The following is a 230,686-nucleotide window of genomic DNA, read 5'->3' on the forward strand; positions in this document are numbered from 1 at the left end:
AGGTCCTCCATGAGCATGCCTCTTCCACGTCGTGAGATTGCCTTTAGAGTGCCACGAAAAAGGTGGTGGATCAGGGAATATCGCGGGCGTGCCGCAAGTTCATGTGGGCGTGGGGCTGTGAGTACGCTCAAGTGGTTTGCTATTGCGAATCAATTGATGCAGACTACCCCCGCCGATTTCGATAACAGATCACGACTAAGAAGTGGATGGGCATGGCAACCGACTACGACGCGCCACGCAAGAACGACGACGATTCCGAGTCGATCGAGGCGCTGAAGGAACGGGTACCGGACAAGATGTCCGGTGTCGTTGACGTGGACGATGCCGACAACCCGGGCGGATTCGAGCTCCCGGGGGCGGATCTCTCCGACCTCGATCTCGACGTCGTGGTCCTCCCGCCGCAAGCGGACGAGTTCACCTGCGTGAGCTGTTTCCTCGTGAAGCACCGGTCGCAGATCGACCACGAGGAGAAGCTCGGGCCGATCTGCTTGGAGTGCGCGAGCTGATCTAGGCGGGGCGAACGCCGGTGAGCGCGCCGGCCAGGGCATCCGGATGCCGTGTCGACACGAGCCAGTAGGGCGTCGGATCGGCGGGGTCAAGGACCTCGACCTTCACCACGGGGCCGATCCACCCCCGGATGAGGAGCCACGCCCGCGCGTCGAGGCGCTGCCCGCGCTGCAGGGTCGCTTCCGGCTCCTGGAACTTCTCGACCGTGCCGACGAGCCCGAGCGGCAATCGGGCGCGACCCGCGATCAGCTGGGAGTCCGTGACCACGATGGACGGGGATGCGGCGATGACGATGCCGACGCAGCCGGCGTACAGCACGATCGCCACGATCACGCCGGCGAGGACGCTGATGGGCCAGAAGACGAGAAGGCTCGCAGGGATGACGAGGGCCAGGGCCAGGTATACCCACGCCGATGCCCACAGTCGTTCTCGGTAGATCGTCATACCCCCATTCGACCAGACTTTGGGGCACGCTCTGCACTAACCTCGAAACGTGAGTGACGGAGTAGAGGTCCTGTTTGTCGGCGAACGGGCACCGGTGTACGCCCACCCGGGGGATGCAGGGGCCGATCTGTCGTCGGCAGAGGCCCTCACGCTCGGCCCGGGGGAGCGTGCGACGGTCGGCACGGGCCTGTCGATCGCCCTGCCGAACGGCTTCGTGGGCTTCGTCGTGCCGCGCAGCGGGCTTGCGGCCAAGCACGGCATCACCATCGTGAACAGTCCGGGGACCGTGGACGCCGGCTATCGCGGCGAGATCCGGGTGACCATGCTGAATACGGACAGTTCGATGCCCTATTCTGTAGCGGTCGGCGATCGGATCGCCCAGTTGATCGTGATGCCGGTCTCGCGGGCCTCGTTCGTGCCGGTAGGCTCGCTCCCCGGAAGTCACCGCGGAGAAGCCGGGTTCGGTTCGACCGGCGATCGATCGCAGTCAGGAGCATAGGCGTGGACGAATCAGCAGACCCTTCGAAGGACGGCCAGGACGAGCTCGAACAGGCGAAGTCCGGGCCGGCCGACAGGTCGACTGCCGGCCCGCTCGATGAGGCCGAGGCCAACGCCGTCCGCCCCTACGTGGACCTGGGAGGGGTGAAGATCCTCCCTCGCGACGGACTTCAGCTTCGACTCGAGGTGGAGGAGAACAGCCAGCGGGTCGTCGCAGTCGGTCTCGACTATGCGGGCTCGACCCTGCAGGTGCAGCCGTTCGCCGCGCCGAGAACGACGGGCCTGTGGCACGAGATCCGGCACCAGATCGCAGAGCAGATCGCCAAGCAGGGCGGGACCACGAAACTCACCGTCGGGCCGTTCGGTCCTGAACTGCTCGCTGAGATCCCCGCTGCCGCCCCAGGGCAGCCCGGGGCCAAGCGACTGGCGAGGTTCATCGGCGTGGACGGCCCCCGCTGGTTCCTTCGCGGTGTCATCGCCGGCGATGCGCTCGTGAAGCCGGACTCCGCAGCACTCGTCGAGGACCTCTTCCGGAGCATCGTCGTCGTTCGGGGCTCGACTCCTATGCCTCCTCGGGACCTGATCCCCCTCGCGATCCCGCAGTCGTCATCGAACAGTCCGGATGCATCCGGCGCTCTCGAGGTCTGAGAATTTGGCGGATGATGGCAGCCCCGAGCGCGAGGAGTCGTTTCGCGATGCGCTGAATTCGGCCGTCCGCAAGGCCGGCATCGGCCAGGTCGCACCGGGGGAGGTGCCGACCGGCGCATCTCTCCTGAAGGCGGTCGGCGGGATCCGCGGGCTCATCGAGGCGGTCCTTCCCGGGCTCGGGTTCCTCATCGTGTACGCGATCACGCGCGAGGTGCTGCCGTCCGTCGTCGCCCCCGTCGCGCTCGCACTCGTCTTCGTCGTGATCCGGCTGGTATCGAAGACTCCGCTGACGCAGGCGTTCGCCGGGGTCTTCGGCGTCGCGTTGTCTGCAGGTCTCGCCCTCTTCACCGGGAGGGCTGAGGACAATTTCGCGCTCGGCCTCATGATCAACGTCGCGTCGGTCGTGGTGCTGCTCGTGAGCATCGTGGTCCGTTGGCCGCTCATCGGGATCATCGCGGGCGTGTTGACGAACGAGTTGACCGAGTGGCGGCAGAACAAGGCCAAGCGGCGGGTGCTGACCGTTGCGACCTGGCTGTGGGTCGGGGTGTTCTCCCTGCGCCTCGTGGTCCAGGTGCCGTTGTACTTCTCCGGGCAGACCGAGTTGCTCGCCGCGGTGAAGCTGCTCATGGGCATACCGCTCTACGCCGCGATGCTCTGGATCACCTGGCTGCTCGTGACATCCGTCTACCGCAGAGTCGGCGAGCCGAAATCGGACGACGCCGGGAACTGATATATTTATCTTGATATCAAGATAGTTTCGGCGAGCGAAGGAGTCCGCGGATGTCGGCAGTGAACAGTTTCGGCGCACAGGACACCCTTGCCGTCGGTGGCAGGGACTATCGGGTCTACCGGATCGACCGCGTGCCTGGGCACGAGAAGCTGCCGTTCAGCCTCAAGGTGCTCCTCGAGAACCAGCTGCGCACGGAGGACGGAAAGAACGTCACGGCCGCCCAGATCAGCGCGCTCGGCTCCTGGAAACCCGAGGCAGAGCCCGACACGGAGATCCAGTTCACGCCCGCGCGCGTCATCATGCAGGACTTCACCGGCGTTCCCTGCATCGTCGACCTCGCCACCATGCGGGAGGCCGTCGCGGAACTCGGGGGAGACCCGAGGAGGATCAATCCGCTCGCCCCCGCCGAGATGGTCATCGACCACTCGGTCATCGCCGACCTGTTCGGCACCGAGAACGCCTTCGAGCGCAACGTCGAGATCGAGTACGAGCGCAACGGGGAGCGCTACCAGTTCCTGCGCTGGGGCCAGACCGCGTTCGACGACTTCAAGGTCGTCCCGCCGGGCACGGGCATCGTGCACCAGGTCAACATCGAATACCTCGCGCGCGTCACGATGACGCGCGAGGTCGATGGGGTCCTGAACGCCTATCCCGACACGCTCGTCGGCACGGACTCCCACACGACCATGGTCAACGGGCTCGGTGTTCTGGGCTGGGGCGTCGGCGGTATCGAGGCGGAGGCGGCCATGCTCGGCCAGCCGGTGTCGATGCTCATCCCGAAGGTCGTCGGGTTCAAGCTCACGGGCTCCATTCCGACAGGCGTGACGGCGACGGATGTCGTGCTCACGATCACCCAGATGCTGCGCCAGCACGGTGTCGTCGGCAAGTTCGTGGAGTTCTACGGCGCCGGCGTCGCCCACGTACCGCTCGCCAACCGCGCCACGATCGGGAACATGAGCCCCGAGTTCGGCTCGACCGCGGCGATGTTCCCCATCGACCAGGTCACCCTCGACTACCTGCGGCTCACGGGCCGCAGCGAAGAGCAGATCGAGCTCGTCGAGGCGTACTCCAGGCTCCAGGGCCTCTGGCATGACGCGGGTCGCGAGCCGGCGTTCAGCGAGTACCTCGAACTCGACCTCGGAACGGTCGTCCCGTCGATCGCGGGCCCGAAGCGTCCACAGGACCGGGTCGAGCTCACGCAGGCCAAAAGCCAGTTCGAGAAGGACCTCGACGCCTACGTCTCCGGGTCGCACACCAATCCGGCCGCCGTCGCCATGAAGGACGGCCGCGAGTTCACGGTCGACCACGGCGCCGTCGCGATCGCGGCGATCACCTCCTGCACCAACACATCCAACCCCTCGGTCATGCTCGCGGCCGGTCTGCTCGCCCGCAATGCGTCACAGAAGGGCCTCAAGTCCAAGCCCTGGGTCAAGACGACCCTCGCGCCGGGCTCCAAAGTCGTGACCGACTACTACGAGAAGGCCGGGCTCAACGGCTACCTCGAAGACCTCGGCTTCTACCTCGTCGGCTACGGCTGCACGACCTGCATCGGAAACTCCGGCCCGCTCGAGGACGAGATCTCCGCCGCGGTCAACCAGAACGACCTCGCCGTGACGGCCGTGCTGTCCGGAAACCGCAACTTCGAGGGACGCATCAACCCCGACGTCAAGATGAACTATCTCGCGAGCCCGCCGCTCGTGATCGCGTACGCCCTCGCCGGTTCGATGGACTTCGATTTCGATGTGCAGCCGCTCGGGCAGGACACCGATGGCCGGGATGTGTTCCTCAGGGACATCTGGCCGGATGCGGCAGAGGTGCAGAAGACGATCGACGAGTCGATCGACAGCTCGATGTTCGACACGCAGTACTCCGGCGTCTTCGACGGCGATGAGCGCTGGACCTCCCTGCCGACGCCGGCCGGTGACGTGTTCGAGTGGAACGCGGCATCCACCTACGTGCGGAAGCCGCCGTATTTCGACGGAATGACGATGGAGCTCACGCCGGTGACCGACATCGCCGGTGCCCGCGTGCTCGCGACACTCGGTGACTCCGTCACCACCGACCACATCAGCCCTGCGGGAAGCATCAAGTCGGACAGCCCGGCCGGCCGCTACCTCACGGAGCACGGCATCGAGCGCAAGGACTTCAACTCCTACGGATCGCGTCGCGGCAATCACGAGGTCATGATCCGCGGGACGTTCGCCAACATCCGCCTGCGCAACCAGCTGCTGGCCGGCGACAACGACGGCGCGGGAGTCGAGGGCGGATACACGAGGGACTTCACGAAGCCGGATGCCCCGCAGGCGTTCATCTACGACGCGAGCCAGAATTACCAGGCAGCGGGTCTTCCACTCGTCGTGCTCGCCGGCAAGGAGTACGGCTCGGGTTCCAGTCGTGACTGGGCGGCCAAGGGTACGAGCCTGCTGGGAGTGCACGCCGTCATCGCCGAGAGCTTCGAGCGAATCCACCGTTCCAACCTCATCGGGATGGGCGTCGTCCCGCTGCAGTTCCCCGCCGGAGAGAGCTGGGCGTCGCTCGGGCTCGACGGAACGGAGAGCATCAGCATCACGGGCCTGTCAGCGCTGAACGACGGCGTGACGCCGAAGACGGTGCACGTCGTGGCGGAACCGACCGCACAGTCCCGACCCGGGAGCGCGCCCATCGAGTTCGATGCGGTCGTGCGCATCGACACTCCCGGCGAGGCGGACTACTACCGCAACGGTGGAATCCTGCAGTACGTGCTGCGCAGCCTGGTCTGACTGGGGGCTATTCGACTCCGCGAATCGGCGGGTGGTGGAAGGTGTCGCCGAAAACCCGCTCGGAGGCGCCGACCCGATCCAGGTACGGCGTGGCACCGCCCATCTGGAACGGCCATCCCGCTCCGAGGAGAAGGCACAGGTCGATGTCCTCCGGTGCTGAGACGACGCCTTCCTGAAGCATCCGGTGGATCTCGTCCGCCAGGCCGTCCTCGACGCGACGGAGGATCTCCTCGCCGGACATGGGGCTGGTACCTCCGGAGACGATCGCGATCGCCTTCTTGTCGAATCCGGTGATCCTGCCCTTGCCGTCACGGTCGAAGATCTTCCCGTGTTCGGCCAGTCTGTGCAGGTTCTCACTCTCGAAGAACCGGTCCGGGAACGCCGCGTGGTGCGTGTCGAGCACGTGGGCGCCGACCGTGAGCCCGACGAGTTCGAGGAGCTCGAACGGGGTCATGGGCAGGCCGAACGGCCTAATGGACTCGTTGACGACCTCGAACGGCGTGCCGGTGTCCACCGCGTGCATGGCCTCACCGAGCAGCTTCGCGAGGATGCGGTTGACGACGAAGCCGGGTGTGTCGGCCGTGATGACCGCGTTCTTGTAGAGCGCCGCGGCCGTGACCATCGCGGTGCTGAGGGTCGCGTCGTCGGTCTGGGGAGTCTTCACCACCTCGATGAGCGGCATGACCGCGACGGGATTGAAGAAGTGGAAGCCGACCAGCCGTTCGGGGTGCTTCAGTTTCGCCCCGATCTGTTCGACGCTGAGCGACGACGTGTTCGTGGCGAGCACCGCCGACTCCGAGATGTGCTTCTCGACGTCGGCGAAGACATCCTGTTTGACCCCGAGCTCTTCGAAGACGGCCTCGATGACCCAGTCGCAGTCCGCGAAGTCGGCCTTGTCGGTCGTCCCGGTGACGAGGGCATTCAGTCGGTTCGCCTCATCAGGGGAGATGCGCTTCTTCTCCAAGAGCGTCGCGATCTCGGTGCGGATATAGTCGAGCCCCTTGTCGACGCGCGCCCGGTCGAGGTCCGTGATGACCACGGGAACCTTGAGGCGTCGCACGAAGAGGAGCGCGAACTGGCTCGCCATGAGCCCCGCGCCGATGACGCCCACCTTGGTGACCGGCTTCGCCAGAGCCCTGTCCGGAGCCCCTGCGGGCTTCTTCGCGCGCTTCTGCACGAGATTGAACGAATAGATGCTGGCGCGGAACTGGTCGCCCGTGATGAGGTTGGCGAGGGTGTCGTCCTCTGCGGCGAATCCCGTCGCGCGGTCGGAGTTCTTGGCCGCCTTGAGCAGGTCGAGCGCTGCGTACGGTGATTTCGCCACGGTGCCGATGCGGCTCTCGAGCATCTTTCTCGCCAACGAGATCGCGACATCCCACTTGACCGCGCGTTCGATCTTGCCGGGCTCGTTCTTGCGCTTGACCTTCGTGCGGCCCGAGATGACCGCGTCCGCCCAGCGGATCGAGTCCTCGAGGAAGTTGGCCGGACTGAACATGACATCGGCGATGCCGAGGTCCAGCACATCCTGCGCCTTGAGCGTGCGGTTGTTCTTGAGCGGGTTCTCGATGATGACCTTGAGCGCGTTCTCGATCCCGATGAGGTTCGGGAGCAACCAGGCGCCGCCCCAACCGGGGATGATCCCGAGGAAGACCTCGGGGAGCGCGAGTGCAGGGATCGAGCTGTCGACGGTCCGGTAGTCGGCGTTGAGGGCGATCTCCACCCCTCCGCCGAGAGCGAGCCCGTTGATGAACACGAACGAGGGGACACCGAGGCCGTGCAGAGCGCCAAGAGAGGCGTGGCCCTGCTGGGCGAGCTGTTTCGCGATCGCGCGGCTCGGGATGTCGCTCGCGTTCGTGAGGTCGGCGCCCGCTGCCAGGATGTACGGCTTGCCGGTCACCGCGACGCCGTGGATCTCGCCCTTCGCGGCACGATCCCTGAGGGTGGCCATGGTCTCGGCGTATTCCTTGAGTGTCAGCGGTCCGAGCGTGTTCGGACGCGTGTGGTCGCGTCCGTTGTCGAGGGTCACGAGCGCGAGGGTCCTGCCGTCGGAGATCGCGATGTCACGGACGAAGGAGTGGGTGACGACCTCATCCGCTGACAGTGCCAGGAGTGCGTCGAACTGTGCCATCTTCTTCTCCATGCTCAACGCCCGCTTCCGTCGTGGTGCGGGTTCTCCCAGATGACGGATCCGCCCTGCCCGAGCCCGACGCACATGGCCGTGAGGCCGTAGCGGACCTCAGGGTGCTGCGCGAACTGGGCCGCGAGCTGGATCATGAGCCGCACGCCGCTCGAGGCGAGCGGATGACCGATCGCGATCGCGCCGCCCCACTTGTTCACGCGCGGGTCGTCATCCGCGATCGCGAAGTGGTCGAGGAAGGAGAGCACCTGGACCGCGAAGGCCTCATTGAGCTCGAAGAGCCCGATGTCGTCGATCGACAGCCCGGCCTTGCGAAGAGCCTTCTCGGTGGAGGGGATCGGCCCGATCCCCATGATCTCGGGGTCGACGCCGGCGAAGGCGAAGCTCACCATGCGCATCTTCGGCGCCACGCCGAACTCCCGCGCGGCATCAGCGCTCGCGATGATGCTCACGGTGGCGCCGTCGTTCAGGCCGGATGAGTTCCCGGCGGTGATCCGTCCGTGGGGCCGGAAGGGCGTCCTGAGCCCTGCGAGGCCCTCCATCGTGGTCTCCGGGCGCGGCGCCTCATCCCGCTCCGCAAGGCCCCAGCCGGCCTCGCTGCGGATGGCGACCGGGATCAGGTCCGGCTGGATGTTGCCCTCTTCGTAAGCGCGGGCGAGTTTGTGCTGGCTGTTCATGGCGAAGCGATCCGAGCGCTCCCTGGTGAGCTGCGGAAAGCGATCGTGGATGCGCTCGGCCGTCGCTCCCATGCTCAGGGCATCGGCGCCGACGAGCTTCTCCGCGACGAACCGCGGGTTCGGGTCTGCTCCGGACCCCATCGGGTGGTGCCCCATGTGCTCGACGCCGCCCGCGATCGCCACATCGTACATGCCGAATCCGATCGCACCGGCGAGCGTCGTGACCGACGTCATCGCGCCCGCGCACATCCGATCGATCGCATATCCGGGAACTGATTTCGGCAGGCCGGCGAGAAGCCCCACGGTGCGGCCGAGGGTCAGCCCCTGGTCGCCCTGCTGGGTCGTCGCGGCGATCGCCACATCGTCGTACCGGTCGAGGGGGATGCCGGGATTGCGTTCGAGGAGCCCGATGAGCGCCTTCGTGACGAGGTCGTCAGCCCTCGTCTGCCAGTACATGCCCTTCTCGCCCGCCCGGCCGAACGGAGTGCGAACCCCGTCCACGAACACGACATCGGATCTTTCGGCCATGACGACTCCCTGAACTCTCGACGGCACCATGATGGTGGCACTTCGATCCTAGGCTCGCGTCGAAGGCGCCGAGAATTCTTTGATTCTTCCTACGAGTCCGCGGTATCGGGTTCGGTCTCGGGTTGGCTCGCCTCGACAAAGGCGTCCACTATCACCTGGGCTGTTGCGTCGCACTGCCACGGACGGGCGCCTCCTGCCGCGAGCATGGTGCGGACATCGTCGACCGTCACCGGTTCCGGAGGCTCCCATGCGACCTGCCGGAGCAACTCGGGGGTCAGCAGGTTCTCGACCGGAATGGACAGCTCCTCGGACAGCGCGGCGAAGGCCGTGCGTGCAGCCTTGATCCGGCGATCGGCCTCCGGGCGGCGGTCGGGCCACGCGCGAACGGGCGGGATGGCATCGCTCGGCACCTTCAGGCGGGGCAGGTCCTCGACGGCCATCCCGCGCTCGATCGCGGCCCACCAGCGCGGAAGCTGGCTGCGACTGGCCCTGCCGTTGAACTCTCGGAGCGCCGCGAGGTCGCTCTTCGTCGCGGGGAGGTTCTTCGCCGCGGCGGTGATCGAAAGGTCGGGGAGCAATCGCCCGGGCGCGGTGTCGATCTCGCGGGCGTACTCATCCCGTGCCGTCCACAACGCTCTGGCCACGGCGAGGCTCCTCGGCTGCCGAAGCGAGTGCAGCCCGGAGAGCCGTCGCCATGCGTCGGGGTTCGCGGGCTTCGGCTCCTTCGCGAGAGTCGCCGCGAACTCCTGGCGGGCGATCTCGGACTTGCCGTTCCTCTCGAGAAGCTCAGCGAGCGCATCCCGCAGGTCGACGAGCAGTTCGACGTCGAGCGCGGCGTAGACGAGCCAGGCCTGGGGCAGCGGCCTGGTGGACCAGTCGGCGGCGGAGTGCTCTTTCGCGAGGTGGATCCCGAGCAGTTCCTCGACGACGGAGCCGAGCCCGACGCGGGGAATGCCGGCGAGGCGCGCGCCGAGTTCGGTGTCGAAGATCGTCTCAGGATCCAGTCCGACCTCGCGCAGGCAGGCCAGGTCCTGGCTCGCAGCGTGAAGGATCCACTCGACGGAACCGACGGCCTCCTGGAGTTCGGAGAATTCACCGATCGCCGGCGGGTCGAACAGGAAGCTCCCCGCGCCGCGACGGAACACCTGGATGAGATATGCGCGCTGTGAATACCGGTATCCGGATGCCCGCTCGGCGTCGATGGCGAGGGGTCCGCTGCCGGCCGAAATGATCTCCACCGCGGTGAGGAATCCACGGCGGGAATCGATGACGGCGACGGGATCGTGGGGAGCTTGCTCTGACGTCACGTGGTCGCGCGCCTCGCAGCCAGCAGAGCGACACCGTCTGGAGTCGGCGGAAGTCCGGCGAGCATGCAGATGAGGTCACCCCACGCCTCGACGTGCCTGGCCATCGACTCGTCAGAGGGGGTCCAGCTCGCCCGCAGCTCGATCTGGGCGCCGTCTCCCTGGTCGGCGAGGCCGCCGAATCCGGTGGACAGGATCTTCGTGGCCGTGCCGGATGGCGCCGTGTAGGAGGCCCCGCGCGAGTCCAGCGCATCGATGAGCCATGACCAGGCGACCTCGGCGAGGAAGGGGTCGATTCCGATGTCCGTCTCGAGGGGAGCCTGCGCGTAGCAGACGATGCGGAACTGCCCGCCCCACGCGTCGGGAGCGCTCGGGTCATGCAGCAGCACGAATCTCCCGGTCGCCAGGTCGGAGTCCTCGTGGTGGCGGGCAGGTGTCACGTCGGCGGCCAGAGCGATGGAGAAGGGGGCGAGATTGACCGGCGCGGCGATCCCCGTGACCTGGAGCTCTTCACGCAGCCCGGCGAGGTGCACGGACTCGACGGCAGCGGAAAACGCCGCGGGCACCTCGGGTCCGGTCGAATTCGCTCGCACGAGTGAAGACTAAAGTTCCAGAGTGGGACTTTCGGGGAGGCACGCCGTCCGCGCGGCAGTCGGACGCCGCAACACGCGGCCGCGCATCCTGATCGGTCTCGGCGTCCTCGCCGGTGCCGTCGCCGTTGCCGGGGTCGCGGCGGCGGTGGTGTCGATCGCCATGGTGCGGGCCATCCTCATTCCGCCGACATCGCGCGAGCAGGACACGGACATCCTCGATGTGGACAGTGCTGCCGGCACCATCACGTTCTCCCGATCGCCGGACGCCATGGTCGATGGCCGGTTCAGCTTCTGGTTCTCGGATGCGACGGGGCACGCGAGGATCGGGCGGATCAGGTCCGCGACGGCGCATTCGGTCACGAGGGTTCTTCTCCGCGTCGATTTCGGCGACATCGAGTCCGCGACGAAAGGCCGGTTCAACGGCTGGTTCTACCTGTATCCGAGCGACCTCGGCGTCGAGTTCGACGATGTCGTCGTCGACACGGAGCTCGGCCCGGCACCGGCCTGGCTCGTCCGCCCCGAGGCACCCAATGCGGATTCGAGTGCAGATCCGTGGGTCATCCAGGTGCACGGTCGCGCGGTCATGCGCGCGGAGACCATCCGTGCCATCCCGGTGTTCCGCGACGAGGGCTATACGTCGCTCCTGGTCTCATACCGCAACGATTTCGAGGCGCCGACGAGCCCGGACGGGCGCTATTCGCTCGGCGACACGGAGTGGAGGGACATCGACGCGGCACTCGAATTCGCGAAGGACCACGGTGCGACCTCCGTCGTCCTCATGGGATGGTCGATGGGCGGCGCGGCGGCGCTCCAAGCCGTGAGCCGTTCGCCGCTGGCCGGGCTCGTGAAGGGCCTGGTCCTGGATTCGCCCGTCATCGACTGGGTCGACGCTCTCGACTACCAGGGGCGCGCGAAGGGGATCATCCGCCCCATCCGGTCGATCGTCTACTCGATGATCAGTGGGGACTGGGGTGCACCCTTCACAGGGCTCGAGGACCCGATCGACCTGGGGCGGCTCGACTTCGTCGGGCGGGCGGAGGAGCTGTCGATACCGATCCTGATCCTCCACAGCGACGACGACGGTTATGTCCCATCGTCGGCATCCCGTGCGCTTGCCGAGGCCCGCCCCGACATCGTGACGCTCGAGGTCTTCGATACCGCGCGGCATACCAAGCTCTGGAACTACGACCCGGACCGCTGGACCGCTGTGATCCGGTCCTGGCTTCGCGGGCTGGATGCCGCATCCGTCACGGCGCGCTCCTCACGGCCCAGCGAGCGTACAGGACGCTCTCGGAGTCCACGAGGAGCTGGTTGAGGCGAAGCGGTCGTGAACCGTCGAGACCGGGCAAGACCGGCACGTCGACGCCGTTCACGATGGGGCTGGTCGAGAGGCACAGCTCATCGACGACGTCGGCATCGACGAGCTGTGATGCGAGCATCGGCCCACCCTCGCACACAATGCGTTCATGGCCGAGTCTCCGCAGCGCGTCGACGATCGCCGAGGCCTGCAGTCGCGGGCCAGGCAGCTGCACGATGGCCACGGGTCGGTCCCCCAGCGAGGACCGAACCATATCCTCGGCGCTGGCGGGGCAGAGGACGATGATGCGGCCGGGGCCGACGTCGGCGGGAATGCGATGGCCACGAAAGTCGCCGGTACCGGTCACGATGGCGAGCGGCGCGGACTTCGGCAGGAAATAGCCCTCCCGGCGGACACTGCTCGCGCCGACCAGGACCACGTCGGAGAGCCGACGGATGGCGCCGAGGATCCGGCGGTCGGTCCGGTTCGAGAGGCCGTTGGAGGTGCCGTCGGATCCTGCGGCGTTTCCGTTGACGCTCGCGACGAGGTTGAGCCTCAGCCAGCGAGCCTGTGGAGGCGTGTACAGCGACTCGAGCGTGTCGTCGTCGGCGTCGTCCAGGTCGAACCCCGCGGGCGGAGCGGGGATCAGCCGCGTGAGGGTCACGACGCCCGCTTCGCGCGGACCTGCCCCTTGGTGCGGCCGAGAAGCGCGCTCATCCCGCGAATCCGCAGGGGACTGACGGCCTCGTTGAGGCCGAGCGTCTGAGGATAGTCGTCCGGAACGTCCAGAACCTCCTGCGAGGTCAGCCCTGCGAGCCCCTGGACGAGGATCGACGCGAATCCCCGCGTCGTCGGCGATTCCGCGGGGGCCGTCGCATAGAGGTGCACGATGTCGTCGCCGTCGACCTCGACGAAGATGAACACGGGTGACTGGCACTCGACCACGCGCTCGAAGAGGTCAGGATGATCGCGGTACCGCTCCGGGAGTTCAGGCAGCTCGTTCGCGAACTCGAGAAGCAGCGTCAACCGGTCGCGGACCTCGAGTTCCAGGAACTCGTCGCGAATGTCCCCGAGGGCATCCGGGAGGATCGAGTCAGACATGCGGGACGACTCCGGGCTCCGGACCCGTGGCGATCGGGACGCGTACAGAGCTTCCCCACTCGGTCCAGGAGCCGTCGTAGTTGCGCACGTTCTCGAATCCGAGAAGGTACTTCAGGACGAACCAGGTGTGGCTCGAGCGCTCGCCGATCCGGCAGTATGCGATGACCTCGGATCCCCGGGTGAGGCCGGCGTCATCCAGGTAGATCGATTCGAGGTCCGAGCGGCGTTTGAACGTCGCGTCGTCCGCGGCGGCACGCGCCCAGGGAACGGATGCCGCAGACGGAATATGCCCGGATCGCAGAGCGCCCTCCGTGGGATAGCCGGGAATCTCCGTGCGCTCGCCGCTGTACTCCTCGGGAGAGCGAACGTCGATGAGCGGCTTTCCGAAGTGTGCGAGGACGTCATCGCGATAGGCGCGATTCTCGGAGTCGTCGCGCTCGATCACGGGGTACTCGACCGCACGCGGGGTGGGTACGGTCGTGGTGGTCTCGCGACCCTCGGCGATCCACTTGGCGCGCCCGCCGTCCAGCAGCCGGACATCCGGGTGGCCGAACAGCGTGAACACCCACAGGGCGTATGCAGCCCACCAATTGTTCTTGTCCCCGTAGAAGACGACCGTCGAGTCGCGCGATATCCCCTTCGATCCGGCAAGCCGGGCGAACGCCTCGCCGTGGAGGAAATCACGCTCGATCGGGTCGTTGAGCTCCGTGTGCCAGTCGACCTTGACCGCGCCGGGGATGTGACCCGTGTCGTACAGCAGCACATCCTCGTTCGACTCCACGACGACGAGCCCCGGCCGGTCGAGGTTCGCCTGGAGCCATCCGGTGGACACGAGCCGCTCAGGGTGCGCATAGTCCGCGAACTGCTCTGCTGGATCGACGTCGATGGTCATGCACAACCTCCATGAGTGGGCCCGGTTCGCGAACGTGCGCGAATGCGGGGATGCGGTCTGTCAGCGTTAGGCTTGACTGTTCCCGCCGTTACCAATGTACGCACTCTCGCCATCCGGCGACATCGGTACGCAGCCACTACCAAGGAAGATCGACGTGCCGACATCACCCTCGACGGATGCCGCCAGTCTGACTTCTCGTCGCCCGACGTTGTCCGGAACGGAGATCGTCGACCACCTGGTTCCGCCGCGGCAGTTCCGCAACGCGACGTTCGACTCCTACCGCCCCGATCCCGATTACCCGTCCCAGCAGGCGGCTCTGGATGCCGTCCGGCGGTTCGCGTCGGTATGGACGCCGTCCCGATCGTCGTTGTTCGGTCGCCGGAGGAGGAACGAGGAACTCCCCGGGATCTACTTCGACGGCGGATTCGGCGTCGGGAAGACCCACCTGCTCGCCGCGCTCTGGCACAGCGCTCCCGGTCGCAAGTACTTCGGGACGTTCATCGAGTACACGGCGCTCGTCGGCGCCCTCGGCTATTCGGCAACGGTCGATCTCCTGCGGGGCGCGACGCTCCTGTGCATCGACGAGTTCGAACTCGACGACCCGGGAGACACTCGCCTCATGGCCCGGCTGCTGGGCGATCTCGCGAACTCCGGTACGCGCTTGGCCGCGACCTCCAACACTCCTCCCAACGCGCTCGGCGACGGCCGATTCGCCGCTGTCGACTTCCTCCGCGAGATCGACTCGCTCGCCGCGCGGTTCACCATCATCCGCATCGACGGGCTCGATTATCGCCGGCGCGCACTCGACGGCCATGCCGTGAGCGTGTCCGACGTCGAGTTCGCGAACGCCATGGAGGAGATCGCGGGCCCGGTGACGATCGACGACTTCGAGAGCGTGGTCCACCACCTGTCGACGGTGCATCCCTCGCGTTACACGAAGTTCGTGGAGGGTCTCGCCGGCGTCGGGTTCAGGAACGTCACGGTCCTCCACAGTCAGACGGATGCCCTCCGCTTCGTCGCGTTCGTGGACCGACTCTACGACGCGCGTGTGCGTGTCATCGCGACGGGCATCCCACTCGATCAGGTCTTCCCCGACGACATGCTCGCCGGCGGGTTCCGCAAGAAGTATCTGCGGGCCGCCTCGCGGCTCATGTCGCTCACCTCTCAGGAGCAGGACTGACCCGACCGCGCCGGTAGTGCGCTGCGCGTGACCAGGCGATGGCCGCTCCGATCACCGCGGCGATCGTCGAGGCGACGAGGACCGCGAGAGTGCCCTCGACGGCAACGACGGGCAGGTGGCCGAACGCGAGTTCGTTCATGAGAAGAGAAACCGTGAAGCCGATGCCCCCGAGGCCGGCGACGACGAGAAGGTCTCCGAAGGGTACGCGGTCGCTGCGGTGTGCTGCGAGCGCCGATGCGATCACGCCGCCCGCCGTGATGCCGACCAGTTTCCCGAGGGGGAGTGCGATGAGAATCGCCCAGAACACCGGGCTCAGGTCGCGGAGCCCGACCCCCGGGATGACCACGAGCGCGGCCACGAACGCGAAGATCGGCAGGACGGCGAGGTTGACGACCGGTTCGAGCGCGCGTCGAGTCCTGGCGGCGGCTCGTGGCGCGAGGACCAGTCCGAGTGCGACACCGGCGATCGTGGGATGGATGCCGCTGAGGGCGACGAGGACCCAGGCGGCGAGGCCGAGCACGATGAGAGCCGGAAGGTATCCCCTCGACCTCCGGTAGCTCAGCCAGCCGAACAGGAGGATGACCGGCGCGGCCAGGATCAGGGGAAGCGGCTGGAGCCCGGTCGTGAAGAACACGCCGATGATGACGATCGCGATGAGGTCGTCGATGACGGCGAGCGCGAGCAGCAGCGCCCGGATGCGGCCAGGCAGTCCGCGACCGACGATGGCGAGCACTCCGAGCGCGAACGCGACATCCGTTGCGGTCGGAATCGGCCATCCGGAACTCAGTTCCGGCTCGCGCACGATCAGCAGGAAGATGATCGCGGGAACGACGACACCGCCCACCGCGGCGACGACCGGCACGAGGGCTCTGCGCGCACTGGCGAGCTCGCCGCGCGTGAGCTCCTGGCGCAGTTCGATGGCGGCGAGCAGGAAGAAGATGGCGAGCAGGCCGTCCTTGACCCAGCCGCCGGTCGTGAGCGACAACCCGATGAGCGGGAGGGGGAGTGGAGCCCCGACCACGGCGGCGACGCCGGGGCCGACCGGCGTGTTGGCGAGTGCAAGGCCGAGTGCCGCGGCGGCGACGAGCAGGACCGCCGCAATCCGTTCGGACCTGAGGATGCGCATCCGCTCCAGCCTACGGGGCGTCGGCGTGCGCCGCGAAACACGCCGTTCACGGGGGGCCGCATCTTGTAACACCGTCGAAACGGGACAGGCGGCTCCGACGAAACACGGTGGGTGGATGCTGGCCCGACCACACAGAAAGGGCATGCATCCCATGGACACTGGCGAACTCTCGTGGGCCGTCACCGCGTCGGCGCTCGTACTCTTCATGACGCCCGGCGTCGCATTCTTCTACGGCGGTCTGGTCAAGGCCAGGAGCGTCGTCAGCATGATGATGATGAGTTTCGGGGCCATCGGCCTCATCGCGGTCATCTGGATCCTGTACGGCTTCAACATGTCATCGGTCGCGTCTCCTTCGGCCTTCGCGGGCAACCCGTTGTCCGATTTCGCGCTGGACTCCGCCGACAATGAGACGCTCATCGGCGCCCTGTTCGGCGCGACGTTCGCCATCATCACCGTTGCGCTCATCTCGGGCGCCATCGCCGACAGGGCGAAGTTCAGTGCGTGGCTCATCTTCGCCGGAGCCTGGGCGACCTTCGTGTACTTCCCGGTCGCGGCGTGGGTCTGGGGCGGCGGGTGGATCATGCACCTCGGCTCGACATTCGGTCTCGACTATTCCGTGATCGACTATGCGGGCGGAACCGCCGTCCACATCAACGCGGGGGCGGCGGCGCTCGCACTCGCGCTCGTCCTCGGCAAGCGAGTCGATTTCGGCAGGGGAGCGAACAAGCCGCACAACGTGCCCCTTGTCGTCCTCGGCGCCGCCATCCTGTGGTTCGGCTGGTTCGGGTTCAACGTCGGTGCCCAGTACCTGAGCGGGATGGACAACGCCGGCCTCATCGCGATCAACACGCTGGGCGCGAGTGCCGCGGCGGTCATGGGCTGGCTCGTGGTGGAGAAGATCAAGGGCGGCAAGCCGACATCGGTGGGCGCGTGCTCCGGCGCTGTGGCGGGACTCGTGGCCATCACGCCGTCGTGCGCGAACCTCACACCGGGGTGGGGGCTCCTCCTCGGGCTCGTGGCCGGCGTCGTCTGCGCTCTCGCGGTGGAGCTGAAGTACAGGCTCGGATTCGACGATTCACTCGACGTCGTCGGCATCCACATGGTCGGCGGGCTCATCGGCACCGCATATCTCGGCCTCTTCGCCACTCACACGGGGCTTCTGGTCGGAGGGGACGTCATGCAACTCGTCATGCAGCTGATGGCGGCAGGCGGGGTGCTCGTCTACTCCTTCGGGGTCGCGTTCGCTATCGGCTGGCTCATCAACCGCACGATCGGCTTCCGGGTGGCGAGCGACGACGAGATCGCCGGCATCGACACCGTCGTCCACGGTGAGGAGGGCTACGTGCTGGAACTGGTCAGAGACGAGTGAACCGGTGCGGTCGCCTTCGTGGTAATCATGGAGGGTGGCCGACCCGATCCTCATCCTCGTGAGCGCTGCCGTGACCCTGCTCGGTGTGCCGGGAGTGCTGCTGTATTCGGGAGGGTCGTGGCGGATTCTCGGCCCGGATGTCGCCCTCCTCACGGCCCTGTGGGTCGTCATCGGCCTCGTCGGCGGTGTCACCGGGCTCCTCCCCGCGGGCTTCGCCATCATCGTCGGAGCCACCGGGATCGTGATGGGCGCCGCGGTGAGCGCGGCCCTCGCCGAGAGCCTTCCATCGACCCGCGCGCGTCTTCTCGCGGTGGTGGAGTTCAGCATCCTGATCTTCCTGCCCCTCGTTCTCGTCGTCTTCGGCGGCAGTGGGACCTGGCTGTACCGCGACATCGGGGCTCTGGATTTCGCCGGTGCGCTTCCGATCGCGATCGGGACGGGTACCGGCCTCACCGCGCTCGCATGGTTGTCCGGTCATCGTGCTGAGGCCGACGGCACCCTCGCACTGCGGGGCGCCATGCTCTTCGCCTTCGCCGCGCTCGGATGCGCCATCGGCCTGGAGCTCAGGGTGGACGAATTGACACCCGCGATCGCTCTCAACATGCTCATGACCCCCGCCGTTGCGATCCTGGCGGCGGCCGGGATCGAGCGCGTCAAGCGCGGCAGGAACACACGTCAGGGGCTCGCCGCGGGCACCCTGGCCGGGGTTGCCGCTGCGATCGCCGCGTGCGCATACCTCGAGACGGTATCCGCGCTCGTGCTCGGTCTCGTCGTCGGAGCAGTTGCCGAGACGGTGTTCCGTGGCTCTTCGGCGGCGGGGCGGATGGCGACACCGCTCCTGATCGGCGGCGTGACCGGGCTGCTGTTCCTGGGCATCTTCGCCCTGGATGTCGGCTTCGTCTATTCGGGCCAGCCGGTTCTGCTCGGACGGCAGGCGATCGTCTGCGTTGCAGCGATCGGCTATTCCGCGCTCGTGGCTGCCGTCATTCTGCTGCCGCTGCGCCGGCAGCTCGGCCCAGCTCCGCGACGCGTTTGACGGCGGCGGGTGTCTCGCACATCCGTCTGCACGGTCGTGTGGGTGTTGTGGGCGATACCGGACTCGAACCGATGACCTCTTCCGTGTGAAGGAAGCGCGCTACCAACTGCGCCAATCGCCCATGTCAGCCAGGCCGACCTGACAATCCTGCCATAGGTTTCGTCACACGCCACGCGAGAATTGTCATGCATGCTGGGCATCGGCTAGAGTCACTAGGCACGTAGAAATGCGGGCGATGCGGATGTGGCGCAGTGGTAGCGCACAACCTTGCCAAGGTTGGGGTCGCGAGTTCGAATCTCGTCATCCGCTCGAGTGGGAAGTGTCAGCCTCGCTGGTGCGGCCCGCACGCGGTGGAGTGGCCGAGAGGCGAGGCAGCGGCCTGCAAAGCCGTACACGCGGGTTCAAATCCCGTCTCCACCTCCAGGTATGACAACCTGGGCGATTGGCGCAGCGGTAGCGCGCTTCCCTGACACGGAAGAGGTCACTGGTTCGATCCCAGTATCGCCCACCACGAGCAACGCAGCGAGGGTCAGCCCTCCTCGCCGCCCAGCACCACCTCGATGAGCGGCTGCACCCATGGATATTCGTCCGTGTTGTCGCGATAGCCCATCGCGAGGACGGTGTTGATGAGCAGACCCCGTGCGAGATAGTCGCGCGCCTCTTCCGGCGTCGCGTTCGCGTGGTCGACCAGCACACCGTACATCCGGGCCAACAGTCCACGCACATACGCCCCGACGGCGGGAACCGCGCTCGCGGCGAAACCCTGCTGGAGCACGAACATCACCGACTCCTCGAGGACCGTGTGCCGGAACGCATCGGTGAACCGACTCAGGTCGAACGTATCGAGTCCGATGCTCTCCATCTGCCGGACGATGATGTCCCCGGCCCGGTCGAGCACCTCGAGGAAGAGAGCCTCCTTCGTGCCGAACACCTGGATCACGTACGGTTGCGATACTCCGGCCTCCTGCGCCACCCTCGCGGTGGAAGTGCCGAAGTATCCGCGCTGGGCGAACGCCGTCGTCGCCGCGCGCAACATCTGCTCGCGACGAGATTCCTGACGGTCGGGAATAGCCATTGGACTCGACGGTACACCCCCGGCGGCGTTGATCCGACCCGCCATTTGCCTCGGATGAAAATGTCTGCCATTATCGACCGATAACTGCTTATCAAGCGATTACTCCCACATCCCCGAACCATCCGTCGGCCGCCGATCGCGGCCGCGCAGACGCAAAGGAAACTCGTGACCGCACACGCATCCGGTACCCGTTCCGCCCCGAAGACCCTCGTGAGATTCCTCACGGTCGTCCTCGGCTTCTCTCTGGCCTTGACGGCGTGCGCCGTCGTTCCGCCGGTCAAGAAGGACGTCAACACCGCGCCGAAGAAGACCGAGGTCACCGTGCAGGTGCTGTACGCCAAGGGGGACACCGGAGGGCACTCCGAGCAGAGGATCTCCGTGAGACCGTCGGATGACGGCGAGTTCTCGATCGACATCTCCGAGGACGAGGTCTCCGGATTCGGGGACATGATCCGCGCAGCATCCTGGAACGCCGTCATGGTTGCGACGGTGCTCACCGGTGCTTCGCTCGCGAACCAGTACCGCTTCGAACTGAGCGGGCGGGTGGACGGGCCGAGTGCGGGCGGCCTCACGACCGCTGCGGTGCTGTCGCTCTTCCTCGGCGACGACATCCTGAAGGGTGTATCGATGACGGGAACGATCAATCCGACGGGCACGATCGGGCCGGTGGGCGGGATCCCGCAGAAGCTGCAGGGGGTCATCGACTCCGGAGAATTCACGAAGATCCTGATCCCGGCGGGCCAGCGCAATGCTGTCGACCCGTCAGGCACGGCGGTCGATCTCGTGACGATGGGCAAAGAGGGCGGCGTCGAGGTCGTCGAGGTGGCCGACATCTACGAGGCGTACAAGCACCTGACCGGGAAGGACCTCCCTGTTCCGGAACGGAGCGCCGACCCGCGGGTGAGCGAGGCCGGGTACGCCAAGCTCAAGAGTGCGGCAGATGCAGAACTTGCCGGCTTCGCGCAGGCAGTCGCCGACTACCGCGCCCTGTCCACTCAGGTGCAGGATGTCGGCGCTGCGGTATTCCAGGATGCGGCGCAATACGCCGATCGCGCCCGCAACCTCCAGTCGCAGGGCATCCAGGGCGGCGCATTCATCGAGGCGCTCTCAGCGAACTTCCTTCTGCGTGCCGCGACCAATGCCTATATGACTGCACAGCTCGCGCTGCACCAGGGGGTTCCTGCGCTGTCCGCCAAACTCGCCGGCACTGCGACGGTGGAGGACAAGTTCGTCGCGTTCCTCGACCAACTGGGGACCTACACACCGAAGACGCTCACCGACGTCGAGAACCTGGTGACCGCCTACGGAAACGCCTTCGACGCGTTCTCCCTGCTCGGGTACGCCTCGGATGCGCTCGACACCGTCCTCGCCAATGCGAAGGACGGCGCATACTCCAGCATTGAAGCGCTCCTGGATGCCGCACTCACTCCTCTTCTGCTGTTCGAATTCGCGAGCGGCCAGGTCGACGCGACGAAGTCGATCTTCGAGGTGGGCCGGGACAACGGCGGGGCGCCCATCGCGAAGAACGTCGATCTCGATGCCATCGGGTCATTCTTCCGTCGCGGGGCAGACGCGAACTGGGAAGCCTTCGAGGCCGGGTTCGTGCAACAGCAGGCCACGAGGTACGGGCTCTCCAACGATGTGTTCCGCGGCTATCTCATGGATGCCGACCTTGCCGTCGCACTGTCCTACAGCGCTAAGCAGCGGCTGGGGCTCATCCAGAACTACATCGGAGAGGGCAAGCCGAATGCCGCGTATGCGGCGATGGGCTACGGCTTCCTCAACTACTCGCGAAACGCGATCCACATCGAGAAGTACTACAGCAACGGAGTGCTGAACGATGATCTCGAGGTCATCGGTGTCCGGTCCGAGATCGCCCTGGCGAGAGCGCTCGACCTCGGCAGGGCCCAGGTCTCGCAGGCGGTCGGTGTGCTCGACGGCAAGGGCACCATGCCCGTGCTCACCGTGGCCGACTTCGAGAGCGCAGGCGTCAATCGCGAAGGTGACATCGCCGACAAATTCGAGGTCATCGAAAACTACTCCGGGCAGTTCATCATGTCGCGCATTCTCGCCTTTGTCGGCGGCTTCCCCTCGGAGGGATACACGCGCTGAATTCTGACCTGCCGGACGCCAACTAAAGTTGATGGAATGAGCAGCCAGAAGACCGGATTCGACCTGTATGAGGACCGCAGCATCGTCGCGATGCGCGTCAACGGCGAACTGCGGGACCTGGCGACGACGGTCACGGATGCCGACACCGTCGAGCCCGTGGCGATCGACTCCCCGGATGGGCTGAACATCCTGCGGCACTCCGCCGCGCACGTCACAGCGCAGGCCGTGCAGGCGATCAATCCGGAGGCGAAGCTCGGCATCGGCCCGCCGATCACCGACGGCTTCTACTACGACTTCGACGTCGAGACCCCGTTCACCCCCGAGGACCTCAAGGCCATCGACAAGGAGATGGCCCGCATCGTCAAGCAGGGCCAGCGGTTCCAGCGGCGCGTGGTCACCGAGGAGGAGGCGCGGGCCGAGCTTGCATCCGAACCCTACAAACTCGAACTCATCGGGTTGAAGGGCGGGACCGCAGAGGACGAGTCCGTCGAAGTCGGCGGCGCAGACCTCACGATCTACGACAACGTCGATGCGAAGACGGGGGAGACCCTGTGGAAGGACCTCTGCCGCGGCCCGCACCTGCCGAACACCCGTCTGATCGGCAACGGATACGCCCTCACCCGCGTCGCGGCCGCCTACTGGCGCGGCTCGGAGAAGAACAAGCAGCTCCAGCGCATCTACGGGACCGCCTGGCCGACCAAAGACGAATTGCGCGCGTACCAGGTGCGCCAGGAGGAGGCCGCCCGGCGCGACCATCGCAAGCTCGGCAAGGAGCTCGACCTGTTCTCCTTCCCTGAGGAGATCGGCTCCGGTCTCTCGGTGTGGCATCCGCGCGGAGGCATTGTGCGCGAGGAGATCGAGCAGCACGCGAGGCGCCGCCACCGCGAAGCCGGCTACACCTACGTGTACACACCGCACATCGCGAAGCAGGACCTGTTCCTGCAGTCGAACCACCTCGTGACCTACAAAGAGGGCATGTTCCCCCCGATCCGCATGGACGAGGAGGTGGACGGCGATGGCAACATCACCAAGGAGGGCGTCGACTACTACCTCAAACCCATGAACTGCCCGATGCACATCCTCATCTACAAGGAGCGCGGGCGCAGCTACCGCGACCTGCCGATGCGTCTGGCGGAGAACGGCACCGTATACCGCAATGAGCTCTCCGGGGCCCTGCACGGCCTCACGAGGGTGCGCGGCTTCACGCAGGACGACTCCCACCTCTTCGTCGCGCCGGATCAGTTGCAGGACGAGGTCGCGAAAGTCCTCGACTTCGTGGTCTCCATGCTGCGCGACTTCGGCCTCACCGAGTTCTCGCTCGAGCTCTCGATGAAGGACGAGCACAAGGACAAGTGGATCGGCTCCGAGGAGTTCTGGGCGAGCTCTACGGATGCCCTGCGCCAGGTCGCCCTGCGCAGCGGGCTGAAGCTCACCGAGGTGCCGGGCGAGGCCGCCTTCTACGGGCCGAAGATCGACCTCAAGACCCGGGATGCGATCGGCCGGGAATGGCAGTTGTCCACCGTCCAGGTCGACCCGAACCTCCCGGAGCGCTTCGACCTCGAGTTCACCGATCGCGACGGCACCCGCCAGCGCCCGATCATGATCCACCGCGCGCTGTTCGGATCGATCGAGCGGTTCTTCGCCATTCTGCTCGAGCACTATGCCGGGGCGTTCCCGGTGTGGCTCTCGCCCGTGCAGGCCATCGGCATTCCGGTCGCCGAGGAGTACTACGACTACGTGAGCGGTATCGTCGAGCAGCTGAGGGCGGCCGGCGTGCGCGCCGAGGTCGACACCTCCAGCGACCGGATGCCCAAGAAGATCCGCAACGCCACCCTGCAGAAGATCCCGTTCCAGCTCATCGCGGGGGAGGAGGACCGCGCAGCCGGCGCCGTGAGCTTCCGGTTCCGAGACGGCCACCAGGAGAACGGCATCCCGGTCGCGGACGCGATCGAGCGCATCCGAACCGCCATCGCCGAACACGCGCAGGTCTGACCATGGAGGATTCAGCGGATTTCGCGGCCGTTCCGGATGCCTTCCAGCGCCTGTGGACCCCGCACCGTCTCGTATACGTGCAGGACCAGACGCAACCGGGCGAACACGACTGTCCGTTCTGCGCGGCGCCGGGCATGGATGACGAGAAGGCGCTCATCGTCGCCCGCGGCGAACACGCATACGTCCTCCTGAACCTGTTCCCCTACAACTCAGGGCACCTTCTCGTCTGCCCGTATCGCCATGTTGCGCTGTATGACGACGCGACGAGCGAGGAGGTCGGCGAGATCGCGAGCCTCACGCAGACAGCGATGAGAGTGGTCCGATCCGTGTCGAACTGCGACGGGTTCAACCTCGGAATGAACCAGGGGCAGGTCGCCGGCGCGGGGATCGCGGCGCACCTGCACCAGCACATCGTGCCCCGCTGGGCCCTCGACTCCAACTTCTTCCCGATCATCGCGGAGACGAAGGCGCTTCCGAAGCTGCTCGGCGAGGTGCGCCGGGAAATCGCGGCGGCATGGCCGGGATAGAATAGGGGCATGGCCAAGACCGAGAAAAACACCGCAGAACTGGGCACCAGCCGCGTCAAGCGCGGACTGGCCGAGATGCTCAAGGGCGGTGTGATCATGGACGTCGTGACCGCTGACCAGGCGAAGATCGCCGAGGATGCCGGCGCGGTCGCCGTCATGGCTCTCGAACGGGTTCCTGCTGACATCCGCTCGCAGGGCGGCGTCGCCCGGATGAGCGACCCGGATCTCATCGACGGCATCATCGAGGCCGTGTCGATCCCCGTCATGGCGAAAGCGCGCATCGGCCATTTCGTCGAGGCCCAGATCCTCGAAGCGCTCAAGGTCGACTACATCGACGAATCCGAGGTGCTGAGCCCCGCCGACTACTCGAACCACATCGACAAGTGGAACTTCACCGTCCCCTTCGTGTGCGGCGCGACCAACCTCGGCGAGGCGCTGCGCCGCATCACCGAGGGTGCGGCGATGATCCGCTCGAAGGGCGAGGCGGGCACCGGAGACGTGTCGGAGGCGACCAAGCACATCCGCACGATTCTCGGCGAGATCAATGCGCTCAAGTCCAAGACGAAGGACGAGCTCTACGTCGCCGCCAAGGAGTTGCAGGCGCCGTACGAACTCGTCGCGGAGGTCGCGGCGACCGGAAAGCTCCCCGTCGTCCTGTTCACGGCAGGCGGAGTCGCCACGCCGGCGGATGCCGCTCTCATGATGCAGCTCGGCGCCGACGGCGTGTTCGTCGGATCCGGCATCTTCAAGTCGGGCAACCCTGCCCAGCGCGCGGCGGCGATCGTCAAGGCGACGACGTTCTTCGACGACGCCGCTGTGCTCGCGGATGTGTCCCGCGGACTCGGTGAGGCCATGGTCGGAATCAATGTCTCCGACCTGCCTGCTCCCCACCGGCTGTCCGAGCGCGGCTGGTAGGTCACCAAAACGTCCGCATTGCGCATCGGCGTTCTCGCGCTCCAGGGGGACTTCCGGGAACACATCTCCGTACTGAAGGGCTTCGGGGCGGATGCCGTTCCTCTGCGTCGCGCGAGTGAACTCTCCGAGGTCAACGGCCTCGTCATCCCGGGCGGAGAGTCCAGCGTCATGGACAAACTCGCCCGCACCTTCGAGTTGCGCGATCCGCTGCGCACGGCGATCGCTGACGGACTGCCGGTGTACGGCACGTGCGCAGGCCTCATCATGCTGTCGACGAACATTCTGGACGGCATCGAGGGGCAGGAGAGCCTCGGTGGCATCGACATCGACGTCCGGCGCAACGCGTTCGGGTCGCAGACGGACTCCTTCGAAGTCGATCTCGACGTTCCGGCGATCGGGGAGGCGCCGCTCCACGCGGTGTTCATCCGGGCTCCCGTCGTCGAGCGCATCGGGGACGGGGTTGACGCTCTCGCAACGCTCGAAGACGGCCGCGTCGTCGCCGTGCAGCAGGGCAACCTGCTCGGCACGTCGTTCCACCCCGAGATGACCGAGGACCACCGCTTCCACTCGTACTTCCTGGACAGGGTGCGCGCGTCACGCTGAGCGGCCATGCTGGGTGGCATGAAGATCTACTCCGACTTCCCTGCCCGTCGCACACTCCAGATCGCCGCCGATCTGCTCGCCGTCGCCGTCATGGCCCTCGGGGTCTGGCTCGGTGTCGCAATCGCCTCCACCATCGCGGTGTTCGCCGTCGTGGGCAGGCAGCTCGAGAGTGCGGGGCTCGGCTTCCAGGGAGCGATGGCGGATGCCGGCGACGTTCTCGGGCGGTTGCCGATCATCGGCGACGCTGCGCGGGCCCCCTTCGATTCCGCGAGGGGCACGGGAGGGGCACTCGCCTCGGCCGGCAGCTCCACGGAGAACTTCATCCTGTCGACCTCCGTGGTCGTCGGGGTGATCGTCGCGGTTGCGATCGTCGCGATCGTGCTCTGGGTGTGGCTGCGACGACGCATCCGGTTCGCGCGCAGGGCCACGGAGGCGAACAGGCTCGCCAGGATGCCGGGCGGGTACCACCTTCTGGCGCTGCACGCGCTCGTCGGCGCCTCCAAAGCCGAACTGACCGCGATCGCCCCTGATCCCGTTGCAGGCTGGCGTGCGGGTGACGCCAGGGTGGTCCGCGCGCTCGCCGAGCTTGAGCTGCGACGGGCCGGTGTGCGGCTGCCGGCGGATCCGGCTCGGTAGAATACCGGGGGACATCCGAGAGAAGGGCGCACCGTGAGCGGGCATTCCAAGTGGGCTACGACCAAACACAAGAAGGCGATCATCGACTCCCGCCGCGCGAAGTCGTTCGCGAAGCTCATCAAGAACATCGAGGTCGCTGCGAAGATCGGCGGCGCAGACCTCTCCGGAAATCCCACGCTCGTCGACGCCATCCAGAAGGCGAAGAAGACGAGCGTACCGAATGACAACATCGACCGCGCCGTCAAGCGTGGAGCGGGCCTCACCGGAGAGTCGATCGACTACCAGACCATCATGTACGAGGGTTACGGCCCGCATGGCGTCGCCCTGCTCGTCGAGTGCCTGACCGACAACAAGAATCGCGCGGCCGCCGAGGTGCGCACGATCATGTCCCGCAATGGCGGGACCATGGCCGACCCTGGCAGCGTTGCATACAACTTCAACCGCAAGGGCGTGATCTCGATCACGAAGGTCGACGGGGTCAGCGAGGACGACATCCTCATGGCCGTTCTCGACGCCGGCGCGGAGGAGGTCAACGACCAGGGCGGCGGATTCGAGGTCATCACCGATCCGGGGCAACTCGTCGCCGCGCGCACCGCGCTGCAGGAGGCCGGGATCGACTACGACTCCTCCGAGGCCGAGTTCGTGCCGAGCCTGACGGTCGATGTCGACGCGGAGACCGCGCGCAAGGTGTTCCGACTCATCGATGCGCTCGAGGACAGTGACGACGTTCAGAACATCTTCGCCAACTTCTCGATCCCCAGCGACGTCCAGGCCGAGCTCGACGCGGACGAGGACTAGGCGACGCGGATGTCGTTGCGGGTGCTGGGCGTCGACCCGGGGCTCACGCGCTGCGGGGTCGGAGTCGTGGACGTCGCACGCAATCGCACGGCGACGCTCGTGGCCGTCGACGTCATCCGCACGTCGAAGGACGCGGACCTCGAGGAACGCCTGCTGGCCATCGGGAACGGTCTCGAGCGGATGCTCGACGAGTTCCGGCCGCACGCGGTGGCGCTCGAACGCGTCTTCTCGCAGCAGAATGTGCGCACGGTCATGGGCGTCGCCCAGGCGAGCGGCGTCGTGCTCTTCCTGTCCGCCAGGCGTGGTCTTGCGGTCGGACTCCACACCCCCACGGAGGTGAAGGCGGCGCTCACCGGGTTCGGCGGTGCGGACAAGAAGCAGCTCGGCGCGATGGTCGCCCGCGTGTTGAGACTGGATGCCGTGCCGACGCCCGCGGATGCGTCCGACGCGCTCGCCCTGGCGATCTGTCACGCCTGGCGCTCTGGTGGTACTGCGGCACCGACGGGTGCCGCGCTCACACCCGCGCAGGAGGCATGGCGCGCCGCCGAGCGGTCAGCGGGAAGGACGTCGGGCGACCGTAGGCTGGGGACATGATCGCTGCGGTGAGGGGAACGGTGCTCGCAGTGGCCGGCACGAGCGCGATCATCGAGGTCGGCGGGGTCGGACTTCAGGTCGCGGTGACCCCGTCGCACGCGCTCGAACTCCGCATCGGCACGGAGGCCAGCATGCGCACCGCGCTCATCGTGCGTGAGGATGAGCTCGCGCTCTACGGCTTCGCGGACCAGGACAGCCGCGAGCTCTTCGACCTGCTGCGCGGAGTGAGCGGGGTGGGTCCGAAGTCCGCCATGGCCGTCCTGGCCGCGCTCGCCCCCGCCGATATCGCGTCTGCGGTGGCCAGGGAGGATGACGCTGCGTTCCGGAAGGTCTCCGGCATCGGGCCGAAGACGGCGAAACTCATCATCGTGTCGCTTGCCGGGAAGGTCCATGTCGCTGCGGGCACCCGCAGCGGCCCAACCGCGAGTCCCACGATCTCCGAGAACGTCCTCGTGGCGCTCGTGGGCCTCGGCTGGTCGGAGCGGGTCGCCGCGCAGGCCGTCGACGACGCGATCGCCGCGGCATCAGAGTCGGAGCGCGACTCCGTGCCGACCCTCCTCCGTCACGCCCTTGCGCGACTCACCCCCGGTTCAGGGCCGGTGCCCAAATGACGAGGGACGAGGACCCCACGACAGCGATCGTGCGGCCGACCCCGGAATCGGAGGCCGAACTGGCGTTCGAGGGTGCGCTGCGCCCGAAAAATCTCGCGGAGTTCGTGGGCCAGGAGAAGGTGCGCGCCCAGCTCCAGTTGCTCCTGGATGCGGCGCGGATGCAGAACCGCACCCCCGACCACATCCTGCTCGCCGGCCCACCCGGCCTCGGCAAGACCACCCTGGCGATGATCGTCGCGGAGGAGAGCGGACATCCGCTGCGGATCTCGAGCGGCCCGGCCATCCAGCACGCTGGAGACCTCGCAGCAGTCCTGTCGTCGCTCGTGCCGGGCGAGATCCTCTTCATCGACGAGATCCACCGGATGGCGCGCTCCGCGGAGGAGATGCTCTACCTCGCGATGGAGGACTTCCGCATCGACATCATGGTCGGAAAGGGCGCCGGCGCGACATCCATACCGCTCGATCTCGCCCCGTTCACGCTCATCGGGGCGACGACCCGGTCGGGACTGCTGCCGAACCCCCTGAGGGATCGTTTCGGATTCACGGCGCACCTGGAGTTCTACGAGACGCATGAGCTCGAAGAGGTTCTCGTGCGCGCCTCGCGGCTTCTCGCACTGGAGATCGCCTCCGACGCGACGGCGGAGATCGCGGGGCGCAGCCGTGGGACGCCGCGGATCGCGAACCGTCTACTCCGCCGCGTTCGCGACTACGCGCTCGTCCACGACACCGACGGCCTGCACGCGGTTCACGCCGCGCTCGAACTGTACGACGTCGACGAACTGGGCCTGGATCGCCTCGACCGCGCCGTTCTCTCGGCCATCCTCGCCCGCTTCGACGGCGGCCCGGTCGGCCTCAACACGCTCGCGGTGTCGGTGGGCGAGGAGTCGGAGACCATCGAATCCGTCGTCGAGCCGTTTCTCGTGCGGGTGGGCCTCCTGACCCGTACTCCTCGCGGTCGCGTCGCCACGAAGGCGGCCTGGCGACACCTCGGCATGACGCAAGAGTCACCGGGCCTCTTCGGGGATGACCTATAATTCAACCTGGCCCGCTCCTTTGCGGCGAACCGTCGCGCTGATTTCTTCTGGGCGGGCCACAGACAACTTCGGAAGGCCCCCTCGCCACCATGGATTACACCCTCATTCTCATCGCCGTCGTTCTCGCGGTGTTCGTCTTCTTCCAGTTCCGCAGCTCACGGAAGCGCCAGAAGGATGCCGCAGAGCGTCTCGCGACGCTGCTGCCCGGTGTCGAGGTCATGACGAACTTCGGTCTGTACGGAACCCTCGTCTCGATCGACGAGGAAGAGAACCTCGCGTTCGTGGAGATCGCCCCCAAGACGATCGTGAAGCTGCATCGCCAGGTGATCCTCAAGGCAGTCGACCCCGTCATCCCCGAGGAGACGGCCGACGAGGTTGCCGAGGAGAACGGGCCGGAGCTCAATACCTCGAGCGCCGTTCCGATGACCGAGCCCGAGTACGGGGAGCGGACCAAGAAGCCCTCGCGCAAGAAGCCGGCTTCGGACTCCGAGTAACCGCCAGCACCCTGTTCCCAGTCCACTCCCTAGAAAGCTGAGTCACACGTGGCGGCACGCTCAACCCCGGTGAAGAAGGCATGGCGTTCGCTCACCTGGCTCATGGTGATCATCGTCGGGCTCATCGCCATCAATGGCGGCGGAGCATTGCTTGCCGGGTGGAACTGGGTTCCCAAGCTCGCGCTCGACCTCATCGGCGGGACGCAGATCATCCTTGCCCCGAAGCTCGAGAGCGGGCAATCGGTCAGCGCTGACCAGCTCAACCAGGCCGTGTCGATCATCCGGCAGCGCATCGACGCCGCAGGAGTCTCCGAGTCGGAGATCAACACGCAGGGTTCGAGCAACGTCGTCGTGTCGCTGCCGGGCATCCCGGACCAGGCGACGATCGATCGCATCGAGTCCTCCGCGAAGCTCGAGTTCCGTGCCGTCATCCAGACGGATGCCGCGGCCGTGTCGAACGTGGGAGAGACCCCTTCGCCCAGCCCGTCGCCCGGCGCATCCGACTCACCGGCGCCGTCGACTTCTCCCGAGCCCGCACCGTCGATCTCACCCAGCAATGCAAGCGACCCCGCGTGGGTGACCCCGGCGCTGCAGAAGCAATTCGACGACTTCAACTGTGCGGATGTCGAGAAGGCGAACACGAACGTCGCGCCGGCGGATAAGCCGCTCATCACCTGTGAGATCAACGGGACCCTCACGGATGCCCTGCCCGACTACAAGTACATCCTCGGCCCCGTCGAGGTCTCCGGTGAGCGCATCAAGGACGCGACGAACGGCCTCGTCGCCAACAGCCAGGGTGTGAGCACCAACCAGTGGGGCGTCAACATCGTGTTCGACGCCGAGGGCGCCAAGCAGTTCGGTGAGGTCACGACGCGTCTCTACGGCCTGACCGGAGCCCGCCACCAGTTCGCGATCGTCCTGGATGGCCAGGTCATCTCAGCGCCGACGACGAACGCCGTCATCACGGACGGAAAGCCGCAGATCACCGGATCCTTCACCCAGGAGACCTCGAAGACCCTCGCCGACCAGTTGAAGTTCGGCGCCCTGCCGATCGGATTCCTCGTTCAGAGCAAGGAATCGATCACGGCGACGCTCGGAACGACCCAGCTGCTGAGCGGTCTCCTCGCCGGGGCCATCGGCCTCATGCTCGTCATCGGCTACTCGCTGCTGCAATACCGGACCCTCGGGCTCGTGACGGTCGCATCGCTCGTCGTCGCGTTCTCGATCACCTATCTCATCGTCACGATCCTGTCCTGGCGCGAGGGCTATCGCCTCTCGCTCGCCGGCGTCGCCGGCCTCATCGTGGCGATCGGTATCACCGCGGACTCCTTCATCGTCTACTTCGAGCGAATACGCGACGAATTGCGCGATGGCCGGGTGCTCGTGTCCGCCGTCGAGGCCGGATGGAAGCGTGCCCTGCGCACCATTTTCGCCTCGGATGCCGTGAACTTCCTCGCCGCGATCGTGCTCTTCCTGCTTGCGGTCGGCAACGTGCGCGGCTTCGCCCTCACGCTCGGCCTCACGACCATCGTCGACGTTCTCGTCGTGACGATGTTCACCCACCCCATGATGCAGTTGCTCGCGAACACCGAGTTCTTCGGCGGTGGGCACCGGTTCAGCGGTCTTGATCCGAAGGCGCTCGGTGCCGTGTACCGGGGCCGTGCCCAGTTCAGGGCTCCGGCGGCATCCGTGGGGAGCGGAAAGGCCGCATCGGCCAGCAAGGAGGCCGCTCGGCGACAGACGATCGCCGAACGCAAGGCCGCGGAGCTCGCGGCGGGGAAGCCCGGAACATCCAGTCAACGGTCCAAAGGAAAGGATTCCTGATGGCCAGCTTCTCCCAGTTCGGCAATGACCTCTACACGGGCAAGCGCTCGTACGACTTCGTCGGAAAGAAGTACCTCTGGTATGCGATCGCGATCGTCCTCATCGCGCTCGCGCTCGGCATCACGCTCCTGCGCGGAGGCTTCGAGTTCGGTATCGAGTTCCGGGGCGGGTCGCAGTTCGAGATCAGCAAGACGACGAACCTCGACCAGACGTTCGCCGCCAACGCTGTCACCGCCGAGGTGCCGAAGGCCAACCCGAGGGTCACGGTCATCGGCGGCAGCTCCGTCCGCATCCAGACCGACCAGCTCACCAACGCACAGAACGACCAGGTGAGGGATGCGCTGGCCGCGGCATACGAGGTCACACCCAAGCAGGTCACGGCCTCGTACATCGGCGCGACCTGGGGCGCCGACATCACCAGCACGGCCATCCGCGGCCTCATCACGTTCCTCGTGCTCGCGGCGGTCGTCATGGCGATCTACTTCCGTACCTGGAAGATGTCGCTTGCGGCCATGATCGCGCTGCTGCACGACCTCATCATCACGGCGGGCGTGTACGGCGTCCTGCAGTTCGAGGTCACACCGGCGGCGGTCATCGGATTCCTGACGATCCTCGGATACTCGCTCTACGACACGGTCGTGGTGTTCGACAAGATCCGGGAGAACACGATGGAGGACGGAGGAGAGACCCGGCGCACGTTCTCGGAGTCCGTCAACCTCGCGGTGAACCAGACGCTCGTGAGATCGATCAACACCTCTGTGGTCGCCCTCCTCCCGGTCGGCGCGATCCTGTTCATCGGGGCGGCGCTCCTCGGCGCAGGAACGCTCCGCGACATCTCGCTCGCGCTCTTCATCGGCATGCTCGTCGGCACATACTCGACGATCTTCATCGCGGCCCCGCTGTATGCGCACCTGCGCAGCTCAGAGGATGCCATCCAGAAGCAGTCGAAGAAGCTCCTGCAGAGCCGTAAGTCCGCCGCCGTCACGGAGTAGCGCCTTCGGCCGGATCCCAGAGCAGAATGCTAGTTTTGCAGGGGAGGAGGCGCGATGACTGAGACGAAACCTCCCCTCGTCGTGCCCGGCGGAGACGCTGTCTCGGCCGCGGATGCCGCGCACGTCCCTGCATCCGTGCGGCGGAACCTGCTTCCTCGGATCTTCTCCCGCGCCCAGCCGATCGGCGCCGTCGAGCGCCTCGTCAAGACGGTTCGGACGCATCATCCCAAATCAGACACCGGGCTCATCGAGCGCGCATACTCTGCTGCGCAGCGTGCGCACGAAGGGCAGCTCCGCCGCAGCGGGGAGCCGTACATCACGCATCCGCTCGCCGTCGCACAGATTCTCGCCGATCTCGGTATCGGCCCCGTGACGATCGCAGCGGCACTGCTTCACGACACGGTCGAAGACACCGATTACACGCTCGCGTCCGTACGCAAGGATTTCGGCGACGAGATCGCCATGCTCGTCGACGGAGTCACCAAACTCGACAAACTCAAGTACGGGGACAGCGCCCAGGCCGAGACCGTGCGCAAGATGGTCGTGGCGATGTCGAAGGACATCCGGGTGCTCGTCATCAAGCTCGCCGACCGTCTGCACAACGCGCGGACCTGGGGCTTCGTCTCGCCGGAGTCCGCCGCGCGCAAGGCGCAGGAGACACTCGAGATCTACGCGCCGCTCGCCCATCGACTGGGGATCCAGGCGATCAAGTGGGAGCTCGAGGACCTCTCCTTCGCCGTGCTCTATCCGAAGCTCTACGTCGAGATCGAAGGCCTCGTCAAGGAACGTTCGCCTCAGCGCGAAGAGTTCGTGCACGAGGTCATCGACGCGGTCAACGAGGATCTGAAGGCCGCGAAGATCCGCGGGAAGGTCGCCGGAAGGCCGAAACAGTTCTACTCGATCTACCAGAAGATGGTCATGCGGGGGAGGGAGTTCGACGAGATCTACGACCTCGTCGGCATCCGGATCCTCGTGAACTCCGTGCGCGACTGCTATGCGGTGCTCGGCTCGATCCACGCGAGGTGGAATCCGATCCCCGGACGATTCAAGGATTACATCGCGACGCCGAAGTTCAACCTGTACCAGTCGCTACACACGACCGTCATCGGGCCGCACGGCCGCGCGGTGGAGATCCAGATCCGCACGGAGGAGATGCACCAGCGTGCGGAGTTCGGCGTCGCCGCCCACTGGAAGTACAAGGATCGGATGAACGGCGGCAGGTCGACGGGGATCGCGCCGGACACCGACATGGCGTGGCTCGCCCACATCACCGACTGGCAGGCGGAGACGAGCGACCCGGGAGAGTTCCTGGAGTCGCTGCGCTTCGAGATCGGCGCGAAGGAGGTCTACGTCTTCACTCCGCACGGGAAGGTCATCGGCCTGCCCGCCGGGGCGACACCCGTGGACTTCGCGTACGCCGTGCACACCGAGGTCGGACACCGCACCATGGGCGCGAAGGTCAACGGGCGGCTGGTCCCGCTCGACACCGCGCTCTCCAGCGGTGAGGTCGTCGAGGTCTTCACGTCGAAGAATCCGGATGCCGGGCCGAGCAAGGACTGGCTCGCGTTCGTCAAGAGCCCCCGGGCCCGTAACAAGATCAAGCAGTGGTTCACGAAGGAGCGGCGCGAGGAGGCCGTCGAGCAGGGCAAGGATGCGATCGCCCGCGCCATGCGCAAGCAGAACCTTCCGCTGCAGAAGCTCATGAGCCAGGACTCGTTCAGCGAGGTCGCCGCCCAGTTGCGCTACGAGGACGTCTCCGCGCTCTACGCGGCAGTCGGCGAGGGGCACATCTCCACTCAGTCGGTGCTCGAGAAGGTCGTCGCGAACCTGCAATCCGACTCGGAGAACGATGAGTCAGAACTGCCGATGCCGGTCAAGGGCCGTTCTCGCCCTCTGCGCAACACGGAGTCGGGTGTGCTCGTGCGCGGGGCGCCGGACATCCTGGTCAAGCTCGCGAAGTGCTGCACGCCGGTACCGGGCGATGAGATCGTCGGATTCGTGACGCGCGGCTCAGGAGTCTCGGTCCACCAGGCGGACTGCAACAACGTGGCCTCGCTCGTCGCCCAGCCGGAACGCATGATCGAGGTGGAGTGGGCGCCGACGAATTCGAGCGTGTTCCTCGTGCAGATCCAGGTCGAGGCGCTCGACCGGGCCGGACTGCTCTCCGATGTCACGAGAGTGCTCTCGGAGCATCACGTGAACATCCTCTCGGCGACGGTGCAGACCTCGAGCGACCGACTTGCGCTCAGCAGGTTCCTGTTCGAGACCGGCGACACGACTCATCTGGATCGCGTGCTCAACGCCGTGAGGAGAATCGACCAGGTCTACGACGTGTACCGGGTCAGCGCGGGCTGACCTGGGCGACCGGGCGGAACGCCTCGGTGAGCACGGAGATCGCCCGATTGCGGTGCGGGAGGTTTCTTCGGGTCTCGATGACGGCCGTGCAGTCCTCGAGCGTGAACCCTCTGCCGAGGCGGGAGAGCGCGACGATGATGGCACCGTTCGCGTGAGGGGCTCGCGCCATGTCGATCGCGGTGCGCAGCGGTGTCGTCACGGGCATGCCCCCGAGCGTCAAGACATCCTCCGGGCCGATGACGACCTCCCGGAATGCCTGGCGAGCCGTTGACAGTGGTCGATAGCCGCTCGTCGCGTCCACGCACAGCTGCAGCCGCGCAGGCGGAGAGGTCAGCAGACCGTAGATCCACGCGGCGGTCAGCTGTTCCGCGATCGCTCTCGGGCCGGCCTCCGCGGCGACGGATGCTGCGCGCAGGTCAGCGCAGGGTATCGAATCGGTCGGGCAGAACGCTCCACCGATGGGCAGCAGTTCTCCGTCGAGCGCTGCAGCGTGCAGCTCCGGTTCCGGCAGGTCGATGCGGGAGAGCACGGCGGGCAGTCGCATCCGACCATCGTCGCCCCGACGGGGAAGCCGAACGCGGGTCCGGGGCGCAATTGTGCACAACGCGGGCCTGTGGAAAGGAGACGCGGCGGAGAAGCGATACCGCGGAGAGGAGACGCGGCGGAGAAGCGGCGCCTAGCCGATCGCGGCGAGCCACGCCTTTCGAGCCGCAAGGGCCTCCTCGGCCTCGGCGACCCTGGTGGAGTCGCCCGCCGCAGTGGCATCCGCGAGCTCCTGCTCCAGCTTTGCGATCGCGTCTTCGAGCTGGCTCGCAAGGCCCTCGCTCCTGGCCTTCTTCTCCGGGTTGTTACGGTGCCAGAAGTCCTCGTCGAGCTTTCTCACGGCCGCCTCGACCTTGCGCATCCGGTCTTCGACCGTGCGCACCTTGTCTCTGGGAACCTTGCCGATCTCATCCCAGCGGCGCTGGATCGAGAGCAGGGCGTCTTTTGCGGCGTCGCGATCGGTCGCCGTCAGGAGGGGTTCTGACTCCTCGAGGAGCGCGAGCTTCTTCTCCAGATTGGCGCTGAACTCCGCATCGTCCCGAGCGTCGACCTCGGCCTTGGCCGCGTACAGGACATCGCCTGCGGCCTTGAACCGTGCCCAGAGCGAATCATCGACCTTCTTGCCTGCCCTCCCGGCGCGCTTCCATTCGTCGAGCAGCGTCCGATACGCGGGGATGCCGTCCACGCCCTTGGTCGAGAGGGCCTCGGCCTTCTCCGCGAGTTCCTGCTTGCGCAGTCGAGCATCCTTGTGGACGGTGTCGAGTTCGGCGAAGAAGGCCTTGCGGTGCGTCTCGATCGTCGTGCGGGCGGCTCGGAACCGCTTCCAGAGCTCATTGCTCTCCGCCTTCGGGAGGCGCGGACCGTCCTGCTGATGCTTCTGCCAGCGTTCGAAGAGCGCGTCGAGGCTTGCGCTCACGCTCTTCCATTGCGCCTTCGCGAAGTCCTGGGCGGCAAGGGTCTCGACCTCGGCGACGAGGGCCATCCGGTCCTGGACGGCGGTCTCGACGGCCGCCTTCGCCTCAGCGGCCTGCTTCTCCGTCAGCTCGTCGACGGTCCCGTGGAGAGCATCCAGACGGGCCTCCAGGGAGGCGAGATCTCCCACGGCGTTCGCGTCGGCGATGCTCGCGCGCAGCGTGGAGACCGTCTTGGCGACATCCTGCGCCGCAGTGCCGCGCTTGACTCGCTGCTCCAGCAGCGTGACCTGTCCGGCCAATTCGACGAACTTCCGTTCGAAGTAGGCCAGCGCCTCCTCCGGTGTGCCATCCGGGTACTGCCCCACCGAGCGCTCGCCGTCCGACGTGCGCACGAAAACAGTGCCGGTCTCGTCAACCCGGCCCCACGGTGCTGGGGTGTTCTCCAACTGTCCCACCTTGCCGATATCGCTGTGCCTGCGGTCGGGCGAAACCCGCACGACCGATCACAAGCCTATTGCACCGGCCCGCACGGGCATGGCCGGGCCTGCGCCGCCTACTGGACGGTGACGGCCGTGATCGAGGTCGGAACGGCTGGACGCCCATCCGGCACGCCGCCCACCGTTCCCGCATCGGCGATCGCCGAGATGAGCGCATCGAGGCCCTTGGTCACGTGTCCGAAGATCGTGTACCCACCGGCAGCATCGTTCGGAATGGTGCCGTCGGCGAGCATGATGAAGAACTGGTGGCCCTGGGAGTACGCGGCGCCGCCGGCACGGGCGAGCGCGATCGTCCCTGCGGGGTAGACCGAGTCGGCCGGTGCATTCTCGATAGGTCCGTACTGGAAGGTCGGGTCGCCTGCTCCTGTGCCATCGAGCGACCCGCACTGGATGAGCCGCGTGGGAGCCGTGGTCAGCCGGTGGCAGGTCTTGCCAATGAAGTACTTGCTCGAGACCTCGTCGACGAAGACGGCGACCGCCTGGGGCGCCACCTTGCCGTCCAGCGTGAAGTCGAGGGGCGTGGAGTTCAGCGTCAGCGTTCCGGTCCAGTCCCTGCCGTCGGCGGAGGAGGGGTCGGGGATGTCGCCGATGTTCTGCCCGGTCGACGGGTCGACGGGCGACGACGGCGATGCGGAGGGCTCAGGCGCGGGCACACCGGGGCCCGCCGTGAAATACACCACCTGGGTCACCGCAGCGAGGGCGGCCACGAGAACGGCGCCGGCGATGGCGAAGAGGTTGTCCCTGCGGCGTCGGCGCACCTGTTCCTGGTGAACTCCCTGACGAGCGTTGAATCGACGCAGTCTTTCGCGTGCCTCGCGTGCCTCGCGTTCGGCTGTCCTGCTCCGTGCCACGTCGCTCCTTAGGGGAATCTTGCATGAGTGCCCAGAAGTACATTACCCGCCGGGCTGCACGCCGGAGGTCGCAACTACCATGTCAACTATGGTCGATCAGCCGGGGCTCTACAGCGGAACGAGTCCGCTTGCGGTGCGGATGCGCCCGCGAACCCTCGATGAGCTCGCCGGGCAGAAGCACCTCCTGGGGCCCGGCTCACCGCTCGTCACGCTCGCGAGCGACATCACGGGGGAGCAGGGCGCGACATCCGTCATCCTCTGGGGCCCGCCAGGCACCGGGAAGACCACCATCGCCAAGGCGATAGCGCAGAGCTCGGGCCGCAAGTTCGTGGAGCTCTCGGCGGTGACGGCGGGGGTCAAGGATGTGCGGGAGGTCATGCAGCAGGCACTGTCCTCGCGAGACCTCTACGGAAAGTCCACTGTGCTGTTCCTCGACGAGATCCACCGCTTCTCCAAGGCCCAGCAGGATGCCCTCCTGCCAGGGGTCGAGAACGGGTGGGTGATCCTCGTCGCCGCCACGACGGAGAATCCGTCGTTCTCGGTCATCTCGCCGCTCCTGTCCCGTTCGCTGCTTCTCACCCTCGAAACACTGACGGATGATGACCTCGGCACGGTCATCGACCGGGCGGTCGGCGATTCCCGCGGCCTCGGCGGTGCCGTCGAGCTCGATCCGGATGCCCGATCCGCCATCATCCGACTGGCATCCGGCGATGCACGCCGGGCCCTGACCGCGCTCGAGGCGAGTGCCGCTTCCGCTGCGGCATCGACATCCGAGGGGAAGCCCCTCGTGACCGCGGACATCGTGGCGGCAGCCGTGGACAGGGCGCTCCTGCGCTACGACCGCCAGGGTGACGAGCACTACGACGTCATCAGCGCGTTCATCAAGTCGGTGCGGGGGTCTGACGTCGACGCGTCGATCCACTACCTCGCGCGCATGATCGAAGCGGGGGAGGACCCTCGCTTCATAGCCCGCCGCATCATCGTGCTTGCGGCCGAGGACATCGGGATGGCCGACCCGCAGGCGCTGGTCATCGCGGTCGCCGCGGCCGACGCCGTGCAGTTCATCGGGATGCCGGAGGGGCGCATCCCGCTCGCCGAGGCGGTCACCTACCTCGCCACGGCGCCGAAGTCGAACGCGGCATATCTCGCCATCGACCAGGCGATCGCGGATGTGCGGGCCGGGAGGATCGGCCGGGTGCCGGCCCACCTCCGCGACGCCCACTACTCCGGCGCGAAGAAGCTCGGCCACGGCAAGGGGTACCGCTACCCGCACGACGCAGAGCTCGGCGTGCTCGAACAGCAGTACGCCCCGGACGAACTCACGGACGCGCGCTACTACGAACCGACGGACCACGGTAACGAGCGCGACGTCTCTGCACGTCTCGAGAAGCTGCGACGCATCATCCACCGCCGGTGATGGGCAACCGCCGGTGATCTGCTATTCTTGACACCGCCGACAGGAGGTTCCGCGCACGGCTGCAGCGGAATCCGCACCTGAGAAGCATCCTTTAGCCGGATGGTTTCCACGGCACATCCCTCTTCCCTGACTTTGGGCGCACCATGTCGTCCGAACCGAAGACCGATGATCTCAGTACCGAAAGGAAACCGTGTCTACCAAGTCACGCACCCGCAGCAAGACCCGCCTCTCCCGCGCCCTGGGCATCCCGCTCACGCCGAAGGCTGCCCGTTACCTCGAGAAGCGGCCATACGCGCCGGGCGAGCACGGCCGTACCCGCCGCAAGACCGACAGCGACTACGCCGTGCGCCTGCGCGAGAAGCAGCGCCTGCGCGCCCAGTACGGCATCCGCGAGGCCCAGCTCAAAATCGTCTTCCAGGAGGCGCGCCGCACCCAGGGCCTGACCGGTGAGAACCTCGTCGAGCTGCTGGAGATGCGACTCGACGCCCTCGTCGTCCGCGCCGGCTTCGCCCGCACCACTGCGCAGGCGCGCCAGCAGATCGTCCACCGCCACATCATGGTCGACGGCCAGCGGGTCGACCGCCCATCGTTCCGGGTGAAGCCGGGCCAGCTCGTGCACGTGCACCCGAAGAGCGAGCAGATGGAGCCGTTCCAGGTCGCCGCGGCAGGCGGTCACGCCGAGGTGCTCCCGAAGGTTCCCGCCTACCTCGAGGTCGAGCTCGACAAGCTGCAGGCGCGACTCGTTCGCCGTCCCAAGCGCGCCGAGGTCCCGATCACCTGTGAAGTCCAGCTCGTCGTCGAGTACTACGCTGCGCGCTAACCTTAATAGCCACACGTGAAGGAGCACCGCTCATGAAGAAATTACTGTGGCTCGTCGTCGGTGTCGGCGTCGGGTTCGTCGCCGCACACCAGCTGAACAAGACGCCTGAGGGCCGGAGGTTCTTCGAGGACATCGACGCGAAGGCTCGCGAATTCGGCGGGGCCGTCGTCGACGGCTACAAGGCACGGGAGGCAGAACTGCGCGCCGCCGTCGCGGACGCGGAGGAAGCCATTGCCGACTTCGCCAAGCGGCAGTAAGCACTGATCAGGTCGTGCAGACCGCAGAGATCCGTCGCCGCTGGCTCGACTACTTCGGAGAGCGCGGCCATACGGTGGTGCCGTCGGCGTCCCTGGTGAGCGATGACCCGACCCTGCTCTTCACCGTGGCGGGGATGGTTCCGTTCATCCCCTACCTGACCGGGCTCGTCCCCGCGCCGTACCCGCGTGCGACGAGCGTGCAGAAGTGCATCCGCACCCTCGACATCGAGGAGGTGGGGAAGACCCCGCGGCACGGCACGTTCTTCCAGATGAACGGCAACTTCTCCTTCGGCGACTACTTCAAGAAGGAGGCCATCGAGTTCGCCTGGGAGCTCCTCACGGGCTCCGAGCAGGACGGCTTCTACGGGTTCTCGCCGGACGATCTCTGGGTCACGATCTACGAGGACGACGACGACGCCTTCCGGTTCTGGAAGGACACGGCCGGGCTTCCGGATGAGCGCATCCAGCGCCTCGGCATGGACACCAACTACTGGTCGACCGGGCTCCCGGGTCCAGCGGGCCCCTGCTCGGAGATCTTCTTCGACCGCGGACCGGCATACGGGGTCGACGGGGGACCGGCGACCGACGACGACCGCTACGTGGAGATCTGGAACCTCGTGTTCATGCAGTACCTCCGCGGAGAGGGTCGTGGCAAGAACGACTTCGAGATCCTCGGCGAACTGCCCAGGAAGAACATCGACACCGGCATGGGCCTCGAGCGCGTCGCGTTCCTCAAGCAGGGCGTCGAGAACATGTACGAGATCGACCAGGTCCGGCCCGTCCTCGATCGCGCGGCGGAGCTCTCCGGCAAGCGATACGGAGCCGACCACGACGATGACGTGCGAATGCGGGTGATCGCGGATCACGTCCGCTCATCCCTCATGCTCATGGCCGACGGTGTGACGCCATCCAATGAGGGGCGCGGTTACATCCTGCGCCGCCTGCTGCGACGCAGCGTTCGGGCGATGCGGCTGCTCGGGGTGGACACGGCGACGTTCCCCGAACTCTTCCCCGCCTCCCGGGATGCCATGAAGGCGGCGTACCCGGAGGTCGATACGGACTACGCACGGATCGGACGACTCGCCTACGGCGAGGAGGAGACCTTCCTCAAGACGCTCGAGAGCGGAACCAGCATCCTCGACGTCGCTGTCGAGAAGGTGCGGACCTCCGGCGGGAAGAAGCTCGAAGGGGATGTCGCGTTCCAGTTGCACGACACGTTCGGGTTCCCCATCGACCTCACCATGGAGATGGCGGAGGAGGCCGGCCTCACGGTCGACCGTTCGGCGTTCGAGACGCTCATGGCACAGCAGCGCAATCGGGCGAAGGCGGATGCGCGGGCCAAGAAGACCCTGCTCGCCGACCTTTCGGTCTACAGCGACTTCCGCGCGAAGGGCGAGACGGTCTTCACCGGATACGAGTTCCTGGAGACCGACGGCACGGTGCTCGGGATCATCGTCGGAGGGGAATCCGTGCAGCGGGCGCGCGTCGGGGACATCGCCGACGTCATCCTCACCGAGACCTCGCTCTACGCGGAGTCCGGCGGCCAGGAGGCCGACGCCGGCCGCATCGTCGGGGAGGGCTTCGAACTCGAGGTCCTCGACGTGCAGCGCCCGGTCAAGGGACTCGTGAGCCACAAGGTCGAGGTCACGAAGGGTGAGGTGGGGGTCGGCGATGCTGCGACGAGCATCGTCGACGCAGCGTGGCGCCGCGGCGCGACCCAGGCCCACTCGGCGACCCACATCATCCACGCCGCACTGCGGGAAGTGCTCGGCCCGCAGGCTCACCAGGCCGGCTCGTACAACAAGGCCGGATACATGCGGCTCGACTTCAACTGGAACCAGGCGCTCTCGCCGGCGACGCGCACGGAGATCGAAGAACTCTCGAACAACGCCATCCGGAACAATCTCGAGGTGGAGACGAAGGTCATGCCGCTCACCGAGGCGAAGGCGCTCGGGGCCATGGCGCTCTTCGGCGAGAAGTACGGCGAGACGGTGCGCGTCGTCGAGATCGGCGGTCCGTGGTCTCGCGAACTGTGTGCGGGCACGCACGTGTCCCGCAGCTCGGAGATCGGCCTCATCAACGTCGTGAGCGAGGCGTCGGTCGGGTCGAGCAACCGCAGGATCGAGTCCCTCGTCGGAATGGATGCATTTCGGGACCTCGCGACCGAACGGGCGATCGTCTCCCGGCTGAGCACCGAACTCAAGACACCCCGAGAGCAGCTGCCGGAACGCATCGCAGGGCTCATGGCGAGCCTCAAGGAGGCCGAGAAGAAGATCGCCGCATACCAGTCGGCTGCGCTCGGCGAACGAATCCCTGGGCTTGCGGATGCCGCCGTGCGGCGCGGCGGGCTCACGAGTGTCATCGAGAACCTCGGCACCGTCGCTTCCGCCGATGATGTGCGCACCCTCTCGTTGGGCGTGAGAGGGCGGCTGGGGAACGAACCCGCGATCGTCGCGTTTTTCGCCGACGTCGCGGAGAAGCCCATCGTGATCGTTGCCACCAATGACGGGGCGCGTGCGCTGGGGGTCAGGGCAGGGTCGATGGTTTCGATCGCGGCCGGCGTTCTCGGCGGCGGCGGAGGAGGCAAGGACGACATCGCCCAGGGCGGCGGTACGAGCGTCGCCGCCATCCCTGAGGCGGCCGATGCGCTGCGCGCGGCACTGCCCGCGTGAGCATGCCCGCGTGAGAATGCGCCCGTGAGTATGCGATCGGGCAGGCGGCTCGGCATCGACGTCGGGACGGTACGCATCGGCGTCGCCGTGTGCGACATCCACGCCGTGCTCGCGACTCCTCTCGCGACGGTCGCTCGTGGCGCCGGGGATGTCGCAGAGGTCATCCGGCTGGTCGGTGAGCACGAGGCCATGGAGGTCGTCGTCGGGCTTCCGCTCGCGCTTTCCGGTTCGCGAACGGCGTCGACCGAGGATGCGATCGGTTTCGCGGAGCGCATTGCGGCGGCCGTCGCCGTCCCGGTGAGGCTCGTGGATGAGCGTCTGTCGACCGTTTCAGCTCAACGCGCGCTGCAGTCGACCGGTCGGGACGTTCGCAGGTCGCGCCCGGTCATCGACCAGGTCGCCGCCACTATAATTCTGCAGGATGCTCTCGACTTCGAGCGGTCGAGCGGAACCCCACCGGGCGAGCGAGTCGCCCCGGACGAAGGATAGGCGCTGTGGCAGACGAACCACGTTGGGACGAGATGTTCTCGTCGCAACCCGCCGCCGATCCGACAGCGCCGCAGCCGCCCTCCCGCCGGGCCGCGCGCGAAGCGGCGACGCGTCCGAAGAAGCGCCGCCGCTGGATCGGATGGGTGGTCGCTGTCGTCGTCGTCCTGGGCCTGGCGGGCGCCGGCGCCGGTTATGTGTGGGCGAACTATGAGCCGCAGGTGCGGAAGGCGCTCGGCTGGGAGCTTCCGCCGCCAGACTACGTCGGGCAGGGGTCGGGGCAGGCCACGATCGTGATTGCGAGCGGTGACACCGGAGTCGAAGTGACGAATTCGCTGCTCGACGCCGGGGTGATCAAGAGTTTCGGAACGTTCTACAGCCTGCTCCTTGCGCAGAAGCCCGCGGTCGAGTTCTATCCGGGCTATTACGTGCTGTCGGAGAAGATGAGTTCGGCTGCTGCTCTCGCTGCGATTCAGGATCCTGCGAACCGGGTCGAGCGCACGGCCCTGATCCCAGAAGGCAAGAGCATCGACCAGGTGTTCGAGATCCTGAGCACGGCGACAGGTATCTCCGTGGCCGATTTCGAAGCGGCGGCGAAGAATCCAACCGACTACGGGGTGTCGAAGGACGCACCCAGTCTCGAGGGCTATCTCTTCCCCGCCACATACAAGTTCGATCCGAGCGTCGACGCGCGCTCGGTGCTGAAGACCCTCGTCGACCGGACCTTCGCCGCTCTGGATGCCGCAGGGGTGGCTCCGAAGGACCGGCTGCGTGTGCTCACCCTCGCCGCGCTCATCCAGCGTGAGGCCGGCCGCGACACGAAGGACTTCTACAAGGTCTCCCGTGTGTTCACGAATCGGCTGAAAGACGGTTGGCACTTGCAATCGGATGCGACCGTGTCCTACGGCACCGGAAGGACCCACACGGTGTGGACGACACCCGAGGAGCGCGCAGACAAGTCGAACAAGTACAACACCTACGCGAACCCCGGGCTCCCGATCGGACCCATCGGTGCGGCAGGCGATCTCGCGATCGATGCGGCACTGCATCCGGTGGACGGACCATGGTTCTACTTCGTGCCGGTGAACCTGGACACCGGTGAAACGGTGTTCTCGGTGACTCTGGAGCAGCACAACGCGGCGGTGCGTCAGCTCCAGGAATGGTGTCGTACGACGCAGAGCCCGAACTGTGACTGATTCGCGGCTCCGTCTGGCGGTTCTCGGGTCGCCGATAGCGCACTCGAAGTCCCCGGCGCTGCACAGCGCCGCGTACCGAGTGCTCGGGCTCCCGTGGACGTACGAGGCCGTCGAGGTCCGCGAGGATGAGCTCGGAGAGTTCCTGGCGGGACTCGACGATGAGTGGCGGGGGCTCTCCCTCACCATGCCGCTCAAGCGCGACGTCATCCGCCATCTGACCACGGTCGACGACTTCGGGTCGATCACGGGCGCCGTCAACACCGTGCTGGTCGGCGGCGACGCGCTCAGAGGATTCAACACGGATGTCTCCGGAGCGGAGCGGATGCTGGCCGAGGCGTTCCCGGACCCGCTCGACTCCGCCCTCCTGCTCGGCTCCGGCGCCACAGCGGGTTCGCTTCTCGTCGCCCTCTCGCGTCGCGGGGTGCGCCGTGTCACGGTGTGGGCACGATCCCTCGAGCGCGCGGCGGGCGTCGAGGCGGTCGCGGAGCGCGTGGGCGTGAGCATCGATGTGCAGCCCTTCGGTTCCGAACTCGAGCTTCCGGATGTCGTGGTCAGTACGCTCCCCGGAACCGCCGAACTGCCGATGGGCCTGCCGCGAGGGCTTTGCTCCACCGTGCCGCTCGTCGACATCGCCTATGCCCCACAGCCCACCGCGGCGGCACGATCGTGGCGGGACGAGGGCGGCGCGATCGTCAACAATGGCATCGGGATGCTCGTCTACCAGGCGCTCGCCCAGGTGAGGATCTTCGTCGGGGGAGACCCGGAGATCGAGCTCCCGGACGAGGGCGCTGTGCTCGCCGCCATGCGGGGGGCGGCGTTCGGAACCGCGTGATCATGGGAGGATGGCTGCATGCTTCGATGGCTCACTGCAGGCGAATCCCACGGACCGGAGCTTGTCGCGATCATCGAGGGTCTGCCCGCCGGTGTCCCGGTGAGCCTCTCGGGCATCCGCGAAGACCTTGCGAGGAGAAGGCTCGGCTACGGTCGTGGCGCGCGCCAGAAGTTCGAGGAGGACGAGCTCTCCCTCTCCTCCGGCGTTCGGTTCGGGGTGTCCATGGGGAGCCCCATCGCCATCCGCATCGGCAACACGGAGTGGCCGCGCTGGGTTGACGTCATGAGCGCGGAGCCGGTGGATCTCGCGACGCTGCCGAAGGGCCGTGGCGCCCCATTGACGCGGCCACGGCCAGGGCACGCCGACCTCGTGGGGATGCAGAAATACGGCTTCGAGGAGGCTCGAAACGTGCTCGAGCGGGCGAGCGCGCGGGAAACCGCAGCCAGGGTCGCTCTCGGCGCCGTGGCGCGGTCGTTCCTGGCGTCCCTCGACGTTCGCCTCGTGAGCCACACCGTCGCGATCGGGACCGTGCGCGTGCCGGACGGCACGCCGTTGCCCGGTCCCCAGGATGTCGCGCGTCTGGATGACGACCTCGTCCGTTGCGGCGATCCGGCGACGAGCGAGCGGATGGTCGCCGAGGTCGACGCCGCCCAGAAGGACGGGGACACTCTCGGCGGAATCGTGGAGGTTCTCGCCTACGGACTGCCACCGGGGCTCGGCTCCTATGCGCACTGGGATCGGAGGCTCGATTCCCAACTGGCGGCCGCCCTCATGGGCATCCAGGCCATCAAGGCCGTCGAGGTGGGCGACGGATTCGCGACAGCGACCCGGCGCGGATCCCGGGCGCACGACGAACTCTTCGCCTCCGAGGACGGGATCACGAGATCGACCGATCGGGCAGGCGGAACCGAGGGCGGGATGAGCACCGGGTCCGTTCTGCGGGTCAGCGCGGCGATGAAGCCGATCTCGACGGTGCCGCACGCCCTGCGCACGGTCGATGTCGCGACCGGGGGTACGGCAGAGGCCCACCACCAGCGTTCGGATGTCTGCGCCGTTCCCGCGGCGGGAGTCGTCGCGGAGGCCATGGTCGCGCTCGTACTCGCGAACTCGATGATCGAGAAGTTCGGCGGCGACTCGATCGAGGAGACGCGGAGGAACCTCCTCGGCTACCTCGATGCGATTCCCGCCAACCTGAAGTCGACCCGGTACAGCGCCGGCGCATCCCCGCAGCACGGCGAATGAGCGAGAACCGTCCAGTCCTCGTGGTGATCGGCCCTCCCGGGGCCGGAAAGAGCGTGCTCGGCAGGAGGGTCGCCAAACTGCTTCGAGTGCCGTTCGTCGACACCGACCGGCGGATCGTCGCCAGCCACGGGCCGATTGCGACGATCTTCGCCGAACGCGGCGAGGAGTGGTTCCGGGCCGCGGAGCGCATCGAGGTCGCCAGGGCGCTCGTCGAACGGGCAGTCGTCGCGCTCGGTGGCGGCGCCGTCCTCGACCCGGACACCCAGGCGGACCTCGCCGCGTGCCGGGTGGTTCTCGTGACGGTGTCCGCCGACGCCGTGGGTGACCGCATCCGCGGCTCCGTGCGCCCACTACTGGAGAACGGCCTCGAGTCGTGGCAGGCCATCGTGGATGCCAGACGGCAGTTGTACGAGCGCCTCGCCACGCGCACCGTCGACAGTTCTGAGCGCACGGTGCTCTCTCTCGCGCACGAGGTCGCCGACTGGATCCGGAGAGAGGACGCGGCATGACCACGATCACGGTGCAGGGAACGGGCGATGGCACCGGCCCGTACGACGTCGAGGTGGGTCGCGGCATCCTCCACCGGATCGGCGACGCGCTCGGCACGACCGTCCGCAAGGTGCTCATCGTCCACCAGCCGTCCCTCGCAACGCTCGCGGGCGGGCTGCGCGAGCAGCTTTCCGCATCATACGAGGTGCTCCTCGCCGAGATCCCGGATGGGGAGGCCGCCAAACGCGTCGAGGTCGCCGCGTTCTGCTGGCAGATTCTCGGCACAGCTGACTTCACGAGGTCGGATGCGATCATCGGCTTCGGAGGGGGAGCAGCGACCGACCTCGCCGGGTTCGTCGCGGCGACCTGGCTGCGCGGCGTCACTCTCGTGCAGGTTCCGACGACGGTGCTCGGGATGGTCGACGCCGCCATCGGCGGCAAGACGGGGATCAACACCTCGGAGGGCAAGAACCTGGTCGGCTCGTTCCACGCGCCGAAAGCGGTCATCGCCGACCTCGATATCCTGGCCGGCCTCGACCGGATGGAACTGCTCGCCGGGTTCGGCGAGATCGTCAAGTGCGGCTTCATCGCCGACCCGCAGATCCTCGAGATCATCGAGCACGACGTCGCGGCCGCGACCGACCCGGACTCCGAAGAGTTCCGCCGCGTCGTCGAATTGTCGATCGCGGTCAAGGCGAGCGTCGTGAGTGAGGACTTCCGGGAATCGGGCCGGCGCGAGATCCTCAACTACGGGCACACCCTGGGGCACGCCATCGAGTACGCGGAGCGGTTCCGCTGGCGTCACGGCGCGGCCGTCTCGGTCGGCATGATGTTCGCCGCCGAGCTCGCGCGCCTCGCCGGACGACTGGGCGATGACGTCGTCGATCGGCACCGCAGCATCCTGACCTCGATCGGTCTCCCGGTGAGTTATCCGCTCGGCCGGTGGAACACGCTCGTGAGCGTCATGAAGCGCGACAAGAAGGCCAGGGGAGACCTGCTCCGGTTCGTGATTCTCGACGACGTGGCGCGACCGACGATCCTGAGCGGTCCCGACGAGTCCCTGCTCTTCGCCGCATGGCAGGAAGTAGGCAGTTAGAGTGGCTCGCATGACGCGCATCCTGGTTCTCAACGGCCCCAACCTCCAGCGGCTGGGCACACGGGAGCCGGAGGTCTACGGCACGCTGAGCCTCGAAGATCTGCGGGTCCGGCTCGACGCCGAAGCGGAGGGCGTCACGTGGGAGCTGCGCCAGACCGACGACGAGGCGGAACTCGTCGGATGGCTTCACGAAGCGGTCGACACGGGGTCGCACGTGATCATGAATCCCGCCGCGTTCACGCACTACTCCTATGCGCTTCGGGATGCGGCCGCCCTCGTGACGGAGGCGGGGCTCATTCTCGTCGAAGTGCACATCTCGAACCCGTTCGCCCGCGAGGAGTTCCGCCACACGAGCGTGATCTCCGGCGTGGCGACGGGGGTCATCGCCGGCTTCGGATTCGACTCCTACCTGCTCGCGCTTCGCCTCGTTCGCGACCGCTCATCCTGACCCCGTAAACTTGCGGAATGGCCTCTACCGCAGATATCCGAAACGGCGTCGTCCTCAACATGGATGGCGGTCTGTGGACCGTCATCGAATTCCAGCACGTCAAGCCGGGTAAGGGCGGTGCCTTCGTCAGGACGAAGGTCAAGAACGTCCGCTCCGGGAAGACCATCGACCGCACGTTCAATGCCGGCGCGAAGGTCGAGCTGGAGACCGTCGACCGTGCCGACTTCCAGTACCTGTACAAGGACGGGGACGGCTACGTCTTCATGAACTCCTCCGACTACGATCAGATCACCCTCTCCGAGGAACAGGTCGGGGATGCTCCGAACTTCATGCTCGAGAACCAGAGCGTGACGATCGCCCTCCACAACGGTGAGCCGCTCTACGTGGAGCTTCCGGCATCCGTCGTCCTGGAGATCACGCACGCCGATCCGGGACTGCAGGGGGACCGTTCCACCGGCGGAACCAAGCCGGCCACGGTCGAGACCGGATACCAGATCCAGGTACCGCTCTTCCTCGAGCAGGGGACGAAGGTCAAGGTCGACACCCGCACCGGGGACTACCTCGGCCGCGTCAACGACTGATCGCCCGCCGCCCCCGATGAGTGCGAGAACCAAAGCACGCAAGCGTGCCCTCGACCTGTTGTACGGAGCCGATCTGCGTTCGACCACCATCGCCGATGCCATTGCGAGCGAGTCCGAGCGGGCCCAGGCGGAGCCGCGCAGGTCATCCTCGTGGGAGTATGCGCGCGAGATCTCGGTCGGAGTCGATGAGCACCGTGCCGAGATCGACGAGCTCATCGAGACCTACGCGCTCGGCTGGCCCATCCACCGGATGCCGACCATCGACCGCGCGATCGTGCGGATGGGCATCTGGGAACTCGTGTTCAACCCCGAGGTGCCCGACGGCGTCGCAATCGCCGAGGCCGTGGAACTCGCGCGCACCTACAGCACGGAGGACTCCGCCGGTTTCGTGAACGGTGTGCTCGGCCGCATCGCCGAAGCGCAATCCTGACGGGTCTATAGTTGATCCAGACAGACATCCTTTAACATCCGTCCCGAGAGGCGGGGAAGGAGGTCAGAATGCCTGCACGCACCGTCCTGCAGCCCTCTGATATCACGCGAGCGCTCACCCGCATCTCGCATGAGATCCTCGAATCCAATCGCGGCGGTTCGGATCTCGTCATCCTCGGAATTCCCACGCGCGGTGTCGTTCTCGCCGAGCGCGTCGGGGCCATCCTCGAGTCGATCGAACCCGGAAGCGGAACCGTCGGCACCCTGGACATCACGATGTACCGGGACGACCTCGGTCGCAACCTCACCAGGACCCCGCGCCCGACGCGCATTCCTCCCGGCGGGATCGACGGGAAGACCGTCGTGCTCGTCGACGACGTGCTGTTCTCCGGCCGGACGATCCGTGCGGCACTGGATGCCATGGTCGACCTCGGCAGGCCGCGTGCCGTGCGCCTGGCGGTTCTCGTCGACCGCGGGCATCGCGAACTGCCCATCAGAGCGGACTTCGTCGGAAAGAACCTGCCGAGTTCTCTCGCGGAACGCATCAACGTGAGACTCGACGAGATCGACGGGGTCGAGGAGGTGACGATCGAGCCATGAGGCATCTCCTCAGCACGAAGGACCTCGCACGCGAGGAGGCCATCGTCATCCTCGACGTCGCGGAGGACATGGCGGAGGTCGCCGGGCGTGAGGTTCCTCGCCTGCCCGCGCTGCGCGGAAAGACCGTCGTCAATCTGTTCTACGAGGATTCGACCCGCACCAGGATCTCCTTCGAAGCCGCGGCGAAGCGGTTGAGCGCCGACGTCATCAACTTCAGCGCGAAGGGATCGAGCGTGTCGAAGGGGGAGAGTCTCAAAGACACCGCGCAGACCCTCGCCGCCATGGGTGCGGATGCCGTGGTCGTGCGGCATCCGGCCTCCGGAGCCCCGGACGTGCTCGCGCGGGGCGGCTGGATCGACGCCGGCATCGTGAACGCGGGCGACGGGACCCACGAGCATCCGACCCAGGCTCTCCTCGACGCGTTCACGATCCGTCGACGACTGCACGGCGCGGCCGCTCGCGGTCACGGCCTCGACGGGTGCCGCGTCACGATCGTGGGCGACATCCTGCACTCGCGCGTCGCCCGCTCGAACGTCTGGCTGCTCACAGCACTCGGTGCGAGGGTGAGTCTCGTCGCGCCGGCCACCCTCATGCCCGTCGCACTGGACCGCTGGCCGGTCGAGCTGGGCTACGACCTCGATGCCGCGATCGCGGCCGGGCCGGATGTCATCATGATGCTGCGCATCCAGGCCGAGCGGATGCACGACGCGTTCTTCCCCAATGCGCGGGAGTATTCGCGGCAGTGGGGTCTCGACGACGAACGGATGGCGGCGCTGCCGGAGCGAAGCATGATCATGCACCCCGGGCCGATGAACCGGGGACTGGAGATCTCGGCGGGTGCGGCGGATTCCCCACGGTCCACCATCAGGGAACAGGTCGCGAACGGCGTTTCCGTGCGCATGGCCGTGCTGTATCTGCTGCTGAGCGGCGCGATGGAGGGGAAGGCATGACGAAGCGCATCCTGATTCGCGGTGCCGCGCTGGCCGACGGGACGACGACGGACATCCTGGTCGCCGACGGTCTCGTCGCCGAACTGGGTGCCGGGCTCTCCGATGCCGGCGCGAGCGTCGTCGACGCGGCCGGGCTCATCGCGCTCCCGGGACTCGTCGACCTGCACACCCACCTGCGGGAGCCGGGGTACGAGCACAGCGAGACCGTGCTGACCGGCTCGAGGGCCGCGGCGATCGGCGGATTCACCGCGGTGCACGCCATGGCCAACACCTCGCCGGTCGCGGACACCGCAGGGGTCGTCGAGCAGGTCCAGGCGCTCGGCGACGCCGCAGGATATGTGACGGTGCGGCCGGTCGGCGCGGTGACGATCGGCCTCGGTGGAACGCAATTGGCCGAGATCGGCGCCATGGCCCAGTCCCGGGCGCGGGTGCGCGTGTTCTCGGATGACGGGAAGTGCGTGTCCGATGCGCTGCTCATGCGCCGTGCGCTCGAGTACGTGAAGACCTTCGACGGTGTCGTCGCGCAGCACGCGCAGGAGCCGCGGCTCACAGACGGCGCCCAGATGAATGAGGGCGCGCTCAGCAGCGAACTGGGCCTCACCGGGTGGCCTGCGGTGGCGGAGGAGGCCATCATCGCCCGCGACGTGCTGCTGGCTGAGCACGTCGGCGCGCGGCTTCACGTGTGCCACGTCTCGACGGCGGGATCCGTCGACGTGGTGAGGTGGGCGAAGGCCCGCGGAATCCCCGTCACCGCCGAGGTGACACCGCACCACCTCCTCCTGACCGAAGACCTGGCTCTCACCTGGGACGCCCGGTTCAAGGTCAACCCTCCTCTGCGGTCGCGGGATGACGTCGACGCGCTGCGCGCCGGCCTGGCCGACGGGACGATAGACGTGATCGCCACGGACCATGCGCCGCACCCGGTCGAGGAGAAGGAGTCGGCCTGGTCCGACGCATCCTTCGGCATGGTCGGTCTCGAATCCGCCCTGTCGGTCGTGCAGGCGTCCCTCATCGATACCGGCGTCCTCGGCTGGGTCGACATCGCGCGGCTTCTCTCGAGCGCACCGGCGGCCATCGGCCGCGTCGCGGGGTACGATCGCGGAATAGCGGTCGGCGCCGCCGCAGAGTTCACGCTCGTCGATCCCTCGGCCTCCCGCGAGTTCAGCACGGAAGAACTGCGGGGGCGTTCCGTGAACTCTCCCTACCTGGGGATGACGCTCCCCGGGAGGGTCATGATGACGGTGCATTCCGGATATCCGACAGTCGTCGACGGTGAGGTGGTCGCGACGGAGTTCGTGGCCGCCGCCGCGGCAGAAAGCAGGGGTTTCACTCGTGGATAGGCTCATTCCGACGGTGATCATCGTCGCAGTCCTCGTGCTCGCGATACTGGCGATGTACCTGGGATGGCGGGCGCGGAAGAAGCGTCAGGGAGACTTCGAGCCCCCGGCATCCGTCCCGGATGACCCCGGTCGGACGCGGGCGAAGGCCACCGGGCAGTACGTCGCGACGACCATCGCGCACGAACCGCTCGAGCGCGTCGCGGTGCACGGACTCGGCTTCGGCTCGCGAGCGGACCTGACCGTCACGGAGTTCGGGCTGATCTTCGCCATCACGGGTCGGGCACCCGTCTTCATCGCCCGCGAGGACATCAGCAGGGTCGACAGGGCGACCTGGACGATCGACAGGGCGGTCGAGACCGGCGGACTCGTCCTCGTCGGGTGGCACCTGGGCGAGCACGACGTCGAGAGCTGGTTCCGCATCGACGGCGATGAAGGCGCGTTCCTGGACGCAGTATCCGGACTCATCGGGGAAGAAGGATGACGCGGCACGATCCCGCAGCGGTGCTCGTCCTCGAGGACGGGTCGAGCTACGAGGGCCGCGCGTACGGCGCCCTGGGCACCTCACTCGGCGAAGCGGTCTTCTCCACCGGGATGACGGGCTACCAGGAGACGATCACCGACCCCTCGTACGCAGGTCAGATCGTGCTCATGACGGCGCCCCACATCGGCAACACCGGGGTCAACGACGAGGACCCGGAGTCCGGACGCATCTGGGTCGCGGGATTCGTCGTGCGCGACCCGTCCCGCATCGTGTCCAACCACCGGGCGACCGGGAGCCTCGACGACGACCTCGTCGCGCAGGGCATCGTCGGGATCTCCGGCATCGACACGCGCGCGGTGACACGGCGGCTGCGCTCGGTCGGCGTCATGCGGGCCGGCATCTTCTCAGGACCCGATGCCGCGCTCGGGCTCGCCGACCAGCTCGACGTCGTTCGCGGCGGGGAAGAGATGACCGGATTGAACCTGTCCTCGCGCGTCTCCACCCCCGAGCTGTACCGGATGCCGGCCGAAGGCGAGCGGATCGGAGCTGTCGCGGTCCTGGACCTCGGCGTCAAGTCCTCGACGCTGCGCTACCTCACGGCGCGCGGATTCGAGGTCATCGTGGTGCCGGAGGCGGTCACCGTCGATGCGCTCTTCGCCCTCGCCCCGGATGCCGTCTTCTTCTCGAACGGGCCAGGCGATCCCGGTGCATCCGACCGGCACGTCGAGCTTCTACGCGAGGTGCTGAGGCGGCGCGTTCCGTTCTTCGGAATCTGCTTCGGCAACCAGCTGCTCGGGCGTGCGCTCGGTTACAGCACCTACAAGCTCCCGTTCGGGCACCGCGGAATCAACCAGCCGGTGCTCGACCGCTCAACCGGAAGGACCGAGATCACAGCGCACAACCACGGATTCGCCGTCGACGCCCCGACCGAGGGCATCTCGCAGTCGCCCGCCGGGTTCGGCCGGGTCGAGGTCAGTCACCTCAACCTCAACGACAACGTCGTGGAGGGACTGAAAGCCCTCGACGTCCCCGCGTTCTCCGTGCAATACCACCCGGAGGCCGCCGCGGGCCCGCACGACGCGAACTACCTGTTCGACCGGTTCAGAGAACTCGTGATCGCGACGACGCCTGCCGGGAAAGGGGGCGAGGCCTGATGCCGAAGCGTACCGACATCCGCTCCGTCCTCGTGATCGGCTCGGGTCCCATCGTCATCGGCCAGGCCTGCGAGTTCGACTACTCCGGCACTCAGGCCTGCCGCGTGCTGCGCGAGGAGGGCGTTCGCGTCATCCTCATCAACTCGAACCCGGCGACGATCATGACCGACCCCGACTTCGCCGACGCCACCTATGTCGAGCCGATCACCTGGGAGGTCATCGAGTCCATCATCGCGAAGGAGCGGCCGGATGCGATCCTTCCGACGCTCGGCGGACAGACAGCCCTCAACGCCGCTGTCGAACTGCACGAGCACGGGGTGCTGGAGAAGTACGGGGTCGAATTGATCGGCGCGAACCTGGAGGCCATCCGAAAGGGAGAGGATCGCCAGCTGTTCAAGGACGTGGTCCTCCTCGCCGGGGCTGAGGTCGCCAGATCGCACATCGCGCACACCGTGGAGGAGGCGATCGCCTTCGCCGAGGATCTCGGCTACCCCCTCGTCATCCGCCCCTCCTTCACGATGGGAGGGTTGGGCAGCGGCTTCGCCTACACGCCCGATGAGCTCGTGCGGATGGTCGCCGACGGCCTGCACCAGAGCCCGACGACCGAGGTGCTCCTCGAGGAATCGATCCTCGGCTGGAAGGAGTACGAGCTCGAACTCATGCGCGACACCTCGGACAACACCGTCGTCGTGTGCTCGATCGAGAACGTCGACCCGGTCGGCGTGCACACCGGCGACTCGATCACCGTCGCGCCCGCTCTCACACTGACCGACCGCGAATTCCAGAGGCTGCGCGACATCGGGATCGAGATCATCCGGCTCGTGGGCGTCGACACGGGCGGATGCAACATCCAGTTCGCCGTCGACCCCGCGAGCGGGCGCGTCATCGTCATCGAGATGAACCCGCGGGTGTCCCGCTCGAGCGCTCTCGCGAGCAAGGCGACCGGATTCCCGATCGCGAAAATCGCTGCGAAGCTCGCGATCGGCTACCGTCTCGACGAGATCCCGAACGACATCACGGGGGTGACGCCGGCGAGTTTCGAGCCGACTCTCGACTACGTCGTCGTCAAGGTTCCGCGGTTCGCGTTCGAGAAGTTCCCCGCCGCCGATCCCCGGCTCACGACGACCATGAAATCCGTCGGCGAGGCGATGGCGATCGGGCGCAACTACACGACGGCGCTGCAGAAGGCGCTGCGGTCGCTGGAAAAGCGCGGCTCGAGTTTCCACTGGAATGGTGAGCCGGGAGACAAGGAGTCCCTGCTCGCTCTCGCGAGCGTTCCGACCGACGGCCGGATCGTGACGGTGCAACAGGCGCTGAGGGCCGGAGCGAGCATCCAGGAGGTCTTCGACGCGACCGGCATCGATCCCTGGTTCGTCGACCAGATCGTCCTCATCAACGAGATCGCCGATGAGGTGCGCGTGGCGGGGTCGCTGGATGCCTACCTGCTCCGCCACGCCAAGAACCACGGCTTCTCGGATGCGCAGCTCGCCCGGTTGCGCGACCTCGACGAGTCCGATCTCCGGGCGATCCGTCACAACGAGGGCGTCCGGCCGGTGTTCAAGACCGTCGACACCTGCGCGGGGGAGTTCCCGGCGCTCACCCCATACCACTACTCGAGCTACGACCTCGAGACCGAGGTCATCCCGAGCGACCGGCGCAAGGTCGTCATCCTCGGCTCCGGGCCGAACCGCATCGGTCAGGGCGTCGAGTTCGACTACTCGTGCGTTCACGCGGCCTTCGCGCTCTCGGATGCCGGCTACGAGACGATCATGATCAACTGCAACCCGGAGACCGTCTCGACCGACTACGACACGAGCGACCGGCTCTACTTCGAGCCGCTGACCCTCGAGGACGTGCTCGAGGTCATCGGTGCCGAGAGCGCCGGTGGCGAGCTCGTGGGCGTCGTCGTGCAGCTCGGCGGCCAGACCGCCCTGGGGCTCGCCAAGGGCCTTGAAGCGGCGGGAGTTCCGATTCTGGGGACATCACCGTCGGCGATCGACCTCGCAGAGGAACGCGGCCTTTTCTCCGGCATCCTCGACGCTGCAGGACTCATCGCGCCCCGCAATGGAACGGCGACGGACCTCGTCACGGCCGTCGCGGTCGCGGAGGAGATCGGATACCCGGTGCTCGTTCGCCCCTCCTTCGTGCTCGGCGGGCGCGGCATGGAGATCCTCTACGACACCGAGTCGATGGGAGGGTACTTCGCCCGCGTCGCGGACCAGGCGATCATCGCGCCGGGCCTTCCACTCCTCGTCGACCGGTTCCTGGACGATGCGATCGAGATCGATGTCGATGCACTGTTCGACGGTACCGAGCTCTACGTCGGCGGCGTCATGGAGCACCTCGAGGAGGCCGGGATCCACTCCGGTGATTCCTCCTGCACGCTTCCGCCCGTGACGCTCGGCAGGGACATCCTCGATCGGGTGCGCGACGCGACGGAGGCGATCGCGCGGGGCGTCGGGGTGTGCGGACTGCTCAACGTGCAGTTCGCGATCGGCCAGGGCGTCCTCTACGTCCTCGAGGCGAACCCGCGGGCGTCCAGGACCGTACCCTTCGTGTCGAAGGCGCTCGGCATCCCGCTCGCGAAGGCTGCGGCGCGGATCATGGTCGGCGCGAGCATCCGGTCTCTCGTCGACGAGGGGGTGCTTCCGGCGGAAGACGGGCTCCACGTGCCGATGGACTCGCCCGTCGCCGTGAAGGAGGCTGTTCTCCCGTTCAAACGGTTCAGGACCAGGGAGGGCCGGATCGTCGACTCGATACTCGGACCCGAGATGCGATCGACCGGCGAGGTCATGGGCATCGACTCCAACTTCCCGAAGGCGTTCGCCAAGAGCCAGGCCGCGGCGTACGGGGGCCTTCCCGGAAGTGGAACCGTGTTCGTCTCCGTTGCCGATCGCGACAAACGGGCCATCGTGCTGCCTGTTCTCCGGCTCCAGCAACTCGGATTCACGATCCTTGCCACGCAGGGGACCGCCGAGGTGCTGTCACGCAACGGAATCGACGCCAGGGTCGTGCGGAAGCAGTCCGACGCGCCGTCCCCGGCCGGAGGGGACCAGCGCTCGATCGTGGACCTCATCACGGATGACGAGGTCGACATCGTCATCAACACGCCGAGCGGCCGCACCGCTCGCGCGGACGGATACGAGATCAGAACGGCGACGGTCGCTGCAGACAAGGCACTCTTCACGACGATCGCTCAACTGGGGGCAGCAGTGTCGTCGGTCGAGGCGATTCGGCAGGGATTCGCCGTCCGGTCGCTCCAGGACTACGCGATCGACAGGGCGGAGCGGTTGTCACATGGCCGATAGCGGGGCATTCGGGACACGACTCGCGACGGCGTTCGCGCGGTGGGGGCAGTTGTGCATCGGAATCGACCCGCACGCGTGGCTGCTGGGCGAGTGGGGGTTGAACGACGACGCTGCGGGGCTAAGGGAGTTCGGTCTCCGAGTGGTCGACGCTGCGCACGGCAGGGTCGGCATCGTCAAACCGCAGGTGGCCTTCTTCGAGCGCCATGGTTCTGCAGGGTACGCCGCACTCGAAAGCGTGCTCTCCGCGGCTCGGGATGCCGGTCTGATCGTGATCGCCGATGGGAAACGAGGCGACGTCGGCACGACGGCGGAGGCCTATGGGCAGGCCTGGCTGACGCCCGGTAGCCCGCTCGAGGCGGATGCCATGACGGCGAACGCATTCCAGGGCATCGGATCGCTGTCCGGGCCGATCGCGCTGGCCACACACGCCGGCAAGGGGCTCTTCGTGCTCGCCGCGACGTCGAATCCGGAATCGCTGCCGCTTCAGACCGCCGTCATCGCGCCGGGCGTCGAGGAGGGCACTCCTGGCAGGACGGTCGCGGCCGGTATCGTCGATGGGGTGATCGGATTGAACGCGAGCGAGTCGATGGGAACCGTCGGCCGGGTGGGGTCGTTCGGCGTCGTCATCGGCGCGACCGTCGATCCCGCGCGATTCGGACTGCCGCTTCAGGCCATGGCCACTCATCCGGCCACACCGGTCCTCGCACCGGGGTTCGGCCATCAGGGCGCGTCGTTCACCGACCTTCGCGCGCGCTACGGACCCTGTTCGCCGTTCGTCGTCGCGACGACGTCGCGCGAAGTGCTCGCAGCAGGGCCGTCCGGCATCGAGCGGGCGATCGAGCGGGGTGCCGGGGAGCTTGCAGAATGCCTCGCGTGAATCCACCCGACGTGGACCGTGCGGCGGCCTCCCGCGCTGCGGTCGCCGCCCGCAGGGCCAGGGCAGACATCAAGCGCGCGATCGCGGAGAACCGCAGAAGGCCGCTCGACGTACTCAACCGGGGATGGGCGGACCCGCACAGTGCCGAAGCCGGGCTGAGGGTTCGGGAGCTCGTCGCGAGCATCCGCGGGCTCGGCCCGACCCGGTCGTCACGGATCCTCTCTCAACTCGGAATCGCTGAGTCCAAACGCATCGGTGGACTCGGCGTTCGTCAACGCGAGACCCTCAGGGACTGGCTCTCGCGGCGGGATGGCGGCCACGCCGCGGACCGGACCTCGAAGCTCGTCGTTCTCGCCGGACCCACCGCCGTGGGGAAGGGAGCGGTGTCCACCTACATCAGGGAACACCATCCGGATGTTCTCCTGTCGGTCTCCGCGACGACCCGCTCACCGCGTCCTGGTGAAATCGACGGCGTGAACTACTACTTCGTGAGCGACGAGGAATTCGATCGTCTCGAATCCTCCGGTGCCATGCTGGAGACGGCGACGGTGCACAACGCGTACCGGTACGGCACCCCCCGCGCGCCCATCGACGCGGCCCTTGCGCAGGGGAAGAGCGTCCTCCTCGAGATCGACCTGCAGGGCGCCAGGGCCGTCCGGCGGGCCATGCCGGAGGCGATCCTGATCTTCCTGCTTCCGCCGAGCTGGGAGGAACTCGTGCGGAGGCTGGTCGGCAGGGGCACGGAGGATGCTGCGGAGCAGGCCAGAAGGCTCGACACCGCGAAGACCGAACTGGCCGCCGCGGACGAGTTCGACTACCGCGTCGTGAACACCGAGGTCAGCCGGGCGGCCCAGGAGGTCGTAGACTTGATGTCGATCTCTGCCGATGACAATAAGGAGTCCTGACATGGTTGACCGCGCCAAGGGCATTATCGATCCGCCCATTGACGAACTGCTCACCAAGGTGGACTCGAAGTACGCACTCGTGATCTTCGCATCCAAGCGCGCACGACAGATCAACGACTACTACGCAGACCTTCACGAGGGCAGCCTGTACAACAACGTCGGGCCCCTCGTCGACTCGACGATCGACGACAAGCCGCTGTCCGTGGCGATGCGTGAGATCAACGAGGGCAAACTCGTCGTCAAGCAGCTCGCGGAGTAGCAGCGCGGTCTGCGATGAACGTCGTCGTCGGAGTGGCGGGCGGAATCGCCGCGTACAAGGCCGTGGGCGTCATCAGGGCACTGGTCCTCGCCGGCCACGATGTGCACGTCGTGGCGACGGAATCCGCGCTCAAGTTCGTCGGGTTGCCCACACTCGAGGCCATCAGCCGTAATCCGGTTCACCACGAATTGTTCGAAGGCGTCGCCCAGGTGCGCCACGTCGCGATCGGGCAGGCCGCGGACGTCATCGTCGTCGCCCCGGCGACGGCGAACATCGTCGCGCGGCTCGCCGCCGGTCTCGCCGACGACCTCCTCGGGACCACGATCCTCGCCAGCACAGCGCCCCTCGTCATCGCGCCGGCCATGCACACCGAGATGTGGCAGAACCCGGCGACAGTGCAGAATGTGGCGACCCTTCGCTCGCGCGGAGTGACCATCGTCGGCCCCGGTGTCGGGCAGCTCACCGGGAGTGACAGCGGTGCAGGCCGGATGGCAGAGCCGGAGGAGATCGTCGCCAGAGTGCTTTCCGCAGTGGTCCAGAAGGACTACACCGGCCGCCGCGTGCTCGTGACGGCGGGAGGGACGCGGGAGCCGATCGATCCGGTGCGATTCATCGGCAATCGCTCGAGCGGGAAGCAGGGCGTCGCGATCGCCGCCGCCGCAGCGGCGCGCGGAGCACACGTCACGCTCATCGGCGCCAACCTCGAAGTTCCTGTGGCTGCGTCAATGGAGGTGCTCCGTGTCGGCTCTGCGCAGGAGCTGGCCGAGGCGACGCTTCGGGCGGCGAAGGATGCCGACCTCGTCATCATGGCGGCCGCTGTCGCAGACTACCGCCCGGCCACCGTGGTGGAGGAGAAGATCGCGAAGGAGTCCCAGGGCGATCGACTGACCCTCGAACTCGTGAGGAACCCGGACATCCTCGCCACTCTCGGCGAACGGCGCGCCGACTCCCAGGTCATCGTCGGATTCGCCGCGGAGACCGAGCCGGACGACGAGCGGCTGCGCGAACGCGCCCGCGCGAAGCTCGCGAGGAAGGGCTGCGACTTTCTCGTCGTCAACAGGGTGGGATGGTCGGAAGGTTTCGGCACCGACGACAACACGGTCGCGATGCTCGACAAGGGCGGCGATATAGTGTTGGAGACCTCGGGAACGAAGTCGTCGGTGGCGGATCGTATCCTCGACATACTGCAGTTCCAAAACTCCACCTGATGGGCGTGCCGTGGTGAATCCTCTCCGACTGTTCACGAGCGAATCCGTGACCGAGGGGCATCCGGACAAGATCTGCGACCAGGTTTCCGACGGCATCCTCGACGCCCTGCTGACCGTGGACCCCGCCAGTCGCGTTGCGGTCGAGACCATGGTGACGACGGGCCTCGTGCACATTGCGGGCGAGGTCACCTGCTCCGGATACGTCGAGATTCCCCAACTCGTGAGGGAGATCATCACCGGCATCGGATACACCTCCTCCGCCGTCGGGTTCGACGGCCAGTCGTGCGGCGTCGCCGTGTCGATCGGCAATCAGTCTCCCGAGATCGCAGCAGGAGTCGACGTGGCCCTCGAGGTGCGGGAGGGCGGCGACGACGACCCGCTCGATCGCCAGGGCGCAGGCGACCAGGGAACGATGTTCGGCTACGCGACGACGGAGACCGCAGAGCTCATGCCTCTCCCGATCTGGCTCGCGCATCGGTTGGCGGAGCGGCTCGCCGAGGTGCGCAGAACCGGGCTGCTCGACTACCTGCGGCCGGATGGCAAGACACAGGTCACGGTCGGCTACGACGGCGACGTGCCCGTCGAGATCGACACGGTGGTCGTGTCGACGCAGCACGGCCCCGGCGTGGACACTGCGACCATGGCAGCGGACATCGACGAGCTCGTCATCCGCCCGGTCCTGGATTCGGCCGCGCTCGCGAGCGCACAGATCGATTCCGCCAGGGCGAAGATCCTCATCAATCCGTCCGGTCCCTTCGAGATCGGCGGCCCGCAGGGCGACGCGGGCCTGACCGGGCGCAAGATCATCGTCGACACCTACGGCGGGTCGAGCAGGCACGGCGGTGGCGCTTTCAGCGGGAAGGACCCGTCGAAGGTCGACCGGTCGGCCGCATACGCGATGCGCTGGGTGGCGAAGAACGCCGTGGCGGCCGGGCTCGCCCGCCGACTGGAGGTCCAGGTCGCCTACGCGATCGGAAAGTCGAAGCCGGTCGGACTGTACATCGAGACCTTCGGCACCGGTGCGCTGGACGATGCCGCGATCCTCCGGGCGATCTCGAGCGTGTTCGACCTGCGTCCGGCTGCGATCATCCGCGACCTCGACCTCTTGCGGCCGATCTACCGACAGACGGCGACGTATGGCCACTTCGGACGTATGCTGCCGGACTTCACCTGGGAGCGCCTCGACCGCGTCGACGAGTTGCGCGCCGCAGCCGGGCTGTAACGGTGCCGGCCGCATCCATTGCGCGGGTGCTGGTCGACTCGCCGCTCCCGCAACTCGATCGGCTGTTCGACTACCAGGTTCCCGCGGAACTCCAGAGTGCTGCCGCGCCGGGATGCCGCGTTCGGGTCCCCTTGCGCTCCGCGGGGCGGATCGCCGATGGATTCATCGTCGAGCTCGTCGACACCATCGAGTATTCCGGCGCGCTGAGCGAGATCGACGCGGTCGTGTCGCCCGTGCCGGTCCTGACCGACGAGGTCTATCAGCTCGCCAGGCGAGTGGCCGACCGTGCGGCAGGCGGGGCGAGTGACGTACTGCGGATCGCCGTGCCCAAACGCCAGGTGCGAGTGGAGAAGGCCTGGGCGGCGTCGGAGCCGACCGTCGGTTCACCGTTCGAGCCGGTCGACATCCCGGAATACGATGCCGCCATCCTCGACGGGATCATCGTCCAGGCGGGGCGCGCCGTCATGGAGGCGATCCCTCGTACGGTCGAGGTCGGTGGCCAGTGGCTCGGCCACTGGGCGCTCACGATGGCGAGAGTCGCGGCGAGGGCACTGGCTGCCGGCCCGGTGATCCTCGTGGTGCCCGACTACCGCGACCAGGAGCAGCTGGAGAACGCGCTGCGCACGATTCTGCCGCCCGATCGCATCCTTCGGCTGGATGCAAGGCAGTCGAGCGCTGACCGTTATCGTGCACATCTCCTGTGCCTCGACGGCGTTGCTCGGGTCATCGTCGGCAATCGTTCTGCCGTGTACGCGCCGGCGAAGGACCCTTCGCTCATCATGGTGTGGGACGACGGCGATCCGCTCCTGGCGGAGCCCCTCGCTCCCTACGTCCACAGTCGCGACGCGGCGCTCGTGCGGCAGGAGCAGCAGGGGTGCGCCCTCATCTTCCTCGGGCATGCGCGGACGACGGAGGTGGAGCGCCTCGTCCAGCTCGGCTGGTGCTCCCCGCTCTCGCCGACCACGAGATACCTGCCTCGGGTGATCCCGACGGCCCAGCAGGTGGCGGACGATCCGCTGGCAGCGAGGGCGCGGATCCCGTCGAACGCCTGGCGCGAGGCGAAGGCCGCGCTCGAGCACGGACCGGTTCTCTTCCAGGTCGCGCGTCCGGGGTATGCGCCGCGACTCGTGTGCGAATCCTGCGGCCAGGTGGCGCGCTGCCAACGCTGCAACGGGCCGCTGGGGCTGAAGCGGGCACGCTCATCGCCGTCGTGCTCGTGGTGCGGTGCGATTGCCGCGCAGTGGCGGTGCGCTCACTGCTCGGCGAACCGCTACCGCCTGCAGGGCCAGGGGGCGACGCGCACCGCGGAGGATCTGGGTCGGGCGTTTCCCGGCGTCCCGGTCATCGTCTCCGACGGTGAGCGTCCCATCGTCACGGTGCCGGATCGCCCTGCGCTCGTGATCGCCACGCGGGGCGCCGAGCCCGTCGCCGCAGGCGGCTACCGTGTCGTCGTGCTCCTCGACGGTGAGCGGATGCTGGCGAGGGAGAGCCTGCGCGTCGGCGAGGATTGCCTGCGCTGGTGGTCGAATGCGATCTCGCTCGCCGCGGCGGGAGCGCCCACGGTGCTCGTCGGCGTCGGCGGATCGCTTGCCGGGGCACTGGCGACCTGGCAACTCGCCGATTACTCCCGCGATGAACTCGCCGACCGCCGCCGATTACGGTTTCCGCCTGCTGTGCGGGTGGCCTCCGTCACGGGGGATCCGGAGTCGCTCACGCGGGCGATCCGCTCCGTCGAGGGACTGGACGGTGTCGATGTGCTCGGTCCGGTCGACACGGCCGCCGGCACGCTGCGCGCGATCGTGCGTTTTGACTTCGCGCGAGGGTCGGAGGTTGCCGGAACGCTGCGCAGCGAACTCATCCGCAATGCGTCGTCCCGCAGGAAGAGGGTGCCTTCGACCGGCGCTCCAGCACGATTGCCTACACTGAGAGTCCGGTTCGACGATCTCGAACCGTTCGAGCAACTCGAGGGAACACTGTGACCGGACTGCGGATCGTCTTCGCGGGAAGCCCAGAGGCGGCCGTCCCCTCGCTTCGCGCACTCGCGGTCGGCGGTCACCACATCGTCGGAGTCATCACGCGCGCGCCGTCGGCGATCGGCCGTAAGCGGGTGCTCACCCCGACACCCGTTGCGCTGGCCGCCGCGGAGCTGGGACTCCCTCTCGTGGAGACGAACACGCTCTCCGGGCAGGTGACGAAGGACATCCTGGCCCTCGAACCGGACCTCGGGGTGATCGTGGCTTACGGGGGTCTCGTTCGCGAACCGCTGCTGTCCGCGCCGGAACACGGTTGGATCAACCTGCACTTCTCGGTGCTGCCCCGCTGGAGAGGTGCCGCGCCCGTCCAGCGCGCCATCATGGCGGGCGACGAGATCACGGGTGCGAGCGTCTTCCGGCTCGTGGAAGAGCTCGACGCGGGACCCGTGTTCGGCTCCTTCACCCAGGCGATCGGCCGCAACGAGACGGCCGGGCACCTCCTCGACTCCCTCGCCGACGGGGGAGCCGGCCTCCTCGTCAAGGTCGTGGACATGATCGGCGAAGGCTCGGCGCGCGCTCACGACCAGGTCGGTGACGTGACCCTCGCACCGAAACTGACCCTCGAGGACGGCCGGATCGACTGGGCGCGGCCGGCTGCGGCGATCGACTGCGGGATCCGCGGCGTGAGCCCGGAGCCCGGGGCGTTCACCGTCGTGGCGGACGAGCGCCTAAAGGTCCTCGATGCGCGGATCGCACATGAGTGCGCGCCCCTGCCGCCCGGCCGGATGGAACTCGCCGGCGCCCAGGTGTTCGTCGGGACGGCATCCGCGCCCATCGAGCTGCTGGAGGTGCAGCCCGCCGGGAGGAACCGGATGGCGGCACCCGACTGGTGGAGGGGCCGCCGCGCAGGCGAGGTCACGGCAGGATGAGTGCGCCAGGTCAGGCCCGTGACCGCGTCCAGCCTGCGAGGCGCGTGGCGTTCGACGTGATTCGCGCCGTGAGCGATTCCGACGCGTACGCGAACCTCCTGCTTCCGGTGCTGCTGGAGCGTTCCGGCCTGCACGACGCCGATGCCCGGCTCGCCACGGAACTCGCCTACGGCACCCTGCGCCGGCAGGGCTACTACGACCGGGTCATCGAACTCGCTGCAGGACGCGACGTCGCACGCATCGATCCGCCGATTCTCGACGTGCTCCGCCTCGGGGTCCACCAGATCCTGTCGATGCGGGTCGCCCAGCACGCCGCGGTCGATGAGGCGGTCTCACTCGCGCGTCTCGCCGGGTCGCGGTCGTCGACCGGATTCGTGAACGGCGTCCTCCGGACGATCACGAGGACGAGCGCGGACGAGTGGAGGAGACGCGTGGTGGGCGAGCAGTCCACCGCAGACGACCGACTCGCTGCGGAGAGTTCGCATCCGGCCTGGATCGTGCGGGCATTTCGCAGCGCGCTCGAAGCCGAGGGGCGGGGCGCAGAGATCGAGGAGCTTCTCGATGCGGACAATGCCGCGCCCAGGGTGAGCCTCGTCGCGCTTCCCGGCCTCGCGGCCCCGACCGAATTGACCGGGGCGACGCCTGGAGCGCTCTCTCCGTACTCCGCCGTGAGCGATGGTGGCGATCCCGCCCGATGGCCCGCCGTGAGGGAGGGAAGGGTGCGCGTACAGGACGAGGGCTCCCAGCTCGCGGCTCTCGCCCTCGCGGGGTCCAGGCCGATCGACGCGGGGGAGAGATGGCTCGACCTGTGCGCGGGCCCGGGCGGCAAGGCCGCGCTGCTCGCGGCTGTGGCGGAGATCGGCGGCGCCACGCTGGTTGCGAACGAGATACTCCCGGCCAGGGCCGCGCTCGTCCGCGGTGCGCTCAGCGTCTTCTCCGATCCGCCCGTCGTCCTCGAGGAGGACGGCCGGGACATCGGTCGGCGGATGCTGGGGTCCTTCGACCGCATCCTGCTGGATGCGCCGTGCTCGGGCCTGGGGGCGCTGCGGAGGCGCCCCGAGGCGCGCTGGCGCAAGCAGCCGAAGGACATTCCTGAGCTCACTGCGCTTCAGGTCGCGCTCATCGACTCTGCGGCCGCTGCACTGGTGCCGGGCGGGATCCTCGCGTACGTCACCTGTTCTCCCCATCGCGCGGAGACCGTCGCGGTCGTCGAGCACGCGGTGCGCACGATGGGGCTCGAGACTCTCGACACGCCAGGCGTTCTCTCACCGATCCTCGCCCAACCGGCCGACCTCGGCACGGCATCCCACGTTCAGCTGTGGCCCCACGTCCACGGCACCGACGCGATGTTCATCGCGCTGCTCAGGAAGCCCGCCCCAGAAGACGCTCCCCGGTAGGCTTGCCACATGCCCGTCCGCATCAATCCCAGCATCCTGTCGGCGGACTTCGTGAACATCGAGCGGGATATCGGGCGCGTCGCCTCTGCAGACTTCGTGCACGTGGACGTCATGGACAACCACTTCGTGCCGAATCTGACCTTTGGGCCCCAGATGGTCGGCCGCATCCAGGACGTCTCCCCGCTGCCACTCGACGTGCACCTCATGATCGAGGACCCCGACCGCTGGGCGCCGGGCTACGCCGAGCTCGGTGCGTATTCCGTGACGTTCCACGCTGAGGCGGCGGCGGATGCGGTGGGGCTCGCACGTCGACTCCGCGAGATCGGAGCGCGGGCCGGCATCGCCGTCAAGCCGGGGACGGCCATCGAGCCGTACCTCGAGCTCCTCACGGAGTTCGATCAGGTCCTCGTGATGACGGTCGAGCCCGGCTTCGGCGGGCAATCCTTCATCGAGTCCGTCATGCCGAAGCTCACGGCGCTCTCCGCGGCCGTCTCGACGTCGGGACTGGACGTCTGGCTCCAGGTCGACGGGGGAGTGGATGAGAACACGATCGCGATCGCCGCCGCGGCGGGCGCCGACACGTTCGTTGCCGGCTCGAGCGTCTTCAACTCCGGTGACCCCGCCGCGAACATCGCTGCACTGCGCGCCGCGGCCGATCTGGTTTGATGGACTCATGACGGACTTCAACAGGACCAAGCCGGAGATCGACTTCTTCGAGGGCGATGCCCCCGATGTTCTCGTCACGAGGGACATCGAGGTCGGCACGGGGGCCGAGGCAGCCCCCGGTGCGACGGTCGAAGTGCACTATCTCGGGGTGGATCTCGAGACGGGTGAGGAATTCGATTCGAGCTGGAGCCGCGGCGAATCGATCACCTTCCCGCTCCGAGGGCTCATCGCGGGCTGGCAGGAGGGCATCCCCGGCATGCGCGTCGGAGGCCGCCGCGAACTCGTGATCCCGCCTCACCTCGCATACGGCCCCGCGGGTGGCGGGCACGCGCTGTCCGGCCGCACCCTCATCTTCGTCATAGACCTGCTCGGCGTTTCCTAGCTAGTACCCTTGACCGAGTGAAGACGTTCGACGCGCTGTTCGCGGAGCTGACCGAGAAGGCCGAGACCCGGCCGAAGGGCTCCGGTACCGTCGAGCGTCTCGACGCAGGTGTCCACTCGATCGGCAAGAAGCTCATCGAGGAGGCGGCCGAGGCGTGGATGGCCGCAGAGTACGAGTCGCGCGAACGCACGGCGGAGGAACTCTCACAACTGATCTACCACATCCAGGTGCTCATGATCGCGAAGGGCATCACGACGGAGGATGTCTACCGACATCTGTGACGCGCATCCGCTCCGTCCACTGATCCTCCGAAGCATCGGGTGAAGGAAGAGAACCGACATGCTCAGAATCGCCGTACCGAACAAGGGGCTGCTGTCCGACGCGGCCACCCAGATGCTCGCGGAGGCCGGCTACGTCACCCGGCGGGACGCGAAGGAACTCATCGTCTTCGACCCGGCGAACGAGGTGGAGTTCTTCTACCTGCGGCCGCGGGACATCGCCACCTACGTCGGCTCCGGTGCGCTGGATGTCGGAATCACCGGTCGCGACCTGCTCCTCGACTCCGGTTCGAGTGCGCAGGAGATCGTCGGGCTCGACTTCGGCGAATCGACGTTCCGGTTTGCGGGGCCGAGGGGCAGGTTCTCGACGCATCGCGACCTCGAGGGAGTCCGCGTCGCGACGAGCTATCCGGGGCTCGTCGGGTCGTTCCTGGCCGCCGAGGGGGTGAAGGCGGAGATCGTGTCGCTCGACGGCGCCGTCGAATCCGCCGTCCGGCTCGGGGTTGCCGACGCCGTCGCCGATGTCGTGTCGACCGGCACGACTCTCCGCCAGCAGGACCTCGAGGTGTTCGGACCGGTCATCCTCGAGTCCACCGCCGTCCTCATCGGGTCTCGTGCGGAGCTGCCGGGGCTCTCGACCTTCCAGCGCAGGATCCAGGGCGTTCTCGTCGCTCGGCAGTATGTGTTGATGGACTACGACCTGCCCGTCGAACTCGTGGCGGAGGCATCCGCCATCACGCCGGGCCTCGAATCCCCGACCGTGTCTCCGCTGCGCGACTCGGGTTGGGTCGCCGTGCGGGTCATGGTGCCGAGGATCGGCATGAACACGATCATGGACCGGCTGTACGAGCTCGGTGCAAGAGCCATTCTCGTCAGCTCCATCCACGCGGCGCGCATCTGATGGAGCTGCCCGTTCGCGTCATCCCGTGCCTCGACGTGGCCGAGGGCAGGGTCGTCAAGGGCGTCAACTTCCTCGGGCTGCAGGATGCCGGAGATCCGGTCGAACTGTCGAGGAAGTACTACGAGCAGGGAGCCGATGAACTCACGTTCCTCGATGTCAACGCAACGGTCGACAATCGTTCCACGACGTACGACCTCGTGACCAGAACGGCAGAACAGGTCTTCATCCCGCTCACGGTCGGCGGGGGCGTCCGATCGGCGGACGACGTCGCCAGGCTGCTCGGCGCCGGCGCGGACAAGGTGGGATTGAACAGCGCCGCGATCGCACGGCCGGACCTCATCGACGAGATCGCCGACCGATTCGGCGCTCAGGTGCTCGTGCTCTCCCTCGACGTCAAGCGGTCGGGAGGGCGCTTCATCGTGACGACGCACGGAGGACGCGAAGACACGCCCATCGGGGCGCTCGACTGGGTCATCGAGTCGATCGAACGCGGGGCGGGGGAGCTGCTCGTGAACTCCATCGACGCCGACGGGACGAAAGCGGGCTTCGACCTCGACCTCATCTCGGCGATCCGCGAGGTGAGCAGTGTTCCAGTGATCGCATCCGGAGGCGCGGGATCCGTCGACGACTTCGCCCCGGCCGTGCGCGCGGGAGCGGATGCCGTGCTCGCCGCATCGGTGTTCCACCACGGTGAACTCACAATCGGCGACGTGAAGCGTGCGATGGCGGACAATGGCATCCGAGTGAGGAGTTGACGTGACGAGAGCGAACGCCGAGCTGGTGGAGCGTGCGAACTTCGGCGAGGACGGATTGCTGCCCGCGATCGTGCAGGAGTCGGGCTCCGGCAACGTCCTCATGCTGGCCTGGATGGACGCAGAAGCGCTTCGGAGGACGATCGACGGCGGCCTCGTCACCTTCTGGTCGCGCTCGCGCCGGGAGTACTGGCGCAAGGGCGACACGTCGGGGAATCACCTCGTCCTGACCGCGCTGGCACTCGACTGCGACTCCGACGCGCTGCTCGTCACGGTCGAACCCGTCGCGGCCGCATGCCACACCGGTTCGCACAGTTGTTTCGACGCCGACCGGGAACTCGGCAGCGCATGACAACGAGGGCCGAGTTCGACGCGTTGCTGGACGGTCACCGGGTGATCCCCGTCATCCGGCAGCTCTTCGCGGATGGCGAGACCCCGGTGGGGATCTACCGCAAGCTCGCGCAGGGGGTGCCCGGCACGTTCCTGCTCGAGTCCGCTGAGCAGGGGGGCATCTGGTCGCGGTACTCCTTCATCGGTGTCTCCAGTTTCGGAGTGCTGACCGAGCAGGACGGGAGGCCGCTCTGGCTGAACGGCGGACTGTCCAGCGAGCGGGCCCTCGGCCAGGTCGTTCCGGATTCTCCGCTCGCGGCCATCGAGCACCTCTATCGCCGCTGGACGACACCTCGTATCGCAGGACATCCGCCTCTCACCGGAGGACTGATCGGCTTCGTCGGATGGAACGCCGTGCGTCAGATCGAGCGGCTCACGGCAGGCCCGCCTGCCGACTTCGAGATCCCGGGCCAGGCGTTCAGCTTCGTGCGGGAACTCGTCGTCATGGATCATCGGACCGGGGCCGTCCTGCTCATCGCAACGGTGCTGAACGATGGCACGGAAGACGCGGACGCGCTCTGGGACGGCGCGAGTGCCGCACTCGACGGCCTCCAGTCGCGGCTTGCCGCTCCGTCGGAATCCGGCATCGCCGAGGTCGACCTCGAGGAGGAGCCGAGCGCGCGATCGCGGCTCGGTGCTGGAGAGTTCCACGCGGCGGTGGAGACGGGCAAGCAGTACATCCGCGATGGAGATGTCTTCCAGGTCGTCCTGTCGCAGCGGTTCGATCACGATGTCATGGCGGAGCCGATCGACGTCTATCGGGTGCTCCGCGCGCTCAACCCGAGCCCGTACATGTACCTCCTGTCCCTCGCCGAGCCCGGGGGAGAACCGTACTGGGTGGTCGGTTCGTCCCCGGAGGCCCTCGTCAAGGTCGATGACGGTCGGACGTACATGCATCCGATTGCTGGATCCCGCCCGCGAGGGGACACGCCGGAGCGCGACCTGGACCTTGCGAGCGCGCTGGCCGCGGACGAGAAGGAGCGGGCCGAGCACCTCATGCTCGTCGACCTCGCCCGCAACGACCTCGCGAAGGTGTGCGTCCCCGGCAGCGTCGAGGTGACCGAGTTCATGCAGGTGGAGAGGTTCAGCCACATCATGCACCTCGTGTCCTCCGTCGAGGGCGATCTGCGCACCGGCATCGGCCCGGTCGACGTGCTCAGGGCGACCTTCCCGGCCGGGACGCTCTCCGGGGCGCCGAAACCTCGAGCCCTCGAGATCATCGACGAGCTCGAACCGGCTGCCAGGGGACTCTACGGCGGGGTCGTGGGCTACATCGGGTTCGCGGGCGACCTGGACCTCGCCATCGCGATTCGCACGGCGACGATCTCGCGTGGAGTGGCGAGGGTGCAGGCCGGAGCGGGGATCGTGGCGGACTCCGACCCCGACTTGGAATTTGAGGAGTCCAGGAACAAGGCTGCGGCTCCTCTGCGCGCGGTGGCGGTCGCGAACCGGATGCGGCGGGTAGCGCCGTGAACGGCCGCCGATTGCGCGCCACGAGCATCCTCACCGGGGTCGTCCTGTCAGCGCTCGCACTCATGAGCTGGTCCCAGGCCTGGTACATCGTCGTCCTCACCGGCCAGTCCGCCGGCCATCCGCCCCTCTCCGTCGGCGGGGATGTCGCTGCTCCCGCGGTCGCCGCGCTCTCCCTCGCCGCCGTCGCGGCCTGCGGAGCCATGGCCATCTCCGGGCCGTTCTTCCGCACCGTTCTCGCCGTCCTTGACGTGGTTCTCGGCGCGTGCGTCGTCCTGTCGGCGGCACTGGCGATCTCGTCACCCGTGACGACGGTCGCCTCCTCCGTGACCGACGCGACGAGCGTCGAGGGAGCCGGACCGATCGCAGAGCTCATCGGCTCGCTGAGCGCGACCGGATGGCCGTGGGTCGCACTCGTGGCCGGCATCCTGTTGGCCGTTCTGGGCGTCGTCATCGCCGTGACGGGGCGGGGCTGGCCGAGTGCGGCCCGGAGGTACGAACCGGTGCGGCTCGAGCCGGCCGGCGATGCGGAGGAATCCGGAAGCGACACGGCCGTGTCCGAATGGGACGAGCTGAGCGGGGGTGCCGACCCCACGTCCCGCTAGACTGGCCCCACAACTTCGTTCAGCGAATCACTGGAGTGACATGAGCAGCGCAGACATCTCGGACCCCGGCCACGGACACTCTCCCGCGGCGTGGGTGGCGGTCATCATGATGATCGTGGCCTTCACGATCGGCACCTTCGCGTTCTGGTTCGTGTCGACCTGGCTTCTGTGGATCGCCGGCGTCCTTCTCGTGCTCGGCCCGATCGCCGGGTGGGTGCTCGCGAAGGTCGGTTACGGTGTCGCAGGACCCCGCTACCAGCCCAAGAAGTCCCACGAGTAGCGTGCTGACGGACCTCATAGCGGGGGCTGTCGCCGACGCAACGGCCCGACGTGCTGCGCGGAGCCAGGCCGACATCGAACGCGCGGCAGCGGCGCGCCCGCCCGCGCTCGACGTCCTCGCCGCACTCGCGGCATCCTCTCGCGTGAAGATCATCGCCGAGGTGAAACGGGCGAGCCCGTCCCGTGGTCCGCTCGCCGACATCCCGGATCCGGCCGACCTCGCCGCCCGCTACGTGAGGGGCGGTGCGAGTGCTGTGAGCGTGCTCACGGAGGGGCGTCGATTCGGCGGTTCTCTCGCCGACCTCGAGGCGGTGCGTGCGGCAGTGGACGTTCCGGTCCTGCGCAAGGACTTCATCGTCCTCCCATACCAGGTGTTCGAGGCGCGGGCATCCGGAGCCGACCTGGTCCTCCTCATGGCCTCCGCCCTCGACCAGTCGGAGCTCGTCGAACTTCATGACCTCGTCGAATCGCTCGGGATGACGGCGCTCGTGGAGACCCACGATGCGACGGAGCTGCAGCGCGCGATCGACGTCGGGGCGAAGGTCATCGGCGTCAACGCCCGGAATCTCGCGACATTCGAACTCGACCGGGATCTGTTCGGCACGCTCGCGGGCGGCATCCCTCAGGGGACGATCAAGGTCGCGGAGTCCGCTGTCAGCTCTGCGGCGGATGTCGCCCACTACCGTTCTGCCGGGGCGGATGTCGTGCTCGTCGGCGAAGCGCTCGTCACGTCGGATCCCGAATCCACTCTCGCAGAATTCCTTGCCGTCTGATGGGCCTCCGTGACGCGTCAGGGCCATACTTCGGGGAGTACGGCGGTCGGTTCGTGCCGGAGTCGCTCATCGAGGCGCTCGACGAGCTGACCGATGCGTACGCGCGGGCGAAGGCCGATCCGGCATTCTCCGCGGAACTGGTCCGTCTCGGTGCGACATACACCGGTCGACCGTCCATCATCACCGAGGTTCCGAGGTTCGCGGAGCACGCCGGCGGGGCGCGCGTCATCCTCAAGCGCGAGGACCTCAACCACACCGGCTCTCACAAGATCAACAACGTGCTGGGGCAGGCACTGCTCACCCAGCGCATCGGCAAGACGAGAGTCATCGCCGAGACCGGAGCGGGCCAGCACGGCGTCGCGACGGCGACGGCCGCCGCGCTCCTCGGCATGGAGTGCGTCATCTACATGGGCGAGGTGGACACCGAGCGTCAGGCCCTTAACGTGGCGCGGATGCGACTCCTCGGCGCGGAGGTCGTCCCCGTGACAGCGGGCTCCCGCACGCTGAAGGACGCCATCAACGAGGCGATGCGGGACTGGGTCACGAACGTCGCGACGACCAACTACATCTTCGGCACCGTCGCGGGGCCGCATCCGTTCCCCGCCATGGTGCGGGACTTCCAGAAGGTCATCGGCGACGAGGCGCGGCAACAGGTGCTCGATCTCACCGGGAGGCTTCCGGATGCCGTCGCAGCGTGCGTCGGGGGCGGATCGAACGCGATCGGAATCTTCGACGCCTTCCTCGACGATGATGGCGTCGCACTCTACGGTTTCGAGGCGGCAGGAGACGGAGCGGACACGCCACGCCACGCCGCAACCATCACGAAGGGTCGCCCCGGCGTGCTGCACGGAGCGCGAAGCTACCTCCTGCAGGACGACGACGGGCAGACGATCGAGTCGCACTCGATTTCCGCGGGGCTCGACTACCCGGGCGTCGGACCCGAACACGCCTGGCTCGCCGACCTCGGCAGGGTCAGGTACCTGCCGGTGACCGACGCGGAGGCCATGGACGCCATGCGGCTCCTCGCCCGCACGGAGGGCATCATCCCCGCGATCGAGTCCGCCCACGCTCTCGCCGGCAGCATCGGGCTCGGAAGGGAACTCGGCCGGGACGGGGTCGTGCTCGTGAACCTGAGCGGCCGCGGCGACAAGGACATGGAGACCGCCGGCGCGTGGTTCGACATCCTGGACGAGAAATGAGTGCCGTCGGAGCGGCGATCGACGCCCGGAAGGCGGCTGGCTCCGGCGCGCTCATCGGATACCTGCCGGTGGGATTCCCGGACCTCGCGACGAGCGTGGACGCGGCCGTCGCGATCGCCGAGAACGGGGTCGACGTCATCGAATTGGGCCTGCCGTACTCCGACCCGGTGATGGATGGACCGGTCATTCAGAAGGCCACGCAGACGGCACTCGCCGCCGGGTTCCGGTTGTCGCACGCCTTCGACGCGGTCCAGCAGATCACCTCGAGGACCCGCGTCCCCGTCGTGCTCATGACCTACGGGAACCCGGTCATGCAGTACGGAGTCGATCGCTTCGCCGACGACCTCCTGGCCGCAGGGGGAGCCGGCCTCATCACGCCGGATCTGACCCCGGATGCGGCGACGGAGTGGCTTGGTGCGGCGGAGCGCACCGGACTCGACCGGATCTTCCTCGCGGCACCGTCATCCACCGACACCAGGCTGGCGATGATCGCCGAGAAGTCGCGAGGATTCGTGTACGCGGCGTCGACCATGGGGATCACGGGCGTGAGGTCCCAGGTCGACAGCGCCGCAAGGACGCTCGTGTCCCGCCTGCGATCCGCAGCGGCGGAACGGGTGTGCGTGGGCCTCGGAATCTCCACCGCGCAGCAGGTGCGCGAAGTCCTCGAATACGCTGACGGCGCGATCGTCGGGTCCGCCCTCGTGTCAGCCCTCGATGCCGGTGGCGTGGCGGAGCTCGCCCGCACGGCATCCGCTCTCGCCCTCGGTACTAGGCTGGTTTAGCTCCCCTCCCTCGAAAGGCATCAACGAATCGTGTTCGCGTTCCTTGCACCGCTCCCGGCGAGCATCCCGAGCCCTCCGTACTCGTGGCAGGTCTTCAACTTCGGCACCTGGCTGCACGACATCGGTCTCACCTGGGTCACGATCCCGATCCCGATCCACGCCTACGCGCTCTGCATCCTCGCCGGAATCATCGCGGCCACCATCCTCACCGGTTACCGACTCAAGCAGCGCGGTGCGGATGCCGGCGTCGTCCTCGATATCGCCCTGTGGGCAGTCCCCTTCGGTATCATCGGCGGACGCATCTTCCACGTCATCACGCACCCGGACGACTACTTCGGCGCCGGGAAGGACCTGCTCAAGACCCTCTACATCTGGGAGGGCGGCATGGCGATCTTCGGCGCGCTCATGCTGGGTGCCGTCGGGACGCTCATCGGATGCCGGCTCGCCGGAGTGCGCTTCTGGAGTTTCGCCGACGCGCTCGCACCGAGCCTCCTGCTCGCACAGGCGTTCGGAAGGCTGGGCAACTACTTCAACCACGAATTGTTCGGACTGCCGACGAACCTTCCGTGGGGCCTCGAGATCGAGTCCACGAACGCGGCGTTCCCCGCCGGGCTGCCGGCCGGGACACTGTTCCACCCCACCTTCCTGTACGAGATCATCTGGAACCTCATCGGCGTCGGCGTGCTGCTCTTCCTGGAGCGGCGCTGGCGGATGGCCCGCGTCGAGATTCCGTTCGTCGGTGTCGAGGTCCTGGCTCCGAAGCCCGGCGCCTACCGCTTCCAGTGGGGCAAGATGCTCGGCCTGTATCTCATCTGGTACGGCATCGGTCGCAGCTTCTTCGAGTCCATCCGCATCGACCCGAGCGAGATCTTCTTCGGAATCCGCACGAACGTGTGGGCGGCATTCGGCGCGATCCTCGTCGGGCTCATCATCATCGTCGTGCAGTCCCGGCGCCACCCGGGGATCGAACCGAGCCCATACCTGCCGGGTCACGAGTGGTCGGCCGATGCTGTTGTACACTCTGAAGACGTTTATACGGATTCCGACTTCGAAGGCAATGACGACTCGAATTCATCTGAACCCTCTGGGTCCGTCGAAGCGCAAGGCGCAAAGGCTGCCATAAGCGGTCGCACCACGTCGTAGTACCGCGCATCCATCCTCGGCCATCGGCCAGTGCGGGCTCCCATGGGCCAGTGACGTCCCTTCCGCTCCCGAGGGAGGACGATCATGGCCACCGCTCCACCGCATTCCCGCTTCGGCGCTGCGCCCACGGCATCCGGAATGTACGACCCGGCCTTCGAGAAGGATGCCTGCGGCCTCGCCATGGTCGCGACACTGCGCGGCACGGCCGGCCACGACATCATCGACCTCGCACTCACCGCGCTGCGCAACATGGAGCACCGCGGTGCCGTCGGTTCGGATGCCGGAACGGGCGACGGCGCCGGCATCATGACGCAGATCCCGGATGCGTTCCTGCGCGACGTCGTCGACTTCCACCTTCCCGCCGCAGGGCACTACGTCGTCGGGGCGGCGTACCTCCCGGAGGACGAGGTTGAACGCCGGGAGGTCAAGAACCGCATAGCTGTTCTCGCCGAGGCCGAGGAGCTTCGCGTGCTCGGCTGGCGGACGGTGCCGGTGGAACCCGGGGTGCTCGGCATGCTCGCCCGCGCATCCCTGCCGGTCATCGAGCAGGTGTTCCTCGATGGTGGCTCATTCGCGGGGATCGAGCTCGACCGCCGCGCGTTCCGGCTGCGCAAGCGGGCGGAGCACGGCCTCGAGGTGTACTTCCCCTCCCTGTCTTGCCGCACGCTCGTCTACAAGGGGATGGTGACGACCCTGCAGCTCGAGCCGTTCTATCCGGACCTCTCCGACACCAGGTTCGCGTCCCGACTCGCCCTCGTGCACTCGCGGTACTCGACCAACACGTTCCCGTCCTGGCCGCTCGCGCAGCCGTTCCGGCTCCTCGCGCACAACGGCGAGATCAACACGGTGCAGGGGAACCGCAACTGGATGCGCGCCCGCCAGTCCCAGCTCGAATCCGAGCTCCTTGGCGACATCCGGCCCCTCCTGCCGATCGTGACGCCAGGCGGCAGCGACTCCGCGTCCTTCGACGAGGTGCTCGAACTCCTCACGCTTACCGGTCGGTCCCTACCGCACGCGGTCATGATGATGATCCCGGAGGCGTACGAGGGGCAGCGCGAACTCGACCCGGACCGCCGGGCGTTCTATGAGTACCACTCCGGACTCATGGAACCGTGGGATGGCCCCGCCGCCATGGTGTTCACCGACGGGACACTCGTGGGAGCTACCCTCGACCGCAATGGGCTCCGGCCCGGCCGGTTCCTCGTGACCGATGACGGTCTCGTCGTGCTGGCGAGTGAGATCGGCGTTCTCGAGTTCGAGGCGAGCCGCATCGTGCGCAAGGGCAGGCTTCGCCCGGGGAAGATGTTCCTCGTCGACACCGAGTCCGGCCGCCTCATCGAGGATGACGAGATCAAGCAGTCTCTCGCGGCGCAGAAGCCGTGGGGGCAGTGGCTTCGAGACGGCAGGATCAACCTGCGCGATCTCCCGGAGCGCGAGCACATCGTTCACACGCCCGCCTCTGTCGTTCGCCGCCAGCGCACCTTCGGCTACACCGAGGAGGAGGTGCGCGTCCTCATCTCGCCCATGGCCGCGAACGGCGCCGAACCCATAGGAGCGATGGGGACGGATACCCCGATCGCCGTGCTCGCCGACCGCCCGCGGTTGCTGTTCGACTACTTCACCCAGCAGTTCGCCCAGGTCACGAACCCACCGCTCGACAGCATCCGGGAGGAGGTCGTGACCTCCATGAAGCTGGGGCTCGGTCCAGAGCTCAACCTCCTCGACGCATCCCCGGAGCACGCGTACCAGATCATCCTCGACTTCCCGGTCATCGACAACGACGAACTCGCGAAGATCCAGCACATCGACGCGTCGCCCGGCAGTCGAACCACCACGACCATCAAGGGCCTGTACCGCGTCGACGACGGGCCTCGCGCGTTGGCCAACCGGCTCGCCGCGATGTGCGCCGAGGCCGACGCCGCGATCGACCGCGGAGCGAAATACCTCGTCCTGTCGGATCGCGATTCCACGAAGGACCTCGCGCCCATCCCTTCGCTCCTCATGCTCTCCTGCGTGCACCACCACCTCATCCGGAGGGAGAACCGCCTGCGCGTCGGTCTCATCGTCGAGGCGGGGGATGTCCGCGAGGTGCACCACGTCGCCATGCTCGTGGGCTACGGTGCCTCGGCGATCAACCCGTACCTGGCCATGGAGACGGCAGAGCAGCTCGTGCGCAGTGGTGAGCTGGGCGCGATCTCGGCGGAGAAGGCCGTGGCCAACGTCCTGAAGGCGCTGGGGAAGGGCGTCCTGAAGACCATGTCGAAGATGGGCATCTCCGTCGTGTCGTCGTATGCCGGCGCGCAAGCGTTCGAGGCGATCGGACTGGACGGTGCGTTCGTGGAGGAGTACTTCACCGGGACGACGAGCCGGCTCGGGGGCGTTGGCATCGAGGTCATCGCCGCCGAGAACCTCGCGAGACACCGCAGCGCGTATCCGGATGAGGCATCGAGCACGGTGCACGAGCACCTGGCCACCGGCGGCGAATACCAGTGGAGACGAGGAGGGCCGCCGCATCTGTTCAGCCCTGAAAGCGTCTTCCGCCTCCAGCACTCCACGCGGGAGAGGCGCTACGACATCTTCCGGGACTACACGAGGCTCATCGACGACCAGTCCGAGAACCTCATGACGTTGCGCGGTCTCTTCGGCCTGCGGGAGGGCGAGCGTCCTCCGGTACCACTGTCGGAGGTCGAACCGGTGTCGTCGATCGTGCGGCGGTTCTCGACCGGCGCCATGAGCTACGGGTCCATCAGTGAGGAGGCGCACGAGACCCTCGCGATCGCCATGAACCGCCTGGGAGCGCGCAGCAACACGGGCGAGGGCGGAGAGACCGTCGAGCGGCTGCTGGACCCGGTCCGGCGCAGCGCCGTCAAGCAGGTCGCCTCCGCGCGATTCGGGGTCACGAGCCTCTACCTGACGAATGCGACGGACATCCAGATCAAGATGGCGCAGGGGGCCAAGCCGGGGGAGGGAGGGCAGCTCCCGCCCGCGAAGGTGTACCCGTGGATCGCTCGCACGCGCCACGCGACACCGGGGGTCGGGCTCATCAGCCCGCCTCCGCACCACGACGTGTATTCGATCGAGGACCTCAAGCAGCTCATCTTCGACCTCAAGCGCGCGAATCCGGACGCACGGGTGCACGTCAAGCTCGTGAGCCAGTCCGGCATCGGCGCGGTGGCCGCCGGTGTGGCCAAGGCACTCGCCGACGTTGTGCTCGTGTCAGGTCACGACGGCGGCACGGGTGCGAGTCCGCTCTCATCGCTCAAACACGCCGGAACGCCGTGGGAGCTGGGTCTCGCGGAGACCCAGCAGACGTTGATGCTCAACGGGATGCGCGACCGGGTCGTCGTGCAGGTGGACGGCCAGCTGAAGACCGGTCGGGATGTCATCGTCGCCGCCCTCCTCGGCGCGGAGGAGTACGGGTTCGCCACCGCACCGCTCGTCGTCTCCGGATGCGTCATGATGCGGGCCTGCCACCTCGACACGTGCCCGGTTGGTGTCGCGACCCAGAATCCGGAACTGCGTGCCAGGTTCACCGGAAAACCGGAGTTCGTCGTCAACTTCTTCGAGTTTCTCGCCGAAGAGGTGCGCGAGTACCTCGGCGCCCTCGGTTTTCGCAGCCTCGAGGAGGCGATCGGCCATCGCGAGCTCCTCGACGTGGATGCCGCGATCTCCCACTGGAAGGCGGACGGCCTCGACCTCTCGCCCATCCTGACCGGGAACCCGTTCGGACCCGAGGAACCGCGAACGCAGTCCAGGGTGCAGGATCACGACGTGGAGCATCACATCGACCGAAGGCTCATCGAACAGAGCGAGGCCGCACTGGAACGCCGCGAGCGGGTCGAGTTCTCCGTCCAGGTTCGCAACACCGACCGAGCGATCGGAACCATGCTCGGCCACGAGGTGACGAAGCGCTTCGGAGAACACGGCCTCGACGACGGGTGCATCTCGATCACCCTGGTCGGCACGGCAGGGCAGTCCCTCGGGGCTTTCCTGCCGAGAGGGATCTCGCTGCGCCTCGAGGGAGACGCGAACGACTACGTCGGAAAGGGACTGTCCGGCGGCATCATCTCGCTTCGACCGAGCAAGGACAGCGTGTACCGCGCCGAACGCAATGTGATCGCAGGAAACGTCATCGGCTACGGAGCGACGAGCGGTTCCCTTTTCATCCGCGGAATCGTCGGCGAACGCTTCCTGGTGCGCAATTCGGGGGCCGTCGCGGTGGTCGAAGGCGTCGGCGATCACGCTCTCGAGTACATGACCGGCGGCACTGCGGTGATCCTCGGGCCGGTCGGCCGGAATCTCGGCGCAGGGATGTCCGGAGGAACGGCCTTCGTGTACCGACTGTCGCGGGACCGGGCCAACCGCGATGCCATCGACAGCGGTGAGCTGGAGCTCGGGGCGCTCGACCGTGCCGATGTCGAATTGCTTCGCGGTCTCCTCGAACAGCACTTGGCGGCCACCGGATCGACGCTCGCCGAAGCGATGCTCCAGGACTTCGAGTCCACTGCCTCAGAATTCGTCCGGATCCTCCCTCGCGACTTCGCCGCTGTCATGGAGGCCCGCACTGCGGCAGCCGACGCCGGCCTGGATCCCGACGGTGCCGACGTGTGGAACCGAATCCTGGAGGTGACCGGTGGCTGACCCGCGAGGTTTCCTGAAGACCCGATCGCGCGAGCTTCCGCCGCGCAGACCCGTGGCCGTTCGGCTCATGGACTGGAAGGAGGTCTACGAACCTGGTGATGCGACGGTCCTGCGACGCCAGGCCGGCCGGTGCATGGATTGCGGCATCCCGTTCTGCCACCAGGGCTGCCCCCTCGGCAACCTCATCCCGGAGTGGAACGACCTCGTGCGACGCGGTGAGATGCGCGAGGCGAGCGAACGCCTGCACGCGACGAACAATTTCCCGGAGTTCACCGGACGACTGTGCCCGGCCCCGTGCGAGAGCTCCTGCGTTCTGGGGATCAGCCAGGAACCGGTCACGATCAAGCTCGTCGAGCAGTCGATCATCGACGAGGCGTGGGCGAACGATGCAGTGCAACCGCACCCGCCGGAGAGGCTGACCGGCAAGACGGTTGCCGTCGTCGGATCCGGTCCCGCTGGTCTTGCCGCGGCGCAGCAGCTCACGCGCGCGGGCCACACCGTCGCCGTCTTCGAACGGGATGACCGCATCGGCGGCCTGCTGCGCTACGGCATCCCGGACTTCAAGCTCGAAAAGAAGCACATCGAGAACCGCCTCAGACAGATGCAGGCGGAGGGAACGAGGTTCAGGGCCGGCGTGAACATCGGGGTGGATATCACGTGGGCCGAGCTTCGTCGCCGATACGACGCCGTCGTGGTCGCCACAGGCGCCCTCGTGCCGAGGGACCTTCCGATCCCCGGGCGGGATCTCGCGGGTGTCCACTTCGCGATGGACTACCTCGTGCGGCAGAACCATCTCGGTGCCGGGGACACGGTGCTCCAGCCGATCACCGCCGAGGGCAGGCACGTCATCATCCTCGGCGGAGGCGACACCGGTGCGGACTGCCTGGGTACGGCCCACCGTCAGGGCGCACTGTCGGTGACGACGCTCGCGATCGGTACGCAGCCGCCTGCAGAGCGCCAGCACCATCAGCCGTGGCCGACGCATCCGCTGCTCTTCGAGATCTCGAGTGCGCACGAGGAGGGCGGCGAACGCGAATTCCTCGCCTCGACCGTCGAGTTCCTCGCGAACGAGGCAGGCGAGGTGAGCGGCATCCGGGTTGCCGAGACCGAGTACGTCGGCGGCCGCCGGATCCCGAAGTCCGGGACCGAGCGGGTTCTTCCGGCCGATCTGGTGCTGCTGGCCCTCGGGTTCACCGGAACGGAGAGCGAGACCCTCGAGTCCGAGCTGGATATCGCGGTCGACGGCGGCACTGTCGTGCGCGGAGACGACTACCAGACGACGGAGCCGGGGATGTTCGTCGCCGGCGATGCCGGGAGGGGACAGTCGCTCATCGTCTGGGCGATCGCTGAGGGCCGTTCCGCGGCCGCGGCCGTAGACCGGTACCTTGAAGGGGACACCGAATTGCCCGCGCCGGTACGCCCTACGGACCGGGCACTGTCCCTCTGAACCCGCCCCGACGCCGAAAAACGAACAAAGGAAGACAGTGAGACGCGCAAAGATCGTTGCGACCCTCGGCCCAGCCACCTCGAGTTACGAGAACATCAGGGCGATCATCGACGCGGGGGTCGACGTCGCCAGGATGAACCTCAGCCATGGAACCTATGACGTGCACGAGGAGGTCTTCGCGAACGTGCGGCGTGCAGCCGATGCCGCCGGGCGCGCGGTCGCCGTGCTCGTCGACCTTCAGGGGCCGAAGATCAGGCTCGGCAAGTTCGAGGGCGGACCCTATGAGCTCGCCGTCGGGGACGTGTTCCGGATCACGACGGAGGACATCGTCGGCACCAAGGACATGTCCTCGACCACGTACAAGGGCCTACCGGACGACGTGAAGGCGGGGGACCCCCTGCTCATCGACGACGGCAAGGTCACGTTGCGAGTCACCGGGACGGACGGCACGGTCGTCACGACGGTGGTGGAGGTGCCGGGAGCCGTCTCCAACAACAAGGGCATCAACCTGCCCGGCGTTGCCGTGAACGTCCCGGCACTCTCCGAGAAGGATGAGGCCGACCTGCGCTGGGGCCTCGGTCTCGGAGCGGACCTCATCGCGCTGTCCTTCGTGCGCAGTGCCGATGACATCGTGCGCGTGCACGAGATCATGGCGGAGGAGGGTCGAAAGGTCCCCGTCATCGCAAAGATCGAGAAGCCGCAGGCCGTCGAGAACCTCGAGGGTATCATCGATGCGTTCGACGGGATCATGGTCGCACGCGGCGACCTCGGGGTCGAGCTGCCGCTCGAGGCCGTTCCGATCGTGCAGAAGCGGGCCGTCGAACTGTGCCGCAGGATGGCAAAGCCGGTCATCGTGGCGACGCAGATGCTCGAGTCCATGATCTCCAGCCCGCGCCCGACGCGGGCAGAGACCTCTGACGTCGCCAACGCCGTGCTCGACGGCACGGACGCCGTCATGCTGAGCGGAGAGACGAGCGTCGGCGAGTTCCCGGTGATCACGGTCCAGACGATGGCGCGCATCATCGAATCCACCGAGGAGCACGGCCTGGAGCGCATCCCACCTCTCGGCGTGAAGCCGCGCACCCAGGGCGGTGCGATCACGCTCGCCGCCGCCGAGGTCGCAGACTTCGTGGGGGCGAAATACCTGTGCGTGTTCACCCAGTCCGGCGACTCCGCGAGGCGCATGGCTCGGCTGCGTTCGAGCATCCCCATGCTCGCCTTCACACCGGAGGTCGGGATCCTGAGGCGCATGGCGCTCACCTGGGGCATCCGGTCGTTCCTCGTCGACATGGTCAAGCACACGGATGCGATGTACCAGCAGGTCGACGACATCCTGCTCGCGGAGGGCATCGCCGAGATCGGGGACAAGGTGGTCGTGATCTCCGGATCGCCCCCCGGGATCACCGGCTCGACGAACGACCTGCGGGTGCATCGCATCGGCGATGCGGCGAACGCTGCCGCGCCGGCGTGGGCGCAGTAGCCGCACCTTCGAGGGTCATTGTGCCGGTGGTGGGACTTGAACCCACACGCCCTTTCGAGCAAAGCATTTTGAGTGCTCCGCGTCTGCCATTCCGCCACACCGGCGCACAGTTGCCGAGCCCAAGATTACCGTAAGCGCCGACTACCGTAAGCTTTATCGCGTGACTGACCAGGAACCCACCGCCCCCGCCCCGCGTCGCGTCGTCGTGGCGGAGGACGAGTCGCTCATCCGGCTCGACATCGTCGAGACCCTGCGCGACAACGGGTTCGACGTCGTGGGCGAAGCGGGGGACGGCGAGACGGCCGTGGCCCTGGCGACCGAGCTGAGACCGGATCTCGTCGTCATGGACGTGAAGATGCCGAAGCTCGACGGGATCTCCGCGGCCGAGCAACTCAGCAAGAACCACATTGCGCCCGTGGTGCTGCTCACCGCGTTCAGCCAGAAGGAGCTCGTCGAGCGCGCAACTGAGGCCGGAGCACTCGCCTACGTCGTCAAACCCTTTACCCCGAGCGACCTGCTGCCGGCGATCGAGATCGCGCTCGCCCGGTATGCCCAGATCGTCACCCTCGAGGAAGAGGTTTCGGATCTCGTCGAGCGGTTCGAGACCCGCAAGATCGTCGACCGTGCGAAGGGTCTGCTGAACGAGAAGATGGGGCTCACAGAGCCGGAGGCGTTCCGTTGGATTCAGAAGGCATCCATGGACCGCCGACTCACGATGCACGATGTCGCGGTGGCCATCATCGACCAGTTGGCGCGGAAGAAGAGCTAGCGCGGAAGAGCTAGCGCGGAAGAAAGCTAGGCAGGGCGCGCGCCGAAGAAGATCAGCAGGTAGGGCCCAACGAATCCCAGCACGCCAATCACCAGAAGCGTCCCTGCAACCCAAAACAGTGTCGTGTCGAGGCCGCGCGGGAACTTCTCGAACCAACGCTGCGAGATGAAGGCGAACACCAGCAGTAGAGCGCCGACTATGAGCAGCCCGATCGTCGCGCCCTGAACGGCGCATCGTCGGTTGCGGCGTCGGGCTACGCGTCCCGCAGCAGGTTCGTCATCCGGACGGTCGAGAGGCGGTTCCCGTCGTCGTCGGTCAAGACGATCTCGTGCACCGTGAGGGTCCGTCCGAGACTGATCGCGGTGCAGGTTCCGGTCACCCACCCGCTCGTCACAGAGCGGGAGTGGCTTGCGCTGATCTCGATGCCGACGGCGTAGCGACCGGGGCCGGCGTGCACGTGGGCGGACATCGATCCGAGCGACTCCGCGAGCACGAGGTGCGCACCGCCGTGCAGGATGCCGTAGGGCTGCGTATTGCCCTCCACTGGCATCCGGGCGACGGAACGCGCGGGGCTCAACTCGAGGACCTCGATGCCCATTTTCTGGCCGAGAAGCCCGGCGGGAACAGCTGGATCGATGTCAGTGGTGGGGATGCTCATCGTGACAGGATCCTTCCCTCCCGTGTCAGTGCGGGCGGATAGGCTGGCACTCGTGTCGGACACCGAAAAGCCTACCCTCATGGTCATCGACGGCCACTCGCTCGCCTTCCGGGCATTCTACGCGCTCCCGGTCGACAGCTTTGTGAATCGCGAGGGGCAGCACACCAACGCGATCCATGGCTTCATCGCGATGCTCATCAACCTCCTGCAGAACGAGAAGCCCACGCACCTTGTGGTCGCGTTCGACATCTCGCGGTACTCCTTCCGCACGCGCGAGTATCCCGAATACAAGGGCACCCGCGCCGAGACGCCTCCCGAGTTCATCGGCCAGGTACCCCTCCTCGAAGAGGCGCTCAAAGCCATGGGGATCGCGACGATCAGCAAGGAGGATTTCGAGGCCGACGACATCCTTGCGACACTGTCCACGCAGGGCGCGGATCAGGGCTTCCACGTCTACGTTGTCTCCGGCGACCGCGACAGCATCCAACTCGTCAACGACACCGTGACCCTGCTCTATCCGAACGCGCGCGGGGTCTCCGAGCTCAAGCGCTACGACCCGCCCGCTGTGCTCGAGCGGTACGGCATCCGCCCTGAGCAGTACCCGGATATCGCCGCCCTCGTCGGCGAGACGAGCGACAACCTCGTGGGCGTCGACAAAGTGGGAGAGAAGACCGCCGTCAAGTGGGTGCTCGAATACGGAGGGCTCGACGAGATCCTCGCCCACGCCGACGAGATCAAGGGCGTTGTCGGGGAGAAGTTGCGCGAGCAGAAGGACCGGGCGATCCGCAACCGCAAGCTCAACCGCCTGGTGACGAATGTCGACCTCCCCGTGGGTCCGAAGGATCTCGAGCGCCGTCCCATCGACACAGCGGCGGTGCGGGAGGTGTTCGACAAACTGCAGTTCCGCACCCTGCTCGACCGGGTGCTCAAGATCGCGGCGGCGGAGTCCGGCGGTTCCCTCGAGCAGACTGCCGCCACGACCGCGTCGGCCGCGGAACCGCCCGTGAAGAAACTCGTCGACGAAGAACTCGCGAAGTGGATCGCGGCCGCCACGAAGAGCGGCGCACCCCTCGGACTCATTGTCGAGACCGCGGACGGCGCCCTCGCCGGCCTCGGGATCGCGACGGCCGACGACACCGCCTACGTCCCGTGGGGTGCCCACCGCCCCGACTACGCGGCCCTCGAGGCGTGGCTCGTGAGCGATGCCCCCAAGCACCTGTTCGACTCGAAGCGTGCGGTCAAGGCACTCGCCAGGGAGGGCATCACCCTGGGCGGCATCGCGTTCGACACCTCGATCGCCGCGTGGTTGCTCAAGCCCGGTGGCAAGGTTGAGTCGCTCGCCGGACAGATCTACACCCACCTCGGTGAGACGGTCATCGAGGTCGACCAGAACCAACTCGTCCCCGAGAACGAAGGGCTGAGCCCGGCCACTGAGGCCTGGTATGTCCTACGCGTCGCCGATGAGCTCGCCGGGCGCCTGAGCGACGGCTCGAAGAAGGTGCTCGACGAGATCGAGCTCCCGCTCGTACCGGTGCTCGCCCGCATCGAGCTCGACGGTGTCGCAGTGGATGCCGGTGAGCTCGAGAAGCTCAACAAACGTCTCACCGAGCGTGCGGCCGGGATCGCCTCGAACGCCTTCGAGATCATCGGGCGAGAGGTCAACCTCGGCTCGCCCAAGCAGCTGCAGCAGCTCCTCTTCGATGAGCTGGGCATGCCGAAGACGCGGGCGACCAAGACCGGATACTCGACGGATGCGGCGGCTCTCGCCGACCTGCAGGATCTGCTCCCGGAGCCCCATCCTTTCCTCGACCTGCTCCTGCAGCACCGCGACGCAACCAAGCTCAAGCAGATGATCGAGACGCTCGAGCGGGAGATCGGCGACGACGGCCGCATCCACACCACATACGGCCAGGTCGGTACGAGCACAGGTCGCATCTCCTCCAACGACCCGAACCTTCAGAACATCCCGGTGAAGACCGCGGAGGGTCGGGAGATCCGCGCGGCGTTCCAGACCGGGAAGGGTTTCGAGACGCTGCTGACCGCCGACTACTCGCAGATCGAGATGCGCATCATGGCTCACCTCTCCGGCGATGCCGGCCTCATCGAGGCGTTCAACGCAGGGGAGGACCTGCACCGCTTCGTCGGGGCGCGCATCTTCGGAGTCGAGCCATCCGAGGTCACACCCGTCATGCGCACCAAGGTCAAGGCGATGTCCTACGGCCTCGCCTACGGGCTCAGCGCCTTCGGCCTTTCGAAGCAGCTGCGCATCGACGTCGCCGAGGCCAAGCAGCTCATGGTCGACTACTTCACGCGCTTCGGCGCGGTACGCGACTACCTGCGCAACGTCGTCGCCCAGGCGAAGGTCGATGGGTACACGGAGACGATCTTCGGCAGGCGACGCCCCTTCGGCGACCTCAACTCGAACAATCGTGTACTGCGCGAGAACGCGGAACGCCAGGCACTCAATGCACCCATCCAGGGATCGGCCGCCGATATCATCAAGATCGCGATGCTCGGGGTCGCCTCGGATATCCGGGAACAGGACCTGAAATCACGGATGCTCCTTCAGGTGCACGACGAGCTCGTGTTCGAGGTCGCACCCGGCGAACTCGACGTGCTCACCGCGATCGTCCGAGACCGGATGGGGCACGCCGCCGACCTCAGCGTTCCACTCGATGTGCAGGTCGGCACTGGTCCGAACTGGGATGCCGCTGCGCACTGAGTCCCGGCTTTCGCCGCGACCCACCCGCGCCTAAGCTCGATGCATGACTGCTGACAACTCAGCCCATGAGGCTGCCCGTACCCCCACTGCCATCGATGCCATCGCCGAGGAGTGGGTGACCACCCTCGCGGACCTCGAGCCGAGCATCGCCGTCTGGATCGGCATCCCCGGCCGCTACGAGGAATACGGCGACCTGTCGCCTTCCGGCCACGAGCGCCTCATCGCCGAGTCGAAGAAGGTGCTCGCGAAGCTCGAGAAGGCGACACCCGTCGACGACGTCGACGAGGTGACCAAGGCGGACATGACCAACGAGTTCACTCTCGATGTCGAGGCATCCGACGCGGGGTTGTGGAAGCGCGACCTCAACGTCATCGCCTCGCCCGCCCAGCAGATGCGGGACGTGTTCGACCTCATGGCGCATGACTCCGTCGAGGACTGGACGACCATCGCGGGGCGCCTCGGAAACCTGCCCGGCGCAGTAGACGGCTACATTGAGACTCTCCGGCTCGGCATCAAGGACGGCGTCGTCCCTGCGCGGCGCCAGGTCGATGAGGTCCTCGTGCAGGCCCGCAAGCACGCGGCGAAGGACGGCTTCTTCTTCGCCTTCACGGATGGTGCGGCGATCGGTGACGGCACCGAACTGCCGGATTCGCTGAAGAAGGATCTCGCCAAGGGTGCTGAAGGCTCCGCCGCCGCCTACCAGAAGCTCGCGGACTTCTTCGAGAGCGAACTGAGGCCCGCCGCGGGCGAGACCGACGGCATCGGACGGGAACTGTACGCGTTGCAGTCCCGCCGCTTCCTCGGCGCGAAGATCGACCTCGACGAGACCTACGAGTGGGGCATCGAGGAGCTCGCCCGCATGGTCGAGGAGCAGACGCGGATCGCCGGCGAGATCAAACCGGGCGCCATGGTCGAGGAGGCCATCGCCATCCTCGAAGCCGATGAGAGCCGCAAGCTCCACGGCACCGACGCCCTCCAGAAGTGGATGCAGAAGCTGAGCGACACGGCCATCGCCGAACTCTCGAAGTCCCACTTCGACATCCCCGACCCGGTTAAGAAGCTCGAGTGCATGATCGCCCCCACCCAGGAGGGCGGCATCTACTACACGAGCCCGAGCGACGACTTCTCGCGCGCCGGCCGGATGTGGTGGTCGGTGCCCGAGGGCGTCACGGAGTTCGACACCTGGCGCGAGACCACAACCGTGTACCACGAGGGGGTCCCCGGCCACCACCTGCAGCTCGGCCAGGCCGTCTACAACCGCGCGAAGCTCAACACCTGGCGCCGCCAGCTCGCCGGGACGAGCGGACACGCCGAGGGCTGGGCGCTCTACGCGGAGCGGCTCATGGAGGAACTCGGTTACCTCGACGACCCTGCCGACCGCCTCGGCATGCTCGACGGCCAGCGGATGCGCGCCGCGCGCGTCGTACTCGACATCGGTGTGCACCTGGGCAAGAAGCGGCTCGACGGCACGGGAGTCTGGGACTACGACTACGCCTTCGATTTCATGAAGAAGAACGTCAACATGAACGAGCCCTTCATCAAGTTCGAGGTCAACCGGTACTTCGGCTGGCCGGGCCAGGCGCCCGCCTACAAGGTCGGCCAGCGCATCTGGGAGCAGTTGCGCGACGAGGTCAAGGCACGCGAGGGAGCGAATTTCGACATCAAGGAGTTCCACCGCAAGGCGCTCGACCTGGGCGGCGTCGGCCTCGACACGCTCAAGTCGGCGCTGCTCAAGTAGCGGTATGAGAGTTGTCATCGCGGGGGCCAGCGGCTTCATGGGCGGATACTTCACCGCGAAGCTGCGCGAGCGGGGCCATGAGGTTGCACTCATCGGCCGCTCGGCGCCGGTTCGCTGGGGGCAGATCGCGGCCATCACCGACCTACTTGAGGGTGCCGATCTGCTCCTGAACCTGGCCGGGAAGAGTGTCAACTGTCGCTACGGGCCGCGCAACCGGGCCGAGATCTTGCGTTCGCGGGTCGACACGACGCGCGAGCTCGCGGATGCCGTGAGCGCCTGTGAGCATCCGCCCGCCCTGTGGATCAACTCTTCGACCGCGACGATCTACTGGCACGCCGAGGACCGTCCCATGGCGGAGGAGTCTGGCGAGCTGGGCGAGGGGTTCTCGGTCGAGGTCGCGAAGGCCTGGGAGGAGACGTTCTTCGAGGGCGATCTTCCCGGCACGCGCCGCGTCGCCCTGCGCACCGCGATCGTGCTCGGCAACGGCGGGGCACTGCTGCCGATGCTGCGGCTGGCCAGGTTCGGGCTCGGCGGGCCGCAGCTCGATGGGCACTGGTTCGGTACGCATGCGAGGCGCGCGGCCGGCGTGTTCCACGAATTCCGTGCGCGCGGCGGGCGTCAAAGATTCTCCTGGATCCACGTCGAGGATGTGTTGCGCATCATCCTGTTCCTGGTCGAGCACGCCGAACTCGATGGCGTGGTCAACGTCGCCTCACCGCACTCCTCCGACAATCGCACGCTCATGCGCACGATCCGGAAGGTGCTCGGCATCCCGCTCGGCCTGCCGGCCTTCCGCTGGATGACCGAGCTGGGCGCGATCGCGATCCGCACCGAGACCGAGCTCATCCTCAAGAGCCGCTGGGTCGTGCCCGAGCGACTGTCAGCGGCGGGCTATACCTTCGAGTATCCGCAGCTCGAGGAAGCACTGCGGCAGATCGTGAAAGGGGAATGACATGGCAGTTCGCTGGTACAGCATCGTGGTCGACTGCAAGGATGTCGCGGCCCAGGGCCGCTGGTGGGCGGAGGTGCTCGACTGGCGCGTCATCTACGAGGCGGAGGACGAGGTCGTCATCGTACCGCCGCGCGCTCTCGAAGAGCGCGCGAAGGACATCCCACTCGACGAGCAGGGCCCAGGGCTCGTGTTCGTCACGGTGCCCGAGGGGAAGACCGTGAAGAACCGGCTCCACATCGACCTCGCGCCCGGCCCCGACGACGATCACGCCGCCGAAGTCGCGAGACTGGAGGGCATGGGGGCGAAGCGCGTGAACATCGGGCAGGACGAGGCGACCGTGCCGTGGGTGGTCATGGCCGATCCGGAGGGCAACGAGTTCTGCGTGCTCACGCCGCGCGACTGACGTTGGCACCGCAGCCGCGGGCACGATAGGGTTGAGTGTCACTTTCGTGACGTTCTATCCGCCTGCCACGGCGAAATTCACACTGTAAGACCTCACCGTGGCCCGATTATGTCCCTACTGGAGCAACAACTACATGACAACCGCAACGACCGCAGGCCCCAAGCAGGTCGCCATCAACGACATCGGATCTGCTGAAGATTTTCTCGCCGCGGTCGAAAAGACCCTGAAGTTCTTCAATGACGGCGACCTCATCGAGGGCACTGTCGTCAAGATCGATCGTGACGAGGTCCTCCTCGACGTCGGCTACAAGACCGAGGGTGTCATACCCTCCCGTGAGCTCTCCATCAAGCACGACGTGGACCCCGAAGAGGTCGTCCAGGTCGGCGACACGGTCGAAGCCCTTGTGCTCCAGAAGGAGGACAAGGAAGGCCGACTCATCCTGTCCAAGAAGCGCGCGCAGTACGAGCGCGCGTGGGGCGACGTCGAGAAGATCAAGGATGACGACGGTGTCGTCACCGGCACGGTCATCGAGGTCGTCAAGGGCGGGCTCATCGTCGACATCGGCCTGCGCGGATTCCTTCCGGCGTCGCTCATCGAGTTGCGCCGCGTCCGCGACCTCACTCCGTACCTCGGCCAGGAGATCGAGGCGAAAATCCTCGAGCTCGACAAGAACCGCAACAACGTCGTGCTCTCCCGCCGCGCACTGCTCGAGCAGACGCAGAGCGAGAGTCGCAGCTCGTTCCTCGGAAACCTCGCCAAGGGACAGGTGCGCAAGGGCGTCGTGTCCTCGATCGTCAACTTCGGCGCCTTCGTCGACCTCGGCGGCGTGGACGGGCTCGTGCACGTCTCCGAGCTCAGCTGGAAGCACATCGAGCACGCGAGCGAGGTCGTCGAGGTCGGCCAGGAGGTCACCGTCGAGATCCTCGAGGTGGACCTGGACCGGGAGCGGGTCTCCCTCTCGCTCAAGGCCACCCAGGAAGACCCCTGGCAGCTCTTCGCCCGCACCCATGCGATCGGCCAGGTCGCACCGGGCAAGGTCACGAAGCTCGTCCCGTTCGGCGCCTTCGTGCGCGTCGCGGACGGCATCGAGGGCCTCGTGCACATTTCGGAGCTCTCCGGCAAGCACGTCGAGCTCGCTGAGCAGGTCGTGTCGGTCGGTGACGAGGTGTTCGTCAAGGTCATCGACATCGATCTCGAGCGCCGTCGCATCTCGCTGAGCCTCAAGCAGGCCAACGAGGGCGTCGACCCCGACGGCACCGAGTTCGACCCGGCGCTGTACGGGATGCTCACCGAGTACGACGAGGCCGGCAACTACAAGTACCCGGACGGGTTCGACCCCGAGACCAACGAGTGGAAAGAGGGCTTCGAGGCCCAGCGCGAGAAGTGGGAACTCGACTACGCGGCCGCTCAGGCCCGTTGGGAGTCGCACAAGAAGCAGGTTGCAGCAGCCGCGGAAGAGACGATCGGCGACGTGCCTGCCGGCGCGTCCTCGTTCTCGAGCGACGATGCGGCAGCGGGAACCCTCGCAGACGACGAGTCGCTTGCGGCGCTCCGCGAGAAGCTCTCCGGCAACTCTTAAGTCCGATTCGAGACGGCCGACCCATCGCGTGGTCGGCCGTTTCGTCGTTGTCGGCGTCGGATGACCCACCACACGGCCCACGCGGCGAGCACGATGACCGCGATGATCAGTATCGGCATCAGGATCGCAAGAACGGAGACGGCGACGCTTCCGACATCCTCGGCCGCGCTCACGACGGGAGTCGCGACTCCGACTGTCGCGACATTGATGACCGGCCTTGCTGTCGCCTTCGTCAGGTGGACGATGAGGGCGATGAGGGCCCCGAGAGCGATCGGTACCCACTGGTTGTTCGCGAAGAACGACGCTGGGTCGGCGACGGCGACCGTCGACGCGGTGGAACCGGAGCCGAATGCGAGCCCTCCGGCGGTGGGCCGGACGATCGTCTGCAGCCAGTCGTTGAACGAGTCGACGATCGGAATCTTGTCCGCGACGAGTTCGATCACGAGGAGTGCTCCGAGGATACCGAGGACCCAGGGATTCTCGAGCCACACCCATCCGGCTGGAAGCGTCACGACATCCAGGAACCTCCCTGCCAGCCCGAGCGCGAGCAGGGGGATGTAGGCGTTGAGACCAGCGGAGACCGCAAGCCCGGCACCGGTGAGGAACTCCAGCATGACCGACCCTTCCTGATGTGCGGCCAAGCTAGCATGAGCAGGTGTACCTGATCGGACTGACCGGCGGAATCGCATCCGGAAAATCCGTCGTCGCAGAACGCCTGGCAGAGCACGGGGCGTTTCACATCGACGCCGACGAGCTGGCCCGAGAGGTCGTGGAACCCGGCACCCCGGCCCTTGCCGACATCGAACGCGAGTTCGGTCGCGATGTCGTCGGGCCCGACGGGCGGCTGGATCGAGCGGGCCTCGCCTCGGTGATCTTTCGGGATCCGGAGCGCAGGGCGGTGCTCAACGCCATCACCCATCCGGCCGTCAAGGCGAGAGCGCGCCAGCTCATGGACGAGGCGGCGGCGGCCGATCCGCACGTCGTCGTCGTGTATGACGTCCCCCTGCTGATCGAGGCGAAGGTGGACGTCGAGCACGAGTTCGACCTCATCGTCGTCGTCAACGCGAGCACGCAGACCCGCATGGACCGACTCGTCCAGTTGCGCGGACTCAGCAGGGAGGAGGCCGCGCACCGACTGAACTCGCAGGTGAGCGACACCGCGCGCCTGGCGATCGCCGACGTGATCATCGACAGCAACGGAACGCTCGACGAGACCCTCGAGCAGGCCGACGCCCTGTGGAACAGCGTGGTGGGTTCCGCTTGAGGCAAACACCCCGGTGAGTGTCGGACGTTCTGTTTAGGCTGGGATGATGCAGCCGACTCGCGCCGTCCGACCGTTCGAGGTCGTCAGCGAGTATGTTCCGAGTGGCGATCAGCCCGCCGCCATCGCCGAACTGGCCGCCAGGATCAACGCCGGCGAGACGGATGTCGTGCTCCTGGGCGCGACCGGCACCGGCAAGTCCGCGACGACGGCGTGGCTCATCGAGCAGGTCCAGCGCCCTACGCTCGTGCTCTCTCACAACAAGACGCTCGCGGCCCAGCTCGCGAACGAGTTCCGCGAACTCATGCCCAACAACGCCGTCGAGTACTTCGTGTCGTACTACGACTACTACCAGCCAGAGGCCTACGTCCCGCAGACCGATACCTTCATCGAGAAGGACAGCTCGATCAACGCCGAGGTGGAGCGGCTGCGCCACTCGACGACGAACTCCCTGCTCAGCAGGCGTGACGTCGTCGTGGTGTCCACGGTGTCATGCATCTACGGCCTCGGCGCGGCGGAGGAGTACCTCGAAGCCATGGTCGCGCTCCAGGTCGGCCAGCGGATCCCGCGAGACCAGCTCATCCGGCGCCTCGTCGCGATGCAGTACCAGCGCAACGACGTCGACTTCTCCCGCGGGAAGTTCCGGGTGCGCGGCGACACGATCGAGATCATCCCGGTGTACGAGGAGCACGCCATTCGCATCGAGATGTTCGGTGACGAGATCGAGGCGCTCTACACCCTGCATCCGCTCACCGGCGATGTTCTCGCGACCCTGGATGCGGTCTCCCTGTTCCCCGCGACGCACTACGCGGCCAGCCCGGTGACGATGAAGCGGGCCATCGGCACCATTCGCGAGGAACTCGCAGAGCGGCTCACCGAGCTCGAGCGCCAGGGCAAGCTCCTCGAGGCGCAGCGTCTCCGGATGCGGACGACCTTCGATCTCGAGATGATGGAGCAGATCGGATTCTGCAGCGGGATCGAGAACTACTCGCGACACATCGACGGGCGCAGCGCCGGTGAGCCACCGAACTGTCTGCTCGACTACTTCCCGGAGGACTTCCTCGTCGTGATCGACGAATCGCACGTGACGGTGCCGCAGATCGGCGCGATGTACGAGGGCGATGCGAGTCGAAAGCGCACGCTCGTGGAGCACGGCTTCCGACTTCCGAGCGCGCTGGACAACCGCCCGCTCACCTGGGACGAGTTCCTCGAGCGCGTCGGCCAGAAGGTCTACCTGTCCGCGACCCCCGGGCGATACGAGCTCGGAATCACCGACAGCATCGTCGAGCAGGTCATCAGGCCGACCGGGCTCGTGGATCCGAAGATCGTGGTGAAGCCCAGCAAGGGGCAGATCGACGACCTGCTCGAAGAGATCCGTCTGCGGGCCGAACGCAACGAGCGGGTCCTCGTGACAACGCTCACGAAGAAGATGGCGGAGGAGCTCACCGACTACTTCACCGAGGCCGGCGTGCGCGTGCGCTACCTGCACTCGGATGTCGACACCCTCCGCAGGGTCGAACTGCTCACCGAGCTGCGGCAGGGCGTGTACGACGTGCTGGTCGGGATCAACCTGCTCCGGGAGGGTCTCGACCTGCCGGAGGTCTCGCTCGTGTCGATCCTCGACGCAGATAAGGAGGGCTTCCTCCGGTCGTCGACCTCCCTCATCCAGACCATCGGCCGCGCGGCGCGCAACGTCTCCGGTGAGGTGCACATGTACGCAGATGTGCTGACCGACTCCATGAGGCTCGCGATCGAGGAGACGGATCGGCGCCGCGAGAAGCAGGTTGCGTACAACGCGCAGCACGGCATCGATCCGACGCCGCTGCGCAAGCGGATCGCGGACATCACCGATGTTCTTGCGCGGGAGGATGCGGACACGGAGCAGTTCCTCGCCGGACGCACCGGGAAGTCACGGACGCCGACCCCCGCTCTCCGTCGGGATCCCCTCGTGCGGGAGGGCATCGCGGCGAGCGGAGCGAACGACCTGGAGTCGATCATCCGGGACCTCAATGGGCAGATGCTCCAGGCGGCGGGGGAGCTGAAGTTCGAGCTCGCCGCGCGGTTGCGCGACGAGGTCGCCGATCTCAAGAAGGAATTGCGGCAGATGGAGGCCGCCGGCCATATCTAGCCGGACCAGTGCCATAGGCTGCTTCGTATCCCCTTTCGTGCTCGGCAGAAGGTTGATTGATGTCTGACATCTCCTGGACCGCTGGGTCACGGCCGGTGACCTGCCGCATGTGCACGTGGACGGGTGATGGCACTCACCTCGCGACGATCGACGTGGCGGGCGGTGAACCCATCCAGGCCGTTGCCTGTCTGCGCTGCGGCTCGGTGCAACTCGTGGATGAGCCGCACCCGTCCTCATCCACCGAAGCGTCGGTCGACGATTACATCGAGGTGGGCGGCGGTGTCGGGACGATCGCCGAATACCTCACGCTCGTCGACCCTCGAAGGGTTCATCGGTTCCTCGACATCGGCTGCGGATACGGGTTCTCGCTCGATCTCGGACGGGCGATCTTCGGGTGGGATGTCCTCGGTGTCGAGCCATCTATCGCGGGGTCAAGGGGTGCTGCAGAACTCAACCTCGACATCCGGAAGGAGTATCTAACCGAGGTATCCGACCTCGGCACGGATTTCGACCTCATCTTCTCAAGCGAAGTTCTGGAGCACGTGACCGATCCCATCGGTTTCCTGGTGGCGATCAGGGAACGTCTGTCGCCGACCGGCCACCTGGTCCTGACCACTCCCGCCGCGGAGATCCTTTCGCCGGACGAACCGTACACAGAGGCTTTCGCGGCCGTCAGTGCCGGCTACCATGTGTTCCTTGCCAGCGAGGAGGGTCTCCATATAGCACTCTCGCGGGCCGGGTTTCCCTTCAGCAAGGTCATCCGATCCGGGGGGACCCTCAAGGCCATCGCACGCCTCCAGGAACTCGACGACGATACGCCGGCACCCGTCTCGGCAGATCAACTGCAGGACTACTTCGAAGAATTGGCGCTACGCACAGACCCGGCAACACCTCTCGGGGTCGGCATGGCCACTCGATTCCTTCGGCTCGCGGTGGCCCGCGGAGACTTCCGTGCTGCAGAACGGGCCGTACCACTCGTCGTGTCCGCCTTTTCGGCCAGGCACGGGGTGCGACTCGACGATCCCGGCTCGCTCGAGTCATCGAGGGGAGGGCCCGCAACACTCTGGAGCCTTCCCGGCGCAGCATTCGCCCTCGGGATGCTCGACCTCCTGCACCGGAGCAATCCGCAACGTGCCTCCGAATACTTCTCCGTTGTCACGCACAGCGCTCGGGCATGGCGCGAGCTTGCGGGGGTGCCGGACCTCGACATCGTCGACCTCATCTACCAGGGGGAATATCATCGCCTCATTGCCTTGGCCCGGTTCGATGCCCAGGCTGCGTCGGTCGGAGCACTCACCCTACGCAATGCCCTCCATGAGTCCGCCCGTGGCGCGGAGGATATGGTGCGCATCGGTCAGGTTCGGATCTTTGTCGAGACGGTCGCTCACGGCACCAGCGATCAGGCCGGAGCGCTCATTCCCCTTGTCACAGCGGGGGTCGGCGTACTCGCCGCATCCTCCGACATGGTTGCTCGCACAGCGGGGCTCGACGGCATGTACTCCCTCGGGGTCGCCGCTGTGCGCATGAACCAACCGGGAACAGCGCACTATTGGCTTGCTCGCTGCAGAACCGAGTGTGCAGCGCTCGGCCCCGCCGACACGCACGCCGTCGCGCTCATGCGACTGTGCGGCGGGGTGCTGCCGTCCGTTGTTCGCACCCCGGCTGTGCCGCCGGATGCCATGGAGCTGGTCCCACTGCCCCCACTGCACTCCATGATCGACCTCTACTGGTGCGACGCATCCGGTACATTCCTCCAGGGCTGGGCGCACGCCGAGAACCTGCGGGTCGACTCGATCACCGTTCGCGGCAGCGGTTCAACCGTGACGACGACGCGCCACGATCGCGACGACCTGCTCCCGTTCTGGCCGGATGAGCCTGAAGTCGTCCATGGCGGATTCCGCGTTTACCTGCCAGGGCCGCCGAACCCGACGGTGACCATCACTGCACACACCCGGCAAGGACCGGTCACCCAGGTGATCGAGCTTCCCGATCACCCTCTGCCGGCAGCACCCGACAGTGCGCCGCTCATTCGGATACAGGAGCGGGTGGTCGCAGCAGTTCAGGCAGCGCCACCCGGTCCCGTTCTAGCCATCGGCGTGCGCGCATTGTCCCGGGAGAGCCTCGAGGCGCAACTCCCGTACTTCGCCGGGCGAGAGGTCATCGGGTTGGACATCCACCCCGGAATCGGAGTCGATGTGGTGGGCGACGCGCACGTCCTGAGTGAACTCTTCCCGAAGGGACACTTCGCGATCGTCTACTCTGCGAGCCTGCTGGAGCACGTCGGGACCCCGTGGCTCGTCGCGGCCCAGTGCGGAGTCGTCACAATGCAGGGAGGAGTCAATATCCACCAGGCGCCCTGGCTGTGGCCGACCCATTCTGCCCCCAACGACTTCTGGCGCTTCTCTCCTGCGGGTCTCGAGCAACTGTTCTCTCCGGAGCTCGGATTCCATACCATGTTCAGTGCCGCTTTCGGAGAAGCAAGTGTCACACCGCACGGAGGATGGAGAGACGTGGCCCTCAACATGCCGACCCTGTATTCGGGCGCGGCATCCTGGATCATCGCCCAGAAGATCTCGGATGCCGCTGACGCCGCAGGCTGGCCGCTCCTCAGTGGATCGAGCGCTGAAACCGCACGCAAATACCCGACCGAGGGGTTGGCGGATGCGAGCGGGCAATCGTGACTGAGGCGAAGATCTCCGTCATCCTGCCCTACTACAACGGTGCGGCATTTATTTCGGGAGCGCTCGCCTCCATCCTCCGGCAGAGCGTCGCCCCGCACGAGGTCATGGTCATCAATGACGGCTCGACCGAGGAAGCATCTGCAGCCCTTCGAACGGCGATCGACATGCACTCCGATGCGCTCACCATCCACCTCATCGAGCAGGAGAACCAGGGCCAGTCGGCATCACGGAACCGTGGTGTCGATGCGGCCACCGGCGACCTCATGGCGTTCCTCGACCAGGATGACGAATGGCGTCCGGAACATCTCGCCCACCTGAGCGCACCGTTCGAGTCGAGTCCGGAGCTCGGCTGGACATACAGTGACTTCGACGAGATCGACGGCCAGGGGAAGATCGTCACCCGTCAGTTCATCCGGGCTCACCGCTCTCACCATCCGAAACTGTCGATCCTGGAGATCCTCGGCGAGGACCTCATGATTCTGCCCTCGGCCAGCATGCTTCGGAAGTCGGCCATCGAGCAGGTCGGCGGATTCGATCCCCGGCTGCGCGGCTACGAAGACGATGATCTCTTCATCCGGATGTTTCAGGCCGGGTGGACGAGCCGGTTCCTGGGCGAAGCCCTCACCCGGTTCAGAGTGCATCAGGGAAGCAGCTCGGATAACAGTTCGTTCCGCAACAGCCGGATGGTGTTCTTCGAGAAGATGTCCACAGAGTTTCCAGACGACTTCAGGCTGAATCGGCTTTACATCTCCGACTTACTGGTTCCCCGCCTGCTCGCGAGTACGGTGAGCGAGTATTCGACCGCACTCCAATTGCGCCAAGACGCTGAAGTTCGCCGCATCGCCGAGTCGATCGGCATCCTGCTCGCCGGTCGGCACCGGGTGCGTTTACGGTCTCGCCTCGGCGTCCAGGTCCTTCGGCGCCCACGGCTGTGCCGGACCATTCTCCGGCTGAGCCAGTCCCTGCCGCGATTCCTCCGCCCATCGATCAGTCCAGCTCTCCTGCCGTGGGGTTGATGTCGTGCGCGGCCTGAAAGAACTACTCGAGTCGCGGGACCTCCTCGTCAACCTGACGCTTCGCGACATCCGTGGGAAGTATCGGCGCACGGTCCTTGGACAGCTGTGGTCGCTCGCGAACCCGCTTGCGGCCATGCTCATCTACACGTTCGTGTTCTCCTTCATCCTGCGGCTCCAGCCCGACAGGGGCGACCCGAGCGGGCTCGACGTGTTCGCACTCTGGCTGTTGTGCGGATTGCTGCCGTGGGCGTTCCTATCGAACGTCATCAACCAGGGAATAGCGTCGATCGTCGGCAATGCGAGCCTCATTCAGAAGGTCTACTTCCCACGGATCGTTCTACCGCTCGCTGCGGTGGGTGCCGCGGGATTCAACTGGCTGTTCGAGATGGCTGTTCTCCTCATCGCGCTCAGTATCGTCGGGGCCTTCGTTCTTCCCTGGATTCCCGTCCTCCTGCTTGTCATGATCCTTCTCGCAGTCTTCGCAACGGGCATCGCGCTCGTACTCGCCACCGCCAACGTCTACTTTCGCGACACAGAGTACTTCGTCACGATCCTGCTGCAGATCTGGATGTATCTGACGCCCATCATCTATCCGGTATCCCTCATGCGCACCGCATCGGCCGATCTCGGCGGGCTATTCGGAACATCGGTCACTGTGCTCGATATCTATCAGCTCAACCCCATGGTGCACTTCGTCGACGTGTTCCGCCAACTGCTCTATGACAACCGCTGGCCCGATCCGACCGACCTTCTGGTCTGTCTGGTCTGGTCGGTGGCGAGCATTGCCATCGGGCTCGCAGTGTTCTCCCGCAACCAGAAGAAGCTGGCGGAGCTGCTGTGAGCATCCCGGCGGTGTCGATCACGAATGTGAGTAAGCGTTTTCGGCTCTATCGTGAGCGGAATCAAACCCTCAAGTCCGCCATCATGCGGGGGAGAACCTCCATTCACGAGGACTTCTGGGCACTTCAGGATGTCTCCTTCGACGTCCCGGCTGGGTCGACCTTCGGCGTCATCGGCCGCAACGGTTCCGGGAAGTCGACGCTCCTGAAGTGCCTCGCGAAGGTCTATTTCCCCGATGCCGGATCCATCACGACCAACGGGCGGCTCGCGGCGCTATTGGAGGTAGGCACCGGATTCCACCCCGAACTCTCCGGTCGGGAGAACGTCTACCTCAACGGTTCCATTCTCGGCATGCAGCGCAAGGAGATCGACGCGAAATTCGACGCCATCGTGGACTTCGCGAACATCGAACGCTTCATCGACCAGCCTGTCAAGACATATTCATCGGGAATGTACGTCCGGTTGGGGTTCTCCATCGCCATTCACGTGAACCCGGACATCCTCATCGTCGACGAGGTCCTCGCGGTCGGTGACGCGAGCTTCCAGGCGAAGTGCCTGGAGAAGTTCGGCGCACTGAAGGCAGAGGGCAAGACCGTGATCCTCGTGTCGCACGCGCTCACCATGGTCGAGGAGATGTGCGAACGCGCGGCCTGGCTCGACCGCGGCAGGCTCGTGCACGTCGGAGAGGCCGCGACGACGATCGAGCGTTACCGCCAGTCCGAAGCCACTGACGACAGCGATGTGCAGGAGTCCGGCTAGCTCTCGGCGGGAATGTCGGTGGCCTCGGTAGAATGGCAAGAGTGTCCGTCCCCCACCTGAGCGCCGTCGAGGATCTCGATGAGTCCACGATGATCGAAGCGATCTCCGCGCGGATTCCGGGTCACGATACCCTTCGCGTGCGTGGTGCGCGCGTCCACAACCTCAAGAACCTGGACCTGGAGATCCCGCGGGATTCCTTCGTCGTGTTCACCGGGCTGTCCGGATCGGGCAAGTCGAGCCTCGCCTTCGACACGATCTTCGCCGAGGGGCAGCGCCGCTACGTCGAGTCGCTCTCGGCCTACGCCCGCCAGTTCCTCGGACAGGTGGACCGCCCGGATGTCGATTTCATCGAGGGCTTGAGCCCCGCCGTGTCGATCGACCAGAAATCGACCAACAGGAACCCGCGGTCGACGGTCGGGACGATCACCGAGATCTACGACTACATGCGGCTCCTGTGGGCACGCATTGGCATCCCGCACTGCGCGGTGTGCGGTGAGCGCATCGAACGCCAGACCGTGCAGCAGATCGCCGACCAGCTCATGGGACTGGATGCCGGCACGAGGTACCAGGTCGTGAGTCCGGTCATCTCGCAGAAAAAGGGCGAGTTCGTCGACCTGTTCAAGGAGCTCGCGGCGAGCGGGTACTCGCGCGCTCTCGTCGACGGCGAGGCGATCCAGCTGAGCGCGCCCCCCACGCTCAAGAAGCAGTACAAGCACGACATCGCGGTCATCGTCGACCGCCTGGTGGCGGCGGATGACATCCTGAGCCGTCTCACCGATTCCCTCGAAACGGCCCTCCGCCTCACCGACGGCCTCGTCTCCATCAATTTCGTCGATGAGACGGGCGACGCCGCGTGGCGCAATTTCTCTGAGAAGCTGTCGTGCCCGAACGGGCATCCGGTGCAGCTCACCGAGATCGAGCCGAGAACGTTCTCGTTCAACGCGCCGTTCGGAGCGTGCCCGGAGTGCTCCGGGCTCGGCACGCGGATGTCGGTGGATTCGGAGCTCGTACTCGGCGACCCATCGCTGAGCCTGGCGAGCGGTGTCATCCTGCCATGGACTCAATCGGGAAAGGGTCTCTTCAACTATTTCCAAAGGCTGCTCGAAGGCCTTGCATCGGACCTCGGCTTCTCACTCGACACACCGTGGTCGGAGTTGCCGGATGAGGTTCACGACGCCGTGCTCCGGGGGAACGACTTCAAGGTGACGGTGAAGTGGAAGAACCGGTTCGGCCGGGAGCTCACTTACTCGACCGGGTTCGAGGGCGTCATGCCGTACATCGAGCGGAAGTACCAGGAGGCCGAGACCGATTCCGCTCGCCAGCGTTGGGCGAACTACCTGCGGGAGATCCCGTGTGCGGTGTGCCACGGCGCCAGGTTGCGGCCGGAGGTCCTCGCCGTGACGGTCGGCGATCGCAATATCGCCGAGGTGTCAGAGTTGAGCCTCGCGGAATCCTTCGCCTTCATGAGCGAGCTGGAGCTGTCGGCCCGCGAGGCGAAGATCGCCGCCGCCGTGCTCCGTGAGATCAGGGCGCGCCTCGAGTTCCTTCTGGAAGTGGGATTGAGCTATCTGAATCTCTCCCGCACCGCCGGCTCGCTCTCCGGCGGAGAGGCGCAGCGCATCCGGCTCGCGACGCAGATCGGCTCCGGTCTGACCGGAGTGCTCTACGTGCTCGATGAGCCGAGCATCGGTCTGCACCAGCGCGACAATCGGCGACTCATCGAGACGCTCGTGAAACTCCGTGACCTGGGCAACACCCTCATCGTCGTCGAGCACGACGAGGACACGATCCGGACGGCGGACTGGATCGTGGACATCGGCCCCGGCGCAGGCGAACACGGGGGAGAGGTGGTCCACTCCGGGAGCTACCAGGGACTCATCGAGAACACCGGGTCCATCACCGGCGACTACCTCGCCGGGCGCAGGTCGATCGCAACGCCGAAGAACCGTCGCCCCGTGGATCCCGAGCGGATTCTCACCGTGGAGGGCGCCCGCGCGAACAACCTGAAGAATGTGACGGTCGGATTCCCGCTCGGCACGTTCATCGCCGTCACCGGTGTGAGCGGGTCCGGCAAGTCCTCGCTCGTGAATGACATCCTGTATCGGGCCCTCGCGAACGAGCTGAACGGCGCGCGGCAGATCCCCGGCAGGCACACGCGCATCGTGGGCCTCGACAACCTCGACAAGGTCGTCCACGTCGACCAGGCTCCCATCGGCAGGACTCCGCGATCCAACCCGGCGACCTACACCGGTGTGTTCGATCGCATCCGAACCCTCTTCTCGGAGACGGCGGAGGCGAAGGCCCGCGGCTACCTTCCGGGCAGGTTCAGCTTCAACGTCAAGGGCGGGCGCTGCGAGAACTGTTCCGGCGACGGCACGATCACGATCGAGATGAACTTCCTGCCCGACGTGTATGTCGTGTGCGAGGTGTGCGGCGGGGCGCGCTACAACCGCGACACCCTCGCGGTGCACTACAAGGGCAAGAACATCGCCGAAGTCCTCGACATGCCGATCAGCGAAGCCGCCGAGTTCTTCGAGGCGATCACCGGCATCCACCGCTACCTGAAGACGCTCGAAGAGGTGGGCCTCGGTTACGTGCGGCTCGGCCAGAGCGCGACGACCCTGTCGGGAGGCGAGGCGCAGCGAGTCAAACTCGCGACAGAACTGCAGCGGCGGTCAATGGGACGCAGCATCTATGTTCTGGATGAACCCACGACCGGCCTGCACTTCGAGGATGTCCGTAAGCTTCTGCTCGTGCTGGGCGGTCTCGTGGAGAAGGGCAATACCGTCATCGTCATCGAGCACAACCTCGACGTGATCAAGTCTGCAGACTGGATCATCGACCTTGGTCCTGAGGGTGGGGCCGGCGGAGGCGAGGTGATTGCCGAGGGCACGCCCGAACAGCTCGCTCGATCCAAGACCAGCCACACCGGACGATTCCTGAAGGAAGCCCTCGCTCTCGAGCGCACATGACCACGACGGTGAGCTACCGGCCCAGGACAGGCGAGATTCCCACCTCACCTGGGGTTTATCGGTTCCGGGATGCCGCAGGACGGATCCTGTACGTCGGCAAGGCGAAGAACCTGCGCGCCCGACTCAGCAACTATTTCGCGCCGCTCTCGAGCCTGCACGAGCGCACGCGCCGCATGGTCACCACGGCGAACTCGGTCGAGTGGACCGTCGTGGGAAGCGAGTTCGAGGCGCTTCAGCTCGAGTTCAGCTGGATCAAGGAGTTCAACCCGCCGTTCAACGTTCAGTTCCGCGACGACAAGTCGTATCCCTACCTCGCGATCACCCTCGCCGACGATGTGCCGAGAGTGCTCATCACGCGCAACCGCTCGATCTCCGGCGCCCGCTATTTCGGCCCGTACACGAAGGTGTGGGCCATCCGGGAGACCCTCGACCTGCTGCTCAAGGTCTTCCCGATGCGGAGCTGTTCGGATGCCACCTATCGGCGCGCGGAGCAGACCGGCAGGCCGTGCCTGCTCGGTGAGATCGGCAAGTGCGCTGCGCCCTGCGTCGGCAGGATCAGCAAAGAGGACCACAAGTCGGTCGCGCTCGATCTGGCGTCCTTCATGTCGGGGAACGACGTGAAATTCACGGCCGACCTCACCCGTCGCATGAAGGAGGCGTCCGAGCGCTTCGACTACGAGTCCGCCGCGACCTACCGCGACCAGCTCGCGGCCATCGAGACCGTCCTGTCGAAGAACACCATCGTGCTCCCGGACACCGTCGACGCCGACCTCTTCGGTCTCGCCCACGACGAGCTCGCAGCGGCGATCCAGCTCTTCTCGGTGAGAGGAGGGCGCATCCGGGGGGTGCGAAGCTGGGTCGTCGACAAGGAACTGGACCTCGCGGAGCCGGAGCTCGTGGAGACCGTCGTCCACAATGCGTACCAGCAGTCGGCGGGGCGCGGCAGCGACGGCGAGAAGGCGATCACCCCGCCGAAGCTCGTCGTCGTCCCGACCCTTCCCGAGGACTCGGCCGAACTCGAGCGGCTGCTGTCCGAACTTCGTGCGGCGGGAGGGCACCGCGGGCGCGTGACGATGCGGGTCGCCCAGAGGGGCGACCTCGCCCAGCTCGCCGAAACGGTGAACCGCAATGCCCAGAGCGCCCTCGCCAGCTACAAGACGCGCAGGAGCGGTGACTTCGTCGCCCGCTCCCAGGCCCTGTCCGACATCCAGGAGGCATTGGGGATGGGGGATGCTCCACTGCGCATGGAATGCTTCGACGTGTCCCATCTCGGCGGTACCAATATCGTGGCGTCCATGGTCGTCTTCGAGGACGGCCTCCCGAGGAAGGACCAGTACCGTCGCTTCAGCATCCCGGAGTCTACGGACGACACGGAGTCGATCTACCAGACCCTCTCCCGCCGCCTTGCCCGTCTCGACGACGAGCGGTCTGCGAGGGATGAGAGGGACGAGAGGGACGTCGATGAAACGGAGGATGCCGCGCCGCGCAGGAGGTTCGCCTATCGGCCCAACCTGTTGATCGTGGACGGTGGCCAGCCGCAGGTCCAGGCGGCGGAACGTGCGCTTCGCGATGCGGGCATCCCGACGGACGGGCCGGGCAGCATCGCGCTGTGCGGCATCGCGAAACGGCTCGAGGAGATCTGGCTCCCGCACTCCGAATACCCGGTCATCCTGCCTCGCAACAGCGATGCTCTCTTCCTGTTCCAGCGCATCAGGGATGAAGCGCATCGCTTCGCGATCACCTACCAGAGGCTCAAGCGGAAGACGGATATCACCTCCGTGCTCACGGCGATTCCCGGTCTCGGTCCCGCGCGCGTTCGCGACCTGCTCCGTCACTTCGGCTCCGTCGCGCAATTGCGGAGAGCGAGCCCCGAGGCCATCGCCGAGGTGCGCGGAATCGGACCGACCATCGCGATCGCGATCCACGACCGGCTCGCACCGTCGGCATCCGGGGACGGATGAAGTCGGTAGGCTGTCATGCATCGGCGGACAGCGGCCGAGCCGAGTGAGGGCATGAACACGCAATGACAACGGATACTTCGCGACAGGAGGTGCTTGTCGTGACGGGAATGTCCGGTGCCGGCCGGTCGACCGTCGGGAACGCTCTCGAGGACCTCGGCTGGTATGTCGTCGACAACCTTCCGCCGCAGATGATCACCCCACTCGTGGAGCTGGCGACGAAGGCCGGCGACACGATTCCGAGGATCGCCGCGATCACCGACGTTCGCGGCGGCCGGCTGTTCGCAGACCTGCAGCAGACGATCGAGTCCCTCCGCTCTTCGTCCGCCCTGCGCGTGCTCTTCCTCGAGGCGACAGACGACGCCCTCGTGAGGCGCTTCGAACAGGTCCGCCGCCCGCATCCGCTCCAGGGTTCTGGAACGCTCCTCGACGGGATCGGCGCTGAACGCGCCCAGATGCTGGAGATTCGTGAATCGAGTGACATTGTCATCGACACCTCGGATCTCAACATCCACCAGCTCGCTACGAAGGTGTCCGAGATCTTCGCCGAGGAGGGAACACCCGGTGTCCGCGTGACTCTCGTGAGCTTCGGGTTCAAGTATGGGGTGCCCACCGACGCGGATCTGCTCGCGGACATGCGCTTCCTTCCGAACCCCTTCTGGGTGCCTGAGCTGCGCAACCTCAACGGACTCGATCCGCAGGTGAGCGAATTCGTGCTCAGCCAGGAGGGCGCGCGGGAATTCGTGGACGCCTACGCCTCCGCCCTGGAGCCGGTGCTGGCGGGTTACCAGCGAGAGAACAAGCGTCACGCGACGATCGCGATCGGCTGCACGGGGGGCAAGCACCGCTCCGTCGCCGCTGCCGAGACGCTCGCGACGATCATCCGCGGTTTCCCCGGCGTTGCTGTCAACGTGAAACATCGTGACCTCGGACGGGAATGATCATGCGCCTGGCACAGCGGAAAGGACCGATTCGTGGCATTGACTGGTGACGTCAAGGATGAACTCGCGAGATTCGATACGAGCAAGACCACGGTGAGAGCGGCCGAACTCGCCACCATCCTGAGGTTCTCGGGCGGCCTGCACCTCATCTCGGGGCGGATCGCGGTGGAATCCGAACTGGATTCAGCGGAGACCGCACAGCGGGTCAGGCGCGATCTCGTCGAACTGTACGGCGTCCGCAGCGAGCTCTCCGTCATGTCGGCATCGGGCGCCAGGCGGACGAGCCACTACCTCGTCCGGGTGCTCGACGGTGAGACGCTCGCGCGTCAGACCGGTCTGCTCGACGCCAGGCGCAGGCCGGTACGCGGCCTGCCCAATCGACTGACGACCGGCTCGCAGGAGGAGCTCGCCGCCATCTGGCGCGGCGCCTTCCTCGCTCGCGGCTCGTTGACCGACCCCGGCCGCTCCGCTGCGCTCGAAGTCACCTGCCCGGGAAACGAGTCGGCGATGGCGCTCGTCGGAGCCGCAGGCAGGCTGAAGGTCCAGGCGAAGGCGAGGGAGGTTCGCGGCGTCTATCGCGTCGTCGTCCGCGATGGCGAGGCCATCAGCGCGATGCTCGTCCACATGGGCGCGGCGCGCACCGTCCTCGCCTGGGAGGAACTCCGTCAGCGCCGCGAGGTCAGGGCGACGGCCAATCGGCTCGTCAACTTCGACGACGCGAACCTCCGGAGGAGCGCACAGGCCGCCGTCGCGGCGTGCGCACGCGTCGAGCGGGCCATGGAGATCCTGGACGGCAACGTCCCGGATCACCTGCGATACGCGGGCGAGCTGCGGCTTCGGTTCCGGGATGCGAGCCTCGATGAGCTGGGGCACCACGCGGATCCTCCCATGACGAAGGATGCCGTCGCCGGCAGGATCCGGCGCTTGCTCGCGATGGCGGACAAGGTCGCGATCGACAAGGGCATCCCCGGCACTGACGCGAACCTCCCGCCGGACTACGAGGATGCCTGACACCGACGTCGCCTGACACCGACGTCGCCTGGCATCGGGGTCGCCTGGCCCCGCGCCGGAAACCCCCGTGGCAGCCGGGATAGACTGGAGTGGTCAACAAACGCTAGGAGATTCACTCATCATGGCTGACTACACCCTCCCCGATCTGGGCTACGACTACGCAGCGCTCGAGCCGCACATCAGCGCGCGCATCATGGAACTGCACCACGACAAGCATCACAAGGCTTACGTCGACGGTGCGAACACGGCGCTGGCGAAGCTCGCGGAGGCTCGTGACGCGCAGGACTTCGCGAACATCAACAAGCTCGAGAAGGATCTCGCCTTCAATCTCGCAGGGCACGTCAACCACACGGTGTTCTGGACGAACCTCTCTCCGGACGGCGGCGGGACCCCTGAGGGCGAACTGAGCGCGGCGATCAACGACAACTTCGGCTCGTTCGACAAGTTCACGGCCCACTTCACGGCCGCGGCCGCGGGCATCCAGGGCTCCGGCTGGGGTGCGCTCGTCTGGGATTCCCTCGGGCAGAAGCTGCTCGTGCAGCAGTACTACGACCACCAGGGGAACTTCGCAACCGGAACGGTCCCGATCCTGCTCCTGGACATGTGGGAGCACGCATTTTACCTCGACTACGTGAATGTTAAGGCGGATTACATCAAGGCGTTCTGGAACATCGCGGACTGGGGTAACGTGGCCCAGCGCTTCAGTGCCGCGCGCGAGAAGACGTCTGGCCTGCTGGTACTGTCATAGCGGCCATCCAACACCACCCCCGAGGAGTCTCCTTTTGTCCGTGAAGATCGGTATCAACGGCTTCGGCCGGATCGGCCGCAACTATTTCCGTGCTGCACTCGCCAAGGGCAGCGACCTCGAGCTCGTCGCAGTCAACGACCTGGCGGACAACACCGCCCTGGCGACACTCCTGAAGTTCGATTCGGTGGGCGGCAGACTTGCCGAGAGCGTCGAGGTCGACGGTGACCGGATCATCGTCGACGGGAAGCCCATCATCGTCCTCGAGAAGCGGGATCCGGCCGAGCTTGGCTGGGGAGAGCTGGGCGTCGACATCGTCATCGAGTCGACCGGCCGCTTCACCAATGCGGAGGATGCGCGCAAGCACATCGACGCAGGGGCGAAGAAGGTCATCATCTCCGCACCCGCGAAGGGCGAGGATGCGACGTTCGTCATGGGCGTGAACGAGGGGGAGTACGACCCCGCCCGCCACGACATCATCTCGAACGCATCGTGCACGACGAACTGCCTCGCTCCTCTCGCCAAGGTGTTCATGGACAACTTCGGGATCGAACGCGGACTCATGACGACCGTCCACGCGTACACGGCCGACCAGAACCTGCAGGACGGGCCGCACAGCGACCTCCGTCGTGCGCGGGCGGCAGCCATCAACATCGTGCCGACGAGCACCGGTGCGGCGAAGGCCATCGGCCTCGTGCTGCCCGAGCTGGTAGGCAAGCTCGACGGCTACGCGCTTCGGGTACCGGTTCCCACCGGATCCATCACGGACCTCACGATCGAGACGCGTGCGGGTCTCACTGTCGACGACGTGAACGCTGCGTACCGGGCGGCTGCGAACGGCGCACTCAAGGGCCTCCTCAGCTACACCGACGATCCGATCGTCTCGAGTGACATCGTGGGCGACGCGCACTCGTGCATCTTCGACTCTGGGCTCACCAAGGTCATCGGCACGCAGGTGAAGGTCGCCGGCTGGTATGACAACGAGTGGGGCTACTCGAACCGTCTCGTCGACCTGACCGAGTACGTCGCCGCCCGTCTGGCCTGACCGCGTCGATGACGCTGCGAACGATCGAGTCGCTGGGGAAGCTCTCCGGCACGAGGGTTCTCGTCCGGTGCGATCTGAATGTCCCGCTGGATGGCGAGGTCATCACCGACGACGGTCGTATCCGTGCGTCGCTGCAGACCCTCAACGAACTCATCCACGCCGGGGCGCGCGTCGTCGTTCTGGCTCACCTCGGGAGGCCGGATGGGACGCCGGATGCGCAATACAGCCTCGCGCCCGTCGCCCAGCGTCTGAGCGAACTGCTGGGCAAGCCGGTCGTGTTCGCGAGCGACACCGTCGGCGCCGCAGCGAAGAGCGCGGTCGGCGAGCTCGATGACGGCGACATCGCTCTCGTGGAGAACCTGCGGTTCAACGCGGGGGAGACGTCAAAGTCCGCCGACGAGCGCCGTGACTTCGCGAAGAAGCTCGCGGAGCTCGGCGACGCATTCGTATCGGACGGTTTCGGCGTCGTCCATCGCGACCAGGCGAGCGTCGTCGCACTGGCGGAACTGGTTCCGAGCGCGGCCGGAAGACTGATCGAGGCGGAGCTCGGCGTGCTCGAGCGACTCACGACCGATCCTGCGACGCCGTACACGGTGGTTCTGGGCGGCTCGAAGGTCTCGGACAAGCTCGGTGTCATCGAGCACCTCCTTCCGCGCGTGACGTCGCTTCTCATCGGCGGGGGCATGATGTTCACGTTCCTCGCCGCACAGGGCCACCCGGTCGGAGCGAGCCTTCTCGAAGCGGACCAGCTCGACACCGTGCGCGGGTACCTCGAGAAGGCCAGGCAGCTCGGCGTCGACATCATCCTGCCCTCGGATGTCGTGGTCGCGTCCGGCTTCTCGGCCGACGCGGAGCACGTCGTCCGTCCGGTGGATGGGATCGAGGACACGCGCTGGGGGGCGAAGGGCATCGGCCTGGACATCGGTCCGGAGTCCGCAGGACGGTTCGCTGGCATCATCCGAGACTCCCACACGGTGTTCTGGAACGGACCCATGGGAGTGTTCGAGTTCCCGGAGTTCGCGGCAGGGACCCGTGCGGTCGGCGAGGCACTCACGAGCGTCGACGGGCTGTCCGTGGTCGGCGGCGGCGATTCAGCGTCGGCGGTGCGCACCCTGGGATTCAGCGACGACAGCTTTGGACACATATCAACGGGAGGCGGTGCGAGCCTCGAGTTCCTCGAGGGCAAACGCCTCCCCGGACTGGAGGTACTCGGATGGCCGTGACGCCGGAATCGAAGCGGACACCGCTCATCGCGGGAAACTGGAAGCTCAATCTCAACCACCTGCAGTCGATCGCGTTCGTGCAGAAGCTCGCCTGGAGCCTCCAGGACGCGAGACTCGACTTCCGCACGGTCGACGTGGCGGTGTTTCCGCCGTTCACCGACCTGAGGTCGGTGCAGTCCCTCATCGCGGCGGACCACTTCCCGATCCTCTTCGGCGCACAGGATCTCTCCGAGCACGACTCCGGCGCATACACGGGGGAGATCTCCGGTGCATTCCTGAAGGCGCTCGACTGCCGGTTCGTGATCGTCGGGCATTCGGAGCGTCGCGCGTACCACCACGAGACGGATGCGATCGTCGGGTCCAAGGCTGCGGCAGCGATCCGGCACGGTCTGGTTCCTGTCATCTGCGTCGGTGAGACGGCGGAGGACCTCGAGACCCGCGGTGCGAGCGCCGTGCCGGTCGAACAGCTGGGCGTCGCGCTGGAGGGGCTTCCCGAGGGCGCGGACTTCGTGGTCGCCTATGAGCCCGTCTGGGCGATCGGATCCGGCCGGGCTGCGACGCCGGAGCAGGCCGAGAGCGTCGCCGCACGGCTTCGCGAGGTCATCGAGGGCGCCATGGGGCCGGATGCCGCAGCGCGCACGCGCATCCTGTACGGCGGTTCTGTGAAGTCCGACAACATCGCGAGTTTCCTTCGTGAGCCCGATGTCGATGGAGCGCTCGTCGGCGGAGCGAGCCTCGTGGTCGAGGAGTTCGCGAAGATCGCGCGGTTCCAGAGTCACGTCGGCGTGTGAGCTGAATCGGCCCACGCCCCGCCGCCGGTTATACTGGTCAACGGCTACTGCCCCCAGAAAGGCAACCATCCCGTGGAAATTCTCCAGGTCATCCTGCAGGTCGTGCTCGGTATCACGAGCCTCCTGCTGACCCTGCTCATCCTGTTGCACAAGGGTCGCGGAGGCGGACTGTCCGACATGTTCGGAGGGGGAACCACATCGAACCTCGGCGCGTCCGGTGTCGCCGAACGCAACCTCAACCGTTTCACCGTGATCCTGGGACTCGTGTGGGTCTCCTGCATCATCGTTCTCGGCCTCATCACCAAGTTCCAGGCCGGCGTCTAAGGAGACAATCGTGGCATCTGGTGGCAGCGCAATCCGCGGATCCCGTGTGGGAGCCGGGCCCATGGGCGAGCAGGACAGGGGCTTCCACGCCGACCGGATCCAGGTCCTCTACTGGTGTGCCAACGGCCACGAACTGAAGCCGTACTTCCTCGCGACGATCGAGCCGGAGGAGATCCCCGAGCAGCTGGACTGCCCGAACTGCGGACTGCCGGCGGGGCGCGACAAGGAGAATCCTCCTTCGGTGGCCAAACTCGAGCCGTACAAGACGCACCTCGCCTACGTGAAGGAACGCCGCACGGAGCAGGAGGCCGCGACGCTCCTGCACGAGGCACTGGAACAACTGCGTGCCCGACGCGGGCGCACCTCGGCCTGAGTCTTCACCTCCCGCGATCATGACGGGCGTGGACATCGAAGAACTGGGTCGCCTCCGGCGCGCGAGAAGTCTCATGGACCGCGATTTCGCTCGGCCCCTCGACGTTCCGGCTCTCGCACGCAGCGCGTTCATGTCGACCGCTCATTTCAGCCGACGGTTTCGGGACGTGTACGGCGAAACACCATACTCCTATCTCATGATGCGGCGGATCGAGCGCGCCATGGCCCTGCTGAGGGGCGGCGAAATGAGCGTCACCGACGTCTGTCTTGCGGTGGGCGGCACGAGCCTGGGCTCGTTCAGTGCCCGGTTCGCCGAGGTGGTGGGGGAGTCCCCGAGCGCGTACCGCGGCCGCCTCCACGACGCGTCGACCGTCATCCCGAACTGTGCCGCGATGCAGCTGGGCAGGCCGCGCAGGCCGGTCGTAGCATGGTGAGATGACGGTATCCCTCAGCCATGTGCACGTGTTCGTCGATGATCCGGATGCTGCGCTGGAGTTCTATCGCGACACCCTGGGACTCGAGGTCCGCAATGAGGTGGAGAATGATGGGTTCCGGTGGATCACGCTCGTGACCTCGGACCAGCCGGAGATCGAGATCGTGCTGTCGCAGCCCCAGGCCGGGCGCTCGGCGGAGGACGGCGACCTGATGGCGGCTTTGCTGGCCAAGGGGGAGCTGCCCGGGCTCCTGTTCCGCACGGATGACCTCGACGGCACCTTCGAAAGGGTGCGTGCCGCGGGCAACGCGGAGATCCTCCAGGAGCCCGCGGACCAGTTCTGGGGCGTGCGGGATGCGGCGTTCCGCGACCCCTCGGGCAACATGGTGCGGATCAGCCAGGCCTGACCGGCAGCGCGCGATCGAACGATCGGCCTCAGGCGACCCCGCCGTCGGTGAGGAGGTCCTGCGGCACATCGGCAGCCGCTGTGCTGTCGACGAGAAAGACCGTGCGCAGGCGGCCTTCAGCGCCCGCTGCAGGCACTTCGGAGACGTTGGCGCCCGCCAGGGCGAGTCCGAGTGCCGTGGCCTTGTCCGTGCCGGAGAGGCACAACCAGACCCGATCGGCCGAATTGATGACGGGGAGTGTCAGGCTCAGGCGTTCGGGCGGCGGTTTCGGGGAGTTCCGCACCGGGATGACGGTCGCCTCGCGCTCCCGGATCTCCTCCCGGCCGGGGAACAAGGACGCGATGTGGGCATCCGGACCCACCCCGAGGAAGACGAGGTCGAAGGCCGGGTGACGCTCACCGTCGCCAGACGCGCGCGCGAGCTCGTCCGAGTACGCTCGCGCAGCCGCATCCAGATCGAGGGGGCCGTCGGAAGACGGGAAGCGATGGATGTTCGCCGGCGGGCACCCGATCCGATCCAGGAACGCCTCCCGGGCCTGTTCATCGTTGCGTTCCGCGTCGCCGGCGGGCAGCCAACGCTCGTCCCCCCACCACAGGTGCACCCGCTCCCAGTCGACCAGGGACACGCGCTCGGGGGAACCGAGCGCAGCGAGCACCGCGATACCGACCGTTCCGCCGGTGAGGACGATCGACGCCTCGTCGCGTGCGGCCAGGACCTCGGTCATGACGCCGACGAATCGATCGGCGATGCCGGCGATGAGCGACGCCCGGTCGTCGTAGACGAGAACACGCCGCTTCTCTGACATGTCAGGCCGTCCTGTGCGGTGAGCTGAGATCCGCAAGGCCGTTCTGGAGGACATCGCCGAACAGGTCATCGGGGTCGAGCCGCCGCAGTTCCTCCGAGAGGCAATCGCGAAGATTCCTTCGAGGAAGCGAGATGTCGTGAACCGGCTGGCCCGGCTGCGTCAGTGTCACGATCGTGGGCTGGGTGCGCACGAGGGTGATGGTTCCGGATGCGCGTTCGAGCTTGACCTCGTGGATGCCCGCACTGGACCCCGTCGGCCCTCGGAGCTCCTGCCGGGCGGGAACTTTCAATTGGCTCTGCAGCCATGCCGCGAGCAGCGTCGTCGACGGGGAGTCCGACGCCCCTTGAACCTCGATGCCGGTGATCGTCTCGAATGGCGGCTGGTCGAGGACGGCAGCGAGCTGTGCGCGCCACAGTGTGAGCCTCGTCCAGGCGAAGTCGGTGTCGCCTGGTCGGTACGTGCGTGCCAGGTGGGCGAGAAAGCCCCTGGGATCCGGCTGGGCTGCCGCGTCGGTGATACGGCACTGGGCCATCCGGCCGATGGGGGAGTCGGAGACGACATCCGGGGTATCCGCCGGCCACCAGGCGACGACCGGCGCGTCGGCGAGCAGGAGTCCCGTGACGAGTCCCTCCTCGTTCTTCGCGGTGTCGCCGTGGGCTCTCAGGACGATGACTTCACTCGCGCCCGCGTCACCACCGACACGGATCTGCGCGTCGAGCCGTGAGTCACCGCCCTCGGTCGCCGGCAGGGGAGTGGAGAGCACTATCACGCGCATCGGATGCTCACGGGATGCGGCGTTCGCTGCGGCGATCGCCTCCTCCTCCGCACCGTGGCGGGTCGCGATCACCAGGGTCAGGACGCGGCCGAGCGCGACGGCGCCGCCCTCCTCACGAATCTTCACGAGCGCGCGGGAGATGCCGCTCGTCGTCGTCCCGGGCAGCTCGACGATCATGGCCGCCTCCACACTCGTCCATCGCGGGCGAGCAGCGCATCCGCGGAGACCGGCCCCCACGTGCCTGGGCGGTACTGCTCCGGCTGGCCCTGCCCAGCCCAGAACTCCTCGATGGGGTCGAGGATCTTCCAGCTGAGCTCGACCTCCTCGTGTCGAGGGAAGAGCGGAGGGTCCCCGAGCAGGACGTCGAGGATGAGACGCTCATAGGCCTCGGGGCTCGCCTCGGTGAACGCGTGGCCATATCCGAAGTCCATCGTGACGTCGCGCACCTGCATGCCGGCCCCCGGCACCTTCGATCCGAATCGGATGGTGACCCCCTCATCCGGCTGCACCCGAATGACGAGCGCGTTCTGTCCGAGTGCGCTCGTCTGGCTCTCCGCGAACAGGTATTGCGGCGCCCGCGTGAACACGACGGCGATCTCGGTCACTCGTCGGCCCAGTCGCTTGCCGGCCCTGAGGTAGAACGGGACGCCTGACCAGCGCCGTGTGTTGATGCCGAGGCGGATGGCAGCGTACGTCTCCGTGAGAGAGTGCGGATCCATGCCGTCCTCCTCAAGGAAGCCGATCACCCGTTCCCCGCCCTGCCAACCGCTCGAATACTGCCCCCGTGCTGTCGTGAGCGACAGATCGCTTCCGATGCGCACGGCGGAGAGGATCTTCTCCTTCTCCGCCCGGAGGTCCTTCGCGTCGAACGACACCGGCTCTTCCATCGCGGTCAGGGCGAGCAGCTGGAGGAGGTGGTTCTGGATGACGTCGCGCGCCGCGCCGATGCCGTCGTAGTAACCTGCGCGACCGCCGACGCCGATGTCCTCCGCCATCGTGATCTGCACGTGGTCGACGGAGCGCGCATTCCAGATCGGTTCCCACAACTGGTTCGCGAAGCGCAGGGCGAGGATGTTCTGCACCGTCTCCTTGCCCAGGTAGTGGTCGATGCGGAAGACGGAGTCGGCGGGGAACACCGATTCGACGACATTGTTGAGCAGCCGCGCGGACGCGAGATCGCTTCCGAACGGCTTCTCGATGACGACTCGTCTCCACTGGCCGTTCCGCTGTTCCGCGAGCCCTGAGCGTCGGAGTTGCTCCGTCACCTGCGGGAAGGACTTGGGCGGAATCGACAGGTAGAACGCGTGGTTTCCCATTGTCCCGCGCGTCTCATCGAGTTCCCGGAGAGTGGCCCCCAGGCGGTCGAACGCGTCGTCGTCGTCGAAGTCCCCCTGCACGAAGCGGATGCCCTGCGAGAGCTGGGTCCAGACGTCCTCGTCGAACGGCGTGCGCGCGTGCGCCTTGACCGCGTCGTGGACCTCGCGTGCGAAGTCCTGCGTTGCCCACTCGCGTCGCGCGAACCCGACGAGAGCGAAGCCTGGGGGAAGGAGTCCGCGGTTCGCCAGGTCGTAGACGGCCGGCATGAGCTTCTTGCGGGCCAGGTCTCCCGTGACGCCGAAGATGACGAGTGCGCTCGGCCCTGCGATGCGATTGAGCCGACGATCCGAGGGCAGCCGCAGCGGGTTGAAGTCCCGCGTGATCTCCACCGGCGCCATGGACTCAGCTGAGCAGGGAGAGCAGGGAGCGCAGCCCGTCGGCCGGCTCGGTCAGCGTGAGCGTCAGAACGGGGCGGCCGTGCAGGGCGAGCACTGCGGCATCGCCCTGGGCCTGCGCGCGGATGAGCTCGCCGAACGTGAACGGACGGTCGGGTATCTCGAGATCGCGAGGTTCGTCCGCCGTGAGCTGGAGGAACACTCCGACGGCGGGGCCGCCCTTGTGGAACTGGCCGGTCGAGTGGAGGAACCGTGGACCCCATCCGAAGGTCACCGGCCGGTCGGCCCTGGCCGCCAGCAACTCGCGCAGCTCGACCGCCTTCGCGAGCTGGTGGCGGTTGAGGTAGGCCTGGATGCTCAGGTAGCCGTCTGATGGCAACTGTGCGAGCAGTGCGTCGATGGCTCCCAGGATGCTGCCGGATGCGGTGAGCGCGTCGGCGGTCGCGCGCGCCTCGATGCCGCCATCGACGAACGCGGGAGCCGGGAGTTCCGGCCGGTCATTCAGGAGGCCGCGCGTCGCCTCCTTGGCCGACTCGACATCCGGCTGGTCGAACGGGTCGATACCGAGGATGCGTCCGGCGACCGCGATCGCGGTCTCCCAGACGAGCATCTGCGCTCCGAGGGTTCCGCTGATCTCGATCTCGCCCTCCTCGACCTCTTCGGTCGCGCGAGCGCTCTCGACGAGCCTGACGATCTGCAGGTCCGGGAGGTTGTCACCGAGTTCCGGCGCATCCTTCTCCAGGACGACGGGAAGCAGGCCCTTTCCGAGCTTGCCCGTGGACTCGGCGATGAGCTGCTCGGCCCAGTCCGCGAATCCGACGATGTACGTGCCGTCCGCGATGATGCCGAGTTTGTCCTTGAGCGGCCTCGTCCCCGCGATCGCGGCTCCCAGGATCAGCGCGGGATTGTCGTCCTGATCGACCGCGATGCGACCGGCCACCGACGATGCCTCATCGAGCAGTGCCGCGATGTCCACCCCGGCGAGCCCGGCGGGGACGAGGCCGAACGCGGTGAGAGCGGAGTAGCGGCCACCGACGTTCGGGTCGGCGTTGAACACCCGGTAGCCGTCCGCCCTCGCGGAGACGTCGAGCGGTGATCCCGGATCCGTCACGACGACGATGCGTTCGATCGGATCGATTCCCGCGTCGCGGAAGGCCTTCTCATACACGCGCTTGTGGCTGTCCGTCTCGACCGTCGAGCCCGACTTCGACGAGATCACGACGGCGGTCGTCGGCAGCCGGTCGGAGAGGGCGGCCAGGATCTGACCGGGGGAGGTGGTGTCGAGGATCGTGAGTTCGACGCCAGCCGTCCTGGTGATGACCTCCGGGGCGAGGGATGAACCGCCCATCCCCCCGAGGACGACGTGGTCGACACCGGCGCTGCGCAGCCTGTCGCGGAGGGCGAGGATGTCCGGGACGAGCGGATCGGAGACGACGACGGCCTCTGTCCAGCCGAGCCTCTTCGCCGCCTCGGCCTCGGCATCCTGGCCCCACAGGCTCGAGTCCTGCCCGGCGATGCGGGAGGCGACCAGGTCGGTCACCAATTGCGGCACGATCCGTTCGACGGCTTCGAGCGATGCGCCGCTCACCGTGATGTCGAAGCTCATGGCGGCTACTTTCCGCGGGCGGAGTCGAGCGCCGCCGAAACGGTGTCGAGCAACTCGTTCCAGGACACGGTGAACTTGTCCACGCCCTCCTTCTCGAGCAGATCCGTGACATCGTCGTACGAGATCCCGAGGCCCGCGAGCTCGTCGAGGACCGCGTTCGCGTCCGCGTAGCTGCCGGTGACGGTGTCGCCGCGAATCACACCGTGATCGAAGACCGCCTCCATGGTCTTCTCGGGCATCGTGTTGACGACATCCGGTGCGACGAGCTCCTCGACGTAGAGCGTGTCCTTGAACGCGGGATCCTTGACGCCGGTCGACGCCCACAGCGGCCGCTGAAGGTTCGCGCCGGCGGAGATGAGACCCTTGGCCCGCTCCGACGCGAATGCCTGTTCGAAGACCTGGTATGCGAGGCGGGCGTTGGCGATTCCGGCCTTGCCCTTGAGCGCCATCGCCTCCGGAGTTCCGATGGCGGCAAGACGCTTGTCCACTTCGGTGTCCACCCTGGAGACGAAGAAGGATGCGACGGAGCGGATTCCCGCAAGGTCGATCCCGGCGGCCTTCGCCTTCTCGAGACCACTGAGGTAGGCGTTCACCACCTCGCGGTGGCGTTCGAGGCTGAAGATCAGGGTCACGTTCACGCTGATGCCGATCGCCGTGAGCTCGGTGATGGCTCCGAGGCCCTCCACCGTCGCGGGGATCTTGATCATGACGTTGGGGCGGCCGACCGTGTCCCAGAGCATCCTGCCCTGTGCGATCGTGCCCTCCGTGTCGTGGGCGAGAGCCGGCTCGACCTCGATCGACACTCGACCGTTCAGGCCGTTGGTGGAATCGAACAGCGGTCGGAAGAGGTCGCAGCCCCTCGCGACGTCATGTGTTGTGATGTCGACGACGGCTTCGCTCACGCTGCTGCCCGCTGCGGCGAGCGTCGCCACCTGCGCGTCGTAGGCGTCGCCCTGGGCGAGCGCATTCGCGAAGATCGTGGGGTTGGTCGTCACACCGACGACATGCCGGTCGTCGATGAGATCCTGCAGTCCTCCCGAGGTGATGCGTTCGCGCGAGAGGTCGTCGAGCCAGACACTGACTCCCGCCGCAGAGAGTTCGGCGAGCGGGCTGGTGTTGTCGGTCATTGCTTCTTCTTTCCTGTGTTCACGCCTGAGCGGCGATGGACTCTTTTGCGGCGTCGACGAGGTGTTCTGTCGTCAGGCCGAATTCGCGATACAACGTCTCGTAGTCCGCCGACGCTCCGAAGTGCTCGATCGAGACGCTGCGGCCGCGGTCGCCGACGATCCCGCGCCAGCCGAGGGCGATCCCCGCCTCCATCGACGCTCGCGCCGTGATCGACGCGGGGAGGACGGATTCCCGGTAGGCGTCATCCTGCTCCTCGAACCATTCGAGGCACGGCGCGGAGACGACGCGGGCGTTGACCCCGTCGGCCTGGAGTTGCGTCCGCGCTTCGAGTGCGAACTGAACCTCGGAGCCGGTCGCGATGAGAATGACATCGGGGGAGCCACCCGGCGCCTCTGCGAGCACATAGGCACCCCTGGAGGTGTTCGAGGCCGACGCGAGCGTGTCGCCTGATGCGGCTCCCGTTCCGCGCTCGAACACGGGGAGGTTCTGCCGGCTGAGGGCGATCCCGGCCGGTCCCTTCCTTCGCCGAAGCATCTCGAGCCAGGCGTGGGCCGTCTCGTTCGCATCCGCCGGCCGCACGATGTCCAGACCCGGGATGGCCCGCAGCGCCGTGAGCTGTTCGATCGGCTGGTGGGTCGGGCCGTCCGCTCCGAGTGCGACGGAATCGTGGGTCCACACGTAGATCGACGGGATCTGCATGAGGGCGGCGAGCCGGACTGCCGCTCGCATGTAGTCGCTGAAGATCAGGAACGTGCCGCCGAATGCCCTCGTCGGGCCGTGCAGCACGATCCCGTTGATGATGGCGCCCATGGCGTGCTCGCGGATGCCGAAGTGCAGCACGCGCCCGTACGGGGCTCCGGACCACTCGTGAGTGGAGTGCTCGCTCGGCACGAAGGACTTCGCCGTCTCGATGGTCGTGTTGTTCGACTCCGCGAGATCGGCCGAGCCGCCCCAGAGCTCGGGCATGACGGCGGCGAGAGCGTTGATGACCTTGCCGGATGCGGCACGGGTCGACATGTCCTTCTCGGACCCGAAGGCGGGCAGCACCGCCTCGATGTCGGCCGGAAGGGCGCCCGACTCCAGCCGGTCGAGGAGCGCCTTGCGGTCGGGGTTGCCGCCGGCCCAGGCGTCGAACGACTTCTGCCACTCCGCGTGTTCTGCCCTGCCGCGGTCGAGCGCCTTGCGGGTGTGCTCGATCACGCTGTCCTCGACGAAGAAATTCTTCTCCGGGTCGAAGTCGAGCACCTTCTTGACGGCGGCCAGCTCATCCGGGCCGAGGGCGGAACCGTGGATCTTGCCGCTGTTCTGCTTGGTCGGCGACGGCCATCCGATGATCGTCCGCAACACGATGAGCGAAGGCCGGTCGGTCTCGCCCTGGGCAACCTCGATCGCGCGATGCAGCTCGGCGACATCCTCGGTGTAGACGCCGGTCTTCTTCCAGTCCACGACCTGGACGTGCCAGTGGTACGCCTCGTAGCGCGCAGGGACATCCTCGGTGAATGCGATGTCGGTGTCGTCCTCGATCGAGATCTGGTTGTCGTCGTAGATGACGATGAGATTGCCGAGCTTCTGGTGGCCGGCGAGAGAGGACGCCTCGCTCGAGATGCCCTCCTCGAGGTCGCCGTCGCTCGCGATGACGTAGACGAAGTGGTCGAACGGGCTGGTTCCGGCCGGCGCATCCGGGTCGAACAGTCCGCGTTCATACCGCGACGCGTATGCGAACCCCACGGAGGAGGAGATGCCCTGGCCAAGGGGGCCCGTCGTCATCTCGATACCCGCGGTGTGGCCGTATTCCGGATGCCCGGGGGTCTTCGACCCCCAGGTGCGAAGCGACTTCAGATCGTCGAGTTCGAGTCCGTCGCCTGCGAAATAGAGCTGGACGTACTGCGTGAGCGAGGAGTGCCCCGCGGAGAGGATGAAACGGTCCCGGCCGAGCCACGCCGTGTCGCTCGGATCCCTGCGCATGACCTTCTGGAACAGGAGGTAGGCGGCAGGAGCGAGGCTCATCGCCGTGCCAGGATGTCCGTTCCCGACCTTCTCGACCGCATCCGCCGCCAGAATCCTGGCAGTGTCCACCGCTCGGTTGTCGATGGGCTCCCAGTCGAGTTGTGCCATGGAGTATCTCTGACCCTTCCACATCGTGTGCGAGCCCGATCGGCAGGCATTTTCCAGTATAGGCAACCGCTGTGCGCGCTGCCGCGGCCCCGCAGGTGACCTAGAATCGTCGCATGGACACGGCTGTAGGCATCCCCACCAGGCCGAATCCCGTCGCCAGGAAAGCGCGCGCATACCTGCAGTTGACGAAGCCGCGCATCATCGAACTTCTGCTCATCACGACGATTCCCGTCATGTTCCTCGCGGAGCGCGGGATCCCGAACCTCTGGCTCGTGCTCGCGACGCTCGTGGGCGGCGCGCTGAGCGCGGGTTCTGCCGGAGCGTTCAACTGCTACATCGACCGGGACATCGACCGGATCATGCGCCGGACGCGCGGGCGACCGCTTGTCACGGGAGAGCTGACCGACCGGGAGGCCCTCGTGTTCGCGTGGGTGCTGGCGATCGTGTCCACGCTCTGGCTCGGACTGCTCGTCAACTGGGTCGCCGCCGGGCTCGCGGCGGCAGGCCATGTGTTCTACGTCGTCGTGTACTCGCTCTGGTTGAAGCGCCGGACATCCCAGAACATCATCTGGGGCGGGGCCGCCGGATGCGTTCCGGTCCTCGTCGGCTGGGCGGCCGTCACCGGGTCGCTCGACTGGGCGCCCTTCATCCTCTTCGGGATCGTGTTCCTGTGGACTCCGCCGCACTACTGGCCGCTGTCCATGCGCTACCGCGAGGACTACCAGGCGGCCAGGGTTCCTATGCTCGCCGTCGTGCGCGGCAGGACCCAGGTGGGGCTGCAGGTCATCCTGTATGCCTGGGCGACAGTCGTGTGCTCGCTCCTGCTCGTCCCTGTCGCGCACATGGGCATCCTGTACACGGTGGTGGCGCTCGGTTCAGGCGGCTGGTTCATCATTCAGGCGCACCGGCTGTACTCCAAGGTCATCCGGCACGTCGAGGGATCGCCCATGCGGGTCTTCCACGCCTCGATCACGTACCTGACGCTCGTGTTCGTCGCGGTCGGGATCGACCCGCTCCTGCCGTTCTAGCTGCCGTTCAGGCCGCCGTTCCGGGCCGGCGCAGCACGCCTCGGCCGCGTCGTCGACAGGACCACTGCGGCCACGGCCGCCAGGAGCATGCAGGCGAGCACCATGTGAACACCGACCGCGAGCGGCGGGAGGCCGTTGCGCGACTGGTACAGGCCGACGGCGATCTGCAGGAACTCCGCGCCAAGCAGCCACAGCGCGAAATACCGCGTGACCGTGGCACCCGGGCGCCATGCGGCGAACACCAGGATGATCGTGAGCGCGAACAGCGCGTACGCGGGCCACGCGTGCACGTGCTCCATGATCTCCGTGGGGAGGCCGTTGCGAGGCGTGCCCAGGTCGCCGGCGTGAGGCCCTGAACCGGTGGTCAGGATGCCGACGACGACCGTGATGGCCGCCAGGGCCGCCGTGATCCAGGCGAGCCGGTGGACCCACCCGGTCATGGGCGCGATCCGCTCCGCGGGCAGGTGGACGCTCCAGACGAGCCACGCAGCGAGCACGACCATGATCGCGGAGAGGACGAAGTGCAATCCGACGATGTACGACTCCAGGTCCGACAGCACCGTGATCCCGCCGATGCCGGCCTGCACGAGAACGAGAATTCCGAGCGACAGGCTGAGCCAGAACAGCTCCGGCCTCGACTTCCGGTACCGCAGCAGGAACAGGAACGTGAGCAGGGCGACGATCGCGACGACACCGCTCATCATCCGGTTCGAGAATTCGACCAACGCGTGGAAGCCGAGTTCGGGCGTCGGGACGAGCGAGCCCGGAGTGCACTGCGGCCAGGCGGGACAGCCGAGACCGGAAGCCGTGAGGCGCACCGACCCGCCCGTGCCGACGATGATGATCTCCGTGGCGAGGGATGCCCACGCCAGCACTCGTGCCCAGCCGTTCACCAACACGCGCTCCTACCGCTCGCAACCGCCACCCGGCGGGCAGCCCTAGCATTCCCGCCGTGTCCCTGTAGAATCGATACATCAAGGGCGAGTGGCCGGAGGTTCAATCCGCGCACGTGTGCCCGGCAAGGATGCCGGAGTCTTCGCCCAGTCTAGGCAGGCGAATCCGCGCATGTGCACCGAAACAGCGTGCGCGGTCGTCATCCGGATTCCGCAAGGAATGACCGGATGCCGCCGCGGGTTGGACCCGATGCGCCGGAAGACGCGAGAAAGATAAGGGAGAACATGTCAGACGTACTGATCAACCGACCTGAACTCGAGAACCTTGGCGTCTACGAATTCGGCTGGTCAGATTCGGATGTCGCAGGGGCAAGTGCGCGCCGCGGCATCAACGAGGACGTTGTCGCCGACATCTCCCGGCTCAAGGACGAACCGGAGTGGATGCTCAAGAACCGGCTCAAAGGGCTGCGCATGTTCCTCAAGAAGCCCATGCCGTCGTGGGGGGCGGACCTCTCCGGCATTGACTTCGACAACATCAAATACTTCGTGCGCTCGACCGAGAAGCAGGCGCAGACCTGGGAGGATCTCCCGGACGACATCAAGGAGACCTACGAGCGCATCGGCATCCCGGAGGCCGAGCGCTCCCGTCTCGTCGCGGGCGTCACGGCCCAGTACGAGTCCGAGGTCGTCTATCACCAGATCCGCGAGGACCTTACGGCCCAGGGCGTCATCTTCACCGATACCGACACGGCGCTGCGCGAGCATCCCGAGTTCTTCGAGGAGTACTTCGGCACGATCATTCCGGCGGGTGACAACAAGTTCGCGGCGCTCAACACCGCAGCATGGTCCGGGGGCTCCTTCGTGTACGTGCCGCCGGGGGTGCACGTGGAGATCCCGCTCCAGGCCTACTTCCGCATCAACACGGAGAACATGGGCCAGTTCGAACGGACGCTCATCATCGCCGATGAGGGCAGTTACGTGCACTATATCGAGGGCTGCACGGCCCCCATCTACACGACGGATTCCCTGCACTCCGCCGTCGTCGAGATCGTCGTGAAGAAGAACGCCCGCGTTCGCTACACGACGATCCAGAACTGGTCGAACAACGTCTACAACCTCGTGACCAAGCGCGCGATTGCGCACGAGGGCGCGACCATGGAGTGGGTCGACGGCAACATCGGATCCAAGGTCACCATGAAGTACCCGTCGATCTATCTCGCGGGGGAGCACGCGAAGGGCGAGACCCTCTCCGTCGCGTTCGCCGGCCCCGGCCAGCATCAGGATGCCGGAGCCAAGATGATCCACCTGGCACCGCACACGCAATCGTCCATCGTGTCGAAGTCGATAGCACGCGGCGGTGGACGCTCCGGATATCGCGGAGAGGTCCGCGTCGCCGAGGGCGCTCACCACTCGGCGAACTCGGTCATGTGCGATGCTCTCCTCGTCGACACGATCTCGCGCTCCGACACCTATCCGACCGTGGACATCCGCGAGGACGACGTGCAGATGGCCCATGAGGCGACCGTCTCGCGCGTGAGCGCCGAACAGCTCTTCTACCTGATGTCGCGCGGGATGACGGAGGTGGAGGCCATGGCGATGATCGTCCGCGGCTTCATCGAACCGATCGCCAGAGAACTTCCCATGGAATACGCCATGGAGCTCAACAAACTCATCGAGATGAGTATGGAAGGATCCGTCGGTTGACCATGCTCGATCACTCCAGGCTGATGTCGAAGCAGCACAGCGACGGAGGTTGGGGGCTCGTTCCGATCCAGAGCCGGGCGGGCCGGTTCTCCTCCTACGACGTTGCCGACTTCGAGCCGGTGACCACCTTCGACGCGGAGTGGAAGTACACCCCGATCAAGTCCCTGGGGGCGCTTCTCGACGGAGAGCTCGACGGGAGCCGCTACGACTTCACGATCGATGCCGACGGCGTCACTGCTGAATGGGCCGCCAGGACCGACGCGCGCATCGGCTCGGTGAGCACGCCGGAGGAGCGCGGATCCGCCAACGCGTGGACCCGCTTCCAGGACGCCCTCGTGATCACGGTGACCGGCGATGAGCCCGTGCGGGCCACAGTCGCCCGCTCGGCACTCGGAACGACGGCACGCGCCGCCCACACGATCATCGACGCGAAGCCGAACAGCAACGGGATCGTCATCCTGGACAACTCCGGCGAGGTCCACCTGAGCGAGAACGTCGAGATCTCGGTGGGAGACGGTGCGCGCCTGACCGTCGTGAGCGTCCAGGACTGGGCGCCGACCGGCATCCACCTCGCGACCCACTTCGCGAAGATCGGGCGCGATGCATTCCTCAAGCACGTCGTCGTCTCGCTCGACGGTTCGATCGTGCGCGTCAACACGAACGCGCACCTCGTCGGCGAGGGCGGAGACGTCGAGCTCCTGGGCGTGTACTTCGCGGACGCAGGGCAGCACTTCGAGCAGCAGGTGTTCATCGATCATGACGCACCCCACACGAAATCGCGCTCGAGCTACCGTGGCGCGCTCCAGGGGCAGGATGCCAGGGCCGTGTGGATCGGCGACGTGCTCATCCGGCCGAGCGCTCCCGGAACCGACAGTTACGAGGAGAACCGCAATCTCCTGCTGACCGAGGGCACGAGGGCGGACTCCGTTCCGAACCTCGAGATCGAGACCGGAGACATCGCCGGAGCCGGCCACGCGAGCGCGAGCGGCCGATTCGACGACGAACAGCTGTTCTATCTGCAGTCCCGCGGGATGCCGGAGGAGGAGGCGAGGCGGCTCGTCGTGCGCGCATTCCTGTCCGCCATCATCCAGAAGATCGGTGTACCGGAGATCCAGGAGCGCCTCGAGGCCGCCATCGAGGCGGAACTGCGGGGGAGCGCATCGTGACCTCCGTACGGATCTGCCCGGCTGACGAGATCGAGCTCACCTCGGCCGTGCGCGTCGTGATCGACGACCAGCCGATCGCCCTCGTGAAGGACTCCGCGGGCGAGATCTTCGCCATCGGGGACACCTGCACCCACGGCGACATCTCGCTCTCCGAGGGATTCGTCGAGGACGGTGTGATCGAGTGCTGGGCGCACGGTTCGCACTTCTCGCTGCGCACCGGCCAGGCGCTCACGCTTCCCGCATACGAGCCGGTGCCCGTCTTCACCGTCACGATCGTCGACGGCGACGTCTACATCGACCCAACACCCCGATTCGACTACGAGAGAAAAGAAGCGTAGAACCATGCCAGTACTCCAGATCAAGGACCTGCACGTCAGCGTCGAGACCGAGAACGGCACGAAGCCGATCCTCAAGGGTGTCGACCTGACGGCGCAGGATGGAGAGACCCACGCCATCATGGGCCCGAACGGCTCTGGCAAGTCGACACTCGCATACACGATCGCCGGACATCCGAAGTATCACGTCGAGAGCGGGTCGGTCACCCTGGACGGGGAGGACCTGCTGGCCATGACCGTCGACGCGCGCGCACGCGCAGGCCTGTTCCTCGCGATGCAGTACCCGGTGGAGATCCCCGGCGTCACCGTGACGAACTTCCTCCGTACGGCCAAGACCGCGATCGACGGAGAGTCGCCGGCCATCCGTCACTGGATCAAGGACGTCAAGACGTCGATGGCGAACCTGCGGATGGATCCGTCGTTCGCAGAACGCAATGTGAACGAGGGCTTCTCCGGCGGAGAGAAGAAGCGCCACGAGATCCTCCAGCTCGAACTCCTGAAACCGCGCTTCGCGATCCTGGACGAGACGGACTCGGGACTCGACGTCGACGCCCTGCGCATCGTCGCAGACGGGGTCAACCGCGCGAAGGCCTCGACGAATCTCGGAGTGCTCCTCATCACGCACTACACGCGCATCCTCCGCTACATCACGCCGGACTTCGTTCACGTGTTCGTGGACGGACGCGTGGCGGAAGAGGGCGGCCCTGAGCTTGCAGAACGCCTCGAAAACGAAGGCTATGATCGATTTCTCACCGCGACGAACGTAGGCTGACACCGTGGCTGTTGCACTCGAATCAAAACTCTTCGACCAGGTGGAGGAAGCCCTCAAGGATGTCGTCGACCCCGAGTTGGGCGTCAACATCGTCGACCTGGGGCTGATCTACGACCTCAGCTGGGACGACGAGAACAACGCGCTCATCGTGAGCATGACCCTCACCTCGGCCGGCTGCCCGCTGACCGACGTGATCGAGGACGACATGTCCCAGGCACTGGACGGCGTGGTAGAGCAGTTCAGGATCAACTGGGTCTGGATGCCGCCGTGGGGCCCGGAGAAGATCACCGACGACGGCCGCGACATGATGCGCGCCATCGGGTTCGCGATCTAGCTGGACAGTTCCCGGCTGGCCCGACGGTGGTCCTCACGGTCGAAGTAGCGCCAGCCTGCCGTGATGATCCCCGCGGCGAGCAGCATCTTGATGATGCCTCCGATGATGAACGGGTAGAGGCCGCCCTCGAGGGTCTGCTGCAGGTTGAGGCCGAGGACATAGGCGAGCCACGGCAGTCCGATGGCGAAGGTGATGACCGTGCCGCCGAAGAAGCTGAGGATCGAGCGCAGCACCTTGCGGTCCCATGACCGCTGCGCGATCCATCCGGTGAACGCCGCGGCGAAGATGAACCCGACGATGTATCCGCCAGTAGGGCCCAGGACGACCGACATTCCGGACCCCGCTCCGCTGAACAGCGGCAGACCGACGACGCCCAGGACCGCGTACAGCAGGAGCGACAGCGTGCCCCTCAGCGCCCCGAGCGAACTGCCGACGAGGAGTACGGCGAGGGTCTGGCCCGTGACGGGCACCGGCCACAGGGGCACCTCGATCTGCGCGGCGATCGCCACGAGCGCCGTGCCGGCCGCGATGAGGACGAGGTCCATCACGATGCCCCGGGAGAAGAGTCGATCGGCCAGGGTCGGTCGGCCGAGGGAGAGGCTCAGTGAGAGGCCAAGTGAAGGGCTCGGGGAGGTCATCCACTTAGACTAGACGTTCCCCCCACCACACCGTGTTGTCGACAGGCAACGAATGGAATGGATGACGCCTGTGCTCAGCGTGCATGACCTCGAGGTCCGCGTGGCTGCGCGCACCCTCATGGAGGGTGTGTCGTTCCGGGTCGACCGCGGAGACAAGGTCGGGCTCGTCGGGCGCAACGGCGCCGGCAAGACGACGCTCACCAAGATCCTCGCGGGGGAGGGCCAGGCCGCCGCAGGATCGATCGATCGCTCCGGCGAGGTCGGATACCTGCCGCAGGATCCCCGATCCGGCGACCCGAACGACCTCGCGCGCACGCGCATCCTGGATGCCCGCGGTCTGGGGACGATCGCCCTCGGAATGACCAGGGCGACGGAGGACATGGGAAGCAGCGACGCCGCCCTGAGCGCGGCAGCCATGTCGAGGTACGCGAAGCTCGAGGACCGCTTCCTCGCGCTCGGCGGCTACGCGGCGGAGGCGGAGGCCGCGAGCATCGCGAGCAATCTGAACCTGCCGGACCGTATCCTCGACCAGCAGCTGAAGACGCTCTCCGGCGGCCAGCGACGCCGCATTGAACTCGCCCGCATCCTGTTCTCCGGCGCCGACACCATGCTGCTCGACGAACCGACGAACCACCTGGACGCCGACTCCGTCGTGTGGCTGCGCGACTACCTCAGCTCATATCAGGGCGGGCTCATCGTCATCAGCCACGACGTCGCGCTCGTCGAGAAGACCGTCAACCGGGTGTTCTATCTCGATGCGAACCGGCAGGTCATCGACGTGTACAACATGAACTGGAAGAACTACCTGCGCCAGCGCGAGGCGGACGAGGAACGGCGCCGCAAGGAGCGCAGCAACGTCGAGAAGAAGGCGCAGGTACTGCAACTGCAGGCTGCGAAATTCGGTGCGAAGGCGACGAAGGCGACCGCTGCGCACCAGATGGCGCGACGGGCAGAACGGATGCTCGCGGGCCTCGACGATGTCCGCACGGTCGACCGCGTCGCGAAACTCCGCTTCCCCGACCCGCTGCCGAGCGGAAGGACACCGCTCGCGGCGAGCAACCTCAGCAAGAGTTACGGGTCCCTCGAGATCTTCACGGCGGTGGATCTCGCCATCGATCGGGGTTCCAAGGTCGTCGTCCTCGGCCTCAACGGCGCGGGGAAGACCACGTTGCTGCGCATCCTCGCCGGAGTCGACACTGCGGACACCGGATCGATCGAGCCTGGACACGGACTGAGGATCGGATACTACGCGCAGGAGCACGAGACGATCGACGTCAAGCGCACCGTGCTCCAGAACATGGTGTCCTCGTCACCCAACCTCACGGAGACCGAGGCCCGCCGCGTGCTCGGCTCATTCCTGTTCACGGGGGACGATTCGCACAAGGAGGCGGGCGTCCTCTCCGGAGGGGAGAAGACCCGGCTCGCCCTCGCGATGATCGTGGTCTCCGGCGCCAACGTTCTGCTGCTGGACGAGCCGACGAACAACCTCGATCCTGCAAGCCGGGAAGAGATCCTCGACGCCCTGGCGAACTACACGGGCGCGGTGGTTCTCGTGAGCCACGACGAGGGGGCCGTGAACGCGCTGAACCCCGAACGGGTGCTCATCCTCCCGGACGGCGTCGAGGACTTCTGGAGCCCCGACTACGCGGATCTCGTGTCGCTCGCCTGACGGTCGAGCATCGCATCCTCGATGTCGGCGTCTGAGGGCGCCTTCGATTTCCTGCGCCGCTCGCGCTCGTTCGCTCGTTCCCGCTCGACCGGATCGTCCGCGTTGACCGCGCGGTACTCCTGGCGGATCGCCCACGCCAGCGCGACGAAGGCGAGCAGTCCGAATACGAACCACTGGAACGCGTAGGAGAGATGCGGTCCCTCGTCGATCGCCGGTTTCGGCAGCGGCGTCGGCCTCGTCGCCGGCTCAGGATCCTCGCTCACCATGAGCCCGTATGCCCCCGTGTAGGTCGGGAGGTCGATGAGGGCCCGGATGTCGTCCAGCTCGATCGTCGCCACCTGACCCGGTGGCGCTGAGCGCCCGGGCAGCCGCGGTTCGCCCGGTTTCAGTCGCACGACGACCGTGGCGTCACCGGACGGGGCGGCGGGAACGCTGTCCGGGGCGTCCTGGTCGTTGCCGACAGGCACCCAGCCGCGATCCACGATGAACACGTTCCCGCTCGCGAGCCGGAAGGGGACGAGCACCTCGAACCCGGGGTTCCCGCCGAGGGACCTGGTTCGAACGAGAAGCTGGTCGTCCGGAAGGTAGTGGCCCTCGAGCCGTACCTGGCTCCACTCCTGGGCGTCTCGATAGGAGTCGAGGTTCGGCAGCGCCTCGTCGATCGACTCCGGGGTGCCGTCGTAGTTGGCCTCGACCTTCTCGTTCGCGTGGACGGCCTCGGCCCGTCGAGCCAGCTGCCACTGCGCGAGCAGGACGCACGCGATCGCGAAGACCACGACGAAGGCCAGGTAGCCCGTCCAGCGCCAGGATCGGACGAAGCTCCACTTCGTCACGATGATCCGCCGCGCGGTGCGGCGACCCCCGCCTCGACCACGGCGGGAAATCCGCGCGAGGTGAGGTAGTCGAGCAGGAAGTCGCGGTGCTCGTCGCACGCGAGCCACACCTTGGTCCGATCCTCGGCGTGGATGCGGGGATTGCGCCAGACGACGCTCCAGGATGCTGCGGCCCGGCATCCGGCCCGTGAGCACTGTTCGCTCACTGCCGCGGTTCTTCGTCGTGGGACGCGAGCACGATCGACCCCGGCCGCTCGACCGTGCTGACCCGAGAGTCCACCGCATTCGCGAGCACGACGGCGACATACGGCAGGAAGATCGCCCCCGCGGCGCACACGATGAGCCACCAGCCGTGGACCATGAGGCACAGGGCGATGCACACGAGGCGGATGCCCATGGTCACGAGGTACTTGATCATGCGGGCTCGACGATCGTCCTCGGGGGACCGGGGGAGACTCGTGATGGTGGTGGATTGTCTGGCCATGGGCTTGGCTCCAGCCTATGAGTTTCCGGCCGCTCCCGCAGGCAGCCCTAGTATGGGCGCATGGAGTCAACAGCCACGCCACGAACCGTCCTCGTCACCGGTGGAAACCGCGGAATCGGCTTCGCGATCGCGCGGGCGTTTCTCGAGCACGGATACCGGGTCGCCGTCACTGCGCGGTCCGGCGATGGGCCGATCGGAAGCATGACGGTGCGTGCCGATGTCACGGACAGCGATTCCCTCGACGCGGCGTTCACGGCGATCGAAGCGGAGCTCGGTCCCGTGGAGATCCTCGTCGCCAACGCCGGCATCACGAAGGACACGCTGCTGCTGCGGATGAGCGAGGACGACTTCACCTCCGTGATCGATACGAACCTCTCCGGCGCATTCCGCGTCGTCAAGCGCGCATCGAAGAACATGCTCAAGGGTCGGTTCGGCCGCATCATCCTCGTGTCGAGCGTCGTCGGGCTCCTCGGTTCCGCAGGCCAGGTCAACTATTCGGCGTCCAAGAGCGGGCTCATCGGTCTCGCACGGTCGCTCACGAGAGAACTCGGGTCGCGCAACATCACCGCCAACGTCGTCGCGCCCGGGTTCATCGAGACCGAGATGACCGCCGTGCTTCCGCCTGAGCAGCAGGCGAAGTACCTCTCATCGATTCCTGCCGGCCGCTTCGCGACCCCCGACGAGGTCGCCGGAGTCATCGTGTGGCTCGCCGGCGACGACGCCGCATACATCTCAGGAGCGGTGATCCCCGTCGACGGTGGCCTCGGGATGGGGCACTGACCGCGCAACCGCTAACCGCGCAGGCCCAGCAGGGGGAGGAGCTGGGACAGGTCGCGCACATCCATGATGATGTTCGCCTCATCCCGCACGGGCGCCTTGGCGTCGAAGCCGACGGCGAGGCCGGTGATGGCCATCATCGTCAGATCGTTGGCACCGTCGCCCACGGCGACCGTCTGGGCGAGGGGGATGCCGTAGATCGCCGCCCACTCGCGCAGCGTCGACGCCTTCGCCTCTGCGTCCACAATGCGCCCGAGAAGGCGGCCGGTGAGCGTACCGTCGACGACCTCGAGGCTGTTGGCCCGCCACCGGTCGAGCTCGAGTTCCGCAGCGATCGGATCGATGACCTCGTGGAACCCGCCGGACACGACCCCGATCCTTCCGCCCGCTGCGTGCACCCCGGCGACGAGTTCCCGCGCACCCGTCGTGATGCGGATGCCACGACGAACGTCGGCGACGGCGCTCTCCGGCAACCCTTCGAGGGTGGCGACGCGGGCGCGAAGGCTCTGCTCGAAGTCGATGTCACCGTTCATGGCCGCAGCGGTGATGGCGGACACGTCGCCCAGGGACCCCGCCGCCTCCGCGAGCAGGTCGATCACCTCGTCCTCGATGAGGGTCGAATCCACGTCGAGCACGACGAGAAGGCGGGGCATGCTGATCCTTACCGATCGGCGCAGCGCGGCGCGTTGGTGTCAGGCGACGTGGACGCCCTTGCCCACGACGGTGATTCCGGATTCGGTGACCGTGAAACCCCTGGCCTGGTCAGCCTGAGGGTCGACCCCGACGGTCGCACCGGGTTCGACGACGACCTCCTTGTCCAGAATAGCCCGCTGGACGCGCGCTCCCGGGCCGATCCTCACGCGGTCGAACAGAATCGAGTCGACCACCCTCGCATCCGATTCGATCGTCGCCCACGGACCGAGAACGCTGCGCTCGACGTGGGCGCCGGACAGCAGGCTCCCGAGAGAGACGATCGAATCCACGAGCATCCCCAGGTTCCCGTTCGCGTCCCGCACGAACTTCGCGGGCGGTGAGTTCAGCTGTTCGCTGTAGATGGGCCACTCGCGGTTGTAGAGGTTGAAGACGGGCAGCGCCGAAATGAGGTCCATGTGCGCGTCGTAGAACGACTCGATCGTCCCCACGTCTCGCCAGTAGTAGCGATCGCGATCCGTGGCCCCCGGAACCTCATTCCGGTTGAGGTCGTACACCGCAGCATCCCCGCGCGACACGAAGTCCGGGATGATGTCGCCACCCATGTCGTGGTTGGACTCCGCTCGCTCCCCGTCGCGCAGCACGGCATCCACGAGCCGGTCGGCATCGAAAACGTAGTTGCCCATCGACGCGAGCACCTGGCCGGGGGAGTCGACGAGTCCGGAGGCATCCGAGGGCTTCTCCCGGAATGCGGCGATGCGGGCGGGGTCATCCGGCGACACCTCGATGACTCCGAACTGGTCTGCGAGCTCTATCGGCTGTCGGATGGCCGCAACCGTCGTGCCCGCGCCGGACTCGACGTGCGCGTCGATCATCTGGCGGAAATCCATGCGGTAGACGTGGTCGGCGCCGACGACGACCACGATGTCCGGCTTCTCGTCCCGCAACAGGTTCAGGCTCTGCAGGATCGCGTCCGCTGAACCGGCGAACCACCGCTTGCCGAGGCGTTGCTGCGCGGGCACCGACGCGACGTAGGAGTTGGTCAGGCTCGACAGCCGCCAGGTCTGGGACACATGGCGGTCGAGGCTGTGCGATTTGTACTGGGTGAGCACGACGATCTGCAGCAACCCGGAGTTGATGAGGTTCGACAGCGCGAAGTCCACGAGGCGATAGTTTCCGCCGAACGGGACGGCCGGTTTGGCGCGGTCCGCCGTGAGCGGCATGAGTCTCTTGCCTTCGCCACCGGCGAGAACTATTCCGAAGACCTTCTTGGGCGCCATGGTCCAACAGTAGATGAGCCCCGCGGTGGATGGACAGGTCGGACTGTACTAGCGTCACAGGAATGAGAGTCGATCTGCTCACCCGGGAGTATCCGCCCGAAGTGTACGGCGGTGCCGGGGTGCACGTCGGCGAACTCGTTCGCGCTCTTCGACGCGAGCTCGACGTGGTCGTCCGCTGCTTCGGAGGAGCACGCTCGGAAGAGAACGTGTTCCCCTACCTGGTACCCGCAGAGCTGGTGAATGCCAACCCGTCGGTGGCTGCCCTCGGGGTGGACCTCCAAATGGCGCAGGATGCCGCCGGCGCGAGTCTCGTGCACTCCCACACCTGGTATGCGAACGGTGCCGGCCGCCTGGCCCAGCTGCTCCACGGCGTCCCGCACGTGGTCACCGCGCACAGTCTCGAGCCGCTTCGCCCCTGGAAGGCGGAGCAGCTCGGAGGCGGATATCGCGTTTCGAGCGCCATAGAGGAATCGGCGTTCCGTGCTGCGGATGCCGTGATCGCGGTGAGCGGCGGTATGCGCAGGGATATCCTTCGCTGTTACCCAGGGCTCGACGAGTCGAAGGTGACCGTCGTCCACAACGGCATCGACCTCGAGCGGTGGCGTCCGCGCCCCGACAACGAGCACGCGCGGAGCCTCGGCATCGACCCCGATCGGCAGAGCGTGGTCTTCGTCGGCCGCATCACGCGCCAGAAGGGGCTGCCGTATCTTCTGCAGGCCGCGAAGGAACTTCCGGCGGATGTCCAGCTCGTGCTGTGCGCAGGAGCGCCGGACACCCCGGAGATCCTGGCAGAGGTCCAGGGCCTCGTCGAGGAGCTCCAGGGCGAGCGTTCAGGTGTCGTGTGGCTGGATCGACTGCTCAGCCACGAGGAGCTCATCACCGTCCTGTCGTCGGCGACGCTCTTCGCGTGCCCGTCGATCTACGAGCCGCTCGGGATCGTGAACCTCGAGGCGATGGCGTGCGGTGTCCCTGTTGTCGGCACGGCGACAGGGGGTATCCCCGAGGTCGTCGACGACGGCATCACCGGGAGGCTCGTCCCGATCGCCCAGCTGGATGACGGGACAGGGACCCCCAAGAAGCCGAAGGCGTTCGTCGCTGAGCTCGCCGCGGCCATGATCGACGTGCTCCGGGACCCGGTGCGAGCTCGGATGATGGGCCAGGCCGGGCGGGCGAGGGCCGAACGAGATTTCGGATGGGACCGGATCGCTCTCGCGACGAGAGCGGTGTACGACTCCCTCGTCTCGTGAGCGCAGTCTCGTGAGCGCAGTCTCGTGAGCACTGTCGTGACTGCTTGCGCCGTGGCTTAGGCTTGAAGATATGGCCAGCGTTCTCCAGTTCGACGATGTCTCGGTGGTGCGCGGAGGCAATCGGATACTGGACGCAGTGTCCTGGACGGTCGACAGTTCTGAGCGGTGGGTCGTCCTCGGGCCCAACGGGGCGGGGAAGACGACGCTCCTGCAGGTCGCTGCGGCCCTCATCCATCCGTCCAGCGGGATGGCGACGATCCTGGATGAGACCCTCGGCGACGTGGACGTCTTCGATCTGCGCACGCGCATCGGGTTCGCGTCCTCCGCGCTCGCCCGCAAGCTTCCGGCCATGGAGACGGTGCTCAATGTCGTGCTGACGGCCTCCTACTCGGTGACGGGCCGGTGGAACGAGAGCTATGACGACGTGGATGTCCGGCGCGCGCAGCGCGTGCTCGCGGAGTGGAAACTGGACCATCTGGCCGATCGCCGGTTCGGACACCTGAGCGACGGGGAGCAGAAACGCGTGCAGATCGCGCGGGCCGTCATGACCGATCCGGAGCTCATGCTGCTCGACGAACCGGCCGCGAGTCTCGACCTCGGGTCACGGGAGGAGCTGCTGCAGCTCCTCAGCGGGTACGCGGTGGCCAAGGGAGCACCAGGGATCGTCATGGTCACCCATCACGTGGAGGAGATCCCCACCGGATTCGGCCATGCCCTGCTCATCCGCAACGGGGGCGTCATGGCCGCGGGGCCGATCGAGGATGTCCTCACGGCCGAGAACCTCGGGGAGACGTTCGGCATCCCGCTGGAACTCGAACACCGCAACGGCCGCTACACCGCGCGATCTCTGGTAAAGTAGCCAGTCGGCCCTTTCGGATTGCCACGCCCCAGCACGTACAGGAAAGCCCAGGAAAACCATGAAGTCTGACATCCACCCCGACTATGCGCCCGTCGTGTTCCGCGACCTCGCCTCCGGGGCGACCTTCCTGACGCGCTCCACCGTGACGAGCGACAAGACGATCGAGTGGGAGGACGGCTCGACCTACCCGGTCATCGACGTCGAGATCTCCTCCGAGTCGCACCCGTTCTACACGGGCAAGCAGCGCATCCTCGACAGCGCAGGACGCGTCGAGAAGTTCAACACCCGGTACAAGGGTTTCGGCAGCTGAGCTGACGCTCTGCTCAATCTAGCGTTCCGGCCATCCGGACGTCTCGACGAAGTTCGGGTTGTGCGTCCGACGCATGTAGTCCGCGAAGCTCGCTGACTGCTGCGCACTCCACTCGACCTGCAGGCCGTGGAGTTCTCGCGCGGAGACCTCGAGGCGATCCGGGTTCCGGCGGGCGATGGCCTGCGCGACGCGCCCTGCGGCGATCGCATCCGCTCCGGCGTCGTGCGCATCCGAGAGTTCCACGCCGTATTCGACAGCGGCAGCCTCGAGGGTCCGCTTGCCTCGCCGGTACTGGTCCATCGCCTTGTCGATGACGAGGGGATCGACGATGGGGGACGGATCGACCAGGGGCTCGACGCCGTGACGAATCGCCTCGTGGCGCAGGAGTGTGATGTCGTATGGCGCGTTGAAGACGACGAGAGGCAACTCGCGCGCGAGCACCGACCGGATGGCTGCGACGATCTCGGAGACCGCCGCTGCGGCCGGCATCCCCTCGCTTTGCGCGCGCTGCGTCGTGATCCCGTGCACGTTGCTCGCCTGGAGCGGGATCTCCACTCCGGGGTCTGCGAGCCAGTCCTGCCGTTCGATCACCGCACCGCCCGCATCGATGACACTCACGTTCGCGGAGACGATACGACTCGTCGCGACGTCGATGCCCGTCGTCTCCAGGTCGAAGACCGCGAGCGTGCTGTACCAGGGCTGGGGTTGGGGAATTTCCGTCACGTCCCCAGACTATGGGGCGCCGGTGTCATTGGATGCCGTGCAGCGCCAATGCCTACACTGGAGGTGATGAACGCCGTCGCCTCACCCTATGCCGCGCGTCTCGCGACGATTCCCGTCGAGCAGAAGGAGGTCTCGGTTCTCGGCAGCACCACCCGGTACTGGGAGTACGGCGACGCCGACGCAGTCTGGACGATCCTGGTCGTCCACGGGTACCGCGGAGAACATCACGGGCTCGAACCCGTCATCGCCCACCTTCCCGGCTACCGTTTCATCAGCCCCGACCTTCCCGGGTTCGGCGAGTCCACCCCGCTCACCGAGACCTCGCACTCCATCGCCGGATACGGCGAGTGGCTCAGGGAGTTCGCCGAGAGGGTCGGAGTCACCGGAACCGCCATCATCCTCGGCCACTCCTTCGGCACGATCGTGACCTCCGCTGCCGTGGCCGGCGGGATGCGGACCCCTGCGCTCATCCTCATCAACCCAATCGCGATATCCGGGCTCGACGGCCCTCGACGCTTCGCCACCGGGCTCACCGTCGCCTACTACCGGGCAGCGGCGAAGCTGCCACGCAGGCTCGGCTATGCACTGCTGAACAACTGGCTCGTCGTGCAGTTCATGAGTTCAGCGCTCACGAAGACCAGGGACAAGGCGCTGAAGAAGTGGATCGATCGCGAGCACCACACCTACTTCAATCGCTTCACCGACCGGGACACGGTCGTCGAGGCCTTCGACGCCTCGATCAGTGCTGACGTGAGCAGCGTCGCGGCCCGGATCGCCGTGCCCACGCTCCTCGTGGCGGCAGAACTCGACGACATCACGCCGATCTCCGCCCAGTACACCCTCCAGCGCAGCATCCCGGACGCACGCCTGCGCGTCCTCGGGGGAGTGGGCCATCTCATCCACTACGAGGCGCCCGATCGGGCGGCGGACGCGATCCGCGACTTCGTCGACGCGCTTCCACGCTCGTGAAGTTCATCTTCGACTGCCGGTACACGCGCATCGGCAGACACGACGGGATCAGCAGGTACACGGCCGGAGTCGTGGAGGCCTTCAGTCGCCTCCACCCGGTCACGATGCTCATCAGCGACGCGAGGCAGCTGGACATGCTCCCTGACCTGCCGTGGATCATGGGGTCGGACCCGACGAGCCTCACGGAGCCGTGGATCGCGCGCACCGTGAATCGAGCCCGCCCGGATGTCGTCTTCAGCCCGATGCAGACCATGGGCTCTCTCGGGCGGCGCTACAAGCTCATTCTCACCCTGCACGATCTCATCTACTACAACAACCCGACGCCGCCGAGGGACCTCCCGTGGTTCATCCGCCTCGGCTGGCGCATCTATCACCTGGCCTATTGGCCGCAGCGGCTCGTCCTGAATCGGGCCGACGCCATCGTCACCGGCACGGAGGCGGCGAAGGCCCAGATCCTCGAGCGCAGGCTCACGACTCGGCCGATCACCGTCGTGAGCAGCGCAGTGGATCCTGCGCCGAAACGCCGCACCGCTGAACGGGACAGGACCCTCGTCTACATGGGTTCGTTCATGCCGTACAAGAACGTCGAGTCGCTCGCCGCGGCGCTCAGGGACCTGCCCGGCTACCGGCTGCAGCTTCTCAGCAGAATCAGCGACCGGGATCGCGCACGGTACTCCGCACTCGCGCCGGACGGGGCGATCGAGTTCCTGAACGGCGTGACAGACGAGGAGTACGCCCGGCTGCTCTCACGTGCAACGGCCCTCGTCACGGCGTCCTTCGAGGAGGGGTTCGGCATACCCGTCATCGAGGCACTCGCGATGGGCACCCCGGTCGTCTGCTCGGACATCCCGGTCTTCCGCGAGGTCGCGGGGCCGGGAGCGGTGTACTTCGACCCGCACGACCCGAGTGACATTGCTCGTGCGGTCCTGTCGCTCGACGACGACGAGGTGTGGCAGCGCCTGTCTTCCGCGGGGCCGGGGCACGCCGCGAACTACACCTGGGACCGCTCGGCGGCCAGACTCCTGGCGCTCGTGGAGTCGCTCGCGGTCAGCTGATGTTCGCCACGGCGCCGCCGGTGAGCTCCAGCAGCGCGTCGGGGTCGATCCGGAACACCGCCGTCGGCGATCCGGCCGCTGCCCAGACGTCGTCGTAGCGCAACAGGTCCGGGTCGATGACGGTTCGCAGCGTCACCGGATGTCCGAACGGCGGAACACCGCCGATGGAGTAGCCGGTCTCCGCCTTGACCCGCTTCGCGTCGGACTTCTCGATGACCGCCCCGAGCTCGCGTCCGAGGACATCCGTGTCGACGCGGTTCGGACCGGAGACGAGCACGAGAAGCGGTGCCCCGTCGGCCAGGAACACGAGGCTCTTGACGATCGCACCGACATCGCAGCCGACCGCAGCCGCAGCCTCCTGTGCGGTGTGGGTGCTCTGGTCCATGGTGCGGACATCGGCGGTGAACCCCAATGCCGCTGCCGCTTCGATGAATCTCTGCTCCGCGTTCGACATCAGCGGGTCTCCGTCTCTTCCCGTTCCTCCAGGGCGTTCTGCTCGTCGAAGTCCTCCTGGCCCGCCATCACGGAGTCGAGCTCGATGGGATCGTCGAATTCGACGAGTTCGAGTGCTCCGCCCACGTGCCGGAAGCTGTGCACCGATCCGTTCGTGATCGGGACCCCTCGCTCGATCGGGGCGTCCACGGACAGCAGCACCGTTCGGATGACCGCACCGTGCGTCGCGACGATGATCCGTCGGTCCGTCCCATCCGCGGCGAGCTCGATCAACGCGGGGACGACCCGCGCTGCCACCTCCTCTCGCGATTCCCTGCCGGGCACCGGCGTCGCTCCGGGGTAGCGCAGTCGCACCTCGCGATCCGTGAGCCCCTCAGCCTCCCCATAGTTGCGCTCGACGAGCGCTGCGACCGTCTGAGGCGGTTCGAGCCCCACGAGCGGTGCGATGATCATCGCTGTCTCGAGAGCCCTGGAGAGAGGGCTCGAGTAGATCGCATCCCACTGCCTGCGTGCCAGCACATGACCGGTGTGCGCGGCCTGCTCGCGCCCGGTGGCGTTGAGCGGGATGTCCGTGCTTCCCTGGATGCGATGCCGGCGATTCCACTCCGTCTCGCCGTGGCGCACGAGATACAGCAAGCTCACGGGCGTCCTCCTCCTGCGGGTGCATCACGCCTCACCAGCGTGCCTCGATGGCCGCGAGAAGCTCCGACGTTCCACCTTCCAGCCTAACGGTGGACCGCTGGTCACCCTTCGTCTCGCCGCGATTGAGGATCACGACGGGCAATCCGCGCCTCGTGGCGTGATCCATCAGCCGAACGCCGGAGTTCACCGCGAGGGACGAGCCGGCGATGAGCAGTGCGTCGGAGCGCTTCACAACCTCTATCGCGGCATGAAAACGGGGACGGGGGACGAGTTCGCCGAAGAACACGACGTCGGGCTTCAGGATTCCGCCGCAGTTGGGGCAGGGGGGAACCCGAAAACCGTCGAGGCGGTCGGTGTCGACGTCGCCGTCCGGCTGGAGGACGACATCAGCCGGCAGTTCGAGCCAGGGATTGGCCTCCGTGAGTCGCTCCGCGATCTCGCCTCGTCCGAACTCCTGACCGCACCGCACGCACACGACGGTGCCCATCGACCCGTGCAGCTCGACGACCCGGTTGGAGCCTGCACGTCGGTGGAGCCCGTCCACGTTCTGAGTCACGACTCCCGTGACGGCGCCCCTTCGCTCCAGTGCGGAGAGGGAGAGGTGCCCTGCATTCGGTTGCGCGGACATGAACCGCCGCCAGCCGAGGTGGCTTCCCGCCCAGTACCGCGCGCGGCTCTCCTCGCTGCCCAGAAACTGCTGGAACGTCATGGGGGTCCTGCGCACCGTCCCGGCGCCGCGGTAGTCCGGGATGCCGGAATCCGTGCTGATCCCCGCGCCGGTCAGAACCGCGATCCGCCGTCCGCGGAGGATGTCCAGTACGTCGTCGATCGTATCCACACTCAGCCCAACGTTCAGCGCATCGGATATGTTTCCGTGTGTGCCCCGCATCATCCGAATCTCCGATCCGCACGACCCTCTGCTGCGGGACTACCGGGATCTCACGGATGTCGCGCTGCGTCGCGTCACGGAACCGGCAGAGGGCCTGTACCTCGCCGAATCCTCGAAGGTCATTGCGCGGGCGATCGAGGCCGGCCACCGGCCCCGATCCGTCCTCCTCCTCGAGAAGTGGCTCGACGCCCTCGTGCCGATCCTGAGCGGGCCAGGAGTCGCCGACCTGGATATCCCCATCTACGTCGGCTCGTCCGAGACGCTCGAGTCGACCACGGGTTTCTCGATGCATCGCGGTGCGCTCGCGTCGATGATGCGGCCGCCACTGCCGCAGGTCTCCGACCTCATCGCCGCAGCGAGGCGGATCGTCGTGATCGAAGACGTCGTCGACCACACGAACGTCGGTGCGATCTTCCGGACCGCCGCAGCGCTCGGGGCGGATGCCGTCCTCGTGACGCCCCGCTGCGCCGACCCGCTCTACCGTCGGAGCGTACGCGTCAGCATGGGCGCCGTGCTGCAGGTGCCATGGACGCGGCTGCCGGAGTGGCCGGAGGGTGCAGACGTCCTGCATGGCGCGGGCTTCACGATCGCTGCACTGGCTCTCGAGGATGCGGTCGACCTGGCCGACTTCGCATCCGCCGCACCGGAGCGCATCGCCCTCCTCCTCGGCACGGAGGGCGACGGCCTCAGCCGGAACGCGCTTCGCGCAGCGGATGTGACGGTGCGCATCCCGATGTCGGGCGGCATAGATTCCCTCAACGTCGCCGCAGCGAGCGCCGTGGCGCTCTGGGCGCTCCGCTGAGTTCTCCTATCATGGACTGATGCCCGTCAGCCGCCGAACCTACGTGCGACGACGGATCACCGTCTTCGGCGGCCTCGGTATCGTCCTCGCGACGGCGTTCTACCTGCCGATGACGCTTCTTGCGCCATTGCCGGAGGCGCAGGCCGACGCGATCACGGCATCCGCCCCGGAGAATCCGGCCGTAGAGCTCGACTGGCCGGGTTACGGCGCGAGCGCGGTCGGTGCGGTCGGCTTCCCCGAGGTCTTCGCGACAGGGGGCTCGCAGAAGCCCCGCACCATCGCGAGCATCACGAAGGTCATCACGAGTCTCGTCGTCCTGGCGAAGAAGCCCATCGCGGACGGCACCGACGGCCCGACTCTCACCATGACCTCAGCGGACGCCGCACTGTACGGCAGCTACCTCGCCCGCAATGGCGAGGTGAAACCGGTGCGCGCAGGACTGAAGCTCAGCGAGCGGCAGGTGCTCCAGGTCGTGTTGATCGCCTCGGCGAACAACTATGCGGAGAGCCTCTCGACCTGGGCGTTCGGATCCCAGAGGGCATTCCTCGCGGCCGCGGCGGACTGGCTTGCGAAGAAGGGGCTCACCTCGACCACTCTGCAGGACTCCAGCGGCATGAATCCGGGGAACAAGAGCACGACGCGAGACCTCATCGAGCTCGCGAAACTCGCGCTGGCCGATCCCGTCGTGTCGACGATCGTGTCGACGAGATCCGTGACGCTCCCGTACATCGGCACGGTGGCGAACACGAACGCGCTGCTGGGCAACGGAGGCATCAACGGCATCAAGACCGGGACTCTCCCGGAAGCTGGAGCCTGCCTGCTGTTCTCCTCGACCATCCAGGTCGGCGAGCACTCCGTGACACTCGTGGGCGTCATTCTCGGCGGTACTGATCACCCTTCGCTGGATGTCGCTGTTCGCAGACTGCTCTCGAGCGCGAAGGCCGGGTTCAGGGAGCTGCCGCTCGTGACGGCCGGTGAACCGTTCTACTCGTACTCGACACCGTGGGAGCAGAGCGCGCGGGCCGTGGCGACGAGGGACGGATCGGTTCTGGCCTGGGCGGGTACGAAGGTCACGGTTCGTTCGACATCGGAGGCGGTCAGGGATGGGGCGGTGGGCCAGAGCGTCGGGTCGGTGACCTACACGGTGGGCACCTCGATCGTGACCGTCCCGCTCGCACTCGACGACGTCCTGGGCGACCCCGGCCCATGGTGGCGGCTCACACATCCATTCGGCTGAGCGTGGCAGGCGCGATTCACAGGCTCGTGCCGTAGAGTCGACCCATCACACACACACCTGCCTCCGCCCCCGTCGTCACGTTCACGAAAACCCGGCCCGGTGGCTCAGGCGAGCACCCGACCACCGCGTACTCCGCCCTCCTGCGCACGGTGCGGGATGCCGGCCTGCTTCGGCGTCGAACGGGCTTCTACTGGGTCGTGTTCGGCATCATCACGCTCGCGCTCGCCGGAACGATCGCCGGATTCGTCCTCCTCGGGCAGAGCTGGTTCCAGCTGCTCATGGCCGGCGCCCTCGGGATCATCCTGACCCAGTACGCCTTTCTCGCGCACGAGGCATCCCACCGTCAGGTCTTCGCGTCTGGTCCGCTCAATGACAGGGCGGGGCGAACGCTCGCGAACCTTTTCGTGGGCATCAGCTATTCGTGGTGGATGACGAAGCACAGTCGGCACCATGCCAATCCGAACATCCTCGGAAAAGACCCGGACATCGAGCGCGACTTCGTCTCCTTCACCGAGACCGATGCGTCACGGGCGAAGGGGCTCTACGGATGGGCGACGCGGCGACAGGGATACCTGTTCTTCCCCGCCCTCATGCTCGAGGGCGTCAACCTCCACATCCACGGCTTCCGCACCGTGCTCGGCAGGGCGAAAGTGGAGAAGCGCTGGACGGAGCTCACCATGATCCTGTCGCGGCTCGGAGCATACCTCGCTGTCATCTTCCTCGTGCTTCCGGTCGGGATGGCGTTCGCATTCCTGGGGGTGCAGCTGGCCGTTTTCGGCGTCTACATGGGCGCTTCCTTCGCCCCCAACCACAAGGGGATGCCGATCCTTCCCCACGACAGCAAGGTCGACTTCCTCCGCCGCCAGGTGCTCACCTCGCGGAACATCAAGGGCGGCTGGCTCATGGACTCGTTCATGGGCGGACTCAACTACCAGATCGAGCACCACCTGTTCCCGAACATGCCGCGCCCGCACCTCGCGCGCGCAGCGGAGATCGCCCGCGAATACTGCCAGACCCACCGGATCGCGTACACGCAGACGTCGCTCATCGAGTCCTACGCGATCGTGACCAGATACCTCAACCGGGTCGGGCTTGCCGCAGGAGCCGATCCGTTCGACTGCCCCGCTGCCGTACAGTTCGGCCGCTAGCCGGTCGAGCGTCAGCCGTGATCGAGTCCGGTCGGTTCCGGCCGTTTCGGGCTGATGCCGTCGCCAGACGACTGGTGCCGGATCCGCCGGATGACCCAGGGCACGAGATACTCCCGCGCCCACCCGAGGTCTTCCACGCGCGCCTGGCGCCACGTCGTGGCCGGCATGGGCTCCGGGACATAGGGTTCTAGCTCGTTGCCCACCCCGAGGGACTCCAGCACCATCCTGGCGATCGTGTGGTGTCCGATGGGGGAGAAGTGCAGCCGGTCCGGTGCCCACATCCGGGTGTCGCGCAGTTCGCGAAGCGCCCACATGTCGGCGATGACGGCATCGTGCCGCTGCGCGATCGCCCGGAGGTTCTCGTTGTAGATCGCGACCTTTCCTCGTGCGCGGCGCAGCACCGGTGTCATCCCGATGTCCGGCCCGTTGAACAGGACGACGGTCGCGTTGTCCGACCGCAGACGTTCGACGGCACCCTCGAGTCGATCCGCGATGTCATCCGGGTCCGTGCCGGGCCGGATGATGTCGTTCCCTCCTGCGGAGATCGTGACGAGGTCGGGGCGAAGGGTGAGCGCCGGTTCGACCTGTTCGTCGATGATCTGCTGGAGCAGGCGGCCCCGGATGGCGAGGTTCGCGTAGGCGAAGTCCTCGGTCTTCGCGCTCAGGACCTCGGCGACACGGTCGGCCCAGCCGCGGTTGCCGCCCGCGCTGCGCGGTTCTGGATCGCCGATGCCTTCGGTGAACGAATCGCCGATGGCGACGTATCGGGACCACGGATGCTGCGGATTCATCCTTCAAGACTGCCCCACTCCGGCGTCGAGCGGATAATCCTTCGGTTCGTGTCCGCCCACGACACGCGAAAAGGAGTTGCCCCCCAATCGGGGGGCATGCGAAGCTTTACTTCAGGTCACCGAACATCGGCGGCCCTGAACGATCGACAGGGAGGTCCTCATGGGCTGGTTTTCTTTCATCATCCTCGGACTCATCGCAGGTGCCATTGCAAAGTTGATCCTCCCGGGAAAGCAGGGCGGCGGCTGGATCGCGACACTCATCCTCGGCCTGATCGGCGCTTTGATCGGCGGTTGGCTCGCGGGGCTCATCTTCAACATCGGGTACGACGACTTCTGGTCGATCCAGTCGTGGCTGATCGCGATCATCGGCGCCATCATCGTTCTCCTCATCTGGGGGTTCATCACCCGCAGCCGCTCGAGAAGGAGCTGAGCGACACAGGCTCGACCGTCGCCGGGGTTGTCGGCCCCGGGCGGTAGAGTCTTGTCAAGTGAGTTCCGACGCCCATTTTCGCCTTCCCCCTGGCACGTCGGCAGCCGAACACCTCTCACCGTCCTACCCGGAGCGCGCGGCACGGGGCACCGCGGAGAAACTCCGCGCCTGGCAGGCGGAAGCACTTGAACGCTATTTCCAGGACGAGCCGCGAGACTACCTCGTGGCCGCGACGCCGGGGTCCGGCAAGACGACCTTCGCCCTGCGCCTCGCGACGGAGCTCCTCGCCCGGCGCGCCATCGACCGGGTCACGGTCGTCGCACCCACCGACCATCTGAAACATCAATGGGCGGATGCCGCGGCGAGAGTCGGCGTGCACCTGGATCCCGGATTCCGCAACAGCCAGGGCGCCCAGGCTCGACACTTCCACGGCATCGCGGTCACCTACGCACAGGTCGCACTTCGGCCTGCCCTCCACGCGAGGATGACCGGGAGTTCGCGGACCCTCGTCATCCTGGACGAGGTCCACCACGGAGGAGACGCGCTCAGTTGGGGTGACGGCATCCGCGAGGCCTTCGGGGGTGCGACACGGCGCCTGTCGCTGACCGGCACCCCGTTCCGCTCCGACACGGCACCGATCCCGTTCGTGAGCTATCACCCGGGCGAAGACGGCATTCGCACGTCGCGCGCTGACTACGGCTACGGCTACGGCCGCGCGCTGTCCGACGGTGTCGTGCGGCCCGTGATCTTCCTCGCCTACGCGGGCAGAATGCGCTGGCGCACGAGAACCGGCGACGAGATGGAGGCGGGACTGGGGGAGGGCGACACGAAGGATGTCACCGCCCAGGCGTGGCGGACCGCGCTCGACCCGCAGGGGGACTGGATCCCCGCGGTGCTCAGAGCGGCCGACATCCGACTCACCGAGGTGCGGGAGTCCGTTCCGGATGCCGGTGGGCTCGTGATCGCCACGGACCAGCACGCAGCGCGCGGGTACGCGGCGGCGCTTCGGCGGATCACCGGCGCCGATCCGGTCCTCGTGGTGTCGGACGAGAAGGCATCCTCCCGTCGCATCGCGGAGTTCGCATCCGGGACCAGCCGCTGGATGGTCGCCGTGCGCATGGTGTCGGAGGGCGTGGACATCCCGCGTCTGGGCGTCGGCGTCTACGCGACGTCGGCGTCGACTCCGCTGTATTTCGCCCAGGCGGTCGGGAGGTTCGTTCGCGCGAGGCGCAGGGGGGAGACGGCGACGATCTTCCTCCCGAGCGTGCCTTCGCTCCTGGCACTCGGTGCTCAGCTCGAACGTGAGAGGGACCACGCCCTCGATCGCCCCGATGCGACGCTCGACCAACTGCTCGACGATGACGCGCAGGCGGCGGCCGATCGGGTCGAGGGTGCGAGTGCGGATGCTGCGCTGTTCGAGTTCGCCCCCATCGAGTCGCATGCGAGGTTCGACCGAGCCCTGTACCAGGGCGACGAGTTCGGATTCGCGGCCGAAGTGGGAACGCCAGAGGAACTCGACTTCATCGGCATTCCGGGCCTCCTGGAACCTGAGCAGGTTCGCGAGCTGCTCCTGCAGCGGCAGGCGCGACAGTCGCGAAGGACCGCAGGGCGCGGAGCACAGGCGCCGGTACCTCTCTATCGAACACTGCGCGAGCAGCGTTCGCTCCTGAACAGTCTCGTCGCCATCCAGGCGAAGCGATCCGGGATGCCGCACGCGCACGTTCACGCGGACCTGCGCCGCAGGGCGGGCGGACCACCGGTGCCCCAGGCGAGCGTCGCCCAGCTACAGGCCCGAATCGACCTGCTGAGGCGCGGCAGCCTGTGACGTGCCGAACACCCACCACCGGTAGAGGCCGAATCGCACCGCGGTACCCAGCCCGAGTCCGATGATGTTGGACGAGACATTGTCGTCGAGGATGCTGGTCAACCCGAGCAGGTAGTGGGACACCCACAGGCAGGCGACGGAGATGAGAAGGCCCGCGATGCTCGCGAGGGCGAATTGCACCCCCTCGCGGACGATATTGGCTCCGCGCCGGTCCCGGAACGTCCACAGCCGGTTTCCGGCCCAGTTGACGGCGATGGCGAGTGTCGTCGACACGAGTTTCGCCACGACCGGCCCGTCGTGAAGGGCCGCCGGCGCCAACAAGCCGACGCGCAGGATGTTGAACACGGAGACGTCGACCACGAACCCGATTCCGCCGACGATGCCGAACTTCGCGAGTTCACGGACCACGGCGGCCATGCGGTCACTGCGCATCCAGTCACTGTGCATGATTCACCCGTCGGCGCATCGCGTGCAGGGGCGAAGCGCTCCGGATGCCGGCGAGCCGACCGGGCAGCCCCGACATCCCCCACAGGGTCACCCGCATCATCGCCTCGATGACGATCCGTCCGCTCATCTTCGAGTAGCCGTGCTCGCGCTCGATGAACGTGATCGGGACCTCCTCGATCCTCAGTCCGTGCTGCCACGCGCGCAGCAGCATCTCCACCTGGAAGCAGTAGCCCTGGCTCGCGACATCCGCGCACCCGACGCGCGCCAATGCCTCCGCCGAGAAGGCCCGGTAGCCTCCGGTGACGTCCCGGAACGGGAGACCGAGCACGGCGCGGGCATACCGGCTCCCAGCGCGGGAGAGGGCCCTCCGGCGCCAGGGCCAGTTCACGACGGACCCTCCGGCCACCCAGCGGGACCCGATGACCATGTCCGCTCCCGGCATCCGCTCACGCAGCCGATCGAGTTCCTCCGGCTGGTGGGAACCGTCGCCGTCGAGTTCCACGAGGATGTCGAACCCGGCCTCGATGCCCCACGCGAATCCGGCGCGATACGCACCACCGAGACCGCCCTTGCTCGGCCGATGGAGCACGTGCACGCGCGAATCGGCGACGGCCAGCTCATCGGCGATCAGACCGGTGCCGTCCGGGGAGCCGTCGTCGACGATCAGGAGGTCGACGGCAGCCTGGGCCAGGACGCGAACCGCGATCGCCGTGAGGTTCTCGCGTTCGTTGTAGGTGGGAATGATGACGAGCGTGCCGCTCATGACCTGCTCCTGACGAGTTCGTAGATGATCGTGCGGTGGACGGGATAGACGTGTTCGACGGTGAAGCCGTCCCGCTCGAGGACGTGGAGGTCGGAGTCGACGGAATCCATGTCGGTCCTGGTGGTCTCCAGTGACCACACCCGGGACACGCCGGCGAAGCGGCCCGCGATGTCCTGGAGCGGATACACGGCGTCCCACAGGCCCTTCCTGAGCTCGTAGGGCGTGCGCAGCGCGATGTCGTCCACGGCGCGGTAGTCATCCGGGTACACATGCATGGCGAGGCGGGGCCGCCAGGACGGCTTGACGGAGTTGTCGAAGACGATCGCGTCCCCCGGCTTCGCCTTCTGCGCGATGATCGCGGAGACGGCCGCCCAGTCGCTGTGGCCCGGCTTTCCGAAAACGGTGCGCTCGGCCACGTAGCCGGGAATGGCGAGCGCAATGAGCGCAGCCAGGGCCGTGATCCGCATCCAGTGCCGAGGGATGGCTGCGACACCCACCGCGACCAGGATCGCGGCGGCCGGCGCGCAGAACGAGAGATAGCGGTTCGAATAAAGCGGAAGCAGCATGGCGTTCGCCGAGAGCAGCATCGCGGTGGGAAGGATGCACCAGGCGAGCATGAGCGCCACGCCGTGCCAGCGTACTGCGGCCATCATCGCAACGCACCCGAGCGCGATGAGACCCCAGCAGAGGGCGGCGAGCCAGACGTTGCCGAACCATTGTCCGGCGACGACGAGACCGAAACTCACCCGAGTCCGATGTGCGAGAAACGCGATCTGGTGCCGCTCTCCGATGCCTAACGCGAGGACGGGGGCCGCGAGAAGGAGACCGGCCGCGGTGGCGGCCAGCCACCGCTTCCACACTCGGGACCACTGCTGCACCTGCCGGTCGACGACGAGCAGATGGACGCCGTGGACGACCACGATCAGGGCGACATAGAGAAAGACGTAGATGCCCAGGGCGAGACCCACCGCGTAGCTCGCCCACCACACGATGCCGGCCGACTGCGCGGCGATCAACCGGACGAACAGGATGGTCAGCCACACCGCCACGGCCGCTGACAGCGCGTAGGACCTCGCCTCAGACCCCATGTACGTGAACCGGGGCAGCAGGAGGCAGACGACGCCCGCGATGACGGCCACACGGCGCGTGAACAGCATCTTCGCGAGAACGACCGCGCCGCTGCAGGCGAGTCCCGCGACGACGGCGCTCGGAAATCTCACCGAGAGCGGGGACGCTCCGAACAGGTCGATCCAGAAGTGAAGGAGCACATAGTAGGTGCCGTGCACGGCATCCACGTGCTGAAGCATGGCGAACAGGGACGGCAGCGAGCGTTCTGCCGACATGACGCTCGCCGCCTCATCTCCCCAGAACGAGGGAATCCACGACCCGGCGAACGAGACGCAGAACGCGAGGACGCCGAACACCGTCGAGATCCGCGCGATCGACCACGTGCGCCATGACGGAGGAGCGACGGTTTCGACATCCGCACGCCACGGGTAGGTGATGGCCACACATTGATCGTGCTCGGCCGGAGTGGGTGAATGCTCGAAAGAACGGGCCCTGTGCCTGAGAGATCGTTCAGGAAGCGTGCGCCTCCGGATCCGGATCCGCAGGGATGACGACGGCGGCGCGCACACCGTGCGGCATCCGGTTGACGAGGCTGACCTCTCCTCCCGCCGACGCGACGAGCGCGTGCACGATGGCGAGCCCGAGTCCGCTGCCTCCCGTGGAGGCCGTGCGGGACTCATCGGGTCGGGTGAAGCGGTCGAACACTCTGGGCAGGAACTCGGCCGGTATTCCAGGACCATCATCCTCGATGACGAGCTCCACGTCGTTCGCACGCTGGTTCAGACTCAGAGTGAGTTCCCCGCCTTCCGGCATCGCGGTGGTCGCGTTGCCGGTCAGGTTGTCGATGACACGGCGGAAACCCCAGCGATCGAGCGCATAACGGACTTCCCTGCCGTCCGATGTGGTCTGGAATTCCACCGTCACGCCCGACCGCAGACCGGCCAGGCGTGCACTGTCGGCAGCGTCACCGACCTCGGCGACGAGCTCCTCCCAGCTGCTCGTCTCGTTGCCGACGTGGGCTTCCGCCTCCGAGAGTTCGAGCAGGCGGGTAGCGAGTTCGGACACTCGATGGGCGGACTTCTCAGCCGCGGTGAGCTGCTCTTCGAGCGCCGCGGCGTCTCCACTGCTCAAGTGGGCGAGTTCGAGCTGGGCCATGAGCACCGCGAGCGGGCTGCGCAGCTCGTGGCTCGCATCCGACACGAGTTGACGCTCACGCTCCGCCGTTGCCCGCTGGACGCGGATGAACTCGTTCAGCGTTGTGGCGAGCGCAGACAGTTCGTCGCGGGCCGGACCGACGGGAAGTTCAGCCAGGGACCCGCTTCTGCTCAGCTCGCTCGCCTCGCGCCTCATGCGCGCCACCGGCCGCAGTGCCGCCCCGGTGAGCAACCACGACGCGATGCCGAATCCGATGACGAGGATGAGCGCCCCGATGACGAGCGTTCCGGTGATCCGATCCAGGAGCAGAGCGGATGCCTCGAGGTTCCTCGCGGTCACGACGGTCCATTCGCCCTTCGTCGTCGCCACCGGCGTCGACAGGGCGAGGTAATTGCCATCCCCGGCAGCGACCTCACGCGGCTCGCCGACGAATCGCTCGAGTTCCGAAAGCCGCGGCGCCAATTCGGGAGGAAGGGTCGTGCGCTGAAGCACCCCAGCCGGATCGATGATCGCGACGAGCTGCGCGTGGCCGGGCTGATCGACCTCGTGCGCCCCGTTCCTGATCTCGATGACATACGGCGCGGCATCGTGCTCGAGCAGGGTCTCCGCCGTCGAGGAGAGGACCGATGCGATCTGGTTCTTCGCGACGATGGCGCCCGCACCGAAGAACAGGACGGCGATGACGAGGCTCCCGATGGTGATGCGCCAACGGATCGACAGTCGCGAGAGGAGCACTATGCCACATCCAGAATGTAGCCCTCGCCGCGCACGGTCGCGATCCGCAATCCGGATGCGCTCTGGCTGAGCTTGCGCCGAAGGTAGCTGAGGTACTGGTCGACGATGTTCGTGTCGATATGCTCTGTTCCGCCCCACACCTCCGTCAGGATGCGATTCCGGGTGACGAGCTGCCCTGGATTCATCGCGAGGAGCCTGAGAAGGACGAATTCCTTCGGGCTCAACGCGATCGTCTTCCCGCCGATGGTGGCCGACTGGCTCAAGGAGTCCAGGTTCAGCGACCCGATGGACACCGTGACCATTCCCGAGTGGTTGTCCCGCCGCAACAGGGCTCGAACCCGAGCGTTCAGCTCAGCGAACGCGAAGGGCTTCGTGACATAGTCGTCCGCGCCGGCGTCGAGTCCGAACACCCGATCCTCCACGCTGCTGCGGGCGGTGAGCAGCAGCAGCGCCACGTCAGCCGCGGACTCGCGGAGCCTGCGACAGACCTCGAACCCGTTCATGCCGGGGAGCATCACGTCGATCACCGCGAGCGCCGGCGGATCCTCCTGCGCCGCGACGAGCGCGTCCACACCGTTCGACACCAGGGTGGCTCGGTGGCCCTCCTCAGTGAGCCCGCGCACCAGGAGCGCCCCCATCTCCGAGTCGTCCTCGACGACCAGAATGTGCATCCCTACCCCCCGAGCGCCAGCACCCAGTGCCGCAGGAACGCGGCACCCGCGTCGTCGTGGATGAGGTCGCGCTCGGTGATGACCCGATACGGCCTCTCGAGGATGCCGTCGGCAGGGCGTACGTCGACGTGGGCCACATCGAACCCTTCGCCGTGCAGATAGTCAGCCATGAGGTAGTCGCTGCGCGAGTCTCCGACGGTGCGCCACAGCGTCGGGAGCTCGCCGTTGCCCCGAAAGTAGTCGAGTGCGCGGGCCGCACCTCGATCCTTGTCCAGCAGAACCGATTCGACATCCGTGGAGATGATGGTCGGGTCGATCCGGAAGGCGACGCGCCCGTCAGCATCGGCGAACTCCTGCGCGCCGTAGCGTGCGCCGAGCCCGTACTCGACGAGCAGGTCGAATGCCGCCTGGTTCGCCTGTTCCTGCGCGAATGCGTAGTCCTCGGCGCTCGTGTCGCGATTCTGTTCGAGCGAGATCATCGCGTACTTCGTGTTGTCGAAGAACATCGTGTCGGAGAATCGCAGCTCCGCGAGCTCGCGGAACTCTGTCACGTAGTCCTCCGGCAGGGCCAGCTCGCGGTCGATCGCGAGTTCGCCGATACCGTCCGAGGTGATCGGGAACCAGACGCCGCCCTTCTCACCGACACCGAACATCCGCACCCCATCCGGGAGCCCGGCGCGTTGCAGCGGTGCGACGACCTCTTCGCGCACGAAGGTGTCGCTGCGGCCTGTGATGAAGGCGATCGGCACCCCGAGGCTCGCGAGTGTCACGAGGTCCTCGACGATGCTCGGGATGGCGATCCGTCGTTCGACGGGGCTCGCGATGGGGCCGTCGACGTCGAGCAGGAGGCCGAGTGACGGAATCATGACGTCAGAGCTTCGATGAGTCCCGCGTCGTGCGGGTCGGCCGCGCGGGTGTTGTTGACTCTGCGGTCGACCGGATGCGATTCGAGCGTCTTCGCGACGGCCGTCGAGCTCTCCTCCAGCAGCGCCACGAGGGCGCTCGCCTCCGGCCCGCCTGCCGTTCCGGCCTTCGCCGGGTTCAGCCAGTCGGCCCAGGTGTCGGATTCCAGGAACACCGGCATCCGCTCGTGGAGCGCTCCGCCGGCGTCCCTCGCCTCGCGCGTGGCGATCGTGAAGCTCATCGCCCAGGAATCGCCGTCCTTGCGCGCGGCGTAGAGTCCTGCGGCAGCGAGGGTCGGCGTCCCGCCGCCGCCGTGGATGAAATGCGGCTGCTTGCCGTCCTTCTCCTCGGTCCACTCGAAGTATCCGGTCATCGGAACGAGGCAGCGCTGCCCGGCGAAGGCGGTGCGGAACATCCCGTTCGTGGCCAGTGTCTCCATGCGGGCGTTGATCGGGGCCGGTCCGCCCGGCTTCGCCCACGCGGGCCGGAGCCCCCAGGTCGCGAGGTCGATGCTGCGCTGCACGGCACCATCCGATGAAGCCCGCTCCCGCACGATCGGGGCGCGGTTCGTCGGGGCGATCGAGAAGGCGGGAACCCAGTCGTCATAGTCGCCGCCGGTCGCCACGAATTCCTCGATGAGCTCGTTGACGTGGTCGTCGAGGGCGAAGCGTCCGCACATGCCTCAACGCTACCCCGGGGCACCGACCCGCGTCGTGACGCGTGCTACCGGAAATCCCGCGACGACGTGCGCGCTGCCAGCAGGAGCGGTTTGAGACGATCCGCCAGCAGGTTGGTGACTCCCTCCGGTGAGCGTTCGAGGATGCCGCGGACGACCATGGCCGACGACTCCCGCGCGACCCTCCGATACCGTTTCCACACCCCCGCGCTGCAGATGACGTTCACGAGACCGGACTCGTCCTCGAGATTCATGAAGGTGATTCCGCTCGCGGTCGCCGGGCGCTGCCGGTGGGTGACGACGCCGCCGACCTCGATGCGCCTCCCGCTCTCCGCCACAGCCAGTTGCGACGCCGTGAGCGCTCCGCGCTCCTCGAGAAGGGGGCGCAGGTGCCGGATGGGGTGGTCGTCCGTGGAGATCCCGGTCGCCCACAGGTCGGCCATGAGGGTCTCCGCGCCGGTCGGCATCCGGAACAGCGGTGGCTGCACGGTGACGAGCGTGCCCTCCAGGAACTCCGCACGATCCTGGGCGGCAGAGCCCGCCATCCAGATCGCCTCCCGCATCGCGAGACCGAACCCCTCGAACGCGCCTGCCGCCGCGAGGGATTCCAGCTGGGGAGATGTCAGCCCCACCCGGCGCACAAGGTCGGCCTGGTCGCGGTAGGGGCCGTGAGCGTCGCGCTCGGCGACGATCCGCGTCGCAACCGCCTCCCCGATGCCCTTGACCTCGGCGAGGCCGAGCCGCACCGCCACCCGCGCATCCCGCCGATGATCGTCCGTGCTGAACGCTGCCGCACGGTCGAACGCACCGACCGGAGGCTGGTCGAACGCCAGGCAGCCGTCCCGAGGCGCGGGGGTGTCCCTCCCGAGTTGCTCCAGCCCGAGCGGCTCCAGCCCGGCCTGCGCCCCGCTGTGGAGCACATCGGGCCTGCGCACCTCGACGCCGTGCCTGCGCGCATCCGCCACGAGCGATGCGGGGGAGTAGAACCCCATGGGCTGGGCGCGCAGCAGCGAGGCGAGGAACGCAGCGGGGTAGTGGAGCTTGAGCCAGGAACTCGCGTAGACGAGCAGGGCGAAGCTCAGGGAATGGCTCTCGGCGAACCCGAAGTTCGCGAACGCCTGGATCTTGCCGTAGATGTCATCCGAGACCTCCGGAGACAGACCGTTCTCCGCCATCCCCGCGTAGAGCTTCTCGCGCAGCTTCTCGATGCGCTCGATGCCGCGCTTGGAGCCCATAGCGCGGCGCAGGAGGTCGGCATCCTCTCCCGTGCAGTTGCCGACCGCCATGGCCATCTGCATGAGCTGCTCCTGGAACACCGGGATGCCGAGCGTGCGCTCGAGCGGTTCGACGAGCTTCGGATGCGCGTAGGTCACCTTCTCGCGTCCGAGCTTGCGCCGCACGTAGGGGTGCACGGCTCCGCCCTGGATCGGGCCGGGACGGATCATCGCGATCTCCACGACGAGGTCGTAGAACCGTCGCGGCTGGAGCCTCGGCAGCAGGCCCATCTGCGCACGCGACTCGACCTGGAACACCCCGATCGAGTCCGCGCGGCAGAGCATGTCGTAGACGCCGGCCTCCTCCCTGGGGATCGTCGACAGCTCCCAGGGCTCGCCGAGGTTCTCGCGCACGAGGTCGAAGCAGTACTGCAGGGCCGCGAGCATGCCGAGTCCGAGGAGGTCGAACTTCACGAGACCCATCCAGGCGCAGTCGTCCTTGTCCCACTGCACGACGGTGCGGCCGTCCATGCGGCCGTGCTCGATGGGCACGACCTCTCCCACCGGCCGGTCGGTGAGCACCATGCCTCCGGAGTGGATGCCGAGGTGGCGGGGGAAGGTGAGCACCTGCTGGGCGAGCTCGATGACCGGCTCGGGGATGTCGTGGTCGCCGGATTCCACGAGCGCGCCCCAGCGTTCGACCTGCTTCGAGTACGCATCCTGCTGCCCAGGCGAGTGCCCGAGGGCCTTCGCCATGTCACGCACGGCCACTTTCGGCCGGTAGCTGATGACGTTCGCGACCTGTGCGGCGTTGTGCCTGCCGTACTTGCGGTACACGTGCTGGATGATCTCCTCCCGCCGGTCGGAGTCGAAGTCCACGTCGATGTCCGGCTCCTCCTCGCGCAGGCTCGACAGGAACCGCTCGAACGGCAGCTTGTAGTAGATCGAGTCGACGGCCGTGATGTTCAGCAGGTAGCACACGGCCGAGTTCGCCGCGCTACCCCTGCCCTGGCAGAGGATGCCGCGGCGGCGCGCCTCCCGCACGATGTCGTGCACGATGAGGAAGTAGCCGGGGAAGTCCTTCTGCTCGATGACGGCGAGTTCGCGCTCGATCCGGTCCCGGTCCTCCGCGCTCGCGTGCGGGTACTTCGCCGGCACCGCCTCCCACACGAGGTGCCGCAGCCAGCTCATCGGGGTGTGACCCGGCGGCACCTCCTGCCGCGGAAGGCCCGGCTTCATGCTGCGCAGTCGGAACGAGAGGTCGTCCGCGTACTCGACCGTGCGCTCGATCGCCCCAGGGTAGCGAGCGAACCGTGCGGCCATCTCCGCCCCGCTGCGCAGGTACGCGGCTCCGGATGCCGGCAGCCAGCCGTCCAGGTCGTCGAGGCTCCTGCGGGCGCGCACCGCGGCCAACGCCGTGGCGAGCCGATGCCGCTCAGGGGTCGCGTAGTGGACGTTGCCCGTCGCGATGACCGGGAGTCCCTGCCGGGCTGCGATCGCGGCCATGGCGTCATTGTGGGCGTCATCGAGCGGGCTTCCGTGGTGGTGCAGCTCGACGACCACATTGTCCCTGCCGAACAGTCCGGTAAGGCGCTCGAGCTCCCGCGAGGCGGCGGGCTGCCCCTCGGCGACGAGCGCCTGGCGCACCCGACCCTTCCGGCATCCGCTCAGGATGAGCCACTGGCCGCCCGCACGTTTGGCGAGGTCGTCGAGGTCGTAGAGCGGACGGCCCTTCTCCGCCCCTGCGAGCTGGGCGGCGGTGATCGCCCCGGAGAGCCGGTGGTAGCCGTCCTGCCCGCGCGCCAGCACGAGGAGGTGGCTGCCGTGCGGGTCGGCGACACCGTTCTGCGGTGCGGCCAGTCCGAGCGAGAGTTCCGCCCCGAACACGGTCGCAAGCTGCGGGAACTCCTCGGCCGCCTCCGCCATCCGAACGACCCCGTAGAACCCGTCGTGGTCCGTGATCGCGAGACCGTGCAGGCCGAGCCGGGATGCTTCCTCGGTGAGCTCCTCCGGCGAGCTCGCCCCGTCGAGGAAGCTGAAGTTGGAGTGCGCGTGCAGTTCCGCGTACGGCACGACCGCGCCGGTGGGAGGGGCGACCACCGCCGGGCGGTACGGCGCGCGCTTGCGGGACCACGCGGGACTGTCGCCGCCATCCGCGCCGACCGGGGGCGCCGTGCCGGGGCGGCGCCCGTCGGAGAGGGTCTTCTCGAACTCCGACCAGGGAATCGGCGGATTCTTGAAGCCCATCAGGCTGCGCCTCTCCGCACGGCGCCCACCAGCACGGCGCCCATCAGTCGTACCTGCCCTCTGCCCACCAGCGGCCGTGTTCGAGGGCGAGAAGCCAGGCCGTGCCCGTCGTGTCGACGACCTGCAATCGGCTGACCCTGCTCGCATGCTGCGGGTCCCACCACTGCTCGTCGACGGTCCACGGGCCGGCCCAGGCGGCGACGTGCAGTGCCGATGGACCGCTCGAGATGCCCGACGGCGCCGCGGACAGCGCTCCGCGGTCATCCATGGCGAGCTCGTCGCCGGATGCCGAGAACACCGTCACGGGGCGCGGCGGCTCGAACACGGTCGAGGGTGCCGGATCGGGCAGCCGTCCTGGCCACGGAGGGGACGGCTCCCGCTCGTGCACGAGTCGATCGCCCCAGGGCACGAGCGTCGCGCGGTCGGCGGGCCCGCGTCCTCCGCCGACCGCGCCCGTGAGCACCGCCTGGCGACCGAGCATCCCCTGCACACGGGAGAGGGCGTGGTGGATGCGCTCATCCGGTCCTCCGCCGAAGAGCCCCTCCTCGTGGTTGCCGATCGAGTCGACGGATGCCGGGCTGAGCCGCACGGAGACGATGCCGGAGAGGAGGCCCACCTCGCTCGCACCGCCCTGCAGCTGCCAGCGCACGCGGTCGACGACATCGGATGCCGTGAAGGAACGCGGGTGGAGCCAGGTGCGCACGGAGAGCTCGCCGCGTTCTGCCTCCAGTTCGACGCACAGCGACGTGCAGACGAGCCTCGCGGCGGTGAGCCCTGCCACGAACCGGTCGGCGAGGGCGCGCACCCCGAACGCGACCTGGTCGATGCGGTCCACGGCCGGTTCGAAGTCGATCGAGCAGTCGAGGTCGTCCGGCGGGGTGCGTGCCACGACGGGGCGAGAGTCGAGCCCGCCGGAGAGGGCGTGCAGGCGGGCCCCCTGCTCGCCGAGACGGTCGCGCACATCGCCGGCGGCGAGGGCGGCGAAGTCGCCGAGCGTGTAGACGCCGAGCCGGCGCAGGAGGGTCGTGACGGGCGCGTCCTCGAGCACGCTGATGGGCAGGGGAGCGAGATACTCTGCTGCGGCCCCTGCCGGGACGGTGCGGATGCGCTGCGCCCACCGCTGCACCGGGCGCTGCCTGGCCGCCTGCTCCGCCGTGAACACCCCGTCGGCGATGCCGATGCGGGTGCCGAGGACCCCGAGCTCGTCGAGGCGGTCGAGGAGCCACAGGGCCGCCTCCTCCTCTCCGCCGTAGTAGGCGGCCGGACCCCTGGCCCGGATGGCGCAGACGCCGGGGCGCAGCGCTTCGACGCCCGGCATGAGCTCCTCGATCGCCACGAGGACCGGTTCGAAGGCGCGGGCGTCGTCCTCCGGTCGCCACGGAGTGACGAGGAGCGCCGGACAGCGGGCCTGGGCCTCGCGCAGCTTGAGTCCGCGGGAGACCCCCTGGGCGCGTGCGGGAGCGGAGCACGCGTACACGCGACCGGTCTGGATGACGGCGATCGGGGTCGCAGCGGTGTGCCCGTGCAGGCGGATGGCGGCCTCGACCGGCCAGTCGGGGCACCACACCAGCATGACGCGGTCGGGGGCGAGGCTGGACATCCCATCATTATCGAACATGTGTTCGATAAATGCCAGTACGAGTCAGGCCACCTCGACCCTGCCGCGCGCCGCCCAGGCGCGGGCGCTGAGGACGAACGGTCCGGAGGGAAGTTCGGCCCGGCAGCGTTCCCGCAGTTCGGATCGACGATCGGGGTCGAGGCCCGCGAGGTAGACCCCTGCCGGGCCGACCCCTCCCGCGTACGGCGCCCACCATTCGTCGAAACCGCTGTGCCCTCTGCTGATCTCCAGTGCCCCCTCGACGACGTCCTGCAGCCCGGCGGAGACGAAGAGCTCCTCAAGGTGCCCCTCTCGCGCGCCCGGCAGGAGCGATTCATCCCGAACCTGCGGGTCGAGCTCGCGAGCTGCGCGCCAGAACACGCTGAGCGGGGAGTTCTCGCCCGCGAAATCCCAGACGCAGGCGGCGATCGTCCCGCCGCCCCTGGTCACGCGCTGCAGCTCCCGGAGGCCGGCGACGGGGTCGGCGAGGAAGTGCACGACGAGTTGTGCGACCGCGGCATCGAAGTAGCCCGCCGGGAACGGCAGTTCTTCGGCGCTCGCCTCCCGGGCATCGACCTGCGGGTAGCGTTCGCGTACCGCCTGGATGAACGGGGGAGAGGGGTCGACCGCGGTGATCGACTCCTGGCCGAAGCGGGTGGCGAGCTCGGCGGTGAGCGCGCCGGTGCCGCATCCGACATCCAGTACGCGCATCCCCTCACCGGACGCCGCCGCCAGATCGAGGTCGGCGAAATCGAGGCCAGCAAAATCGAGGAACAGTGGCGCCAGCAGCGTCGAGTACCGGCCCATGAAGCGGTCGTAGGCCTCCGCCGGCACGTCGTTGAAGCTCATGCCGAGAGAATAGACCCCGGGGGTGCGGCAGGCCCGGGCTGTGCAGCAGTTCCCGACAGGCGGATGCGCGCACTGCGCGGACGCCCGCCCATCCGGCTCGTGACGGTCACGGTCACTTCCCGCGACTGCAGGTTGCCGTGGCCGTCACCGATCCCGGTCCAGGCGCTCTCGGTCAGGCTCAGCATGGCCTCGCTCTGCGGCCAGGTGCCCAGGACGAGCATGGTGGCCCCGCGCTTGCGCAGGCGTGCGGAGAGCCGCGCGACGCTCGCCTCGCTCGCCTGCCGTGGCGGTCGCGTGACGATGACACCCAGTGCATCCGCGATCGCGGCGGTCGCGGCGAGCCACTGGTCGCCGGGGTGGGGGACGAGCACCAGCCGCTCGAGGTCGATTCCGAATCCTGCGGCTGCCTCGATGCCGAACTCGGGGACACCGACGACGCCGCACCACGCCCCTGCGGCCGACGGTGCGGCCAGCAGCAGCATGAGCAGGGTGAGCGAGCGGTCGACGGAGTAGGTGGCACCCTCCCGGAGGGCGCCGCCCGGCAGCAACCGGGCGATCGCCGGATGGGTGGGCAGGGCGCGGGTGTCGAGCCTGGTCGACTGCAGCTGCCGGATGCGCTCCTGGAGCTCGCGCACCTGCTCATCCCGGGCGGGGAGCGCCAGCGCAAGGTTCGACATCCGTCAATTATCGAACATGAGTTCGATCTTGACAACCAGAAGATCCCTGCAACCGCCGGGGGTCGACTAGCGCCGGCTGATCACCGCAACGGGTCGAAGTTCTTCAGCAGCGGGTCCGGCTCGCCGACGACGGCACCGGCGAGCAGCTTGCCGGTGAGCGGCCCGAGCGCGATGCCCCACATGCCGTGACCGCCACCGACGAACACACGCGGGTTCTTCGTCGCGCCGATGAGAGCGTGGCCGTCTGCCGTGACGGGGCGGCCACCGACCCATTCCTCCTCGCGCGCGCTCCAGTCGACTCCCTGGAACACCGGGCGGCCGGCATCCACGAGCGTCTGGATGCGGCGGTTGTCGGGCGCGGAGTCGACGCTGCGGAACTCCATCATCCCGCCGATGCGGAGCCGGTCGCCGAGCGGGGTGCAGGCCAGACGCTGCGTCGGGAAGTAGATCGGATGCGAGGGGATGACCTCGGGCTTCACGCTGAAGCTGTACCCGCGGCCGGCCTGCACGATGGCTTTCACGCCGAATCGGCGAGTCAGGGCGTTCAGCCAGGCGCCGGTCGCGATGACGACGGCGTCGGCCTCGACCGAATCCCCGGTGCCTGATATCACCGTCACACCCGAGCTCGTGTCCTTGATGTCCACGACATCGAACCCGGTCTTGAGCACCGCCCCGCGCTTCACGACGGCGGCGCCGAGCGACTCGGCGTACTTCGGCGGGTTGATGAAGTACTGGCCGCGCAGGAGCACGCCGGAGGCCACGGCATCCGACAGTGTGGGTTCGATCGCTCGGAGCTCATCGCCCGTGACGAGGTCGAAGTCGACCGATCCACCGCTGTTCCTCACGACCTCGAACTCGTGGAGGAGGACCTTGCGGTCCTTGTCACTCAGGAACCCGGCGAGGAAGGGCCTGGCCTCCTTGACCGGCTCCGTGACGCCACCGGCGGCGAGCTCGTGGAACGGCTCCATCGCGAGAGGGTTGACCTTCGCGAAGATCTCGATCGACTTCCGCCACTGGCGGGGAAGGGCATGCCAGGCGAAGCCGAGCAGGAAGCGGATGAGTTTCGGGTCGAGTGCGAGCGGGATGTAGAGCGGCGACTTGGAGCTCAGCATCGCCTTGGGGCCGGACAGGAGAATCGACGGCTCGCCGAGGGGGAGCGTGAGGGCCGGGGTGAGCCATCCGGCGTTGCCCCAACTCGATCCGGCCGCGACGCCCTTGCGATCGACGACCGTGACGGCGACTCCGCGCCCCTGCAGATACCACGCGGTCGTGAGACCGATCATCCCTGCGCCGATGACGACGACGTGCCTGATCTGCGTGCTCATGGGATAACCATATCCAGAGCCGGCAGTCCTCTCAGGCGCTCGTCATGTCCCTCGTGCGGAGCCTCCACAGCCCGAACGCACCCGCGACGATCGCGAGCGCCGTGAGCACGATGAGCGGGAGGGCTGCGAAGTCCTGGCCGAGACGCGGCACAGCGGTGAACGGCGTGTTCCGCACGACCCAGTCCGGAAGACCGAAGAGGTCTCCGAACATGGAGAGCACGACCGCTACACCGTAGAGACCCCACGTCACGGCCGAAGCGGCGCGGGGGATCAACGCCGCGCACAGGACCACGACCCCGATGACGAGCAGGATCGACGGCCAGTAGGCGATCGACGCGACCATGAACCGGGGGGCCTGGCTCGCATCCCCGACAGCGGCGCCGAACGCGAGCCCGATCGCAGCACCGCTCAGGGCCAGCAGAATGAGCGACAGAACGGCCGGAACAATCATGCGGACGCCTGCCCAACGGATCCGCGAGATCGCGGACGACCACTGTGCTTCGGCGCGCCCGGTCGACTCCTCCGACCGGATCGTGTCGCTGCTCTGCAGGGCGAACGCGGCGACGAGCAGGGCGTTGGCCATCGTGAAGAAGCCGAGCAGACCGTCCAGGACGTCCTTCGACTCTCCGATGAAGGCCTGCGCGATCGGATTGTCGCCCGTGAGCAGATTCGCCATCGCTGTGGCGACGCCGCCGAAGAACAGTGCACCGACGAGGATGCCGACCGTCCACCCGATGATAGAAGACCTCTGGAGCCGCAGCGTCAGGCCCAGCTGGGTGCGCCCGAAAGCGGATGCGCCGCGACGTCCGACCCGATCGGGCAGGATGCCTGCGCCGAGATCCCGCCTGCGCTCAAGTGCAAGCGCGATGCAGCACAGGAGGACGGCGACGACGACGCACACGATGAACGGCCACCAGAGGTTCTCGCCGTACGATCTCATCTGCTGGCCCCATCCGATGGGGGAGAGCCAGGTGAACCACGCCGCGCGGTCATCGTCTGCCTCGACGTCGGCACCCGCACGGATGAGGTAGGCGACGGCGAGGACGGCCGATGCCAGCGCGTTCGCCCCGCGACTCGTCGTGGTGAGCTGGCCCGTGACGGCGGCGATCCCGAGGAAGACGAGCGCGACGCCGACGAAGGATGCGCCCATGAACACGGAACCTCCCGCGGGAAGTCCCTGGCTGATGGCGAGCGCAGAGCACGCCAGTCCGACGATGGCGGCGAAGACGGTGAACACGATCAAGTTCGCGAGTGAGTAGGCGTGCCGCCCGAGAACGCCCGCTCTCAGGAGCTCGGTGCGGCCGCCCTCCTCCTCGGCGCGGCCGTTGCGGGTGACCAGGAAGACGACCGCGAGCGAGAGCGCGACGGCCAGAGTCATCCACAGTTTGATGTTGAGGATGCCGCCGAGCGTCCCGGCAGCGTAGGGCAGGCCGGTGAGGGCCGCGATCGCCGGCGTGTTCGCGACCTGGGCGTACGCGTCGCGAGCCTCCTGGGTCGGAAAGAGTTCGCGCTGGGAGTCGATCACGAGCGGGATCATCCCGGCGAGCACGACGAGCCAGATGAGCATCCTGAGCCAGTTGCGGCGCACGATGAAGCGCATCATCGTGAGAATGCCGGTGGTGCTCATTCCGTGGCCGCCGCGTGCACTCCGTAGTGGCGGAGAAAGAGTTCTTCGAGCGACGGGGGAGAGGACACGAGTTCTCTCGGGTTGAGTGGCGCGAGGGCGGCGAGCACTCTCGGCAGCGCTCCGCTGTCGACGGTGAACGTCGCGTGCCCGCCGTCGGCCACCAGGTCGTTCACGCCGTCGAGCGTGGAAAGCACCGACGGGTCGCCGTCCAGCGTCACGGTGATCGTCGAGCGCTGGAGGTGACGCAGCTCCGACAGCGTGCCGGATTCGACGGTTCGCCCGTCCCGGATGATGGTCACGGTGTCGCACAGCTTCTCGACCTCGGCGAAGATGTGGCTCGACAGGAGCACCGAAGTGCCCTCTGCCCTCGCTTCCGCGACGCACTCGGTGAACACCCCCTCCATGAGCGGGTCGAGTCCGTTCGTCGGTTCGTCGAGGAAGAGCAGTTCCGCGCGGCTCGCGAATGCGGAGACGAGACCGACCTTCTGCCGGTTGCCCTTGGAGTAGCTGCGCGCCTTCTTCGTGGGGTCCAGGTCGAAGCGCTGGAGGAAAGAGTCCACCCGCGTGCGATCGAGGTCGCCGCGCAGTGAGCCGAGGATGTCGATGGCCTCGCCACCGGTCAGGTTCGGCCAAAGCGTGACGTCACCGGCCACGTAGGCGATGCGGCGGTGCAGCGCGACGGCATCCTTCCAGGGGTCGCCGCCCAGAAGCATCGCGCGCCCGCCATCCGACCTCAGGAGGCCGAGCAGGATGCGGATGGTCGTCGTCTTGCCGGAGCCGTTCGGCCCGAGGAAGCCTGCGACGGTTCCCGTCTCGATGCGCAGGTCGAGCCCGTCGAGCGCTCGGGTGGAGCCGAAGTTCTTCTCGAGCCCTGCGACGTCGACAGCGAGTGTCGTGGTCATGGTGTGTTCTCCGATTCATGGGTTGAGGCGTAGTGGAGATATTCATCCAGGTAGCTGCTGTCGGCGAGGACGCCCTCCGTGTAGACCTCGAGCGTCGGGAGGGTGATCTCGTCGACGATCCTGCGCACCGTGGGGCCGACCTCACCGAGGTCGAGTTGCGGCCGCAGCGAGAGTTGAAGCAGGATGCCGCCGAGGCTCGACGTGACGAGGTACCGTGCGCGGGCGACGGGGTCGCGGCTCGGCCGGACGACACCCGTGGCCACGCCCTCCTCGGAGAACGTGATCGCCTCCTCGATCATGTGCTCGAGGATCTCCCTGCCCGCTGCCCCGCCTTCTCGGACACTGCGCAGGATGTAGACGAACATCGCGGCGTAGTCGTCGAGTTCCGCGATCATCGTCATCGACTGGGCGGGCGGCATGGCGACGCCATCGGTCTTGAGGGCCCGATACAGGCGGACGACCTCGGTGTCGCACTCCTTGCGCAGGTTCTCCTTTGAGCCGAAGTGGTGGGTAATGAGCCCCGCGCTCACGCCGGCGTGTGCCGCGATGTCGCGAACACTGGCGCCGAATCCGCGGGCGGCGAAGACCTCGATGGCCGAGTTCCGGAGGCGGGCGCGAGCGGTGAGGTCGCTCTCCGGTGACGGGTCGGCTGTACGCACGTTCAGCAGACTATACAGTTGTATAACCATCGTCAAGTGATGAACTGGACCCATGACACGTCACGAGATCACGGATGAGACCCTGGACCGCCTCAACGCCTGGTGGCGGGCAGCGAACTACCTCTCGGTCGGTCAGATCTACCTTCTGGACAATCCGCTCCTGCGGGAGCCGCTCAGGCGCGACCACATCAAGCCACGCCTGCTCGGGCACTGGGGCACGACGTCGGGACTCAATCTCATATACGCACACCTGAACCGTGTCATCCGGGAGCGCAGCCTCAGCACGATCTACATCGCCGGGCCCGGCCACGGCGGGCCGGGGATGGTCGCAAACGCCTATCTCGACGGCACCTACAGCGAGGTGTACAGCGGCATCGACCGGTCGACGGATGGGTTGCGCAAACTGTTCCGGCAATTCTCGTTCCCCGGCGGCATCCCGAGCCATGTCGCCCCGGAGACTCCGGGGTCGATCCATGAGGGCGGTGAGCTCGGATACTCGCTGTCGCACGCGTACGGTGCTGCGTTCGACAACCCGGACCTGCTCGTGGCCGCCGTCGTCGGGGACGGGGAAGCCGAGACGGGGCCCCTGGCCACGAGCTGGCATTCGAACAAGTTCCTCGACCCCCGCAGCGACGGCGTCGTGCTGCCGATCCTGCACCTCAATGGATACAAGATCGCCAACCCGACGGTGCTCGCCAGGATCCCGGAGGGCGAGCTGCTCGACCTCATGCGCGGCTACGGCCACACGCCGTACCTCGTCTCCGGCGGCTTCGACGGTGAGGACCCGGTGGAAGTGCACCGTCGCTTCGCATCGACCCTCGACGACGTGCTCGATCACATCGCGCAGATCAAGGCGGATGCCGTCGCCGGCACGCTCGCCGACCGCCCGGCCTGGCCGATGATCATCCTGCGCACCCCCAAGGGGTGGACCTGCCCGGCCGTGATCGACGGGCATCCGGCCGAGGACAACTGGCGTTCGCACCAGGTGCCTCTCGCGGACGCCCGCGACACCGAGGAGCACACGCGGCTGCTGGAATCCTGGCTGAGGTCGTACCGACCGGAGGAGCTGTTCGACGAGACAGGCGCCGCCGTCGAGTTCGTCACGGCTCTCGCCCCTGACGGAGAGCTGCGGATGAGCGCCAACCCGTCCGCGAACGGCGGGCTGTTGCGTCGGGAACTGAGCCTGCCGGACTTCCGCGACTACGCGGAGAGTGTGCCATCACCCGGAGGCTCGGCGAGCGAGGCGACCCGCGTCCTCGGCCGATGGCTGCGCGATGTCATCGTCAGAAATCCCCAGAACTTCCGGATCTTCGGGCCGGACGAGACCGCATCCAACCGTCTCGACGCGGTGTTCGAGGTCACCGACAAACAGTGGAACGCCGAGACCTGGCCGATCGACTCCGACAACCACCTGGCCAGGGCGGGCCGGGTCATGGAGATGCTGAGCGAGCACCAGTGCCAGGGGTGGCTCGAGGGGTACCTGCTCACCGGACGGCACGGGGTCTTCAACTCCTATGAGGCCTTCATCCACATCGTCGACTCGATGTTCAACCAGCATGCGAAGTGGCTGAGTTCGAGCCGCCGCATCCCGTGGCGAAGGCCGATCGCCTCCCTCAACTATCTGCTGAGCTCCCACGTGTGGCGGCAGGACCACAACGGGCTCTCGCACCAGGACCCCGGTTTCATCGACCTCGTCATGAACAAGAAGGCCGACATCGTGCGGGTGTACCTGCCGTTCGACGCGAACACGCTGCTGTCGACCTACGACCACTGCCTCCGGTCGGTCGATTATGTGAACGTCGTGGTGGCCGGAAAGCAGCCTGCCGCGAACTGGCTGACGATGGAGGAGGCGATCGAGCACTGCACGCGCGGGCTCGGCATCCTCGAGTGGGCGGGGACCGAGCGGGCCGGCGAGGAACCGGATGTCGTGCTCGCGGCGGCGGGGGATGTCCCCACCCTCGAGATGCTCGCGGCGGCCAGCATTCTGCGGGAACGCATCCCCTCGTTGAGGGTGCGCGTGGTGAATGTTGTCGACCTCATGCGTCTGCAGAGCGAGGGCGAGCATCCGCACGGCCTCGGCGACCGCGAATACGATGCGATCTTCACGACGGACAGGCCGGTCGTCTTCGCCTACCACGGGTATCCGTGGCTCATCCATCGCCTCACCTACCGCCGCACGGGCCACGAGAACCTGCACGTGCGCGGCTACATCGAGGAGGGGACCACGACGACGCCGTTCGACATGGTCATGCTGAACGATCTCGACCGGTACCACCTGGTCATGGACGTCATCGACCGGGTCCCGGGCCTCGGGGCAACGGAGGCGAACCTTCGGCAGGACATGCAGGATGCGCGGTTGCGCGCCCGCGAGTACACGCGGGAGCACGGCGAGGACATCCCGGAGGTGGCGGAGTGGGCGTGGTCCGGCACCAGCGCCGGACGGTTCGATGACACCGGAGGCGACAACGTGTGACCGGCGGATGTCCCCGGCTGACACCCGGCTCGGCGTTCCCGTTCAGCGTTTCCGCTCGGCGTCCCCGGCTCAGCGGTCGCGGCCGGTGGTTCCCGCGAACACCGCGTGGAGCAGGGGGATCGCCGAAGCGCCGATGAGCACCCAGCCGAGGATCATGTCGTCCGGCCGCAGGAAGATGCCGCCGAGCAGGAGGCCAGCGAAGATGACTGCTGAGGTCGCCTTGCGGCCGAGTCGTTCGAGAGCGCGGAGGCGCCGGTCGACCCCGGGGATCTGGATCGACAGTCTGCCGCGCTGGATGAGGGTGCTGAGTTCGTCGAGCTGGGCCGGGAGCCTGCCGAGGACGCCGGCGGTCGTGACGACCTGCCCGAGGATCGCTCGGGCGGTGGCACCGGTGCGGCCGCTGGCAAGGCGGGCGGCATAGGGCTCGATCGCGGTCCAGATGTTGAAGGACGGGTTCAGTGCGGTGCAGACTCCGGACGTGACGGCGACGGCGCGGATGATGAGCAGCAGGTTCTCCGGCAGCTGGAACGGCATCTCGCGCATGGCCCTGCCGAACTTCTCGGCGAAGTCCTTGTACTCGTGGGGTTCGATACTGCGCAGTTCCGCGAAGCCGAGTCCGCCGAACCGGGCGAACAGTTCGCCCATGGCTTGTTCGAGCGGTGCGCTTTCGGCCGTGGGCAACAGCATCCCCATGGCTCGGATGCTGGCGACGAGACCTTTCACGTCGCGTGCGGCGACGGCGATCACGAGCCGCTCGAGGCCGCCGCGCAGCGCATCCGGAACCTCGCCCATCATGCCGAAGTCGACGAACGCGAGGGTCCAGTCACGGGTGTCGCCGCTTGACGGTTTCACGAAGATGTTGCCGGGATGCGGGTCGGCGTGGAAGAAGCCGTGGGTGAAGAGCTGGTCGAACATGGCGCTGGAGAGGCCGTCGGCCACCGCGGTGGGATTGATGCCGGCGGCGATGAGGGCGCTGCGATCGTTGATCTTGATGGCGGAGACATCGGAGAGCGTCAGGACGCGGCGGGTGGTGCGTTCCCAGACGACTATCGGGGTGTCGACGCGCGGGTTGTCGCGAAAGTTGTCGGCGAAACGCTCGGCGTTGGTGCCCTCGTGGAGATAGTCGATCTCTTCGAGGCTGACGGTGGCGAATTCCTCGAGAAGTGCGGGCAGGTCCATGCGCTGGGAGATCGCTGTCACCCGGTTGAGCCGCGCGGCGATCTTGCGCAGCGCGGCGAGGTCGACCTTGACGACCTCGCCGATGCCGGGCCGCTGGATCTTGACGACGACATCCTCGAACCCGACGAGTTCCGCGTCGGCGGGGGAGAGCCTTGCCCTGTGCACCTGCCCGAGGGATGCCGCCGCGACGGGCTCGGGGTCGAAGAAGCTGTATGCGCGGCTGAGGGGTACGCCGAGGTCCGCTTCGGCGAGCTCCCGCACCTGCGCGAAATCTGCGGGCGGGACTTCGTCCTGGAGCCCTTCGAGTTCGCTCGTGATCTCCGGCGGGAGCACGTCGAGCCGGGAGGACATGAACTGGCCGACCTTGATCATGAGGCCGCCGAGGTCCACGGCGACGTGGTGGAAGTGCCGCGCGATGCCACGCGCCCTCTTCGCGCGGCTGCGTTTGGCGATCCGGGCCAGCCCGATGCGGGGCAGAAGTACTTCGAACCACCATTCCTGAAGGATGTAGCGGGTGGCGAATCGCAGGATCCTTCGATACCGGGCGCGCAGGTGTCGGACTTCGGTCATCGAGTCTCCTTGATGCCGCCGTGGGACGGCAACCCGTTATTCCTGGGCGAGGATCGTGTAGAGCTTGCGACGTGCCTCGTTGATGATGGCGACGGCCGATTCGACTTGTTCGGGTGTACCGCTTCTGGCGATCTGACCTGCCGCTTCAGCCAGTTTGACACCTGCTTTGGGCAGAAGCATCCCGCGGGGCGTTTCTCGGTGACCGATGCCCTCCCAGGGCGCGGTGCCGGTGGCGGTCGCCTGCTCCGTCCCCGCCGCGGTGAGCGTGTAGGTCTTGCGCCCGGCGGCCTCCTTGGCCTGGATGAGTCCTTCATCGGCGAGGAGCTGAAGCGTGGGGTAGACGGATCCGGCGCTGGGCTTCCAGGCGCCGCTGCTGCGCTTTTCGATCTCCTGGATGATCTGGTAGCCGTGCATCGGCCCGTCGGTCAGCAGGGACAGGATGGCGGTGCGAACGTCGCCACGCCCCATCCTCGGTCCGACGCGCTTCCCGAATTCGGTGCGCAGGTTCTCGAACGCGTCCCACAGGCCGAAGCCGTGTTCTTGTGACGTTGTCATGGTGGTCCTTCTCTCCACGGTCGGGCCCGCCACGGGCCCGCTATAGCTCAACGATACATCGTTCAGGTGTGTGCGGGGAGGGCGGTTCCGGGCCGGATGTTCAGGCTTCTGCGAAGTACGGCGGTGCTGCGCCCGCGACGACTCTGCCCAGTGGACTGGTCCACTCGAGCACGCCGGGCGTGGTCTGTTTCACCTTCCAGCCGCCGTGATGTTTGAGCGTGTGATGGCCGCGACACAGGCAGGCGAGATTGCCGGGCACCGTTCTGCCGCCCTGTTCCCAGGGCACCGTATGGTCGATGTCGGTGTAGCGGGCGTCCCGATTGCACACCGGGAACTGACAGTGTCTGTCTCGCTGCTGCAGATACCGGCGCAGGCTGGCGGTCGGCCGGTAGGTGTCGGCGGAGATCACGAGTCCGGTGACCGGATCGGAGAGCATCCGGATCAGCTCCGGCACGTGCGAGGCCAGCCGGCAGGCTGTGTCGAGGTCGATCGGTCCACGCCCCACGAGGGTCGCCGGCTCGTCACTCTGGCCCAGGAGTGCGAGTGCCGGAATGAGGATGGACACCTCGGCACGGATGCCCTCCGCAGCCGTGTGCGGGGCATCCGGGCCGCACGAAGGCTCACCGGTCAGCGGCAGGTCGAGGGCGACATCAGACCGCAGCTGGTCGCGAGTGCGCGGATCGCCTGTCGCGGCCACGGCTTTCGCCTGCCGCGTGAGCCGATCGAAGATGGCGGCGGCGTAGACGGTGGGCAGGACGTGCACGAGTTCGGACATCCCGTCGTCGAGATCCCGAATGGTCAGAGTGCGTGCGTCGCGAGCACGGGCGTGACGTTTCTCGAAACTCTCGGCGCGCAACCGTGCGGCGGTGATCTTCGCCGTGGCGGCGAGTCTGCCGGGCGTCGTGGACTCTGCGCGGTCGAGGGTGATCCGCTGGTATTCGACCAGCGAGCCGCCTTCGATGCCTGCGGCGTTCTCGAGGATGACGTGGGCGTGGCCCAGGGAGATCCGCCCGCATTCGAGTGAGTCGAGCACATCGGGAAGCTCATGGACGAGCGTCGTGGCGCGTCCCATCATCGACTGCACCGTGCGATCGGCCAGTCGGGTCGCCACGGCGATCTCAGCCGCCATCGATCGCCACGCGATCTCTCGCTCCTTACTGGAGCCGGCATCGGCGCCCGCAGCGCCGGTGTTCCTGACCGACTCCAGTGCGAGGGCCTCCAGCCGGGCAAGGCACCGCTGTTCCTGCGCCTGCATCGCCGCCATCACCGAGCGGGCCTCCAGCAACCGGTCGAGACAGTCCTGGGCCTCGTCGTACTCGCCGCGTTCGAAGGCCAACTGCTCGGTCGCCCTCTGCTCGGCAGCCCACGCCGCCACCATCTCATCGAATTCCGCATCGAATTCACGCTCGAAACCCGGATCGAAATCCTGCGGGAACGCAGCCTCGACCGAGGGCGCTGCCCCGAGGTTCCGGATGTCTTCCATGTCTTCACTCCATACCCCGCCACCGACATTCACACCGGTTGTCCACAGGGCGGCGCGACTACGATCTGACCATGACGGGAATCGCGCGGCCGGCAACTGCCGAAGACGCGGAGGCCATCGGCCACGTGCACTACGAAGCCCATGTGGAGACCTATTCCGGGCACATTCCGGCCGGTGCCATCGAGGGATTCCCGCCGGAACAGCGCTCCCGGATGTGGCGGCGCACGATCGAAGAAGGGCTCGGCGACGTGTGGGTCGCGGAGGTCGATGGCCAGGTCGTCGGATTCGCGTCGACGCTCCGGAGTCGGGACGAGAATCCGCCGCGCGAGCTCGAGCTGGGTGCGATCTACCTCCAGGCAGCGCATCACGGCTCGGGGCTCGGGCAGGCGCTCCTGGACGCCGCGATCGGTGACCGGCCTGCTTCGTTGTGGGTGCTCGACGAGAACCCGCGCGCGATCGCGTTCTACCGTCGCAACGGGTTCGAGGCGGATGGCGCCGACAAGCTCGACGAACGCTGGGGCAACATCCGCGAGATCCGCCTCGTGCGCTGATCGGGTGCCTGCGCCAGTGGGCGTCCGCGCTCAGCAGCGGCCGGCATCCGATGATTGACTTGTCTGCATGACGACTGACGAGACGCCGGAGGGCGCGCCCGACCGGTTCACGATCGAGGATGTGCCCGACGACAAGCGGTACGAGTTGCGCGACGGCGACACGACGATCGGCTTCGCCGAGTATCACGACAGCGATGACCGCCGCATCTTCACACACACGGTCGTCGACAGCGCCTACGGCGGGCAGGGGCTCGGCTCCCGCCTCGCCCGATTCGTGCTCGAGGATGCCGTAGGGCGGCGCAAGCGGATCATCCCGATCTGCCCGTTCATCGCCGCGTACCTCAAGCGCCACCACGAGTACGACGAGAGCGTCGACTGGCCGGATGCCGCGGTCCGGTGAATACTGGGGATATGCACCCCATCGAATACGTACTCGTGACGATCGGATCGATTGTCGCCATCCTGGGCATCCTCGCGCTCTTCGCGATGGTCCGGTCGCACTCGCACTAGCCGAAGGCGAGGTGTCGGAGCGGTCCTGCCGCTTAGCTCTGCGGGTCGTACATGAACTCGCGCAACTCCTGTGAGCATCGGCAGGCGGCCGCGATCTTGCGGGACCACTCCACGGCGGCCTCGCGGTCCGGCAGTTCGAGCACGGTGAAGCCGCCCTTGATGACGATTCCCGGATAGGTCTCGTTCGACACCGAGCCGTCGGCCGCGACCAGCACGGGCTCGACGCTCTCGTCGATGCCGCCGCCGAAGACGTAGACGCCGGCCGCCTGAGCCTCAGCGATGACGGCATGGGACTCGGCGACCACCGTGGGGAACTCCTCCTCGGTCAGCACCATGGCTTCGCTGGGGAAGGAGATGAGGTATTTGGTCATGCATCATCATGCGGTGCGGAGATTGCGCAGGGCAAGGGAGAAGGCGGGAGTCGCCTGGGTGGCGATCGCTACGCGATCTCCCGAGGAAACGACGGAGTGAGTAATCTTCGTTGTGTCCGAAGGGGGACTTGAACCCCCACGCCCTATACGGGCACTAGCACCTCAAGCTAGCGCGTCTACCATTTCCGCCATCCGGACAGGATGTTTTTCGGCTTGCACCGACTCACGAGAATAGCATGCCACGACGGGCGGCGAAGTCCAGTCGGCGGCCAGCAGGTAGCGTTGTGGGCATGACGACGGAACCCGCTGACGACGCCCTCGACGAGACCGCGATCATCGCGCGCGACCTCATCCGCATGGATACCACCAACTACGGTGAGGGCAAGTCGAACGGCGAGGTCGAGGCGGCAGAATACCTCGCCGCGAAGCTCACGGCGCTCGGACTCGAACCCGAGATGTTCGAGAGCGAGAAGGGCCGCGTGAGCGTTGTCGCGCGGGTCGAAGGCGCCGACTCCGCCAAGCCGGCGCTCGTCGTCCACGGGCACACGGATGTCGTCCCGGCGCAGCCGGACAACTGGTCGGTCGACCCGTTTGGCGGTGTCATCAAAGACGGCCTGCTCTGGGGGCGCGGCGCCGTCGATATGAAGAACATGGACGCCATGATCCTCACCGCCCTCCAGGACATCCTCGGCGCGGGCAAACAACCCGCGCGCGACCTCGTCATTGCGTACTTCGCCGACGAAGAGGCCGGGGGAGTGCACGGTTCGCAATACCTGGTCGAAACGCATCCGGAACTCTTCGCGGGCGCCACCGAGGCGATCAGCGAGGTCGGCGGATACTCCATCGACCTGAACGGCGAGCGTGCATACCTCGTGCAGACCGGCGAGAAGACGCTCCTCTGGATCAAACTCGTGGCGCGCGGTGTCGCCGCCCACGGCTCGCGGTACATCCAGGACAACGCCGTCACCAAACTCGCCGAGGCCGTCGCGAAGATCGGCAAACGCGAGTGGCCCATCCGGCTCACCGAGACGACGACGGCGCTGCTCGCCGAAGTCGCCCGCATCCTCGGCAAAGACCCCGAAAAGGTGGGCCCCGACGAACTCGCGATCGCGACCGGGACTGCGGCGGGCTTCATCCGGGCGACCCTGCGCACCACGAGCAACCCGACGCTGCTGAACGCCGGATACAAGCACAACGTCATCCCGGACACCGCCGAAGCGCTCATCGACATCCGCACCCTTCCCGGCGAAGAGGATGCCGTGCTCACCGAAATCGCGGACCTCGTCGGCCCGGACATCGAGATCGTCGTCCTGCACCGCGACGTCGGGCTCGAGACGAGCTTCGACGGGCCGCTCATCGAGGCCATGATCGCGACCCTGGGCGAGCACGACCCCGGCGCGCCCGTTCTGCCGTACATGCTTTCTGGCGGCACGGACAACAAGGCCCTCAGCGCACTCGGAATCACCGGATACGGATTCGCCCCGCTGAAACTGCCAGCCGACCTCGACTTTCCCGCGATGTTCCATGGCGTTGACGAGCGGGTGCCGCTCGACGCATTAGTCTTTGGCAGGCGGGTACTCGGCGACCTGCTCCTGAACTACTAGCACCAGAACTTCAACAGAAAGCCGGCTCGTGGGCCTCATCGAAGCACTCATCCTGGGTCTCGTCCAGGGCCTCACGGAATTCCTTCCCATCTCCTCGAGTGCCCACCTGCGCATCGTGGGGGAGTTCCTCGGCAGCGGCGCTGACCCCGGCGCCGCCTTCACCGCCATCACCCAGCTCGGCACCGAGACCGCCGTCGTCGTCTACTTCTGGCACGACATCACCCGCATCGTCGGGCACTGGTTCCGCTCGCTCTTCGGCCGTGTGCCGCGCAATGACCCGGATGCCAGGATGGGCTGGTTCATCATCCTCGGCAGCATCCCCATCGTCGTGCTCGGCATCGTCTTCCAGGACCAGATCGAGACGAACCTGCGCTCCCTGTGGATCGTCGCCTTTACGCTCATCGGGTTCGGCATCCTGCTCGGCATCGCCGACTGGGTCGGCCGAAAGGAGCTGCGGCTCAAACAGCTCACCTGGCCGCACGCGATCGTCTACGGGCTCGCACAGGCCCTCGCCCTCATCCCCGGTGTCTCCCGATCCGGCGGCACCATCACGGCAGGACTCTTCCTCGGCTACGAACGCCGCGCCGCGGCACGCTACTCGTTCCTGCTCGCCATCCCCGCCGTGTTCGGCAGCGGCTTCTTCCAGCTCTACAAGACGATCAAAGACCCGTGCCTCGACGCCGCGGCCGGATGCGTTCCGGACATCTTCACCGGGTGGGAGATCGCCGCAGCCACCCTCGTCGCCTTCGTCGTCGGGTTCGCCGTCATCGCCTTCTTCATGAGCTACATCTCCAGGCGGTCGTTCCTCCCGTTCGTCATCTACCGGGTACTGCTCGGCGGAGCCCTCGTGATCCTGCTCATCACTGGCGTGTTGCTGCCGTGAGGTCGTGGACATCGCCTGAGCTGCCCCGCCTGCCCGGAAATGCGGCAGTGCCGCGCATCTACGACACGCCACGCCGCCGGCTCCGAGCCCTGCAGATCGACACCGAGGCGCAGCTCTACGTCTGCGGCATCACGCCGTACGACGCCACCCACCTCGGCCACGCCGCGACCTATCTCGCCTACGACACCCTGGGTCGGGTTCTTCGAGATGCGGGACTCTCGGTCAGCTATGTGCAGAACGTCACGGATGTCGACGACCCGCTCCTCGAACGGGCGACCGCGACCGGCGTCGCCTGGCGCGACCTGGCGGAGTCGCAGATCGAGTTGTTCCGCGGCGACATGGAAGCGCTGCGCATCATCCCACCGGAGCATTACGTCGGAGTCGTCGAGACGGTGGACGCCATCGGGGACGCCTGCGCGCGCCTGCTCGACGAAGGGTTCGCGTACTGGGTCGACGGGGCGCCAGGCGAACCGGATGCCGCCCCGGACCTGTACTTCGACATCGCGGCCGGCGAGCGACTCACCAGCTGGCATCTCGGACAGGAGAGCGCCCTCGACCGCGGCACCATGCTCCGGCTCTCAGCGGAACGCGGGGGAGACCCGGAGCGTCCAGGCAAGAGGGACCCGCTCGACCCCCTGCTATGGCGGTCGGGACGACCGGGCGAGCCTGCGTGGGATTCACCTGTCGGCCGCGGCCGACCCGGCTGGCACATCGAATGCTCGGTCATCGGATCCCTCCACCTCACCGCGCCCATCACGCTCAACGGCGGCGGTTCCGACCTCGTGTTCCCGCATCACGAGATGAGCGCAGCGCACTCCGCGGCGCTCACGGGAACCGACTGGTCCCACTGCTACTCCCACGCCGGCATGGTCGCCTACGACGGGGAGAAGATGAGCAAGTCACTCGGCAACCTCGTTCTCGTGTCCAACCTGGTCGCCGACGGTGTCGACCCGCAGGCCATCCGGCTCGCCCTCCTCGCGCACCACTACCGCTCGGACTGGGAGTGGACGGACGACGACCTCCCCACGGCCGAGGCGCGGCTGGCGCGGTGGAGAGCCTGGGCCGAAAGCATCGATCACACAGTGCCGACATCCGACACGGCACACGAGTTGCTCGACGCCCTGAGAAACACGCTCGCCGACGACCTCGACACGCCATCCGCACTGGCCGCCGTCGATTCGGCCGTGACCGGGCCGTCATCGACCCACCCCGTCGCGATCGATGCGATCAACGCACTGCTGGGCATCGACCTCCTCCAGGAGTGAATCCCGACCGCCCATCGTGACTGTGGTTCACTTCTCGATAAACTGGTGCCACCCGTTCGCCGAAGGCGACGATGCCCACCGATCAGAAGGCCCGACATGAGTGGCTTTGAGCTAGCCAGCACCGGTATCGACAGCGCAGCCATGGCGACGGGCCTGTGGATCGGCGGCGGGATCTTCGTGGTCGGCGTCGCGTTGTACGTCTTCGCCATGCTCCGCCGACGGCACGACGCCCGGCGTTAGGGGCGGTCGCGCGGGTCCGACTTGCCGTCGCGCTTGCGCAGGTAGCGCTCGAACTCTTCGGCGATCGCATCGCCGCTGGCCTCCGGGGAGTCGACGGTGTCCCTCGCCCGCTCGAGCTGGGCGATGTACGTGGCCATGTCGTCGTCGTCCTCCGCGAGCGCGTTGATCCCGTCCTCCCACGCCGTGGACTCGTCGACGAGGTCGCCCCTCGGGACCGTGATCTCGACGAGTTCCTCCAGGCGTTCGATCATCGCGAGAGTGGCCTTCGGCGATGGCGCGTTGTGAACGTAGTGCGGTACGGATGCCCAGATCGACATCGTCGGGATGCCGGCATCCTCTGCGGCCGCCGAGATCACCGAGAGGATCCCCACCGGCCCCTCATAGGTGCTGCGCTCCACTCCGAACTCCGCACGCAGCGCAGGGCTCTCGCTGCTCACGAAGATCGAGATCGGCCTGGTGTGCGGAACGTCGGCGAGCATGGCGCCGAGCATGACGATGACGTCGATCTCGCACTCCCGCACGACCTCCATGATCTCGCTCGTGAAGCTCTTCCAGCTTCGCGCGGGTTCCGTGCCCTGAAGCACGTAGATGCTGTGTCCTGCCGGATCGGAGCCGCTCTGCTCCGGGCCGAACATCGTCACGGTCGGCCAGACGAGCACCCTGCTGCCGTCCTCACCGGTCGTCGCGAGCGGCCGGTTGAACTGGTAGTCGAAATACTTCTCCGAATCGACCTCGGCGATCGTGCGCATGGGCAGGGAGTCCCGCAGCGTCTTCACGACGCCCGTCGCGGCCTCACCCGCGTCATTCCAGCCCTCGAAGGCGACGACGAGAACACGCCCCTTCAGCACGCCTGCAGCATCCGTCACATTCCACCTCCACGTCAAGGATAAGACCCGTCACCGCGAGGCGCCGCCCCAGCGCTCCACCGTAGACTCGTTAGTCGTGACCACCCACTTCCCTGCCGCCGTCCTCTTCGACATGGACGGCACGCTCGTCGACACCGAACCGTATTGGATGAAGGCGGAGACGGAACTCGTCGCCGACTTCGGCGGCGTCTGGACGGCGGAGGACGGACTGACCCTCGTCGGTTCCGGGCTGGGGAATGCGGCCGCGATCCTGCAGTCCCGAGGTGTCACGTTGCCGATCGGTGAGATCATCGACCGGCTCACAGCACGGGTTCTTGCGCAGACACTCGTCGACGTGCCCTGGCGACCCGGCGCCCTCGAACTCGTCCACACCCTTCGCGACGCGGGAATCCCGACCGCGCTCGTGACCATGTCGATGCGTCCCCTCGCCGAACACGTCGCGAACGCCACCGGGCGACGGATGTTCGACGTCCTCGTCACGGGGGCGGACGTGGCGAAACCGAAGCCCCATCCTGAACCGTATGAGCGTGCTGCAGCCCTGCTCGAGGTCGACATCGCCGAGTGCGTCGCGATCGAGGACTCGATACCCGGACTCGCCTCCGCGAGTGCCTCCGGCGCAGCCGTCGTCGGCGTTCCTGCCCACGTGGCGCTGCCGGAGTCGGAATCCTGGGTCCTCTGGCCGACCCTTGCCGGGCGCACGGTCGACGACCTCCGTGCACTCCGCGACTCCCGCGTGGGCGTTGCATCGGGCAGCGCCGTGCAGGCCGGCGGTGCCGAAGACGGCGAGGCGCTGCCGTGAGTGAGGACCCCGAGCGCGAGGACTCCGGGCGCGAGGATTTCGGGCGCGCCGTGCGCGGGCCATTTCGAGCGGGGGACCGGGTGCAGCTCACGGGTCCTCGCGGGCGGCTCAACACGATCACGCTCGAGCCGGGAGGGGAATTCCACACCCACCGCGGGATCCTGCCGCACGACCGCATCATCGGCCTCCCCGACGGTTCCGTCGTCGACAGCACGGTCGGCGACGAATACCTCGCCCTGAGACCCCTCCTCAGCGATTTCGTCATGTCGATGCCGCGCGGCGCCGCCATCGTGTACCCCAAGGATGCCGCCCAGATATTGCTCGTCGGCGACATCTTCCCCGGCGCCCGCGTCGTCGAGGCCGGGGTCGGATCCGGCGCGCTGTCGCTGAGCCTCCTGCGCGCGATCGGCCCCACCGGCACCCTCGTGTCGTTCGAGCGGAGAGAGGAGTTCGCCAGGATCGCCAGGGGAAACGTCACAGCCTTCCTCGGACTCGAGCCACCCCACTGGTCGGTGAGGGTCGGAGACCTCGCGCTTGATCTCGGCGACTCCGTCGAGGCGGGAACCGTCGATCGGATGGTGCTCGACATGCTCGCCCCCTGGGAGTGCCTGGATGCCGCCACCCGCGCACTCGCGCCCGGAGGGGTCATCGTCTGCTACGTCGCGACGGCCACCCAGCTGTCCCGGGTCGCCGAAGGCATCCGTTCGACGGGCGCCTTCACGGATCCGGAGTCGTCGGAGACCATGATCAGGGGTTGGCACGTCGAGGGTCTCGCCGTACGCCCCGACCACCGCATGGTGGCCCACACCGGATTCCTCATCTCCGCCCGCCGCCTCGCCCCCGGTACCGTCCTTCCCCAGCTCAAGCGCAAAGTGAAGCCGGAGTACTCCGACGAGGACGTCGAAGCCTGGACGCCGGGAGCTCTCGGACAACGGCAGGCGAGCGCGAAGCGGGCCAGGAAGGCGGCGCGGCAGGCGGAATCGGGAGCGCGGCGCGCGCTGGGGGAGAATCACTCAGCCGAGTCATCGGCCTAGAATTGTCTGCATTCCCTGAACCAAGAATCGAGGCCCCGTGCGCACTCTTCCCGTGCTGCTCCTGGCTGCCGGCATCGTCGCGAGCCTGAGCTCGTGCGCGACGGCACCGTTCTCCCAGTCCTGCGACTCGATGGTGGGGCCGGGGGATGCCTCCAGTGTCGTCACCGCCACCGGCAAGCTCGGCTCCATCCCGACGGTGAACTTCCCGACGCCCGTCGTGACGAAGAAGCTCGAGCGCTCCGCTCTCATCGCGGGGGACGGCCAGTCGCTTGCGGCGGGGGATGTCGCGATCATCAAGTACACGCTCCTGAACGGGACGACGGGTGAGGTCGCGAGCCAGGGCGACTACACCGGGCCCGGCCAACTCGTCACCCTCGGAGAGTCCGCAACGCCGGCCGTGACGGTCGGGCTCGAATGCGCCACCGTCGGCTCGCGCGTGGCGATCGCGACGAACGCCTCCGGCGCGGGCCAGGACCCGAACAAGGTCTCCGACTCCTTCGTGTTCGTGGTCGACGTGCTCAAGGCGTTCCCCGGCAAGGCATACGGGACGCCGCAGATCCCGCAGGCCGGAATGCCGTCGGTCGTCACCGCCCCGAACGGCGCACCCGGTATCACGGTGCCGAAGGAGGCTCCTCCGACCTCGTTGCGGGTGAACGTCCTCCAGGAGGCGCCCGGCAGGGTGCTCACGGAGGGCGAGCAGGTCGTCGTCAAGTACACGGCAGTGCTCTGGTCCGACAGCAGCGTCTTCGACTCCACCTGGACCGGCGGACAGGCGAAGGTCGTTGCGCTCACTCCGAGCGACAAGGTGACGAAGGGGTTCGTGAAGGGGCTCGTCGGGCAGCACGTCGGCTCGCAGGTTCTCATCGTCATCCCGCCCGACGAGGGCTACGGCTCAGCGGGAAGCAGCGGAGTGCCATCCGGGTCGACCCTCATCTACGTCGTGGACATCCTCGGAACAGCGAAGTAGCGTGGCCGCGGCACCTGGACAGCGCGTTCCGGTCGAGGAACGATTGTTCAGCCTTGTTCTCGCGCTTCTCGCCACCGATCACGGTCTCACGAAGAATCAGATCCTCTCGACGGTGCAGGGTTATCGCCAGCGGTATTCGCCGCACGGCGACAACGCGAACCTCGAGCGCCAGTTCGAGCGGGACAAGGATGACATCCGTGACCTCGGCGTTCCGCTCGAGACCATCGAATCGCCGGGGCAGGCCGGAAATAACCAGAGCCTCAGGTACCGGATTCCGCGCGGGGAATATGAGCTTCCGCGCGACATCAGCTTCTCCGCGGAGGAGACGGCCCTTCTCGGCCTCGCGGCCATGGTCTGGCGCGAGGGATCGCTTTCCGGGGAATCCCGGCGCGCCATCATCAAGCTCAAGGCGCTCGGGGCGAAGACCGTGGAACCGGTCCTGGCCTACACCCCTCGGGTTCGGGTTCGCGAGGAGTCGTTCGAACCGCTCTCGGCCGCGATCGACAAGCATCAAATCGTGCAGTTCGGATACCTGAAGCCGGGGGAGGACACGGCACGCGTTCGCACCGTCGCCCCGCTCGCCCTCATCCAGTTCCAGGGACGCTGGCACTGCACGGCGTTCGAGCCGGAGAGCGGAGAGCGGAAGACCTTCCTTCTCCGGAGGATCGTGAGCCAGATCACCGCGACCGGCAGGACGAGACCGCCCACCGGCGACGACGAGGCCGAACTCGGACTGCAGGAGTTGAACGCGGTGTGGGCCGATCGGCGCGCAGAGGTTCGCATCCAGCCGGCGAGCGATGCGGACACGCGACTCAGGAAGCTCCGCGGCGCGACCGAGGCGCCGGATGGCACGCTCGTCCTGCACTACGTCGACGCGAACATCCTCGCCGATGAGCTGGCCGGCTACGGGCCGGAAGTCGTCGTGCTGTCGCCGGCCGAACTGGTCACCGCGGTCGAAGAACGACTGCGGACGGTCGCCGACGCTCACGCCCTGCAGGCCGGCGGACAGGACAGTGGAGGCGCGAATGGCTGACCAGAACGGGCAGCTCCAGGCCCGCGACAAGCTCACGTTCCTTCTCGCTCTCGTCCCGTACCTCATGGATCATGACCGGGTGTCCGTCGAGGAGGCAGCACGGCAGTTCGGCGTCGGCGAGGAACAGATCCGCGACGCGGTCCGGCTCATCGCCGTCTCCGGGATCCCGGGGGAGACCGCGACCTACCAGCACGACGACCTCTTCGACATCGCGTGGGACGACTTCGACGACAACGACCAGATCGTGCTCACCAACCTCGTCGCCATCGACGACTCCCCGCGCTTCTCCGGCAGGGAGGCCGCTGCGCTCATCGCAGGGCTCCAGTACCTGTCAGCCCTTCCCGAGAACGCCGACCGCGGCGCGGTCTCCCAGCTCATGGCGAAACTGTCCCGCGGCGCGAGCGGCACCCCGAGCGCCGTCGCGGTCGAGGCGGGCGAATCGGACACCGCGCTGGCCATCATCCGGGATGCCGTCGCGACAGGTCGCCAAGTGAGATTCGACTACCTGAATTCGCACGGCATCCGGGAGGAGCGCCAGGTGGACCCGCTCCGCGTCGAATCCGTGGACGCGGATTGGTACCTGAGAGGCTGGTGCCATCTCCGCAAGGCGCTGCGGACGTTCCGACTCGATCGCATGGGCAACCTGGCCCTGACGACGGAGGACATCAGTTTTCGCCCGGAGGACGTCGCACTTCCCGACACGCTCTTCGAGGGATCACCGGACGATGTCGACGTGACACTCCGGCTCGCACCGGCCGCGCTCCCTCTCATCGCCGATTACCGACCGGAGGTCGTCGCCGCAACGGATGCGCTCATCACCGCGAGGATCCGCGTCTCCAACCTGCACGTGGTCGCGCGACTCGTCAGCGGGATGCCGGGGCTCATCACGGTCGCCGAGCCCGTCGAGGCGGTGGCGCTCGTGGCAGAGTGGGCATCGGCGGGCCTGCGGCAGTACCAGGACTGAGCGGCAATCCGGCTAAACTGTTTCGAACGGCACCGACGATGTAGAGGATGTTGCTGATGTTTGCAGGCTTCACAGGTTGGCATGCGCTGATCATCTTGGTCATCGTCGTGCTTCTTTTCGGAGCGACCAAGCTCCCGGGCCTCGCCAAGAGCGTCGGACAGTCCATGAAGATCTTCCGCAGCGAGATGAAGTCGTCCGACCCTGAAGACCAGGCGAAGGACGCTCCCGACGATTCGCAGTCGACGCCCAAGTCGTAGCTCCCATGGCCGCCCGTGAGAAGCGAGGCGCGAACCGCGATCGCCGGATGTCGCTCGGCCAGCACCTCATTGAGCTTCGGAAGAGACTGTTCCGGTCCGCCATCGGCGTCGTGCTCGGAGCCGTCGTCGGCTGGATCGTCTATCCCTGGGTGTGGGACGGACTCAGGGCTCCTATCGAGATCATCGCCGAATCCCGCAATGCGGTTCTGAATTACCAGGGCATCACAACCGCGTTCGACGTGCACATGCAGATCGCGATCTACGTGGGCATCCTCGTGTCGAGCCCGATCTGGCTCTACCAGCTCTTCGCATTCCTCGTCCCCGGCCTGACCGGCAGGGAGAAGCGCTACACCTTCGGATTCGTGTTCACGGCCATACCGCTCTTCCTCGCCGGGTGCGCAGCGGGATGGTTCGTCGTACCGCACATCGTCATCCTGCTGAACTCGTTCGTCCCACCGGAGGATGCGAGCTTCATCGAGGCGAAGGACTATCTCGGGTTCGTCCTCAAGCTCATCCTCGCCGTCGGCGTCGCCTTCGTGCTTCCGGTCTTCCTCGTCCTGTTGAACTTCGTCGGTGTGCTTTCCGGCCGCACGATCCTCAAGGGATGGCGCATCGCGATCCTCACGATCACACTGTTCACCGCGATCGCGACGCCCGCCGCGGACCCGTTCTCCATGTTCCTGCTCGCGATACCGATGGTGTTCCTCTACTTCGTGGCGGTCGGAGTCGCGTACTGGCACGACGCCGTGGCAGCGAAACGGGCGAAGCGGCTGGATTCGGACCTCGGCACCCCGAGCATCGCGTGATCGACGGGTTCCGGCGCGGGCTCGGGTTCGAGCTCGACCCCTTCCAGGTGAGCGCCTGCACTGCGCTCGGGGAAGGCAGGAGCGTGCTCGTGGCGGCGCCGACCGGAGCGGGCAAGACCGTCGTCGCCGAATTCGCGGTCTACCTCGCCATGCACTCGACCTCGACGAAGGTCTTCTACACGGCGCCGATGAAGGCGCTGAGCAACCAGAAGTACCAGGAGTTCGTCGCGGCCTACGGCGCCGATGACGTCGGACTCCTCACCGGCGACACCAACATCAATTCGCGGGCTCGGATCGTCGTCATGACGACCGAGGTGCTCCGCAACATGCTCTACGCCGACTCCGACCTCCTGCCGGATCTCGGGTTCGTCATCATGGACGAGGTGCATTACCTGGCCGACCGGTTCCGTGGCGCCGTGTGGGAAGAGGTGATCATCCACCTTCCGAGGGATGTCCGCCTCGTCTCCCTCAGCGCGACGGTGTCCAACGCGGAGGAGTTCGGCGACTGGTTGCAGACCGTTCGCGGTGACACCGCCGTGATCGTCTCGGAGGAGCGGCCGGTGCCGCTCGACCAGCACATCCTCATGCGCAACAAGCTCGTGGACCTGTTCGACACGAGGACGGGCTCGGCGCGCGGCACGTCCGACCACCGGGTCAACCCGGAGCTCGTCCAGATGGCCCGGTACGGCGGACGGACCCTCAACGCGCGCCAGATGAAGGATGTCGGCCGATACCACTCCCGAGGCGGGCGCCCGCAGGAGTTCAAGCTCGATCGTTCCGCCGTCATCCGACTGCTCGAAGACCGGAACCTGTTGCCGGCGATCTTCTTCATCTTCAGCCGGGTGGGCTGCGATTCGGCCGTCAGCCAGGTGCTGCGCTCCGGAGTGCGGCTCACCACCGTCGCGGAGCGCGACGAGATCCGCGCGATCGTCGAGGAGCGCTGTCGCACGATCCCGGATGGCGATCTCGCCGTTCTCGGCTATTGGGAGTGGCTCGGCGGGCTCGAACGGGGTGTCGCGGCCCACCACGCCGGGATGCTTCCCGCGTTCAAGGAGGTCGTCGAGGACCTGTTCCGCAGGAAGCTCCTCAAGGTCGTGTTCGCCACGGAGACCCTTGCCCTCGGCATCAACATGCCGGCACGCACCGTCGTGCTCGAGAAGCTCGAGAAGTTCAACGGTGAGGCACGCGTGCCGATCACGCCGGGGGAGTACACCCAGCTCACCGGGCGCGCGGGCCGGCGGGGCATCGACGTCGAGGGGCACTCCGTCATCCAGTGGCAGGACGGGCTCGATCCGCAGGCCGTGGCGTCGCTCGCCTCGCGCCGCACCTACCCGCTCAACTCCAGCTTCAGCCCGAGCTACAACATGGCGGTGAACCTGATCGCCCAGTTCGGACGCCAGCGTACGAGGGAGATCCTCGAGACGTCGTTCGCCCAGTTCCAGGCCGACCGTGGTGTCGTGGACCTGGCCCGCAAGGTTCGCGGGCAGGAGGAGTCCCTCGCGGGCTACGAGAAGGCGATGACCTGCCACCTGGGCGACTTCCGCGAGTATTCGGGCATCCGGCGAGAGCTCACCGACCTCGAGCGCAAGGGAGCAGGGCGAGCAGAGGCCTCCAGCCGATCGGAGCGGGATCGACGCCAGAAGAGGCTCACGGAACTGCGCACGGCGATGAGACGGCATCCCTGCCACGGCTGCAGCGACCGCGAGGCGCACGCGAGGTGGGCGGAGCGCTGGTGGAGCCTCACGCGCAGCACGGATGAGCTTCGGCGGCAGATCACCAGTCGCACGGGCGCCATCTCGCGGATCTTCGATCGCGTCGCGGACGTGCTCCTCGAACTCGGCTACCTGAATCAGGATGCCGGCGGGGAGCTCACGGTCGCCGCGCCGGGCCGCACCCTCCGAAAGATCTACGGTGAACGCGATCTCCTCGTCGCAGAATGCCTTCGGGCCGGCGCGTGGAACGGACTCGATGCCGCCGGCCTCGCGGCGATGGCCGCCGCGCTCGTCTACGAGCCCCGGCGGGACGACGGACAGTATTCGGATCGCCAGCTCCCGCGAGGAGGGTTCCGTGCCGCGCTGGAGAGGACGACGACTCTGTGGAGCACCCTCGACGACCTCGAGCGGGCGAACAAGCTGCCGGGTAGCGAGCCCATCTCTGCGGGCATCTCGCTTGCGATGAGCCGCTGGGCGCAGGGAAGCACCCTGGATCGGGTGCTCGAGGAGGCCGACCTGGCCGCGGGCGACTTCGTCCGCATCACGAAGCAGGCGATCGATCTCCTGGACCAGCTGTCCACCGTCGCCGACGCGCCCATCGGCGGACTCGCCAGAAGCGCCCTCGACGCCATCCGGCGAGGGATCGTCGCATACTCGAGTGTGGCGTGACCCCATGACCCCGATCACGAAGCGCTTCCTCGACCTCGCGCCGGCGCCCGCCGCACCGGTCTGGCTCGCGGCGGCCGCCTCGGCGGCATCCGGGCCCATCACGGCCGCGGCGTTCCCCGCCCTGGGCTGGTGGCCGCTCGTCTTCGCCGGTACCGGCCTCATGATCTGGTCGGTCAGGGGTCGGAGGCTCGGGACGGCCTTCCTGCTCGGACTGCTGGGAGGATTCTCCTTCTGGGGCACCCACATCTTCTGGCTCACGATCTACCTCGGCCCGGTGCCCTGGCTCGCCCTCGCCGGCCTGCAGACCGTGTTCTTCGCGCTCGGCGCCATGCTGCTCGCCCTGGCCTGGCGGGTCATCCCGAGGCTCTGGCCCGGCCGGCGGGGCAGACTCGTTCTCCTGCCCGCCGTGCTCGGGGCCGTGTGGAGCCTCCGGGAGTCGATCACGAGCAACTGGCCCTATGGCGGTTTCTCCTGGGGCAGGCTCGCATTCTCGCAATCGGAGAGCCCGTTCGGTCCGCTCGTCGCGTGGCTGGGGGCATCCGGTCTGAGCTTCCTCCTCGCCTGGCTGAGCGTGATCCTCGTCCAGGCCATCCGAGAGTCCGGCCTTCGCATACCACTGCGGGGAATCGTCGCATCGGCCTCGGTGGTCATCGTCCTCGCGATCCCCGCCTGGCCGACCGTGACCGACGGGACGTTCCGCGTCGCAGCAGTGCAGGGCAACTCGGATGCCGGCCTGTTCGCGCACCGTGTGCCAGGACAGACGCTCAACGACCACATCACCGGGACGGTTCCGCTCTTCGGCACTCCCGTCGACGTCGTCGTCTGGCCGGAGAACGCATCCGACCTCAATCCGCTGACCCATCCGGATGCCGCCAGGGCGCTCGACTACATCACCGAGGGAATGCGCGCGCCGCTCGTCACCGGCACGATCACCGAAGACGCGCACGGCCATACCTTCAACTCGCTCCTGTTGTGGGAGGCCGGCAGGGGAGCCGTCGACCAGTACGACAAGATCCACCCCGTCCCGTTCGCCGAGTACATCCCCGATCGCAGCTTCTGGTACCCCCTTGCGCCGGCGATGCTCGACCTGGTCCCGCGCGACTACACGATCGGCACCCGCGACAACATCTTCGACATCGACGGTGTCAAGGCCGGCCTGGCCATCTGCTTCGACATCGTCGACGACTCGCTCATCCGCCAGATGATGTCGGATGGTGCCCGCGTCATCCTCGCTCCCACGAACAACGCCGACTTCGGCCACACGGATGAGAACGTGCAGCAACTGGCGATCGCCAGACTGCGGGCGATCGAGACCGGTCGCAGCGTCGTCCAGGTATCGACCGTCGGGGTGAGCGCGATCATGGCCCCGGATGGCAGCACGATCTCCCGCCTCCCGACGTTCACCCCCGGGTCGATGGTCGAGGACGTGCCCTTGAGCTCCGCCGTCACACCCGCCACGGTGATCGGCGCGGACGCCGACTGGGCCGTGGGCGGATTCGCGATCGCCGCGCTCATCGCCGGACTGCTCGCCGGGTTGCCGCCATCCGGGGCCCGGAGGGGGAAGCGACATGGCTGACACCCTCGTCATCATCCCGACCTACAACGAGCGGGACAGCCTCGCCGCCCTCGTCGGGCGAGTGCGCCAGAGAGTGCCCGGCGCCGACGTCCTCATCATCGACGACTCCAGCCCGGATGGCACGGGGGAGCTCGCCGACCGGCTGGCGTCGGACGACCCCGTGGTGGGCGTCGTCCACCGCGCCCGAAAGGACGGACTCGGGCGCGCATACCTCACGGGGTTCCACTACGCGATGGAACGCGGGTATCACTACATCGTCGAGATCGACGCGGACGGCTCGCACGACCCCGCCGACCTTCCCGCCATGGTGCGGGACGCGCGCAACGGTGCGAGCCTCGTCCTCGGCTCGCGATGGGTTCCAGGGGGCTCTGTACTGAACTGGCCGTGGGCGAGGCGGATGATCTCACGCATCGGGAACTCTTATGCGCGGGCAGTCCTCGGGTCCAGAATCCGGGATCTCACATCCGGTTTCCGGGTGTTCCGGGTGGAGACCCTGCGAAGTCTCGACCTCAGCGCGGTGGCATCGCAGGGGTACTGCTTCCAGATCGAGCTCGCCTGGCTCGTCGAACGCAGGGGTCTCCTCGTCGTCGAGCACCCCATCACGTTCGTCGAGCGCGCAGCGGGCAGGTCGAAGATGCACATCGGCATCGTGATCGAGGCGCTCGCACGCGTCACCGTGTGGGGGATCACCGGGCGCAGGACGCGCCGGTAGGGGACTAGGCCCCTATCTTGTGCTCCCCGCGGCGGGCACGAAGGTAGGCGAGACGCTCATCGAGCAGTTCCTGGAGTTCATCGCGCGTGCGGCGCTCGAGAAGCATGTCCCAGTGACTGCGCGGAATACGCGCCTCGACCTGGTCCAGCGGCACCGGCTTGCCGTTCTCACCGAGTAGGTGACCCTCGCGACCGCTCTTGGGGGACTCCCACAGGGTCGGGATCTCGGCGTCGGCGGAGAAGGTGACCTCGAAGGTGGAGCCGTCATCGAGCTGATAGGTGCTCCGACGCCGTGGCGAGAACGTCACGCCCTCTTCGCTCTGAAGGCTCTGTGCGCCCAAGCGCATTCCCCGCAAGCTGCGATCCGCCATGGTCTCGACCCCTTTTCCGTACGCGTCTGTCACAAGTTATAAACCACCAAGCTGGGCATAACCTTTCCGCCGGACACCTTTCACAGCGGGTTCCCAGACTTCGTGAATCGGGGTACAGCGCTACCGCCGGGAACGCACGATGTCGATCGCGAGATCCGCTCGGTCGGTGACGATTCCGTCGACGCCGAGATCCAGCAGCCGGACCATGTCATCCGGCTCGTTGATCGTCCACACGTGCACCTCGGTGCCGGCCGCTCTGGCCATCCGGATGAGCGGGGGAGTGACGACCTGCACACCCTTCCACCGCTCGGGAAGCTGCACGGCGTCGACCGAGGCGAGCAGTGCGCGAGCACGCCGCCGCCAGCGCAGCCTCGAGGCGAGGAGGACCTTCGCCATGGTGCCGAAGGATGCCGAGGTCGCCACCCCGGGCAGGCCCTTCACGGCTGCGCGACGTCGTGCGTCGCTGAACGAGGTGACGAGAACCCGATCGATCGCGTTGAGGGACCGGATCGCCGCGATCGTCGGTTCGACCGCGCCGGCAGACTTGATGTCGATGTTGAACCGCGCATCCGGGAACGCGTCGATCGCCTCCGAGAGCGTCGCGAATCCCTGTCCTGCGCCCAGGTCGACGCGGCGCAGTTCGACCGAGGTCAGCTGGTCCACCCTGACTGCGCGGCCGGCGATCCTGTCGAGGGTGTCATCGTGGCTGATGACGGCGACACCGTCCGAACTCTCGTGCACGTCGGTCTCGATGTGCGTGACACCGACAGCGAGCGCCTTCGCGAACGCGAGGAGGGTGTTCTCTGGCGCCTCGGTGGCGAGCCCCCTGTGCGCGAGCACACGAGGCGGGGGAGTGTGGAGATAACCTCCCCCCGAAGCGCCGTTACGCGCCGTGTTCACCCTTGCTGCCCAGGAATCCGCCGGTGATCCCCTTGAGCGCCTCCGTGAACTCCGAGGGGATGATCCACAGCTTGCTCGCATCACCCTCGGCGATCTTCGGAAGGGTCAGCAGGTACTGGTATGCGAGAAGCTTCGGGTCGGGGTCGCCGTCGTGAATCGCCTTGAAGACGGTCGTGATGGCCTGCCCTTCACCCTCGGCTCGGAGCACGGCGGCCTTCGCGTCACCCTCGGCCTTGAGGATCGCGGCCTGCCGCGCACCCTCCGCCTCGAGGATCTGGGATTGCTTCGTACCCTCCGCCGTGAGAATGACGGCCCGCCGGTCGCGCTCGGCGCGCATCTGCTTCTCCATCGAGTCCTGGATGGAGATGGGCGGGTCGATCGCCTTCAGCTCCACACGGCCGACCCGGATGCCCCACTTGCCGGTCGACTCGTCCAGCACGACGCGGAGCTTTCCGTTGATGGTGTCGCGCGAGGTGAGGGCCTCTTCGAGGTTCAGCCCGCCGACGACGTTACGCAGTGTCGTCGTCGTGAGCTGCTCGACAGCACCGAGATAGTTGGCGATCTCATACGTCGCCGCTCGAGCATCCGTGACCTGGAAGAACACGACCGTGTCGATCGACACGACGAGGTTGTCCTCCGTGATGACCGGCTGCGGCGGAAAGGACACGACCTGCTCGCGCATGTCGATCAGCGGGCGCACCCGGTCGATGAGCGGGATCACGACGTTGAGGCCCGGCATGAGGGTCTTGTGGTACTTGCCGAGCCGCTCGACGACGCCGGCCCTCGCCTGGGGGATGATCCGGATGGCACGGAACAGGATCGTGAGCACGAAGATCGCGACAACCGCGATCAGCAGCACGAGGAGAATGGTGCCGAAATCGTTCACTGGATGCCCTCTTTCTTCGATTCGGTGGCTTTCACGGGGGCGACCATCGCGGTGGCCCCCTCGATCGAGGTCACTCTGACCCGGTCGCCGACTTCCAGTTGCGACGTATGCGCCGATTCGATCCTGGCCGTCCAGGTCTCTCCGACGGAGAGTTTCACCTGTCCCTGGCCGTCCACGAAATCGCGCACGACGGTGCCTTCCATGCCGACCAGGGCCTCGACGAGGGTCTTGGACGGATCGCCGCCGCGCTTGAGCCGGCGAAGCAGAGGGGGCCGAACGGCGAGCAGCAGCAGAAGCGCGAGGATCGCGGCGATGACGACCTGACCCCACCACGGAACGCCGAGCAGGCCGGAGACCAGGCCGCCGAGGCTGCCGAGGGCGATCATGAGGAATGTGAACTCGAGGGTGGCCATCTCAACGATGAGGAACAACAGGATGAGGCCGAGCCAGATGATCCACGCGTAATCGTTGAGGAATTCCACTGTGATCCAGTACCTCTCCTGTGTCGTGTTACTACTGAAACTAGCATGATGGTGTTGCTAGGGTCTGGGGGTGAGCACACTTCTGAACGCCCATTCACTCGACGGTAGACGAGCACTCGTCACGGGTTCGTCGCGGGGGATCGGCGCCGACACCGTCGGTTATCTCGCCGAAGCGGGAGCACGCGTCGTCGTGAACTTCCGCAACAAGGAGAAGCGGGCGCTCCAGCTCGTCGAGAAGCTCGAGGCATCCGGTGCGACGGCGATCGCCGTGGGGGCCGACCTCACGGATGCGTCCTCGGTCGCGGCCATGTTCGAGACCATTCGTGAGCGGTGGGGCGGGCTCGACATCCTGGTCCTGAACGCGTCAGGCGGCATGGAGGCCGGGATGGGTGAGGACTATGCGCTGCGCCTCAACCGCGATGCCCAGGTGAACCTCGTGACGGCCGCGCTTCCGCTCCTGGCCAGGGGATCGCGCGTCGTGTTCGTGACGAGTCACCAGGCTCACTTCATCCGCACCGTTCCCACCATGCCGGAGTACGAACCGGTAGCCCTGAGCAAGCGGGCGGGGGAGGATGCGCTGCGCGAGATGATCCCACAGCTGGATGAGCTCGGCATCGAGTTCGTCGTCGTCTCCGGGGACATGATCGAAGGGACGATCACGGCGACGCTCCTCGAGCGCGCGAATCCCGGGGCGATCAGCGCGCGTAAGGAGGCGGCAGGCCGGCTGTACAACGTCGCGGAGTTCGCGGCCGAGGTGGCGCGGGCCGTCGTGGAACCGGTCCCCGCCGATCACACACGGTACATCGGAGACATCGGCGGCTTCACTCACGACTGAGGCGAACGTAGAGTGATGGGGTGAAGCCGACCGATCTCCTGCTCCTGACGAGCGTGTCCCGACCCACCATCCACCCCGACGGCACGTGGGCGGTGTTCGCGACATCCAGTCCGAATCTCGACGCGGATGCCTACGTCGGGCAACTCTGGCGCGTCGCGCTCGACGGCACATCGGCTCCGGTGAGGATCACCCGTGGATTCAGCGACGGTTCGCCGCGATTCAGTCCGGACGGCACGCGCATCGCGTTCCTGCGGTCGGACGGAGAGAACCCGCCACAGCTCCAGGTGGTCTCCGCGGCCGGGGGAGAGCCGAGCGCGGCGACGAACCAGAAGCTCGGGGTGAGCTCCTTCGAATGGTCTCCGGACAGCTCGAAGCTCGCATACACGGCACGCGTCGCGGAGGAGGGGCGATACGGAACGGTCAAGGATCTCGGGGCCGGAGCAGAGCCACCCCGGAAGATCGTGACCCGCAAATACCAGTCGAACGGGCTCGGGTATACGACCGACCGCCGGAACCACATCTTCCTCGTCGAGGCGCCGGATCCGGCGGCAGAGCCCAGCTACACGAGAGCGCCGTCGGCCGACGAGCCGACACCGGAACAGCCTTCCGGGGTACCGGAGTCGCGGCAGATCACGACGGGCGACTTCGATGACGGTTACCTTCGGTTCTCCGTGGACGGAGTTCGCGTCGGATTCGTCTCGGCCCGCCACGACGACCGCGACGTCGACCTCGCGAACAACATCTACGAGGTGTCGATCGAGGACCCGGATGCCGAACCGGTCGCCCTGACCGGGTCTCACGGCAAGTACGGAATCGACGGGTTCGCCTATGCGCCGGATGGCACCGTCTACTTCGTCGGGAGCGACCTGGGGGAGCGCGGGCGTGATTTCGTCGGGCGCAACGGTGCGCTCTACCGCTTGGGCGGAGGGCCGGCAGAACGGCTCACCGACCCCGAGTCGATCGACCTCTCCGAGGGCGCCGGCGAACTGCTCGTGTGCGCGTCGGGGGACGTTCTCGCACTCCACCGCACTCGCGGCGACGTCGAACTCGTGTCGGTGTCGACCGACGGAAAGCTCCACACGATCGTCGGCGGGCACGTCGTCATCGGCGGATTCGATGTGGCGGGCGACGCTGTTGTCGTCTCCTACTCGGACGCGAAGACGAAAGGCGACATCGGTGTCGTGGGCACATCCGGGATCACGGCGCTCACCGATTTCTCGGCAGGTCTGCGGGGGAGCGGCGTGGCGCCGATCGTGGAGCTCACAGTGCCGGCCAGGGATGGAACGCCCATCCACGGCTGGGTGCTGGCGCCGAAGGGTGCCGGGCCGCACCCCGTCCTGCTCAATATCCACGGCGGCCCGTTCACGCAATACACCGCGGCATTCTTCGACGAGACGCAAATCTATGTCGACGCGGGATACGCGGTCGTCATGTGCAACCCGAGGGGCGCAGCAGGCTACGGCGAGGAGTTCGGCCGCGCCATCCGGCACCGGATGGGGACGGTCGACTTCACCGACGTCCTCGACTTCCTGGACGGCGCGCTCGAAGCGAATCCGGCGTTCGACAAGGACCGCCTCGGGATCATGGGCGGCTCGTACGGCGGATACCTGACCGCCTGGACGATCTCGCAGGATCACCGGTTCACCGCGGCGATCGTCGAGCGCGGCTATCTCGACCCCGAGGTCTTCGTCGGTACCTCGGACATCGGAGACTTCTTCAGCGACGAGTACACCGGCGCCGACGCGGCGCAGATCCGGGCGCAGAGCCCGCAGGCCTTCGTGCACCAGGTCACGACTCCCACGCTCGTGCTGCACTCCGAGAATGACCTCCGATGCCCGCTGTCCCAGGGCCAGCGGTACTACCTGGCGTTGAAGCGGCAGGGCGTTGACGCAGAAATGCTCATTTTCCCCGGAGAGAACCACGAGCTGAGTCGCAGCGGCCGTCCGAGGCACCGAGTGCAGCGTTTCGACGCCGTCCTGGACTGGTGGGAGCGCCACCTGCCGGTGAGGGCATCGTGAGTCTCGGCGTCGTGCGCGCTGGGGTGGCCGGCCGATCCGCACCACGATATCTGATAAGGCACATTATGTCAGATTAGTCGGACGAGACCGACTGAATGGGCGACGAATGGACGGCCTCCTACACTCACTTCGCCGGAGGATCAGGCGTCCGGATCATCCATGAGTTCGCGCACCGCCTGGGCGCGGCGGAACGCCACCGCGATCTTCGCAGCGCAGTGCAGCGCGCCCTCGCGCCCCTTCCGTAGTCAGGCGTAGCCGCGGCGCAGCAGCATGCCGGCAGCGCTGTCGAAGTCCCTGGCGCTGGGGATCTCGAAGTCCAGGGCGTTGGCGTTGCGCGCGATGATGTTGAACAGCGCCGCAACGGCCGCGGCGTCCTCCAGTTCTTCGGTGGTGAGCCCGGCGTCCAGGGCCGCTCGAACGTCGTCCGCCGAGAGCTGGTCGGGTTCCCTGGTCATCCGATCGAGGAAGACCAGTGCGGCACGGAGGCGGTCACTGATCGGTGCGGTGCGATAGTCCGCGAGAACGGCATCGGCCTCCGTCGGCTCCATCCCCCGCACCGCGATCGCGCGGTGTGCGCCGATGCAGAACGGGCAGGTACTCCAGGACGCGACCATCGCCGCCATCAGCTCACGTTCTGACACCGACCATGAACTCGGCCCCCGCATCGTCTTCTGGGTCCACTCCCCCAAGATCGGCCCGACGAATTCTTGGTCGTAGAACGCGACCCGAGCGGCATCCGGCAACCGATATCCGGCGAACAGTGAGATCATCCGAATCAGGATGCGATGCGCGAGCGTGTCGCCGCGCTCGACCTCAGCGAGCCGCATCCTCAGCCTCCCGGATCGCTCGAGCCGCAGCGTCCCACCGTTTCAGCCCGGCTCCCACACTGGCGGACATGACGATCTCGAACGTGGCCCGATCCGATCCGGATGCCTCTCGCACGGCACTCACCTGAGCATCGGTCACCCGATGGGACGCCGTTCCGATCGTTCGCGCCAGGACGTCATATGGCGCCCCGAGATCGTCGTGCTCCGCTCCACCCGCGTGCATGGCCCCTTCGCGCAGCTCGGCGCTGATCACACCGGTCTCAACGACGCGACGCCGCAAGCGGCCTGCAAGCACCGAGTGACTCGACTCCGTTGCCATGGGCCCCACGGTACGCCGCACAGGAATGGTTGGGCAAAACTGCCGGCCGCGATGGGTTTCACCACGCAGTTCCGAACCACCGACGGCGACCTCCAATGTGGCCGAGAACGATACGATGCACATCACGTTCGCTCCATGACGGGAGACTGACAATGACGCAGGAACGATCCGCGACCGGCTTCGGACGCGAGACCCAATCGACCATCTACCGTGACGGCGCGAGCGGCCACCGACCAGTCGTGCCCACCAGCGCGCAGGCGCTGTACAACGCAGCGCACGCCGCCATGTCCCCCGAGGCCTGGGCCTACGTCGCGGGCTCGAGCGGCTCCGAGACGACGGCCGCCGCGAACCGGGCGGCACTCGACCGATGGCGGATCGTCCCCCGAGTGCTCCGCAACGTCGCCGTCCGCGATCTCGGAATCGACCTCCTCGGCCACCACTACCCCTCCCCCGTCATCGCCGCACCCGTCGGAGCCCTCGGACTCGTACATCCGGATGCGGATCTCGCTGTCGCCCGGGCGTCAGCTGAGTTGGGTATTCCTTACATATTCTCCAATCAGGCCTCGAAGACCATGGAAGAGACCGCCGCCATCATGGGCGACTCGCCCCGGTGGTTCCAGCTCTATTGGAGCAGCTCGGACGACCTCGTTGCGAGCCTCCTCCGGCGGGCTGAGGGCGCAGGCGCGCAAGCCATCGTCATCACGCTCGACACGCACACTCTCGGCTGGCGGCCCAGGGACCTCGACCTCGCCTACCTGCCCTTCATCCACGGCATCGGCATCGCGCAGTACACGAGCGATCCGGTCTTCCGCGCCATCGTGCGCGAGCGCGCCGCGATGCCCTCCGACGGTCCGAGACCCCGCGTCACGCCGCGTGCCGTGAAGACGCTTCTCGACATGACCCGCCACTACCCGGGCCGGATGGTCGAGAACCTGCGCTCCGGTGAACCGCGCGTGGCGGTCGAGACCTTCCTCGACGTCTTCTCCCGCCCATCGCTCACGTGGGACGAACTCGCGTTCGCACGCAAGCACACGAGCCTTCCCATCGTGCTCAAGGGCATCCAGCATCCGGATGACGCTCGGCGCGCACTGGCCGCGGGTGTCGACGGCATCGTCGTCTCGAACCACGGCGGCCGGCAGATCGACGGCGCCATCGGCTCACTCGATGTCCTGCCCGCGATCGTCGACATCGTCGGGGGCCGGATGCCGGTGCTCTTCGACAGCGGCATCCGAGGCGGCAGCGACATCCTCAAGGCGCTGGCGCTCGGCGCGGCCGCAGTGCTCGTCGGCCGTCCATGGGTCTACGGGCTCGCCATCGCGGGGTCCGCCGGGGTCCGCGAAGTCCTCCGCAACCTCGTGGCGGAGTTCGACATCGCGCTCGGGCTGAGCGGACACACGAGCATTGCGGAACTCTCGCGCGACAGCCTCGGCGAACGACCTTGACTCGCCCGCGCGTATTGTCGTGCCCGTGACCGTACATCGTCTCGACCCTCGCACTGCCCGGCGTCTCGCGGTTCGCGGTCAGGCGCTCACCGCGCGTCGACCGTCGGGCATCGTCCCCCTCGTGAAGCAGCTCACCCTCCTGCAGGTGGACCCCACGGCAGCCATCGCCCCCAACGCCGACCTCGTCGCGTGGAGCAGACTCGGGAACGACTACCGCCCGCAGGACCTCACCAGGGCACTCGAGGTGGACAGGACCCTGTTCGAGCTGGATGCCCTCATCCGCCCCATGGAGGACCTGCCGCTCTTCCTCGCCGGAATGCTCGCCGCGCCGCAACGCGCGCGAGCACGGGAGTGGCTCGCGGCGAACCGGTCATTTCACCGCGACGTGCTCGCGCGCCTGAAGGATGCCGGACCGCTCGCGTCCCGCGACATCCCCGACACCGCTGCAGTGCCGTGGACATCCACCGGGTGGACCGACAACCGCAACACGACGCAGCTGCTCGAGCTCCTGGCGATCCGCGGTGAGGCAGCGATCTCCCACCGGAGGGGCCGCGAACGATACTGGGACCTCGCGGAGCGCGTCTACCCAGCGGATGCCGTGGCGATCCCCGCAGCAGAGGCCCTCCGCATCCGCGCCGAACGTCGGCTGGCCGCGCTCGGGATCGCGAGGGTCACTGCGCCAGAGCAGCCGATCGAACCGATCCACGTCGGGGAGGTGGGCGACGAGGCCGTCGTCGAGGGTGTGCCTGGCACCTGGCGCGTCGACCCTGCAGCGCTCGAGTCGCTCGAGAGCGACCCGGTCATGGGACGCACGGCACTGCTCTCCCCCTTCGATCGCCTGAGCTACGACCGGTTGCGAGCGAAGCAACTCTTCGACTTCGAATACATCCTGGAGATGTACAAGCCGGCGGCCCGGCGGCGGTGGGGCTACTTCGCGCTTCCGGTGCTCCACGACGACGAGCTCGTCGGCAAGGTCGATGCGAAGGCCGACCGAACGTCCGGCCTCCTCACCGTGAACGCCATCCACGAAGACGTCCCCTTCGACGGCGGGACGAAGGATGCCGTCGGTGCAGAGCTCGACGCCCTGGCCGCCTGGCTCGGGCTGGAGCGCGTCGGCCCCTGACGAGCAGGGTCGGCGACAGGGTCAGCGATTCGTCGCCGCGACCCACTCGTCCAGCTTGCGTTCCGCCGCGCCGGAGTCGATCGCGCCCGCCGCGATGCCGAGTTTCGCCCGGAATCGTTCGACGATGGGCACCTGCACCTCAGCCGGGTTGCGGGCGAGATCGTAGGAGACGAGCCCCGCAGCCGCATTGAGCAGCACGATGTCGCGCACCGGGCCCCCGTCGCCCGCGAGCACTCTGCGCGCGATGGCCGCGTTGTGCTCGGGGTCGCCGCCCACGAGGTCGGAGAGGTCTGCGCGGGGGATGCCGAGTTCCGCCGGGTCGAGGTCGTGCTCCGTCACGGCACCGCGGGAGACCTCCCAGATGTGGCTGTGGCCAGTCGTCGTGAGCTCGTCGAGACCGTCGTCGCCACGGAACACGAGCGCTGTCGCACCCCTCGTCTGGAAGACGCCGACGAACAACGGAACCTTGGAGAGGTCCGCGACGCCGACCGCGTTGGCCTCACAGCGCGCAGGGTTGCACAGCGGCCCGAGGAAGTTGAAGACCGTGGGGATGCCGAGTTCGCTGCGCACGCCTCCCGCATGCCGGAATCCCGGGTGGAAGTGCGCTGCGTAGGCGAAGGTGATCCCGGTCTCGGTGAAGACCCTCGCGATCGCCTCCTCCTGGAGATCGAGTCGGATGCCGAGAGCACCCAGGACATCCGATGAGCCCGCCGCCGAGCTCGCCGCCCGGTTGCCGTGCTTGATCACGGGTGCTCCGGATGCTGCAGCGACGATCGACGCCATGGTGGAGACGTTGACGGTGCCGAACCGATCGCCGCCGGTTCCGACGATGTCGATCGCCATCGGATTGAGAGCGAGAGGCCTGGCATTCTCGAGCACGGCATCCCGGAATCCGACGACCTCGTTGACCGTCTCCCCCTTGGACTTCAGTGCGACGAGGAACCCGGCGAGCTGCGCAGGCGAGGCCTCTCCGGCCATGATCTGGCGCATCGCCCACGACGCGTCGCTGATGGACAGATTCCTGCCTTCGAGCAGTGTTGTGAGCAGTTGGGGCCAGGTCGGAGCGATAGACACAGGAAAGATCCTATCTTTTGCCCGGACTGGCGAGCCGGAATGGCGAAGTCGCGCTCGATATCGGCCATAATGGAAACCGTGACCAGCACCTCTCTCTCGCACACTGTCGGCGCCCCAGTCGTCAATCGCCCGAGTGTCGTGGCTGTGGGAACGATCGTGTGGCTCGGCAGCGAAGTCATGTTCTTCGCCGGCCTGTTCGCGATCTACTTCACGCTGCGTTCGACCTCGGCAGGACTCTGGGCCTTCGAAACCTCGAAGCTCGACGTCTGGTATGCGCTGGGCAACACGACGATCCTCGTGCTCTCGTCCTTCACCTGCCAGTTCGGCGTCTTCGCGGCCGAGCGGCTCCAGGCGCGAGCAACAGGGTGGAAACCCACGCAGTGGGGCATGGTGGAGTGGTTCTTCCTCACTTACGCCATGGGCGCCGTGTTCGTCATCGGGCAGATCTTCGAGTACGCGAACCTCGTCGCAGAGCACATCAGCATCTCCTCGAACTCGTACGGATCCGCCTTCTACATCACCACGGGGTTCCACGGTCTGCACGTGATCGGCGGACTCGTCGCGTTCATCCTCGTGATCGGCCGCGCGTTCTCCGTCAAGACCTTCACCCACAAAGAGGCGATGAGCGCCATCGTCGTCTCGTACTACTGGCACTTCGTCGACGTGGTCTGGATCGGGCTGTTCCTGGTCATCTACGTACTCAAATAGGAACCCTGGAACACCATGCGCACTCACACTTCGACTGACGCTCGCGGTCGCCAGACCGGACGTCGTCACCCGCTCGCATCCATCGCCCTCATCACGATCGGCCTCTTGTCGACGGGTGGCGCCTACGCGCTCATGACGACAACGGCGTCCGCGGAGACGAGCGTCGCGACCCAGCAGTCGGTGAACGAGGGACAGAAGATCTTCGCCGCCAACTGCGCGACCTGCCACGGGATGACCGCGTCCGGCACGAAGGACGGCCCGAGCCTGTACGGCGTCGGGGCGGCATCCGTCGACTTCCAGATGGGCACAGGGCGCATGCCCCTCGCCTACCAGGGACCGCAGGGGGCCCAGAAGCCGCTCCAGTTCACGCAGGAGCAGATCGATGATGTCGCGGCATACATCGCGAGTCTCGCACCCGGCCCGGCGGTTCCCGACGAGAAGTACCTCGCCGGCGACGCCGACGTCGCCCTCGGCGGCCAGCTCTTCCGCACCAACTGCGCCATGTGCCACAACGTGGCCGGCGCAGGTGGCGCCCTCACCGAGGGCAAGTTCGCACCGTCGCTCAAGGGCGTCGAAGCGCGGCACATCTACGAGGCGATGGTCACCGGACCGCAGAACATGCCCGTGTTCAGCGACAGCAACCTGAGCCCGCAGGACAAGGCGGACATCATCAGCTTCCTGAAGTTCCAGAACCAGCACGCATCGCCGGGAGGAGTCGACCTCGGCGGACTCGGCCCGGTATCCGAGGGCCTGTTCATCTGGATCTTCGGCCTGGGCGCGATCGTCGGAGTGACGATCTGGATCACCGCTCGCCCCAACTGACGTCGCACACTACTGAAACAGTTCGAAGGGAACGCAATGGCTCAGCATGACGGTGACAAGGCCACCGCTGCCGGCTCAGAACTCGAAGCCGTCTCGCCGCGTACGGTCTCCACCGGTACGGCGGTCGCCACGACCGGCGGCGCCTTCGAGAACCCTGGAATGCCCCCGCACTCCCCTCGGGCCACCGATTTGGACCCGAGGAAGGACAAGACCGCGGAGCGCCGCGTCGGCCTGCTCTTCCTGTTCTCCATCGTCGGTAGCGTCTTCGCCATCGTGGCGTACATCATCTTCCCGATCGTCCCCGGCGACCTCTCGTCGGTGCGCGTCAACAACATGCTGCTGGGCGTCGGGATCTCGGTCGCCCTGCTCGCGATCGGCCTCGGAGCGATCTACTGGGCCAAGAACCTCATGAAGGATGGCGAGTGGGAGGAGCACCGTCACCCGACCCGCGGTTCCGAGGACACCAGGGCCGCCGCCGTCGAGGTCTTCACGCTCGGCAATGAGGAGTCGGGATTCGGGCGGCGCTCGCTCATCCGCAACAGCCTCATCGGAGCGCTCGTCGTCTCTCCGCTTCCCGCCGTCGTCATGTTCCGCGACCTCGCCCCCGCTGCCGACCCGGTCGCCCTCCTCAAGGAGACACTCTGGGAAAAGGACGTCCGTCTCATGCGGGACCCGGCCAACACCCCGGTCAAGGCGTCGGAGGTCACGCTCGGCTCCGTCTTCCAGATCATTCCCGAGAATCTCGCCGGCCGTGAGGACTTCCTCGAACAGAAGGCCAAGGCCGCCGTCCTCCTCATGAGGCTGAAGCCGGAGGACCTGCACGTCTCGCCGGAGCGCGCGGACTGGAACTACCAGGGAATCGTCGCGTACTCCAAGATCTGCACGCACGTCGGATGCCCCGTCGCGCTGGCAGAGCAGCACACGCACCATCTGCTGTGCCCGTGCCACCAGTCGCAGTTCGACATCAGCCACGAGGCGAAGGTCATCTTCGGCCCAGCCAAGCGGCCTCTTCCCCAACTTCCCATCACCGTGGACGCCCAGGGCTATCTCGTCGCCCGCAGCGGATTCCACGAACCCGTCGGCCCGAGCTTCTGGGAGCGTTCATGACCACCGCGCAGGATACGACAACGACGAAGTCTCCCGTCGCCGCGCCGACGCGTGGATCGCGATTCACCGGCGCCGTCGCGAACTATCTCGATGAGCGTACGAGCATCTCCGGCATCACCAAGGAGCTCGGGCGCAAGATCTTCCCGGACCACTGGTCCTTCATGCTCGGTGAGGTCGCGCTCTACAGTTTCATCGCGATCCTGCTGTCCGGCACGTTCCTCACGTTCTTCTTCGAACCGACCATGACCCAGGTGCACTACGAGGGCTCGTATGTCGGTCTCAAGGGAATCGAGATGTCGGCCGCATACGCATCGACCCTCGACATCTCCTTCGACATCCGCGGCGGCCTGCTCATGCGCCAGGTGCACCACTGGGCGGCACTGCTGTTCGTCGCGGCCATCGGGCTCCACATGCTGCGGGTGTTCTTCAACGGGTCGTTCAAGAAGCCTCGTGAGCTCAACTGGGTCATCGGATTCGTTCTCTTCATCCTCGCGATGGGCGAAGGCTTCACCGGCTACTCGCTCCCCGACGACCTCCTCTCCGGCAACGGCCTTCGCATCATCGACGGAATGGTCAAGGGCATCCCGCTCGCCGGTACCTGGATCTCCTACCTGCTGTTCGGCGGCGAGTTCCCCGGCACGGCGATCGTCCCCCGCCTCTACTCGCTGCACATCCTCCTTCTGCCGGCGATCCTCGTCGCGGCTCTCGGCCTGCACCTGTTGCTCATGGTCATCAACAAGCACACCCAGTACGCGGGACCCGGGCGCACGAACGACAATGTCGTCGGTGTGCCGATCATGCCGAACTTCGCGGCGAAGGCCGGCGGATTCTTCTTCGTCGTCTTCGGTGTGATCGTCCTCATCTCGTCGTTCTTCACGATCAACCCGATCTGGAACTACGGCCCATACGACCCGTCCCCCATCTCTGCAGGAACCCAGCCGGACTGGTACATCGGATTCGCCGACGGTGGCCTCCGTCTCGTTCCGCCAGGCCTCGAATTCGTCCTGTGGGGCCACACCTGGTCGTTCAACATCATCCTGCCGCTGATCGTTCTCGGCCTGTTCATCGTGCTCGTGGCGATCTATCCGTTCCTGGAGGCGTGGATCACCGGCGACAAGCGTGAGCACCACATCACCGAGCGACCGCGCAATGCGCCGACCCGCACCGCGATCGGCGCCGCGGGAGTCACGTTCTATGCCGTCCTGTGGGCAGCAGCCGCGTCGGACATCCTCGCCACGCACTTCCACCTCACGATCGAGGCCGTCACGCACTCCCTGCAGGCGCTCTTGATCCTGGGCCCGATCATCGCGTACCTCATCGCCAAGCGGGTGTGCCTCGCGCTCCAGAAGAAGGATCGTGAGATCGCTCTGCACGGATACGAGTCCGGTCGCATGATCAGACTCCCGGGTGGCGAGTACCACGAGGTGCACCAGCCGCTCGACGACTATGAGCGTTGGCGTCTCGTCGACTACGTCGACTACAAGCCGCTCATGATCCGTCCGGATGCCCGGGGCAGGATCAGCCCCGTGCAGCGCGTTCGTGCGGTGCTGTCCCGGTGGTTCTTCGAGGACAGGATCTCACCGGCGACGCGTGCGGAGCTGGAGTCGGGCGAAGGCCACCACTAGGAGGGGCCGCCGCCCGGAACGGGCATCGGCACTGGCGTCGCGGTGGCGACCGGACATGGTCAACCCTTCAGACTCCAGCGCGCTACTCGTCGAAGCGCTTCTTCAGGAAGTCCGCCGTGGAGCGGTAGTCGAGCCGTTCGTAGAATGCAGCACTCTTGAGTGTGGCGACGGTGAGCTGGCGAACCCCCCTGTCCAGGCACTCCGCCTCGATCGCTGCCACGAGCTGGCTCCCGATACCGCGGGCACGTGACTGCTCCTCCACCACGAGCTCCTGCAGTTGGGCCGAATCCCCGTTCGTGTAGAACAGTCGCGCGATCGTGGCGAGGGCGTAGCCGACCACGCGATCTCCATCGTCGACCACGAAGAGGATGTGATCATCCGACTGGTGGACGGCATCCCGAAACGCCGCGTCGAACACCTGGCGGTTCGGCGTGTACTGTTCCCCCAGCTGCGCGAGGAGGCCGAACACCGTCGGTCCGTCCTCGAGCCTCGCTCTTCGCACTGCCGGAGATCCGGCAGCAGCGTGGGAACCGGCGACCGGATCAGCGACCAAAGTATCCGCGGTAGTACTCGAAGACCCAGCCCACGATGCACACGAACGCGAGTGCGGCGCCGATGAAGGCGATCCACTCGCCGATGGCGACCCCGAGGAAGACGAGCGCTGCACCCGCAGCCACCATCATCGGCCACCAGCTCCACGGGCTGTAGAAGCCGACCTCGGTGTCCCCGTCATCGATATCCGCTGTCTGGATGTCCTCGGGAAGTTCGCCGCCCTGCGCAGAGTGCGCCCGGCCGAGGAAGAAGGCGATGAGGGCGAACAGGGCACCACACAGCGCAAGGGCGAGCGTGCCCACCCACTCCACGTAGCCGTGGAAGGAGTCCAGCAGGCTCCACACCGTGTACAGCGCCGACGCCCCCCAGAAGAACGCCGTCAGGATCCAGAACAGATGGGTGTTGGTTTTCACGGCTACTTCACCTTCTCGTCACTGAGATCCATGACCGGTGCATCCGGGGCATCCTTACCGGGCCCGATACCGTACTGGACCGGCGCCGCCTCGGGGTGGTTCAGGTCGAACGCCGGCGACTCGGAACGGATGCGGGGAATCGAGGTGAAGTTGTGGCGAGGCGGGGGGCAGGATGTCGCCCACTCGAGCGATCGCCCGTACCCCCACGGGTCGTTGACGGTCACGCGCGGCGCCCTGCGTGCCGTGATGTACACGTTGTAGAGGAAGGGGATCATCGAGATGCCGAGCAGCATCGCACCCATCGTCGACAACTGGTTCATCCAGGTGAAGCCGTCCTCCGGCTGGTAGGTCGCGTACCGCCGCGGCATCCCCATGACGCCGAGCCAGTGCTGCACCAGGAAGGTCGTGTGGAACCCGAGGAACAGCAGCCAGAAGTGCACTTTTCCGAGCCGCTCGTTGAGCATCTTGCCCGTCCACTTCGGCCACCAGAAGTAGAACCCGCTGAACATCGCGAACACGACGGTGCCGAAGACGACGTAGTGGAAGTGCGCGACGACGAAGTAGGTGTCCGACACGTGGAAGTCCAGAGGCGGGGACGCCAGGATGACGCCCGTGAGCCCGCCGAAGGTGAACGTCACGAGGAATCCGATGGCCCACAGCATGGCGGCCTCGAATGTGATCGAGCCTCGCCACATCGTCCCGACCCAGTTGAAGATCTTCACTCCGGTGGGGACGGCGATGAGCATCGTCATGAGCGAGAAGAAGGGCAGCAGCACGGAGCCGGTGACGTACATGTGGTGCGCCCAGACCGTGACCGAGAGGGCGGCGATCGCGACAGTGGCCCCGACGAGGGTCTTATAGCCGAAGACGGGCTTCCGGCTGAAGACAGGGAACACCTCTGACACGATGCCGAAGAACGGCAGCGCGATGATGTAGACCTCCGGATGTCCGAAGAACCAGAACAGGTGCTGCCAGAGGATCGCTCCCCCGGCCTCGACGTTGTAGATGTGACCGCCGAGCACCCGGTCCATGCCAAGGCCGAGCAGCGCCGCGGCCAGCGGCGGGAACGCCATGAGAACGAGGATGGACGTCACCATCGCGTTCCAGGTGAAGATCGGCATCCGGAACATCGTCATGCCGGGTGCGCGCATCGTGATGATCGTGGTGATGAAGTTCACCGCGCCGAGGATCGTGCCGAACCCGCTGAGCGCAAGACCGAACACCCAGAGGTTCCCTCCGGCGCCCGGGGAGAACGTCGTCTCCGACAGTGGCGCGTAAGCGAACCAGCCGAAGGATGCCGCGCCCTGCGGCGTGAGGAAGCCGGCCACGGCGATGAGGCTGCCGAAGCTGTAGAGCCAGTATGCGAACGCGTTCAGGCGTGGGAACGCGACATCCGGCGCCCCGATCTGCAGCGGCATGATCACATTCACGAACCCGGCGAAGAGCGGCGTCGCGAACATGAGCAGCATGATCGTGCCGTGCATCGTGAAGAGCTGGTTGTACTGGTCCTTGGTCTGCAGGAGCTCGAGACCGGGTTCGAAGAGCTGGGCGCGGATCACGAGTGCCATGACTCCGCCGAGGCAGAAGTAGATGAACGACGTGATCAGGTAGAGGTACCCGATCTTCTTGTGGTCGGTCGTCGTGATCCAGTCGACGATGAGGTCACCCTTGGATCCCACCTTCGATGCTCCGAAGTCCTGACCGCTGCCACGGCGCGGCTGCCCCGGTTTCTGCGGAGCCGAGGTGCTGGGAGCTGAGGTGCGCGGTGCTGTCGATGTGCTCATTGTTGCGTGCCCTACTCGTTGCCGGTCGGGGCTTGCGTGCCCGGCTGGTTGGTGTTCGTGTTGTACTCGGGGCCGAGAGCGCCCGTCTGTCCCTTGTCCGCGAGGCTTTGGATGTAGGCGTTGTAGTCGCTTTCGGACACGACGCGGACCTTGAACAGCATGAGCGAGTGGTATTCGCCGCACAGTTCGGCGCACTTGCCCATGTATTCGCCGATTTTCAGCGGTGTGAAGTAGATGTGGTTCGACTTGCCGGGGATCATGTCCTTCTTGTACAGGAAGTCGGGAACCCAGAAGGAGTGGACGACATCGCGGCTCTCGATGTCGAGGGCGACGGTCTTGCCCACCGGAAGGTAGAGGATCGGAAGTTTGCTTTCGTCGATGTAGGGCGGGGTGTCGATCTCCTGGGCCTGGATGCCCTGCGTGTAGACGCCCTTGCCGTCCGGGCCGACATTGAGGTAGTTGAAGTCCCACGACCAGCGCTTGCCGAACACCTGGATCTGCACATCCGGATTCGCCGTCGGCTGTTCGATGTTGGCCTGGTCGCGCGCGGTGAAGGCGAAGAACCCGAGGACGAGGATGAGCGGAACGATCGTGTAGAAGATCTCGATCGGCATGTTGTAGCGCAATTGCACCGGGAGGCCGGTCTGTCCCTTGCGGCGGCGGTAGACGACCGCCGTCCAGATGATGAGGCCCCAGACGAGAAGGCCGATCGCCAGGAGGATGATCCAGCTCGTGACCCAGAGGCCCGTGATGTCATCGGTGTGGTTCGTGATGCCGGGTTCGCCGGGGAGGAAACCCCGAAGCTGGGTTTGGGTGCAGCCGGCCAGCGCCAGGGCAACGCCGAGGGCGACCGGGATGGCTATCCACCGAAGACGACGAGGAGAACGCACTGGAGACCTCTCGGATGACGCGGAGACTGACATGGACAGTCTATTGAACGCTCCCAGCCTACTCTGAAGGACGCGCCCTGCCATGCCGAAAACCGGCGAAAGACGGCCTAAACCCTAGTGGAAGGAGTCACCGCAGGCACAACTTCCGCCGGCGTTCGGGTTATCGATGGTGAAGCCCTGCTTCTGGATGGTGTCCTCGAAGTCGATCGTGGCGCCATCGAGGTACGGAACGCTCATCTTGTCGACGACGACCTCGACGCCGTCGAACTCGGCCGTGGAATCGCCGTCGAGCAGTCGCTCGTCGAAGTAGAGCTGGTAGATGAGGCCGGAGCATCCACCCGGCTGGACCGCCACGCGGAGGCGCAGGTCGTCCCTGCCCTCCTGCTCGCACAGGGTGCGCACCTTCTCAGACGCGGTGAGCGTCAGGGTGACACCATGCGTCGGCGTCTCGGTCGCGACTGCTGTCGTCTCAGACATGTCCTGCTCCTTCGTTCTTGTTCCAGTGTATGCGCTTCACCCTCGCGAATTCAGTTGCGACAGCAGCACGGCCTCGGTGAGGACCGCGCGTCGGAATACGCCGAGGTGAAGAGACTCGTTCGGGCTGTGCGCCCGTGAATCGGGGTCTTCGACTCCTGTGACGAGGATCTGCGCATCGGGGAACAGTTCGACGAGGTCGGAGATGAACGGAATCGATCCGCCTATTCCCGTTTCGACCGGCTCGACGCCCCAGGCCGCCGCCATCGCGGACTTCGCCGCTTCCACCGCCCAGCCGCTCGTGTCGACCAGGAACGGCTCTCCACGATCGACATCGTCGATCGTGACCGTCGCCCCGAATGGCGCGTTGGCGCGCACGTGCCGCTCGAGCGCGTCGAAGGCATCGCTCGCGGACTGTCCCGGCGCGATGCGGGCGCTCACCCGCACGGTCACGGAGGGCAGCAGGGTGTTGGACGCGTTCGCGACCGTCGGTGCGTCGATGCCCGTGACGGTGATGGACGGCTGGAACCACAGCCGGCTCGGGATGCTTCCTGTTCCGATCGCGCTCACGCCGTCGAGGAATGCCGCCTCCTTCACGAGCTGCGACTCCGGATAGTGCGGGGTCTTGCCCTCAGAGCTCGTGAGCCCGTCCACCGCGACGCTGCCCACCTCGTCGTGCAGCGTGGCGAGCAGGCGGATCATGGCGAGCATCGCATCCGGAGCCGCTCCCCCGAACATCCCGGAGTGGGATGCGTGGTCGAGCGTGCTCACCGTCAGCCGGAAGGTCACGTTCCCGCGCAGGGCGATCGTGAGCGCGGGCGTGTCGACGTCCCAGTTGTCCGAGTCGGCCACGACGATGACGTCGGCGGAGAGGTTGTCGCGGTGCTGCAGGAGGAAGTTCTTGAACGAGCGGGACCCGAACTCCTCCTCCCCCTCGAAGAACAGGACGAGGCCCAGGTCGAAGTCGGCTCCCGCAGTATCCACGAGGGCGCGGATCGCGGCGATGTGGGCCATGACACCCGCCTTGTCGTCGGCGGCGCCACGCCCGTAGAGGCGGTCGCCGCGCACGGTGGGCTCGAACGGCGGGGACTCCCAGTCCTCGTCCTTGCCTGGGGGCTGCACGTCGTGGTGCGCGTAGAGCAGGATGGTGGGCCGGCCGTTCTTCGCGGTGCGCGTCGCGAGCACTGCCGGCTGGCCGAGCGCGTCGGTGTCGCCGATCCTGGCCTGGGAGATCCGGACGGAGTCGAATACTCCGAGACCCTCGACGAGGCCGGCGACCGCCGTGGCGCTGCGCTGCACCTGCTCCGGATCGAACGCCGCCCACGACACGGAGGGGATGCGGACGAGATCGCCCAGTTCGGCCAACGCGGCCGGAAGTCCCGCCGTCACGGAGTCGGCGATGGCGGCGAGGGAGGCGGAGTCGTCGGGGGAAGAGGTCATGCAGGTAATCTTAACCGCAGACCGAGACATAAGGATTGACTGTGGCCAAGGCAGGTAAGGGCGACGAGACCGTCGACTACGAGTTGAACTCCGACAGCGCATCGACGGGGAAGGGCAGGCCGACCCCCACGCGCAAGGAGCGTGAAGCGGCCAATCTGCGCCCGCTCGTCAACAACGACCGTCGTGCCGCTTCGAAGGAGTCCAGAGCGAAGATGGCCGAGGTGCGCGAGAAGGCCAGGATCGGGATGGCCGCCGGTGAGGAGAAATACCTTCCCGTGCGCGACAAGGGTCCCCAGCGTCGCTGGATCCGGGACTATGTCGATGCGAGATTCAGCGTCGGCGAGGTGCTCATCCCCGTGATGTTCATCGTCATCATCCTGACCTTCATCAGCAATGAGATCTTCCAGCTGATCGGAATCGCCGGACTGTGGCTGTTCTTCCTCGCCGCCGTGATCGACGGTGTCATCCTCGGCATGCTCGTGACCCGAAAACTCGCTCAGAAGTTCGGTGCGGACAAGGTGCAGAGTGGATCGCGGTGGTACGCGGCCATGCGCGCCATGCAGTTGAGGGTGATGCGGTTGCCGAAGCCTCAGGTCAAGCGCGGGCAGTTCCCCGTCTAGCGATTCCGGCCAGCCCGCGGTTGATCGAACGAACCCAGAACGGGCCGCGGTAGACGAAGCCCGTGTACCCCTGCACGAGCGTCGCGCCCGCCTCCAGGCGCTCGGCGACGTCCTCTGCTGTCTCGACCCCGCCGACGGAGATGACGCACATCTCTTCGGGCACGATGGCGCGAATCCGCCGCAGGACGTCGAGCGACCGCGGCGCGAGCGGAACCCCGGAGAGCCCTCCGTCGCCCGCCGCGGAGACGGCATCCGGTGCGGTCGCCAGGCCCGCTCGAGAGAGCGTCGTGTTCGTGGCGATGATGCCGGACAGCCCCAGCTCCGTCACGAGCGCGCACACGGCGGCAACGCCGTCGTCGTCGAGATCGGGGGCGATCTTCACCAGGACGGGCGTGCCGCCCGCAGCATCCCGCACCGCCGTCAGCAGGGGGCGCAGCCTCTCGGACTCCTGGAGCCGCCGAAGCCCGGGCGTGTTCGGTGAACTCACGTTCACGGCGAGGTAGTCGGCAACCGGGGCGAGCAGACGGGTGCTCTCCAGATAGTCCTCGACGGCGTCGTCGACGCCGGCCACGCGCGACTTGCCGATGTTGACCCCGACGACAGGGCCTCGCCGACCTGCCTGTCGTCGCAGACGCACCACCGCATCCGCTGCACCGTAGTTGTTGAAGCCCATGCGATTGATGAGCGCGCGGTCCGCGATGAGCCGGAACAGGCGCGGCCGGGGGTTCCCCTCCTGCGCGCGCGCGGTGAGCGTGCCCACCTCGACGTGGCCGAAACCGAGATTGCCGAGGCCCCGGATGCCGGTGGCATCCTTGTCGAATCCTGCCGCCATCCCGAAAGGGGACGCGAATTCCAGGCCGAGCGCCGAGACCGCGAGAGTCGGGTGCGGTCGGGTCATGGAGCGCGCGATCGCCCCGATGCCGGGAAGCCCGAGGATCCGGATCACGAAGAACGCGAGGCCGTGGGCGCGCTCCGGGTCGAGACGCGCGAGCACGAGGCGGAAGAGGAGTCGATACATGGGCGCTCGCCAGCCTAGCGAACGAGGGTCACGGGCGCCCGGCGGCCTCAGGTTCATCGCTCGATTCGTGCTCGACCCTCAGGAGCGTGATCGCCGACTCGAAGTCGTCGAGCGAGTCGAAACCCTGGTAGACGCTCGCAAAGCGCAGGTAGGCCACCTCGTCGAGTTCGCGGAGCGGAGGAAGGATGGCCAGGCCGATGTCGTTCGCATCGATCTGGGACACCCCTGTGGCGCGAATGGACTCCTCGACCTGCTGGGCGAGCACCGCGAGATCGGTGTCGGTGACGGGCCTGCCCTGGCACGCCTTCCGCACCCCTGCGACGATCTTCTCGCGGCTGAACGGCTGCACGACACCGCTGCGCTTCACGACGTTGAGGCTCGCCGTCTCCGTCGTGCTGAACCGTCTTCCGCACTCAGGGCACTGCCGTCTGCGGCGGATCGACAGTCCGTCGTCACTCGTGCGCGAATCGACGACGCGGGAGTCCGGATAGCGGCAGAACGGGCAGAACATGGTGGCTCAAGCCTACGCTACGGCCTGCTTTTCAGGCGGTATCGCCGTTCGGTTCTGCCCTGAATCGCGCGGAAACTGCGGCCGCGTGCGCCGGCAGGTCCTCGGCGTTCGCGAGTGCATGGATGTGCCCTGCGACCTCGCGCAGCCCCTCCCGTTCGTAGCGGATGACCTGCTGCGGCCGAAGGAAGGTGGCAACGCCGAGTCCGGAGGAGAACCTGGCCTGGCCGCCGGTCGGGAGAACGTGGTTGGAGCCGGCGAGGTAGTCGCCGAGACTCACCGGAGAGTGCTCTCCGACGAAGATCGCGCCGGCGTTGTCGATCATGGCGAGCAGGGCATCCGGATCGCGCACCTGCAGTTCCAGGTGCTCCGGGCCGTACGCGTTGCTGAATCCGGCTGCAGCCGCGATGTCGTCGACGATGACGATGGCGGACTGCTGTCCGTCGAGCGCCGTTCGCACCCGAGTTCCGTGGTGGGCGCTCTCGGCGAGCAGACCCAGTTCGGCGCGCGTGCGTTCCGCGAAGGCTGCGGAGTCGGTGACGAGCACCGCAGCGGCGAGTTCATCGTGCTCGGCCTGGCTGACCAGGTCCGCAGCGACGAGCACGGGGTCTGCGCTCTCGTCGGCGATCACGAGGATCTCGGTCGGACCCGCCTCCGCGTCGATGCCGACCTGCCCGCGGACGATGCGCTTGGCGGCAGCGACCCAGACGTTTCCCGGTCCGGTCACGAGGTCGACCGGCTCGAGCCCGAGATCCGGAACACCCCAGGCGAACGCGCCGATCGCACCGGCACCGCCCATGGCGTACACCTCATCGATGCCGAGCAGTCCCGCCGCGGCGAGGATAGTCGGATGCACTGACCCCCCGAAGTCCTTCTGGGGCGGTGACGCGAGGGCGAGAGACGCGACGCCGGCGACCTGCGCAGGGACGACGTTCATGACGACGCTCGACGGATAGACGGCCTTGCCGCCCGGGACGTAGAGCCCAACGCGACGGATCGGCCGCCACCGCTGCTGCACCATCCCGCCGTCGCTGAGTCCGGTCGAGATGGGAACCGGAAGTTGAGCGCTCGAGACGGCGCGCACCCGCCGGATGGCCTCATCCAGTGCCTCCCGCACCGCGGGCGCGAGGTGCTCGACCGCGCGTCGGATGACGGCATCCGGGACGCGGATGGAATCCGGCCGCACCCCATCCAGTCGCTCGGCCTGGTCGAGGAGTGCAGCGGAGCCGCGCTGCCTCACGTCGTCGATGAGACCGGATGCCGCCTCGGCGGAGGCCGACACGTCGACGCGAGCGCGCGGCATGAGCTGCGAGAGCTCACCGCCTGAGTGCGTCGTCCCTCGGAGATCGATCGTCGTGATCATGGCGGTCAACTCAGGCAGTTGGGGCCGAGGAGGGACTTCAGTTCACCGTAGAGGTCTGCGCTCACGCTCACCGGGTACGGCACCTCGAACATCCGCGCATTGTCACCCTTCACGAGCTTCAGGCGCACCTCGTTCTCCCCGGAGTGGCGGATCAGGACATCCCCCAGCGCCGTCACGACGTCGGTCGTCGCCCGGTGCTCCGGAACGGAGATGATGAGAGGACCGGAGCCGAGACTCTGGCCGAGATCCGGCGAATACAGGCTCACCGCGTGCAGCACGATGCCGTCATCGCGCACGTTGACCCGCCCCTTGACCACGACGATCGAATCGTTGATGAGCGCGGGTGCGAACTCGTGGTAGATCTTCCCGAGGAAGGTCACGGAGATCTCCCCGCCGAAATCCTCGACCTGCACGATGCCGTAAGGGTTGCCGCTCGCCCGTGCTGTGCGATGCTGCACGCTCGTGATGAGCCCGGCGATCGTCACCGACTCTCCGTCGGAGAGCGTCTCCCCCGCGAGAACCTCGGCGATGCCGATGGTCGCGTGTTTGGCCAGCTGCGCCTCCAGCCCGGCGAGCGGATGATCGGACACGTACAGGCCGAGCATCTCCCGTTCGAACGCGAGCTTGTCGCGCTTCGACCACTCGGGGCGATCCGGGACGCGATTCGCCGGCTGGGGTTCCTCCCACAGGCTGTCGAAGTCGAACCCGACCTGGCCATTCGCCTCCGCTCTCTTCTCGGAGACGACGGCCTCGACGGCATCCTCGTGGATCTCGATGAGGGCCCTGCGCGTCGCGCCGAGCGAGTCGAATGCACCGGCCTTGACGAGCGACTCGACGGTGCGCTTGTTCGCGACCTGCATGGGCACCTTGCGCAGGAAGTCGTGGAAGCTCTCGAACCTGCCCTTGTCCTTCCGCGCGGCGCGAATGGCGTCGACGACGTTCGTTCCGACATTGCGGATGGCGCCGAGCCCGAAGCGGATGTCCTCTCCTGCCGCGGTGAAGTCCCCTGCGGACTCGTTGACATCCGGTGGCAGGACGTGAATGCCCATGCGACGGCACTCCGCGAGGTACACGCCGAGCTTGTCCTTCGAGTCGCCGACGCTCGTGAGGAGGGCCGCCATGTACTCGGCCGGGTAGTTGGCCTTGAGGTACGCGGTCCAGTAGCTGAGCACGGCGTATGCGGCCCCGTGCGACTTGTTGAAGCCGTAGTCGGAGAACGGGACCATGATGCCCCACAGCGCGCTCGCCGCATCCTCGCTGTACCCGTTCTTCTTCATGCCGGATGCGAAGTTCGCGAATTCCTTGTTGAGGACCTTGAGGTCCTTCTTGCCCATCGCCTTGCGCAGGGTGTCGGCCTGGCTGAGCGTGAACCCGGCCACCTTCTGGGCCGCCGCCATGACCTGCTCCTGGTAGATGACGAGGCCGTAGGTCTCTCCCAGGATGTCGGCGAGCGGCGCGGCGAGCTCAGGATGTATCGCATCGACCTGCTCGAGGCCGTTCTTCCGCAGCGCGTACTTGGTGTGCGAGTTCATGCCCATGGGTCCCGGCCGGTACAGCGCGATGACGGCGGTGATGTCGCTGAAACTGTCCGGCTTCAGCTGCTTGAGGAGCGACCGGAGCGGTCCGCCATCCAGTTGGAACACTCCGAGGGTGTCCCCGCGGGCGAGCAGCTCGTAGGTCTTCGCGTCTCCGTTCAGGTCGAGGTCCTCGAGGACGACGTCCTCACCCCGGTTCGACAGGATGGAGGCGAGCGCATCCTGGAGCACCGTGAGGTTGCGCAACCCCAGGAAGTCCATCTTGAGGAGACCGAGTTTCTCGCACGGCGGCTGGTCGAACTGGGTGATGATCGCGCCGTCGTCCTCGCGCTTCATGATCGGCAGCACGTCGATGAGTGGCTCAGCGGACATGATGACGCCCGCCGCGTGCACACCCCACTGCCGTTTGAGGTTCTCGATGCCGAGCGCCGTCTCGAAGACGCGCGATGCCTCCGGATCGGATTCGATGAGGGCTCGCAGGTCCGCGGCCTCCTTGTACCGGGGCGAGGTCTTCTCCATGACGCCGCCCAGCCCCATGTCCTTCCCCATGATGGGTGGGGGCATCGCCTTCGTAAGTTTCTCGCCCACCGCGTACGGCATCCCGAGCACTCGCGCGGAGTCCTTGAGCGCCTGTTTGGCCTTGATCGTTCCATAGGTCACGATCTGGGCGACCCTGTCGTCACCGTACTTCTCGGTGACGTAGCGGATGACCTCGCCGCGGCGCCTGTCGTCGAAGTCGATGTCGATGTCCGGCATCGAGATGCGGTCCGGGTTGAGGAACCGCTCGAAGATGAGGCCGTGGGCGATCGGGTCCAGACCGGTGATCTTCATCGCCCAGGCGACGAGCGAACCGGCGGCGGATCCGCGGCCCGGCCCGACCCGGATGCCGTTCTCCCTCGCCCAGCCGATGAAATCGGCGACGACGAGGAAGTAGCCGGGGAACCCCATCTGGTTGATGACGCCGACCTCGTAGTCGGCCTGCGCCCGGTGCCTGGCCGGCACGCCATCCGGGAAGCGCTCCGCGAGGCCCCGCTCCACCTCCGCGGAGAACCAGGTCGCCTCGGTATGGCCGTCCGGCACGGGGAAACGCGGCATGAGGTCGCGCTTCTCGAACGACACGTCGCAGGCCTCAGCGATGAGCAGGGTGTTCGAGATCGCCTCCGGATAGTCGGAGAAGAGCGCACGCATCTCCCCCGCCGACTTGAGATAGAACTCCTGGGAATCGAACTTGAAGCGATTCGGGTCGTCGAGCGTCGAGCCGGACTGGACGCACAGCAGAGCGGCGTGGGCCTCCGCGTCACCCGCGTGCGTGTAGTGGAGGTCGTTCGTGGCCACGAGCGGCATCCCGAGCTCCCTGGCGAGGCCGAGCAGCTCTGCCATGGTCCTGCGCTCGATGTCGATGCCGTGGTCCATGATCTCGCAGTAGAAGTTCTCCTTGCCGAAGATGTCCTGGAACTCGGCCGCCGCCTTGCGCGCCTCGTCGTACTGCCCGAGGCGCAGGCGGGTCTGCACCTCCCCGCCCACGCATCCGGTCGTCGCGATGACGCCCTCTGCGTACCGGCTGAGGATTTCGCGGTCCATTCTCGGCTTGTAGTAGAAGCCTTCGATCGAGGCGAGGGATGACATGCGGAACAGGTTGTGGAGACCGGTGTTGTTCTTCGCCAGGAGCGTCATGTGCGTGTAGGCGCCATTGCCGGAGACGTCGTTCTCTCCCCCGTCGCCCCAGCGGGTCCGCGTCTTGTCCCTGCGGTCGGTGCCGGGGGTCAGGTAGGCCTCCGTGCCGATGATCGGCTTGATTCCGGCCTCGGTGGCGGTGTGCCAGAAGTCGTATGCGCCGAACATGTTGCCGTGGTCGGTGACCGCGATCGCCGGCATCTCCTGCTCGAGGGCTGCGGCAATGAGCGGACCGACACGGGCGGCGCCGTCGAGCATCGAATATTCGCTGTGCACGTGCAGGTGCACGAAGGAATCGCTGCTCGATGACACGTATTTCTCCGACGGGAAGGGTGTCAGTCCAGACTAGGGCAGCCAGGGTCCGGCCCGCTGGCGACCTGCCGTCCGGCAGCTCCTTTACACGCTCCGAAGGACGTCGAGCGCGTGCGCGAGCTCCTGCGGATAGGTCGAGGTGAACTCGACGAACTCGCCATCCCCGGGATGCCGGAATGCCAGGCGCACGGCATGCAGCCACTGTCGGTCGAGCCCGAGCCGGGCAGAGAGGGTCGGGTCGGCGCCGTACAGCTCATCTCCGACACAGGGATGCCTCTGGGCGGCGAGGTGCACCCGAATCTGGTGGGTTCGCCCGGTCTCGAGCCGCACCTCGAGGAGCGATGCACCGGGGAAGGCCTCGAGGGTCTCGTAGTGCGTCACGGAATGTTTGCCATCGCTCGTGATCGCGAACTTCCACCGCGCCCCCGGATGGCGGCCGATGGGCGCATCGATCGTTCCGCTGAGCGGGTCCGGATGGCCCTGGACGGTCGCGTGGTAGATCTTCGTGACCTCACGATCGTGGAATGCGCGCTTCAGCTCCGCATACGCGCGCTCGCTCCTGGCGACGACCATGAGTCCGCTCGTGCCCGCGTCGAGCCGGTGGACGATCCCGGCCCGCTCCGCAGGTCCGGACGTGCTCACGCGGATTCCCGCTGCGGCAAGGGCGCCGAGCACCGTGGACCCCTCCCACCCCACCGAGGGGTGTGCCGTCACGCCGGCCGGCTTGTCGATGACGACGATGTCGTCGTCCTCGAACACGACGGCGAGCCCCACCACCTCGCGCGGTACGATCACCGCCTCGCGCCTCGGTTGCCAGGAGACCTCGAGGATCGCCCCGTCGACGAGACGGGTCGACTTTGAGATGATCACGCCATCGGAGGCGACACCCCCCGCGTCGAGGATCTCGGCGGCGAAGGTCCTGGTGAACCCCAGCAGGCGCCCGAGGGCGACATCCGCTCGCTCGCCGGCGACTCCAGCCGGCACGGGGAAACGGCGGCTCTCCACGGTGTCAGACCTGGGGTTCGCGTACTGCGCGTCGGCCGTCGAGCCGTGTCCCCCGCAGGGACAGGATGATGAAGAGTCCCATACTGGCCACGATGAAGGAGTCCGCGATGTTGAAGATCGCGGGGAACCCCCACACCTGGACGAAGTCGACGACGTGACCGAGCCCGAAGCTCGGCTCACGAAACAGACGGTCGGTGAGGTTCCCGGTCGTGCCGCCGAGGAGCATTCCGAACAGGATCGCCCAGGACACCGACCGGATCCTCCGCGCGTACCAGACGATGAACACCGTCACGCCGGCGGCGACGATCGAGAAGATCCAGGTCGAACCGCTCGCGAGCGAGAAGGCGGCCCCGGAGTTCTTGACGAAGTGGAACTGGAGGACGGGACCGAGAACCGGCACCTGCTCCCCCTCGCGGAGGTTCGCGACGATGAGGAACTTCGTCAGCTGGTCGACCCCGTACACGGTGAGCGCAACAAGGACGAGCGTCGCGATTGAGCGCACGCTGGTGCGAGCCGGTGGTTCCGGCGCTGGTCCTGTCGACAGCTCAGTTACCGCCGAAGCCGGGGAAGCCTGACTGCGGCTGAGCGGGGACGCTGCCCACATTGGCGGGCTCCTGCTCGACTCCGTCGGCCGCAGCCGACAGGTCGGCGGGTGGTGCGCTCAGTGCGTGCGCACTGGCTCCGGCCGGCTCGCCCGTGCTGTCGAGGTCGTGGAGGATCGTCTCGATGTGGCCCTTGAGCTTCGCGCGGTATTCCCGCTCGAACGCCCTCAGTTCCTCGACCCGGCCTTCGAGCGCCTGACGCTCCTGCTCGAGCTTGTCCACCTGCGCACGCTGCTGGGACTCCGCCTCGCTGACGATGCGCGCAGCGGTCGAATGGCCCTCTGCGATGAGAGCATCGCGCTTTTCGATGCCCTCGCGAACGTGCTCCTCGTGCAGGCGCCGCGCGAGCTGGAGGAGGTTGTTGGTGTTGTTGGGATCGTTCGCCGGGTCGGAGCCGGGGAACGCCGCAGCCACCGGGGCTGCAGCCACCGGCTCGCTCGCAGCAATCGGCTCGCTCGCGGCAATCGGCACCGGTGCCGCTGCGGGCTGTTCCGCGACGGGCGCGGAGCCTCCACTGCGCTGGAGTTCGCTGATCCTGGCGTCACTGGATACGAGCCGCTGGCGAAGTTCTTCGTTCTCCTGGCCAAGACGGCGAAGCTCCACGACGACCTCGTCAAGGAAGTCGTCGACCTCGTCCTGGTCGTAGCCTTCACGGAATTTGGTCGGCTGGAAACGCTTGTTGACCACGTCTTCAGGGGTCAGAGCCATGTGTGTCACCTTCAAAGTTCATCGAAACGTCAGTATCAACGTACCGCTAACGGTACCAAAATAATTGGGAATCCCCCGTTAACCTCGTGGTCGACCTCACGACGACTTCAGGATGAGGGTGACGTACATGAGCACGATCACGACGAGCATGACGATGCTCCAGGAGAAATCGAGCGCCGCTGCGCCGACTCGGAACGGTGGAATGATCCGTCGAACCAGGCGGATCGGCGGATCCGTGAGCGTGAAGACCAGCTCGGCCAGGACGAGTCCGAAGCCTCGTGGCCGCCATCCACGCGAGAAGTTCTGCGCGAGATCGAGGATGAATCTCGCCCACATCACGAAGAAATAGAGCAGCAGCAGGACGTACAGGACGCTGGCGACGAAGGACACGATGAGCATGGTGCCGCCTACCGTCGACGTTCGAACGAACGCGACGTTCTCAACTCCGCCAAGGCGTCAGTGCTCGGGGAAGAACGTGGCGTCCACCGCGGAATCCGGCTCCGCCTGGTCGCCGCTGACCGCGACGTGGGCCGGCGACAGGAGGAACACCTTGCTCGTGACGCGCTCGATCCGGCCGTAGAGCCCTTGCGAGAGCCCGCTCGCGAAGTCGACGAGACGGCGAGCCTCCGATTCGCTCATCTGGGACAGGTTGATGATGACCGGGATGCCCTCGCGGAAGTTCTCGGCGATGAGCTGGGCGTCCTTGTACTGGCGAGGGTGCACGGTCAGGATCTCGTTCATCTCCGCAGCAGGTGGCGCCTGGCGCACCGCGCGGCGCAGCGGCGTCACCGGAGCACGCTGTGCCTGGTGCTGTATGGACTGCTGGTGGTTCTGGGCTGCGACCGGAGCCGGTGCGGCCGCAGCCGAACCGTAGTCGTCGAATTCCTCGTCAGCGAGGCCCAGATAGACCATGGTCTTGCGTAACGGGTTAGCCATTGTGTGCCTCCAGTAGTGAAACGCCTGACTTCGAGATTAACCGGCGATGGGCCGATTTCCCGTGATTGCCGTGCCAATCCGGAGGTGTGTCGCGCCCTCGAGGACGGCTTCCCGGTAGTCCCCCGACATCCCGGCGGAAATGGCGACGGCCTCCGGCGCCACGGTGCGCAGCAGCTCCGAGGCCCCTCGAACGCGAGCGAAGGCGTGCCGGGGTTCGCTGCCGAGCGGTGCGACGGCCATGACACCGAGAAGCCGAAGCCCCGTCGACTCCAGGACGCGCTCTGCGAGCGGAAGGACGAGCGAAGGCTCGATCCCGCCCCGCGTCGGATCCTCGGTGAGATTGACCTGGATGAAGCACTCGACGGGCGGCACCGAATCCGAGAGGGCCTGGACGAGGGACTCGCGATCGAGAGAGTGGATCACTCGGGCGTACTCCGCGATCTGGCGCGCCTTCTTGCCCTGGACCTGGCCGACGAAATGCCAGACGAGTTCTGGGTCGGCGACCTCGGCGACCTTGGATCGCGCTTCCTGATGCCTGCTCTCTCCGAAGTCCCGGACGCCGAGGGCCGCGAGTTCGCGCACGATCGATGCCGGATGGAACTTGGTGACGACGATCGTCGTGATGTCGGCCGCGCTGCGCCCGGCATCCTTGGCGGCATCCGAGATGCCGGCTCGAACCGTCTCGAGGCGCTCGGCAAGGCTCACGTCCTGCCCGCTGCTCATTTGAGGAAGTCGGGAATGTCCAGATCGTCGCCGTCGCCATCGAATTCCGGATCCATCGCTACGGCCGGCGCATCCGGCTCTTGGCCCCACGCGCCGGAGTCGGTCAGACCCTCGCTCACGGCGAATCCGCTCTCATACTCCGCCGTCGCCTCCATGGGCGGAGCCCCGGCGGTCACGTAACTCGAGCGCCGATCCGCCTTGCGAATACTCGGCTCTCCCCCGTCGAACCCGGCCGCGATGACCGTGACGCGCACCTCGTCGCCGAGGGTGTCGTCGATGACCGCGCCGAAGATGATGTTCGCCTCCGGATGCACCGCCTCCTGGACGAGTCTCGCGGCGTCGTTGATCTCGAAGATCCCGAGGTTGGAGCCGCCCTGGATCGAGAGCAGTACGCCGTGCGCGCCATCGATGCTCGCCTCGAGGAGGGGGCTTGCGACCGCGAGTTCCGCGGCCTTGATCGCGCGGTCGGCGCCTCTGGACGAGCCGATCCCCATGAGGGCGGACCCAGCTCCCTGCATGACCGACTTGACGTCGGCGAAGTCGAGGTTGATGAGGCCGGGAGTCGTGATGAGGTCGGTGATTCCCTGGACGCCGGCCAGCAGGACCTGGTCGGCCGTTGCAAAGGCCTCGAGGAAGCTGATTCCCCGGTCGCTGATCTCCAGCAGGCGGTCGTTCGGGACGACGATGAGCGTGTCCACTTCGCTCTTGAGCGCGGCGATGCCGACTTCTGCCTGGGACGCCCTGCGCTTGCCTTCGAATCCGAAGGGGCGGGTCACAACGCCGATCGTGAGTGCGCCGATGGACTTCGCGATACGGGCGATGACGGGCGCACCCCCCGTGCCGGTTCCGCCGCCCTCTCCTGCCGTGACGAAGACCATGTCCGCCCCGGCGAGAGCCTCTTCGATCTCTTCGGCGTGGTCCTCCGCAGCACGCCGACCGACCTCGGGGTCGGCCCCTGCGCCCAGTCCCCTCGTGAGCTCGCGCCCGACGTCCAGTTTGACGTCGGCGTCGCTCATGAGCAGCGCCTGGGCGTCGGTGTTGATCGCGATGAACTCCACGCCTCGAAGACCGAGCTCGATCATGCGGTTGACCGCGTTCACTCCCCCGCCGCCGATGCCGACCACCTTGATCACGGCGAGGTAGTTCTGGTTTGATGTCACGTCCGGCCTCCGGTAATACGTTAAAGCTCTACTTGAGGTTTAAAGTTATGCCCAGTATGCATTTCCTGACCTGACGGTATGCGCGCCGGTGCGCACCGTGCCGCAACCTGTCCAGCGTGTCGCGAAGTCGCCCTGCCTTATTGGTCGCCGGAGCACCGCGCGACGTCGGAAACCGTCAGCGAGGGCGGACGACGGGGCTCATCGGGGCGGAGACGTCGTACTCGACCCTCGCGTTCTTCCCCTGCGCCGCCATGAGTTCCGTGAGGACACGGGCCTTGAGGGCAGACCGCTCTGCGCTCCCCCACACGATCTGTGCGCCGGTCCCCTTCAGGATGAGCCGGACGTCATCCTTGGAACCGGCCTGCGCGATGTCCACCCTCGATCGGATCGACGCCGGCAGGGCGAGCATGACGTCCACCACCGCTTCGAATGCGACGGAGTCCGTGCCCGCAGAACCGAGCTCGATGAGCGCCGTGCCGTCCGGGCGCTTCGCGGACGTCGACAGGACCACACCGGCCGGGTCCACCGTTGCGAACCCGGCCGACGTCACGACGACGCCGACCGGCGAGCGTTCCACGATGTGGACGACGAGCGTCGAGGGTGGGACGATCTCAGTCGCGAAACTCCGGATGAGGGGGAACGAATTGAGTTCTGTCGTGATGGCTCCGTAGTCGAGAAGGGCGAGCGGAGTGCCCAGCTGGCCGTCGATCGCCTTGGTCACCGCCTTCGCGTCGACCGACTTCGCCCCGTCGACCCTGATGGTCCGCAGCGCGAGGACGGGCGAATAGACCGCGACCGCGAGAAGTGCTGCCATGACGACCACTATCGCGATGGCCGTCAGCCATCCCCAGCGCCGGTGCCGGGATCGGCGCGTGAACCGACGGATCTCGCGCCTCTCGAACCTCCTGCGTTCCTTCGCGGCCGCCCGCACCTGCTTCCCGCCGCCCGCGGGCTCTCGCTCAGTGGGGCGGCCAGTGGCACTCGAGGGCGCAGTGGGTTTCGAGGGCACAGTGGCGATCGATGGGGCGGCGTCGACGGGCCGCACACGGCGATTCTCAGACTTACGGGGTTTGCGGGGTTCGCTCGGCGATCGCGATGGACGCCGCGGCGACCCGGGCGTCTTCGCCCCCGGCTCCTGTACGGGAGGGCGGTCGAATCCCTCTGGCCGCTTCACGTCGCCCCGGGAGAGTCGTGCTCGGAGCGGCGCTTCCGCGCAGCAAGGGCGGTCAACAGGTCGGGAACCACCCCGTAGACATCCCCGCCACCCATCGACATGACGATGTCGCCGGGGTGCGCGAGCTCGACCGCCCTCTCGATGGCCGCCGCCCAGGAATCCAGGTACTCGACCCGCGAAGCGTCAGCGAATCGTTCGGCGATGAGGCGGCCCGTCACCCCTGGCTTCGCGTCCTCGCGCGCTGCGTAGATCGGAACGATGATCGTGTGGTCGGCTTGCGCCTCGAAGACGGCGGCGAACTCCGCAGCCATCCGCTCGGTGCGGCTGTACAGGTGCGGTTGGAAGATCGGAATGATCCGCCCCTCTCCCACGACCGAGCGAGCACCGCCGAGCGCGGCCGAGATCTCGGTCGGATGGTGCGCGAAGTCGTCGAATACCCGCACCCCGCCCACATCGCCGCGGAACTCGAACCTGCGCTCGGTGCCCGCGAATGTACCGAGAGCCTTGAGCGAGTCTGCAGGATCGAAACCGAGCGATACGAGGACTCCGAACGCTCCCGCCGCGTTCAGGACGTTGTGGCGGCCGGGGATCCGGAGTGTCGCAGGGTAATCCCTGCCCTGCCAGGCGAGGACGAACGCCGCCGTCGGGCCGGGTTCGATGGAGTGGACGCGCACGGTCGCCTCGGCATCAGTGCCGAAGGTGATGACCTCGCGGCCTCCGAGCCGTGAGCTGACCTGCCGCGCACCGGGATCGTCGGCGGAGATGATAACGGCCTCGGATGCGCCCGCCGCGAATTCCACGAAGGCGTCGATGAAAGCGGCTTCGCTGCCGAAGTGGTCGAGGTGATCCGGGTCGACGTTCGTGATGAGAGCGATGGCGGTGTCGTACAACAGGAATGAGCCATCCGATTCGTCGGCTTCCACGACGAACAGTTCATCCTTTCCCGCCATGGAGCTGACGCCGAGCGAGGAGATCACACCACCGTTGACGAATCCGGGATCCGCGCCGAGGCCCCGGAGCGCCGTGACGACCATCGCCGTCGACGTGGTCTTGCCGTGTGCGCCTGCGACGGCGACGAGCCGGTGCCGACCGGTCAACCAGGCGAGGGCAACGGCCCGGTGGACGACCGGGACGCCGCGTTCCCGCGCCCGAAGGTACTCGGGGTTGTCCTCTCCGATCGCGCCGGTCACGACGACCGTGTCCGCGGAACCGATGGCGTTCGCGTCGTGGCCGATCGTCACGACCGCGCCCGCATCGCGCAATACGTCGACCGTGTGCGTGTCACGAAGATCGGAACCCGTCACGGTGATGCCCGCGTCGAGGAACAAGTGCGCGATCCCACTCATCCCTGCCCCGCCGATGCCGATGAAATGCACCACGGACGGCGCATCCGGCATGGCCTGGCTGAAGTCCGTCTTTATCATGCGCTGCCCGTCGACCGTTGCAGCGCATCGTGGATGAGTTCCACGGTGCGCTCCGTTCCGTTCTTCACACCGAGCGGCGCGACCTTGGCTGCGAGCTCCGCCACGGCCGCCGTGTCGCGCAGGAGGGGAACGAGCACGTCGCCGACCCACTCCGGAGTGAAGTCGGCATTGGCCACGAGCAGCGAGCCACCGGCAGCCACGATGGCCGACACGTTCCTGCGCTGCTCCCCGTTGCCGATGGGAAGCGGCACGTACACAGCGGGAATCCCGAGGGCGGCGAGTTCGCTCACGGTTGCCGCCCCCGCCCGCGTGACGGCGAGATCGGCGGTCGAGAGCGCGAGGTCCATGCGATCGCAGTACCTCACGACGTGGTATCCGGGGAGACCGCCGTCGGTCAGATTCGAACCGGTTCCCGTGATGTGGAGAACGCTCCATCCGGTGCTGAGGATGCCGGCGATCGACGAGGACACCGTCTCGTTGAGCGATCGGGCGCCGAGTGATCCACCGGTGACGAGCAGCACGCGGCTGTCCGAAGCGAATCCGAAGAACTCGAGCGCCTCCAGCCGGGCTCTGAGCGGGTCGAGAGTCTCGATCGCAGACGACAGGGGCATCCCCACGACCCTCGCGTGCCGCAGCCGCGTCCCGGCGAAGGCGACGCCGACGAACCGGGTCAGCCAGCTCCCCAGGCGGTTGGCGAATCCCGGAACCCTGTTCGCCTCGTGGACGACGAGTGCGACCTTCTCTCGCCACGCGGCGATGTACGCCGGCGCAGAGACGAATCCGCCGAATCCGACGACGACATCGATGTCGCGTCCGGCGATGAGGTCGCGGGTCTCCCGTACCGTGCGAAGGAAGCGCGCGGGGAACCGGAACAACTCCCGCCCGATGTGTCGTGGCAACGGGACCTTCTCGATGGTCGCCAACTCGTAACCCCGCGCAGGCACGAGTCGCGCTTCGATGCCGCCGGGGGTCCCCAGGACGAGAACCGCAGCATCCGGATCATCGCGGCGCAACCGATCCGCGACGGCGAGCAGGGGGTTCACGTGGCCGGCGGTGCCTCCACCGGCCATCAGGTATCGTGTCACCGCTGCATCCGGTCCGGTACTGGCTGCCGCGCGTAGGACAGGACGATCCCGATCGCGAGGAGCGTCGTCACGAGTGCCGAACCGCCCGCCGAGATGAGGGGCAGCGGCACCCCGAGGACGGGTAAGAGCCCGAGCACCACCGCAATGTTCACGAACGCCTGCACGACGATCCAGACGAGAACGGCACTGACCGTGATCTTCGCGATGGGGTCGCGCGACGACCGGATGACCCGGATGAATCCGATCGCGAGCACGACGAACAGTGCGAGCACGACGATGGCGCCGAGCAGCCCGAGCTCTTCGCCGATGATCGCGAAGATGAAGTCATTGTCGGCCTCAGGCAGCCAGGACCACTTCGCCTTCGAGTTGCCGAGCCCCACCCCGAACACGCCACCCGATGCGAGCGCCCACCAACCGTGCAGGGTCTGCCAACACAGTCCGTTGTAGGAGGCATCCGACGTGCAGCCGCTCTGCCAGGCGAGAATCCGGTCCTGGCGGGAGCCGCCCGACATCGCCATGCCGAGGGCGGCGACCGCCATCACGAGGGTCGGCACAGCGAGGATGCGCAAGCGCACGCCGGCGAAGAAGAGCGACCCGAGCACGATCGCGACGAGGATGATCGCGGTGCCGAGGTCGCCGCCGATCAGGACGAGTCCGATCGCGACGGCCGTGACCAGTCCGATCGGCCGGATGAGCTGCCGCCAGTCGTCGAGAACCTCCAGCTTCTTCGCCAGTATGACGCCGAGCCACACCACGAGCGCGACCTTCACGAGCTCCGACGGCTGGAACGAGAACGTACCGAGCAGGATCCAGTTCCGGTTCCCATTGTGTTCGATGCCGAGGTTCGTGGCGACGACGAGGAACTGCAGCGACACGGCCACGAGCATCGCGATGCCGGCCCATCGACGCCAGAACACGGCGGGCATCCTCGCCGCGATCAACATGATCGGGATGCCCAGGAGCGCGAACATCGCCTGCCGCAGGAAGCCCGTGAAGAAGTCGTCCGTCGCCTTGAACGACTCGACGGCTGAGGAGGAGAGCACCATGACAAGGCCGAACACGACGAGGAACATCGTCGCGCCGAGGATCAGGAAATAGTCGCCGTTCTCCGAACCGAAGATGCGCTTGACAGCGACGAGGACGGCGGGAGACGACGAGGATTCCCGCGCTGGCTCTTGCGGTTCAGGGGACCTTCGGGGTCGCGGAGGGCTTGTCGTCATCAGGTCCTCCTCCCAACAATTCGCGAACGGCATCCGCAAACCGGGACCCGCGATCCGCGTAGTCCCGGAACTGGTCCATGGATGCCGCCGCCGGGGCGAGAAGCACGACGTCGCCGTCGCCTGCAAGCTCCGATGCCAGTCGCACGGCCGTCGGCATCACCTCATTAGTGTCAGTCGTGTCAACCTCGAAAACCGGGAGTTGCGGGGCGTGTCGTGCGAATGACGCGGCCACGTCGGCCCGGTCGGTTCCGATGATGATGGCCGCTTTCAGGCGGGGAACCGCACGCGCGATGAGCTCGTCGAGCGACGCGCCCTTGAGGAGCCCCCCCACCATCCACACCACGGAATCAAAGGACGTGAGCGAGGCCTGCGCGGCGTGCGCGTTCGTCGCCTTCGAATCGTCGATCCACCGGATTCCCCTCTCGAGTGCGACGAGCTCCGTGCGGTGGTGATCCGGGCGGAAGGCGAGGAGGGTCTGCCGCACGGCATCGATCGGCACTCCGTACGAACGAGCGAGCGCCGAGGCCGCCAGCGCATTCGCCAGCATGTGCGCTCCGCCGAGGCCGACCTCCGTGAGCTCCGGCACCGTGGCGATCTCCAGGGCGGTGTTCCGCCGATCGTCGAGAAACGCCCGATCGCACAGGATTCCGTCGACGATACCGAAATCGCTGGGCCCGGGGATCCCCAGGCCGAAGCCGATCGCCCGGCATCCGTCGACGACCTCTGCCGCTTCGACGAGCCGGCGGGTCACCGGATCGTCCTGGTTGAAGACGCACGCGGTTCTCGTGCCCCAGTACACCTTCCCCTTCGCGGCCTCGTATGCCTCACGGGACCCGTGCCAGTCGAGGTGATCGTCAGCGATGTTGAGGCATGCGCTCGCCCACGGTGAGAGCTCTCCGAGGTAATGCAACTGGAAGCTCGACAATTCGACGACGAGCACGTCGAACCCTCCCGGGTCCCTGATGGCGTCCAGGACCGGGACTCCCACGTTCCCGCAGGGGGCGGCACGAACCCCGGCGGCCACGAGCATCGCTGCCGTGAGCTGCACGGTCGTGGTCTTGCCGTTCGTCCCCGTGACGACGATCCACTCTGCGGGCGGCCCGACCTTGTCACGGAGTCGCCAGGCGAGCTCGATGTCGCCCCAGACGGCTCGCCCATCCTGCCCGGCCCAGACCACCGCCGGATGCGTCGGTGGAAACCCGGGCGAGACGATCACGATGTCGGGCTCGAACCGGGCCACCCGATCCGGAACACCGTGCTCGAGCGGCCCTACGACGAGTTCGACGCCGATGACGTCCAGGATCTCCGCGGTGGGCTCATCCGCAGACGATGCCGCGACGAGCACGGTGCAGCCGAGTTCGGCGAGGGTATCGGCCACGGAGAAGCCCGTGACCCCGAGTCCGAGCACGAGCACCCGTACCCCTGTCCAGTCTGCGTTCCAGCTGGTGAGCGCGTCGAGCTCCCGTGCGGTCATCATGGCGCGATGCTGGAGAGCCATTCGAGGTAGAAGAGTCCCACCCCGGCTCCGACGAAGAGGCCGGAGATGATCCAGAATCGTACGACGATGGTGACCTCCGGCCAGCCCTTCATCTCGAAGTGGTGGTGGTAAGGGCTCGCCCTCCAGATGCGCTTGCCCTTCGTCACCCTGAAGTAGATGCGCTGGATGATGACCTGGCCCGTGATGACCGCGAACAGGCCGCCGATGAGCAGGAGCAGGAGTTCCGTCCTGGAGAGGATGGCGAGCGCAGCCAGTGCGCCGCCGAGTGCGAAGGATCCGGTGTCACCCATCATGATCTGCGCGGGCGAGGTGTTCCACCACAGGAAGCCGACGAGGGATCCGACGATGACCGCTGCGATCGTCGCCAGTTCGAGAGGCGCGGAGACGTCGTAGCACTTGAACAGGTTCTCCGGATTCACGGAGAGGCTGTAGCAGGACTGGATCGACTGCCAGTACCCGATGATGATGTACGAACCGATCGCGAAGATGGACGCCCCCGCGGCGAGACCGTCCAGCCCATCGGCGAGGTTGACCGCGTTCGACGCCGACACCGTGATGAACACGATCCACAGCACGATCACCATCGTTCCCGCGACGACACCGAAGGTGACGAGGAAGTCGAACGGGAGATCCCGGATGAAGGAAAGCGCCGTGGACACCGGCGACCGCCCGTGGCTGTCGCGGTAGTTGATTCCCACCAGAGCGAAGGCGATCCCCACCACGACGGTCCCGATGACCTTGTAGATGCCGCGCAGGCCGAGGCTGTTCTGCTTGCTCACCTTCATGAGGTCGTCGACGAAACCGATCAGGCCGAGCCCGCCCATCATGAGGATGACGAGCATGGCGCTCGCGCTGGGGCGGCCACCTCCGAAGAGATGGCCGACGAAGTACCCGAGGATCGATGCGGTGACGAAGACCACGCCACCCATGGATGGCGTTCCCCGCTTCATGACGTGGGTGGTCGGTGTGTCTGCACGGATGAACTGGCCGAGGCCGAGTCGACGGAAGACCTTCGCGAACACGGGGGTGAGCAGAAGTGTGAAGGCCATGGAGAACCCGGCGCCGATGAGAAGAGCAAGCATCAGCTCACCCCGGCGATTCGATCGCCCAGGAGCCGCAGGCCCGCCGAATTCGATGATTTCACGAGAACGACATCCCCGGCCCGCATCTCGTCACGCAACAGATCGTATGCCTCGTCGGGGGTCTGGACGAGTACCGACTCTCCGTCCCACGAACCTTCGAGTCCCGCGGCATTGTGAATGTGGCGGGCTCGATGACCGACGACGACGAGCTTGTCGATGTTCAGCCGGACCACGAGCCGCCCGATCCGATCGTGCTCCTCGTCGGAGAACGAACCGAGTTCAGCCATCTCGCCGAGAACGGCGATGGCGCGATGCGCGCCGCGGGTGATCTCGGCGAGAGTCTTGAGTGCGGCCGCCATCGAATCGGGGCTCGCGTTGTACGCGTCGTTGAGGACTGTGATGCCGTCAGGAGATTGAAGCAGCTCCATCCGCCAGCGCTCTGCCCGCGACATCGACCCCAGGGCCGTGATCGCGGCGTGAGGCTCGACGCCGAGCTCGCGGGTCGCCGCTACCGCCGCAAGGGCGTTCATCACGTTGTGCTCCCCGAGCAGGCGCAGGCGCACGGGGATGCGCTCCTCCCCCAGCACGAGCGTGAAGCCCGTACCCGCCACGGTCGTCTCCACGTCCGCCGCCGCGACGTCGGCACGCTCCGAGAGCCCGAACCTGACGACCCTCGCCTTCGTGAGTGCCGCCATCGATTCGACGCGGGTGTCGTCGGTGTTGAGCACGGCGACCGCGTCAGGTGGCAACTCGGTGACGATCTCGGCCTTGGCCTTCGCGGTGTCATCGATGCTGCCGAATCCGCCGGCGTGCGCGAGCCCGACTTTGAGGACGATGGCGACATCCGGGACGACGATCGACACGAGCCTCGCGATGTCTCCCGCAGCACTCGCCCCCATCTCCACGACGAGGAATTCCGTGTCGTTGTCGATGCCGAGCATGGACAGCGGCGCACCGACCTGGTTGTTGAAGGAGCCGCGCGGGGCGACAGTGGGGCCCTTCGTCTCCAGGATCGTGCGCAGCATGTTCTTCGTCGTCGTCTTCCCGTTCGATCCCGTCACGGCGACGATCCGCAACCGGCCGAGGGCACGCACCCGGGCGACGACCTCCGTGGCCAGCGTCGACAGGGCGACGAGCGAGTCCGCTACGACGATGACCGGAACGCCGATGTCGAGATCTCGCTCCGCGATGACGGCCGCCGCGCCCGCCGCAACGGCAGACGCGGCGAACTCGTGGCCGTCGGTCGTCTCCCCGCGCATGGCGATGAAGATGCTCCCTTCGCTCGCGAGCCGCGAGTCGACGACGACAGGTCCGGCCAAGATCTTCGACACGCCTTCCCTCTCGTCGATCCTCCCGGAGACCACACCGGCAAGGTCGACGAGCGACAGTGCGATCACCAGCCGGCCTCACGCAGGGCCGCCCGGGCCTCCGCTCTCGCGGAGTACGGGGTCCGCACCCCTTCGATGTCGCGGTAGTCCTGGTGTCCGGGCCCCGCCCACAGAATCGAGTCGCCATCCTTCGCGAGAGAGACGGCGTGACGGATCGCCTGCTCGGGCGGACTCACCTCGTGAAGCTCGGCCTGGTGCTCAGCGAGGCCCGCGCCGTGGATGAGCATCTTCCTGATCGCCTCCGGGTTCTCGAAACGGGGATGGTGATCGGTGATGACGAGGATGTCGGAGTATTCGGAGGCGACGCGGCCCATCTCATCACGCTTGGTCGCGTCACGGTCGCCATCGGCGCCGACGACCATGATGACCCTGCCGCTCGTGACCTTACGAACGGCTCCGAGGGTGTTGAGGAACGCGTCGGGGCTGTGGCCGAAATCCACGTACACGGTCGGGCCGACGTCGCCGGACACCCGCTCCGTACGCCCGGGAAGATACGCCTCGATGCCGTCCTGGACGGCGTGCCCGATCGCTTCGAGCTCGAAGCCGGCCTCGACGAGCATGACGATGGCGAGCCCCGCGTTCGCGGCCATGTGCCATCCGATGACCGGCACGGTCGTCTGCAGGGACCTACCCTCCGGTCCCGTCAGCCGGAACTCGGTGAACTCTGCGCGTTCATCGAGGATCTCCACACGCCACTCCGCGTCGACCCCCTCCGTCGCCGAGATCGTGGTCACCGGGATATGGGATCCTTCGACCACCCGGTGCCCCCACCCCGAGTCGAGCGAGACGACGCCCCTGCGGCCTCGTTCCGGCTCGAAGAAGGCCAGCTTCGCGGCGAAGTACTCCTCCATGTCCGCATAGTCGTCGAGGTGATCGTGACTGAGGTTCGTGAACGCGACGACGTCGAAGACGATCCCATCCACGCGGTTCTTGCTGAGGGCCTGGGCGCTGACCTCGACGGCGACCGCGCGGACCTCGCTCTCGCGCATCCTCGCCAGCAGGGCGTGCAGTTCGCTGGCCTCCGGGGTCGTGAGCCGGCTCACGACCGTGAGATCGCCGATGTGGCGTTCCGCCGTTGAACTGAGGCCGGTCACGAGACCGAGTTGTCGCAGGATGGCCTCGAGCAGGTATGCGGTGGAGGTCTTCCCATTGGTTCCCGTGATGCCGAACAGCAGTGGCGGCTCCTCGGCCGTCTGATACACCC

221 protein-coding genes and 6 tRNA genes (2 of these 227 only partly in view) are annotated in these 230,686 nt (G+C 66.9%); 137 read left to right on the plus strand and 90 right to left on the minus strand.

The window, feature by feature from the left end; genetic code table 11:
* Positions 1-11 carry the 5' portion of a septation protein SepH gene (sepH, locus tag BKA04_RS00255; RefSeq protein ID WP_104096536.1) on the minus strand. It extends 1,081 nt beyond the left edge of the window, so the window shows 11 of its 1,092 coding nt (coding positions 1-11); the start codon lies at positions 9-11; its stop codon lies beyond the left edge, outside the window.
* Positions 12-212: 201 nt separating this feature from the next.
* Here sepH and BKA04_RS00260 point away from each other — a divergent pair, with 201 nt between their 5' ends.
* Entirely contained in the window at positions 213-506 is a 294-nt protein-coding gene (locus BKA04_RS00260; RefSeq protein WP_104094619.1) for a DUF4193 domain-containing protein, read from the plus strand.
* A gap of 1 nt (position 507) precedes the next feature.
* Here the strand turns inward: BKA04_RS00260 and BKA04_RS00265 are convergent, their stop codons facing one another.
* Positions 508-951 carry a DUF3093 domain-containing protein gene (locus BKA04_RS00265; protein WP_104094620.1) on the minus strand — a complete coding sequence of 148 codons (444 nt, stop codon included), beginning with the start codon at positions 949-951 and terminating at the stop codon, positions 508-510.
* A gap of 49 nt (positions 952-1,000) precedes the next feature.
* Between BKA04_RS00265 and dut the strand changes: the two genes are divergently transcribed.
* Genes dut through acnA form a run of 4 tightly spaced genes read left to right on the plus strand, consistent with a single transcriptional unit; the run spans position 1,001 to position 5,586 of the window.
* Positions 1,001-1,450 (plus strand): dUTP diphosphatase, encoded by a 450-nt coding sequence (dut, locus tag BKA04_RS00270; protein WP_104094621.1) that lies wholly within the window; start codon positions 1,001-1,003, stop codon positions 1,448-1,450.
* Between the two features lie 2 nt (positions 1,451-1,452).
* The gene (locus BKA04_RS00275; RefSeq protein WP_232841906.1) at positions 1,453-2,097 is read left to right on the plus strand and encodes a DUF3710 domain-containing protein; all 645 of its coding nucleotides are present in this window, start codon (positions 1,453-1,455) and stop codon (positions 2,095-2,097) included.
* A 4-nt stretch (positions 2,098-2,101) separates the two neighbouring features.
* Positions 2,102-2,827, plus strand: coding sequence for a DUF3159 domain-containing protein (locus BKA04_RS00280; protein WP_232841907.1), 726 nt, complete (start codon positions 2,102-2,104; stop codon positions 2,825-2,827).
* Between the two features lie 50 nt (positions 2,828-2,877).
* Positions 2,878-5,586 carry an aconitate hydratase AcnA gene (gene acnA, locus BKA04_RS00285; protein WP_104094624.1) on the plus strand — a complete coding sequence of 903 codons (2,709 nt, stop codon included), beginning with the start codon at positions 2,878-2,880 and terminating at the stop codon, positions 5,584-5,586.
* 7 nt (positions 5,587-5,593) lie between these two features.
* On the opposite strand, the gene BKA04_RS00290 is transcribed toward acnA, so the two are convergent.
* The 4 genes from BKA04_RS00290 to BKA04_RS00305 all read right to left on the minus strand — a co-directional run bounded on the left by BKA04_RS00290 (position 5,594) and on the right by BKA04_RS00305 (position 10,825).
* The gene (locus tag BKA04_RS00290; protein ID WP_104094625.1) at positions 5,594-7,726 is read right to left on the minus strand and encodes a 3-hydroxyacyl-CoA dehydrogenase NAD-binding domain-containing protein; all 2,133 of its coding nucleotides are present in this window, start codon (positions 7,724-7,726) and stop codon (positions 5,594-5,596) included.
* A gap of 2 nt (positions 7,727-7,728) precedes the next feature.
* Positions 7,729-8,928: a thiolase family protein gene (locus BKA04_RS00295; RefSeq protein ID WP_104096537.1), complete on the minus strand. Its 1,200-nt coding sequence runs from the start codon at positions 8,926-8,928 to the stop codon at positions 7,729-7,731.
* An 89-nt stretch (positions 8,929-9,017) separates the two neighbouring features.
* Positions 9,018-10,235 carry an HRDC domain-containing protein gene (locus BKA04_RS00300; protein ID WP_104094626.1) on the minus strand — a complete coding sequence of 406 codons (1,218 nt, stop codon included), beginning with the start codon at positions 10,233-10,235 and terminating at the stop codon, positions 9,018-9,020.
* Entirely contained in the window at positions 10,232-10,825 is a 594-nt protein-coding gene (locus tag BKA04_RS00305) for a DUF3000 domain-containing protein (protein ID WP_104094627.1), read from the minus strand. Before BKA04_RS00305 ends, BKA04_RS00300 begins: the two co-directional genes overlap by 4 nt.
* 22 nt (positions 10,826-10,847) lie before the next feature.
* On the opposite strand from BKA04_RS00305, the gene BKA04_RS00310 reads away from it, so the two are divergent.
* Positions 10,848-12,140: an alpha/beta hydrolase family protein gene (locus tag BKA04_RS00310; protein ID WP_232841908.1), complete on the plus strand. Its 1,293-nt coding sequence runs from the start codon at positions 10,848-10,850 to the stop codon at positions 12,138-12,140.
* Here the strand turns inward: BKA04_RS00310 and BKA04_RS00315 are convergent.
* The 3 genes from BKA04_RS00315 to BKA04_RS00325 are packed head-to-tail and all read right to left on the minus strand — an operon-like array spanning position 12,073 to position 14,115.
* Positions 12,073-12,786 carry a dihydrofolate reductase family protein gene (locus BKA04_RS00315; protein WP_104094628.1) on the minus strand — a complete coding sequence of 238 codons (714 nt, stop codon included), beginning with the start codon at positions 12,784-12,786 and terminating at the stop codon, positions 12,073-12,075. The two genes, BKA04_RS00310 and BKA04_RS00315, sit on opposite strands and share 68 nt — an antisense overlap.
* Entirely contained in the window at positions 12,783-13,223 is a 441-nt protein-coding gene (locus tag BKA04_RS00320) for a SufE family protein (protein WP_104094629.1), read from the minus strand. The genes BKA04_RS00315 and BKA04_RS00320 overlap by 4 nt, the downstream gene beginning before the upstream one ends.
* Positions 13,216-14,115, minus strand: a complete 900-nt coding sequence (locus BKA04_RS00325; RefSeq protein ID WP_104094630.1) for a sulfurtransferase — start codon at positions 14,113-14,115, stop codon at positions 13,216-13,218. The genes BKA04_RS00320 and BKA04_RS00325 overlap by 8 nt, the downstream gene beginning before the upstream one ends.
* 154 nt (positions 14,116-14,269) lie before the next feature.
* Between BKA04_RS00325 and zapE the strand changes: the two genes are divergently transcribed.
* Positions 14,270-15,295: a cell division protein ZapE gene (zapE, locus tag BKA04_RS00330; protein ID WP_232841909.1), complete on the plus strand. Its 1,026-nt coding sequence runs from the start codon at positions 14,270-14,272 to the stop codon at positions 15,293-15,295.
* Here zapE and BKA04_RS00335 read toward each other — a convergent pair.
* Positions 15,273-16,421: a Na+/H+ antiporter NhaA gene (locus BKA04_RS00335; RefSeq protein WP_104094632.1), complete on the minus strand. Its 1,149-nt coding sequence runs from the start codon at positions 16,419-16,421 to the stop codon at positions 15,273-15,275. The two genes, zapE and BKA04_RS00335, sit on opposite strands and share 23 nt — an antisense overlap.
* Positions 16,422-16,572: 151 nt before the next feature.
* Between BKA04_RS00335 and BKA04_RS00340 the strand changes: the two genes are divergently transcribed.
* Together BKA04_RS00340 and BKA04_RS00345 are read left to right on the plus strand one after the other, a co-directional pair.
* Positions 16,573-17,790: an ammonium transporter gene (locus BKA04_RS00340; RefSeq protein WP_104094633.1), complete on the plus strand. Its 1,218-nt coding sequence runs from the start codon at positions 16,573-16,575 to the stop codon at positions 17,788-17,790.
* Positions 17,791-17,824: 34 nt separating this feature from the next.
* Positions 17,825-18,826: an ammonium transporter gene (locus BKA04_RS00345; RefSeq protein ID WP_104094634.1), complete on the plus strand. Its 1,002-nt coding sequence runs from the start codon at positions 17,825-17,827 to the stop codon at positions 18,824-18,826.
* 48 nt (positions 18,827-18,874) lie between these two features.
* Here BKA04_RS00345 and BKA04_RS00350 read toward each other — a convergent pair.
* Positions 18,875-18,947: transfer RNA gene (locus tag BKA04_RS00350), tRNA-Val, on the minus strand.
* A gap of 116 nt (positions 18,948-19,063) precedes the next feature.
* Here BKA04_RS00350 and BKA04_RS00355 point away from each other — a divergent pair.
* The 3 genes from BKA04_RS00355 (at position 19,064) to BKA04_RS00365 (ending at position 19,337) form a co-directional block, all read left to right on the plus strand.
* Positions 19,064-19,135, plus strand: a tRNA-Gly gene (locus BKA04_RS00355).
* A gap of 40 nt (positions 19,136-19,175) precedes the next feature.
* A tRNA-Cys gene (locus BKA04_RS00360) sits at positions 19,176-19,249 on the plus strand.
* A gap of 13 nt (positions 19,250-19,262) precedes the next feature.
* Positions 19,263-19,337 (plus strand) — tRNA-Val (locus tag BKA04_RS00365).
* Between the two features lie 18 nt (positions 19,338-19,355).
* On the opposite strand, the gene BKA04_RS00370 is transcribed toward BKA04_RS00365, so the two are convergent.
* Positions 19,356-19,901 carry a TetR/AcrR family transcriptional regulator gene (locus BKA04_RS00370; protein ID WP_167309622.1) on the minus strand — a complete coding sequence of 182 codons (546 nt, stop codon included), beginning with the start codon at positions 19,899-19,901 and terminating at the stop codon, positions 19,356-19,358.
* Between the two features lie 165 nt (positions 19,902-20,066).
* Here BKA04_RS00370 and BKA04_RS00375 point away from each other — a divergent pair, with 165 nt between their 5' ends.
* The 14 genes from BKA04_RS00375 (at position 20,067) to BKA04_RS00440 (ending at position 35,388) form a co-directional block, all read left to right on the plus strand.
* Positions 20,067-22,013 carry a S16 family serine protease gene (locus BKA04_RS00375; protein WP_104094636.1) on the plus strand — a complete coding sequence of 649 codons (1,947 nt, stop codon included), beginning with the start codon at positions 20,067-20,069 and terminating at the stop codon, positions 22,011-22,013.
* Between the two features lie 36 nt (positions 22,014-22,049).
* Positions 22,050-24,005, plus strand: a complete 1,956-nt coding sequence (thrS, locus tag BKA04_RS00380) for a threonine--tRNA ligase (protein ID WP_104094637.1) — start codon at positions 22,050-22,052, stop codon at positions 24,003-24,005.
* Positions 24,006-24,007: 2 nt separating this feature from the next.
* Entirely contained in the window at positions 24,008-24,532 is a 525-nt protein-coding gene (locus tag BKA04_RS00385; RefSeq protein ID WP_104094638.1) for an HIT family protein, read from the plus strand.
* A gap of 9 nt (positions 24,533-24,541) precedes the next feature.
* Positions 24,542-25,447 carry a pyridoxal 5'-phosphate synthase lyase subunit PdxS gene (gene pdxS / locus BKA04_RS00390; protein WP_104094639.1) on the plus strand — a complete coding sequence of 302 codons (906 nt, stop codon included), beginning with the start codon at positions 24,542-24,544 and terminating at the stop codon, positions 25,445-25,447.
* Positions 25,448-25,465: 18 nt separating this feature from the next.
* Complete coding sequence (pdxT, locus tag BKA04_RS00395; RefSeq protein WP_104094640.1) at positions 25,466-26,050, plus strand: pyridoxal 5'-phosphate synthase glutaminase subunit PdxT; 585 nt, start codon at positions 25,466-25,468, stop codon at positions 26,048-26,050.
* A gap of 18 nt (positions 26,051-26,068) precedes the next feature.
* A complete protein-coding gene (locus tag BKA04_RS00400; protein WP_134542206.1) occupies positions 26,069-26,686 on the plus strand; it encodes a hypothetical protein in 618 nt (205 codons plus the stop codon).
* Between the two features lie 33 nt (positions 26,687-26,719).
* On the plus strand, positions 26,720-27,484 hold the full coding sequence (locus BKA04_RS00405) for a YebC/PmpR family DNA-binding transcriptional regulator (RefSeq protein ID WP_104094642.1): 765 nt from the start codon (positions 26,720-26,722) through the stop codon (positions 27,482-27,484).
* 15 nt (positions 27,485-27,499) lie between these two features.
* Positions 27,500-28,078: a crossover junction endodeoxyribonuclease RuvC gene (gene ruvC, locus BKA04_RS00410; protein WP_174719831.1), complete on the plus strand. Its 579-nt coding sequence runs from the start codon at positions 27,500-27,502 to the stop codon at positions 28,076-28,078.
* Entirely contained in the window at positions 28,075-28,689 is a 615-nt protein-coding gene (ruvA, locus tag BKA04_RS00415) for a Holliday junction branch migration protein RuvA (RefSeq protein ID WP_104094644.1), read from the plus strand. The genes ruvC and ruvA overlap by 4 nt, the downstream gene beginning before the upstream one ends.
* Complete coding sequence (gene ruvB, locus BKA04_RS00420; protein WP_104094645.1) at positions 28,686-29,723, plus strand: Holliday junction branch migration DNA helicase RuvB; 1,038 nt, start codon at positions 28,686-28,688, stop codon at positions 29,721-29,723. Before ruvA ends, ruvB begins: the two co-directional genes overlap by 4 nt.
* 89 nt (positions 29,724-29,812) lie before the next feature.
* Positions 29,813-30,217, plus strand: a complete 405-nt coding sequence (gene yajC, locus BKA04_RS00425; protein WP_104094646.1) for a preprotein translocase subunit YajC — start codon at positions 29,813-29,815, stop codon at positions 30,215-30,217.
* Positions 30,218-30,319: 102 nt separating this feature from the next.
* A complete protein-coding gene (gene secD, locus BKA04_RS00430) occupies positions 30,320-32,041 on the plus strand; it encodes a protein translocase subunit SecD (RefSeq protein ID WP_104096539.1) in 1,722 nt (573 codons plus the stop codon).
* Positions 32,041-33,033, plus strand: a complete 993-nt coding sequence (gene secF / locus BKA04_RS00435; RefSeq protein ID WP_104094647.1) for a protein translocase subunit SecF — start codon at positions 32,041-32,043, stop codon at positions 33,031-33,033. Before secD ends, secF begins: the two co-directional genes overlap by 1 nt.
* Before the next feature lie 54 nt (positions 33,034-33,087).
* The gene (locus BKA04_RS00440) at positions 33,088-35,388 is read left to right on the plus strand and encodes a RelA/SpoT family protein (protein WP_104094648.1); all 2,301 of its coding nucleotides are present in this window, start codon (positions 33,088-33,090) and stop codon (positions 35,386-35,388) included.
* On the opposite strand, the gene BKA04_RS00445 is transcribed toward BKA04_RS00440, so the two are convergent.
* From BKA04_RS00445 to BKA04_RS00455, 3 genes are all read right to left on the minus strand, one after another.
* The gene (locus BKA04_RS00445) at positions 35,375-35,932 is read right to left on the minus strand and encodes a type IV toxin-antitoxin system AbiEi family antitoxin (protein ID WP_104094649.1); all 558 of its coding nucleotides are present in this window, start codon (positions 35,930-35,932) and stop codon (positions 35,375-35,377) included. The two genes, BKA04_RS00440 and BKA04_RS00445, sit on opposite strands and share 14 nt — an antisense overlap.
* Before the next feature lie 132 nt (positions 35,933-36,064).
* Positions 36,065-37,300: a DUF349 domain-containing protein gene (locus BKA04_RS00450; protein ID WP_408646462.1), complete on the minus strand. Its 1,236-nt coding sequence runs from the start codon at positions 37,298-37,300 to the stop codon at positions 36,065-36,067.
* 98 nt (positions 37,301-37,398) lie between these two features.
* On the minus strand, positions 37,399-38,100 hold the full coding sequence (locus tag BKA04_RS00455; RefSeq protein WP_232841910.1) for a peptidylprolyl isomerase: 702 nt from the start codon (positions 38,098-38,100) through the stop codon (positions 37,399-37,401).
* A gap of 181 nt (positions 38,101-38,281) precedes the next feature.
* On the opposite strand from BKA04_RS00455, the gene BKA04_RS00460 reads away from it, so the two are divergent.
* From BKA04_RS00460 to pyk, 43 genes are all read left to right on the plus strand, one after another.
* Positions 38,282-39,610 carry a replication-associated recombination protein A gene (locus tag BKA04_RS00460; protein ID WP_104094652.1) on the plus strand — a complete coding sequence of 443 codons (1,329 nt, stop codon included), beginning with the start codon at positions 38,282-38,284 and terminating at the stop codon, positions 39,608-39,610.
* A gap of 190 nt (positions 39,611-39,800) precedes the next feature.
* Entirely contained in the window at positions 39,801-40,430 is a 630-nt protein-coding gene (gene rpsD / locus BKA04_RS00465) for a 30S ribosomal protein S4 (RefSeq protein WP_104094653.1), read from the plus strand.
* A gap of 32 nt (positions 40,431-40,462) precedes the next feature.
* Positions 40,463-40,687 (plus strand): hypothetical protein, encoded by a 225-nt coding sequence (locus tag BKA04_RS00470; RefSeq protein ID WP_104094654.1) that lies wholly within the window; start codon positions 40,463-40,465, stop codon positions 40,685-40,687.
* A 14-nt stretch (positions 40,688-40,701) separates the two neighbouring features.
* Complete coding sequence (alaS, locus tag BKA04_RS00475) at positions 40,702-43,359, plus strand: alanine--tRNA ligase (RefSeq protein WP_104094655.1); 2,658 nt, start codon at positions 40,702-40,704, stop codon at positions 43,357-43,359.
* Positions 43,360-43,389: 30 nt separating this feature from the next.
* Complete coding sequence (ruvX, locus tag BKA04_RS00480; protein WP_104094656.1) at positions 43,390-43,848, plus strand: Holliday junction resolvase RuvX; 459 nt, start codon at positions 43,390-43,392, stop codon at positions 43,846-43,848.
* A 5-nt stretch (positions 43,849-43,853) separates the two neighbouring features.
* Positions 43,854-45,041 (plus strand): endolytic transglycosylase MltG, encoded by a 1,188-nt coding sequence (gene mltG, locus BKA04_RS00485; protein WP_104094657.1) that lies wholly within the window; start codon positions 43,854-43,856, stop codon positions 45,039-45,041.
* Positions 45,034-45,873 (plus strand): shikimate dehydrogenase family protein, encoded by an 840-nt coding sequence (locus BKA04_RS00490; RefSeq protein ID WP_104094658.1) that lies wholly within the window; start codon positions 45,034-45,036, stop codon positions 45,871-45,873. Before mltG ends, BKA04_RS00490 begins: the two co-directional genes overlap by 8 nt.
* Before the next feature lie 18 nt (positions 45,874-45,891).
* The gene (aroC, locus tag BKA04_RS00495; RefSeq protein WP_104094659.1) at positions 45,892-47,115 is read left to right on the plus strand and encodes a chorismate synthase; all 1,224 of its coding nucleotides are present in this window, start codon (positions 45,892-45,894) and stop codon (positions 47,113-47,115) included.
* Positions 47,112-47,624, plus strand: coding sequence for a shikimate kinase (locus BKA04_RS00500; RefSeq protein ID WP_104094660.1), 513 nt, complete (start codon positions 47,112-47,114; stop codon positions 47,622-47,624). Before aroC ends, BKA04_RS00500 begins: the two co-directional genes overlap by 4 nt.
* Positions 47,621-48,700: a 3-dehydroquinate synthase gene (gene aroB / locus BKA04_RS00505; RefSeq protein ID WP_104094661.1), complete on the plus strand. Its 1,080-nt coding sequence runs from the start codon at positions 47,621-47,623 to the stop codon at positions 48,698-48,700. Before BKA04_RS00500 ends, aroB begins: the two co-directional genes overlap by 4 nt.
* 10 nt (positions 48,701-48,710) lie before the next feature.
* The gene (locus BKA04_RS00510; RefSeq protein WP_104094662.1) at positions 48,711-49,148 is read left to right on the plus strand and encodes a type II 3-dehydroquinate dehydratase; all 438 of its coding nucleotides are present in this window, start codon (positions 48,711-48,713) and stop codon (positions 49,146-49,148) included.
* A 17-nt stretch (positions 49,149-49,165) separates the two neighbouring features.
* Entirely contained in the window at positions 49,166-49,729 is a 564-nt protein-coding gene (gene efp / locus BKA04_RS00515) for an elongation factor P (protein ID WP_104094663.1), read from the plus strand.
* A 16-nt stretch (positions 49,730-49,745) separates the two neighbouring features.
* A complete protein-coding gene (gene nusB, locus BKA04_RS00520; RefSeq protein WP_104094664.1) occupies positions 49,746-50,159 on the plus strand; it encodes a transcription antitermination factor NusB in 414 nt (137 codons plus the stop codon).
* 68 nt (positions 50,160-50,227) lie between these two features.
* The gene (gene pyrR / locus BKA04_RS00525; protein WP_104094665.1) at positions 50,228-50,758 is read left to right on the plus strand and encodes a bifunctional pyr operon transcriptional regulator/uracil phosphoribosyltransferase PyrR; all 531 of its coding nucleotides are present in this window, start codon (positions 50,228-50,230) and stop codon (positions 50,756-50,758) included.
* A complete protein-coding gene (locus BKA04_RS00530; protein ID WP_104094666.1) occupies positions 50,755-51,708 on the plus strand; it encodes an aspartate carbamoyltransferase catalytic subunit in 954 nt (317 codons plus the stop codon). Before pyrR ends, BKA04_RS00530 begins: the two co-directional genes overlap by 4 nt.
* On the plus strand, positions 51,705-53,048 hold the full coding sequence (locus BKA04_RS00535) for a dihydroorotase (RefSeq protein ID WP_104094667.1): 1,344 nt from the start codon (positions 51,705-51,707) through the stop codon (positions 53,046-53,048). The genes BKA04_RS00530 and BKA04_RS00535 overlap by 4 nt, the downstream gene beginning before the upstream one ends.
* Positions 53,041-53,529: a PH-like domain-containing protein gene (locus BKA04_RS00540; protein WP_104094668.1), complete on the plus strand. Its 489-nt coding sequence runs from the start codon at positions 53,041-53,043 to the stop codon at positions 53,527-53,529. The genes BKA04_RS00535 and BKA04_RS00540 overlap by 8 nt, the downstream gene beginning before the upstream one ends.
* On the plus strand, positions 53,526-54,683 hold the full coding sequence (gene carA, locus BKA04_RS00545; protein ID WP_104094669.1) for a glutamine-hydrolyzing carbamoyl-phosphate synthase small subunit: 1,158 nt from the start codon (positions 53,526-53,528) through the stop codon (positions 54,681-54,683). Before BKA04_RS00540 ends, carA begins: the two co-directional genes overlap by 4 nt.
* Positions 54,683-57,991, plus strand: coding sequence for a carbamoyl-phosphate synthase large subunit (gene carB, locus BKA04_RS00550; protein ID WP_104094670.1), 3,309 nt, complete (start codon positions 54,683-54,685; stop codon positions 57,989-57,991). The genes carA and carB overlap by 1 nt, the downstream gene beginning before the upstream one ends.
* Positions 57,981-58,868 (plus strand): orotidine-5'-phosphate decarboxylase, encoded by an 888-nt coding sequence (gene pyrF / locus BKA04_RS00555; protein ID WP_104094671.1) that lies wholly within the window; start codon positions 57,981-57,983, stop codon positions 58,866-58,868. The genes carB and pyrF overlap by 11 nt, the downstream gene beginning before the upstream one ends.
* Entirely contained in the window at positions 58,856-59,773 is a 918-nt protein-coding gene (gene gmk / locus BKA04_RS00560; protein WP_104094672.1) for a guanylate kinase, read from the plus strand. Before pyrF ends, gmk begins: the two co-directional genes overlap by 13 nt.
* A gap of 1 nt (position 59,774) precedes the next feature.
* Positions 59,775-60,032: a DNA-directed RNA polymerase subunit omega gene (gene rpoZ / locus BKA04_RS00565; protein WP_104094673.1), complete on the plus strand. Its 258-nt coding sequence runs from the start codon at positions 59,775-59,777 to the stop codon at positions 60,030-60,032.
* A gap of 14 nt (positions 60,033-60,046) precedes the next feature.
* Entirely contained in the window at positions 60,047-61,240 is a 1,194-nt protein-coding gene (gene coaBC, locus BKA04_RS00570) for a bifunctional phosphopantothenoylcysteine decarboxylase/phosphopantothenate--cysteine ligase CoaBC (protein ID WP_104094674.1), read from the plus strand.
* Positions 61,241-61,253: 13 nt separating this feature from the next.
* Positions 61,254-62,462, plus strand: a complete 1,209-nt coding sequence (gene metK, locus BKA04_RS00575; protein ID WP_104096540.1) for a methionine adenosyltransferase — start codon at positions 61,254-61,256, stop codon at positions 62,460-62,462.
* Positions 62,463-62,464: 2 nt separating this feature from the next.
* Positions 62,465-64,441 carry a primosomal protein N' family DNA-binding protein gene (locus tag BKA04_RS00580; RefSeq protein WP_104094675.1) on the plus strand — a complete coding sequence of 659 codons (1,977 nt, stop codon included), beginning with the start codon at positions 62,465-62,467 and terminating at the stop codon, positions 64,439-64,441.
* Positions 64,442-64,446: 5 nt separating this feature from the next.
* Positions 64,447-65,364, plus strand: coding sequence for a methionyl-tRNA formyltransferase (gene fmt, locus BKA04_RS00585; protein ID WP_104096541.1), 918 nt, complete (start codon positions 64,447-64,449; stop codon positions 65,362-65,364).
* Positions 65,361-66,761 carry an RsmB/NOP family class I SAM-dependent RNA methyltransferase gene (locus BKA04_RS00590; protein WP_104094676.1) on the plus strand — a complete coding sequence of 467 codons (1,401 nt, stop codon included), beginning with the start codon at positions 65,361-65,363 and terminating at the stop codon, positions 66,759-66,761. Before fmt ends, BKA04_RS00590 begins: the two co-directional genes overlap by 4 nt.
* A gap of 9 nt (positions 66,762-66,770) precedes the next feature.
* Positions 66,771-67,427: a ribulose-phosphate 3-epimerase gene (gene rpe / locus BKA04_RS00595; protein ID WP_104094677.1), complete on the plus strand. Its 657-nt coding sequence runs from the start codon at positions 66,771-66,773 to the stop codon at positions 67,425-67,427.
* 7 nt (positions 67,428-67,434) lie between these two features.
* Positions 67,435-67,809, plus strand: a complete 375-nt coding sequence (locus BKA04_RS00600) for an FKBP-type peptidyl-prolyl cis-trans isomerase (protein WP_104094678.1) — start codon at positions 67,435-67,437, stop codon at positions 67,807-67,809.
* 17 nt (positions 67,810-67,826) lie between these two features.
* A complete protein-coding gene (locus BKA04_RS00605) occupies positions 67,827-68,090 on the plus strand; it encodes a phosphoribosyl-ATP diphosphatase (RefSeq protein ID WP_104094679.1) in 264 nt (87 codons plus the stop codon).
* A 58-nt stretch (positions 68,091-68,148) separates the two neighbouring features.
* On the plus strand, positions 68,149-68,988 hold the full coding sequence (gene hisG / locus BKA04_RS00610) for an ATP phosphoribosyltransferase (protein ID WP_104094680.1): 840 nt from the start codon (positions 68,149-68,151) through the stop codon (positions 68,986-68,988).
* On the plus strand, positions 68,988-69,743 hold the full coding sequence (gene hisF / locus BKA04_RS00615; protein WP_104094681.1) for an imidazole glycerol phosphate synthase subunit HisF: 756 nt from the start codon (positions 68,988-68,990) through the stop codon (positions 69,741-69,743). Before hisG ends, hisF begins: the two co-directional genes overlap by 1 nt.
* A 1-nt stretch (position 69,744) precedes the next feature.
* Positions 69,745-70,092, plus strand: coding sequence for a phosphoribosyl-AMP cyclohydrolase (hisI, locus tag BKA04_RS00620; RefSeq protein WP_104094682.1), 348 nt, complete (start codon positions 69,745-69,747; stop codon positions 70,090-70,092).
* Positions 70,089-71,603, plus strand: a complete 1,515-nt coding sequence (locus BKA04_RS00625; RefSeq protein WP_104094683.1) for an anthranilate synthase component I — start codon at positions 70,089-70,091, stop codon at positions 71,601-71,603. The genes hisI and BKA04_RS00625 overlap by 4 nt, the downstream gene beginning before the upstream one ends.
* The gene (locus tag BKA04_RS00630; protein WP_104094684.1) at positions 71,600-72,205 is read left to right on the plus strand and encodes a Trp biosynthesis-associated membrane protein; all 606 of its coding nucleotides are present in this window, start codon (positions 71,600-71,602) and stop codon (positions 72,203-72,205) included. Before BKA04_RS00625 ends, BKA04_RS00630 begins: the two co-directional genes overlap by 4 nt.
* A 40-nt stretch (positions 72,206-72,245) precedes the next feature.
* Positions 72,246-72,485, plus strand: a complete 240-nt coding sequence (locus BKA04_RS00635; RefSeq protein WP_104094685.1) for a DUF6704 family protein — start codon at positions 72,246-72,248, stop codon at positions 72,483-72,485.
* A 1-nt stretch (position 72,486) separates the two neighbouring features.
* Positions 72,487-73,257, plus strand: coding sequence for an indole-3-glycerol phosphate synthase TrpC (gene trpC, locus BKA04_RS00640; protein WP_104094686.1), 771 nt, complete (start codon positions 72,487-72,489; stop codon positions 73,255-73,257).
* Positions 73,257-74,456, plus strand: a complete 1,200-nt coding sequence (gene trpB, locus BKA04_RS00645) for a tryptophan synthase subunit beta (RefSeq protein ID WP_104094687.1) — start codon at positions 73,257-73,259, stop codon at positions 74,454-74,456. The genes trpC and trpB overlap by 1 nt, the downstream gene beginning before the upstream one ends.
* Entirely contained in the window at positions 74,453-75,238 is a 786-nt protein-coding gene (gene trpA, locus BKA04_RS00650; protein WP_104094688.1) for a tryptophan synthase subunit alpha, read from the plus strand. The genes trpB and trpA overlap by 4 nt, the downstream gene beginning before the upstream one ends.
* 30 nt (positions 75,239-75,268) lie before the next feature.
* Complete coding sequence (lgt, locus tag BKA04_RS00655) at positions 75,269-76,381, plus strand: prolipoprotein diacylglyceryl transferase (protein ID WP_408646421.1); 1,113 nt, start codon at positions 75,269-75,271, stop codon at positions 76,379-76,381.
* 84 nt (positions 76,382-76,465) lie between these two features.
* Positions 76,466-81,022: a glutamate synthase large subunit gene (gltB, locus tag BKA04_RS00660; protein WP_104094689.1), complete on the plus strand. Its 4,557-nt coding sequence runs from the start codon at positions 76,466-76,468 to the stop codon at positions 81,020-81,022.
* The gene (locus tag BKA04_RS00665) at positions 81,015-82,469 is read left to right on the plus strand and encodes a glutamate synthase subunit beta (RefSeq protein ID WP_104094690.1); all 1,455 of its coding nucleotides are present in this window, start codon (positions 81,015-81,017) and stop codon (positions 82,467-82,469) included. Before gltB ends, BKA04_RS00665 begins: the two co-directional genes overlap by 8 nt.
* 37 nt (positions 82,470-82,506) lie before the next feature.
* A complete protein-coding gene (gene pyk, locus BKA04_RS00670) occupies positions 82,507-83,949 on the plus strand; it encodes a pyruvate kinase (RefSeq protein ID WP_104094691.1) in 1,443 nt (480 codons plus the stop codon).
* Positions 83,950-83,970: 21 nt separating this feature from the next.
* Here the strand turns inward: pyk and BKA04_RS00675 are convergent.
* Positions 83,971-84,053 (minus strand) — tRNA-Leu (locus BKA04_RS00675).
* A gap of 56 nt (positions 84,054-84,109) precedes the next feature.
* Between BKA04_RS00675 and BKA04_RS00680 the strand changes: the two genes are divergently transcribed.
* Complete coding sequence (locus BKA04_RS00680) at positions 84,110-84,718, plus strand: ANTAR domain-containing response regulator (protein ID WP_104094692.1); 609 nt, start codon at positions 84,110-84,112, stop codon at positions 84,716-84,718.
* A 26-nt stretch (positions 84,719-84,744) separates the two neighbouring features.
* Here the strand turns inward: BKA04_RS00680 and BKA04_RS00685 are convergent, their stop codons facing one another.
* Both BKA04_RS00685 and BKA04_RS00690 read right to left on the minus strand, forming a co-directional pair.
* Positions 84,745-84,897: a hypothetical protein gene (locus BKA04_RS00685; protein ID WP_167309623.1), complete on the minus strand. Its 153-nt coding sequence runs from the start codon at positions 84,895-84,897 to the stop codon at positions 84,745-84,747.
* Positions 84,898-84,971: 74 nt separating this feature from the next.
* A complete protein-coding gene (locus BKA04_RS00690; protein WP_104094693.1) occupies positions 84,972-85,376 on the minus strand; it encodes a PaaI family thioesterase in 405 nt (134 codons plus the stop codon).
* 52 nt (positions 85,377-85,428) lie between these two features.
* Here BKA04_RS00690 and polA point away from each other — a divergent pair, with 52 nt between their 5' ends.
* The 5 genes from polA to rpsA all read left to right on the plus strand — a co-directional run bounded on the left by polA (position 85,429) and on the right by rpsA (position 92,770).
* Positions 85,429-88,098: a DNA polymerase I gene (polA, locus tag BKA04_RS00695; RefSeq protein ID WP_104094694.1), complete on the plus strand. Its 2,670-nt coding sequence runs from the start codon at positions 85,429-85,431 to the stop codon at positions 88,096-88,098.
* A 43-nt stretch (positions 88,099-88,141) separates the two neighbouring features.
* The gene (locus BKA04_RS00700) at positions 88,142-89,836 is read left to right on the plus strand and encodes a DUF885 domain-containing protein (RefSeq protein ID WP_104094695.1); all 1,695 of its coding nucleotides are present in this window, start codon (positions 88,142-88,144) and stop codon (positions 89,834-89,836) included.
* Between the two features lie 4 nt (positions 89,837-89,840).
* Complete coding sequence (locus BKA04_RS00705) at positions 89,841-90,788, plus strand: epimerase (protein WP_104094696.1); 948 nt, start codon at positions 89,841-89,843, stop codon at positions 90,786-90,788.
* Between the two features lies 1 nt (position 90,789).
* Complete coding sequence (locus BKA04_RS00710; RefSeq protein WP_104094697.1) at positions 90,790-91,191, plus strand: VOC family protein; 402 nt, start codon at positions 90,790-90,792, stop codon at positions 91,189-91,191.
* Positions 91,192-91,324: 133 nt separating this feature from the next.
* Complete coding sequence (gene rpsA / locus BKA04_RS00715) at positions 91,325-92,770, plus strand: 30S ribosomal protein S1 (RefSeq protein WP_104094698.1); 1,446 nt, start codon at positions 91,325-91,327, stop codon at positions 92,768-92,770.
* Here rpsA and BKA04_RS00720 read toward each other — a convergent pair.
* Complete coding sequence (locus tag BKA04_RS00720) at positions 92,767-93,384, minus strand: DUF4126 domain-containing protein (RefSeq protein ID WP_104094699.1); 618 nt, start codon at positions 93,382-93,384, stop codon at positions 92,767-92,769. The two genes, rpsA and BKA04_RS00720, sit on opposite strands and share 4 nt — an antisense overlap.
* A 41-nt stretch (positions 93,385-93,425) precedes the next feature.
* On the opposite strand from BKA04_RS00720, the gene coaE reads away from it, so the two are divergent.
* From coaE to BKA04_RS00810, 18 genes are all read left to right on the plus strand, one after another.
* Complete coding sequence (gene coaE / locus BKA04_RS00725) at positions 93,426-94,034, plus strand: dephospho-CoA kinase (RefSeq protein WP_104094700.1); 609 nt, start codon at positions 93,426-93,428, stop codon at positions 94,032-94,034.
* Between the two features lie 46 nt (positions 94,035-94,080).
* The gene (gene uvrB, locus BKA04_RS00730; protein ID WP_104096543.1) at positions 94,081-96,159 is read left to right on the plus strand and encodes an excinuclease ABC subunit UvrB; all 2,079 of its coding nucleotides are present in this window, start codon (positions 94,081-94,083) and stop codon (positions 96,157-96,159) included.
* A 59-nt stretch (positions 96,160-96,218) separates the two neighbouring features.
* Positions 96,219-98,840 carry a class I SAM-dependent methyltransferase gene (locus tag BKA04_RS00735; protein WP_104094701.1) on the plus strand — a complete coding sequence of 874 codons (2,622 nt, stop codon included), beginning with the start codon at positions 96,219-96,221 and terminating at the stop codon, positions 98,838-98,840.
* A complete protein-coding gene (locus BKA04_RS00740; RefSeq protein ID WP_167309624.1) occupies positions 98,837-99,856 on the plus strand; it encodes a glycosyltransferase family 2 protein in 1,020 nt (339 codons plus the stop codon). The genes BKA04_RS00735 and BKA04_RS00740 overlap by 4 nt, the downstream gene beginning before the upstream one ends.
* 4 nt (positions 99,857-99,860) lie before the next feature.
* Entirely contained in the window at positions 99,861-100,697 is an 837-nt protein-coding gene (locus BKA04_RS00745; protein WP_104094703.1) for an ABC transporter permease, read from the plus strand.
* Complete coding sequence (locus tag BKA04_RS00750; protein WP_232841911.1) at positions 100,694-101,455, plus strand: ABC transporter ATP-binding protein; 762 nt, start codon at positions 100,694-100,696, stop codon at positions 101,453-101,455. The genes BKA04_RS00745 and BKA04_RS00750 overlap by 4 nt, the downstream gene beginning before the upstream one ends.
* Positions 101,456-101,544: 89 nt before the next feature.
* Positions 101,545-104,427 (plus strand): excinuclease ABC subunit UvrA, encoded by a 2,883-nt coding sequence (gene uvrA / locus BKA04_RS00755; RefSeq protein WP_232842051.1) that lies wholly within the window; start codon positions 101,545-101,547, stop codon positions 104,425-104,427.
* Entirely contained in the window at positions 104,424-106,388 is a 1,965-nt protein-coding gene (gene uvrC / locus BKA04_RS00760) for an excinuclease ABC subunit UvrC (RefSeq protein ID WP_104094705.1), read from the plus strand. The genes uvrA and uvrC overlap by 4 nt, the downstream gene beginning before the upstream one ends.
* Positions 106,389-106,450: 62 nt before the next feature.
* Positions 106,451-107,326 (plus strand): RNase adapter RapZ, encoded by an 876-nt coding sequence (gene rapZ / locus BKA04_RS00765; protein ID WP_104094706.1) that lies wholly within the window; start codon positions 106,451-106,453, stop codon positions 107,324-107,326.
* A 33-nt stretch (positions 107,327-107,359) separates the two neighbouring features.
* Positions 107,360-108,337 (plus strand): DNA-binding protein WhiA, encoded by a 978-nt coding sequence (whiA, locus tag BKA04_RS00770; protein WP_104094707.1) that lies wholly within the window; start codon positions 107,360-107,362, stop codon positions 108,335-108,337.
* A gap of 121 nt (positions 108,338-108,458) precedes the next feature.
* On the plus strand, positions 108,459-109,085 hold the full coding sequence (locus BKA04_RS00775; protein WP_104094708.1) for a superoxide dismutase: 627 nt from the start codon (positions 108,459-108,461) through the stop codon (positions 109,083-109,085).
* Between the two features lie 34 nt (positions 109,086-109,119).
* On the plus strand, positions 109,120-110,127 hold the full coding sequence (gene gap, locus BKA04_RS00780) for a type I glyceraldehyde-3-phosphate dehydrogenase (RefSeq protein WP_104094709.1): 1,008 nt from the start codon (positions 109,120-109,122) through the stop codon (positions 110,125-110,127).
* Positions 110,128-110,135: 8 nt separating this feature from the next.
* On the plus strand, positions 110,136-111,350 hold the full coding sequence (locus BKA04_RS00785) for a phosphoglycerate kinase (protein ID WP_104094710.1): 1,215 nt from the start codon (positions 110,136-110,138) through the stop codon (positions 111,348-111,350).
* Positions 111,341-112,141: a triose-phosphate isomerase gene (tpiA, locus tag BKA04_RS00790; protein WP_104094711.1), complete on the plus strand. Its 801-nt coding sequence runs from the start codon at positions 111,341-111,343 to the stop codon at positions 112,139-112,141. The genes BKA04_RS00785 and tpiA overlap by 10 nt, the downstream gene beginning before the upstream one ends.
* A 72-nt stretch (positions 112,142-112,213) precedes the next feature.
* Positions 112,214-112,465, plus strand: a complete 252-nt coding sequence (gene secG / locus BKA04_RS00795; RefSeq protein ID WP_104094712.1) for a preprotein translocase subunit SecG — start codon at positions 112,214-112,216, stop codon at positions 112,463-112,465.
* A 10-nt stretch (positions 112,466-112,475) separates the two neighbouring features.
* Complete coding sequence (locus BKA04_RS00800) at positions 112,476-112,838, plus strand: RNA polymerase-binding protein RbpA (protein ID WP_104094713.1); 363 nt, start codon at positions 112,476-112,478, stop codon at positions 112,836-112,838.
* A 73-nt stretch (positions 112,839-112,911) separates the two neighbouring features.
* A complete protein-coding gene (locus BKA04_RS00805) occupies positions 112,912-113,271 on the plus strand; it encodes a helix-turn-helix transcriptional regulator (protein ID WP_416237008.1) in 360 nt (119 codons plus the stop codon).
* Position 113,272: 1 nt separating this feature from the next.
* Positions 113,273-113,677, plus strand: coding sequence for a VOC family protein (locus BKA04_RS00810; RefSeq protein WP_104094714.1), 405 nt, complete (start codon positions 113,273-113,275; stop codon positions 113,675-113,677).
* A gap of 28 nt (positions 113,678-113,705) precedes the next feature.
* Here the strand turns inward: BKA04_RS00810 and pgl are convergent, their stop codons facing one another.
* From pgl to tkt, 6 genes are read right to left on the minus strand one after another with little or no spacing between them, the layout of a single operon-like run.
* Complete coding sequence (pgl, locus tag BKA04_RS00815) at positions 113,706-114,482, minus strand: 6-phosphogluconolactonase (protein WP_104094715.1); 777 nt, start codon at positions 114,480-114,482, stop codon at positions 113,706-113,708.
* Position 114,483: 1 nt separating this feature from the next.
* Complete coding sequence (locus tag BKA04_RS00820) at positions 114,484-115,434, minus strand: glucose-6-phosphate dehydrogenase assembly protein OpcA (RefSeq protein ID WP_104096546.1); 951 nt, start codon at positions 115,432-115,434, stop codon at positions 114,484-114,486.
* On the minus strand, positions 115,431-116,972 hold the full coding sequence (zwf, locus tag BKA04_RS00825; protein ID WP_104094716.1) for a glucose-6-phosphate dehydrogenase: 1,542 nt from the start codon (positions 116,970-116,972) through the stop codon (positions 115,431-115,433). Before zwf ends, BKA04_RS00820 begins: the two co-directional genes overlap by 4 nt.
* Positions 116,973-116,976: 4 nt before the next feature.
* Positions 116,977-118,575: a glucose-6-phosphate isomerase gene (locus BKA04_RS00830; RefSeq protein WP_104094717.1), complete on the minus strand. Its 1,599-nt coding sequence runs from the start codon at positions 118,573-118,575 to the stop codon at positions 116,977-116,979.
* 5 nt (positions 118,576-118,580) lie between these two features.
* Positions 118,581-119,702 carry a transaldolase gene (gene tal, locus BKA04_RS00835; protein ID WP_104094718.1) on the minus strand — a complete coding sequence of 374 codons (1,122 nt, stop codon included), beginning with the start codon at positions 119,700-119,702 and terminating at the stop codon, positions 118,581-118,583.
* Between the two features lie 19 nt (positions 119,703-119,721).
* The gene (tkt, locus tag BKA04_RS00840; protein WP_104094719.1) at positions 119,722-121,818 is read right to left on the minus strand and encodes a transketolase; all 2,097 of its coding nucleotides are present in this window, start codon (positions 121,816-121,818) and stop codon (positions 119,722-119,724) included.
* 113 nt (positions 121,819-121,931) lie between these two features.
* Here tkt and BKA04_RS00845 point away from each other — a divergent pair, with 113 nt between their 5' ends.
* Positions 121,932-122,846, plus strand: a complete 915-nt coding sequence (locus tag BKA04_RS00845; RefSeq protein WP_104094720.1) for a heme o synthase — start codon at positions 121,932-121,934, stop codon at positions 122,844-122,846.
* Here BKA04_RS00845 and BKA04_RS00850 read toward each other — a convergent pair.
* Complete coding sequence (locus BKA04_RS00850) at positions 122,843-123,745, minus strand: COX15/CtaA family protein (protein ID WP_104094721.1); 903 nt, start codon at positions 123,743-123,745, stop codon at positions 122,843-122,845. The two genes, BKA04_RS00845 and BKA04_RS00850, sit on opposite strands and share 4 nt — an antisense overlap.
* Before the next feature lie 279 nt (positions 123,746-124,024).
* On the opposite strand from BKA04_RS00850, the gene sufB reads away from it, so the two are divergent.
* From sufB to BKA04_RS00875, 5 genes are read left to right on the plus strand one after another with little or no spacing between them, the layout of a single operon-like run.
* Positions 124,025-125,443, plus strand: coding sequence for a Fe-S cluster assembly protein SufB (sufB, locus tag BKA04_RS00855; protein ID WP_104094722.1), 1,419 nt, complete (start codon positions 124,025-124,027; stop codon positions 125,441-125,443).
* 2 nt (positions 125,444-125,445) lie between these two features.
* Positions 125,446-126,609, plus strand: coding sequence for a Fe-S cluster assembly protein SufD (gene sufD, locus BKA04_RS00860; protein WP_104094723.1), 1,164 nt, complete (start codon positions 125,446-125,448; stop codon positions 126,607-126,609).
* On the plus strand, positions 126,606-126,947 hold the full coding sequence (locus BKA04_RS00865) for a non-heme iron oxygenase ferredoxin subunit (RefSeq protein ID WP_104094724.1): 342 nt from the start codon (positions 126,606-126,608) through the stop codon (positions 126,945-126,947). Before sufD ends, BKA04_RS00865 begins: the two co-directional genes overlap by 4 nt.
* A gap of 4 nt (positions 126,948-126,951) precedes the next feature.
* Positions 126,952-127,716 carry a Fe-S cluster assembly ATPase SufC gene (gene sufC, locus BKA04_RS00870; protein ID WP_104094725.1) on the plus strand — a complete coding sequence of 255 codons (765 nt, stop codon included), beginning with the start codon at positions 126,952-126,954 and terminating at the stop codon, positions 127,714-127,716.
* A 4-nt stretch (positions 127,717-127,720) separates the two neighbouring features.
* Positions 127,721-128,050 carry a metal-sulfur cluster assembly factor gene (locus BKA04_RS00875; RefSeq protein ID WP_104094726.1) on the plus strand — a complete coding sequence of 110 codons (330 nt, stop codon included), beginning with the start codon at positions 127,721-127,723 and terminating at the stop codon, positions 128,048-128,050.
* Here BKA04_RS00875 and BKA04_RS00880 read toward each other — a convergent pair.
* Positions 128,047-128,688 (minus strand): biotin transporter BioY, encoded by a 642-nt coding sequence (locus tag BKA04_RS00880; protein WP_104094727.1) that lies wholly within the window; start codon positions 128,686-128,688, stop codon positions 128,047-128,049. The two genes, BKA04_RS00875 and BKA04_RS00880, sit on opposite strands and share 4 nt — an antisense overlap.
* A gap of 70 nt (positions 128,689-128,758) precedes the next feature.
* Between BKA04_RS00880 and BKA04_RS00885 the strand changes: the two genes are divergently transcribed.
* Positions 128,759-130,357 carry an ABC-F family ATP-binding cassette domain-containing protein gene (locus tag BKA04_RS00885; protein WP_104096547.1) on the plus strand — a complete coding sequence of 533 codons (1,599 nt, stop codon included), beginning with the start codon at positions 128,759-128,761 and terminating at the stop codon, positions 130,355-130,357.
* On the opposite strand, the gene BKA04_RS00890 is transcribed toward BKA04_RS00885, so the two are convergent.
* Genes BKA04_RS00890 through BKA04_RS00900 form a run of 3 tightly spaced genes read right to left on the minus strand, consistent with a single transcriptional unit; the run spans position 130,330 to position 131,674 of the window.
* Positions 130,330-131,190, minus strand: a complete 861-nt coding sequence (locus BKA04_RS00890) for an SURF1 family cytochrome oxidase biogenesis protein (RefSeq protein WP_104094728.1) — start codon at positions 131,188-131,190, stop codon at positions 130,330-130,332. The genes BKA04_RS00885 and BKA04_RS00890 overlap by 28 nt on opposite strands.
* Positions 131,187-131,396, minus strand: a complete 210-nt coding sequence (locus BKA04_RS00895; RefSeq protein ID WP_104094729.1) for a hypothetical protein — start codon at positions 131,394-131,396, stop codon at positions 131,187-131,189. Before BKA04_RS00895 ends, BKA04_RS00890 begins: the two co-directional genes overlap by 4 nt.
* Positions 131,393-131,674: a DUF3099 domain-containing protein gene (locus tag BKA04_RS00900; RefSeq protein ID WP_104094730.1), complete on the minus strand. Its 282-nt coding sequence runs from the start codon at positions 131,672-131,674 to the stop codon at positions 131,393-131,395. The genes BKA04_RS00895 and BKA04_RS00900 overlap by 4 nt, the downstream gene beginning before the upstream one ends.
* A gap of 60 nt (positions 131,675-131,734) precedes the next feature.
* Here BKA04_RS00900 and BKA04_RS00905 point away from each other — a divergent pair, with 60 nt between their 5' ends.
* Complete coding sequence (locus BKA04_RS00905) at positions 131,735-132,454, plus strand: beta-ketoacyl-ACP reductase (RefSeq protein WP_104094731.1); 720 nt, start codon at positions 131,735-131,737, stop codon at positions 132,452-132,454.
* An 11-nt stretch (positions 132,455-132,465) separates the two neighbouring features.
* Here BKA04_RS00905 and serB read toward each other — a convergent pair whose 3' ends face one another.
* Complete coding sequence (serB, locus tag BKA04_RS00910; RefSeq protein WP_104094732.1) at positions 132,466-133,104, minus strand: phosphoserine phosphatase SerB; 639 nt, start codon at positions 133,102-133,104, stop codon at positions 132,466-132,468.
* Between the two features lie 39 nt (positions 133,105-133,143).
* Complete coding sequence (glgC, locus tag BKA04_RS00915) at positions 133,144-134,382, minus strand: glucose-1-phosphate adenylyltransferase (RefSeq protein ID WP_104094733.1); 1,239 nt, start codon at positions 134,380-134,382, stop codon at positions 133,144-133,146.
* Between the two features lie 62 nt (positions 134,383-134,444).
* Here glgC and glgA point away from each other — a divergent pair, with 62 nt between their 5' ends.
* From glgA to BKA04_RS00930, 3 genes are all read left to right on the plus strand, one after another.
* Positions 134,445-135,629 (plus strand): glycogen synthase, encoded by a 1,185-nt coding sequence (gene glgA, locus BKA04_RS00920; RefSeq protein ID WP_104094734.1) that lies wholly within the window; start codon positions 134,445-134,447, stop codon positions 135,627-135,629.
* A 70-nt stretch (positions 135,630-135,699) separates the two neighbouring features.
* Positions 135,700-136,488 carry an ABC transporter ATP-binding protein gene (locus BKA04_RS00925; RefSeq protein WP_104094735.1) on the plus strand — a complete coding sequence of 263 codons (789 nt, stop codon included), beginning with the start codon at positions 135,700-135,702 and terminating at the stop codon, positions 136,486-136,488.
* A gap of 58 nt (positions 136,489-136,546) precedes the next feature.
* Positions 136,547-136,798 carry a type B 50S ribosomal protein L31 gene (locus BKA04_RS00930; RefSeq protein ID WP_104094736.1) on the plus strand — a complete coding sequence of 84 codons (252 nt, stop codon included), beginning with the start codon at positions 136,547-136,549 and terminating at the stop codon, positions 136,796-136,798.
* An 18-nt stretch (positions 136,799-136,816) separates the two neighbouring features.
* Here the strand turns inward: BKA04_RS00930 and BKA04_RS00935 are convergent, their stop codons facing one another.
* The gene (locus BKA04_RS00935) at positions 136,817-137,521 is read right to left on the minus strand and encodes an exonuclease domain-containing protein (RefSeq protein WP_408646422.1); all 705 of its coding nucleotides are present in this window, start codon (positions 137,519-137,521) and stop codon (positions 136,817-136,819) included.
* Positions 137,522-137,587: 66 nt separating this feature from the next.
* Between BKA04_RS00935 and BKA04_RS00940 the strand changes: the two genes are divergently transcribed.
* Both BKA04_RS00940 and BKA04_RS00945 read left to right on the plus strand, forming a co-directional pair.
* A complete protein-coding gene (locus BKA04_RS00940) occupies positions 137,588-138,490 on the plus strand; it encodes an alpha/beta fold hydrolase (protein WP_104094737.1) in 903 nt (300 codons plus the stop codon).
* Complete coding sequence (locus BKA04_RS00945; protein ID WP_104094738.1) at positions 138,487-139,545, plus strand: glycosyltransferase family 4 protein; 1,059 nt, start codon at positions 138,487-138,489, stop codon at positions 139,543-139,545. Before BKA04_RS00940 ends, BKA04_RS00945 begins: the two co-directional genes overlap by 4 nt.
* On the opposite strand, the gene BKA04_RS00950 is transcribed toward BKA04_RS00945, so the two are convergent.
* Genes BKA04_RS00950 through BKA04_RS00960 form a run of 3 tightly spaced genes read right to left on the minus strand, consistent with a single transcriptional unit; the run spans position 139,538 to position 141,529 of the window.
* Positions 139,538-139,999, minus strand: a complete 462-nt coding sequence (locus tag BKA04_RS00950; protein WP_104094739.1) for a YbaK/EbsC family protein — start codon at positions 139,997-139,999, stop codon at positions 139,538-139,540. The two genes, BKA04_RS00945 and BKA04_RS00950, sit on opposite strands and share 8 nt — an antisense overlap.
* Positions 139,999-140,640: a histidine phosphatase family protein gene (locus BKA04_RS00955; RefSeq protein WP_104094740.1), complete on the minus strand. Its 642-nt coding sequence runs from the start codon at positions 140,638-140,640 to the stop codon at positions 139,999-140,001. The genes BKA04_RS00950 and BKA04_RS00955 overlap by 1 nt, the downstream gene beginning before the upstream one ends.
* A gap of 31 nt (positions 140,641-140,671) precedes the next feature.
* Positions 140,672-141,529 (minus strand): NAD-dependent protein deacetylase, encoded by an 858-nt coding sequence (locus BKA04_RS00960; RefSeq protein WP_104094741.1) that lies wholly within the window; start codon positions 141,527-141,529, stop codon positions 140,672-140,674.
* Between BKA04_RS00960 and BKA04_RS00965 the strand changes: the two genes are divergently transcribed.
* From BKA04_RS00965 to BKA04_RS00975, 3 genes are read left to right on the plus strand one after another with little or no spacing between them, the layout of a single operon-like run.
* Positions 141,519-142,331 (plus strand): TrmH family RNA methyltransferase, encoded by an 813-nt coding sequence (locus BKA04_RS00965; protein WP_232841913.1) that lies wholly within the window; start codon positions 141,519-141,521, stop codon positions 142,329-142,331. The two genes, BKA04_RS00960 and BKA04_RS00965, sit on opposite strands and share 11 nt — an antisense overlap.
* Positions 142,332-142,350: 19 nt before the next feature.
* A complete protein-coding gene (locus tag BKA04_RS00970; protein ID WP_221233993.1) occupies positions 142,351-143,568 on the plus strand; it encodes a D-alanyl-D-alanine carboxypeptidase family protein in 1,218 nt (405 codons plus the stop codon).
* Between the two features lie 44 nt (positions 143,569-143,612).
* The gene (locus BKA04_RS00975; protein WP_104094743.1) at positions 143,613-144,716 is read left to right on the plus strand and encodes a fatty acid desaturase family protein; all 1,104 of its coding nucleotides are present in this window, start codon (positions 143,613-143,615) and stop codon (positions 144,714-144,716) included.
* 11 nt (positions 144,717-144,727) lie between these two features.
* Here BKA04_RS00975 and BKA04_RS00980 read toward each other — a convergent pair whose 3' ends face one another.
* Positions 144,728-145,507: an SGNH/GDSL hydrolase family protein gene (locus BKA04_RS00980; protein ID WP_104094744.1), complete on the minus strand. Its 780-nt coding sequence runs from the start codon at positions 145,505-145,507 to the stop codon at positions 144,728-144,730.
* A gap of 160 nt (positions 145,508-145,667) precedes the next feature.
* Between BKA04_RS00980 and BKA04_RS00985 the strand changes: the two genes are divergently transcribed.
* Together BKA04_RS00985 and BKA04_RS00990 are read left to right on the plus strand one after the other, a co-directional pair.
* Positions 145,668-145,937 carry a GlsB/YeaQ/YmgE family stress response membrane protein gene (locus tag BKA04_RS00985; RefSeq protein WP_104094745.1) on the plus strand — a complete coding sequence of 90 codons (270 nt, stop codon included), beginning with the start codon at positions 145,668-145,670 and terminating at the stop codon, positions 145,935-145,937.
* Between the two features lie 58 nt (positions 145,938-145,995).
* Positions 145,996-147,762 (plus strand): DEAD/DEAH box helicase, encoded by a 1,767-nt coding sequence (locus BKA04_RS00990; RefSeq protein ID WP_104094746.1) that lies wholly within the window; start codon positions 145,996-145,998, stop codon positions 147,760-147,762.
* Here the strand turns inward: BKA04_RS00990 and BKA04_RS00995 are convergent.
* From BKA04_RS00995 to BKA04_RS01065, 15 genes are all read right to left on the minus strand, one after another.
* Positions 147,721-148,194 (minus strand): GtrA family protein, encoded by a 474-nt coding sequence (locus tag BKA04_RS00995; RefSeq protein WP_104094747.1) that lies wholly within the window; start codon positions 148,192-148,194, stop codon positions 147,721-147,723. The two genes, BKA04_RS00990 and BKA04_RS00995, sit on opposite strands and share 42 nt — an antisense overlap.
* Positions 148,195-148,198: 4 nt before the next feature.
* Entirely contained in the window at positions 148,199-148,972 is a 774-nt protein-coding gene (locus BKA04_RS01000) for a polyprenol monophosphomannose synthase (RefSeq protein ID WP_104094748.1), read from the minus strand.
* A complete protein-coding gene (locus tag BKA04_RS01005) occupies positions 148,969-150,483 on the minus strand; it encodes a glycosyltransferase family 39 protein (protein WP_104094749.1) in 1,515 nt (504 codons plus the stop codon). The genes BKA04_RS01000 and BKA04_RS01005 overlap by 4 nt, the downstream gene beginning before the upstream one ends.
* Before the next feature lie 67 nt (positions 150,484-150,550).
* Complete coding sequence (locus tag BKA04_RS12195) at positions 150,551-151,930, minus strand: sensor histidine kinase (RefSeq protein ID WP_167309625.1); 1,380 nt, start codon at positions 151,928-151,930, stop codon at positions 150,551-150,553.
* Entirely contained in the window at positions 151,930-152,601 is a 672-nt protein-coding gene (locus tag BKA04_RS01015; RefSeq protein WP_104094751.1) for a response regulator transcription factor, read from the minus strand. Before BKA04_RS01015 ends, BKA04_RS12195 begins: the two co-directional genes overlap by 1 nt.
* Positions 152,602-152,603: 2 nt before the next feature.
* Positions 152,604-153,467 (minus strand): hypothetical protein, encoded by an 864-nt coding sequence (locus BKA04_RS01020; protein ID WP_221233995.1) that lies wholly within the window; start codon positions 153,465-153,467, stop codon positions 152,604-152,606.
* Complete coding sequence (locus tag BKA04_RS01025; RefSeq protein ID WP_104094752.1) at positions 153,464-154,183, minus strand: SOS response-associated peptidase; 720 nt, start codon at positions 154,181-154,183, stop codon at positions 153,464-153,466. The genes BKA04_RS01020 and BKA04_RS01025 overlap by 4 nt, the downstream gene beginning before the upstream one ends.
* A gap of 44 nt (positions 154,184-154,227) precedes the next feature.
* A complete protein-coding gene (locus BKA04_RS01030) occupies positions 154,228-157,641 on the minus strand; it encodes an error-prone DNA polymerase (protein WP_104094753.1) in 3,414 nt (1,137 codons plus the stop codon).
* A 43-nt stretch (positions 157,642-157,684) separates the two neighbouring features.
* Positions 157,685-159,241: a DNA polymerase Y family protein gene (locus BKA04_RS01035; protein WP_104094754.1), complete on the minus strand. Its 1,557-nt coding sequence runs from the start codon at positions 159,239-159,241 to the stop codon at positions 157,685-157,687.
* A 42-nt stretch (positions 159,242-159,283) separates the two neighbouring features.
* On the minus strand, positions 159,284-160,087 hold the full coding sequence (locus BKA04_RS01040) for a class I SAM-dependent methyltransferase (RefSeq protein ID WP_104094755.1): 804 nt from the start codon (positions 160,085-160,087) through the stop codon (positions 159,284-159,286).
* Entirely contained in the window at positions 160,084-160,764 is a 681-nt protein-coding gene (locus BKA04_RS01045; protein ID WP_104094756.1) for a hypothetical protein, read from the minus strand. The genes BKA04_RS01040 and BKA04_RS01045 overlap by 4 nt, the downstream gene beginning before the upstream one ends.
* 80 nt (positions 160,765-160,844) lie before the next feature.
* A complete protein-coding gene (locus BKA04_RS01050; protein WP_104094757.1) occupies positions 160,845-162,089 on the minus strand; it encodes an NAD(P)/FAD-dependent oxidoreductase in 1,245 nt (414 codons plus the stop codon).
* Between the two features lie 31 nt (positions 162,090-162,120).
* Positions 162,121-163,716, minus strand: coding sequence for an ABC transporter permease (locus BKA04_RS01055; RefSeq protein ID WP_104094758.1), 1,596 nt, complete (start codon positions 163,714-163,716; stop codon positions 162,121-162,123).
* Positions 163,713-164,618 (minus strand): ABC transporter ATP-binding protein, encoded by a 906-nt coding sequence (locus BKA04_RS01060; protein ID WP_104094759.1) that lies wholly within the window; start codon positions 164,616-164,618, stop codon positions 163,713-163,715. Before BKA04_RS01060 ends, BKA04_RS01055 begins: the two co-directional genes overlap by 4 nt.
* Positions 164,615-165,277 carry a TetR/AcrR family transcriptional regulator gene (locus BKA04_RS01065; protein ID WP_167309626.1) on the minus strand — a complete coding sequence of 221 codons (663 nt, stop codon included), beginning with the start codon at positions 165,275-165,277 and terminating at the stop codon, positions 164,615-164,617. The genes BKA04_RS01060 and BKA04_RS01065 overlap by 4 nt, the downstream gene beginning before the upstream one ends.
* A 52-nt stretch (positions 165,278-165,329) precedes the next feature.
* Here BKA04_RS01065 and BKA04_RS01070 point away from each other — a divergent pair, with 52 nt between their 5' ends.
* Positions 165,330-167,750: a phosphoketolase family protein gene (locus BKA04_RS01070; RefSeq protein WP_104094761.1), complete on the plus strand. Its 2,421-nt coding sequence runs from the start codon at positions 165,330-165,332 to the stop codon at positions 167,748-167,750.
* Positions 167,751-167,819: 69 nt separating this feature from the next.
* Here the strand turns inward: BKA04_RS01070 and BKA04_RS01075 are convergent, their stop codons facing one another.
* The 3 genes from BKA04_RS01075 to BKA04_RS01085 form a co-directional block, all read right to left on the minus strand.
* Positions 167,820-169,499 (minus strand): ABC1 kinase family protein, encoded by a 1,680-nt coding sequence (locus tag BKA04_RS01075; RefSeq protein WP_104094762.1) that lies wholly within the window; start codon positions 169,497-169,499, stop codon positions 167,820-167,822.
* Between the two features lie 36 nt (positions 169,500-169,535).
* Positions 169,536-170,054 carry a PadR family transcriptional regulator gene (locus BKA04_RS01080; RefSeq protein WP_104094763.1) on the minus strand — a complete coding sequence of 173 codons (519 nt, stop codon included), beginning with the start codon at positions 170,052-170,054 and terminating at the stop codon, positions 169,536-169,538.
* Between the two features lie 100 nt (positions 170,055-170,154).
* A complete protein-coding gene (locus BKA04_RS01085; RefSeq protein ID WP_104094764.1) occupies positions 170,155-171,537 on the minus strand; it encodes an HNH endonuclease signature motif containing protein in 1,383 nt (460 codons plus the stop codon).
* A gap of 71 nt (positions 171,538-171,608) precedes the next feature.
* Between BKA04_RS01085 and BKA04_RS01090 the strand changes: the two genes are divergently transcribed.
* Together BKA04_RS01090 and BKA04_RS01095 are read left to right on the plus strand one after the other, a co-directional pair.
* Positions 171,609-172,088 (plus strand): GNAT family N-acetyltransferase, encoded by a 480-nt coding sequence (locus BKA04_RS01090; protein ID WP_104094765.1) that lies wholly within the window; start codon positions 171,609-171,611, stop codon positions 172,086-172,088.
* Positions 172,089-172,155: 67 nt separating this feature from the next.
* The gene (locus BKA04_RS01095; RefSeq protein WP_104094766.1) at positions 172,156-172,488 is read left to right on the plus strand and encodes a GNAT family N-acetyltransferase; all 333 of its coding nucleotides are present in this window, start codon (positions 172,156-172,158) and stop codon (positions 172,486-172,488) included.
* A 142-nt stretch (positions 172,489-172,630) separates the two neighbouring features.
* Here the strand turns inward: BKA04_RS01095 and BKA04_RS01100 are convergent, their stop codons facing one another.
* Positions 172,631-172,969, minus strand: coding sequence for a YciI family protein (locus BKA04_RS01100; protein WP_104094767.1), 339 nt, complete (start codon positions 172,967-172,969; stop codon positions 172,631-172,633).
* Between the two features lie 113 nt (positions 172,970-173,082).
* Positions 173,083-173,167: transfer RNA gene (locus BKA04_RS01105), tRNA-Leu, on the minus strand.
* Between the two features lie 92 nt (positions 173,168-173,259).
* On the opposite strand from BKA04_RS01105, the gene BKA04_RS01110 reads away from it, so the two are divergent.
* The 4 genes from BKA04_RS01110 to BKA04_RS01125 all read left to right on the plus strand — a co-directional run bounded on the left by BKA04_RS01110 (position 173,260) and on the right by BKA04_RS01125 (position 176,961).
* Positions 173,260-174,573, plus strand: a complete 1,314-nt coding sequence (locus tag BKA04_RS01110) for a M20/M25/M40 family metallo-hydrolase (RefSeq protein ID WP_104094768.1) — start codon at positions 173,260-173,262, stop codon at positions 174,571-174,573.
* A 28-nt stretch (positions 174,574-174,601) separates the two neighbouring features.
* Positions 174,602-175,456 carry an undecaprenyl-diphosphate phosphatase gene (locus tag BKA04_RS01115; RefSeq protein ID WP_104094769.1) on the plus strand — a complete coding sequence of 285 codons (855 nt, stop codon included), beginning with the start codon at positions 174,602-174,604 and terminating at the stop codon, positions 175,454-175,456.
* The gene (gene mshC / locus BKA04_RS01120) at positions 175,453-176,721 is read left to right on the plus strand and encodes a cysteine--1-D-myo-inosityl 2-amino-2-deoxy-alpha-D-glucopyranoside ligase (RefSeq protein WP_104094770.1); all 1,269 of its coding nucleotides are present in this window, start codon (positions 175,453-175,455) and stop codon (positions 176,719-176,721) included. Before BKA04_RS01115 ends, mshC begins: the two co-directional genes overlap by 4 nt.
* Positions 176,722-176,817: 96 nt before the next feature.
* Positions 176,818-176,961, plus strand: coding sequence for a hypothetical protein (locus tag BKA04_RS01125; RefSeq protein ID WP_167309627.1), 144 nt, complete (start codon positions 176,818-176,820; stop codon positions 176,959-176,961).
* Here the strand turns inward: BKA04_RS01125 and BKA04_RS01130 are convergent.
* Positions 176,958-177,827, minus strand: coding sequence for a PAC2 family protein (locus tag BKA04_RS01130; protein WP_104094771.1), 870 nt, complete (start codon positions 177,825-177,827; stop codon positions 176,958-176,960). The two genes, BKA04_RS01125 and BKA04_RS01130, sit on opposite strands and share 4 nt — an antisense overlap.
* A 76-nt stretch (positions 177,828-177,903) precedes the next feature.
* Between BKA04_RS01130 and BKA04_RS01135 the strand changes: the two genes are divergently transcribed.
* The 10 genes from BKA04_RS01135 to BKA04_RS01180 are packed head-to-tail and all read left to right on the plus strand — an operon-like array spanning position 177,904 to position 188,356.
* Positions 177,904-178,626 (plus strand): HAD family hydrolase, encoded by a 723-nt coding sequence (locus tag BKA04_RS01135; RefSeq protein WP_104094772.1) that lies wholly within the window; start codon positions 177,904-177,906, stop codon positions 178,624-178,626.
* Positions 178,623-179,660: a tRNA (adenine-N1)-methyltransferase gene (locus tag BKA04_RS01140; protein WP_221234442.1), complete on the plus strand. Its 1,038-nt coding sequence runs from the start codon at positions 178,623-178,625 to the stop codon at positions 179,658-179,660. The genes BKA04_RS01135 and BKA04_RS01140 overlap by 4 nt, the downstream gene beginning before the upstream one ends.
* 37 nt (positions 179,661-179,697) lie before the next feature.
* On the plus strand, positions 179,698-180,627 hold the full coding sequence (locus tag BKA04_RS12200; RefSeq protein WP_104094773.1) for an FKBP-type peptidyl-prolyl cis-trans isomerase: 930 nt from the start codon (positions 179,698-179,700) through the stop codon (positions 180,625-180,627).
* Between the two features lies 1 nt (position 180,628).
* Positions 180,629-181,660, plus strand: coding sequence for a helix-turn-helix transcriptional regulator (locus BKA04_RS01150; protein WP_104094774.1), 1,032 nt, complete (start codon positions 180,629-180,631; stop codon positions 181,658-181,660).
* A complete protein-coding gene (locus BKA04_RS01155) occupies positions 181,653-182,624 on the plus strand; it encodes a helix-turn-helix transcriptional regulator (protein ID WP_104094775.1) in 972 nt (323 codons plus the stop codon). The genes BKA04_RS01150 and BKA04_RS01155 overlap by 8 nt, the downstream gene beginning before the upstream one ends.
* 56 nt (positions 182,625-182,680) lie before the next feature.
* On the plus strand, positions 182,681-182,881 hold the full coding sequence (gene tatA / locus BKA04_RS01160; protein ID WP_104094776.1) for a twin-arginine translocase TatA/TatE family subunit: 201 nt from the start codon (positions 182,681-182,683) through the stop codon (positions 182,879-182,881).
* Positions 182,882-182,928: 47 nt separating this feature from the next.
* Positions 182,929-183,687 carry a twin-arginine translocase subunit TatC gene (gene tatC, locus BKA04_RS01165; protein WP_104096552.1) on the plus strand — a complete coding sequence of 253 codons (759 nt, stop codon included), beginning with the start codon at positions 182,929-182,931 and terminating at the stop codon, positions 183,685-183,687.
* Positions 183,684-186,068, plus strand: a complete 2,385-nt coding sequence (locus tag BKA04_RS01170; protein ID WP_232841916.1) for a DEAD/DEAH box helicase — start codon at positions 183,684-183,686, stop codon at positions 186,066-186,068. The genes tatC and BKA04_RS01170 overlap by 4 nt, the downstream gene beginning before the upstream one ends.
* A 4-nt stretch (positions 186,069-186,072) precedes the next feature.
* The gene (lnt, locus tag BKA04_RS01175) at positions 186,073-187,644 is read left to right on the plus strand and encodes an apolipoprotein N-acyltransferase (RefSeq protein ID WP_104094777.1); all 1,572 of its coding nucleotides are present in this window, start codon (positions 186,073-186,075) and stop codon (positions 187,642-187,644) included.
* Positions 187,637-188,356, plus strand: a complete 720-nt coding sequence (locus tag BKA04_RS01180; RefSeq protein ID WP_104094778.1) for a polyprenol monophosphomannose synthase — start codon at positions 187,637-187,639, stop codon at positions 188,354-188,356. The genes lnt and BKA04_RS01180 overlap by 8 nt, the downstream gene beginning before the upstream one ends.
* Positions 188,357-188,360: 4 nt before the next feature.
* On the opposite strand, the gene BKA04_RS01185 is transcribed toward BKA04_RS01180, so the two are convergent.
* From BKA04_RS01185 to BKA04_RS01200, 4 genes are all read right to left on the minus strand, one after another.
* Positions 188,361-188,726 carry an RNA polymerase-binding protein RbpA gene (locus tag BKA04_RS01185; RefSeq protein ID WP_104094779.1) on the minus strand — a complete coding sequence of 122 codons (366 nt, stop codon included), beginning with the start codon at positions 188,724-188,726 and terminating at the stop codon, positions 188,361-188,363.
* Between the two features lie 120 nt (positions 188,727-188,846).
* Positions 188,847-189,566 carry a glycerophosphodiester phosphodiesterase gene (locus BKA04_RS01190; RefSeq protein WP_333473425.1) on the minus strand — a complete coding sequence of 240 codons (720 nt, stop codon included), beginning with the start codon at positions 189,564-189,566 and terminating at the stop codon, positions 188,847-188,849.
* A 43-nt stretch (positions 189,567-189,609) separates the two neighbouring features.
* A complete protein-coding gene (locus BKA04_RS01195; RefSeq protein ID WP_104094781.1) occupies positions 189,610-190,512 on the minus strand; it encodes an SPFH domain-containing protein in 903 nt (300 codons plus the stop codon).
* Complete coding sequence (locus tag BKA04_RS01200) at positions 190,509-190,994, minus strand: NfeD family protein (protein ID WP_232841918.1); 486 nt, start codon at positions 190,992-190,994, stop codon at positions 190,509-190,511. The genes BKA04_RS01195 and BKA04_RS01200 overlap by 4 nt, the downstream gene beginning before the upstream one ends.
* 70 nt (positions 190,995-191,064) lie before the next feature.
* Here BKA04_RS01200 and BKA04_RS01205 point away from each other — a divergent pair, with 70 nt between their 5' ends.
* The gene (locus BKA04_RS01205) at positions 191,065-191,829 is read left to right on the plus strand and encodes an SDR family oxidoreductase (protein ID WP_104094782.1); all 765 of its coding nucleotides are present in this window, start codon (positions 191,065-191,067) and stop codon (positions 191,827-191,829) included.
* A 20-nt stretch (positions 191,830-191,849) separates the two neighbouring features.
* Positions 191,850-193,847 carry a S9 family peptidase gene (locus BKA04_RS01210; protein ID WP_104094783.1) on the plus strand — a complete coding sequence of 666 codons (1,998 nt, stop codon included), beginning with the start codon at positions 191,850-191,852 and terminating at the stop codon, positions 193,845-193,847.
* A gap of 245 nt (positions 193,848-194,092) precedes the next feature.
* On the opposite strand, the gene BKA04_RS01215 is transcribed toward BKA04_RS01210, so the two are convergent.
* Both BKA04_RS01215 and BKA04_RS01220 read right to left on the minus strand, forming a co-directional pair.
* Positions 194,093-194,674, minus strand: a complete 582-nt coding sequence (locus BKA04_RS01215) for a carboxymuconolactone decarboxylase family protein (protein ID WP_198413280.1) — start codon at positions 194,672-194,674, stop codon at positions 194,093-194,095.
* Positions 194,661-194,993: a hypothetical protein gene (locus BKA04_RS01220; protein ID WP_134542207.1), complete on the minus strand. Its 333-nt coding sequence runs from the start codon at positions 194,991-194,993 to the stop codon at positions 194,661-194,663. Before BKA04_RS01220 ends, BKA04_RS01215 begins: the two co-directional genes overlap by 14 nt.
* Positions 194,994-195,145: 152 nt before the next feature.
* Here BKA04_RS01220 and BKA04_RS01225 point away from each other — a divergent pair, with 152 nt between their 5' ends.
* Together BKA04_RS01225 and BKA04_RS01230 are read left to right on the plus strand one after the other, a co-directional pair.
* Positions 195,146-196,435 carry an alpha-hydroxy-acid oxidizing protein gene (locus tag BKA04_RS01225; RefSeq protein WP_104094785.1) on the plus strand — a complete coding sequence of 430 codons (1,290 nt, stop codon included), beginning with the start codon at positions 195,146-195,148 and terminating at the stop codon, positions 196,433-196,435.
* Between the two features lie 25 nt (positions 196,436-196,460).
* Positions 196,461-197,558, plus strand: a complete 1,098-nt coding sequence (locus BKA04_RS01230; RefSeq protein ID WP_104094786.1) for a DNA glycosylase AlkZ-like family protein — start codon at positions 196,461-196,463, stop codon at positions 197,556-197,558.
* Positions 197,559-197,579: 21 nt separating this feature from the next.
* Here BKA04_RS01230 and trpD read toward each other — a convergent pair whose 3' ends face one another.
* Positions 197,580-198,632 carry an anthranilate phosphoribosyltransferase gene (gene trpD, locus BKA04_RS01235; protein WP_104094787.1) on the minus strand — a complete coding sequence of 351 codons (1,053 nt, stop codon included), beginning with the start codon at positions 198,630-198,632 and terminating at the stop codon, positions 197,580-197,582.
* Positions 198,633-198,701: 69 nt separating this feature from the next.
* Here trpD and ctaE point away from each other — a divergent pair, with 69 nt between their 5' ends.
* The 4 genes from ctaE to qcrB are packed head-to-tail and all read left to right on the plus strand — an operon-like array spanning position 198,702 to position 202,894.
* Entirely contained in the window at positions 198,702-199,340 is a 639-nt protein-coding gene (gene ctaE / locus BKA04_RS01240; RefSeq protein WP_104094788.1) for an aa3-type cytochrome oxidase subunit III, read from the plus strand.
* Between the two features lie 15 nt (positions 199,341-199,355).
* Entirely contained in the window at positions 199,356-200,162 is an 807-nt protein-coding gene (gene qcrC, locus BKA04_RS01245) for a cytochrome bc1 complex diheme cytochrome c subunit (protein ID WP_104094789.1), read from the plus strand.
* A 36-nt stretch (positions 200,163-200,198) separates the two neighbouring features.
* Positions 200,199-201,269, plus strand: coding sequence for a cytochrome bc1 complex Rieske iron-sulfur subunit (gene qcrA, locus BKA04_RS01250; RefSeq protein ID WP_104094790.1), 1,071 nt, complete (start codon positions 200,199-200,201; stop codon positions 201,267-201,269).
* Positions 201,266-202,894 carry a cytochrome bc1 complex cytochrome b subunit gene (gene qcrB, locus BKA04_RS01255; RefSeq protein WP_104094791.1) on the plus strand — a complete coding sequence of 543 codons (1,629 nt, stop codon included), beginning with the start codon at positions 201,266-201,268 and terminating at the stop codon, positions 202,892-202,894. The genes qcrA and qcrB overlap by 4 nt, the downstream gene beginning before the upstream one ends.
* A gap of 82 nt (positions 202,895-202,976) precedes the next feature.
* Here qcrB and BKA04_RS01260 read toward each other — a convergent pair whose 3' ends face one another.
* The 6 genes from BKA04_RS01260 to BKA04_RS01285 all read right to left on the minus strand — a co-directional run bounded on the left by BKA04_RS01260 (position 202,977) and on the right by BKA04_RS01285 (position 208,447).
* Positions 202,977-203,363 carry a GNAT family N-acetyltransferase gene (locus tag BKA04_RS01260; protein WP_232841919.1) on the minus strand — a complete coding sequence of 129 codons (387 nt, stop codon included), beginning with the start codon at positions 203,361-203,363 and terminating at the stop codon, positions 202,977-202,979.
* A 73-nt stretch (positions 203,364-203,436) separates the two neighbouring features.
* Positions 203,437-203,859 carry a cytochrome c oxidase subunit 4 gene (locus tag BKA04_RS01265; protein WP_104094793.1) on the minus strand — a complete coding sequence of 141 codons (423 nt, stop codon included), beginning with the start codon at positions 203,857-203,859 and terminating at the stop codon, positions 203,437-203,439.
* A gap of 2 nt (positions 203,860-203,861) precedes the next feature.
* Positions 203,862-205,643 (minus strand): aa3-type cytochrome oxidase subunit I, encoded by a 1,782-nt coding sequence (gene ctaD / locus BKA04_RS01270; RefSeq protein ID WP_104094794.1) that lies wholly within the window; start codon positions 205,641-205,643, stop codon positions 203,862-203,864.
* 11 nt (positions 205,644-205,654) lie between these two features.
* Positions 205,655-206,533: an aa3-type cytochrome oxidase subunit II gene (ctaC, locus tag BKA04_RS01275; protein WP_232841920.1), complete on the minus strand. Its 879-nt coding sequence runs from the start codon at positions 206,531-206,533 to the stop codon at positions 205,655-205,657.
* Between the two features lie 114 nt (positions 206,534-206,647).
* Positions 206,648-207,010: a HesB/IscA family protein gene (locus tag BKA04_RS01280; protein WP_104094796.1), complete on the minus strand. Its 363-nt coding sequence runs from the start codon at positions 207,008-207,010 to the stop codon at positions 206,648-206,650.
* A gap of 36 nt (positions 207,011-207,046) precedes the next feature.
* Complete coding sequence (locus tag BKA04_RS01285) at positions 207,047-208,447, minus strand: dipeptidase (RefSeq protein ID WP_104094797.1); 1,401 nt, start codon at positions 208,445-208,447, stop codon at positions 207,047-207,049.
* 41 nt (positions 208,448-208,488) lie between these two features.
* Between BKA04_RS01285 and BKA04_RS01290 the strand changes: the two genes are divergently transcribed.
* On the plus strand, positions 208,489-209,067 hold the full coding sequence (locus BKA04_RS01290; protein ID WP_174719804.1) for a DUF3043 domain-containing protein: 579 nt from the start codon (positions 208,489-208,491) through the stop codon (positions 209,065-209,067).
* On the opposite strand, the gene BKA04_RS01295 is transcribed toward BKA04_RS01290, so the two are convergent.
* From BKA04_RS01295 to BKA04_RS01385, 19 genes are all read right to left on the minus strand, one after another.
* Complete coding sequence (locus tag BKA04_RS01295; RefSeq protein ID WP_104094799.1) at positions 209,042-210,085, minus strand: quinone-dependent dihydroorotate dehydrogenase; 1,044 nt, start codon at positions 210,083-210,085, stop codon at positions 209,042-209,044. The genes BKA04_RS01290 and BKA04_RS01295 overlap by 26 nt on opposite strands.
* Positions 210,086-210,113: 28 nt before the next feature.
* Positions 210,114-210,596: a transcriptional regulator NrdR gene (nrdR, locus tag BKA04_RS01300; RefSeq protein WP_104094800.1), complete on the minus strand. Its 483-nt coding sequence runs from the start codon at positions 210,594-210,596 to the stop codon at positions 210,114-210,116.
* A gap of 31 nt (positions 210,597-210,627) precedes the next feature.
* Positions 210,628-211,956, minus strand: a complete 1,329-nt coding sequence (gene hisD, locus BKA04_RS01305; RefSeq protein ID WP_104094801.1) for a histidinol dehydrogenase — start codon at positions 211,954-211,956, stop codon at positions 210,628-210,630.
* A gap of 5 nt (positions 211,957-211,961) precedes the next feature.
* Positions 211,962-215,477: a DNA polymerase III subunit alpha gene (gene dnaE / locus BKA04_RS01310; RefSeq protein ID WP_104094802.1), complete on the minus strand. Its 3,516-nt coding sequence runs from the start codon at positions 215,475-215,477 to the stop codon at positions 211,962-211,964.
* Between the two features lie 84 nt (positions 215,478-215,561).
* Positions 215,562-216,482 carry an RluA family pseudouridine synthase gene (locus tag BKA04_RS01315; RefSeq protein ID WP_104094803.1) on the minus strand — a complete coding sequence of 307 codons (921 nt, stop codon included), beginning with the start codon at positions 216,480-216,482 and terminating at the stop codon, positions 215,562-215,564.
* A 4-nt stretch (positions 216,483-216,486) separates the two neighbouring features.
* Positions 216,487-216,984, minus strand: coding sequence for a signal peptidase II (gene lspA, locus BKA04_RS01320; protein ID WP_232841921.1), 498 nt, complete (start codon positions 216,982-216,984; stop codon positions 216,487-216,489).
* A gap of 43 nt (positions 216,985-217,027) precedes the next feature.
* Positions 217,028-217,792, minus strand: a complete 765-nt coding sequence (locus BKA04_RS01325) for a DivIVA domain-containing protein (protein WP_104094804.1) — start codon at positions 217,790-217,792, stop codon at positions 217,028-217,030.
* Between the two features lie 96 nt (positions 217,793-217,888).
* Positions 217,889-218,191: a YggT family protein gene (locus BKA04_RS01330; RefSeq protein ID WP_104094805.1), complete on the minus strand. Its 303-nt coding sequence runs from the start codon at positions 218,189-218,191 to the stop codon at positions 217,889-217,891.
* A gap of 57 nt (positions 218,192-218,248) precedes the next feature.
* Positions 218,249-218,728 carry a cell division protein SepF gene (locus tag BKA04_RS01335; protein WP_104094806.1) on the minus strand — a complete coding sequence of 160 codons (480 nt, stop codon included), beginning with the start codon at positions 218,726-218,728 and terminating at the stop codon, positions 218,249-218,251.
* A gap of 36 nt (positions 218,729-218,764) precedes the next feature.
* Complete coding sequence (locus BKA04_RS01340) at positions 218,765-219,451, minus strand: YggS family pyridoxal phosphate-dependent enzyme (protein WP_104094807.1); 687 nt, start codon at positions 219,449-219,451, stop codon at positions 218,765-218,767.
* Positions 219,448-220,611 (minus strand): cell division protein FtsZ, encoded by a 1,164-nt coding sequence (gene ftsZ / locus BKA04_RS01345; protein ID WP_104094808.1) that lies wholly within the window; start codon positions 220,609-220,611, stop codon positions 219,448-219,450. The genes BKA04_RS01340 and ftsZ overlap by 4 nt, the downstream gene beginning before the upstream one ends.
* A 175-nt stretch (positions 220,612-220,786) precedes the next feature.
* A complete protein-coding gene (locus tag BKA04_RS01350) occupies positions 220,787-221,656 on the minus strand; it encodes a cell division protein FtsQ/DivIB (protein WP_104094809.1) in 870 nt (289 codons plus the stop codon).
* A 125-nt stretch (positions 221,657-221,781) separates the two neighbouring features.
* A complete protein-coding gene (murC, locus tag BKA04_RS01355; protein ID WP_104094810.1) occupies positions 221,782-223,209 on the minus strand; it encodes a UDP-N-acetylmuramate--L-alanine ligase in 1,428 nt (475 codons plus the stop codon).
* Entirely contained in the window at positions 223,206-224,294 is a 1,089-nt protein-coding gene (locus BKA04_RS01360) for a UDP-N-acetylglucosamine--N-acetylmuramyl-(pentapeptide) pyrophosphoryl-undecaprenol N-acetylglucosamine transferase (protein ID WP_104094811.1), read from the minus strand. Before BKA04_RS01360 ends, murC begins: the two co-directional genes overlap by 4 nt.
* Positions 224,291-225,514: a putative lipid II flippase FtsW gene (gene ftsW / locus BKA04_RS01365; RefSeq protein ID WP_232841922.1), complete on the minus strand. Its 1,224-nt coding sequence runs from the start codon at positions 225,512-225,514 to the stop codon at positions 224,291-224,293. The genes BKA04_RS01360 and ftsW overlap by 4 nt, the downstream gene beginning before the upstream one ends.
* Positions 225,477-226,988, minus strand: a complete 1,512-nt coding sequence (gene murD / locus BKA04_RS01370; protein ID WP_104094813.1) for a UDP-N-acetylmuramoyl-L-alanine--D-glutamate ligase — start codon at positions 226,986-226,988, stop codon at positions 225,477-225,479. Before murD ends, ftsW begins: the two co-directional genes overlap by 38 nt.
* Complete coding sequence (mraY, locus tag BKA04_RS01375; RefSeq protein WP_104094814.1) at positions 226,988-228,094, minus strand: phospho-N-acetylmuramoyl-pentapeptide-transferase; 1,107 nt, start codon at positions 228,092-228,094, stop codon at positions 226,988-226,990. The genes murD and mraY overlap by 1 nt, the downstream gene beginning before the upstream one ends.
* On the minus strand, positions 228,094-229,491 hold the full coding sequence (locus BKA04_RS01380; protein ID WP_104094815.1) for a UDP-N-acetylmuramoyl-tripeptide--D-alanyl-D-alanine ligase: 1,398 nt from the start codon (positions 229,489-229,491) through the stop codon (positions 228,094-228,096). The genes mraY and BKA04_RS01380 overlap by 1 nt, the downstream gene beginning before the upstream one ends.
* A protein-coding gene (locus BKA04_RS01385) for a Mur ligase family protein (protein ID WP_408646426.1) crosses the window boundary here: on the minus strand, positions 229,488-230,686 show its 3' portion. Its footprint extends 337 nt past the window's final position; 1,199 of the gene's 1,536 nt are visible here — the last part of the coding sequence; its start codon lies beyond the right edge, outside the window — the gene reads right to left on this strand; its stop codon occupies positions 229,488-229,490. Before BKA04_RS01385 ends, BKA04_RS01380 begins: the two co-directional genes overlap by 4 nt.

It is taken from the genome of Terrimesophilobacter mesophilus (genome assembly GCF_014200375.1).
Classification (GTDB): domain Bacteria; phylum Actinomycetota; class Actinomycetes; order Actinomycetales; family Microbacteriaceae; genus Terrimesophilobacter; species Terrimesophilobacter mesophilus.

Coding starts and splice junctions, on each gene's coding strand:
- BKA04_RS01295 (WP_104094799.1), bottom strand. CDS start 210,085: ATGTATCGACTCCTCTTCCGCCTCGTGCTCGCGCGTCTCGACCCGGAG.
- BKA04_RS00470 (WP_104094654.1), top strand. CDS start 40,463: ATGAAGAAATTACTGTGGCTCGTCGTCGGTGTCGGCGTCGGGTTCGTC.
- BKA04_RS01050 (WP_104094757.1), bottom strand. CDS start 162,089: ATGAGCACGCAGATCAGGCACGTCGTCGTCATCGGCGCAGGGATGATC.
- BKA04_RS00925 (WP_104094735.1), top strand. CDS start 135,700: ATGGCCAGCGTTCTCCAGTTCGACGATGTCTCGGTGGTGCGCGGAGGC.
- BKA04_RS01325 (WP_104094804.1), bottom strand. CDS start 217,792: ATGGCTCTGACCCCTGAAGACGTGGTCAACAAGCGTTTCCAGCCGACC.
- carA (WP_104094669.1), top strand. CDS start 53,526: ATGACGCGGCACGATCCCGCAGCGGTGCTCGTCCTCGAGGACGGGTCG.
- BKA04_RS00340 (WP_104094633.1), top strand. CDS start 16,573: ATGGACACTGGCGAACTCTCGTGGGCCGTCACCGCGTCGGCGCTCGTA.
- BKA04_RS01015 (WP_104094751.1), bottom strand. CDS start 152,601: ATGCACATTCTGGTCGTCGAGGACGACTCGGAGATGGGGGCGCTCCTG.
- BKA04_RS00950 (WP_104094739.1), bottom strand. CDS start 139,999: ATGTCGAACGCGGAGCAGAGATTCATCGAAGCGGCAGCGGCATTGGGG.
- BKA04_RS00960 (WP_104094741.1), bottom strand. CDS start 141,529: ATGCGGGGCACACACGGAAACATATCCGATGCGCTGAACGTTGGGCTG.
- gltB (WP_104094689.1), top strand. CDS start 76,466: ATGGCCACCGCTCCACCGCATTCCCGCTTCGGCGCTGCGCCCACGGCA.
- BKA04_RS00705 (WP_104094696.1), top strand. CDS start 89,841: ATGAGAGTTGTCATCGCGGGGGCCAGCGGCTTCATGGGCGGATACTTC.
- BKA04_RS00295 (WP_104096537.1), bottom strand. CDS start 8,928: ATGGCCGAAAGATCCGATGTCGTGTTCGTGGACGGGGTTCGCACTCCG.
- serB (WP_104094732.1), bottom strand. CDS start 133,104: ATGCCCCGCCTTCTCGTCGTGCTCGACGTGGATTCGACCCTCATCGAG.
- BKA04_RS01220 (WP_134542207.1), bottom strand. CDS start 194,993: ATGGCAACGGAGTCGAGTCACTCGGTGCTTGCAGGCCGCTTGCGGCGT.
- rapZ (WP_104094706.1), top strand. CDS start 106,451: ATGACAACGGATACTTCGCGACAGGAGGTGCTTGTCGTGACGGGAATG.
- rpsA (WP_104094698.1), top strand. CDS start 91,325: ATGACAACCGCAACGACCGCAGGCCCCAAGCAGGTCGCCATCAACGAC.
- BKA04_RS01285 (WP_104094797.1), bottom strand. CDS start 208,447: ATGACCTCTTCCCCCGACGACTCCGCCTCCCTCGCCGCCATCGCCGAC.
- ftsW (WP_232841922.1), bottom strand. CDS start 225,514: ATGACGACAAGCCCTCCGCGACCCCGAAGGTCCCCTGAACCGCAAGAG.
- sufD (WP_104094723.1), top strand. CDS start 125,446: ATGCTCGATCACTCCAGGCTGATGTCGAAGCAGCACAGCGACGGAGGT.
- hisD (WP_104094801.1), bottom strand. CDS start 211,956: ATGATCACGACGATCGATCTCCGAGGGACGACGCACTCAGGCGGTGAG.
- BKA04_RS01280 (WP_104094796.1), bottom strand. CDS start 207,010: ATGTCTGAGACGACAGCAGTCGCGACCGAGACGCCGACGCATGGTGTC.
- BKA04_RS01070 (WP_104094761.1), top strand. CDS start 165,330: ATGACACGTCACGAGATCACGGATGAGACCCTGGACCGCCTCAACGCC.
- BKA04_RS01035 (WP_104094754.1), bottom strand. CDS start 159,241: ATGTCCAGCCTCGCCCCCGACCGCGTCATGCTGGTGTGGTGCCCCGAC.
- BKA04_RS00370 (WP_167309622.1), bottom strand. CDS start 19,901: ATGGCTATTCCCGACCGTCAGGAATCTCGTCGCGAGCAGATGTTGCGC.
- aroC (WP_104094659.1), top strand. CDS start 45,892: ATGCTTCGATGGCTCACTGCAGGCGAATCCCACGGACCGGAGCTTGTC.
- BKA04_RS00325 (WP_104094630.1), bottom strand. CDS start 14,115: ATGACCATCGACGTCGATCCAGCAGAGCAGTTCGCGGACTATGCGCAC.
- BKA04_RS00940 (WP_104094737.1), top strand. CDS start 137,588: ATGAACGCCGTCGCCTCACCCTATGCCGCGCGTCTCGCGACGATTCCC.
- murC (WP_104094810.1), bottom strand. CDS start 223,209: ATGATAAAGACGGACTTCAGCCAGGCCATGCCGGATGCGCCGTCCGTG.
- nrdR (WP_104094800.1), bottom strand. CDS start 210,596: ATGTTCTGCCCGTTCTGCCGCTATCCGGACTCCCGCGTCGTCGATTCG.
- BKA04_RS00460 (WP_104094652.1), top strand. CDS start 38,282: ATGGTCGATCAGCCGGGGCTCTACAGCGGAACGAGTCCGCTTGCGGTG.
- BKA04_RS00260 (WP_104094619.1), top strand. CDS start 213: ATGGCAACCGACTACGACGCGCCACGCAAGAACGACGACGATTCCGAG.
- BKA04_RS01110 (WP_104094768.1), top strand. CDS start 173,260: ATGACGACGGAACCCGCTGACGACGCCCTCGACGAGACCGCGATCATC.
- sufC (WP_104094725.1), top strand. CDS start 126,952: ATGCCAGTACTCCAGATCAAGGACCTGCACGTCAGCGTCGAGACCGAG.
- glgA (WP_104094734.1), top strand. CDS start 134,445: ATGAGAGTCGATCTGCTCACCCGGGAGTATCCGCCCGAAGTGTACGGC.
- rpe (WP_104094677.1), top strand. CDS start 66,771: ATGCCCGTCCGCATCAATCCCAGCATCCTGTCGGCGGACTTCGTGAAC.
- ctaE (WP_104094788.1), top strand. CDS start 198,702: ATGGAAACCGTGACCAGCACCTCTCTCTCGCACACTGTCGGCGCCCCA.
- mraY (WP_104094814.1), bottom strand. CDS start 228,094: ATGCTTGCTCTTCTCATCGGCGCCGGGTTCTCCATGGCCTTCACACTT.
- BKA04_RS00805 (WP_416237008.1), top strand. CDS start 112,912: ATGGACCGCGATTTCGCTCGGCCCCTCGACGTTCCGGCTCTCGCACGC.
- tal (WP_104094718.1), bottom strand. CDS start 119,702: ATGACCGACAACACCAGCCCGCTCGCCGAACTCTCTGCGGCGGGAGTC.
- BKA04_RS00905 (WP_104094731.1), top strand. CDS start 131,735: ATGGAGTCAACAGCCACGCCACGAACCGTCCTCGTCACCGGTGGAAAC.
- aroB (WP_104094661.1), top strand. CDS start 47,621: ATGACCACGATCACGGTGCAGGGAACGGGCGATGGCACCGGCCCGTAC.
- ctaD (WP_104094794.1), bottom strand. CDS start 205,643: ATGAGCACATCGACAGCACCGCGCACCTCAGCTCCCAGCACCTCGGCT.
- ruvA (WP_104094644.1), top strand. CDS start 28,075: ATGATCGCTGCGGTGAGGGGAACGGTGCTCGCAGTGGCCGGCACGAGC.
- BKA04_RS00510 (WP_104094662.1), top strand. CDS start 48,711: ATGACGCGCATCCTGGTTCTCAACGGCCCCAACCTCCAGCGGCTGGGC.
- BKA04_RS00335 (WP_104094632.1), bottom strand. CDS start 16,421: ATGCGCATCCTCAGGTCCGAACGGATTGCGGCGGTCCTGCTCGTCGCC.
- pyrF (WP_104094671.1), top strand. CDS start 57,981: ATGGCCGATAGCGGGGCATTCGGGACACGACTCGCGACGGCGTTCGCG.
- carB (WP_104094670.1), top strand. CDS start 54,683: ATGCCGAAGCGTACCGACATCCGCTCCGTCCTCGTGATCGGCTCGGGT.
- BKA04_RS00845 (WP_104094720.1), top strand. CDS start 121,932: ATGGACACGGCTGTAGGCATCCCCACCAGGCCGAATCCCGTCGCCAGG.
- BKA04_RS01330 (WP_104094805.1), bottom strand. CDS start 218,191: ATGCTCATCGTGTCCTTCGTCGCCAGCGTCCTGTACGTCCTGCTGCTG.
- BKA04_RS01155 (WP_104094775.1), top strand. CDS start 181,653: ATGGCTGACCAGAACGGGCAGCTCCAGGCCCGCGACAAGCTCACGTTC.
- BKA04_RS01060 (WP_104094759.1), bottom strand. CDS start 164,618: ATGACCACGACACTCGCTGTCGACGTCGCAGGGCTCGAGAAGAACTTC.
- BKA04_RS00635 (WP_104094685.1), top strand. CDS start 72,246: ATGAGCAGCGCAGACATCTCGGACCCCGGCCACGGACACTCTCCCGCG.
- BKA04_RS01085 (WP_104094764.1), bottom strand. CDS start 171,537: ATGGAAGACATCCGGAACCTCGGGGCAGCGCCCTCGGTCGAGGCTGCG.
- lnt (WP_104094777.1), top strand. CDS start 186,073: ATGACCCCGATCACGAAGCGCTTCCTCGACCTCGCGCCGGCGCCCGCC.
- secF (WP_104094647.1), top strand. CDS start 32,041: ATGGCCAGCTTCTCCCAGTTCGGCAATGACCTCTACACGGGCAAGCGC.
- qcrA (WP_104094790.1), top strand. CDS start 200,199: ATGGCTCAGCATGACGGTGACAAGGCCACCGCTGCCGGCTCAGAACTC.
- tatA (WP_104094776.1), top strand. CDS start 182,681: ATGTTTGCAGGCTTCACAGGTTGGCATGCGCTGATCATCTTGGTCATC.
- BKA04_RS00385 (WP_104094638.1), top strand. CDS start 24,008: ATGGAGGATTCAGCGGATTTCGCGGCCGTTCCGGATGCCTTCCAGCGC.
- BKA04_RS01045 (WP_104094756.1), bottom strand. CDS start 160,764: ATGTCGAACCTTGCGCTGGCGCTCCCCGCCCGGGATGAGCAGGTGCGC.
- BKA04_RS00735 (WP_104094701.1), top strand. CDS start 96,219: ATGTCTGACATCTCCTGGACCGCTGGGTCACGGCCGGTGACCTGCCGC.
- pgl (WP_104094715.1), bottom strand. CDS start 114,482: ATGTCAGAGAAGCGGCGTGTTCTCGTCTACGACGACCGGGCGTCGCTC.
- efp (WP_104094663.1), top strand. CDS start 49,166: ATGGCCTCTACCGCAGATATCCGAAACGGCGTCGTCCTCAACATGGAT.
- BKA04_RS01090 (WP_104094765.1), top strand. CDS start 171,609: ATGACGGGAATCGCGCGGCCGGCAACTGCCGAAGACGCGGAGGCCATC.
- BKA04_RS01225 (WP_104094785.1), top strand. CDS start 195,146: ATGACGCAGGAACGATCCGCGACCGGCTTCGGACGCGAGACCCAATCG.
- BKA04_RS00500 (WP_104094660.1), top strand. CDS start 47,112: ATGAGCGAGAACCGTCCAGTCCTCGTGGTGATCGGCCCTCCCGGGGCC.
- BKA04_RS00440 (WP_104094648.1), top strand. CDS start 33,088: ATGACTGAGACGAAACCTCCCCTCGTCGTGCCCGGCGGAGACGCTGTC.
- tatC (WP_104096552.1), top strand. CDS start 182,929: ATGTCGCTCGGCCAGCACCTCATTGAGCTTCGGAAGAGACTGTTCCGG.
- BKA04_RS01030 (WP_104094753.1), bottom strand. CDS start 157,641: ATGGGCTTCAAGAATCCGCCGATTCCCTGGTCGGAGTTCGAGAAGACC.
- BKA04_RS00290 (WP_104094625.1), bottom strand. CDS start 7,726: ATGGAGAAGAAGATGGCACAGTTCGACGCACTCCTGGCACTGTCAGCG.
- BKA04_RS00320 (WP_104094629.1), bottom strand. CDS start 13,223: ATGTCTGACTCGATCCTCCCGGATGCCCTCGGGGACATTCGCGACGAG.
- uvrB (WP_104096543.1), top strand. CDS start 94,081: ATGCAGCCGACTCGCGCCGTCCGACCGTTCGAGGTCGTCAGCGAGTAT.
- BKA04_RS01340 (WP_104094807.1), bottom strand. CDS start 219,451: ATGAGCAGCGGGCAGGACGTGAGCCTTGCCGAGCGCCTCGAGACGGTT.
- rpoZ (WP_104094673.1), top strand. CDS start 59,775: ATGGTTGACCGCGCCAAGGGCATTATCGATCCGCCCATTGACGAACTG.
- BKA04_RS00720 (WP_104094699.1), bottom strand. CDS start 93,384: ATGCTGGAGTTCCTCACCGGTGCCGGGCTTGCGGTCTCCGCTGGTCTC.
- tkt (WP_104094719.1), bottom strand. CDS start 121,818: ATGGCACAACTCGACTGGGAGCCCATCGACAACCGAGCGGTGGACACT.
- BKA04_RS00445 (WP_104094649.1), bottom strand. CDS start 35,932: ATGCGACTGCCCGCCGTGCTCTCCCGCATCGACCTGCCGGAACCGGAG.
- BKA04_RS01180 (WP_104094778.1), top strand. CDS start 187,637: ATGGCTGACACCCTCGTCATCATCCCGACCTACAACGAGCGGGACAGC.
- BKA04_RS00900 (WP_104094730.1), bottom strand. CDS start 131,674: ATGGCCAGACAATCCACCACCATCACGAGTCTCCCCCGGTCCCCCGAG.
- tpiA (WP_104094711.1), top strand. CDS start 111,341: ATGGCCGTGACGCCGGAATCGAAGCGGACACCGCTCATCGCGGGAAAC.
- thrS (WP_104094637.1), top strand. CDS start 22,050: ATGAGCAGCCAGAAGACCGGATTCGACCTGTATGAGGACCGCAGCATC.
- acnA (WP_104094624.1), top strand. CDS start 2,878: ATGTCGGCAGTGAACAGTTTCGGCGCACAGGACACCCTTGCCGTCGGT.
- BKA04_RS01055 (WP_104094758.1), bottom strand. CDS start 163,716: ATGAGCACCACCGGCATTCTCACGATGATGCGCTTCATCGTGCGCCGC.
- BKA04_RS00265 (WP_104094620.1), bottom strand. CDS start 951: ATGACGATCTACCGAGAACGACTGTGGGCATCGGCGTGGGTATACCTG.
- yajC (WP_104094646.1), top strand. CDS start 29,813: ATGGATTACACCCTCATTCTCATCGCCGTCGTTCTCGCGGTGTTCGTC.
- BKA04_RS01025 (WP_104094752.1), bottom strand. CDS start 154,183: ATGTGCGGACGCTTCGCCCTCGACGACCACGTCAACGAGCTCATCGAG.
- sufB (WP_104094722.1), top strand. CDS start 124,025: ATGTCAGACGTACTGATCAACCGACCTGAACTCGAGAACCTTGGCGTC.
- ruvB (WP_104094645.1), top strand. CDS start 28,686: ATGACGAGGGACGAGGACCCCACGACAGCGATCGTGCGGCCGACCCCG.
- uvrA (WP_232842051.1), top strand. CDS start 101,545: ATGATCGAAGCGATCTCCGCGCGGATTCCGGGTCACGATACCCTTCGC.
- ruvX (WP_104094656.1), top strand. CDS start 43,390: ATGCGATCGGGCAGGCGGCTCGGCATCGACGTCGGGACGGTACGCATC.
- BKA04_RS00830 (WP_104094717.1), bottom strand. CDS start 118,575: ATGAGCTTCGACATCACGGTGAGCGGCGCATCGCTCGAAGCCGTCGAA.
- BKA04_RS00785 (WP_104094710.1), top strand. CDS start 110,136: ATGACGCTGCGAACGATCGAGTCGCTGGGGAAGCTCTCCGGCACGAGG.
- BKA04_RS01185 (WP_104094779.1), bottom strand. CDS start 188,726: ATGGCGGATCGCAGCTTGCGGGGAATGCGCTTGGGCGCACAGAGCCTT.
- nusB (WP_104094664.1), top strand. CDS start 49,746: ATGAGTGCGAGAACCAAAGCACGCAAGCGTGCCCTCGACCTGTTGTAC.
- murD (WP_104094813.1), bottom strand. CDS start 226,988: ATGACCGCACGGGAGCTCGACGCGCTCACCAGCTGGAACGCAGACTGG.
- BKA04_RS01125 (WP_167309627.1), top strand. CDS start 176,818: ATGAGTGGCTTTGAGCTAGCCAGCACCGGTATCGACAGCGCAGCCATG.
- BKA04_RS01020 (WP_221233995.1), bottom strand. CDS start 153,467: ATGATTCCGTCACTCGGCCTCCTGCTCGACGTCGACGGCCCCATCGCG.
- BKA04_RS00625 (WP_104094683.1), top strand. CDS start 70,089: ATGACAACGAGGGCCGAGTTCGACGCGTTGCTGGACGGTCACCGGGTG.
- BKA04_RS00400 (WP_134542206.1), top strand. CDS start 26,069: ATGAAGATCTACTCCGACTTCCCTGCCCGTCGCACACTCCAGATCGCC.
- BKA04_RS01000 (WP_104094748.1), bottom strand. CDS start 148,972: ATGAGCGGCACGCTCGTCATCATTCCCACCTACAACGAACGCGAGAAC.
- pdxS (WP_104094639.1), top strand. CDS start 24,542: ATGGCCAAGACCGAGAAAAACACCGCAGAACTGGGCACCAGCCGCGTC.
- BKA04_RS01215 (WP_198413280.1), bottom strand. CDS start 194,674: ATGCGGCTCGCTGAGGTCGAGCGCGGCGACACGCTCGCGCATCGCATC.
- gmk (WP_104094672.1), top strand. CDS start 58,856: ATGCCTCGCGTGAATCCACCCGACGTGGACCGTGCGGCGGCCTCCCGC.
- BKA04_RS00810 (WP_104094714.1), top strand. CDS start 113,273: ATGACGGTATCCCTCAGCCATGTGCACGTGTTCGTCGATGATCCGGAT.
- BKA04_RS01335 (WP_104094806.1), bottom strand. CDS start 218,728: ATGGCTAACCCGTTACGCAAGACCATGGTCTATCTGGGCCTCGCTGAC.
- BKA04_RS01100 (WP_104094767.1), bottom strand. CDS start 172,969: ATGACCAAATACCTCATCTCCTTCCCCAGCGAAGCCATGGTGCTGACC.
- hisF (WP_104094681.1), top strand. CDS start 68,988: ATGGAGCTGCCCGTTCGCGTCATCCCGTGCCTCGACGTGGCCGAGGGC.
- BKA04_RS00995 (WP_104094747.1), bottom strand. CDS start 148,194: ATGCGCAGTGACCGCATGGCCGCCGTGGTCCGTGAACTCGCGAAGTTC.
- BKA04_RS00930 (WP_104094736.1), top strand. CDS start 136,547: ATGAAGTCTGACATCCACCCCGACTATGCGCCCGTCGTGTTCCGCGAC.
- pyrR (WP_104094665.1), top strand. CDS start 50,228: ATGCCTGCACGCACCGTCCTGCAGCCCTCTGATATCACGCGAGCGCTC.
- BKA04_RS01040 (WP_104094755.1), bottom strand. CDS start 160,087: ATGAGCTTCAACGACGTGCCGGCGGAGGCCTACGACCGCTTCATGGGC.
- BKA04_RS00710 (WP_104094697.1), top strand. CDS start 90,790: ATGGCAGTTCGCTGGTACAGCATCGTGGTCGACTGCAAGGATGTCGCG.
- BKA04_RS00535 (WP_104094667.1), top strand. CDS start 51,705: ATGACGAAGCGCATCCTGATTCGCGGTGCCGCGCTGGCCGACGGGACG.
- hisG (WP_104094680.1), top strand. CDS start 68,149: ATGCTCAGAATCGCCGTACCGAACAAGGGGCTGCTGTCCGACGCGGCC.
- qcrB (WP_104094791.1), top strand. CDS start 201,266: ATGACCACCGCGCAGGATACGACAACGACGAAGTCTCCCGTCGCCGCG.
- BKA04_RS00775 (WP_104094708.1), top strand. CDS start 108,459: ATGGCTGACTACACCCTCCCCGATCTGGGCTACGACTACGCAGCGCTC.
- BKA04_RS00970 (WP_221233993.1), top strand. CDS start 142,351: ATGCCCGTCAGCCGCCGAACCTACGTGCGACGACGGATCACCGTCTTC.
- trpB (WP_104094687.1), top strand. CDS start 73,257: ATGGGCCTCCGTGACGCGTCAGGGCCATACTTCGGGGAGTACGGCGGT.
- BKA04_RS00820 (WP_104096546.1), bottom strand. CDS start 115,434: ATGATCGTCGAGCTGCCCGGGACGACGACGAGCGGCATCTCCCGCGCG.
- BKA04_RS00690 (WP_104094693.1), bottom strand. CDS start 85,376: ATGAGCATCCCCACCACTGACATCGATCCAGCTGTTCCCGCCGGGCTT.
- BKA04_RS01080 (WP_104094763.1), bottom strand. CDS start 170,054: ATGACAACGTCACAAGAACACGGCTTCGGCCTGTGGGACGCGTTCGAG.
- coaBC (WP_104094674.1), top strand. CDS start 60,047: ATGAACGTCGTCGTCGGAGTGGCGGGCGGAATCGCCGCGTACAAGGCC.
- qcrC (WP_104094789.1), top strand. CDS start 199,356: ATGCGCACTCACACTTCGACTGACGCTCGCGGTCGCCAGACCGGACGT.
- BKA04_RS00880 (WP_104094727.1), bottom strand. CDS start 128,688: ATGACCTCCCCGAGCCCTTCACTTGGCCTCTCACTGAGCCTCTCCCTC.
- zwf (WP_104094716.1), bottom strand. CDS start 116,972: ATGGCGCCGGTGGAGATCACGCGGGACTTCAACCCGCTGCGGCTGCCC.
- BKA04_RS00985 (WP_104094745.1), top strand. CDS start 145,668: ATGGGCTGGTTTTCTTTCATCATCCTCGGACTCATCGCAGGTGCCATT.
- BKA04_RS00700 (WP_104094695.1), top strand. CDS start 88,142: ATGACTGCTGACAACTCAGCCCATGAGGCTGCCCGTACCCCCACTGCC.
- secD (WP_104096539.1), top strand. CDS start 30,320: ATGGTGATCATCGTCGGGCTCATCGCCATCAATGGCGGCGGAGCATTG.
- BKA04_RS00590 (WP_104094676.1), top strand. CDS start 65,361: ATGAGTGCGCCAGGTCAGGCCCGTGACCGCGTCCAGCCTGCGAGGCGC.
- trpA (WP_104094688.1), top strand. CDS start 74,453: ATGAGTGCCGTCGGAGCGGCGATCGACGCCCGGAAGGCGGCTGGCTCC.
- BKA04_RS00980 (WP_104094744.1), bottom strand. CDS start 145,507: ATGAATCCGCAGCATCCGTGGTCCCGATACGTCGCCATCGGCGATTCG.
- uvrC (WP_104094705.1), top strand. CDS start 104,424: ATGACCACGACGGTGAGCTACCGGCCCAGGACAGGCGAGATTCCCACC.
- glgC (WP_104094733.1), bottom strand. CDS start 134,382: ATGGCGCCCAAGAAGGTCTTCGGAATAGTTCTCGCCGGTGGCGAAGGC.
- BKA04_RS00600 (WP_104094678.1), top strand. CDS start 67,435: ATGACGGACTTCAACAGGACCAAGCCGGAGATCGACTTCTTCGAGGGC.
- BKA04_RS00530 (WP_104094666.1), top strand. CDS start 50,755: ATGAGGCATCTCCTCAGCACGAAGGACCTCGCACGCGAGGAGGCCATC.
- BKA04_RS01095 (WP_104094766.1), top strand. CDS start 172,156: ATGACGACTGACGAGACGCCGGAGGGCGCGCCCGACCGGTTCACGATC.
- BKA04_RS01075 (WP_104094762.1), bottom strand. CDS start 169,499: ATGACCGAAGTCCGACACCTGCGCGCCCGGTATCGAAGGATCCTGCGA.